Origin of the sequence: Variovorax sp. CF079 (assembly GCF_900101545.1) — a bacterium.
Lineage (GTDB): Bacteria > Pseudomonadota > Gammaproteobacteria > Burkholderiales > Burkholderiaceae_C > Variovorax.
The window spans coordinates 54,534-271,047 of record NZ_FMZU01000008.1; the positions used below are offsets into that span (position 1 = coordinate 54,534).

The window sequence follows — 216,514 nt, forward strand, 5'->3', positions numbered from 1 at the left end:
CATATGTACACGACCCTGATTTCCGTCGACCAGCTCATGGCGCTGCAGGACAGCGGCGCTCCGCTGATGGTGTTCGACTGCAGCTTCGACCTGATGAAGCCCGAAGCCGGCGGCGAGCAGTACCGCGCGGCCCACATTCCCGGCGCGGTCTACGCCAATCTCGACACCGACCTGAGCGCGAAGCACGGCCTGCCCGGCGCGCGCGGCGAGGTGGTAATCGTGACGACGGACGAGGGCCCGCCGGCCTCGGGCGGGCGCCACCCGCTGCCCAGCCGCGAGAAGTTCGCGGCCTGGCTGTCCAGCGTCGGCTTTGGCAACAACATGCAGGCCGTGGTCTACGACCGCAACGGCGCCAACTACTGCGGCCGGCTCTGGTGGATGCTCAAGTGGATGGGGCACGAGGCCGTGGCCGTGCTCGACGGCGGGCTGCAGGCCTGGCAGGCGGCGGGCGGCGCAGTGACCGCCCGCGAAGAGCCCGCGCGCTTCCAGTCGAACTTCGTCGCCGGCACGCCCTTGCTCGCGCTCGCCGACACGCAGACCGTCGCCTCGCGGCTCGAGAAAGCTGACCAGACGCTGATCGATGCGCGCGCCGCAGCACGTTATCGCGGCGAGGTGGAACCTCTGGACCCGATCGCGGGTCACATCCCCGGGGCCCTGAACCGGCCCTTCACCGAAAACCTCGGTCCCGACGGCAAGTTCAAGCCGGCCGCCCAGTTGCGCGCCGAGTTCGAAGCGCTGCTGGCGGGGCGGGATCCCGCAACGGTCGTCCATCACTGCGGCAGCGGCGTGAGCGCCGTGCCCAACCTGCTCGCGATGCAGATCGCCGGGCTGGGGCCGACCGCGCTCTATGCCGGCAGCTGGAGCGAGTGGAGCAACACGGCGGGGCTGCCGACCCGGCAAGGTGCGAAAGCATGAATTTCCAACGCGCTTTTTCCGGTCTCGCGCTGGCGTCCCTGCTCGCGGCGGCGCCCTGGGCCACCATGGCGCAGACACAGCAACGCGCGCATGTGCACGGCCAGGTCAAGCTCGACGTCGCGATCGACGGGCCGGCGATCGTGATTGCGATGGAGTCGCCGCTCGAGAATTTCGTCGGCTTCGAGCATGCGCCGAAGACCGATGCCGAGAAGAAGACCGCGGAGGCTGCGGTCGCCCAGTTGCGCGCGGCCGACCAACTGTTCAAGATCGATCCGGCAGCCAACTGCAAGCTCGGCCCGATCGCACTGCAATCGACGGCGCTGGGCCTGGGCAAGACCGAGGCCGGCACCGGCGCCGCCGAAGGCCATGCCGACCTGGACGGCACCTTTGCCTTCAACTGCACCAATGCGGCAGCGGCGAAATTCATCGACATCGGCCTGTTCACCGCCTTCAAGGGCATGCGCCAGATCGATGCCCAGATCGTTTCACGCGAAGGCCAGTTCAAGCGCACGCTGAAACGACCGAATTCACGGCTGGCCTGGGGCAAGTGACTCCGGTTCTCAGCGTCGAGTCGCTGCGCTTCGCCTGGCCCGGCGCCGGCGCACCCTGCGTCGACATCGAGCGGCTCGAGATCGCGGCCGGCGAGGCCGTGTTCCTGCACGGTCCCAGCGGGTGCGGCAAGAGCACGCTGCTGTCGTTGCTGGCCGGCGTGCTGGTGGCCGGTGCAGGCCGCGTCACGCTGCTGGGCCGCGACTGGGCCGCGCTCTCGGGCAGCGCGCGCGACCGCAACCGGGTTGCGCATGTGGGCTACATCTTCCAGCAGTTCAACCTGCTGCCCTACCTCAGCGTGCTCGACAACGTGCTCCTGCCTTGCCGCTTCTCGGCCCGCCGCATGGCGCAGGCCTCGCGCGCGGGTTCGGCGCGGGTGCAGGCACAGCAGCTTCTGGAACGGATGGGTCTGGACGCCAGCCTGTGGCAGCGCCAGGCCATGCTGCTCTCGGTGGGCCAGCAGCAGCGCGTGGCGGCGGCGCGCGCGCTGATCGGCCAGCCGGAGGTCGTGATCGCCGACGAGCCGACCTCGGCGCTCGACGAAGACCGGCGCGAGGCTTTTCTCGACGTGCTGGTCGCGGCCTGCCAGGCCAGTCACAGCGCATTGGTGTTCGTGAGCCATGACCAGCGCATCGCGGCGCGCTTCGGCCGCCACATCCTCTTGCCCGATATCAATCGCGCCGCGGCCGTGGGAGCCGCTGCATGAAAGCCTTGTTCGGCATCGCCTGGAAGAGCGCCTGGAACCGCCGCTTCACGCTCGCGCTCACGGTGCTGTCGATCGCGCTGTCGACCTTCCTGCTGCTCGGCGTCGAACGCATCCGCACCGAGCTGCGCGAGAACTTCTCGTCCTCCGTCTCGGGCACCGACCTGATCGTGGGCGCGCGCACGGGCTCTTCGCAGCTCCTGCTCTACTCGGTGTTCCGCATCGGCGCCGCCACCAACAACATGCAGTGGAAGAGCGTGCAGGCGCTGGCCCAGCACCCGGGCGTGGACTGGGTCCTGCCGCTCTCGCTCGGGGATTCGCACCGCGGCTTTGCGGTGCTCGCGACCACGCCCGAGTACTTCCAGCACTTCCGCTACGGCGAGCGCCAGCCGCTGCAGCTGCGCGAAGGCACGGCCCTAGCCGAGCTCTTCGATGCGGTCGTCGGCGCCGAGGTGGCCGACCGGCTGGGCTACCACGTGGGCCAGAAGATCACGCTCGCGCACGGCAGCGGCGAGCTCAACGTGGCCGAGCACGCGGACAAGCCCTTCACGGTGGTGGGCGTGCTGGCGCGCACCGGCACGCCGGTCGACCGCACGGTGCACATCGGCCTGCCGGCGATGGAAGCCATCCATCTCGAATGGGCCGGCGGCGCGCCGCTGCCGGGCGTTCGGATTCCGGCCGAGCAGGTGCGCAAGTTCGATCTCACGCCCAAGAACGTGACCGCAGTGCTGGTCGGCCTCAAGAACCGCGCGGCGGTGTTCGGCGTGCAGCGCTGGGTCTCGACCTACCCCACCGAAGCGCTGATGGCCATCCTGCCGGGCGTGGCGCTCGACGAGCTCTGGAGCGTGGTCGGCATCGGCGAGAACGCACTCCTGCTGATGTCGGCGCTGGTCGCGCTGGTCAGCCTCGCCGGCCTGGTGTCGGTGGTGATGGCCGGCCTCAACGAACGCCGCCGCGAGCTCGCGGTGCTGCGCGCGGTAGGTGCCAGCCTGCGCCACGTGCTGGCGCTGCTGGCGCTCGAAGGCGCACTGGTCACGCTGCTGGGCGTGGCGATCGGCGTGGTCTTGGCGGTGCTCGGCATCGCCCTGCTCGCGCCATGGCTGCAGGCCCAGTTCGGCCTCGCGCTTCGCCTCAGCGAACCTACACTGAACGAATGGATACTGCTCGCCAGCCTGCTCGCAGCCGGCTGGCTGGCCAGCCTGCTGCCGGGCGTGCGCGCCTACAGACTCTCGCTGGCCGATGGACTCTCCCCGAGGATTTGAAGATGAAGAAGACGATGCTGCGCCCCCTGCTCATGACCCTGTGCACCGCCGCTGCAACCGCGGCCTTCGCGGCCGACCCCGCGCCGCAGGCGACCTCGCCGACCAATCCGATCGGCGGCAAGGCCGCTGCCGCCAAGCCCGCGGCGGGCCAGCCCCGGCTCATCTCGTGGGAAGAGCTGGTGCCCAAGGACTGGGACCCGATGAAGGAATTCAAGGGCATGGACCTGAGCAAGCTCGAAGACGGCGATCCGCGCGCCAACGACCTGCTGCTGAAGATGCAGGAGGTCTCGAACAACGCGCCGACCAATCCGGCGATGAACGGCGTCGAGGTGAAGATCCCGGGCTTCATCGTGCCGCTCGAGGAGAACAAGGGTGAGGTCACCGAGTTCCTGCTGGTGCCCTACTTCGGCGCCTGCATCCACACGCCGCCGCCGCCGGCCAATCAGATCCTGCACGTGCGCCCGCGCCAGGGTGCGAAGTTCCGCGCCATGGACACGGTGTGGGTCACCGGCAAGCTGCAGACCCTGCGCAACGACTCGATGATGGGCGTGAGCGGCTATCACGTCACGGCCGAGAGCGTGACCAAGTACACGGGCGGCGCCAAGTAGCTGCCAGCGCTGTCGCGCGGGGATCGCGTTCGTCCTACGCGCATGTCATGCAGACCCTCACAGGGTCGGCACGGTGCGATTTCTAGTGTGGCCCCTGGCGCAGGCACGCGGCTGCGCCGCCCACGAAATCCACCCACGACATCCCACCAAAGGAATCAGCATCATGAGCAAAGCACCTCCCAAGAAGAACGACGCCGTCGATCTACTGGACGCGGACCACATCGCCGTGAAAAAACTGTTCCAGGAATTCAGCAAGCTGGCCGAAGCCAAGGCGCCCGCCGATCAGCGCGAGGCCTTGGCCGACCAGATCTGCCGCGAGCTGAGCGTGCATGCGCAGATCGAGGAAGAGATCTTCTATCCGGCGGCGCGCGCCGCCATCCACGACGATGCGCTGCTCGACGAAGCCACCGTGGAGCATTCGACGGCCAAGGAACTGATCGCGCAGATCGAATCCATGGGCCCCGAGGAGGCGCTGTTCGATGCCAAGGTGATCGTGCTCGGCGAATACATCGATCACCATGTGAAGGAAGAGCGCGAACAGATCTTCGACAAGGCGCGCAAGTCCAAGATGGATCTGGTCGCGCTGAAGGAGCAGCTGGCGGCGCGCAAGGAGGAGCTGATGCAGCACCAGGAAGCGATGGCCTGAAGCCTATGATGGACAGGCCGGTGCCATCCGCGGCATCGCCCCCTGTTCCATCGTCAAGGAGCGCTCCATGTCCAACCACGTCTACAAACTCCTCGAACTCACCGGCTCCTCGCCCACGAGCAGCGACGACGCCGTGCTGCGCGCGATCTCGAAGGCCAGCGAGTCGGTGCGCAACATCCAGTGGTTCGAGGTCACCGAGACCCGCGGCCATGTGCAGGACGGCAAGGTGGCGCACTGGCAGGTGACGCTGAAGGTGGGCTTCACGCTCGAAGACTGAAAGCCCGCGCGCGGCTCAGCCTGCGCCCGGACGCCGCGGCGCAGGCTGGTCGTGCTGCTTGCCAGCGCCGCTCTGAGGCCCGGCGCGCTCGAGCACGCTGATCTGGCCGTCGCTTTCGAGGTAGGCGAGCCGGATGGCGTCCATCGCTTCGATCCCCTTCTCGCGCAGCTTGGACTTCAGTTCGTCCTCGGTGATCAGGTTGCGCTTGAGCGCCTTCCAGACCATCTTGCCGTCGCGGATCAGTGGTTCGGGCGGCGGCTCCATCAGGCGCTTGATCGCTTTGCTGCGGTAGCTGGCCCAGTCGAGCATGTAGTTCCAGGCCGCCAGCGTGGCGAGCAGCACGAAGCCCTCGGCGATCGAGCGGTATTCGCCCTGCATCGCGTTGCTCGATGCGTCGGCGATGAGCACGACGAACAGCAGATCGGCGATGCCCAGCGATCCGGCATCGCGCCGCAGGATGAAGCGGAACAGCAGCAGCAGGAACCAGTAGATCGCGCTGCCGCGCAGGATGATCTCCCACACCGGTATGTGGAAGGCGAACAGCTCGGCCAATTCACCGTCCATGCGCCGACCTCGACCTGGAGTTTCAATCCGGCGCTTGCATCACGCGGTCGAACTCCTCGTCGGCCGGCACGTTGTCGGCATCGAGTTCGCTGGCGTCGGTCAGATCGATGCCGGTCTCCTCCGACAACTCGTCAGCAGCTTCGGCCTCTTCTTCTTCCTCGGCCTCGGCCTCGTCTTCGGGCAGCTCGTCGTCGAGTTCGTCGTCCGTCGGGTTGTCGCTTGTAACAGCGGAACGCAGCGGGGGATCGGCGCTGGTCATGATCGGCTCCTTGACTGATGGATCGCGTTGGGCAGCCCCCAAGTGTGAGCCTCCTCGGTCGCGTTGAACAGCCCCGAGTGTGGACCTACGGCGCAGGCCGGTGTGTCGGAGAGCGCCCCATCTGCGCCTTCAGTGCTTGTGGCCGTGCTCTTCGTGCGCAGGCGCCGGATCGGTGTGTTCGTGGTCGCCGTGGGCCAGCCGGCTCACCCCCATGACCAGCAGGATGCCGACCGCGAGCCAGGCGATCTGCAAGGCGGTCTGGCGCGCGGCCAGGCGCTTCTGCAGTTGCGGGATCAGGTCGGCCAGCGCGACGTAGACGAAGCTGCTGGAGGCCAGCACCAGGAAGTACGGCAGCCAGCCGTGCAGCCGATCGACCAGCCACCAGCCGGCCAGCCCGCCCAGCGCGGTCATGGTGCCGGCGAGCGAGACCTTGATCAGCGCGGCGCGCGGATTGGGCGAACTCTGGCGCAGCACGACCAAATCGCCGATGTGGTGCGGCACCTCGTGCGCCAGCACCGCGAGCGCCGCCACCAGGCCCAGGCGCAGGTCGGCGATGAAGGCCGACGCGATCAGGATGCCATCACCGAAGCAGTGCACGCTGTCGCCGGTGAGCACGGCCCAGCCGCCACCCTTGGAAGTGTGGCCATGAGGATCCGAATGGGCGTGCGCATGGTCGTGCCGATCGTGGTGGTCATGCCCGTGCGCTTCGCGGGCCTCGCCATCGTGGTGATGCTCGTGGCCGTGGTGCCACAGCTCGGCCTTGTCGAGCAGGAAGAAGAAGACCAGGCCGAACAGCAGCACGCCGAACAGCAGGCCGGGCTCGATGCGGCTCTCGAAAGCCTCGGGCAGGAGATGCATGAAAGCGGTGGCCAGCAGCGCGCCGGCGGCCAGGCTCAGCAGATGCTGCGGATTCACGCCGCCGCCGCTCTTCACGCCCACGCGCAGCAGCAGCGCGGCGATCCAGACACTTCCGATGCCGGCGACCAGGGTCGCGGCGATGATGGCTAACAGGTTCATGACTGCTTCATAAAAAATAAAAGCCGCCCATCGGACGGCTTTCGGTGGAAAGCGGCTGGCGAATGCCGCTCTCTAGGCGACACCGTTGGCTTGGAACCAGGCCAGGGTGCGCTTCCAGCCGTCTTCGGCAGGGCCGGCAACGTAGCTCGGCCGGTAGTCGGCATGGAAGGCATGGCCCGCTTCGGGGTACACGACGAACTGGGAGGCCTTGGCCGCCGGAGTGCCGGTTGCCAGAGCCGCTTTCATCTTATCAACCGTGTCAAGGGGGATGCCCTGGTCCTTGCCGCCATAGAGGCCGAGCACCGGCGCCTTGAGGGTGGCGGCGATGTCGATCGGATGCCTGGGCGTGAGTTCGCTGGGCTGGCCGACCAGGCGGCCGTACCAGGCCGCGCCGGCCTTGACCTTGCCGGTGGCTGCATAGAGCCAGACGATGCGGCCTCCCCAGCAAAAGCCGGTGATCGCAGCCTCATCCACGTCGCCGCCGTTGGCGGCCGCGTATTTCAGCGCGCCGTCGAGGTCGGCCATGACCTGGGCATCGGGCACCTTGCTGACCACCTCGGCCTGCAACTTCGGAATGTCGGTGTAGGTCCTCGGGTCGCCCTGCCGCGCATAAAGCTCGGGCGCGATCGCCAGGTAGCCGGCCTTGGCGAAGCGCCGGCAGGTGTCGGCGATGTACTCGTGCACGCCGAAGATCTCCTGGATCACGAGCACCACCGGCAGACCGGTCTTGCCGGCCGGTGCAGCCGCATAGCCCGGTACGTCGAAGCCGTTGACGTTGTACTTGATGGGGCCGGCCTTGAGGCCGTCGGCCGGAGTCTTGATCGCGGTCTGCGCAGCGATGGGCAGCGTGGCGGCCGCGTAGCCGACGCCGATCGCAGCTTTCAGCGCAGTGCGGCGCGTGGCGCCCTGTTCCGTGCTTTCGCCGGGGCGAAGCGAATCGAATTCGGCTTTCAGCTCGGAACCCGTATCGAATTGAGGCATGTCGTATTACTCCAGTTGATCGACGGACAAAGAAGGCGCAGCTGCGAAGCGCACGCCGCAATGTAGGCGATCAGGGCGGAGAATGCGCCCGCGAGGTTGCGTGCTCCGCCGGAGGCGCGCCTCAACCCGTCAGGTCGCTGGCTTGTCGCTCGGAGTTTTGATGTTGTCGCGCAGCTGCGGGCTCATCGGCAGGTTGAGCGGCGCGTTCTTCGGCGCGATCGGCGACATGAACCACTTGTTGTACATCTTCTCGAACTCGCCGCTCTTCATGAGGCCGACGATGGTGTCGTCCACCACCTTCTTGAAGGCCGCGTCGTCCTTGGGCAGCATGCAGGCGTAGGGCTCGACCTGCAGCGCATCGCCGACCACTTCGAATTCGGCCGGGTTCTTGGCGTTGGCGATCAGGCCGAAGAGCAAGATGTCGTCCATCGCGAAAGCCACCGCGCGGTCGCTCTCGACCAGCAGGAAAGCGTCGGCATGATCCTTGCCGAGCACGATGTCCATGTCGAGACTCTTCTCGGTGTTGTACTTGCGCATGACCAGCGCGTTGGTGGTGCCGGTGGTGCTGGCCACCGTCTTCTTCGCGAGGTCGGCGTAGTTCTTGATCTTGGACGACTTCTTCGTCAGCAGGCGCGTGCCGGTGTAGAAGTGGTTGATGGCGAAGGACACGTCCTTGCCGCGCGCGCTGTTGTTGGTGGTCGAGCCGCACTCCAGGTCGATGGTGCCGTTCTGGATCAGCGGGATCCGGTTCTGCGAGGTCACCGGCATCAGCGCCACCTGCAGGTTCGGCTTGTTGAGCTTCTTCTTCACCGCCTCGACCACCGCGTTGGACAGCTCGACCGAGAAGCCGATCGGCTTGTTCGGGCCGTCGAGATAGCTGAAGGGCACCGAAGACTCGCGGTAGGCCAGCGTGATCTTGCCGGACTCGGCGATCTTGGCCAGGGTGTCGGCGGCTTGCGCGCCCGTCGCGGCAACGGTGAGCAGAACGGCGGCCATCAATGCGGAAAGTTTCATGCGAGCCCTTTCGGTGGATATGGAATGTGTTGCGGAGTGTAGGAACGATTCATGCGCCGGTCACAATTCCTTTTGCGCCCATGGCCATGACCAAAAGTTATGGGCAGCCACCGGAGGGCATGAGCTTTGGCTATGGCCCGCGGCGGTTTTGGCATTTCACGCTCGAGCGATGCGGCCCTAGAGTCTTTCGCATCCAACAACAAGCAGCGACAGGAAGGAGCGTCATGCATGTGTGCGTGCTGGGTGCCGGCATCGTGGGCCTGGCCACGGCCTGGCAATTGAACCGGCAGGGCTTCGAGGTGAGCGTGATCGATCGCGCCGCGCCGGGCGCCGGTGCGAGCGGCGGCAACGGCGCCCAGCTGAGCTATTCGTATGTGCAGCCGCTGGCCGACCCCTCGATCTGGAAGCAGCTGCCCAAGCTCCTGCTCTCGCCCTCCTCCCCGCTCAAGCTGCGGCCGCAGCTCGACCCCCTGCAGTGGCGCTGGGGCCTGGCCTTCCTGGCGGCCTGCAACGCCCGGACCTCGCGCGGCACGACGATGCGCCTGCTCGCGCTCGCCGCGGAGAGCCGCCGCGCCTTCGAGCAGATGCTGGCCGACGTGGCGCCCGACTGCGACTTCTCCGCCACCGGCAAGCTGGTGCTCTACGCGAGCGCCGGCGCGCTCGAAGGCGCGCGCCGGCAACTCGAACTGCAGCAGGCGATGGGCAGCGAACAGCGCCTCGTCACGCCCGAGGAGTGCATCGCGATCGAGCCCGCGCTGGCCGGCTACCGCGCCCGGATGGCCGGCGCCATCCACACGCCGAGCGAGTGCGCCGCGGACTGCCTCAAGGTCTGCATCGCACTCGAGCGCGCGCTGCGCGCGCGCGGCGTGCGCTTCGTGCTCGATTGCGAAGTGCGCGGCTTCGATGTCCGCAACGACCGCGTGACCGCGGTGCAGACCGGCGCCGGCGACGTGGAAGCCGATGCCTTCGTCATGGCACTGGGCGCGGCATCGCACCGGCTTGGGCGCCAGTTGGGCGCCTACCTACCGGTCTATCCGCTCAAGGGCTACAGCATCACGGTCGACGTCGATCCGGCGCCCGGCGCCGCGCCGCGGGTGAGCGTGACCGACAGCGCACGCAAGGTGGTGTTCGCGCGCATCGGGTCGCGCTTGCGGGTGGCGGGCATGGCCGAGCTCGTGGGGCACGATGCGAGCATCCCCGCCACGCGCATCGAGACGCTGGCCGAGGCGACGCGCGCCGTGTTCCCGCAGGCGAGCCGCTTCGAGGTACTGCATCCCTGGACCGGCATGCGCCCGGCCACGCCGACCGGCGTGCCGATCATCGGCCGCCTGGCGGGCGCCCCGTCCAACATGCTGTTCAACACCGGGCACGGGGCGCTGGGCTTCACGCTGGCTTTCGGTTCGGCGCAGCGCGTCGCGCAAAGCCTCGTCTAAGCCATTCCTTCGATCGCCTCGCGCATGCAGCGCGTGATGCCGCGCACCGCCACCGAGTCGGGCTTGCCGGCAAAGCGCAGCGCGCGAATCGGCACCGGGATGTGCGGCTCCAGCGTCAGCACGTCGACCTTGGTGCGATCGGCCGAGTTCGCCGTGCAGCCGTCGACCAGCGCGACCCCGAGCCCGTGGTGCGCCATCGCCAGCGCCGCGTGGTAGGTCTGCACCGTGACCACCGCCTGCTGGAAGCCCACGCCGGCCTGCCGGCAGGCCTGGCTCAGGCTGGTGCCGACGGGATCGCGGCTGTCCAGCCCGACCACCGGCAGGTTCACCAGGTCGTGCAGCGCCGCCGAGCCGTTGCGCACCAGCGCGCGCGGCAGCATGCCCTTGGGCGCGATGCACACCATGCGGCTGTCCGCCAGCGTCTCCTGCGTGAGCGAGGGATGGACCGCGGGACTGAAGGCGAAGCCCACGTCGGCCTCCTGCAGCAGCAGGGCCGACATGATCTGCGGCGAATGCAGCGACTCCACCGTGACGGCGATGCCCGGGTGCTTCTGGCGGAAGCTCTTGAGCGCGCGCGGCAGCACCTCGTAGCTGAGCGCGAGCACGGTGAGGATGCGCAGCTCGCCCACGTCGCTGGCGCTGCGCAGGTTGGCGGCCAGCCGCTGTACCTCGTCGAGCTGCGCGAACAGGCGCTCGATGTGCGGATAGAGCGCCAGCGCCTCGGTGGTCGGCGTGAGCCGCCCCTTGGCGCGCTGGAACAGCGAGAAGCCGAGCTGGATCTCGGCATGCTGCAGCGTGCGGCTGACCGCCGGCTGCGTGATGTTGATGAGCCGCGCCGCCGCGCTCACGCTGCCGGTGAGCATGATGGCGTTGAAGACTTCGATATGGCGCAGGCGCATCGCGGGACGCAATAGCCGGCCGTTAGTGGTCGACCTTGCCGCGCGAGATGTCCATGACCATGCGTGCCGCGAGGTAGAGCCGCGGCTCGATCGAATCGATCAGCACGTATTCGGCATCGGCCGAGTGCGCGCCGAAGCCCTGCAGGCCGAAGCGCTCGACCACCGGCGCCTTCGTCTTCAGCGCGGCGAAGGCGGCATCGGTGCCGCCGCCGGCCACCTTGTCGTCGGCGCCCAGCTCGCGGCCGAACTCCTTGTAGACCTGCTGCGCATGGCTGGCCAGCGCACGCGAGGCGTCGGTGGCCTCCAGCGGCGGGCGGCGGCGCTCGAACTTCATCTCGACCTTGGCTTCGGGAATGAGCTGCTTCTTCACGCGCTCCTGCACCTGCTTTTCGATGCGGTCGTAGTCGCCGACCTTCAGCACGCGCACGTCGGCACCGGCGCTGGCCGCGGCCGGGATCACGTTGCGGTTGCTGCCCGACTTGGAGATGGTCCAATTCATCTTGAGGCCGGTGGCCGGGTCGGACAGGTCACGCATCTGCAGGATCTGGTGCGAGAGCTCGTAGAGCGCGTTCACGCCGAGCTCGGGCGCCGAGCCCGCGTGCGAAGCCTTGCCCGTGACGTTGAGCGAGACCGAGGCGATGCCCGCGGTGGCGAGCGAGAGCTTGTCTTCCTTGACGGAGGCGCCTTCGTAGGACATCACCACGTCGTGCTCGCCGCCCAATCGGGTGATGAGGTTGCGCGAACCGGGCGAGCTGATCTCCTCGTCGCCATTGATCAGCACGGTGAGCGTGCCGTACTCCTTGAAGTCCAGCGCCTTGAGCAGGGCGACGGTGTGCGTGATGACTGCCACGCCCTGCTTGTCGTCGGCAATGCCGAGGCCGTAGGCCTTGTCGCCTTCGATGCGGAAGGGCTGCTTGGCGAGCATGCCGATCTGGTAGACCGTGTCCATGTGCGCGATCAGCATGATCTTCTTGCTGCCGGTGCCCTTCCAGGTGGCGCGCACGACCTTGCCGATCTTCTCGGGCGTGTCTTCCATGCGGTAGGCATCGGCCGTCGGGTCGATCAGCTCGACCTGGCCGCCGAGCGCCTTGAACTTGTCGGCGATCAGGTTGGCGATCTTGTCCAGGCCTTCGAGGTCGCGGCTGCCGGACTCGATCGAGACCAACTGCTTCAGCGTTTCGAGCAGAGCGGGTTTTTCCTTGGCCGCCAGCGCGGCGATGCGCTCGTCGGGTGCGGCCGAGGCGACACCGAACCAAGCGGCACAGACGGTGCCGATGACGAAGGCATGCAGATGACGCGGGAGTTTCATTCTTCTTTCCTTGAGTTGTCGTTCGTCAATGCGCCTTGTCCCAGTTGGGACCAAAGCCGATTTCGGCCAGCAACGGGACCTTGAGCTCCGCCACGCCGGCCATGAGTCGCGGGATCTCGGTGCGGACCCACTCGACTTCGTCTTCGGGCACTTCGAACACCAGTTCGTCGTGCACCTGCATGATCATCTTCGTGCGGCGCTTTTCGGCATCGAGCACCTCCTGCACCTTCACCATGCTGAGCTTGATCAGGTCGGCCGCGGTGCCCTGCATCGGCGCGTTGATCGCCGCGCGCTCCGCCCCGCCGCGCCGCGGGCCGTTGGGCGAATTGATCTCGGGCAGATAAAGGCGGCGGCCGAACACAGTCTCGACATAGCCCTTCTGCTTGGCCAGCGCCTTGGTCTCGTCCATGTAGATCTTCACGCCGGGATAACGCGCGAAATAGCGGTCGATGTAGGAGGCCGCGGCCTTGGTCTCGATGCCCAGATTGCGCGCGAGGCCGAAGCTGCTCATGCCGTAGATCAGCCCGAAGTTGATGACCTTCGCATAGCGGCGCTGCTCGCTCGAAACCTGCTCCACCGCCACGCCGAAGACTTCGGCCGCGGTCGCGCGGTGCACGTCGATGCCTTCGGTGAAGGCGCGCAAGAGCGACTCGTCGCCACTGATGTGAGCCATGATGCGCAGCTCGATCTGCGAATAGTCGGAGCTCGCGATCACGCTGCCGGCAGGCGCCACGAAGGCCTCGCGCACGCGGCGGCCCTCGGCGGTGCGGATCGGGATGTTCTGCAGGTTGGGGTCGTTGCTCGACAGCCGCCCGGTCACCGCGACCGCCTGCGCATAGTGCGTGTGGACGCGGCCCGAGCGCGGGTTCGCCAGTTGCCCGAGCTTGTCGGTATAGGTGCCCTTGAGCTTCGAGAGGCCGCGGTGCTCCAGGATCTTGGCCGGCAGCGGGAAGTCTTCGGCCAGTTTTTCGAGCACCTCTTCGTCGGTGCTCGGTGCGCCGCTCGGCGTCTTCTTGACCACCGGCAGACCCAGCTTGGTGAAGAAGACCTCGCCGATCTGCTTGGGCGAACCGAGGTTGAAGGGCTGGCCCGCAAGCTCGTAGGCCTCCTGCTCCAGCGCCATGATCCGCTTGCCGAGCTCGTTGCTCTGCGCGGCCAGCGTGGGTGCGTCGATCAGCACGCCGTTGCGCTCGACGCGGTAGAGCGCTTCGCTGGACGCCATCTCCAGCTCGTAGATGTAGCGCAGCTTCTCGTCGGCCTCGAGCTTGGGCCACAGCGCGAGGTGCACGTCCAGCGTCTGATCGGAGTCTTCGCACGAGTACTCGGCGGCCTTCTCGATCGAAACCTGGCTGAACGGGATCTGGTGCGCGCCCTTGCCGCAGAGGTCTTCGTAGTCGATGCCAGTGCGGCCCAGGTGCCGCTCGGCCAGGCTGGCCAGGCCGTGCGGCTTGTGCACTTCGAGCACGTAGCTCTGCAGCATGGTGTCGTGCGCGTAGCCCTGCACCTCGATGCCGTGGTTGGCGAACACGTGGCGGTCGTACTTGATGTGCTGCCCGAGCTTCTTCTTCGTGCCGTCCTCGAGCCAGGGCTTGAGCTTCGCGAGCACCTCGTCGCGCGGCAGCTGAGCCGGCGCATCGGGGTAGTTGTGGGCCACCGGAATATAGGCCGCCTCGCCGGGCTTCACGCTGAAGCTGATGCCGACGATCTCGGCGCGCATCTCGTCGAGCGAGTTGGTTTCAGTGTCGATCGCGACCAACTCGGCCGCCTGGAGCTTCGCGAGCCAGGCGTCGAAGGCCTCCCAGTTCATGACCGTGTCGTAGGCCAGGTTGGTGGCCTTCGCCGCGGCCTCGAAGCCCGGTTCGTCGAACAGGCCGGTGCCGCCTTCGGGGCCTTTTTTCTTCTTGTTCTCCTCGATCAGCTCGGGCGAGACCTCGTGCGCTTCCAGCGTCTTCACCAGGCTCTTGAAACCGTACTTCTCGTAGAAGCCCTTCAGCTCGTCGATCTGCTGGGGGCCGATGGCGATGCCGGCCAGCGAAGGCAGGCCGCTCACGTGGCCATCGAGCTCGCAGTCGGTACGGATGGTCACGAGGCGCTTGCCTTGCGGAAGCCAGTCGAGCGCCTTGCGCAGGTTCTCGCCGGCCTGGCCCTTCACCTCGCCGGCGCGGGCGATCAGCGCATCGAGCGAGCCGTATTCGAGCAGCCATTTGGCGGCAGTCTTCGGGCCGACCTTCTCCACGCCGGGCACGTTGTCGACGCTGTCGCCCACCAGGGTCTGGTAGTCGATCATCAGGGTCGGCGGCACGCCGAATTCGGCCGTCACGCCCGCCACGTCGCGCTTCTTGCCGTTCATGGTGTCGATGATGGTGACGTGCTCGTCGACCAGCTGGCTCAGGTCCTTGTCGCCGCTGGAGACGATCACCTCGATGCCCTGGTTGGCCGCGGTGCGGGCCAGGGTGCCGATCACGTCGTCGGCCTCGATGTCGGGCACGCACAGCACCGGCCAGCCGAGCAGCTTGACCACCTGGTGGATCGGCTCGACCTGACTGCGCAGGTCGTCGGGCATCGGCGAGCGGTTGGCCTTGTATTGCGGATACCAGTCGTCGCGAAAGGTCTTTCCCGGCGCGTCGAACACGCACGCTGCGTAGTCGGCCCGCACCTCGCGGCGCAGCGCCTGCATCATGTTGATCATTCCGCGGATGGCGCCCGTGGCCGGGCTGCCGGCATCGCCCGGCACGGCGCGCAAATCGGGCATCGCGTGGAAGGCGCGGTAGAGGTAGCTCGAACCATCGACGAGCAGCAACGTTTTCTTGTCGGTCATCGGAGCATTTTGCCGTGCCGCGCTCGGGCTTCCGCACGACGGCGAAGATCGCCGCCGGCTGACACCTGCCGCGAGGCCGGCGCCTACAATCCTCGTCATGTCCTCCCCAACCCTTCTGCTCGTTCGCGGCGCCCTGACGGCCGCCCTGGCCTGCGCCGCACCGCTGGCCGCCGTTCACGCCCAAAGCGCGCCGCCGCCCGGCGCCCCGCAGGGCCAGGAACAGGCAGCATCGCCGCGCCAGAACCAGAAGATCGAGCACATCCACGTCGAAGACAGCGGCGCCGCGGTCGACGAAGTGCGCTACGGCGGACAGACCCAGAGCATCACGGTGACGCCGAAGGCCAACGTGCCCTCCTACGAGGTGTTGCCGAACTACGGCGGGCGCGACCGCCAGGGCCAGTCCGAAACCGGCACCGGCGGCAACGGCCCGCGGGTCTGGAACGTGCTCAAGTTCTGAGCCCGGGCGGTGGCGGTCTTCACTGAAGTCGGGTTCGACGAAGCCGATGCGCTGGTGCAGCGCCTCGGCCTGGGCCCGCTCGCCTCGCTCAGAGGCATCGAGGGCGGCATCGAGAACACCAATTACTTCGCGAGCACCGCGTCGGGCGAGTTCGTCCTGACGCTGTTCGAGCGCCTGGGCGCCGAACAACTGCCTTACTACCTCTGCCTGATGAAGCATCTGGCGGCGCGCGGCATTCCGGTGCCGGAGCCGGTGGCCGACCCGGCCGTGGCGCCGCCCGACGGCCACGCGCTTTCCATCCCCGCCAATGCGCCCTGCGAGTTCCTGCACAAAGTGGCCGGCAAGCCGGCGGCTCTGGTGCAGCGGCTGCAGGGAAAGAGCGAACTGGCACCGACGGCCGCGCATTGCGCCGAGCTGGGCCGCCTGCTGGCGCGCATGCATTTTGCGGGTCGCGACTTTCCGCGCATGCAGCCCAACCTGCGCGGCCTGCCCTGGTGGAACGACACCGCGCCGGTGGTCCTGCCCTACCTCGACGCTCCGCAAGCCGCGTTGCTGCAAAGCGAACTCGCGTACCAGAACCACGTCGCCCAATCCTCGGCCTACGCGGCCCTGCCGCGCGGGCCGGTGCATGCCGACCTGTTCCGCGACAACGCGATGTTCGACACCGAAAGCGAGACGCCGCGCCTGACCGGCGTGTTCGACTTCTATTTCGCCGGCACCGACAGCTGGCTGTTCGACCTCGCCGTGTGCCTGAACGACTGGGCCATCGACCTGCAGAGCGGCCGCCACGATGCGGCCCATGCCGACGCCCTGCTGGCTGCCTACGGCAGCGTGCGGCCGCTGACCGGAGCCGAGCGCGCCCTGCTGCCCGCCATGCTGCGCGCCGCGGCGCTGCGCTTCTGGATTTCGCGGCTGTGGGACTTCCACCTGCCACGGGAAGCGAGCATGCTCAAGGCCCATGACCCGACCCATTTCGAGCGTGTGCTGCGCGAACGCGTCCGTGCGCCGGCGGCACTGTTCTCCTCTTTCGAAGGCACGCGTCCGACTGCCGAGCCGCTGGCCGCCTGAGGGGCCTGTGTACGGGCCCTAATCCCATGAAACTGAATCTCGTGCCGGCGCGCACCGGCGCCGAATGGGTCCGCCTCGGACTCAAGACCTTCTGGCGGCAGCCGCTCGCCTTCATCTCGCTGTTCTTCCTGTTCATGGCGGCGATCTCGATCGCTTCGCAACTGCCCTTCCTCGGCAGCGTGCTGGCACCGATCCTGCTGCCCTTCATGACGCTCGGACTGATGGTCGCCACCTCGGTCGCGTATGCCAACGACACCCAGAAGCCGGCCGCCCCGGCCATGTTCATCGCCGCAGTGGGCGCCGTGCGTGCCGAATGGCGGCGAATGGTCGTGCTGGGCATCATTTCGGCGGTCTATTTCGTCGCCGCCGTGGGGGTTTCGGCCCTGATCGACGGCGGCCAGCTGGCGCGCGCCTACCTGCTGGACGAAACGCTCACGCCCGAGGTGATCGCAAGCAGTGACTTCCAGACCGCGCGCCTGTTCGTCATGGTCCTCAATCTGCCGCTGTCGCTCGCGATGTGGCACGCGCCGGCACTCGTGCATTGGCACCAGGTCGAGCCGGTGAAGAGTCTGTTCTTCAGCCTGGTCGCGCTGTTCCGCAACTTCGGCGCCTATGCGATGTTCTGCCTGTCGTGGTTCGGCGTGTTCCTCGCTGCGGGCATCGGCATCGGCCTCGTGGCCACGGTGCTGGTGGGCGTCGGCGCGATCGGCATGGGCGACGGCGCCTCGGCCATCGGCGGCGCGCTGATGATCGGCAGCGCGCTGGTTCTGGCGGCGATGTCGCTGAGCTCGACCTGGTTCACCTTCCGGGACAGCTTTCGGGCTGATTAGCAGTCTTTATACGGGCGTCAACTTGGCGACCGACAGCGCCAGCCACTTGACCCCGTGGCGGGGAAAGTTGATCTGCGCACGCGCATCGTCGCCGCTGCCTTCCAGTGCCAGCACCGTGCCTTCGCCGAACTTGTTGTGGAACACCTGCATTCCGGAGCGCAGGCCGTGCGAAGGCGCGCTCTTCTGCGGCGGCACCGGCGGGCTGGCGAATGTGTCCTTGCCGTATCCGCCGGCCCCGCCGCGCGTGGTCGCGTACCCGCCGCCGTAGCCGAAGGCCGAGGGTGCAAAGCCCTGGTTCTTGGGCGTCAGCCACTTGAGTGCGCCTTCGGGCAGCTCGTCGAAGAAGCGGCTCTTCACGTTGTAGCGCGTCTGGCCGTGCAGCATGCGCGTCTGAGAATGGCTGAGATACAGGCGCCGGCGCGCGCGGGTGATGGCCACGTACATCAGCCGGCGCTCCTCCTCGAGGCTCTCGTAGTCGCTCATCGAGTTCTCGTGCGGGAACAGGCCCTCTTCCATGCCGGTGATGAACACGCAGTCGAATTCGAGGCCCTTGGCCGCATGCACGGTCATCAGCTGCACCGCATCCTGGCCGGCTTGCGCCTGGTTGTCGCCCGACTCCAGCGCGGCATGGGTCAGGAAAGCCGCCAGCGGGCTCATGGTTTCGCCGGTTTCGGCATCCGGCGCCAGCGGCTCGTCGATGACGGGGCGGTTCGGGTCGAGGCCCTGGCTGGCCGGCGACTGCCGCAGCTCGTCGACCGGCATCGCCACCGCGTCGCGGCCGAAGCCTTCCTGCGTGACGAAGCTCTCGGCCGCATTGACCAGTTCTTCCAGGTTCTCGATGCGGTCGGCGCCTTCGCGGTCGGCCTTGTAGTGCTCGATCAGGCCGCTGTGGTCGAGCACCAGCTCGATGATCTCGCGCAACGACATGCCTTGCGTCTGCTCGCGCAGCACGTCGATCTTGGCGACGAAAGCCGACAGGTTGGAGCCGGCCTTGCCGCCCACCGCGTTGACCGCGTCGTGCAGCGAGCGGCCGGCCGCGCGGGCCGCGTCCTGCAGCTGCTCGATGCTGCGCGCGCCGATGCCGCGCGGCGGGAAGTTGACAATGCGCAGGAAACTGGTGTCGTCGTCCTTGTTCTCAAGCAGGCGCAGGTAGGCCAGCGCATGCTTGATCTCGGCGCGTTCGAAGAAGCGCAGGCCGCCGTAGACGCGGTACGGCACGGCCGCGTTGAAGAGCGCCGTTTCGATCACCCGGCTTTGCGCATTGCTGCGGTAGAGCACCGCCATTTCCTTGCGTTCGATGCCGTCGCGCACCAGCTGGCGCATCTCCTCGACCATCCATTGCGCCTCGGCGAAGTCGCTGGTCGATTCGTAGACGCGCACCGGCTCGCCCGGGCCTTGGTCGGTGCGCAGGTTCTTGCCCAGCCGCTTCTTGTTGTGGCTGATCAGCTCGTTGGCCGAATCGAGGATGTTGCTGAAGCTGCGGTAGTTCTGTTCGAGCTTGATCTGGTGCGAGACGTCGAACTCGCGCACGAAATCGGCCATGTTGCCCACCCGCGCGCCGCGGAAGGCGTAGATGCTCTGGTCGTCGTCGCCGACCGCGATCACGCTGTTGTCGCCGGGCACGAAACGGCCTTCGACGGTGCTGCCAGAAAGCATCTTGATCCATGCGTACTGCAGACGATTGGTGTCCTGGAATTCGTCGATCAGGATGTGGCGGAAGCGCCGCTGGTAGTGCTCGCGCACCGGGTCGTTGTCGCGCAGCAGTTCGTAGCTGCGCAGCATGAGCTCGCCGAAATCGACCACGCCTTCGCGCTGGCACTGCTCTTCGTAGAGCTGGTAGAGCTCGACCTTCTTGCGGTCGTCCTCGCTGCGGATCTCCACATCGCGCGGGCGCAGGCCGTCTTCTTTGGCGCCGGCGATGAACCACTGGGTCTGCTTGGCCGGGAAGCGCTCGTCGTCGACGTTGTATTGCTTCATCAGGCGCTTGATGGCCGAGAGCTGGTCCTGCGTGTCGAGGATCTGGAAGGTGGACGGCAGGTCGGCGAGCTTCCAGTGCGCGCGCAGGAATCGGTTGCAAAGGCCGTGGAAGGTGCCGATCCACATGCCGCGCACGTTGACCGGCAGCATCGCGGTCAGCCGCGTCATCATTTCCTTCGCCGCCTTGTTGGTGAAGGTCACGGCCAGGATGCCGCCGGGCGACACCTGGCCGGTCTGCAGCAGCCAGGCGATGCGGGTGGTGAGCACCCGCGTCTTGCCCGAGCCGGCGCCGGCGAGGATCAGCGCGTTGCCGGCCGGCAAGGCGACCGCGGCCCGCTGCTCGGCGTTGAGGTTGTGCAGCAGGGGCGAATCTGCGGTGGCCGCGAGGTCGGTGAACATCCGTCGATTGTAGAAAGCACGGCGTATGCGGGTTATACGAAGTCCCTGAGCACGCGTTTCCGATCGGGCGCGTAAAATCAGTTACCGGGCCCAAGTTTCTTGCGCCCGGTTTTTCGTTTGCGAAAGCCGGCCGGACCAAGCGCTCAATTCCCGGACGCCGCCGGGCCGCCCCAAGGCGGCCGAGCCTCCCCCTCGGGGGGTGGCGAAGCACACGAAGTGGCGAGCCGGGGGGCAGTCATTTCACAGGAGCTTGGTTTTATGCAGATTTTCGACTACGACAACATCCTCTTGCTGCCCCGCAAATGCGTGGTCGAGAGCAGATCCGAATGCGACGCCAGCGTCACCCTCGGCGGCCGCAGCTTCCGCATCCCGACGGTGCCCGCAAACATGAAGACGGTGGTCGACGAGACCATCTGCACCTGGCTGGCGCAGAACGGCTACTTCTACGTGATGCACCGCTTCGACCTCGACAACCTGCAGTTCGTGAAGGACATGCATGCCAAGGGCGTGTTCGCATCCATCTCGCTGGGCGTGAAGAAGCCGGACTACCAGACGGTGGACCAGCTGGCCGCCGCCGGCCTCACACCCGAATACATCACGATCGACATCGCGCACGGCCATGCCGACAGCGTGAAGAACATGATCGCGTACCTCAAGAAGAAGCTGCCGAAGGCCTTCGTGATCGCAGGCAACGTCGGCACGCCCGAGGCCGTGATCGACCTGGAGAACTGGGGTGCGGATGCAACCAAGGTCGGCGTCGGTCCGGGCAAGGTGTGCATCACCAAGCTCAAGACCGGTTTCGGCACCGGCGGCTGGCAACTGTCGGCGCTCAAGTGGTGCGCACGCGTCGCCACCAAGCCGATCATTGCCGACGGGGGCATCCGCGACCATGGCGACATCGCCAAGAGCATCCGCTTCGGCGCCTCGATGGTGATGATCGGCTCGCTCTTCGCCGGCCACGAGGACTCGCCGGGCCAGACGGTGGAAGTCGACGGCGTGCTCTTCAAGGAGTACTACGGCTCGGCCAGCGACTTCAACAAGGGCGAGTACAAGCACGTCGAGGGCAAGCGCATCCTCGAGCCGATCAAGGGCAAGCTGGCCGACACGCTGGTCGAAATGGAGCAGGACATCCAGAGCTCCATCAGCTATGCGGGCGGGCGCAAGCTCATGGACATCCGCAAGGTCAACTACGTCATGCTCGGCGGCGACAACGCGGGCGAACACCTGCTGATGTAGGCCGCCCTTCGGGGCCTGCGATCAGGCCTCGAGCAGCTGTGCCGCATGCCGGTGCAGCCTGTGCGCCGGATCGGCGAAGGCATCGACAATGCTGAAGTGGTGCAGGCCTGGCAGCACCTCGCAAACGGGCACCGTGTTGCGGCCCCAGGCCGCGCGAATCGCCGCGTTGTGGCGGATGAACTCCTCGCTCTCGTCGCCGCCCGCGACCGCATAGAGCTGGCCGCGCGCGGGTGCCGGCCACAGCACGGGGCTGGCGCGCAGCACATCCGCATCGCTCAAGCGCAGCACGTGTTCCAGGAAGGGCGTGCGCTGCAGCGGCCGCAGGTCGTAGAGGCCCGAGATCGAGAGCGCGTTGCGCACCAGCTGCGCCGGCAGATCGGGCGCGACCGCCTTCCAGTCGCAGGCCAGCAGCGCCGCCGCCATGTGGCCGCCTGCCGAATGGCCGGCGACGGTGATGCGCTCAGGGTCGCCGCCGTAGGCCGCGATGTGGCGCCAGGTCCATTCGAGCGCGCGCACCATCTGCAGCAGGATATCCGGCACGGTCACGGGCCGATTGGCCGGCCCGGGGCACAGCGCATAGTTCGGCACGACCACGCACACGCCGCGGTCGTTGAACGCGGGCGCGACGAAGGAATGGTCGCTCTTGTCGAGCGCGCGCCAGTAGCCGCCGTGGATGAACACCAGCACGGGCGCATCGGGCACCGGAGCGGGAAAAACGTCGAGCATTTCGTTGGGCCCCTGGCCATAGGACAAGTCGAGCCGGCCGGGCAAGGTGTCGCGCGCGGCGGCGGAATCGCGGGCCCAGCGCTCGAGGTACGTGGGATGGTCCTTCACCCGCGCCAGGTTGTTGTACATGCCCTCCAGCCAGGCGGGGTCGTCGAAGGCCATGCGATTCGTGCTCCTTGTGCGTTGGGGCGTCGGTTCTGGTTAAAATTCGCTTTGCGTTGGGGGGGTAGCTCAGCTGGGAGAGCGCCGCGTTCGCAATGCGGAGGTCGGGAGTTCGATCCTCCTCCTCTCCACCAACATCTCTCGAAGGCCTCGGCGCATCGCTGGGGCCTTTTTGTTTTCAGGCGTCCAATGTCAGGTGCTGGCCGTGCAGCGCGGCGGCCGCCGGCGAGGCCAGGAAGCCGATGGTCTGCGCGGCCACCGCGGTCGACACCCAGTTGTCGGGCTTGGCGTCGGGCATGGCCTGGCGATTGGCCGGCGTGTCGAGCACGCTGGGCGCGATGCTGTTGACCTGGATACCGTGCGGCGCCAGCTCGGCCGCCGCCGCCTCGACCAAGCGTTGCAGCGCACTCTTCGACGCGATGTAGGCCGCCATCCCGGCCGCGCCGCGCGCCGCGGTCTTGGCGCTGACGGCGATCACGCTGCCGGCCTTGCGCTCGATCATCGAGGGCACCAGCGCCTGCGAGACGGCCACGAAGGACCAAGCGTTCAGGTTCATCATCCGGTCCCAGGCCGCGCGGCTCAGCGCATGCACCGGCTCGCCCATCTCGAAGCCGCCGGCGATGTGGACCAGCGCGTCGACCTGCTTGAAGGCCGCGAGGATCTGCGTCGCGGCGTCGGCCATGGCCGACGCCGAAGTCACGTCAGCCTGCAGCAACAGGTGTTGCGAGTTGTCGAGCCCCGGAAACGCGTCGGTCAGATGCTCCATGCGGTGGTCGAGCAGCGCCACGCGGGCGCCCTGGTCGAGAAAATGCTGCACGACGGCGCGGCCGAGCGCGCCGGCGGCGCCGGTCACCACGATGTGGCGGATGGTGTTGGCTTCGATCATTTGGCGGCTCCTTGTTCGGGCAGGCATGGTAACGCCGGCGTCAGTACGGGAAGCGCTCGGCTGGCATCATTGACCCTTCCTTTTTGCACCGGAGAATCGTCATGAAAGAAGTGGTTGTCGTGAGCGGTGTACGCACCGCAATCGGTACTTTCGGCGGAAGCCTCAAGGATGTGCCGCCCACGCGGCTGGCGGCGCTGGTGACCAGGGAGGCGCTCGCGCGCGCCAAGGTCGACGGCAAGGACGTGGAGCACGTGGTGTTCGGCCACGTGGTCAACACCGAGCCGCGCGACATGTACATGGCGCGCGTGGCCGCCATCGAGGGCGGCTGCGCCCAGGAGACCCCTGCCCTCACCGTGAACCGGCTGTGCGGATCGGGCCTGCAGGCGATCGTGAGCGCGGCGCAAAGCATCCAGCTCGGCGACGCCAAGGTGGCCGTCGGCGGCGGCGCGGAAAGCATGAGCCGCGCCCCGCTCTCTTCGCTCACCGCGCGCTGGGGCGTGCGCATGGGCGATGCCAAGCTGGTCGACATGATGATCGGCGCGCTGCACGACCCGTTCGAGAACATCCACATGGGCGTGACGGCGGAGAACGTCGCGAAAAAATGGGGCATCAGCCGCGAAACGCAGGACCAGACCGCGCTCGCCAGCCACCAGCGCGCGCAGAAGGCCATCGAGAACGGCTACTTCAAGACGCAGATCGTCCCGGTGCCGCTGGAGAGCCGCAAAGGCACGACGCTGTTCGATACCGACGAGCACGTGCGCTTCGACGCCAAGATCGAGGACATGGCGAAGCTCAAGCCCGCCTTCCTGAAGGAAAACGGCACGGTGACCGCCGGCAATGCCTCGGGCATCAACGACGCGGCAGCGGCGGTGGTGCTAATGGAGAAAGAAGAGGCGGCGCGCCGCGGCCTCAAGCCGATGGCGCGCGTCGTGGCCTATGCCTTCGCCGGCGTCGACCCGGCCTACATGGGCATCGGCCCGGTGCCGGCCTCGCGCAAGGCACTGGAGAAAGCGGGCCTCAAGGCATCGGACATGGATGTGGTCGAGGCCAACGAAGCCTTCGCGGCGCAGGCCTGCGCGGTGAGCAAGGATCTCGGGCTGGATGCCGCCAAGGTGAACCCGAACGGCTCGGGCATCTCGCTTGGCCACCCGATCGGCGCCACCGGCGCACTGATCACCGTGAAGGCGCTGTACGAGCTCGAACGCATCCAGGGCCGCTACGCATTGGTGACGATGTGCATCGGCGGCGGCCAGGGCATCGCGTGCATTTTCGAGCGCGCTTGAGCGAGGCCGCCTCGCGATATGGCTATAATCGTGGGATTGCCTGAATGACAGCAATGTCGATCAGGGGCTCTTAGCTCAGTTGGTAGAGCAGCGGACTCTTAATCCGTAGGTCGAGTGTTCGAGTCACTCAGGGCCCACCAAACCATATAAAAGCCCGCCATCAGATCGATGGCGGGCTTTTTTCATGCCTGCACCAGCAGGATCGGGCAAGAGAGAAACAGGATTGGGCTATCGCGAACCTTCCTGCCGGAAGGACACTCGCAAAACTGCACGCTCGCAGCACGCAACCCAAGGAGTTCCTCATATGCGCTACAGAAGATTCGGCCGTACCGGCTTGTTCATTTCCGAGCTCTGTCTCGGCACGATGACTTTCGGCGGCGGAGGCGGCATCTGGGGGCAGATCGGCGACCTGCAGCAGGCCGAGGCCGAGCGCCTGATCGGCCGCTCGCTCGATGCCGGGATCAACTTCATCGACACGGCCGACGTCTACTCCGACGGCCGCTCGGAAATCATCACCGGGCAGGCGCTGCGAAACCTGCAGGTGCCGCGCGAGAACGTGGTTGTCGCCACCAAGGTGTTCGGCGAGGCCGGCACGAAAAGCATCAATTCGCGCGGCATGTCGCGCCATCACATCATGGACGGTGTGAAGGCGAGCCTGAAGCGCCTGCAGCTGGACCATATCGACCTGTACCAGATCCATGGCTTCGATCCGGCAACGCCGATCGAGGAGACCGTGCGCGCACTCGACAACCTCGTTCAGCACGGCCACGTGCGCTATGTCGGCGTGTCGAACTGGGCCGCCTGGCAGATCATGAAGGCACTCGGCATCTCCGAACGGCTGGGGCTGGCGCGCTTCGAATCGCTGCAGGCGTACTACACGATCGCCGGCCGCGATCTCGAGCGCGAACTGGTTCCGCTGCTCAAGAGCGAAAGCGTCGGGCTGATGGTCTGGAGCCCGCTCGCCGGCGGCCTGCTGAGCGGCAAGTACGGCCGCGACGTCAAGGCGGAGGCAGGCAGCCGACGCACCACCTTCGACTTTCCGCCGGTGAACGTCGAGCGCGCCTACGACTGCATCGACGTGATGCGTGGCATCGCGCAGGCGAAGGACGTTTCCGTGGCGCAGATCGCCCTGGCCTGGCTGCTGCACCAGGCGGCGGTGACGAGCGTGATCATCGGCGCCAAGCGCGCAGAGCAGCTCGACGACAACATCGCGGCGACCGCCATCGCCTTGAGCGACGAGGAACTCGCCGCGCTCGACAAGGTCAGCGCGCTGCCGGCCGAATATCCGGGCTGGATGCTCGAGCGCCAGGGCGGACCCCGGCTCCAGCAGCTCGCGGAATCCGCCGGCGCCTGAGAACGGCTACACCGCCATGATCGAGACGGCCTTGGTGTTCAAGTACGCCTCCATCGCCTCCGGACCACCCTCGGAGCCGTAGCCCGAGTCCTTGATGCCGCCGAAGGGCATCTCCGGCGTGGGCGCGGCCGGCTGGTTGATCCACAGCATGCCGACTTCCATCTGCTGCGACAGCAGGTGCGCGTTCTTGATCGACTTCGTGAACGCGTAGCCCGCAAGGCCGAAAGGCAGGCGGTTGGCTTCGGCGATCGCTTCTTCGAGCGTGTCGAAACCGCGGATGGCGGCGATCGGGCCGAAAGGTTCGTTGTTGAACACGTCGGCTTCGAGCGAGACGTCCGTCAGCACGGTGGGCGCGAAGAAGTTGCCGGAGGAGCCCACGCGTTCGCCGCCGGTGGCGACCTTGGCGCCCGTGGCGCGCGCGTCGTCGAGCACCTTCGCCATCGCAGTGAGCCGGCGCGCGTTCGCGAGCGGCCCAAGAGTCGTGCCTTCGGCCAGGCCGTCGCCGAGCTTGAGGCTCTCGGCATGCTTCACCATCGCTTCGGCGAAGGCTTGCTTGATGCTGTTGTGCACGAGGAAGCGCGTCGGCGAGATGCACACCTGCCCCGCGTTGCGGAACTTGGCACCGCCCGAGGCCTTCACGGCCAGCGCGACGTCGGCGTCCTCGGCCACGATCACGGGGGCGTGACCGCCCAGCTCCATGGTGGCGCGCTTCATGTGCGCGCCGGCCAGGGCCGCGAGCTGCTTGCCCACCGGCGTCGAGCCGGTGAAAGTGACCTTGCGGATGATGGGGTGCGGAATCAGGTAGCTCGAGATCTCGGCCGGATCGCCGAACACCAGGCCGACCGTGCCCGCGGGCACGCCCGCATCCACGAAGGCCTGCAGCAGCGCCGCCGGAGAGGCCGGCGTTTCTTCCGGCGCCTTGACGAGGAAGGAGCAACCGCTCGCGAGCGCAGCGCCGAGCTTGCGCACGATCTGGTTGATCGGGAAGTTCCACGGCGTGAACGCGGCCACGGGGCCGAGCGGCTCCTTGATCACCAGCTGCTGCGCCGCGAGGTTGCGCGACGGCACGATGCGGCCATAGACGCGCCGGCCTTCGTCGGCGAACCATTCGATGATGTCGGCGCCGGCGAGTACCTCGCCACGCGCTTCGACGAAGGGCTTGCCCTGCTCCTGCGTGAGCAGGCGGGCGATGTCGGCGGCGCGTTCGCGCACCAGGCCTGCGGCCTTGCGCATCGTCGCTGCGCGTTCGTTGGCCGGGATCTTGCGCCAGGCTTCGAAGCCGCGCTGCGCGGCGGCCAGTGCCCGGTCCAGGTCGGGAATGCCGGCGTGGGCGACCTTGCCGATGGGCTTGCCCGTGGCAGGGTTGATCACGTCCAGGGTCTTGCCGCTCGCGGCGTCGCACCATTCATTCTCGATCAGCAGTCGGGTGTCGGTGTAGCTTGCTGTGCTCATGTCGGTCCTTGGGGTTCTTTCCGAGTATTGATGCTGGTGCGCGATCCGATCGCGCGGCCAGCCGCCATTGTCACCCCTGACGGTTTTCCGGCCCTCGCAGTCAGTCTTCCACGTACCACCGGTCCTTGGTGAGCATCACGCGATGGTGGCCCTGGCCGGCCGGCATCATCGGAAAGCAGTTCTCCTGCGGGGCCACTTGTGCGTCGAGGAAGAAGGGGCCCTCGTACCCTATGCACTCGGCCAGCGCGGCCTGCAGTTCGGCAGGGTCCGACACGCGCCGCGCACCCCAGCCGAAAGCCCTGGCCAGCGCCACGAAATCGGGCAGCGCCTCGTTCCAGCTGTGGCTCAGCCGGTTGCCGTGATTCAGTTCCTGCCACTGGCGCACCATGCCCATGTAGCCGTTGTTGCACAACACGAGCTTCACGGGCGTTCGGTGCTGCATGGCCGTGGAAAGCTCCTGGATATTCATGAGTACCGAGGCGTCGCCGCTCACGCAGACGACGAGCTCCTCGGGGTGCGCGATCTGCGCGCCGATGGCCGCCGGCAGGCCATAGCCCATGGTGCCGGCCCCGCCCGATGTCAGCCAGCAGCGCGGGCGCTCGAAGCGCAGGTACTGTGCGGCCCACATCTGGTGCTGGCCGACATCGGTGGAGACGATGGCGTCGCGGCCTTCTATGGCCTGCTGCAGCGAGCGCATCAGCTGCTGCGGCAGGATGGCGTCGCTGCGCGCAGCGAAGTCCAGGCAGCGTTGCGCGCGCCAGCGCTCGATGCGCTGCCACCAGGGCGCGAGCCGCTCCGGCGTGAGGCCGTCGAGCGCGGGCAGCGCAAGCAGTGCATCCAGCACCGCGCCGCAATCGCCGACCAATGGAGCGTCAACCCGCACCACCTTGTTGATGCTGCTGGGATCGATGTCGATGTGAATCTTGCGCGCATGCGGACAGAACTCGTCGAGCTTGCCCGTCACTCGGTCATCGAAACGCGCGCCGACGCAGACCACGAGATCGGCCTCGTGCATCGCAAGGTTGGCCTCCAGCGTGCCGTGCATGCCCAGCATGCCGAGAAAGCGCGGGTCGGAGGCCGGGAAGGCGCCGAGTCCCATCAAGGTCAGCGTGCAGGGTGCGTCGAGGCGATGCACGAGGCGCGTGAAGGCTTCGCATGCGCCGGGACCGGCGTTGACGAGCCCACCGCCACCGTAGAGGACGGGCCGGCGGGCGGTCGAGAGAAGATCCGCCGCGCGCTGCAGGCTGGCGTACGGCGGCAGTCGTGCATCGGGGCCGGGCCGCCGCGGCGTCGAGGCCGGCTGGCCGGTCAGCGGCGCGAGCTGAACATCCTTCGGCACGTCGAGCAGCACCGGCCCCGGGCGCCCGGAGGCGGCGATGCGCAGCGCACGCCGCACCACGGCCGGGATCTCGTCGGCGATGCGGGTCTGGTGATTCCACTTCGTCACCGGCCGCGACATGCCGAGTGCATCGCTTTCCTGAAACGCGTTGGTGCCGATCACGCCGGTTGCAACCTGGCCGCTGATGCACAGCACGGGCACCGAGTCGCTGATCGCATCGAGCAGGCCGGTGATGGTGTTGCCGACACCCGGCCCCGAGGTCACGAGCACCACGCCCACGCGGCCGGTGCTGCGCGCGTAGCCTTCGGCCGCATGGACCGCCGCCTGCTCGTGCCGCACCAGCACATGCCGCAGCCGAGGCTCGCCGTGCAGTGCGTCGTAGAGCGGCAGCGCGGCGCCGCCGGGATAGCCGAAGATGGTGTCGATGCCGCATTCGATCAGGGTGTCGAGCAGGGCTTCGGCGCCGTTGCGCAGCGTGACAGTCGGGACGGAGGAGGCGATGGTGGCGTGCATGCACCGATTCTTCCGGTTTCGATGCAGAATTTGCTTCATTCTTTCAAGCAATTCTGCTGATTTCATGAAGATCAATCGCCAAAACAAGAAAACAAACGAAGAATCATTCGACAGATTCGATATGGCGATCCTGCGTGCGCTTCTGCACGACTCGCGCAAGACGCTGCAGGAAATCGGCGCCGAGGTCGGGCTGTCGCCGACGAGCTGCTGGAGCCGCATCAAGAAGCTCGAAGCGCAGGAAGTGATCAAGCGCTACACGGTCGACCTCGATGCCGCCAAGCTCGGCTACCACGACTCCGTGATCGTGCAACTCACGCTGGAAAGCCACAGCGACGAGACGCTCTACGAGTTCGGCCGCGTGCTCGCCACCATTCCCGAAGTCCAGGAGGCCTACCTGGTCTCAGGCGACTACGACTACTACATCCGCATCGCGGTGCGCGACACGCGCGACTACGAGCGGCTGCTGCGCGAGAAGCTCTACAAGATTCCGGGCATCCGCCACAGCCAGTCGCACTTCGTGCTGCGCGTGCTCAAGGAAGCGAGCGTGCCGCTGGCCTGATCGCGCCCCAAAGGAAAAGCCCGCCGAAGGCGGGCTTTGTCATGTGCGCAGCAGGCGCTCAGCGCGTGGGCTTGAAGGCGCGCCGTTGGGCGTCGCGAGGCACGAACACCTTGCCGCCGCCGTTGTTGCCGCGCGGTGCGAAACCATCGCCGCGGCCTGCGCCGGCTGCGCCGCCGCGGGGTGCGCTATCGCCCCAGCCGGGCTTGCGGCCATAGCCGGCAGCGTCGTCGCGACCGCCGCCGAAGCCCGCATTGCCCTTGTGCTGGAAGCCACGCGGTGCCGGTGCACCCGGGCCGCGTGCAGGACCGCGATCATTGAAACCGCTGGCGCCCGCATAGCCGCCTGCGGGGCCGCCACGATGACCGCCGCCGCCGCCGAACTTGCGATCGCGCGAGTGGTTGTCACGGCTGTCGCGGCCACGGCCACCGAAGTCGCCTCCCGGGCGCGACTGCGGCGAGCGCTGCTGCGGCTCGAGACCGGGGACCACCTCGGCCTTGAACTGCTGGCGGCTGTACGACTCGATGTCGAAGATCTTGCGGCGATCGCGGAACTCGGCGAAGGTCACGGCCAGGCCGTCGCGCCCTGCCCGGCCGGTGCGGCCGATGCGGTGGGTGTAGTCCTCGGCCTTCATCGGCAGGCCGAAGTTGAAGACGTGCGTGATGGTCGGCACGTCGATGCCGCGGGCGGCCACGTCGGTGGCCACGAGGATCTGCACCTGGCCCTGGCGCAGCGCCATCAGCCGGCGATTGCGCAGGCCTTGGCTCAGCGCGCCGTGCAGCGCCACGGCACTGAAGCCGTCCTGCTGCAGGTCGTTGGCGAGGCCGTCGCATTCGACCTGCGTGCTCGCGAACACGATGGCTTGGTTGATGGTGGTGTCGCGCAGCCAGTGGTCGAGCAGCTTGCGCTTGTGCTGGGAGTGGTCGGCCCAGAACAGTACCTGCTTGATGTTGGCGTGCTTCTCCTGCGGGCTGTCGATGGTCACGCGCTGCGGCTCGCGCATCACGCGCTGCGCCAGCTGCTGGATGCGCGGCGCGAAGGTGGCGCTGAACATCATGGTCTGCTGGCGCTCGATGGTCAGCTGGTTGACTTCGGCGAGGTCGTCCGCAAAGCCGAGGTCGAGCATGCGATCGGCCTCGTCGACGACCAGGAACTTGACCTGGTCGAGCTTGATCTGCATCGAGCGCTGCAGGTCGAGCAGACGGCCGGGCGTGGCGACCACGAGGTCTGCGTTCTGCAGCCGGGCGATCTGCAACTGGTAGGGCATGCCGCCCACCACGTTGGCGATGCGCAGGCCGCGGCAATGGCGGACCAGGTCGATCGCGTCATGCGCCACCTGTTGGGCGAGTTCGCGCGTGGGGCACAGGATCAGAGCGCCGGGCGTGGCCGCCTTGAAATGGCGCGCGTTGGTCGGGTCCTTGCGCTTGGGCTTCTTCGGCAGAGCTTCGCCGCGCGCGGCGGCTTCGGCGGCCAGGCGCTGGAATTCGGCCTTGGCCGCAGCCTCGGCTTCGGCCTGGCGCTGCAGCAGGGTGTGCAGCACGGGCAGCAGGAAGGCGGCGGTCTTGCCGCTACCGGTCTGGCTCGACACCATCAGGTCGACGAAGCGCGTGGCGCCGTCGGCCTGGCCGCTGGCGGTCATGGCGCGCGGAATCACTTGTTCCTGCACGGTGGTCGGCTGGGTGAAGCCCAGGTCTTCGACCGCGGCGATCAGCTCGGGCGCGAGGCCGAGCTTGATGAAGCCGTTGGGCAGCTTCGGCTCGGTGGCTTCGACGGCGTCGAGCGCCTCGAAGGAAGTCGTTTCATCGGATTGCACAGGCGCAAAGTCGCCCTGCGCTTCAAAAGCGTCGGTCATTCAGAAATCTCATACGCGAGCGCTGCCGTGGGCGGCGCTCCGTTGGGTGGTGAAAAACATCAACCATCCAACGACATTCAGCAAGGACTTTCGTCTTTGCTGCGGCCCATTCAACGGGGCGCGGTGTGCAAGATAGGGAGATGCAAGAAAACGCTGCCTGAAGGGTCCCCGGCAGCGAAGCCGATGATTATCGCATGGCTTCGGGTTTTTACCTAATCCGCAATGCGCAAGAAGGTATCGCGGTAGTGCGCGAGCTCCTCGATCGACTCGTGGACATCGGCCAGCGCGGTATGCGCCTGCTGCTTCTTGAAGGCGTTGTAGGCGGCCGGCTTCCAGCGCTTGGCCAGTTCCTTGAGCGTGCTGACGTCGAGGTTGCGGTAATGGAAATAGGCTTCCAGCTTCGGCATGTACTTGACCAGGAAGCGCCGGTCCTGGCCTATGGTGTTGCCGCACATCGGCGAGCCGTTCTTCGGGATGTAGCGCGCGACGAACTCGAGCAGTTGCTGCTCGGCCGCGGCCTCGTCCAACGTGGAGGCCTTGACCTTGTCGATCAGCCCGCTGCGGCCATGCGTTCCCTTGTTCCAGGAATCCATGCCGTCGAGCACCTCGTCGCTCTGGTGGATGACGAGCACGGGGCCGTCGATGCGCGGCACCAGATCGGGGCCGGTCACGACGACGGCGATCTCGAGCAGGCGCTCTTTTTCGGGGTCGAGGCCGCTCATCTCGCAGTCCAGCCAGACGAGGTTCTGGTCGCTCTTCTTGAGGGTGGTGGCGGGCACGGGCGCGGTCGGGGCGGTGGATTCTGACATCGGGTGATTGTCGTCGATGACCCTGTGCGCGAGCGGCTGGCGTGCGGGCTAAACTCGCCTCGCCATGTCCGCCGCCCTCCTCTTCACTTTTGCGTTCGCCCTCGCGCTGGCTGCAGGCCTCGTCGTCAAACTCTGGCTCGCCACGCGGCAGGTGCGTCATGTGGCGCGCCATCGCGATGCAGTGCCTGCGGCCTTCGCGCAGGCCATCGCGCTCGCAGCGCACCAGAAGGCCGCCGACTACACGGTGGCCAAGACCCGATTCGGCCTGCTCGAAATGGCTTGGGGCACGGCGCTGCTTTTGGGCTGGACCCTGCTGGGCGGGCTCGACCTCCTCAACAAATTGCTGATGAACTGGATGGGCGGCGGCATGCTGCAGCAGCTCGCGCTGCTCTCTGCCTTCGCGCTGATCAGCGGCCTGCTCGACCTCCCATTCACGCTCTGGCAGACCTTCAGGCTCGAGGAACGCTTCGGCTTCAACAAGATGACCTGGCGGCTGTGGCTCCTCGACGGCGCCAAGTCGCTGCTGCTGGGCGCGCTCATCGGCCTGCCCATCGCGGCGTTGATGCTCTGGCTCATGGGCGCGGCCGGCAACCTGTGGTGGCTGTGGGCCTGGGGCGCCTGGATGGCATTCAATCTGCTGCTGATGCTGGTCTATCCGACCTTCATTGCGCCGCTCTTCAACAAGTTCCAGCCGCTGGACGACGCCACGCTCAAGGCGCGCGTCAACGCCCTGATGAAGCGCTGCGGCTTTGCCGCCAAGGGCCTGTTCGTGATGGACGGCAGCAAGCGCAGCGCGCATGCCAACGCCTATTTCACCGGCTTCGGCGCCAGCAAGCGCGTCGTCTTCTACGACACGCTGCTGCGCCAGCTCAGCGCCGGCGAAGTGGAGGCCGTGCTCGCGCACGAACTGGGCCACTTCAAGCACCGGCACGTCGTGAAGCGCATGGCCGCGATGTTCGCGCTGAGCCTGGCCGGCTTCGCGCTGCTGGGCTGGCTGTCGGTCCATTCGTGGTTCTATGTCGGCCTCGGCGTACAGCCCAACATGGCAGCGCCCAACGATGCACTCGCCATCCTGCTCTTCATGCTCGCGGTGCCGGTCTTCGGCTTCTTCGTCGCGCCGCTGCCGGTGCGCATTTCCCGCAAGCACGAGTTCGAGGCCGACGCCTATGCGATCGCGCAAACCAGCGGCGCCGACCTCTCGGCGGCGCTGCTCAAGCTCTACCAGGACAACGCCTCGACGCTGACACCCGACCCGGTGTTCGTCAAGTTCTACTACTCGCACCCGCCCGCATCCGAGCGCCTTGCGCGCATGGTCGCGGGTTGAACCTGAGAAAGCCGACCATGAGCAGCATGTTCAAACCCAAGGACTGGAAGCAGCACGCACGCCGCGCACTGAGCGCCACCGAGATCGTCGCCGGCCTGGCGCGGCTCGACGGCTGGAAGCTGACCGGCGACGGCGCCGATGTCGCGATCGAGAAGACTTTCAGCTTCGCGAACTACTTCGAGACCATCGCCTTCGTGAACGCACTGGCCTTCATTGCGCACACGCAAGACCACCACCCCGACCTTTCGGTGCACTACAACCGCTGCGTCGTACGCTTCAACACGCACGACGTGGGCGGCATCTCGGCCACGGATTTCGAGTGCGCGACGCAGGCGGATGCCCTGCTGGCAACGGCCTGAGCCCGATGGAACGCGCCCTTGGCTAAGCAACGCAGCGGCGCCGAGGGTGCCGCATTGCGCGACGGACTCGTCATTGCCAGCCATGGCCGCCACTGCCTCGTCGAAACACCCGAGGGCGAACGACTGATTTGCCATCCGCGCGGCAAGAAGAGCCAGGCCGTGGTGGGCGACCGGGTACGCTGGCAGGCCAGCGAGGACGAGGGCACCATCGAGCAGGTACAGCAGAGGAAGAACCTGTTCTACCGGCAGGACGAGATTCGCACCAAGTCCTTCGCGGCCAATCTCGACCAGGTACTCATCCTGATCGCGGCCGAGCCCGAGTTCTCCGAAACCCAATTGGCGCGTGCGCTGATCGCGGCCGCGGCCGAACGCATCGCGCCGATCATCGCGCTCAACAAGAGCGATGTCGTCGCCCCCTTCGAACGGGCCTGGGCCAGGCTGGCGCCCTACCGCCGGATGCACCATGGCGTGTTGCCGCTGTCGCTCAAGGCCTCGCCGGAGGCCGATCGCGCAACCTTGATGAAGCTGCTGGCGGGCAAGACCACCCTGGTGCTCGGTCCGTCGGGCGCCGGCAAGAGCACGCTCACCAACCTGCTGGTGCCGGCCGCGCTGGCCTCGACGGCAGAGATTTCGCAGGCGCTCAATTCGGGCAAGCACACCACGACCAGCACCACCTGGTACTGGGTGGACGACGCGCGGACCACGGCGCTGATCGATTCGCCGGGCTTCCAGGAATTCGGACTGAATCACATCGAAGCGATGCAACTCGCGCACCTGATGACCGACATCGCCGAACACGCCGCGGCATGCAAGTTCTACAACTGCACGCATCTGCACGAGCCGGGCTGCGGTGTGATCGCGCAGGTGGAGTCGCCCGGCCATCCGGGTGCGATCAGCCCCTCGCGCTATCGGATCTATGGCGAGCTGTTCGCCGAACTGAGCCAATCCCGCTACAAATGAAGGTGCTGCTGTATTCCCATGTGTTCCATCCGTCGGTGGGCGGCGTCGAGACCGTATCGCGCGCACTCGTCGAGGGCTTCGTGGCGAAAGGCATCGACTGCAAGGTGGTGACCCAGACGCCCGAGGGGGACGGCACGCAGTTCCCCTTCGAGGTGATCCGCCAACCGGCTAGCGCGCGCGTGCGCGAGCTTCTGCGCTGGGCGGACGTGGTCCTCTTCAATGGCGCGAGCCTGGCGCTTCAGCCCTGGGTTCTGGCCTATCGCAAGCCCTTCGTCTGGGTGCATGTGGGCTACCAGGCCTCATGCATCGACGGCGCCGGCTGGGTCGACAACGCCCCGGCGCCGCTCGAGCCCGTGGCGTCTTTTCTCTTTCATGCGCGCAGAAGCGGCTACGTACGCGGCTTGAAGGATGGCGTGAAACTGCTGCTGCGGCGCGGTATCGCCAAGTTCGCCGTTACCCGGAATGTCGCCATCACCCAGTGGATGAACAAGACGCTGCCGCTGCCGCGGCAGGTGCAGATCTACAACCCCTTTCCGATCGAGCGCTTCCAGGCAGCGGACCGCGGCGAGCCCGAGTACGAGTTCTTCTACATGGGAAGGATCGTGCAGGAGAAGGGCGTCGACACCTTGATCCGCGCCTTCGCGAAGGTCGTCCAACGCAGTCGGGAAGCGCCGCGGCTGCTGCTCATCGGGGATGGGAGCGCACGGCCGGAGATCGAGCGGCTGGTGGCCGCATCCGGCCTCTCGGCTTCCGTCGTCTTCGCCGGCTCGCAATCGGGCCCTGCGCTCGTCGAATGGGTCTCGAAGGGCATGATCGGCGTGATCCCATCCGCGTGGTACGAGCCGATGGGCGGGGTCGCGGTCGAGCTCCTGGCAGCAGGCAAGAGCCTCATCGTCTCGGCCAAGGGCGGACTTTCGGAGTGCGTCGGCGATGCCGGTCTCGTCTTCCCGAACGGCGACGATGAAGCGCTGGCCGCGCAGATGCAGCGGGTGCTGGGCGATCCGGTCCTCCGGGCCGCGCAGACGGCAAAGGCCCGCGAACGCGCGCAAGCCTTCATGCCCGCGCGCTTCGTCGATCAGTACATTGGCCTGCTCAAGGAAGTGACGGGCCGCGCCTGAGGCGATTCAATCGAGGACCTGCGCCAGCGCATCGACCAGCGCACTGCACTGCTCCCGCGTGCCGATGCTGATGCGCAGGTACTGCGCGATGCGCGGCTGTCCGAAGTGCCGCACCAGCACCGCGCGCGCCCGCAGCGCCGCCGCCAGTGCGGCGGCATCGTGCGCGGGATGGCGCACGAATACGAAGTTGGCCTGCGAGGGCAATACCTCGAAGCCCAGATCCTCCAACTGCAGCGTCAGTCCCTCGCGGGTGTCGACGACGGCGTCGCGCGTCTTCGAGAACCAGGCCTCGTCAGCGAGCGCGGCAATGGCGCCCGCCGTCGCCAAGCGGTCGAGCGGATAGGAGTTGAAGCTGTTCTTGACCCGTTGCAGCGCATCGATCAGCCGCGCCTGCCCGCAGGCAAAGCCCACGCGCAAGCCGGCGAGCGAACGCGATTTCGACAGCGTCTGCACGACCAGCAGGTTCGGATAGCGCGCGATCAGGGGCAGCGCGCTTTCGCCGCCGAAATCCACATAGGCCTCGTCCACCAGCACCACGCGCTGCGGGCAGGCCTGGAGCAGACGCTCGATGCATGCGAGCGGCATCCCGATACCGGTCGGCGCATTGGGATTCGCGATCACGATGCCGCCGCAGCCGGCCGCGGCACGCGCCGCCAGCGCATCGGCATCGATGCGAAGTCCCTCGTCCACCGGCTGCAGCTCGCATGCGATCGCATAGAGCTGCGCGTAGACGCGGTAGAAGCTGTAGGTGACGTCCGGAATCAGCAAAGGCTCGGCTTGCTGGAAAAAGGCGAAGAAGGCGTGGGCCAGCACTTCGTCGGAGCCATTGCCCGCAAACACCTGCGCGCTGTGCAGGCCGTGGCGCACAGCGATCGCTTCGCGCAGCGCGATCGATTCGGGATCGGGGTAGCGTTCGAGTCCCTTCTCTGCCGCCTCCTGAATGGCATCGAGCACTCGCGGCGAGGGCGGATAGGGGTTCTCGTTGGTATTGAGCTTGACCAGATTCGCGATGCGCGGCTGCTCGCCCGGCACATAGGGCTCCAGCGCCGCAATGCGCGGACTCCAGAAGCTTGGAGCGGTGCTCAAGGCCGATACACCCGGCTCAGCCCAGCAGGCGCGCCAGCGTGAGCAGCGCGAGCAGCACCATCCACATCACGACCGAACGCCAGACCAGGCCGACAACGCTGCGCAGGTGCGCTGGTTCAGGTTCGCGCCCCGGGGTGCTGCCGCTGTCGGGGCCACGCCCGCCGGCGAGCGGATCGCCCGCCTGCGCCCTCGACAACGGATCGGTCAGCGGGACCGGACTCAGGGTGCCGCCACCGAGCCGCACGTTGACGGCACCCGAGGTCGCGGCCAGGATCACGCCGTCGTTCTCGTTGGGAAAGCGCCGGGCGTCGTTGCGCCAGCAGTCGATCGCTTCTTCGAAACTGCCGACCACCGCGAAACCGAGCGCCGTGATGCGCGCCGGCAGCCAGTCGATCAGGCCCCAGGCCCGATCGGCCGCATGCTGGACCCACGTGCTGGACGGCTGGATCGAAGCGCCGTTCTTGTGCGCCCAATAGCGCGAGACGAATTCGCTCATCCGATAGAACACCGCGCCGGCAGGCCCCAATCCGGCGGCGGCGAGGATGGAGAACCAGGCGAGCACACCGAACACGTGCCGATGCGCCGCGATCACCGAGTGCTCGATCACGTGCCGCACGATCTCGCTGCGCGGCAGGTCGGCCGCATCGACGCGCTGCCAATGCGCGAGCAGCGAGCGCGCGAGCGCTTCGTCGCCCTCGTCGAGCGCATCGCGGATGCCGGTGAAATGGTGGCTGAACTGCCGAAAGCCCAGCGTGACGTAGAGCACCGCGACGCTCCACAGCACCGCGAAGGGCAGCCCGAGCGTGAGCACCAGCAGCCAGTGCACGCCCAATGCGAGCACCGTCGGCACGAGCACCGCAAGCCCCCAGGCCACCCAGCCATGGTGCGGCTTGCCGGCGTCGAAATTGCGGCTGGTCCAACGCGTCCATGCGAGCACGCTGCCGTACACGGGGTTGTGGTACGCAAGCGGCCGCACCTGCTCGATCAGCAACGCGCACAGGATCGCAAAGAAGCTCATCCGTCGATGATAGCGAGTGCCTCCATGGCACCCGGACGGGACGCGGCGTGGTTCAGGCCGAGAGGAAGCGGTAGAGGTTGCGCAGCATGCCCGCCGTCGCACCCCATACGTAACGCTCGTCAGGACCGTCCTGGTAGGGCATCGAAAACCACTCGCGCGACTTGAGGTCTTCGCCGACGAACGCGTGCCGCCGGTGGTTCGCCGGATTCATCAGGTAAGCGAGCGGCACTTCGAAAGCCGCCGCCACCTCATAAGGATTGATGTTCAGCTCGAAGTCCGGGCGCACCAGCGCGACCACCGGCGTCACGATGAAGGACGTGACGGTGGTGTAGGTCGGCAGGCAGCCCAGCACCTCGATGTACGCCGCGGACAAGCCGACCTCTTCCCACGCTTCGCGCAGGGCGGCCGCTGCAATATTGGCGTCTTCGGGGTCGACCCGGCCGCCCGGAAAGGCGACCTGGCCCGAGTGGGTCGACAGATGCGTCGTCCGCTCGGTCAGCAGCACCGTGGGTTCGTCCCTCATCACGATCGGCACCAGCACCGCCGCCTGGGCGGGTACGCGATCCGTCAGCCGCGGCTCGCGCCGCAACTCGGGCACCCAGGCCGGCGGCGTGGCGAAGCGTGCGCGCAAGGCGCGCGCATCGAAGCGGGAGGGCGCCACCGCGGGCAACCCGACGTCGATACCGACCACCGGCACCTGGCGCGGGTCCAAGGACCGCAGCGCCGACGGCAGGACGGCGTTGACGGATTCGACGGAAGCAGCGCGCATGGTGGACGGTGGTGGTGTGGTCAAGAAAGGACTTGCTGAGTAAAACGCAAAAACTGAGCCAGCGTGACACGTGGCACAACAACAAAAATCACGAACGCTGGATGCATCGAAGCACAAATGCAAAAAGCCGCCTTGATCGGCGGCTTTTTGCACGACGGGAGGCCCTCTTTATTGAGCAGCCGCTGCCGACGACTTGCCCGGCAGCTTTTCCTTGATGCGTGCCGAACGGCCGCTGCGTTCGCGCAGATAGTAGAGCTTGGCGCGGCGCACATCGCCGCGACGCTTGACTTCGATGCCGGCGATCAACGGGCTGTAGGTCTGGAACGTACGTTCCACGCCTTCGCCGCTGGAGATCTTGCGCACCGTGAAGCCGCTGTTGAGGCCGCGATTGCGCTTGGCGATCACGACGCCTTCGTAGGCCTGCACGCGCTTGCGGTTGCCTTCGACGACGTTCACGCTGACGATGACCGTGTCACCGGGCATGAAATCGGGGATCTTCTTGCCGAGCCGGGCGATTTCTTCCTGCTCGAGGGTCTGGATGAGGTTCATTTGTTTCCTGGATTCGATCGTGCTCGCGCTACACAAAAGGCGTCTTGAGGCCTGAAGGCCAAGGCGACGCGGCCGGCAGAGGATCGGGGAGCCAAAGATTATAGCTTTTTTTGGAGCACTTTCTCGTCCACCGGGCTGAGCCGTCCGGCTGCGCGTGCCGCCTCGATCAGCTCCGGCCGTTTTTGCAGGGTGATCGCGAGCCGCTGATCGCGTCGCCAGCGCTCGATCTGCACGTGATGCCCCGAGAGCAGGACGGGAGGCACGCCCTCGCCCTTCCATTGCTCCGGCCGGGTGTAGTGGGGGCAGTCGAGCAGGCCGTCGAGCGCCGGATTGAAGCTGTCCTGCACATGGCTGTCCTCATCGCCCAGCACGCCGGGCTGGAGCCGCGCGACGGCGTCGAGCAAGGCCATGGCGGGAATCTCGCCGCCCGAAAGCACGAAATCGCCGATGCTCAGCTGGTGCGTGACCCTCGCATCGATGAAGCGCTGGTCGATGCCTTCATAGCGCCCGCACACCAGCACTGCGCCTTCGGTGGCGGACCATTGCTCCACCACCGCGTGCCTCAAGGTCTCGCCGATCGGCGAGAAGAGAAGCACCGGCGCCGCCGCGCCCCGGGCCGCCAGCGCCGCATCGAGGCAGGCCGACAACGGCTCGGCCATCATGACCATACCTGGGCCGCCGCCGAAAGGCCGGTCGTCGACGCGCCGGTAGTTGCCGTCGGCGAAATCGCGCGGGTTCCACAGCACGACCTCGACCTGCTTCGACTCGTAGGCACGGCGCGTCACGCCGCTCGCGAGAAAGGGCGCGAACAGCTCGGGAAAGAGGGTGATGACGTCGAAGCGCATGGCGGCGCCGGAGCCCGGGCGGCTCAGTAATCAGGCTGCCAGTCGACCGTGATCAGCCGGCCCGGCAGATCCACTTTGTCGACGAAGGCCGAGACGAAGGGAACCATGCGCTCGATCGGCTTGCCGCCCTCCTGGGCGTCCAACACCAGCGTGGTCTGCGGCCCGCTGGCGAGAAGTTCGCGCACCGTGCCGAGCGCGACGCCTTCGCGGTTCACGACGGCAAGCCCGATCAGATCGACCCAGTAGTACTCGTCGTCGCCGGCGGTCGGAAAGCTCGAACGCGGCACGAACACGCGCGCACCGCGCAAGGCTTCGGCCGCGTTGCGGTCAGGCACGTCCTCGGACGAGGCGACGATGCAGTCGGAGTGTTCCTTGGCTTCGCGGATCGCGAGCCGGAAAGCGCCGGCGGTCTTTGCGCCGGGCGGCTGCAGAAACCAGCGCTTGGATGAAAAAAGCGCCTCGGGCTGGGCGCTGTGGGGCAGGACCTTGAACCAGCCCTTGATGCCCCAGGCGTCGGCGATGCGCGCCACCTCGATCGCGTCCGCCGGCAGTTCGGCGGCTTCGAGTGTGGGCAGCATCGCCTTGCCGGCCGCTTAAGCAGCGGCCTTCGGAGCCGCGGCGGCGGCTTGCTTGATCAGGCGATGGACCGTGGGCGAGGCTTGCGCGCCGACGCTCTTCCAATAGGCCAGGCGATCCTGCGCGATGCGGATGCTTTCTTCGTTTTCCTTGGCGGTCGGGTTATAGAAACCCAGGCGCTCGATGAAACGGCCATCGCGGCGAACGCGCTTGTCCGACACGACGATGTTGAAAAACGGACGGCCTTTGGCGCCGCCGCGGGAGAGTCGAATGACGACCATGATTTATCCTTCGGGTGGTGCAGCAAACCCGAATAGGTTCGCCCACGGTGTTCTTCCAGCGTCGAGACACGCGACATGGCCACCCGGCCAGCGACACGCTGAAAAGCCCACGATTATAGCCCGAGCGACTTTTTCAACACCCTTGGCATTGCCAATCGTCTCAGAATGACCACCATCCGCCCCAGCCGCGACGAGGACATCGCGGCAATCACCGCCATTTATGCCCATCACGTGCTGCACGGCACAGGCACCTTCGAGACCGAGCCGCCCTCATCCGCCGACATGGCTGCCCGACGCGCCGACGTGCTGTCGAAGAACCTGCCCTATCTGGTGGCCGAGCAGGACGGCGAACTGCTCGGCTTTGCGTACTGCAGCTGGTTCAAGCCCCGTCCCGCCTACCGCTTTTCGGCCGAGGATTCCATCTACCTGGCCGACGCCGCGCGGGGCCAGGGCCTGGGTGCACGACTGCTGGCCGCGCTGACGCAGGCCGCCGAATCCGTCGGCGTGCGAAAGCTGATCGCGGTGATCGGTGACTCGGCCAACGCCGGATCGATCGGCGTGCACCGCGGCCAGGGCTTCGCCCATGTGGGCGTGCTCAAGGACTGCGGCTGGAAGTTCGGCCAGTGGCGCGACGTGGTCTTGATGGAAAAGGTGCTGGGCGAAGGCAGCTCGACGAGCCCCGAATGAAGAACAAGACCGTGGCCGCCTGGCTCGCCTTCCTCGGCGGGCCTCTGGGGCTGCACTGCTTCTATCTGCGCGGCTTCGGCAGCACGCTGGGCTGGCTGCTGCCGATCCCGACGGCGCTCGGCCTGTACGGCATCGAACGCCTGCGCCTCTATGGCGTGGACGACGGCTGGAGCTGGCTGCTGCTCCCGCTGCTCGGCTTCACGATTGCGGGCTGCGCGCTCACCGCTATCGTCTATGGCCTGATGACGCCGGAGAAATGGAACGCCCGCTACAACGCCGGCGCCGCGCCCGAGGCTCCCGCCGGGCGCACCAACTGGCTCACCATCGGCGCTGTCGTGCTGGCCCTGTTCTTCGGCAGCACGATCCTCATGGCCAGCATCGCCTTCAGCTTCCAGCGCTTCTTCGAGCACCAGATCGAAGAAGGCCGGAAGATTTCTCAGTAATCGCCGCTGCGCAAGGCTTCGACAAGCTCAGCCCGAGCGGACAGGGGCGAGGCCTGCCATTTCAGAGGGTCGCCGCGCCCGGCCGCCCGAAGCGGCCGGGCCGCCCCCGGTAGGGGGTTGGCGAAGCGACACGAAGTGCGCGCTGCCTGGGGGCGAGCTAAAAGACCTGGAGGCCGATCCAGTAGGCGATCGCGGCCACGAAGGCCGAGGCCGGGATCGTGAAGATCCAGGCCCACACGATGTTGCCGGCCACGCCCCAGCGCACGGCGCTCGCGCGCTGTGCCGAACCCACGCCGACGATCGCACCCGTGATGGTGTGCGTGGTCGAGACCGGAATGCCCAGCGCGGTCGCGAGGAACAGGGTCAGCGCCCCGCCCGTCTCGGCGCAGAAGCCGCCGACCGGTTTGAGCTTGGTGATCTTCTGGCCCATGGTCTTGACGATGCGCCAGCCGCCGAACATGGTGCCGAGCGCGATCGCCGCATAGCAGCTGCCGACGGTCCAGGCCGGCGGCGCCTCCGCGTTGCCAGCCGAATAGCCGGTCGCGATCAACAGCATCCAGATGATGCCGATGGTCTTCTGCGCATCGTTGCCGCCGTGGCCCAGGCTGTAGGCGCCGGCCGAAACCAGCTGCAGCGTGCGGAACCACCGGTCCACGCGCGACGGCGTCGAACGCCGGAACGCCCAGGCGACCACGATCATCATCAGCGAGCCGAGCAGAAAACCCAGGAACGGCGAAACGAAGATGAAGGCCACAGTCTTCCAGATCCCGGCAGCGATCAAGGCGCCCGAGCCGGCCTTGGCGATCACCGCGCCCACGATGCCGCCGATCAACGCGTGCGATGAGCTGCTGGGAATGCCGTAGTACCAGGTGAGGAAGTTCCAGCTGATGGCGCCGACGAGGGCGCCGAACACCACGTGCACATCGACGATGCCCGGCTGCACGATGCCCTTGCCGATGGTCGCCGCCACGCTCAGGTGGAAGACGAAGATCGCGATCAGGTTGAAGAAGGCCGCGAACACCACGGCGTGGCCGGGCTTGAGCACGCCGGTCGACACCACCGTGGCGATCGAGTTCGCCGCGTCGTGAAAGCCGTTCATGAAGTCGAATGCGATGGCCAGCGCGACCAGCACCACCACCACCCACAGGGCGACCTGCACCGTTGTCATTCGGAGCCCGCGCTCAGGAGTTCTCGAGGACGATGCCCTCGATCACGTTGGCGACGTCTTCGCATTTGTCGGTAATCGTCTCCAGCAGCTCGTAGATGGCCTTGAGCTTGATGACTTCGCGCACGTCCGGCTCTTCGCGGAACAGCTTGCTCATCGCGCTGCGCATCACGCGGTCGGCGTCGGACTCGAGCCGGTCGATTTCCTCGCAGGTCTTGAGCGTGGCCTCGGCGGTGGCCGGGTCGGTGATCTTGCCGAGGAACTTGACCGCGTCCTTCACTCGCTCGCAGCACTTCACGCTGAGCGTGGTCAGGCGCGTGATCTCCTCCGTCATGTGGCGCACGTCGTAGAGCGCCATGGTCTCGGCCGAGTCCTGGATCAGGTCGGCCACGTCGTCCATCGTGTTGATCAGCTTGTGGATCTGCTCGCGGTCGATCGGCGTGATGAAGGTCTTGTGGATCAACCGGTTGACGTCATGCGTCACGCGGTCGGCAGCGCGCTCGGCATTGTCGACATCGCGGTTGTACTGCTCGCGCAGATGCAGGTCGTTGTAGTTGGCGACGAGTTGCTCGAAGGCGCGCGCGGCTTCGACGATGCGGTCGGCGTGCTGATTGAACATCTCGAAAAAATTCCCCTCGCGGGGCAGCAGCTTGCCGAACATGGCGCTCTCCTGGATCTCGGCCACCACACTCATGTGACGCCATCGTGAAAAAACCGCGCAAGTGTACTGGTCGGGCGCGCAGACGAGGTTCAGAGGCGCTCGATGCGCTGGTCGGCCACCTGGGCGAGCTGGGCCGGCGTAACCTGCTCCGGCGCGATCTCCGCCAGCGGCACGAGCACGAAGGCGCGCTCGCCCATGCGCGGATGCGGCAGCGTCAGCACCGCCGTGTCCATCACCACCTCGCCATGGCGCAGCAGATCGAGATCAAGGGTGCGCGGCGCATTGCGGTAGGGACGCTCGCGGCCCGCGCCGCTCTCGAGGCGCTGGAGCTCGACCAGCAGCGCCGTCGGATCCAGTTCGGTCTCGAGTTCGACCACCGCATTGATGAAATCGGGCCCCAGGGCATCGACAGGCGCGCTGCGATAGAGCGAAGAGCGTGCCCCGACGCGCGTGCCGGGCAGCGCCGCTAGATCGTCCATCGCCTGCCTCACCGTCGCGCGCGCGTCGCCCAGGTTGGCGCCGATTGCGACGTAGGCCCGGCTCGCCGTCATTCGGCCGCGACGCTGCTGCCGGCTTCGCCGCCGCTGCGCGGCTTGCGCCTGCGGCGGCGCTTGCGCGGCGCGGCGGCAGCGACTTCACCGTCGGGCGGAAGCTGAGCCTCGTCGGCGGCGGCCGCCGGCGCACGCGCGGCAGGCACGCGCTGGCGGGGTCTCTTGTGCTGCTCGTCGCGCACCTGGTCCAAGAGGTCTTGGCGGCGCACCTCGTCGGCCGTGCTGAACTCCTGCCACCACTCGGCGATCGCTTCGCTGACCTCGCCGACGTCGGCGCGCAAGCGCATGAAGTCGAAGGCCGCACGAAAGCGCGCCTGCTCGACCAGGCTGTAGGGCGTGGCGCCCGTGCGCTTGTCGAAGCGCGGCTGCATCATCCAGATTTCGCGCATGTCGGCGGCCAGCTTGCCGCGGCCCGAGACGTCGCCGATGCGCGCATTGAACACGTCGTCGATCGCATCCTGCAGCGCCGGGAACGCGGCTTGCGCGCGCTGGCCGTGGCGGCCCTCGACGCGCTGGGCCCAGCCGTCGCGCACATCGGCCCACAGCACGCAGGCCAAGAGGAAGCTCGGCGCCACCGGCTTGCCTTCGCCGACGCGGCGGTCGGTGTCCTGCAGGGCGGCCTTCACGAAGGGCAGATCGGCACGCTCGACCACGACGTCGAGCAAGGGGTAGATGCCGGTCGTCAGCTCGAGCTTGCGCAACTGCGCGACGGTGGCGACGGCATGGCCGGTCTGCAGCAGCTTGAGCATCTCGTCGAACAGGCGGCTTTGCGGCACGTCGGCCAGGAGCTTGCTGGATTCGACCAGCGGCGCTGCCGTCTTGGGCTCGAGCTTGAAGCCGAGTGCAGCCAGCTTGGCCGAGAAGCGGATCGCGCGAATGATGCGCACCGGGTCTTCGCGGTAGCGCGTGATCGGGTCGCCGATCATGCGCAGCGTGAGCTTCTTCGAGTCCTTGATGCCGTTGTGATAGTCGACCACGATCTCGCTCGCCGGGTCGTAGTACATCGCATTGACCGTGAAGTCGCGCCGCGCGGCGTCTTCTTCCTGCGGGCCCCAGACGTTGTCGCGCAGCACGCGGCCGCTGGCATCGACCGCGTGCTTCATGCCCGCGAGCTCGCCCTTGCTGGTGCGTTCGTTGCCAGCCACCTGCTCGGCACCGTTGCTGTCCATGTAGGCACGAAAGGTCGAGACCTCGATCACCTCGTGCTCGCGCCCGCGGCCGTACACCACGTGCACGATGCGAAAGCGCCGGCCGATGATGAAGGCGCGGCGAAACAGGCTTTTCACCTGCTCGGGCGTCGCGTTGGTCGCGACGTCGAAGTCCTTGGGACGCAGGCCGAGCAGCAGGTCGCGCACCGCGCCGCCGACGACGTAGGCCTCATAGCCGGCATCCTGCAGCGTGGTGACGACGTTCTTGGCGCGCTCGTCGACCAGCGCCGGGTCGATGCCGTGCACCGAGGCGGGCACCTCCTGGCGCTTGCCGAAACGGGCCTTACCGCCCTGTGCGGCATCGCCGGATTTGCCGAGGAGTTTGTCGATGAATTTCTTGATCATTGGAAAGCTTCGGCGCCTCTGGCGCCCTCATTCATTTTCGAGCATCGACCGGATCAGCGGGATCGTGATCGCGCGCTGGGTCTGCAAGGCATAGCCGTCGAGCTGCGCGAGCAGTTCCATCAGGCTGCCGAGATCGCGGCTGAAACGATGCAGCATGTAGTCGAGCACTTCGTCCGACAGCATCACGCCGCGGCTGTCCGCGGCCTGGCGCAGCACGGCGCGCCGCTCCGACTCGCCGAGCACCTGCAAGTGGAACACATGGCCCCAACCCAGGCGCGTGCGGAGGTCCTCGCGCAGCGGCAGATCGGCCGGCGGCACGGTGCCCGCCGCCACCACGCCCCGCTGCAGGCTCTGCGCATTGACGAACCAGTTGAAGGCGGCGTGCTGCTGGACCGCAGTGTAGAGATGCACGTCGTCGAACAGCACGGCACCCCAGCGTTCGTCGAACTCGGGCGGGTCCAGCAGCCCCGGATGCAGCCAGCCCACGCTCGCACCCTGCTCGCGCAAGGCGCCGCGCACGGCTTCGAGCAGATGCGTCTTGCCGCAGCCGCCCTCGCCCCACAGGTAGGTCGGCACCGGAGAATGCAGCGTGGTCGAGCGCGCGTCGCCGACCCACAGCGCAAGGTGCCGCAGCGCCGGCTCGTTCGGCCCGGCGAAGAAGCCCGCGAGCGTCGGACCGGTCGCAATGCCGATGTCGAGCGCGAGCTGCTTCATGCCATGGCCGCCGAGAGCGGCTGGGGTGGCGCGGATGACGCGAAAGAAGGGTTCATGGGACAGGGCATGGCGGCCCTTAAAATCGTGGCGAATTCTATCGGCCCGACTGCTTCGGTTGCCGGCGTCATTGTCCTCCTTCCTTTCGCCCCTCCCTTCCTTCGTCCGGCCAGCCCATGAACTCCACCCCGCCCACCCCGCTCAGTTACAAGGATGCCGGCGTCGACATCGATGCCGGCGACGCGCTGGTCGACCGCATCAAGCCGCTGGCCAAAAAGACGATGCGCGAGGGCGTGCTGGCCGGCATCGGCGGTTTCGGCGCGCTGTTCGAGGTGCCCAAGCGCTACAAGGAGCCGGTGCTGGTGAGCGGCACCGACGGCGTGGGCACCAAGCTCAAGCTCGCCTTCGAATGGAACATGCACGACACCGTCGGCATCGACCTGGTGGCCATGAGCGTCAATGACGTGCTCGTCCAGGGTGCCGAGCCGCTCTTCTTCCTCGACTACTTCGCCTGCGGCAAGCTCGACGTCGACACCGCGGCCGCCGTGGTGGGCGGCATCGCCCGCGGATGCGAACTGAGCGGCTGCGCGCTGATCGGCGGCGAGACCGCCGAGATGCCCGGCATGTACCCGGCCGGCGAATACGATCTCGCAGGCTTCGCGGTCGGGGCGGTCGAGAAATCGTTGATCCTCACCGGCCAGAACGTGAAACCCGGCGACGTGGTGCTGGGCCTGGCGTCGGCAGGCGTGCACTCCAACGGCTTCAGCCTGGTGCGCAAGGTGATCGAGCGCGCAGGCACCGATCTGCCCGCAACGCTCGACGGCCAGCCCTTCCGCGAAGCCGTGATGGCGCCGACGCGGCTGTACGTGAAGCCGGTGCTGGCGGCACTGGCCAAGCATCCCGCTTCGACAGGCTCAGCACAGGGCATCAAAGCGCTGGCCCATATCACCGGCGGCGGCCTGCTCGAGAACATCCCGCGCGTGCTGCCCGATGGCACGGCGGCCCACCTCAGGAAAGGCAGCTGGCCGCAGACCGAGCTCTTCGCCTGGCTGCAGAAGGTGGCCGGCATCGACGACATCGAGATGAACCGCACCTTCAACAACGGCATCGGCATGGTGGTCGTGATCGATGCGGCCGAGGCCTCCGCCTGCGCGGCGACGCTGCGCGCCGCGGGCGAGACGGTGCACGAGATCGGCGTCATTGCCGAGCGTGGTACCGGCGCGGCCGTGGTCGTGGCCTGAGCGGCCTGCACCGCGTGAGCGATATTCCCTCCACGCCGTCATCGCGCGCGCTGCTGACGGCGAGCTACCTGCTGATCGCGGGCGCATTGCTGCTGATTATGTGGCAGGGCCTGCTGCCCGGCCTGCTGTGCGTGTGCATCGGTTTTCTGGGCACGCGCTGGATCGCTCGCGTGCTGGATGCCGGCCGGCGACGCTTCGTGCCCCTGCGGCCGCAGGGCCTGGCATCCGCCGTTCCCTCGTGGTCGCGCGTCATCGCCGCCACGCTGGTGATGCTGGCGCCGATCGGCCTGCTGAGCGTGGCTTTCTCCGAGGCGCGCGACTTTGTCCTCAACGCGCCGGAGCAGTACCAGGAACTGCTCGACTACATCGCGCGCACGGTGCTGGAGCTGCGCCTCAAGCTGCCGCCCGACATCGGCGCCTACCTGCCGGAAGGCGCGGCGGAGGTGCAGCGCGTCGTCGCCGGCTACCTGCGCGCGCAGGCCGGCGCGCTCGCGCTGACCGGCCGCGCCTGGCTGGGCGGGCTGCTCTTCGCCTACGTCGGCCTGATCGTCGGCGCGCTGGCTGCCGTTGCCGCCCATCCGCCCACGCGGCGCCCGCTGGCCGAGCAGTTGAGGCAGCGCATCACTCTTTTCGGCGAGGCCTTCGGCCAGATCGTGGCCGCGCAGTTCTGGATCGCGGCCTTCAACACCTTCCTGACCGCCCTCTTCCTGCTGTTCGTGCTGCCGACATGGGACCTGCGCCTGCCGTACACGCCGGCCTTGATCACGCTGACCTTCGTCGCCGGCCTGGTGCCGATCGTGGGCAACCTGCTGTGCAACGCGGTGATCACCGTGGTCGGTCTGTCGGTATCGCCGATCACCGCACTGGCCTGCCTGGCCTTCCTGATCCTGATCCACAAGGCCGAGTACTTCATCAATGCCAAGGTGGTGGGCGCCCGCACGCAGATGGGCGTGTGGGAACTGCTGGCCGTGATGTTCGCGGCCGAGGCGGTGTTCGGCCCGGCCGGACTGGTGGCGGCGCCGCTGTTCTATGCCTACCTCAAGAAGGAATTGCAGGCCGCCCGGCTCGTCTGAGTCGCATGTCCTGATTTGATCGATTCTTGTCTGGCGCAGCGCGGACGGAATGTCGGCAACGGAGAAGAATAAGGCGCATCATCCACCCGTCTCCAGGAGATTGCCGCCATGAAAAGTTGTCTGATAGTGATCGATGCCCAGGAATCGTTTCGCCATCGCCCTTACTTCGCGCAACGCGACTATGTCCCCTACGTCGCGGCGCAGAACGCGTTGATCGAAGGCTGCACGGCGGCCGGCATCCCGATCGTTCGCATCTTCCACGTCGACGGCCCGGCCAGCGCAGGCAACCCCTTCGCGGTCGAATCGGGCCATGTGCGGCCGCTCACGGAACTGGCCGGCTTCGATGCCGCGGCGACCTTCACCAAGCACCGCCACAGCGCCCTGGTCAACAGCGGGCTCGACGTCTGGCTCACCGAGAACGGCATAGGCCGGCTGATCGTGAGCGGCATCCGCACCGAACAATGCTGCGAGACCACGACGCGCCACGCCTCCGACCTGGGCTGGTCGGTCGACTACGTGCTCGATGCCACGCTGACTTTCGACATGGCCCAGCCCGACGGCCGTCCGCTGTCCGCAGCCGACATCAAGGCACGCACGGCGACCGTGCTCGAAGGCCGTTTTGCCAAGATCTGCAGCGTCGAACAGGCGCTGGAGCGCGCGGGCGCCCTGGCCGTGGCCTGAGGCCGCGCGCACGATGAGCTTGCCCTCGATCCGGGTTGTCTTCGTGCTGCTGCCCCACAGCCTCGTGCTGGACTGGGCCGGCCCGGCCGAGGCCTTGCGCATCGCCAACCAGCAATTGCGCGCCAGCGGCCAGCCGGAGCGCTTCAAGATCGAATTCGCCTCTCCGGACCCGGCGGCGATCGGCTCGGTCGGCGTGACCCTCGCCGGCCTGTCGCCGCTGCCGGCGCAGTGGGACGGCCCGGCGTGGATCGTGCTCGTGGGACTGCCGGGCAACACGATCTCGACGGCGGGCCCGCAGGCGCAGGCCTTGCTGCAGTGGTTGCGCGGCCTGCGCTTCGAGCGCGGCCGGCTCGAGCTCGTCACGATCTGCGCCGGTGCCCTGCTCGCGGCCCACGCGGGTGCGCTCGCGGGCCGGCGCGCCACCACCCACCATCACCATCTGGACGAATTGCGCCAGGTGGAGCCGCGCTGCGAGGTGGTTGCCAACCGCGTGTTCGTGATCGACCCGCCGCTCTACAGCAGCGCCGGCGTGACGACCGGCATCGACCTGATGCTGCACCGGATCGCCGAAAGCTGCGGCGAAGCGCTCGCGGCGCAGGTCGCGCAGACCATGGTGGTGGCGCTGCGGCGCGGCCCGCACGATCCCGAGCTCTCGCCCTTCCTGGCCTACCGCAACCATCTGCATCCCGCGCTGCATCGCGTGCAGGATGCGGTGAGCGAGGAGCCGCAGGCAGATTGGAGCGTGCCGCGCATGGCCGACGTGGCTCACACTTCGGCGCGCCATCTCACGCGCCTGTTCGTGGAGCACGCGGGCGTGGCGCCGCTGGCCTATCTGCGCCGCCTGCGACTCGCGACGGCGCAGCTCGCGCTGCAGTCGGGCGCCAACGTCACGCGCGCGGCCGAACTCTCGGGCTTCGGCTCCGACACGCAACTGCGCCGGGCCTGGCGCCAGTTCGGTCTGGTGGGCTCGCCGTCGGAAGCACATCTGCTATCAAGACGATAGCGGCGTGCACTCATCCTGCGGGGTTTCGGCCGCCCTTGACGCTTCTGCCGGCACCTTGCCCTCAGGCTGCAGCCATTCGCGCGCATGGTCGCGCAACGCGTCGATCTGCAGCCAGATCAGCGTGAGCTCCGTGCGAACGAGGCGGGCGGCCTGGTCTGCCCCGTCGCTGGGGTCGATCGCCGTCGCGAGCGCCGCACGGACGCAGGACTCCTCCAGACCTGCGCCCGCCGCATCGGGCTCCCCCCTCTCCAGCCCGGCAGACAGGACATCGAGCGCCGCTGCTGCGCCTTCGGCCGCTTCCCGCAGCACCGCTGCACGTTCCGCATCGGGCAGCGCAACGCGGTGCGCGCCGAGCGCCGAGAGATAGCTCAACAGCGTGTGCGACCGGATCAGGAATCGCAGCGCCACGCCTGCGCGCGGCCGTACGTAGCCGGGCTCGCGGAACATGTCGGCCACCGCAGTCGAGAGCGCCGCGTCGGCGTTGTGGGCGTTGCGCCGCGCGAGCCGGTAGGCCAGGTCGTCGCGCGCGCCCGAGCGGTACTGCTGGACGATCTGTCGCAGGTAGCCGGCATGGTTGCGCATCGCGGTCGCGGCCAGCTCGTCGATGCGCCGCGCCTGCCAGTGCGGCAGCACCAGCAGCACGGCGAGCCCCGCAATGGCGCTGCCGATGGCCGTGTCGACCAACCGCGGCGCGATCAGTCCATCGCCATCGCCCACCTGGTTGAAGCACATCAGCACCAGCAGCGTGATGGCCGCCGTGGCCAGCAGGTAGCGGGTGGTGCGCGTGGCAAAAAACAGCACGCCGGCCACCACGGCCAGCAGCGACTGCAGCAGCGGCTGGGGAAACAGCTGCAGCAGCGCCCAACCGACCACCACCCCGAGCGCGGTGCCTGCGATGCGCTGGCCCATGCGCGCCACGGTCTCGCTGTAGGTCTGCTGGCAGACGAACAGCGTGGTCAGGAGGATCCAGTAGCCCTGCGCCGGATGAACCAGCTGCATCACGCCGTAGCCGGCGGCAAGCGCGATCGCCAGCCGCAACGCGTGACGGAACAGCGCCGAGCGCGGCGTGAGTTGGCGCCGCACGCGCTCCATCACCTCGCGCCAAGAGCGCGGCGAGCGGTCGAACAAGCCCATGTCGGTGCGCCCCGCCTGGGCGGCCGGCTGACTCGCACCCGCAAGCTGCCCGTCGAGCTGCAAGAGGTTCCGTGCAAGCGCCTCGATCGAGGCCAGCAGCGCCAGTCGTTCCGGCGTGGTCGCGCGCTCGCGCTCTTGCTCGATCGCACTGCGCAGCTCCGCCAGCGCCTGCACCGTCCCGGCGTCGGCGACGAAGGGCTCGCGCCGGGTGATCGAACGGGCGAGGCGCTGGCAAGCCTGTCCCTGCAGGCCGAGCACGCGCTGGCAGCGGTACAGCAGGTCACTGTGGAAGAAGGCATCGGCCAGCGCGTTGTAGTCGTCGTGCGACGAGCTCGCGCGCTCATGCACGTCCTGCGCGATCAGGTAGAGCCCGCGATAACGCGCGATGCGACCCGTCGGTGCCCGAGCGCCGATCCGCCTGAAGATGCTTTCCTTGGCGGCATTCAGCTCGGCCACCACCTCGGCGTTGAGCTGCGCGAGCGAGAGCCGCTTGCGCTCGATGTCGATCCCGCGCAGCGGCTCGAACAGCGAGGCCTTGAAGCGCACGTAGTCGCCGAGCACCGAGAACAGTCTGATCAGGCGCTCCTGCACCGGCTGGGCCGGAAAGGCCGCGCACCAGAGCACCGAAAACACTCCGTACCAGGCCGCGCCGGCCAACAGCAGCACCGCCTCGACCCAGTCTGCGGCGTCGCTCGCGGGCCGGTTGTCGATGCCGAGCATGGCGTACACCGCCAGGATGAGCGTCGCGAAGCCGATCGCCTTGTAGCGCGCCTCGACCGCGCCCAGCATCGTCAGGCAGAACGCCGCCAGCGCCAGAGCGGTGATGAACAGCAGGGGCTCGCCAATCAAGGCCTCGATCGCGAACGCCGCCGCTGCAAAGCAGACCAGCGTCACGACCTGGGCGCGAAATCGGCCGCGCCAGCTGTCATCGGTTTCGGCCAGCGCGCTCGCGATGGCGCCCAGAAACAGCGGGATCAACGCCTCGGGATGCCCGGTGAACTCGCACAGCGCCACCAGGCTGCCCAACGTGAGCAGCACCCGCAGCGGCTGCGCCCGGCCTGCGAATGCGCGAAGCCGCTGGCGAAAGGTGTAGCCTGCAAGTGAAATCATTGCCGTGGTCACGCATGATGCGTGCCACGGCACGGGCAGCTAAGGCAGGTAGCCGCAGAAGCGCAGCACGTGCCCGTCGGGCTCGCGGATCGCGAACTCCCGCAGGCCCCAGGGCTGCGACGCCACCGGTTCGATCACGTTGACGCCGCGCTTCAGGTAGGCGGCATGCAGTCCGTCGACATCCTGGCCGACATGGATCACGATCTCGCCGCGCCAGGGATCGGCTTCGCGCCGGCCGCATTGCCAAAGGCGGATGTAGACCGGGTCGCCGTAGCTGCGATCGCCTTTCTTCACGCGCGCATAGCTCGGCGGCTCGCCGGCGATGAAGTCGAGCTCGAAGCCCAGCACGTCGCAGAAGTAGCGCGCGGCGCGTGACGCGTCGGCCACCGGCAGCACCGGCTGGATGCCGTGGAACTCGTGCCGCGTGCCGAGGTCGACCCCCGTGGCCTTGGCCTGGTCCATCAGTTCTCCGTCCGGCGCAGCGCAGCGACGCGTTCGGCGATCGCATCGATGTCGAGCGCGTCTTCGGCGTGCATCAAATAGGTTTCGAGGTCGCGCACCGCCAGCGCGCTGTTGCCCTGCTCGGCATGCGCCAGGCCGCGGTCGCGGTACTCGCCCCAGGCTTCGGGAAACAGCGCCACCAGCCGGTCCTGCACCGCGATCGCGCGCTGCCAGTCTTCCTGCGCGCGATGGATTTCTTTCAGGTTGCGCAGCATCCGGCCGATGATTTCGCGCGGCGAGGCCGGCTGCAGGTACAGGCCCAGCGGCACGTCGAAGTCGCCGACCAGGCCGTTGCTGCGCTTGTAGGGCTCGAGCCGCTCGCTGAGCTCTTCGCGCGAGAGCGACTTGCCGGTGAAGGGGTCGATCACCACCTGTCCCTTCGGCAGCGTGACCTTGAGCATGAAGTGGCCCGGAAAACCCACGCCCCGCGCCTGCAGGCCCAGGCCCTGCGCAAGCTCCATCCACAGCACGGCCAGCGAGATCGGGATGCCGCGGCGCGTGCGCAGCACGGCATTGAGGTAGCTGTTGTCGGGATCGTAGTAGTCGTTGACGTTGCCGCCGAAGCTCAGGTCATGAAAGAAGAACTGGTTGAGCGCCCGCAGGCGCTGCAGCGGCGCCGCGTCGGCGGGCAGGCGGCGCCTGAGCCGCGCGAGCAGCTGGTCGACGTCGCCCAGCACCTGTTGCACGTCGAGTTCGGGATATTCGTCCTGCGCCAGGCTGGCGGCCGCTTCGAGCAGGGGAAAGTGATCGTCGCTCTTGACAAGCGAGTCGAAGTACTCCAGAGCAGTGGGCGCCGAGAAGCTGAACGTCATGTGTCTTTGTAGAGGAGCGCGCGGAGAGCGTCAAGGCGGCTGCATGCGTCGCGTTTCAACGGCGCACAAAACTGCGCAACTTGACACCGACGAGCGCAAGCACCGCGAAATAGAGCAGCGCGGCGCCCACGATCAGCGCCGCCAGCAGGCCGATGCGGCGCAGGCGCTCGGCCTGCAAACCGATCCAGTCGAAGTGCTGGGCGCCCCAGACCAGCAGCGCACCCAGCACCAGGGCGCCGGCCATCACCTGCAGCACGAACTTGCCCCAGCCCGGCTCGGGCTGGTAGCTGCCGCGCCGGATCAGGCCGACCAGCAGCCAGCTCGCGTTGATCAGCGCCCCGATGCCGATCGTCAGTGTCAGCGCCGCATGCTGCAGCACCGGCACGAGGGCGATGTTGAGCAGTTGCGTGAGCACCAGCACCACCACGGCGATCAGCATCGGCGTGCGCGTGTCGTGTTTGGCGTAGTAGCCCGGCGCCAGCACCTTGATCGCCACCAGGCCGACCAGGCCGACCCCGTAGCCCATGAGCGCCATGCTGGTTCGCTGCACGTGCAACTCGTTGAAGGCGCCGTTGTGGAACAGCACGGCGACCAGAGGCTTGGAGAAAACAAGCAGGGCCAACGCGCAGGGCACCGAGAGCAGTACCACGAGGCGCAGGCCCCAGTCGAGCATCGACGAATAGCGCACGTCATCCTTGGCGGCACGCGCGCCTGCGAGCTGCGGCATCAGCACCACGCCCAGCGCCACGCCCAGCATGGCGGTCGGGAATTCCATCAGGCGATCGGCGTTGGTGACCCAGCTGACACTGCCGGTCGCCAGATGAGACGCGATCTGTGTGTTGATGAGCAGCGAGATCTGCGCCACGCTGACGCCGACCAACGCCGGCAGCATCAGCTTGGTGATCTTGCGCGTCGTCGGATCGGCCCAGGCCGCACGGATCGCCGCGATGCTGGCACCGATGCGCGGCATCATGCCGAGCCCGCGCAGGGCCGGTATCTGCAGCGCCAGTTGCAGCACCCCGCCCACCATCACGCCCACGCACTGGGCATAGATCGGCTCGATGCCGAGCCGCCGGAACCACGGCGCGCCGAGCACGATCGAGAGGATCAGCGCCACGTTCAGCAACACCGGCGACGCCGCCGGCACCACGAACTTGCGCCAGGTGTTGAGAATGCCGCCGGCCAGCGCGACCAGCGACATGAAACCGATGTAGGGAAACATCCAGCGCGTCATGATGACCGCGGCATCGAAGCCCTGCGGATTCTGTTTGAGGCCGCTGGCCATGGCCCAGACCATCAGCGGCGCTGCAATCACCCCGGCCGCGCAGACGACGACCAAAGTCCAGGTCAGGAGCGTCGCCACGTGATCCACCAGTTCCTTGGCGCCCTCCTCGCCGCGCTCCGTCTTGCTGGCGGCCAGCACCGGCACGAAAGCCTGGCTGAAGGCGCCTTCGCCGAACACGCGCCGGAACAGGTTGGGGATGCGAAAGGCGACGTAGAAGGCGTCGGTCATCGCGCTGACGCCGAACACCGAGGTCATGAGCACGTCGCGGACGAGCCCCGTGACCCGGGAGGCGAGCGTCAGCAGGGAGACGGTGGAGGCGGATTTGAACAGGGACACGGGCGGAAGTGTATGTGGCCGCGCGTGCTCTTCCGGGCCTGCAGGACGGCCTCGGGCTCCTCGCCTATAATGGAGGGCTTTGCTGCATCATCCTCAGACACCTAAGGAACACATCCATGGCATCCGCCAAGCCCAAGAAAAAGAACCCGCGCCTCGCGTCGGGCCGTAAACGCGTCCGCCAGGACGTCAAGCTCAACGCCGCGAACACCTCGCTGCGCTCCAAATACCGCACCGCCGTGAAGAATGTCGAAAAGGCGGTGCTCGCCGGCGACAAGACCAAGGCGGCAGAACTCTTCGCGAAGGCCCAGAGCATCGTCGACACCGTCGCCGACAAGGGCATCTTCCACAAGAACAAGGCCGCTCGCGACAAGAGCCGCCTCGCGGCCAAGGTCAAGACCCTGGCCCTCGCCCCTGAAAAGGCCGCCGCCTGACGTCATCAGGCATTAAGCCCGGACCGGTTTTCAGCCAGTCCGCCGTTTGATCGGGGTGCGCTGCAGCAAAGTGACAAAACCGCCTTCGGGCGGTTTTTTCATGTCCGCCCGCCTTCGGGCGGTTCTTCATGGGCGACCGGTTTTGGCATCCGGCACCAGGCAAGCCTCCACCACTTGCAGCCCGTTGTCCCTGGCGAAATTCATCACGAAGTCCCAGGCCATCACCTCGGCCTCGCGCAATTCGCTGCTGACCACCACGCACTTGATGCCATTGATGACCGTGGGCACGCACCAGGGCGAGTAGTTCAGATGACTCCCGGGCTGGGGCCCGCCCGGGCGGAACGAACACATCACGCCCGCCAGTCGCTCCGCCCAGTCGCTCGGGCGAAATGTCCGGCCATCTTGGGTGATGCCCTGGATGAAAACTTCTTTGGCGGAGGGGGAAACCATCGGTCGGCGAGAGGGAAACGCGCACTTGTGCTGCGCTGCACAACGATTCTATCCGGCGGTCCCGCGAGCGACACCTGCGAGGACATTGCTGTGATGCTCAATCCTCAACGATGCTGTCAAAGGGCACGCCTAGAATCCGCGTTCCCTTTTCCGGAGATCGTATGAGCGCCACTGCCGCCCCCTCGTCGCCCCACGTCATGAACACCTACGGCCGCCTGCCGATCGCGCTGTCGCACGGCCAGGGCTGCCGAGTGTGGGACACCGAAGGCCGCGCCTACCTCGACGGCCTGGGCGGGATTGCCGTCAACACGCTGGGCCACAACCACCCCGAGCTGGTGCCCGCGCTGCAGGACCAGATCGCCAAGCTGATCCACAGCTCCAACTACTACCACGTGCCCGGCCAGGAACAGCTGGCGACCAAGCTGACCGAGCTCTCGGGCCTCACCAACGCCTTCTTCTGCTCCACCGGGCTGGAGGCCAACGAGGCCGCGCTCAAGCTGGCGCGCAAGTTCGGCCATGACAAGGGGATCGAGCGCCCCGAGATCGTGGTCTACGAGGCCGCCTTCCACGGCCGCAGCATCGCCACGCTGTCGGCCACCGGCAATCCCAAGGTGCAGAAGGGCTTCGGCCCGCTGGTCGAAGGTTTCATCCGCGTGCCGCTCAACGACATCGAAGCGCTCAAGAAGGCGACCGAAGGCAATCCGAACGTGGTGGCCGTGTTCTTCGAAACCATCCAGGGCGAAGGCGGCATCCATCCGATGCGCTGGGAGTACCTGCGCCAGGTGCGCGCGCTGTGCGACGAGCGCGACTGGCTCATGATGATCGACGAGGTTCAGTGCGGCATGGGCCGCACCGGCAAGTGGTTCGCGCACCAGTGGGCGGACATCTTGCCGGACGTGATGCCGCTGGCCAAGGGCCTCGGCTCGGGCGTGCCGATCGGCGCCGTCGTCGCAGGTCCGCGCGCCGCCAACCTGTTCGGCCCGGGCAACCACGGCACGACCTTCGGCGGCAATCCGCTCGCGATGCGCGCCGGCATCGAGACCATCCGGATCATGGAAGAGCACAAGCTGCTCGAGAACGCAGCCAATGTCGGCGCGCATCTCAAGGCCGCGCTGGAGCGCGAGCTGGGCGGCCTGGCGGGCGTGACGGAAATCCGCGGCCAGGGCCTGATGCTCGGCATCGAGCTCGACCGGCCCTGCGGCGTGATCCTCAACCGCGCCTGCGATGCCGGCCTGCTGCTCAGCGTGACGGCCGACAGCGTGATCCGCCTGGTGCCGCCGCTGATCCTCAGCATCGCCGAAGCGGACGAGATCGTCGCGATCCTGGCGCCGATCGTGAAAGCCTTCCTCGCGGAGCCTCGGCCATGAGCGACAAGACACCCGCCATCCGGCACTACCTGCAGTTTTCCGACTTCACGGCCGACGAGTACGCGCACGTCTTCGCGCGTGCCGCGCTGATCAAGAAGAAGTTCAAGGCCTACGAGAAGCACCAGCCGCTGGTCGATCGCACGCTGGCCATGATCTTCGAGAAGGCCTCGACCCGCACCCGCGTGAGCTTCGAGGCCGGCATGTACCAGTTGGGCGGCAGCGTGGTGCACCTGACCACCGGCGACAGCCAGCTCGGCCGTGCCGAGCCGATCGAGGACAGCGCCAAGGTCATCAGCCGCATGGTCGACCTGGTGATGATCCGCACCTACGAGCAGACCAAGATCGAGGCCTTCGCGGCGCATTCGCGCGTGCCGGTGATCAACGGCCTCACCAACGAATTCCATCCCTGCCAGATCCTGGCCGACATCTTCACCTTCATCGAGCACCGTGGCTCGATCGCCGGCAAGACGGTGGCCTGGGTCGGCGACGGCAACAACATGGCCAACACCTGGCTGCAAGCCAGCGAGATTCTCGGCTTCAAGGTGCATGTGAGCACGCCCAGCGGCTACGAGGTCGACCAGTCGATCGCCGGCATCCGCTCGGCCGACAGCTACAAGGTGTTCAAGGACCCGATGGAAGCCTGCCGCGGTGCCGACCTGGTGACCACCGACGTCTGGACCAGCATGGGGTACGAGGCCGAGAACGAAGCGCGCCGCGCGGCCTTTGCCGAATGGTGCGTCGACGAAGAGATGATGCGCGTCGCCCATCCCGACGCCCTCTTCATGCACTGCCTGCCAGCGCACCGCGGCGAGGAAGTCCAGGCCGAAGTGATCGACGGCCCGCAATCGGTGGTGTGGGACGAAGCTGAGAACCGGCTGCATGCGCAGAAGGCGCTGATGGAGTTCCTGCTGCTGGGGCGGCAGACGAACTGACTCCCGCGCCGGTGTTTTCATTCTGTTGGAAATAACCGACACCACGACCCCGTTCGCGGCGCTAACTTTGCGCCATGAACCAACGCATCTGGGATATCTCGCCACCGGTGCATGAAGGCGCGCCGGTGTTTCCCGGCGACACGCCTTACCGCCAGCGCTGGGCGGCCACCATCGGGCCGGGCTGCCCGGTCAACGTCAGCGAAATCACGCTGTCGCCGCACGTCGGCGCGCATGCCGACGCACCGCTGCATTACGACCCGGCGGGCGCGACCATCGGCGACGTCGATCTCTCCCCTTACCTCGGCCCCTGCCGCGTGATCCATGCGATCGAGTGCGGGCCCCTGATCGAGTGGGAGCACCTCGCTCACGCCGCCGACAACCTGCCGCCGCGCGTGCTGGTGCGCACCTACCGGCACGCACCCATCGACCGCTGGGACGGCGCGCTCGCCGCCTACGCGCCCGCCACCATCGAGCGCCTGGCCGCGCTGGGCGTGAAGCTGATCGGCATCGACACCGCCAGCATCGATCCGGCCGAGAGCAAGACGCTAGCCAGCCACCAGGTCATCCGCCGCCTCGGCCTGCGCGTGCTCGAGAACCTCGTGCTCGACGCCGTGCCCGAAGGCGACTACGAACTCATCGCGCTGCCGCTCAAGCTCGTGACGGCCGATGCCTCCCCTGTCCGCGCCGTGCTGCGCGAACTCACACCTACCCAACCATGACCCTCGACGATTGCCAGCGCCTCGACGCGCAAGACCCCCTCGCCGCCCTGCGCGACCTGTTCATCCTGCCCGAGGACGTGATCTACCTCGACGGCAACTCGCTGGGCGTGCTGCCCAAGGCCGCGCCGGCGCGCGTCGCCGAGGTCGTCGCCAAGGAATGGGGCGAAGGCCTGATCCGCTCCTGGAACAGCGCCAGCTGGATCGACCTGCCGCAGCGCCTCGGCGACAAGCTGGCGCGCCTGATCGGCGCGGCGCCCGGCGAGGTGGTGTGCACCGATGGCACCTCGGTCAATCTCTACAAGGTGCTGTTCGCGGCGCTGTCGCAGATGAAGGCCAGCGGCCGCCAGGTCGTGATCAGCGAACGCAGCAATTTCCCGACCGACCTCTACATCGCCGAGTCGCTGTGCCGCGAGCGCGGCTTCACCTTGAAGCTGATCGAGGCCGGCGAGCTGCCCGCGGCACTGACCGCCGAAGTGGCGGTGCTGATGCTCACGCACGTGAACTACCGCACCGGCGCGATGCACGACATGAAGGCGCTCACGGCCGCGGCCCACGCGGCCGGCGCGCTCACGGTGTGGGACCTCGCGCACAGCGCGGGCGCGGTGCCGGTGGCGCTCAACGACAGCGAGGCCGATTTCGCGATCGGCTGCGGCTACAAGTACTTGAACGGCGGCCCGGGCGCACCGGCCTTCGTCTGGGTGCATGCGCGGCATGCGAGCCGCTTCGAGCAGCCTCTGTCGGGCTGGTTCGGCCATGCGGCGCCCTTCGAATTCACGCCGCACTACCGGCCGGCGCCGGGCGTGACGCGCTATCTGTGCGGTACCCAGCCCATCATCGCCCTGTCCGCACTCGAATGCGGGCTCGACACGGTACTGGCCGCCGAGCCTTTCGACGGCGATCAGGGCAGCATGGCGGCGCTGCGCACCAAGTCGCTGGCGTTGACCGACGCCTTCATCGCCCTGGTGGAAGAACGCTGCCCAGGCCGCTTCACGCTGGTCACGCCGCGCGCGCATGCGCAGCGCGGTTCGCAGGTGTGCCTCGCACTCAGCGACAACGAGCCCGGTGCCTACGCCATCGTGCAGGCGCTGATCGCGCGCGGCGTGATCGGCGACTTCCGCGCCGCCCATTCGACGAGCTCAGGGCAATCGGAGGACAGGGACATCCTGCGCTTTGGCTTCACGCCCCTGTACCTCGGCTTCGAAGACGTGTGGAATGCCGTCGAGCACCTGGCGCAGGTCCTGGAGCGCGAGGAATGGAAGCGCCCTGAGTTCAACCAGAAACTCGCGGTGACCTAGAGAGGGACGCACATGAGCACCGAAAAGATCGTCCACGACGAAAAGGCGCAGCTGGACTTCAGCGCCTCGATGAGCTACAGCGACTACCTGAGCCTCGACAGCATCCTCAACGCCCAGCATCCGCGCTCGCCGGCGCACGACGAGCTGCTCTTCATCGTGCAGCACCAGACCAGCGAGCTGTGGATGAAGCTCATGCTGCACGAGCTGCGCGCCGCGATCCGCTGCGTCGCAGAGGACGACCTGTCCAGCGCCTTCAAGATGCTGGCGCGCGTCTCGCGCATCATGGAGCAGCTGGTACACGCCTGGGACGTGCTGGCCACCATGACGCCGCCCGAGTACAGCGCGATGCGGCCCTACCTGGGCAGCTCCAGCGGCTTCCAGAGCTGGCAGTACCGCTGCATCGAGTTCGCGCTCGGCAACAAGAACGCCGCCATGCTCAAGCCCCATGCGCACCGCCCCGAGCTGCTGGCCGAGGTCGAGGCGGCGTGGCGCGCACCCTCGCTCTACGACGAGGCGCTGCGCTTGCTGGCACGCCGCGGGCTGGACATTCCGGCCGACCACCTCGAGCGCGACTGGACCAAGCCTTATGAACTCAGCGACGGCGTCGAGCAAGCCTGGCTCGTGGCCTACCGCAACCCGAAGGCTCACTGGGACATTTACCAGCTCGGAGAGGAACTGACCGACCTCGAAGACGCCTTCCGCCTCTGGCGCTTCCGCCACGTGACCACGGTCGAGCGCGTGATCGGCTTCAAACGTGGCACGGGCGGCACTGGCGGGGTAAGCTACCTGCGCAAGATGCTCGATGTGGTGCTGTTCCCGGAGATCTGGAAATTGCGTACCGACCTGTAGCGCCGCCGCCGAGCTCGACAACGATCAAGGAGACGACGATGAGCAGCGATTTCTTTGCCGACGACGAGTTGAGCCAGCTGCGCGAGCACGGCATCGTGCTCTTTGCCGAACGCGTGATCTTCGATGCCCGGCCGCCGATTCCCTTCGAGCAGATCGCCACGGTACAGGCCCTGTGCGCCGGGCCGATCCCGCCCGAACTCGTCGCGCTCTGGCAGCAAACGGCGGGCGGGCGCATCGACTACGACCTCCACCTGCGCATGAACGGCAACGAAGAGGCCGTCAGCTGGAGCGAGCTGTTCTGGAACGGCAGCGACGGCTACCACGACCTGCAGGGCTGGATCGATCACGAACGGCAAGTGGCGGAGGAAGCCGCCAAGGCGGGCGACCAAGCCTGGGACGGCAAGCTCACCGCCCTGCCCTTCGGCGGCTTCGAATACAGCGACCGCATCTACGCCGTGGTCGAGCCCGGCGCGGACTACGGCCATATCCTGGCGTGGAAGCAGGGCCTCCCCGAGGCCTGGGCGCACGCGCTGCACGAGGATGGATTGACGACCGTCGGGCACGATCTGTACGCAGCCTTTGCCATGCTGCACCTGGACGAAGACCCGCTCGAACCGGCCGGCGACTACTTCACCGGGCAAGCACTGCTCGAATACCTCGACGAGCGTCACGAAGCGCACGGCCTGTCCCTGGAGCTGATGGACAAGCTGGTCGCGTTCTACCGCCGCGCCACGGTCGACTGGAAGACACCGCTGGCCGATGGCACGCTGGGCCAGGACGGCCCGCTCTCGCGCATCGCATTGCGCCATGCGGTCGCCACCGACGATGCCGCGCTGGTCGAACGGCTGGCGGCGGCCGGCGTGGCGCTCGACGGCCCGCTGCAGGGCAGCGCGATCGCCACCGACCTGGCGCTGAGCCACGGTGCCCATGCTGCAGCGGCCGCGCTGGTGCGCGCCGGTGCGCCGGTGGCGCCGGACGCGCTCGACTACATCGACAGCGCGGTCTCGCCCGAACTCGTCACCCTGCTGCTCGATCACGGCGCCCAACCGAGCGCCACCGCGATCGCAGAGTGCGTGGCTTGCGGCGCGCCGGCCGCCGCACGGCTCATCGCCGCTGCCTACGGCCAGGCCCACGATGACCTGCCCGCGGCTTTCGAATCGGTCAGGAACGGGATGCTCGCCGAGCTCGAGACCTCGCTGGCCGAGGTGCGCACCGGCAAGGTCAGCCACTATCTGGGCGCGCACGGTCTGGCCGAGCGTGTCGACCATTTGCAAAGCTTCGCGCTCTGATTCAAGCCCGGTAGAGCCAGGGCACGTCGAGCAGCCGCGCGCCGAGCAGTCGCAGGGCCGCATCGCGCCCCACGCGCACCAGGCCGGTGGCATGAAAGATCTCGCCGTTGCGCCGCGCCCGCGCCTGGACCTGGGCGTTGCGCTCCCAGCGCGCGGCCGCGTAGCGCGCCAGCGCGGCCGGCACTGCCGCCGAATCGCCTCCATCGAGTGCACCAGCCAGCGCCACCGCGTCCTCGATCGCCATGCCGGCGCCCTGCGCCAGGTAGGGCAGCATCGGATGCGCCGCGTCGCCGGCCAGGGCCACGCGTTCGCCGGCCATCTGCTCGGGTCCGGTGAGCGGCGGCCGGTCGCTGAGCGTCCATGCGCCCCATGAAGGCATCGCTTCCAGCAGCGCCTGGAGGCCGGCGCAGGTTCGGCCGGTAGCCGCCTGCAGCGCAGCCAGGCTGCTCGCCTGGTCCCAATCGCGCGCATCGCCGGCCGGCGCGGCCTCGGCCAGCACCACGACATTGAGCGCATCGCCGCGGCGCACCGGGTAAGCCACCGCATGCAGCCGCGGCCCGAGCCAGACGCCGATCTGCGTGCTGCGCAGCGCCGCAGGCAGCGCCGATTGCTCGATGAGCGCACGCCAGGCCGTGTGGCCGGTCGCGCGCGGCGGCGGCGAATCCTCCACCACGCGCGAACGCACCGCGCTCCAGAGGCCGTCGGCGCCGATCAGCGCATCGCCCTCCCAGGCCCGCGCATCCGCACTCGACACGCAGACCGCGCCGGCACGCGCCACCGCCTGGTCGACGCGCGTGCCGGTGTTGAGCGTGACGGCGCCGCTCCCGCGCACGGCAGCCAGCAGCAGCGCATGCAGGTCGGCGCGGTGCACGCAAAGATAAGGGGAGTCATAGCTTCGCAGCATCGCATTGCCGAGCGGCAGGCGGGCGATCTCCAGGCCGCTGGTCGCGCTGCGCACCACCAGCGCCTCGGGCCGCGCCGCGATGCGCACAAGCGGCTCCCACACGCCCAGCGACTGCAGCCGGCGCGTGACGTTGGGGCCTAGCTGGATGCCGGCACCGACCTCGCCGAAAGCCACGGCCTGTTCGAACAGGTCGATGCGGTGGCGGCGGCGAGCCAGCGCGAGCGCGCTCGCCAGACCCGCAATGCCCCCGCCTGCGATCAGGATGTGAGCGGCCGGCATGCCCCGCTCAATGCGCGCGCGTCGCTGGCTTTGCGCGATCCGGCGCTGCCGAAGGACTGCTCTTGGTGGTGCCGCAATTGCCGCAGCTGTCGCACGAGCCGCAGCCCGAGCTCTTGGCCAGCGACTCGGCCAACTGCCGTGCCTGCTCCGCATCGACCAGGCCCGCGCGCTGCGTGCCCGACGCGAGCCTCGCCGCCGCGGCGCGGCGCCAGCCGGCGGGCATCCAGCGCCAGACCGCATAGATCGCGGCCAGCGCGACGATCAGCCCGACGATGATCTGTTGTGTCATCTCATCCTCCTGTGAGTGCCAGAGCAACCCTATAGGTTATCCAGCACGCAATGTAGGCGAGCGCGAACAAATAGCCGGCCATGATCCACACGTAGCGCCACGAACCGGTCTCGCGCTTGACCGCGGCCAGCGTCGAGATGCACTGCGGCGCGAACACGTACCAGACCAGGAGCGACAGCGCCGTGGCGAGCGACCAGCTGCCGGCGATCAGCGGCTCGAGCTGGCCCGCGACGTCGTCGCCGGTGGCCGACAGCGCATACACCGTGCCGAGCGCGCCCACCGCCACCTCGCGCGCCGCCATGCCCGGCACCAGCGCGATCGAGATCTGCCAGTTGAAGCCGATGGGCGCGAAGATGTGCTCCAGCCCGCGGCCGATCATGCCGGCCAGGCTGTACTGGATCGCCGGGCCGGTCGCGCCCTCGGGCGGCGACGGGAAGGTCGAGAGGAACCACAGCAGGATCGTGAGCGTGAGGATGATCGTGCCCACGCGCTGGATGAAGATCCACGCCCGTTCATAAAGGCCCAGCGCCAGGTTGCGCAGGTTGGGCCAGCGGTAGGCCGGCAGTTCCATCATCAGCGGCGAATGCTGCTTGCTGTCGCGGAAGCGCTTCATGACCCAAGCCACCGCCATCGCCGAGACGATGCCGAACACGTAAAGCGCGAACAACACCACGCCTTGCAGGTTGAACACGCCGCCCACGGTGCGCGCCGGGATGAAGGCCGCGATCAGGAGCGCATAGACCGGCAGCCGCGCCGAGCAGGTCATCAGCGGCGCGATCATGATCGTGGTGAGCCGGTCGCGCCAGTTGCTGATGGTGCGCGTGGCCATCACCCCCGGAATGGCGCAGGCGAAGCTCGACAGCAGCGGAATGAAGGAGCGGCCCGACAGGCCCACGGTGCCCATCACGCGGTCGAGCAGGAAGGCCGCGCGCGGCAGGTAGCCGGAGTCTTCCAGGGCGAGGATGAACAGGAACAGGATCAGGATCTGCGGCAGGAATACGATCACGCCGCCCACGCCGGCGATGATGCCGTCGACCAGCAGGCTCTGCAGCATGCCCTCGGGCACGAAGCGCTTGATGAGTTCGCCGAAGGCGGCGGTTGCGTCCTTGATCGCGTCCATCGGCACGTTGGCCCAACTGAACACGGCCTGGAACATCAGGAACAGCGTGACGGCGAGCACCAGCATGCCCCACACCGGATGCATCACCACGCGGTCGATGCGGTCGCTGGCGGCCAGGCTGCCGACCGGCTCGCGCACCGCCACGCCGAGGATGCGGCGCACCTCGCGCTGCGTGGCGAGCACGTCGTCGAGCCCCGGCGCCTGCCAGGGCTGGGGCGCCGCGACCGCCACCGGCGCATCGAGCGCCTCGAGCAGGCCCTTGGCGCCGCCGGCATGCACGCCGACGGTCTCGATCACCGGCACGCCGAGCTCGCGCGAAAGCAGCGCGACATCGACCACGATGCCCTGCTTCTTCGCCATGTCGGTCATGTTCAGCGCCACCACCATCGGCAGGCCCAGGCGCTTGGCCTCGAGCACCAGCCGCAGGTTGAGCCGCAGGTTGGTGGCGTCGGTCACGCACACCAGCAGATCGGGCAGCGCCTCCTGGCTCCTGCCGGTGACCACGTCGCGCGTCACCGCCTCGTCCGCCGACAGCGCATTGAGGCTGTAGGCGCCCGGCAGGTCGAGCACGAACACGCGCCGGCCGGCGGCGGTGCGCAGCAGGCCTTCCTTGCGCTCGACCGTCACGCCGGCGTAATTGGCCACTTTCTGGCGGCTGCCCGTCAGCAGATTGAACAGCGCCGTCTTGCCGCAGTTGGGATTGCCCAGGAGCGCGACGCGGCCCGGCGGCGCCGACGAGACAGCGGCGCCGGGCTGGAAGTTCAGCGTCGCTTCAACCATGCTGCGCGGCTCCCGGCATCACGCGGATGAACGAGGCCTCGTGGCGGCGCAGCGCGAAGGTGGTGTGGCCCAGGCGCACGGCCAGCGGCTCGCGGCCCGGCACGCCATTGGCAACGATGCGCACCGCCTCGCCGGGCACGAAGCCGATCTCGGTCAGGCGCAGCACCAGGTCCCGGCCTTCCGCTTCATCGGGCCGAAGCACATCGAGCACGGTCGCCCACTGGTTGCTGGGAAGCTGATCGAGGCTGATGGCGGCCAAGGCCGCGCCGTTCGTGGTGGTCACCCGCGGAATCCAATTGTCAAAATGAGAATTATTCTCGAAAACGCTGACGTTTGGCGAACCGGGGCCGAAGAATCCCTGCGTGCAAGGCATCATCCGGGCATGACAGACGAGCATCCCGACCTGCCCGCACACGACGTGCAACGCCGTCCCAGCTTCTGGCATTGGATCGTCGAAGGCCTGCGCGCCTCGGTGCTGCTGGCCCCTCGCATCGCGGCCTCGCCCAGCCCCTGGCAGTTGATGCTCATCGTGCTGATCCCGCTCCTGCTGGTGCTGGGCATCGAACGGCTCCAGGTCGACGGCCCGGCCACCTTCCACCCGGCCGCGGAGCTGAATGCCTGGTGGGCCACCGCACTCACGCTGTGGGTCGGCTGGGCGGCGCTGTCGCCCGCCGCGAGCGTGAGCCGCTGGTTTGCGTTGAGCACCTGGGCCGCCGTGCCCTGGAACCTGCTCATGGCGGGCTTCGCCCTCGCCTACTTCCGGGGCTGGTTGCCTCAACCGCTCACCACCACCTCGGGCTTCTGGGCTGTCTACGGCAGCCTGATCGCGTGCTGGCTGCTGAGCTCGATATGCCTCATGGCACGCTGCACGCCTTCGCGCATGCGCCTTGCCCTCTTCGTCCCCGGCATGCTGGCCATCACCGCCATCGGCATCTGGCAAGACACGCAGCAAGACCGCGAGCGGGTCTGGCAGCAGGACTACAGCGCCTCGGCGGCGCCGGAGCGGCCCCGGCTGCAGCTGACGCAGGAGACCTTCGAGGAACAGCAGGCCGTATGGCAGCGCGCCGTCGCCGGCCTGGCGCCGCGGCCGGACGGCGAATCCCATGTCTACGGACTGGTGTTCGCGCCCTATGCCTCAGAAGATGTCTTCCTGCGCGAAAGCGCCATGGTGGCCACCCTGCTCGAAGAGCGATTCGACGCCAAGGGGCGCGTGCTGCGCCTGGTCAACCACGCGACCACCACGCAGGAGCTCCCCTGGGCGACGCCGCTGAACCTGCGGCGTGCCGTGGAGGCGCTGGCCGCACGCATGGACCGCGAGCGCGACGTGCTGGTGCTCTACATGACCTCGCACGGCGCGCGGGATTTCAAGCTCGCCGCCACGCACTGGCCGCTGACCGTGCCGTGGCTGACGCCGCAGGAAGTGCGCGAAGCGCTCGACGCGGCCGGCATCCGGCACCGCGTGATCGCCATCTCGGCCTGCTATTCGGGCGGCTGGATCGAACCCCTCGCCACCGAGGACAGCCTCATCATGACCGCCGCCGATGCCGAGCACACCTCTTACGGCTGCGGCAGGCTGTCCGAACTCACCTTCTTCGGCCGCGCGGTATTCAACGAGGAACTGCGCAAGAGCCACTCCTTCGAAGCAGCCTTCGCGGCGGGCGTGCCGGTGATTCGCCAGCGCGAAATCGACGCCGGCAAGGACGACGGCTTCTCGAACCCGCAGATCCAGGTGGGCGAAGGTATCCGCCCGGTGCTCGAGCGCCTGGCGAAGCGGCTCGACAGCAACTGAGCTCAGGCAGCGAGCAGCTGCCGCAGCACCCCGGCACGCGGCCGCGTGCCGGTCACAGAGGCAGGCTCTGCCTGTGTGCTCAGGCAGCGAGGAGCTGCCTGAGCACAAAAGGCAGGATCCCGCCGTGTTTGTAGTAGTCGACCTCGATCGGCGTGTCGATGCGCAGGCGCACCGTCACTTCCTGGTGGCTGCCGTCGGGACGGTGCACCACGATCTTGACGTCCATCTGCGGCTTGAGTTCCCCGCCGATCACGACGTCGATCTTCTCGCCGCCGGTGAGCTCCAGGCTTTCCCACGAATCGGCACCGCGGAACTGTAGCGGCAGCACGCCCATGCCGACCAGGTTGGCGCGGTGGATGCGCTCGAAACTGCGCGCCACCACCGCCTTGATGCCCAAGAGCTGCGTGCCCTTGGCCGCCCAGTCGCGCGACGACCCGGTGCCGTACTCCTCGCCGCCGAAGATGACGGTGGGCACGCCCTGCTCGATGTACTTCATCGCGGCGTCGTAGATGAACATCTTCTCGTTGCCCGGCTGGAACTGCGTCAGTCCGCCCTCCTCGCGCGAGCCGTCCGGGCCCGGCGGAAGCATGAGGTTCTTGATGCGCACGTTGGCGAAGGTCCCGCGCATCATCACGTCATGGTTGCCGCGGCGCGAGCCGTAGCTGTTGAAGTCGGCCTTCTGCACGCCATGCGCCTTGAGCCAGATGCCCGCCGGCGAGCTTTCCTTGATCGAGCCGGCCGGCGAGATGTGGTCGGTGGTGATCGAGTCGCCGAACAGCGCCATGATGCGCGCCCCGGTGAAGCCGGCGTCCGATGCGTGCGGCTCCATCTTGAAGCCCTCGAAGAAGGGCGGCTCGGCGATGTAGGTGGACTTGGGCCAGTCGTACACCTGCCCGGTCGTGCCCTTGATGCTGCTCCACAGCTTGCCGGGGTTGTCCTTGATCTGCTCGTAGTTCTTGCGGAAGGCCTTCGCATTCATCGCATAGTGCAGGTTCTCGTCGATCTCCTTCATGCTGGGCCAGATGTCGCCGAGGTAGACGTCCTTGCCCTTCTTGCCCTTGCCCACCGGCTGGGTCATGAGATCGACCATCACGTTGCCCGCGATGGCATAGGCCACCACCAGCGGCGGCGAGGCCAGGAAGTTGGCCTTGATGTTCGGATGGATGCGCGCTTCGAAGTTGCGGTTGCCCGAAAGCACGGCCGCGCCCACGAGGTTGTTCTTGGTGATCGCCTCGTTGATCTCGGGCGCCAGGTCGCCGGCATTGCCGATGCAGGTGGTGCAGCCGTAGCCCGCGAGATAGAAGCCGAGCTTTTCGAGGTACTGCAGGAGGCCCGCCTTCTCGAGGTACTCGGTCACGATGCGCGAGCCCGGCGCCAGCGAGGTCTTGATGTGCGGCTTGACCGTGAGCCCCGCCTCCACCGCCTTCTTGGCCAGCAGGCCGGCAGCCAGCAGCACGCTGGGATTCGAGGTGTTGGTGCAGGAGGTGATGGCGGCGATCAGCACGTCGCCGTTGCCGATGGTCACGCCGCTGGCTTTCACATGGGCTGCCGTGTCGCCGACGTGCGCTGATTCCGACGTCGGCTTGTTGTCGGCCATTTCGACCACCGGGCGCGGCGCGCCCGGCTTCGGGTCGTCCGGCTCCTGCTCCGCCGACTCGCCGTTGTGCGGCAGCGGATAGCGCAGCTTGAGCTTGTCGGCCGGCTGGTTGAAGCCGTTGGCCTCGTTGGGCTTGCTGTAGAGCTCGGAGAATTTGGTCGCGAGATGGCCGAGATCGATGCGGTCCTGCGGGCGCTTGGGGCCCGCGAGGCTCGGCGTCACGGTGCCGAGGTCGAGCTTGACGACCTTGGTGTAGTTCAGCTCGCCGGGCGCCGGCATGCCGAACAACCCCTGCGCCTTGTAGTACGCCTCGAAGCGCTCGATTTCCTTGTCGGTGCGGCCGGTGCCCTTGAAGTAGGCCACCGTCATCTCGTCGACCGGGAAGAAGCCCATGGTCGCGCCGTACTCGGGCGCCATGTTGCCGATGGTCGCGCGGTCGGGCACCGCGATCGAGGCCGCGCCGGGGCCGAAGAACTCGACGAACTTGCCCACCACCTTCTCGCCGCGCAGGATGGCCGTGACATAGAGCACCAAGTCGGTGGCCGTGACGCCTTCGCGCAGCTTGCCGCTGAGCTCGAAGCCCACCACGTCGGGCGTGAGCATGTAGACCGGTTGGCCCAGCATCGCGGCCTCGGCCTCGATGCCGCCCACGCCCCAGCCCACCACGCCGATGCCGTTGATCATGGTGGTGTGGCTGTCGGTGCCGACCAGCGAGTCGGGGTAGTAGACCGGCGGGTCGCCGTCGTCGTTCGGGCTCTTGTAGACGCCGCGCGCGAAGTATTCGAGGTTGACCTGGTGCACGATGCCGAAGCCGGGCGGCACCACGCCGAAGGTGTCAAAGGCCTGCATGCCCCACTTCATGAACTGGTAGCGCTCGTTGTTGCGCTGGAACTCGAGCTTCATGTTGAGGTCGAGTGCCTTGGGCGTGCCATAGTAGTCCACCATCACCGAGTGGTCGACCACCAGGTCCACCGGCACCAGCGGCTCGATGGTCTTGGGCGACTTGCCCAGCGACTTCGCGACACTGCGCATGGCGGCAAGGTCTGCGAGCAGCGGCACGCCGGTGAAGTCCTGCAGCACCACGCGGGTCACGACGAAGGGGATCTCGTCGGTGCGCTCCGCATTGGGCGCCCAGTTGGCGAGTTGCTCGACATGCTCGGCCGTGACCTTCTGGCCGTCGCAGTTGCGCAGCACCGATTCGAGCACGATGCGGATCGACACCGGCAGCTTGTCGACGTTGGGGTATTGCTTCGCGAGTTCCTTGAGTGACCAGTATTTGCCGGCTTTGCCCGATGCGGTCTTGAAGGTCTTGAGCATGGGGGCAAAAGCGTGTGCCGGTTCTTTGGCCATGAGGAACTCCTGTGATTCGTGGAAGCTCCTTAAAGATAGCAGGGATCGATGACAACGGCTGTAGTCGGGGAGCGCACCCCAGCGCTCCGTAGGCTCATGCCGCGATCGCGCCGCGGGCCGCCGGCCGGCTGTGGCGCAGGCCCATCCATTGCAGTTCGGCCAGCACGACAACGGTCAGGGCTTGCGCAATCACCCAGGCCCACCCGAGCGGCGCGATCGCGGCCCCGCCGATGGCCAGCAGGGCAACGCAGGCCGCGGCCCAGCCGAAGTTGCCGACGACCACCAGCCCGATCAGCCGGCGCGGCGGGACGCCGCGGCTGGCCATCCATGCCGCGGCGGCGGCATAGGCCAGCAGGAAGACGCCGGTGCCCAGGAGCAGGGGCGCGGGCAGACCGGTCAGGCGGGCCAGCACGCCGGTGAAGGCCACCTGCAGCAGGCCGGTCGCGGCGCACGAAGCGGCATCGGCCCACATCATGCGGGGCAGAAAGCGGGAAGAAGCGAAGACGGACATGACGGACTCCTTGTGTGGCACGCCGCAGGCCCTTCCTGCCGCGTTGGGGTCCATCATTCCGGCGACACGGCGGACGGTCGATGACCTGGGAGGTCATGGCCGCGGCGCGCCGCTTCACTAGGATGGCGGCCATGAGCTCCCACAGCACACCTCCTACCGCGGCCGACCCCTTCGGCATCCACTTGCGCCACTGGCGCCAGCACCGCCGCCTGAGCCAGCTCGACCTGGCGCACGAGGCCCAGGTCTCGACGCGCCACCTGAGCTACGTCGAAACCGGCCGCGCCGAGCCCAGCCGCGAGATGGTGCTGCGCCTTGCCGAGCGGCTCGAAGTGCCGCTGCGCGAACGCAACACGCTGCTGGTGGCGGCCGGCTACGCGCCGATGTACCGGCAGCGCTCGCTGGACGATCCCGCCCTCGCCTCGGCGCGCCGGGCGGTCGACCTGGTGCTCAAGGGGCACGAGCCCTTTCCGGCGCTGGCGGTCGATCGCCACTGGAACCTGGTGGCGTACAACGCGCTCGTGCCGCTGCTAATGGCGGGCGCGGCGCCAGAGCTGCTGAAGCCGCCGGTCAACGTGCTGCGGCTCAGCCTGCACCCCGATGGCCTGGCCTCGCGCATCGCGAACCTGGCCCAGTGGCGCGCGCATCTGCTCGAACGGCTGCAGCAACAGATCGCGGCCACGGGCGACGCGGCGCTCTCTGCACTGCACGATGAACTGGCGGCCTATCCGGCACCGAACGTCAGCCACGACACGCCCGCCGCGGGCGGCGAGCTCAACGGCGTGGTGGTGCCCTTCCAGTTCGTGACGCCGCAGGGCGTGCTGTGCTTCATCAGCACCACCACCATCTTCGGCACGCCGGTGGATGTGACGCTGCAGGAACTGGCGGTGGAGTCCTTCTTTCCGGCGGATGCGCAGACGGCCGCAGCACTGGCAGCGCTCCACGAAGGAGAAAAAAAGCCCGCCTAGAGGCGGGCTTTTTACTGAGGCGCCTGGCGGCGAGCAACGGTCAGGCCGCGACCGAATCCGCCACGCCCTTGTAATCCTCGATCTTGTCGAAGTTCAGGTACTGGTAGATCTGCGCGCTCGACGCATCGAGCACGCCGACGCTGGCCATGTACTCTTCCTTGGTCGGAATGCGGCCCAGGCGCGAGCAGATCGCGGCCAGCTCGGCGCTGCCCAGGTACACGTTGGTGTTCTTGCCCAGGCGGTTGGGGAAGTTGCGCGTGCTGGTCGACATCACGGTCGCGCCTTCGCGCACCTGCGCCTGGTTGCCCATGCACAGCGAGCAGCCCGGCATCTCGGTGCGCGCACCCGCGTTGCCGAACACGCCGTAGTGGCCTTCTTCGGTGAGCTGCTGCGCATCCATCTTGGTCGGCGGCGCGATCCACAGCTTGACCGGGATGTCGCGCTTGCCTTCGAGCAGCTTGGACGCCGCGCGGAAGTGGCCGATGTTGGTCATGCACGAACCGATGAACACTTCGTCGATCTTGGCGCCGGCCACGTCCGACAGCGTCTTCACGTCGTCGGGGTCGTTCGGGCAGGCCACGATGGGCTCGTGGATGTCGGCCAGGTCGATCTCGATCACGGCGGCGTATTCGGCATCGGCGTCGCCCTTGAGCAGCTGCGGATCCTTGAGCCAGGCTTCCTGCGCGGCGATACGGCGCTGCAGGGTGCGCGCATCGGCATAGCCTTCGGCGATCATCCACTTCATCAGCGTGATGTTGCTGTTGATGTACTCGATGATCGGTTCCTTGTTCAGGTGCACCGTGCACCCCGCGGCCGAACGCTCGGCCGAGGCGTCGCTCAGTTCGAAGGCCTGTTCGACCTTGAGCTCCGGCAGGCCTTCGATCTCGAGGATGCGGCCCGAGAAGATGTTCTTCTTGCCCTTCTTCTCGACCGTGAGCAGGCCCGACTTGATCGCATAGAGCGGAATCGCATTGACCAAGTCGCGCAGCGTGACGCCTGGCTGCATCGTGCCCCTGAAGCGCACCAGCACCGACTCGGGCATGTCCAGCGGCATCACGCCGGTCGCAGCCGCGAAGGCCACCAGGCCCGAACCGGCCGGGAAGCTGATGCCGATCGGGAAGCGCGTGTGGCTGTCGCCGCCGGTGCCGACGGTGTCGGGCGTCAAGAGGCGGTTCAGCCACGAGTGGATCACGCCGTCGCCCGGGCGCAGCGAGACGCCGCCGCGGTTGCTCATGAAGTCGGGCAACTCGTGGTGCATCTTGACGTCGACCTTCTTCGGGTAGGCCGCCGTGTGGCAGAAGGACTGCATCACCAGGTCGGCGCTGAAGCCCAGGCAGGCCAGGTCCTTCAGCTCGTCGCGCGTCATCGGGCCGGTGGTGTCCTGCGAACCGACGCTGGTCATCTTCGGCTCGCAGTAGGTGCCCGGGCGCACGCCCATGCCTTCCGGCAGGCCACAGGCGCGGCCGACCATCTTCTGGGCCAGCGAATAGCCCTTCTTCGAATCGGCCGGGCTGACCGGCAGGCGAAACAGCGTCGAAGCCGGCAGGCCCAGCGCCTCGCGTGCCTTGGCCGTGAGGCCGCGGCCGATGATCAGCGGGATGCGGCCGCCGGCACGCACTTCGTCGAACAGCACATCGCTCTTGAGCTTGAACTCGGCGATGAGCTTGCCGTCCTTCAGCGCCTTGCCTTCATAGGGGCGCAGCTCGACCACGTCGCCCATCTCCATCTGGCTCACGTCGAGCTCGATCGGCAGCGCGCCCGCGTCTTCCATCGTGTTGTAGAAGATCGGCGCGATCTTGTTGCCCAGGCACACGCCGCCGAAGCGCTTGTTGGGGATGAAGGGAATGTCCTGGCCGGTGAACCAGAGCACCGAGTTGGTGGCGCTCTTGCGCGACGAACCGGTGCCGACCACATCGCCCACGTAGGCGACCAGGTGGCCCTTGTCCTTCAGCGACTCGATGAACTTGACCGGGCCGCGCTTGCCGTCTTCTTCCGGCGTGATGCCGGGGCGCGCGTTCTTCAGCATGGCCAGCGCATGCATCGGGATGTCGGGGCGCGTGGTGGCGTCGGGCGCGGGCGACAGGTCGTCGGTGTTGGTCTCGCCGCTCACCTTGAGCACGGTGATCGTGAGGCTTTGCGGCACTTCGGGCCGGCTGGTGAACCACTCGGCATCGGCCCAGCTCTGCAGCACCGCATTGGCATTGGCGTTGCCCTTGTCGGCCTTTTCCTTGACGTCGTGGAACTGGTCGAACATCAGCAGGGTCTTCTTCAGACCCTCGGCTGCGACGGCGCCCACTTCGGCGTCGTCGAGCAGGTCGATCAGCGGGCTGATGTTGTAGCCGCCGAGCATGGTGCCCAGCAGTTCCGTGGCATGGGCGCGCGAGATGAGCGTGCTCTTCTCGCTGCCGTGGGCCACGGCCGCCAGGTAGCTCGCCTTGACCTTGGCCGCGTCGTCCACGCCGGCAGGCACACGGTGCGTGAGCAGGTTCAGCAGGAATTCGCCGTCCTTGGCGGTGGCGTTCTTCAGCAGCTCAATGAGCTCGCTGGTCTGCTGGGCCGACAGCGGCAGCGGCGGGATGCCGAGCGCGGCGCGCTCGGCGACATGGTCAACGTAGGCTTTCAACATCTTTTTCTCCGGGATCTGAAACCAGTGGCGGCCTAGCAAAAGGCGGGCCGCCGGCGCCTTGATTTACCTCTTGGGTGCGTCCGCGCCCTCGAACAGGCTCTTGGGCGGGTTCTTCTTCATGTCTTCGGCCATCAGCGCCTGCTCGGTTGCCTGGCATTCGTCGGCCAGGCGCAGGCCCTGCTTCTGGCTCATCAGCATCGACTTGTTGCCCAGCTGAAGCCACATGGCTTCGGCACGCGGGTCTTCGAGGCGGATTGCGCCAGTGCGGCTGTTGACCGGGTGCATGAAATAGCGCGTGGTGCCGTGCGTGACGATGAAGAAGCCTTGCTTCTTCTCGCTGGCATCGATCTTCACGCTCGCGCCCAGTTCGCACTTGATGGTGCCGGTGAGCACGCGCTGCGCGACGGCCAGGTCTTCGGGCGTGAGCACGACGTCGGTCTCTTCGCTGATGGGCTTGGTTTCCTCGACCTTCTTGATGACGCGCTTGGGCACGACCTTCTGCGTCACGTTCTTGGCCGTACTCTTGGCCCGTTCCTTGAGGGGCGGCTTGGCGGCGGAATCCGCTGCGTTCTGGGCAAGGGCCGGCAGCGCGAGGGCGACGGCGGCGATCAGTGCGATCTTCTTCATGGGTGTCTTTCCTTTGGAGGAGGTTCGGTTTTCAGGAGGACGCCGGTGCAGCAAACCAAGCTTGCGCCTCGGACGGCAGCGCACGGCCGGTGGCGTGCGCACGCGAAAGTACCTGCCAGAAATGACGGTAGCTTGCGCGGTCGTGCAATGTGCCATCAAAACTGACCGGCGCCCAATCGGCGGCAGTGGCAGCCGCTATGATTTTTGTAGCCATTTGAATCTGCCGCTCATCGGGCGCGAAGGCCTCGAGGATGGGGCGGATCTGGTTCGGGTGGATGCTCCACATGCGCGTGTAGCCGAACTCACCCGCTGCTTTTTTCGCCGCGGCGCGCATCGCATCGATGTCGTTGAATTCTGTAACCACGCAATGCGACGGCACCTTGCCGTGCGCGTGCGCGGCCGAAGCGATTTCGAGCTTGGCGCGCACCACCAGCGGATGCGTGAACTGCCCGGCCGCGCCCATGCCCTCGGCCGGGATCGCGCCGCCGTGCGCCGAGACGAAATCCATCAGGCCGAAGCTCAGCGACTGGACGCGCGGATGGGCGGCGATGTCGAAGGCATGGTGCACGGCCAACGGCGATTCGATCAGCACGTGCAGCGGCACCGCTTCGGCGCCGGCCGCGTTGAGGGCCTCGACGGCCTCGCGCACGTCCTCGGCCGATTCGACCTTGGGCACCATCAGGTGGCTCAGGCGATGGCCGGCACGCCCCGCGATGGTGATCACGTCGCCGGCAAAGGCCGGGTGGTCGACCGGATGCACCCGTGCGCCCACGCGCATGCCGGGTGCGGCAGCCAGCGCCAACTCGGTGACCAGCGCGGCATGCTCGGCTTCGCCGCCCACGGGGGCGCCGTCTTCGCAGTCGAGCGTGACATCGAACACGCAGGCGCCGAACTCCTGGGCCATCTCGGCCTGCAGCGCCAGGCTCTTGCGCATGCGCGATTCGACGCCGCTGTAGTGGTCGCACACGGGCAACACGACGGCACCGGCTTGCGCGCCGAGCAGCACGTCCCGTGGATGCGCGGAAGTGCTCATTGCGTAACCTCCCGCGCTGCGCGCTGCGGTATTCGCCTTGGGAACGGCCCGGCGGCTCATGCCTTGCGCTGCGCCGCGATGAACATGCGCGGGAAGGCCAGCAGGCGCTTGCCGTCGGTGCGCACGGGATAAGCGCCGTCGACGCGGCGCTGGTACTCGGCCAGGTAGCTGGCCTGCAGATCGGCCGGCAGCCGGTCGACGAAGGGCTTGAGCCCGGTGCCGCGCACCCACTCGACGATCGCGGCGGCAGAAACCATCGGATGCTGGTAGGCGGTGCGCCAGACGTCGACCTGTGCCGCATCGGCCGCCAGCAGGTCGTAGTAGCCGTCGATCGGCAGCAGTTGCGTGCGCAGCTTGTCCGCATCGCCGATCGCTAGAGTCCACGGCGCCTCGGCCGCGACTTCACGCATGAGCCGGTGCGTGGGCTCCTCGCGGTTGTCCGGCATCTGGATGGCGAGCACGCCGCCGGGCGCCAATGCAGCGAACAGGCGCGGGATCAGCGTCTCGTGATCGGGCACCCACTGCAAGGAGGCATTGGCGTAGATCAGATCGGGCGGCAGCTCGGGCTGCCAGCGCGCGATGTCGCTGAGTTCGAAGCGGGCCTGGGGCAGGCGCTCGCGCGCGCTGACCAGCATGGCTTCGGAGTTGTCGGTGCCGAGCACCTCGGCAGCGGGAAATCGCTGCACCAGCAGCTCGGTGGAATTGCCCGGCCCGCAGCCGAGGTCGACCACGCGGGCCGCCCCGGTCAAGGGCACGCGCGCCAGCAGCTCCTGTGCCGGGCGCGTGCGCTCGTCCTCGTAGCGACGGTAGAGCGCGGGATTCCAGTCGAGCATGCCGGTGACTGACTGCGCTTAGAGCAGGTGAGCCACGCCGGCCTGTTCGTCCAGCAGTTCCTTCAGCGTCTTGTCGATGCGCTCCTGGCTGAAGGCGTCGATCTCGAGGCCTTCGACCAGCTTGTACTCGCCGTTCTCGGTGGTGACCGGGAAGCCGAAGATCACATCCTTCGGAATGCCGTACTGGCCGTCCGACGGGATGCCCATGGTGACCCACTTGCCCTTGGAGCCCAGGGCCCAGTCGCGCATGTGGTCGATGGCGGCGTTGGCAGCCGAAGCGGCCGAGGACAGGCCGCGCGCTTCGATGATCGCGGCGCCGCGCTTGCCCACGGTGGGCAGGAAGACGTCGGCATTCCAGACCTGGTCGTTGATCAGGTCCTTGACGCTCTTGCCGCCGACCGTGGCGACGCGGTAGTCGGCGTACATCGTGGGCGAGTGGTTGCCCCAGACGGTGAGCTTTTCGATGTCGCCGACGGCGGTGCCGGTCTTGGCGGCGATCTGGCTGGCGGCACGGTTGTGGTCCAGGCGCAGCATGGCGGTGAAGTTCTTGCGCGGCAGGCTGGGCGCGCTCTTCATCGCGATGTAGGCATTGGTGTTGGCGGGGTTGCCGACCACCAGCACCTTGACGTTGCGGCTCGCGACCTGGTCGAGGGCCTTGCCCTGAGCCGTGAAGATCTGAGCGTTGGCGGCCAGCAGGTCGGCGCGCTCCATGCCGGGGCCGCGCGGGCGGGCGCCGACCAGCAGCGCGTAGTCGGCATCCTTGAAGGCGACCAGCGGATCGCCGGTGGGGATCACGCCGGCGAGCAGCGGGAAGGCGCAGTCTTCGAGCTCCATGATCACGCCCTTGAGCGCCTTCTGGGCTTTCTCGTCCGGGATCTCGAGCAGTTGCAGGATGACCGGCTGGTCCTTGCCGAGCATTTCGCCGGAGGCGATGCGGAACAACAGGGCATAACCGATCTGACCGGCGGCACCAGTGACGGCAACGCGAACAGGCTTTTTGCTCATGGGAAAACTCCAGGATGTGATGAAACGGTGCGCGGTCGCGGGTGCGGCCGCGGAGGTCGGGCCGGGCGATCCGCCCGGGCGCAAAGGCCGTCGAAGATTTTATGCCGATTTGCGCTTTCGATGGCGCCAGTCTTGTGTCTTATATAAGATGTCGGCCGACATGAGCACCTCCCCCACCGCGCTTGCCGAGCTGACGCCCTCGTTCAGCCCGCTCTACCAGCAGATCAAGTCCTTGATCCTGCAGAGCCTGCATGCCGGCGAATGGAAGCCGGGCGAGCCGATCCCGAGCGAGATCGAACTCGCGGCGCGCTTTCGCGTGAGCCAGGGCACGGTGCGCAAGGCCATCGACGAGCTCGCGGCCGAGAACCTGGTCGTGCGCCGCCAGGGCAAGGGCACCTTCGTCGCGACGCACGCCGAGCAGCACGTCCAGTACCGCTTCCTGAAGCTGGTGCCGGACAGCGGCGACGTCGACAGCGAGGGCCCGGCCGAGCGCGAGATCGTCGACTGCAAACGGCTGCGCGCGAGCGCCGACATCGCGCGCCTGCTGGCGCTTCGCACCGGCGATGCCGTCTTGCAGGTCCGGCGCGTGCTGGCGTACCGCGGAACGCCGACCATCCTCGAAGACCTCTGGCTGCCGGGCGCGCCCTTCAAGGGTTTGACGGCGGAGCGGCTGAACGCCTGGCGCGGCCCGATGTACGCGATGTTCGAAACCGAGTTCGGCGTGCGCATGGTGCGCGCCGAAGAAAAGATTCGCGCCGTGCTGCCGGACGCGGCGCAGGCCGCGCTGCTCGCCGTGTCCACCGCCACGCCGCTTCTGAGCGTGGAGCGCGTGGCCCACACCTATCACGACACGCCGATGGAACTGCGCCGCGGCCTCTATCGCACCGACACGCACCACTATCGCAATGAACTTGGCTGAGCCTTCCGCACCACCGCTATCGAATCAGTAGCATCCGAGCGAGGCAGTGCGACGACTTCGCGGCGCACGAAGCGCGATGGTGCGTTGCAATAGAATTTTGCGTTGTTTGCATTTCCGCCAAAGACCAAGCCGCCCCTCGAAAAATATACCGAAAGCCCCCATGACAGAGCTGGCCACACCACCCCGCCCCCCGCGACGCGAGTTCCGCAACATCAATGTCTTCACCGATGTGACCACCTACCGGCTTCCGCCGGCCGCCGTCGTGTCGATTCTTCACCGCGTGAGCGGTGCGCTGATATTCCTGCTGCTTCCCTTCATCCTCTGGATGTTCGACACCTCCGTGTCTTCCGAGTACTCCTACGCCCGCTTCAAGGCCGCCTTCAACAGCGGCCTTGGTTTCGTTCCGGGATGGTTTCTGAAGCTGGTGGTGCTGGCGCTGATCTGGGCCTACCTGCACCACTTCGTCGCCGGCCTGCGCCATCTGTGGATGGACGTGAGCCATGCCGCGGCGAGCAAGGAATTCGGCCACAGCTCGGCCATCGCCACGCTGGCGATCAGCATCCTCTTGACCCTGGTCCTCGGCGCCAAGCTGTTCGGCCTCTACTAAGGAGCACGAGATGTCTGTGAACTACGGCTCCAAGCGCATCGTCGTCGGCGCGCATTACGGTCTGCGCGACTGGCTCAGCCAACGCATCACGGGTGCCCTGATGGCGCTCTTCACCGTCATCCTGCTCGTGCAGGTGATCTTCACGCGCGGGCCGATCGGCTACGACGCGTGGGCCGGCATCTTCGCTTCGCAGTGGATGAAGGTTCTGACCTTCGTCGTGATCGCTTCGTTGCTTTATCACGTCTGGGTCGGCATGCGCGACATCTGGATGGACTACGTCCAGCCGGTCGGCATCCGTCTCGTTTTGCAGGTTTTCACGATCGTCTGGCTTGTAGCGTGCGCGGGTTGGGCCATTCAAGTGCTCTGGAGAGTCTGACCCCATGTCCTATACCAAAGAACAAATCACCAAGCGCAAGTTCGACGTCGTCATCGTCGGCGCCGGCGGCTCCGGCATGCGCGCCTCGCTGCAACTGGCGCGCGCCGGCCTCAACGTGGCCGTGCTGTCCAAGGTGTTCCCGACCCGTTCGCACACCGTCGCGGCGCAAGGCGGCGTCGGTGCCTCGCTCGGCAACATGAGCGAGGACAACTGGCACTACCACTTCTACGACACGATCAAGGGCTCCGACTGGCTCGGCGACCAGGACGCGATCGAGTTCATGTGCCGCGAAGCGCCGAAGGTGGTGTACGAGCTCGAGCATTTCGGCATGCCCTTCGACCGCAATCCGGACGGCACCATCTACCAGCGCCCCTTCGGCGGCCACACCGCCAACTACGGCGAGAAGCCCGTGCAGCGCGCCTGCGCAGCGGCCGACCGCACCGGCCACGCGATGCTGCACACGCTCTATCAGAAGAACGTCGAGGCACGCACGCAATTCTTCGTCGAGTGGATGGCGCTCGACCTGATCCGCGACGCCGAGGGCGATGTGGTCGGCGTGACCGCGCTCGAGATGGAAACCGGAGATCTGCACATCCTGCAGGCCAAGACCGTGCTGCTGGCCACCGGCGGCGCGGGCCGTATCTTCGCGGCCTCGACCAACGCCTTCATCAACACCGGCGACGGCCTCGGCATGGCGGCGCGCTCGGGCATTCCGCTGCAGGACATGGAGTTCTGGCAGTTCCACCCGACCGGCGTGGCCGGCGCCGGCGTCTTGCTGACCGAAGGCTGCCGCGGCGAAGGCGCGATCCTGCTCAACAGCAACGGCGAACGATTCATGGAGCGCTACGCGCCCACGCTCAAGGACCTGGCGCCGCGCGATTTCGTCTCGCGCTCGATGGACCAGGAAATCAAGGAAGGCCGCGGCTGCGGCCCGAACAAGGACTACGTGCTGCTGAAGCTCGACCACCTCGGTGCCGAGACCATCCACAAGCGCCTGCCTTCGGTGTACGAGATCGGCGTCAACTTCGCCAACGTCGATATCACGAAGGAGCCGATCCCGGTGGTGCCGACCATCCACTACCAGATGGGCGGCATTCCGACCAATATCAACGGCCAGGTCGTGATCCAGAAGGGCGAGGAAAACAGCGCCGTGGTCAACGGCCTGTACGCGGTGGGCGAATGCTCCTGCGTGAGCGTGCACGGCGCCAACCGCCTGGGCACCAATTCGCTGCTCGACCTGCTGGTGTTCGGCCGCGCGGCCGGAAACCACATCGTCGAATTCAACGACAAGCTGAAGGAACACAAGCCGCTGCCCGCCGATGCCGCCGATCGCACGCTGGAACGCCTGAACCAGCTTGAGTCGTCGACTTCGGGCGAGTATGCGCAAGACGTGGCCGGCGAGATCCGCTCCGTGATGCAGCAGCACGCCGCCGTGTTCCGCAAGCAGGCTTCCATGGACGAGGGCGTCAAGAAGATCGCCGCCGTGCGCGAGCGCGTGGCCAAGGTCACGCTGAAAGACAAGTCGCGCGTCTTCAACACCGCGCGCATCGAGGCACTGGAAGTCGACAACCTGATCGAGGTGGCGCAGGCCACCATGGTCTCGGCCGCCGCGCGCAAGGAGTGCCGCGGCGCCCACACGGTCGAAGACTACGAGCGCCCGTCCGACGATCCCGTCGCGCCGCTGGGCCGCGACGACGCCAACTGGATGAAGCACACGCTCTGGTACAGCCAGGACAACCGCCTGTCCTACAAGCCCGTCAAGCTGAAACCGCTGACGGTCGAGTCCGTGCCTCCCAAGGTCCGTACCTTCTAAGAACATATCTCAAGGTTTTCACGATGAAGCGCACATTCCAGATCTACCGCTACGACCCGGACAAGGACGCCAAGCCCTACATGCAGACCGTCGAGATCGAGCTCGACGGCCACGAGCGCATGCTGCTCGACGCCCTGATGAAGCTGAAGGCGCAGGATCCGACGCTGTCGTTCCGCCGCTCCTGCCGCGAAGGCGTCTGCGGCTCGGACGCGATGAACATCAACGGCAAGAACGGCCTCGCCTGCCTGACCAACATGCTCACGCTCAAGGGCACGATCGTGCTGAAGCCGCTGCCCGGGCTGCCGGTGATCCGCGACCTGATCGTGGACATGACGCAGTTCTTCAAACAGTACAACTCGATCAAGCCCTACCTGCAGAACGACAGCGTGCCGCCCGAAAAGGAGCGCCTGCAGTCGCCCGAAGAGCGCGATGAGCTGAACGGCCTGTACGAATGCATCCTGTGCGCGAGCTGTTCGACCAGCTGCCCGAGCTTCTGGTGGAACCCCGACAAGTTCGTCGGCCCGGCCGGCCTGCTGCAGGCCTACCGCTTCATCGCCGACAGCCGCGACGAGGCCACCGCCGAGCGCCTGGACAACCTCGAAGACCCGTACCGCCTGTTCCGCTGCCACACGATCATGAACTGCGTCGACGTGTGCCCGAAGAACCTGAACCCGACCAAGGCGATCGGCAAGATCAAGGAACTGATGGTGCGCCGCGCCATCTGAACTTTTCAAGACCATGCAATCCGCCACCGACCTCCGGCAGCCGATCAGCGAACGTGCGCTGAGCAAGCTGCGATGGCGCTGCCGGCGCGGCTTGCTCGAAAACGACCTCTTCATCGCGCGCTTCTTCGAGCGGCATGAAGAAGGTCTGACCTGCGGGCAGGCGCAGGCATTGGAGACATTGATGGACCTGTCGGACAACGATCTGCTCGACCTGCTGCTTCGAAGAAAGGAACCCGAGCCCGAATGGGCCGGGGCCGACGTGATCGAACTCCTGCAGTTGATGCGCACCGACGGCGCGCAATCCCAACCCTCCTGAACATTCTTTGAAAGACACTCGCAATGAAAGCATCCGAGACCAAGGCCACCCTGTCGTTCAGCAACGGCGGACAGAACGTCGAGCTGCCGATCTACAAGGGCACCATGGGCCCCGACGTGATCGACATCCGCAAGCTCTATGCCCAGACAGGGATGTTCACCTACGACCCGGGCTTCATGTCGACGGCGTCGTGCGAGTCGGCCATCACCTACATCGACGGCGACAAGGGCGAGCTGCTGTACCGCGGCTACCCGATCGAGCAGCTCGCCACCAACTGCGACTTCCTCGAGACTTGTCATCTGCTGCTGTACGGCGATCTGCCGAACGCGACGCAGAAGGCCGGCTTCACCAAGCTCGTGACCAACCACACGATGGTCAACGAGCAAATGCAGTTCTTCCTGCGCGGTTTCCGCCGCGATGCGCACCCGATGGCCATCATGACCGGCCTGGTCGGCGCGCTGTCGGCCTTCTATCACGACAGCACGGACATCACCAATCCGAAGCACCGCGAGATCGCCGCGATCCGCCTGATCGCGAAGATGCCGACGCTCGTGGCCATGGCCTACAAGTACACGATCGGCCAGCCCTACATGTACCCGAAGAACGACCTCAGCTATGCGGGCAACTTCCTGCACATGATGTTCGCGACGCCCTGCGAGGAATACAAGGTGAGCCCGGTGCTCGAGCGCGCGCTCGACCGGATCTTCATCCTGCATGCCGACCACGAGCAGAACGCCTCGACCTCGACCGTGCGCCTGTGCGGCTCGTCGGGCACCAACCCCTTCGCGGCGATCGCGGCGGGCGTGGCCTGCCTCTGGGGCCCGGCCCACGGCGGCGCCAACGAGGCGGCGCTCAACATGCTCCACGACATCCAGAAGGCCGGCGGCGTCGACAAGATCGGCGAGTTCATCAAGCAGGTCAAGGACAAGAACTCGAACGTCAAGCTGATGGGCTTCGGGCACCGCGTCTACAAGAACTACGATCCGCGCGCCAAGCTGATGCAGGAAACCTGCAGGGAAGTGCTGAGCGAATTGGGCCTCGAGAACGACCCGCTGTTCAAGCTCGCGATGGCGCTCGAGAAGATCGCGCTCGAAGACGAATACTTCGTCTCGCGCAAGCTCTACCCGAACGTCGACTTCTACTCGGGCATCGTGCAGCGCGCGATCGGCATTCCGGTGCCGCTCTTCACCGCCATCTTCGCGCTCGCACGCACCGTCGGCTGGATCGCCCAGCTCAACGAGATGATCGGCGACCCGGAGTACAAGATCGGCCGTCCGCGCCAGCTCTTCGAAGGCTCGCCCAAGCGCGACGTGCAACCCATCGCCCAGCGCTGAGCCTCGCGTTCGCGCTCAACTCGGAAAGCTGCCCTCGGGCAGCTTTTTTGCGTCTTGGCTGACACGCGGCGCCGGCAAGGGGGGAATAGGCTGCAAGGCACCTCAACGAAGGAGTTCCGCCATGAAGAAACTTGCCGCATTGGTCGCCATTGCATTCACTCTCTCCGTGCCGCTGGCTGGCTGCAACACCTGGAGAGGTGCCGGCCAAGACGTGCAGAAGGCCGGGGAAAAGATGGAGGACGCGGGCAAGAAGAAGCAATGACGACGCACTCGCCCATCGCACGCCGACAGTAATGTCATCGCGCATCGCGATGGCTCCTCCTTAGAAACCGAAGGAAAATACGGGACTCCATCTCCATACGAGATGCCAAGCCCCGTATGACCTCCTCAGAACGCAGCTTCGCCCGCCGCATCGACCTTACGTCGCTGCAGTTGTTCGTGGCCGTCTGCGAGCTCGGCAGCATCGGACGCGCGGCGGAGCGCGAATTCATCGCGGCTTCGGCCATCAGCAAGCGGCTCTCGGATCTCGAAGCCACCCTCGGCACCCCCCTGCTCTATCGCCATGCGCGCGGCGTCGACCTGACGCCCGCCGGTGAGAGCCTTCTTCACCACGCGCGCTCGGTGCTCTACAGCCTCGAGAAGATGCAGGGCGAACTGAGCGAATACGCCGACGGCGTGCGCGGCCATGTGCGCGTGCACGCCAACATCTCGGCCATCGTGCAGTTCCTGCCCGAGGACCTCGGCGCTTTCACGCGCGAGCACGACGCGATCAAGATCGACCTGGAAGAGCACCTCAGCAGCGAGGTGGTGCGTGCGGTCCACGAGGGTGCTGCGGACCTCGGCATCTGCCACGTGCCCGAAGGCACGAGCGAACTGCAGAGCCTGCTGTACCGCCACGATTCGCTGGTGCTGATCGTGCCCGCCGGCCATCCGCTGGCGGCGCAGCGCGCGATCGATTTCGCGGACTCGCTCGATGTCGACCACGTCGGCCTGCACACCAACAGCTCGATCTACGTCGCGATGCACCAGGCCGCACTGGCCGCCAATCGCACGATCAAGCTGCGCATTCACGTGACCGGCCTCGACGCCATGTGCCGAATGATCGAGAACGGCCTCGGCATCGGCGTGATGCCGCTGCGCGCCTTCGAGCTGATGCAAGGCGGCATCGGCCGCGGCTTGACGAGCGTGGCGCTGAACGACGCCTGGGCGGCGCGTGAGATCCGCCTGGTCGCACGCGATTTCTCGACGCTGCCGGTCGCGGCGCGCATGCTCGTCAAGCACCTGCAGGCGCCGGCCGCGGCGCCCGACCAGCTGGCCGCATAAGACAATCACCCTCCCCACGAAAGAGACCATCACCATGGCACGCACGCTCTACGACAAGCTCTGGGACGAACACGTCGTCCACACCGAGGAAGACGGCACTTCGATCCTCTACATCGACCGCCACCTGGTCCACGAAGTGACCAGCCCGCAGGCCTTCGAGGGGCTGCGCGAAGCCGGCCGCAAGCTGTGGCGCATCAGCTCGGTGGTGGCCACGGCCGACCACAACACGCCGACCACGCACTGGGAGCGCGGCTATGACGGCATCGCCGATCCCGTCAGCCGCGAGCAGATCACCACGCTGGACAGCAACATCTCGGAGTTCGGCGCCGCTGCATTCTTCCCCTTCCTGAGCAAGCGCCAGGGCATCGTGCACGTGATCGGCCCCGAGTCGGGCGCGACGCTGCCGGGCATGACGGTGGTGTGCGGCGATTCGCACACCTCCACGCACGGCGCCTTCGGCGCGCTCGCGCACGGCATCGGCACCAGCGAGGTCGAGCACGTGATGGCCACCCAGACGCTGCTGGCCAAGAAGGCGAAGAACCTGCTCGTCAAGGTGGATGGCAAGCTGGCGCTGGGCTGCACCGCCAAGGACATCGTGCTGGCCATCATCGGCAAGATCGGCACCGCCGGCGGTACCGGCTACACGATCGAATTCGCCGGCTCGGCGATCCGCGATCTGAGCATGGAAGGCCGCATGACGGTGTGCAACATGGCGATCGAGGCCGGTGCGCGCGCCGGGCTGGTGGCGGTGGACGAGAAGACCATCGCCTACGTCAAGGGTCGCCCGCTCGCACCCACGGGCGTCGAATGGGACCAGGCCGTCGCCTACTGGAAGACGCTGCAATCTGACGCCGATGCGCACTTCGATGCCGTGGTCGAACTCGACGCCGCGCAGATCAAGCCGCAAGTCACCTGGGGCACCTCACCCGAGATGGTGGTGCCGGTGGACGGCCGCGTGCCCGATCCGGACAAGGAAAAGGACGCCAACAAGCGCGGCGCCATCGAGCGCGCGCTGACCTACATGGGTCTGGAGCCGAACAAGCCGATGAACGACATCCTCATCGACAAGGTGTTCATCGGCTCCTGCACCAACAGCCGCATCGAGGACATGCGCGAAGCCGCGGCGATGGTCAAGAAGTTGGGCCAGAAGGTCGCCAAGAACGTCAAGCTCGCGATGGTCGTTCCGGGCTCCGGCCTCGTGAAGGAACAGGCCGAGCGCGAAGGGTTGGACCAGATCTTCAAGGCCGCGGGCTTCGAATGGCGCGAGCCGGGCTGCTCGATGTGCCTGGCGATGAACGCCGACCGGCTGGAGCCCGGCGAGCGCTGCGCCTCCACCAGCAACCGCAACTTCGAAGGCCGGCAGGGTGCCGGCGGCCGTACCCACCTGGTGAGCCCGGCCATGGCCGCCGCCGCCGCGGTGCACGGCCATTTCGTCGACGTCCGCCAATTCGCCTGAGGAGCCAGACACCATGCAGAAATTCACCGTGCACAAGGGCCTCGTGGCGCCGATGGACCGCGAGAACGTCGACACCGACGCGATCATTCCCAAGCAGTTCCTGAAGTCGATCAGGAAGACCGGTTTCGGCCCCAACCTGTTCGACGCCTGGCGCTACCTCGATCCGGGCGAGCCGGGCCAGGATCCGAAGTCGCGCAAGCCGAACCCCGACTTCGTGCTGAACCAGCCGCGCTATGCGGGCGCCTCGATCCTGCTCGCACGCCAGAACTTCGGCTGCGGCTCGTCGCGCGAGCATGCACCGTGGGCGCTCGACCAGTACGGCTTTCGCGCCATCATCGCGCCGAGCTACGCGGACATCTTCTTCAACAACAGCTTCAAGAACGGCCTGCTGCCGATCGTGCTGAGCGAGTCGCAGGTCGCCCAGCTCTTCGACGAGACCTTCGCCTTCCCGGGCTACAGCCTCACCATCGATCTCGAGCGGCAGGTGATCGTCAAGCCCGACGGCAGCGAACTGGCCTTCGAGGTCCAGGCCTTCCGCAAGTACTGCCTGATCAACGGCCTGGACGACATCGGCCTGACGCTGCGCCACAAAGACAAGATCAAGGCCTTCGAGGCCGAGCGCCTGGCGCAGAAGCCCTGGCTCAGCCACCAGCTGATCGCCTGACCCCTTCCACTTCTTCAGAACAACTTCATGAAAATCGCAGTTCTTCCCGGTGACGGCATCGGCACCGAAATCGTCGCCGAGGCCATCCGCGTGCTCGACACGCTCGACCTCTCCTTCGAAATGGAATCGGCCCTGGTCGGCGGCGCGGCCTACGAGGCCCACGGCCACCCGCTGCCCGAGGCCACGCTCAAGCTGGCCAAGGAAGCGGATGCCGTGCTGTTCGGCGCCGTCGGCGACTGGAAATACGACAAGCTGGAACGCTCGCTGCGCCCCGAGCAGGCCATCCTGGGCCTGCGCAAGAACCTCGGCCTGTTCGCCAACTTCCGTCCGGCGATCTGCTACGAGCAGCTGGTCGGCGCCTCGAGCCTGAAGCCCGAGCTGATCGCGGGTCTCGACATCCTGATCATCCGCGAGCTCACCGGCGACATCTATTTCGGCCAGCCGCGCGGCCGCCGCACCGCTGTCGACGGCCACTTCCCCGGCGCCGAGGAGGCCTTCGACACCATGCGCTATTCGCGCCCCGAGGTCGAGCGCATCGCCCACGTCGCCTTCCAGGCCGCGCGCAAGCGCAGCAAGCGCGTGACCAGCGTCGACAAGGCCAACGTGCTCGAAACCTTCCAGTTCTGGAAGGACATCGTGACCGAGGTGGGCAAGGAATACCCCGACGTCGAACTCGACCACATGTACGTCGACAACGCCGCGATGCAGCTGGTCAAGGCACCCAAGAAATTCGACGTGGTGGTCACCGGCAACATGTTCGGCGACATCCTGTCCGATGAGGCCGCCATGCTGACGGGCTCGATCGGCATGCTGCCCTCGGCCTCGCTCAACGCCGGCAACCAGGGCCTCTACGAACCCAGCCACGGCAGCGCGCCCGACATTGCCGGCAAAGGGGTTGCCAATCCTTTGGCTACAATCCTGTCCGCTGCCATGATGCTCCGCTTTTCCCTGAACCAGCCCGAGGCTGCCGACCGTATCGAGTCGGCGGTCAAGCACGTGCTTGCCCAGGGTTTGCGTACGGCAGACATCTGGTCCGCGGGCACGACCAAGGTGGGCACCCGCGAGATGGGCGACGCCGTGGTGGCAGCCATCACCAAAAAGACGATTACCGGCTAACCGCAGCCCGCTTCGTCATGCCCTCCCCCCGGCTCTGACGAGCCGGGCGCAAAGAAAAGACAACTTTCTTTTTTTCACAAGGGCAAACTGAAAATGGCGAACGCAACTCAACCTCTGGTCGGTCTCGTAGGCTGGCGCGGCATGGTCGGCTCGGTCCTCATGGACCGCATGCAGGCCGAAGGCGACTTCGGACTGATCGAGCCGCTTTTCTTCTCGACCTCCAATGCCGGCGGCAAGGCCCCGGCGCTGGCCAAGAACGAGACCACGCTGAAGGACGCGCACGACATCGAGGCGCTCCGGAAGTGCGACATCGTCATCACCGCCCAGGGCGGCGACTACACCAGCGCGGTCTTTCCCAAGCTGCGCGCCGCGGGCTGGAACGGCCACTGGATCGACGCCGCCTCCACCCTGCGCATGAACGATGACGCGATCATCGTGCTCGATCCGGTCAACCTGCCGGTGATCCAGAAGGCGCTCGCCAAGGGCGGCAAGAACTGGATCGGCGGCAACTGCACCGTGAGCTGCATGCTGATGGGCGTGGGTGCTCTCTACAAGGCCGGCCTGGTCGAGTGGATGACCAGCATGACCTACCAGGCCGCTTCCGGCGGCGGCGCGCAGCACATGCGCGAGCTGCTCACGCAGTTCGGCTCGATCAACGGCGAAGTGCGCGCGCTCCTGGACGATCCGAAGTCGGCCATCCTCGAGATCGACCGCAAGGTGCTGGCCAAGCAGCAGTCGCTGAGCGCGGCCGAGACGGCCAACTTCGGCGCACCACTCGGCGGCAGCCTGATTCCTTGGATCGACAAGGATCTCGGCGACGGCATCAGCAAGGAAGAGTGGAAGGCCGGCGCCGAAACCAACAAGATCCTCGGTCAGGGCGCAGGCTTCGGAACGGCTGCGACGCCGGTCGACGGCTTCTGCGTGCGCATCGGCGCGATGCGCTGCCACAGCCAGGCGCTGACATTCAAGCTCAAAAAGGATGTGCCGGTCGCCGACATCGAAGCGCTGATCGCGGCCGACAACGACTGGGTCAAGGTGGTGCCGAACAACCGCGAAGCCACGCTCAAGGACCTGACGCCGGTCGCAGTGACTGGCACCATGAGCATCCCGGTCGGCCGCGTGCGCAAGCTCGCGATGGGCCCCGAATACGTCGGCGCATTTACCATCGGCGACCAGTTGCTGTGGGGTGCGGCGGAGCCGCTGCGCCGCATGCTGCGCATCCTGCTCGAGGCTTGAAGCGATGTCGGGCGCCCTTCCGGACGCCCGACGTTGCGGTGCCGCAACGCAGAAAGCGCTCCGAAGTTGGTGCGCACTGGGTAGATAAGGCCTGTCGCCTTGTCAGTGCGGGGTGATGATGTTAACGTCCTCTTACACTTTTGGGCCGAGCTGCCCCCTACCAGCATGACACGACACCCGTTGCCTGCGGCCCGCCTCCCGGCCACTTGCCCGACTCCGACGATTTCAGGTCGGTGCCAGCTCTCACTTCTCAGCGCCGCGGTCGCCTTGGCCCTGGGCGCGATCAGCACCGACGCGGCCGCCCTGGCGCTCGGGCGGCTCAATGTGCAATCGGCCTTGGGTGAACCGCTCAGGGCCGAAATCGAGGTCACCGAAATCACGGCGGCTGAGGCTGACGGCCTGAAAGTCCGCATTGCCCCGGCGGACGCATTCAACGCCGCCGGCGTCCCCTACAACCCGGCCTTGGCGGATGTGCGGACCAACCTGCAGCGCCGCGCCGACGGCCGTTATGTGGTGCGGCTGAGCAGCAATCGCATGCTCAGCGAGCCCTTCATCGACTTGCTGCTCGAAGCGACCTGGAACTCCGGCCGCGTCGTGCGCGACTACACGGTGCTGCTCGACCCGCCCAAGAGCCGAACCGCAACGGCCGCCGCGCCGATCGCCCCAGCTGCACCGCAGATCACCGCGCCTTCGCAGCGCACCGCTCCCGCCGTCGTGCAGGCCCCGGCCCGCCGCGAACGCCCCGCGCCCGCCGCTGCGGCCCCGGCAGCCCCGACGCAAGCCGACAGCGCGGTGCGTACCGGCAGCGGCGACCAGCAGGTGACCGTGCAGCCCGGCGATACCGCCAGCAAGATCGCTGGCGCTTACAAATCGGCCGACGTGTCGCTCGACCAGATGCTGGTGGCGCTGCTGCGCGCCAATCCCGACGCTTTCATCGGCGGCAATGTCAACCGCATCAAGGCCGGTGCCGTGCTCGATGTGCCGGGCGCAGCGCAAGCCAGCAGCGTGCCGGCCCCCGAAGCCCGGAGTACCGTGACCGCGCAAAGCCGCGATTTCGGCGAGTACCGCCGGCGCCTGGCCGAGAACGCACCGGCTTCGCGCGTCGCCGAGGCAGACCGCCAGGCTTCGGGCAAGCTGCAGGCCAACGTCGAGGATCGCAACGCCGCAAGTGCAGCCGCTGACAAGCTCAAGATCACCCAAGGCGGCGCAGTCGCCGGCCGGCAGACCGAAGAACAGCTGGCCAAGGCCCGCCAAGCCCAGGACAGCAGCACGCGCGTTGCCGAGCTGTCCAAGAACATCAGCGAACTGAACAAGCTGCAGGCCGCGAGCGGATCGCCCACAACGGCCGGCAGCACCGCGCCAGCCGCAGCGCCAGCACCGGTTGCGCCTGCACCTTCGGCGGCTGCGCCGGCCGCGACCCCGCCCACGACGGGCTCGACCCCCGCTCCCACTGCTGCCGCGCCTGCAGCCAGCCCGGCCATCCCCGCCCTGCCGGCCGCTGTCGCACCCGCCGCAACGGCCGCGGCGGAAGCCCCGGCAACGCCGCCGGCTGCTACGACGACGCCCCCCGAAGCCGCGGCTTCCGCAGCCGCGCCCGCAGCGGTGCCTGCCCCAGCGGCCGCCGCCAAGCCCAAGCCGCCCGCGCCTGCACCTGCGCCGGTGGAACGCAGCTTCTTCGACGAATTGCTCGACAACCCCATCATGCTGGGCGCGGCTGCGCTGATCGCGCTCCTGGTCGGCTTCCTGCTCTACCGCGTGCTCGGCCGCAAGCGCCGCGACGCCAACGACAGCGTGTTCCTCGAGAGCCGCATTCCCAAGGACTCCTTCTTCGGCGCCAGCGGCGGCGAATCGGTGGACACCAAGAACCGCGGCAACTCGGTCGTGTCCTCGCTGTCGTACTCGCCGAGCCAGCTCGACGCCGGTGATGTCGATCCGGTGGCCGAAGCCGACGTTTACCTGGCCTATGGACGCGATCTGCAGGCCGAGGAAATCCTGCGCGAAGCGCTGCGCGTCAACCCGGAGCGCACTGCCATCCATCTGAAGCTGCTCGAAATCCACGCCAAGCGGCGCGACCTGCGCGCCTACGAAGCGCTGGCCTCCGACGTGCACAAGCTGACCGGCGGCACCGGTGCCGACTGGAACCGCGTGATCGAACTGGGCAAGGACCTGGATCCGGGCAACCCGCTGTACGAATCGGGTGGTCGCGGCGTCTCGGCCGCAGAGACCGCCGCCTTCGCCGGCACGCTGGCCGCGGCAACCGCGACCCCGCCTGCTCCCGCACCGGCAACGAGCCCCGTGGCAAAACCCGTTGTCGCGGCCGCGCCGCCGCCGGCCTTCGTGCCGTCCGTCGCGCCGCTCGATTTCGACCTCGACTTGAGCAAGCCGCCGGCACCTGCGCCGGCTGCTGCGGCGCCGGTCAACGCCACCCTTCCGGCCGCGCGCAACGGGGCTGAGAATGCCGCAGCGCCATCGCTGGTCAAGTACAGCGCACCACTCGCTTCGAGCGCCAAGATCGATCTCAACAACGACTTCGACACCGCGCCCGGCGCGCTGGAGCCGAACACGGCACGCGCGCCGCTGAACACGGAGGAGGAGTTCACGCAGCCCGCGACCCTGCGCGCCGGTCTCCCCGGCGACTCCGGCTTCATCGAATTCGACATGAGTTCGATGGCCGGCCTGTCGGGCCGCAGCCCTGCCGACACCGAGCGCGGCCGCCTGGAGCCGGTCGAGGACAGCGGCGAAAGCCCGCATGCCATCAAGCTTTCGCTGGCGCGCGAACTGAAGGCGCTGGGCGACGTCGAAGGTGCGCGCTCGTTGGTCGAGGAAGTGGCTTCCGAGGGCTCGGGCGAGGTCAAGGCCGAAGCCAAGCAACTGCTCGGCCAGTTGCGCTGAACGGCCGTGCGGCCGCCGATCCCGCGGTGAGGCTGGCCCTCGGCATCCGCTACAACGGTCAAGCCTACGACGGCTGGCAGAGCCAGCCATCGCGCCGTACCGTTCAGGACAAGCTGGAAGATGCGCTCGGCCACTTCGCCGCTCAGCCCATCTCCACGCTCTGCGCGGGGCGCACCGATGCTGGTGTCCATGCCCTGATGCAAGTGGTGCACTTCGATACCTCCGTCGAGCGCGCACCCTTCTCCTGGGTGCGGGGCACCAACCGTTTTCTTCCCGACGACATCGCGGTGCAATGGGCGCAGCCGGTGCCCGACCAGTTCCACTGCCGCGCCAGCGCGCTCGCCCGACGCTACCTGTACGTACTGTCGCAATCCCCGGTGCGCCCGAGCCTGGATGCGGGCCGCGTGGGCTGGTCCATGTACGAACTCGACGGCGACGCGATGCGTGCCGCGGCTGCGATGCTGGTGGGCCGGCACGATTTCAGCTCCTTTCGCGCCTCGGCCTGCCAGGCGCGTTCGCCGGTCAAGGATTTGCGGCGCATCGAGATCACGCGGCACGGCGACGCCGATCGCTGCCGCTGGCACTTCGAGTTCGAGGCTGACGCCTTCCTGCATCACATGATCCGCAACATCATGGGCAGCCTGGTGCGCATCGGCCGGGGCGACGCGCCTCCGGAATGGATGCGCGACGTGCTGGAGGCGCGCAGCCGCGTAGTGGCCGCTCCGACTTTTTCGCCGAACGGCCTCTACTTCCTGGGGCCGCTCTATGCTGCCGGATGGGGGCTTCCGCCGGAGGCGACGATGCAGAACACCGGCGCTGCGTATGATGGTCCGCCATGAGTTCCGCCCCGTCCGCCACGCGCACGCGAATCAAGATCTGCGGGCTGACGCGCGAGCAGGACGTGGATGCCGCGGTCGATGCCGGTGCCGATGCCGTGGGTTTCGTGCTCTATCCGGCCAGCCCCCGCGCGGTGACGGCGGAACGCGCCAGCCGGCTGGCCTCGCGGCTGCCGCCCTTCATGACGCCGGTGCTGCTTTTCGTCAACGAGCTTGTGGCCCAAGCCGCGGCCTCGCTGGCCGGCGTCCCGGGTTCCATGGCCCAGTTCCATGGCGACGAGACGCCCGATCAATGCTGGGAAGCCAGCGGCCGCGGCGCCCACCGCTTCATGCGCGCGGCCCGTATTCCGCTGGGCGCGGCCGGAGCGGGCTTCGACCTCGTAAAATACGCGTCCGATTACTCCCGCGCCCACGCCATCCTGCTCGACGCCCATGTCGAAGCCTATGGCGGTGGCGGCAAGGCATTCGATTGGTCACATCTTCCACCCGCCGTCGACGCTCACCTCGTCTTGAGTGGTGGGCTCACACCTGCAAACGTGGGCGATGGCATTCGCCAGTTGCGCACGGCAGCCAAGTCGCTGTCCGTTGACGTGAGCTCCGGCGTCGAGGCCTCCAAAGGCATCAAGGACGCCGTGAAGATCCGCGAATTCGTGGCCGCCGTGCGTGCGGCCGATGCCCTCAGTTAGCTGGCTGCCGACCTCGATCGAAGGGGGCAGCCAGCCCCACCGATCGAGACCATGAACACCTACCAGCAACCCGACGCCAGCGGCCATTTCGGCATCTACGGCGGCACCTTCGCCAGCGAAACGCTGACCCACGCGATCAACGAATTGCGCGACGCCTACGCGAAGTACAAGGACGACCCGCAGTTCCAGGCCGAGTTCCATCACGAACTCGCGCACTTCGTGGGCCGGCCCTCGCCGATCTACCACGCCGCGCGCACCAGCCGCGAAATGGGCGGCGCGCAGATCTACCTCAAGCGCGAAGACCTGAACCACACCGGCGCGCACAAGGTCAACAACACCATCGGCCAGGCCATGCTCGCCAAGCGCATGGGCAAGCCGCGTGTGATCGCCGAAACCGGCGCCGGCCAGCACGGTGTGGCCACCGCCACCATCTGCGCGCGCTACGGGCTCGAATGCGTGGTCTACATGGGAAGCCAGGACGTCAAGCGCCAGAGCCCCAACGTCTACCGCATGAACCTGCTCGGCGCGACCGTGGTCCCCGTGGAATCGGGCAGCAAGACACTGAAGGACGCGCTCAACGAAGCGATGCGCGACTGGGTCACCAACGTCGAGAACACCTTCTACATCATCGGCACCGTCGCCGGCCCGCATCCCTACCCCACCATGGTGCGCGACTTCCAGAGCGTCATCGGCACCGAGTGCATCGAACAGATGCCCGCCATGCTGGCGGCCCAGGGCATCACCGGCGAGGCCGAAGGCCGGCAGCCCGACGTGGTGGTCGCCTGCGTGGGCGGCGGCAGCAATGCCATCGGCATCTTCCATCCCTACATTCCCTTCGCGGACACGCGCCTCATCGGGGTGGAAGCGGCGGGCGAAGGGCTGGACAGCGGCAAGCACGCGGCCTCGATCCTGCGCGGCAGCCCCGGCGTGCTGCACGGCAACCGCACCTACCTGCTGCAGAACGAGGACGGCCAGGTCACCGAGACCCACAGCATCAGCGCAGGCCTCGACTACCCCGGTGTCGGTCCCGAGCATGCCTACCTGGCCGACATCGGCCGCGCCGAATACGTGGGCATCACCGATGCCGAGGCCCTCGAGGCCTTCCACTACCTGTGCCGCACCGAAGGCATCATTCCCGCGCTCGAATCGAGCCACGCGTTCGCCTACGCGATGAAGCTCGCGAAGACCATGCGTCCCGACCAGTCGATCCTGGTCAACCTCTCGGGCCGCGGCGACAAGGACATCGGCACGGTGGCCGACCTCTCGGGCGTCGACTTCTACGACCGGCCATCGATGCGCGGTTTGAGCGTGAAGGGAGGCCGGGCATGAGCCGCATCGCCGCCACCTTCGAAGGCCTTCAAAAAGACGGCCGCAGAGCTTTGATTCCCTACGTCACGGCCGGTTTTCCCTTTGCCGACATTACGCCCGAACTCATGCACGGCATGGTCGAAGCGGGCGCCGACGTGATCGAGCTCGGCGTACCCTTCTCCGACCCGATGGCCGACGGGCCGGTGATCCAGGCGGCCGGCGAAGCCGCGCTGGCGCTGGGCATCGGCATGAAGCAGGTGCTGGCCATGGTGGCCGCTTTCCGGCAGAAAAACGACGCCACGCCGGTGGTGCTGATGGGCTACGCCAATCCGGTCGAGCGCTACGACGGCGTGCACGGCAAGGGCAGCTTCATCCGCGACGCGGCAGCCGCCGGCGTGGACGGCCTGCTGGTGGTCGATTACCCGCCCGAGGAATGCGAAGACTTCGCCGCCGAGCTTCAGGCGCACGGCATCGACCTCATCTTCCTGCTGGCCCCGACCAGCACCAGCGAGCGCATGGAACAGGTCGGCCGCATCGCCACCGGCTATGTCTACTACGTCTCACTCAAGGGCGTGACCGGTGCCGGTCACCTCGACACCGAGGCGGTCGGACGGATGATTCCGCGCATCCGCGAGCACGTGAAGCTGCCGGTGGGCGTGGGCTTCGGCATCCGCGATGCGCGCAGCGCGCAGGCGGTCGGCTCCACGGCCGATGCGGTCGTGATCGGCACCCGCATCATCCAGCTGATCGAGGGCCAGCCGCGCGACCAGGTGGTGCCGCGGGTACGCAGATTCCTCGCCGAAATCCGCGAGGCGCTCGACGCCTTGCCGGCCGCCACGCCCAAGAACGCGGCTGGCCGATAATCCCGCCAACACAAGGAGCCCCCATGAGCTGGCTTGAAAAACTGCTTCCCCCCAAGATTGCCCCCACCGACCCGAGCGAGCGCCGCCAGATGCCCGAAGGGCTCTGGATCAAATGCCCGAGCTGCGAGACCGTTCTCTACAAGACGGACCTCGAGCACAACCAGAACGTGTGCCCGAGCTGCGGCCACCATCACCGCATCGGCGCGCGCGCGCGGCTCGATGCCTTTCTGGACTCCGAAGGCCGCTACGAGGTCGGCCAGGAAGTGCTGCCGGTCGACGCCCTCAAGTTCAAGGACAGCCGCAAGTACCCCGAGCGGCTCAAGGAAGCGCTGGAGAACACCGGCGAGACCGACGCGCTCGTGGTCATGGGCGGCTCGGTGCACAGCATCAACGTCGTGGTCGCCTGCTTCGAGTTCGACTTCATGGGCGGCAGCATGGGCAGCGTGGTCGGGGAGCGCTTCGTGCGCGGCGTCGAGACCGCGATCGAGCAGAAGGTTCCCTTCATCTGCTTCACCGCGACCGGTGGTGCGCGCATGCAGGAAGGCCTGCTCTCGCTGATGCAGATGGCCAAGACCAACGCCGCGCTCACGCGCCTGGCCAAGAAAGGCCTGCCCTACATCAGCGTACTGACCGATCCGACGATGGGCGGCGTGAGCGCCGGCTTCGCCTTCGTGGGCGACGTCGTGATCGCCGAGCCCAAGGCGCTGATCGGCTTTGCCGGACCGCGCGTGATCGAGTCGACGGTTCGGGTGACCTTGCCTGAAGGCTTCCAGCGCGCCGAGTTCCTGCAGACCAAGGGCGCGATCGACTTCATTTGCGACCGCCGCGAGCTGCGCAAGACCGTCGCAAGCACGCTTGCGATGCTGCTGCGCCAGCCCGCCGACGCAGTGATCTGAGCGCGGCCGGCCTATCGGCCGAGGCCGAAGGCCGTGGCCATCAGGCTGCCGAGAACGATCGCGCCGACCTGCAACAGGACGATGGCGGCGAGCGGCGACAGGTCGACGCCACCCACCAGCGGAATGAAGCGCCGCAGCGGCCGCACCAGCGGTTCGGCCAGCCGCGCGATCAGATCCTGCAGCATCGACGATGCATTCGGCACCCAGGACAGCACGGCATAGACGATCAGCAAGGCAGTCAGACCCGACACTGCCAGTTGCAGCAGGCCGATGAGCGACACCAGCGGCAGGATCGCCCAACGGCCCAGGCTGCCCATCAGCATCCAGAGCAGCAGGAACTTGGCCATCACCAGCAGCCAGGCGGCCACGGCGCTGGCCAGATCCCAGCGCTTGACCGAAGGCACGATGCGCCTCAGCGGCAACACGATCCAGTCGGTGACGGCGAACACGAAGCGCCCCAGCGGATTGCCGAAGGGCACCCGGTGGTACTGCATGTAGAGACGCAGCAGGCAGGCGCCGCCGAGGAGGCCGACGATCACGTCGAGCAGGAACGAGGGGATCTGGTAGAGCATGGCGCGCGGTCGTGGACGGAATGCGATGATAGCCACGCAAGGTTCATCGATGACGACTCAACCCCTTCTGCATTCGCTTCCCCTCTTTCCCCTCGCTACGGTGCTGTTCCCCGGCGGCCTCTTGCCGTTGCGCATCTTCGAGGTGCGCTATCTCGACATGATCGGCAAGTGCCACAAGGCAGGCGCCCCCTTCGGCGTGGTCAGCCTCACGCAGGGCTCGGAGGTTCGCAGGGCGGGCGCAGAAGCCGAAAGCTTCGCCACGCTCGGCACGCTCGCCGTCATCCGGGAATTCGACGCGCCCCAGGCCGGCCTGATGCAGATCGAATGCGTGGGCACGCACCGCTTTCGCGTGCTTTCCAGCGAGCTCCACAAGCACGGGCTGTGGACGGCCGATGTCGAGGCGGTGTCCGATGACGTTGCGCTCGCTGTCCCCGAGGACTTGCAGCCGACGGCCGAAGCGCTGCGCCGCCTGGTCCAGACGCTGGAGGAGCGGCGCCGCATGGAGGGCAACGAGAACGTCCGGCTGCCGATCACGCCGCCCTACCGCTTCGACGATTGCGGCTGGGTGGCCAACCGCTGGTGCGAGCTGCTGCCGGTACAGCCGGAACTCAAGCAGCGCCTGATGGAGCTCGACAGCCCGCTCATGCGGCTGGAACTGGTCAGCGACCTGCTCGCGCGCACCGGCATCACCAAGTAGTCCGCTCTTCATTCCATAGCGCGAGGGCGAGGGTCGGCCGGCTAAAATGGCGGGTTGCGCGCGCAGCCGCCCGCGCCACTATTCCTCTTCCATGTCCGACGCTCCGACCTCCCCCGTTCCCGCCCCTGCCACCGACGACAACCAGCTCATCGCCGAACGGCGCGAAAAGCTGAAGGCGCTGCGCGCCGCGCAGGCCGAAGGCAGGGGGGTCGCGTTCCCGAACGACTTCAAGCCCGCCGATCGCGCAGCCGCGCTCGTTGCAACGCATGGCGAAACGGCCGCCGAGGTGCTCGAAGCCACGCCGGTCGCTGTCAGCGTGGCGGGCCGCATGATGCTCAAGCGGGTGATGGGCAAGGCCAGCTTCGCGACCGTGCAGGACGCGACCGGCCGCATCCAGCTCTACATCACGCGCGACGCCGTCGGCGAGGAGGCCTACGCCGAATTCAAGCACTGGGACCTGGGCGACATCGTCGGCGCCGAAGGCTCGGCCTTCAAGACCCGCACCGGCGAGCTCTCGGTCAAGGTCACGAAGCTGCGCCTGCTGACCAAGAGCCTGCGGCCGCTGCCCGACAAGTTCCACGGCATGGCCGACCAGGAGCAGAAGTACCGCCAGCGCTACGTCGACCTGATCACCGACGAGACGGCACGCGAGCGCTTCGCGGCGCGCAGCCGCGCTGTGAGCGCGCTGCGCGAATTCATGGTGGCCAACGACTTCCTCGAGGTCGAGACGCCGATGCTGCACCCGATCCCGGGCGGCGCCAACGCCAAGCCCTTCAAGACGCACCACAACGCGCTCGATCAGGAGATGTTCCTGCGCATCGCGCCCGAGCTCTACCTGAAGCGGCTGATCGTCGGCGGCTTCGAGCGCGTGTTCGAGATCAACCGGAGCTATCGCAACGAAGGCATCTCGGTGCGGCACAACCCCGAGTTCACGATGATGGAGTTCTACGCGGCCTACTGGAACTACCGCGACCTGATGGACTTCACCGAAACGCTGATCCGCACGATCGCGCAGAAGACCGTGGGCAAGCTCGAGCTCGAGTACCAGGGCAAGCCGGTCGACCTGAGCCAACCCTTCGAGCGGCTCACGATCCGCGAGGCGATCCTGAAGCACACGGAGGCGGGCGCGAACGTCGACGCCGCCGCCTGGCTGGTCAACGCGCTGCGCAAGCTCGGCCTGACCGAAGAGAAGGACAAGCTCTCGCAGCGCAGCCTGGCGAGCCTGCAGGTGATGTACTTCGAGGAGACCGTGGAAGAAAAGCTCTGGCAGCCGACCTTCATCATGGAGCACCCGACAGAGATCTCGCCACTGGCGCGCGCCAACGACGAGCGCCCCGAGGTGACGGAGCGCTTCGAGCTCTACATCACGGGCCGCGAATTCGGCAACGGCTTCAGCGAGCTCAACGACGCAGAAGACCAGGCCGCTCGCTTCAATGCGCAGGTCACGGCCAAGGACAGCGGCGACGACGAGGCGATGTTCTACGACCACGACTTCGTGCGCGCGCTGGAATACGGCATGCCGCCCACCGGCGGCTGCGGCATCGGCATCGACCGCCTGATGATGCTCCTGACCGACTCGCCGAGCATCCGCGACGTCATCCTGTTTCCTGCCTTGCGCCGGGAATCTTGAAGACGCCTGCGCCCGTCATCGGCATCGACTTCGGCACATCCAATTCCGCGGTCGCCTGCGTGGCGGGAAGCGGACTTGCCCGCATGCTGCCGGTGGAAGGGTCGGCGACGACGATCCCGACGGCCGTCTTCTTCAATACCGAAGACCGCAGCACGCATTTCGGGCGCGAAGCGATTTCGCTCTACCTCGCCGGCACCGAAGGCCGCTTGATGCGCTCGCTGAAGAGCCTGCTCGGCAGCTCCCTGATGCAGGATCAGACCGAGATCGACAACCAGCGGGTCAGCTTCGAGGAAATCATCGCGCTCTTCCTGTCGGAACTTGCGACGCGCGCCCAGCGGCAGCTCGGCGTCGAGCCTGCACGGGTCGTGATCGGTCGGCCGGTGCATTTCGTCGACGACGATGCCGCGCGCGACCGCGAGGCGGAGGCCACGCTGCGCCGAGCCGCGCAAAGCGCCGGTCTGGGCGAAGTCGGATTTCAGTACGAACCGATCGCGGCCGCTTTCGATTACGAGCGGCGCGTCACCCGTGAATCGCTGGTGCTGATCGTCGACATCGGCGGTGGCACCTCCGACTTCACGGTGGTGCGTCTCGGTCCCGAACGCATGGCGAAGGCAGATCGCTCCAGCGACGTGCTGGCCACCACGGGCGTGCACATCGGCGGCACCGATTTCGACCAGCGGCTCAGCGTCGAATGCGTGATGCCGCATTTCGGTTTCCGGCACATCGGCCCGCAAGGCCGCGAAGTGCCGAGCAGGACCTTCTTCGACTTGTCTTCCTGGCACCTGATCAACTGGCTCTATGCGCCGAAGGCGATCCGGCAGGTTCAGGAGTTGCGCATCAACTACCTCGACACGCAGCTGCACGACCGGCTCATGAGCGTGCTGGTGGACCGGCAAGGGCATCGCATCGCCAGCGAGGTGGAAGAAGCCAAGATTCGAACGTCCACGACGAACGACGACGTGGCCATCGATCTGTCCTTCGCGGAGGTGGATCTGGGCGCTGCCCTCACGGCGAACGGCATGGCCGGGCACCTGGCAGCGCTGCTCGACAACGTGGTTTCCTGCGCGCGCGAATGCGTGAAGCAAGGCGGCGCGACGGGCGACACGCTCGACGCCATCTATCTGACGGGCGGGTCATCGGCGCTGAGCCCGTTCCAGAGCGCGCTGCGACACGCGTTCCCGGGCACGAAGATCATCGAAGGCGATCTGTTCGGTGGCGTGGCCGCCGGGCTGGCCTACGCCGCTGCATGAAATACCTTTCCGCCTACCCCGCAGACCTGCGCGCCCAGGTCGAGCATCTCATCGCACAGGGCAGGCTCGGCGACTTGCTGCTGAAGCGCTACGGCGGCGTGCACGATATCCGCACCGACCGCGCGCTCTACGACTACGTGAGCGGCCTCAAGAACGAGTTTCTGCGCAATGCCGAACCGCTGTCCAAGGTGGCTTTCGACAACAAGCTGCACGTGATCCGCAACGCGCTCGGCACCCACACGACCATCTCGCGCGTGCAGGGCAGCAAGCTCAAGGCAAAGCGCGAGATCCGGGTTGCGAGCCTGTTCAAGGAGGTGCCGATCGAATGGCTGCGCATGATCGTCGTGCACGAGCTGGCACACCTGAAGGAGCGCGAGCATGACAAGGCCTTCTATCAGCTCTGCGCCCACATGGAGCCGGACTATCACCAACTCGAGTTCGACCTGCGCCTCTATCTGACGCACCTCGAAAGCGGTGGCCAGCGGCTCTGGTCGCCCGAAGTCTAGGGACGCGGAAGCATCGCCGCGGCGCGCCGGTAGGCCGGCGACTGCATGAGCGCGCCCCAATCGAGCGCCGGTGCACGTGGCAGGAGGCTGCGCCGGCGCGCCTCGCTGGCCGCATCCGGCTGCCAGCGGCCGCTGCGTCGGGCAGCGGCGAAGCCATCGAGCACTTCGTCGAGCACCGTGCTCTCGCCCACGCTCTGATTGCACAGCAGCGCGAGGTCGCAGCCGGCCTCGAGCGCAGCGAGCGCCGCTTCGGTGTAGCTCAGCAGCTCGCCCTCGATATGACGTGCGGCCTCCATGCTGAGGTCGTCGCTGAACACGGCGCCATCGAACCCCAGCTTGGCGCGCAGGATCTGCTGCAGCCATTTCGACGAAAAACCTGCGGGCCGGGCATCGACCTTGGGGTAGATCACGTGCGCCGGCATCACCGCCCCGAGCGTGCCGTTCAACCAGTCATAGGGTCGTGCGTCGTCGGCCAGGATGGCCTTGAGGCTGCGCCGGTCTATTGGAATCGCGACATGCGAGTCGGCCTTGACGAAACCATGGCCGGGGAAATGCTTGCCGCAATTGGCCATGCCCGCTTGCAAAAGTCCATGCGCCAGGCTTCGCGCGAGCAGCGCGACGACGCGCGGATCGCGATGGAAGCTGCGATCGCCGATCACGCTGCTTTCGCCGTAATCCAGATCGAGCACGGGCGTGAAACTGAAGTCGACGCCGCAGGCGCGGAGCTCGCCCGCAAGCACATGGCCGCAGGCGACCGCAACCTGGGCGGCGCGCAAGGGTTCGCTCAGCCAAAGTTCCCCCAGCACGCGCATGGACGGCAGCCGCGTGAAGCCGTCGCTGCGAAAGCGCTGCACGCGGCCGCCCTCGTGATCGACGCAAATGAGGATGTCGGGCCGGAGTGCCTTGATCTCGGCATTGAGGGCGCTCATCTGTGCGCGGTCCTGCCAGTTGCGTGCGAAATGGATCACGCCGCCCACCAGCGGATGCGCAAGACGGCGGCGATCGGCCGCGTTCAGTTCGGTGCCCGCGACGTCGATGATCAGCGGGGCATGCAGTACGTTGTTGGCCGTCATTTCTTGCGTTCGACCACGACGAAGCTCGCCGCGTAGTCGGTCTCGTCGGTCACGGTCACGTGCGCCATCAGATGCTCGGCCTCGAACCACTCCTTCAGCACGCCGTGGAGCACGATCACGGGCTTGCCGCTGCGCTGGTTCGCGATCTCGCACAGCCGCCAGCTCATCGGCATGCGCATGCCCTTGCCGATGGCCTTGCTGAAAGCCTCCTTGGCGGAAAAGCGCGTGGCCAGGTAGCGCAATCCGCGCTTCGGCCAGCGGGCGCTGCGCGCGCGCCAGACTTCGAGCTCGGCGTCGCTCAGCACACGCTGCGCGAAACGCTCGCCCTGGCGCTCGAAGGTCGCCTCGATGCGGCGGATGTCGCAGATGTCGGTGCCGATGCCGTAAATCATTTCAGCACCCGCCCGGCCGCCCGAAGGGTGCTGAGCGCCCCCTCGGGGGGCAGCGAGTACACGAAGTGACGAGCGTGGGGGCCCATTTACGTAGCCTCTTGGATGCAGCGCAGATAGTCCTTGGTGGCCGCGGCGTAGCCGAGCTCTAAGGCGTCAGAAACGAAGGCATGGCCAATCGAGACCTCGCGCACGTTGGGCACGGCCCGCAGGAATTCCGTGAGGTTGTCCCGGCTCAGGTCGTGACCGGCGTTGACTTCGAGACCGGCGGCCTGCGCGGCGCGCGCCGCCTGCACGTAGAGTTGCAGCACGGCATCCGCCCTGGAAGTGCCGCGCGAGGAGGCATAGCCTTCGGTGTAGAGCTCGATGCGATCGGCGCCGGCCGCCTTGGCCGCCGCCATCATGTCGGGCTCCGGATCCATGAACAGGCTCACGCGAACGCCCAGCGCCTTGGTTTCGGCGATCAGTGGGCGCAGTCGCTCGGCGTCGTAAGGAAAATTCCAGCCGTGGTCGCTGGTCGACTGGGTTTCGCTGTCGGGCACGAAAGTGGCCTGGTGCGGGCGCAGCTCGCGCACGAAATCCATCAGGTTGTGGAAAGGGTTGCCCTCGATGTTGAACTCGGCCTGCGGCCAGTCCTTGGCCAGCAGCCCCGAGAGGTCATGCACGTCCCGCGGGCGGATGTGGCGTTCGTCCGGCCTGGGGTGCACGGTGATGCCGTGCGCGCCGGCGTCCAGGCACAGCGCAGCGGCGAAGAGCACGCTCGGGATCCCGAGATGCCGGGTGTTGCGCACCAGCGCAACCTTGTTGAGATTGATCGACAGGGAAGTGCTCATAGGGCTTGCAAATCTCTCATCATCTGGCGCGTGCGCAGCATGCTCACGCCGCAATGGTAGTTGAGCAGCGTGCGCAGCTGGTTGCGCAAGGCACTGTTGGTGCCGGCGTTCATCAGGGCGACCAGGCGCAGCGTGGCGGGGAACGGCGCTCGGTCCCCGAGCGCGCGCTCCAAGGCCTGCCATTCGGCGCCGCTCAACGCGGCTTCGTCGTCGGCAGCCTGGCGCAGGCCCGCTTCGGGCACCAGGGTGTAGCGCATCTCGGCCTGCAGCGGCGCCAGCGTGAGGGTCTGGGCATCGAGCGCCGGCAGCAGTCCGACCTCGCGCAGCAGCAGAAGCTCGAAGGCGCGCAGCGCCGCCGCCTGGGTGGCGGCCTGGGCGTCCGCATGGTCGCCCGCCAGCACCTGCACCGCACCGGCATAGGCGTCGAACAGCGCCTCGTGCGCGTCGTCCCGGGCCAGCAAGCGCAGCAGGAGCTCGTTGAGGTAGTAGCCCGACAGCAGGGCCTCGCCGGTCGGCATCACGTGGCCGCCCATCCATTCGGCGGCCTTGAGCGTGCGGATCTCGGCGTCGCCGCCGTAGGAAAGCTGCAGCGGCTGCAGCGGCAGCAGCACCGGGCGAAAGTTGGAACTGGGCCGCTTGGCGCCTTTCGCCACCAGCGCGATGCGGCCGTGATGGCGGGTGAAGACCTCGAGGATCAGGCTGGACTCGCTCCAGTCGTAGCGGTGGAGCACGTAGGCCGGCTCGTGCGAAATGCGGTGCGCGGCGGCCATCTCAGCCTCCCACGCTGGCCAACGGATGACTCACTCGTAGCCGAAGGAGCGGACGCGAGCCTCGTCGTCCGCCCACCCGGAACGCACCTTGACCCAGAGTTCCAGGAACACCTTGGCATCCGCCAGCTTCTCGAGCTCCTGCCGCGTCTCGGTGCCGATGCGCTTGATGCGTTCGCCCTTGTCGCCGATCACCATCGCCTTGTGGCCGTCGCGCTCGACGACGATCGTGGCGGCGATCCGCAGCAGGCGCTTCTGGCCCTTGCGCGCAGGCGGCTCTTCCTCGAACTTGTCGATCACGACGGTCGAGGTGTAGGGCAGCTCGTCGCCGGTGAGGCGGAACAGCTTTTCGCGCACCAGCTCGCTCGCGAGGAAGCGTTCGCTGCGATCGGTGAGTTCGTCTTCGGCATACCACCAAGCCTGCTCGGGCAGGTACTTTTCGCAAATGCCGAACAGGCGCTCGATGTCCTTCGGGTTCTTGGCCGACATGGGGACGAACTCGGCGAAGGCGTGTTTCTGCTGCATCGTCTGCAACCAAGGCGCGATGTCGCCCCGGCGATGCACGTTGTCGAGCTTGTTGGCGATCAGCACCGTCGGAATGCCGGCGCCGAGCAGCTTGAGCACGCGTTCGTCGGCCGGCGTGAAGCTGCCGGCTTCCACCACGAACAGGATCAGGTCCACGTCCGACACCGCGCCCACCACCGTCTTGTTGAGGGACCGATTGAGCGCGTTGGCGTGCAGCGTCTGGAAGCCAGGCGTATCGACGAAGACGAACTGCGTCGACCCCAGCGTGCGCATGCCGGTGATGCGGTGGCGCGTGGTCTGCGCCTTGCGCGAGGTGATGCTGATCTTCTGGCCAACCAGCGCGTTCAGCAAGGTCGACTTGCCGACGTTGGGCTTGCCGACGATGGCCACCAGGCCGCAGCGCTGCGAAGGATTCGGCCCCGCGGCGTCCTCGCCCTCCGCGGGGGGTATGGTGAGGGAATCGATGGGGTCGTTCATTGGGGTGCCTTTGCCGCGCCGCGCGCCTTGAGCCGGATCAACATGGCCGCCGCGGCGGCCTGCTCACCGGCGCGGCGCGAGCCGCCGATGCCGCGTTCGCTGAGGCCCAGATCGGGCACCGCGCATTCGACATCGAAAGTCTGTTTGTGCGCCGCGCCCAGCGTGCCGACCACGCGATAGACCGGCAGCTTCATTTTCTGACCCTGCAGCCATTCCTGCAATTCGGTCTTCGGGTCCTTGGCCACCGCCTCCATGCGCGGCGTGATCGCCACCGATTCGTAGAGCCGGCGCACCAGCGCCTGCGCCGGGCCATAGCCGGCGTCGAGGTAGACGGCGCCGATCAGGGCCTCGAGCGCGTCGGCCAGGATCGAGGGCCGGTTCGGGCCACCCGAGCGCGCCTCGCCCTCGCCGAGCCGCAGCAGGGGGGACAGCGCGAGCTTGAGCGCCAGTTGGTGCAGCGTCTCCTGCTTGACCAGGTTGGCCCGCACGCGGGAGAGATCGCCTTCGGGCAATTCCGACAGGCGCTCGTAGAGAAGGTGGGCGACGGCCAGGTTCAGCACCGAATCGCCCAGGAACTCGAGCCGCTCGTTGTGGTCGGCCGAAAAGCTGCGATGCGTCAGCGCAAGCTGGAGCAGCCGCGCGTCCGAGAACGAATGCTGGAGGCGCGCCTGCAACGCGGCAAGACCACCTTCGTTCACAGTGCGGTCGACGCCGGGCCGGCGTGGGCGTGGGCGTGGGGGCGTTTCATCCTAGCGGGACTGGCCCTTGTATTTCAGCAGCAGGAAAGCCGGGCCAAACAGATGAATTTCGCGCTCGTAGGAATAAGACACCACGACCTTGTCGCCGACCTTCTGCACGTCGAGGTCCTTGCCGGTGACCGATTTGAAGTCGTCGATGGCCTGCGCACGATCGAAGATGGCACGGACTTCGGGCACTGTCGTGCCTTCCTTGGCCTTGTTGGCGGCCTTGTCGATCGCCTGGTATTCGATCAGGGTCGGGATCACCTGCGCGGCAACCACGCCCAGGCAGGCCAGCACGCCCGCGACGAACAGCAGCCCGATGAACGAGATGCCGCGCTGACCCCGTTTGGATTGACTTCTTGCTCTCATGCCCTCTATCCCTCGAATGAAAAGCTCGATTATTGGAATCCGCCGATGCGCTTGAGATTGCCGAAATTCATCCAGACGAAGAAGGCCTTGCCCACGATGTTCTTGTCCGGAACGAAACCCCAATAGCGCGAGTCGAGCGAATTGTCGCGGTTGTCGCCCATCATGAAATACTGGCCCGCGGGCACCTTGCACACCACGCCCTCGACACTGTAGCGGCAATTTTCCTGATTCGGGAACGCCATGATCTCGACCTCCGAGAGTCCCGCGCGTCGAGTGTCGTCGTTGAGCAGCCTGTGCTCCTTGCCGCCCAGGTTCTCGGAATACTGCTTGAGGTAGCGCATCGCCTCCTCGTCGAAATAGTCGGGCACCGGCTGCTTGTTGACCGGCTGGCCATTGATGGTGAGCTTCTTATTGAGGTAGGCCACCTCGTCGCCGGGCACGCCGATCACGCGCTTGATGTAGTCCATGCTCGGCTTGGGCGGGTAGCGGAACACCATCACGTCACCGCGCGCCGGCGGCGTGCCGTCGGTCATCTTGGTGTTGATGACCGGCAGCCGCAGGCCGTAGGTGAACTTGTTCACCAGGATCAGGTCGCCGGTGAGCAGGGTCGGCATCATCGAGCCCGAAGGAATCTTGAAGGGTTCGAACAGGAAGGAACGCAGCAGGAACACGGCCAGGATCACCGGGAACAGGCCCGCGGTCCAGTCGAGCCACCACGGCTGCATGACCAGACGCTCGCGTGCCTTGGTGTCCACGGTGTCGACCTGCGTGATGCCCTGGCGAGCCAGCTCTTCGCGGCGCTGGGCCAGCGATGCATCCAGCGCATCGGCTGCCTGCCGGCGCTTCGGCAGGAAATAGAAGCGCTCCGCCAGCCAGTAGAGGCCGGTGACGACGGTGGCCAGGAACAGCAGCAGCGCAAAGTTGCCTTCGACCGCGCCGAAGTACCAGGCACCGATATAGCCGACGAAAGCCGCGAGGATCAGGGAGGTGAGGAATGCCATTCTTCTTAGTCTTCGACTTGCAGGATGGCGAGGAAGGCCTCTTGCGGGACCTCGACCGAGCCGATCTGCTTCATTCTTTTTTTGCCCGCTTTCTGCTTCTCGAGCAGCTTCTTCTTGCGGGTGATATCGCCGCCGTAGCACTTGGCAAGCACGTTCTTGCGCAGCGCCTTGATTGTCTCACGCGCGATGATGTTGGCCCCGATGGCGGCCTGGATCGCGACGTCGAACATCTGGCGGCTGATGATCTCGCGCATCTTGGAAACGACCGCCCGGCCGCGGTACTGGCTCTGGCTGCGGTGCACGATGATCGACAGCGCATCGACCTTCTCGCCGTTGAGCAGGATGTCGACCTTCACGACATCCGAGGCGCGGTATTCCTTGAACTCGTAGTCCATCGACGCGTAGCCCCGGCTGACCGACTTCAGCTTGTCGAAGAAGTCCAGCACGATCTCGCCGAGCGGCATCTCGTAGGTCAACATGACCTGCCGGCCGTGGTAGGCCATGTTCATCTGGACGCCGCGCTTCTGGTTGGCCAGCGTCATCACGGCGCCGACGTACTCCTGCGGCATGTACAGATGCACGGTGACGATCGGCTCGCGGATCTCCGACATCTTGCCGACGTCGGGCATCTTGGACGGGTTCTCGACCATGATCACTTCGCCGTCGTTCTTCATGACCTGGTAGACCACGCTGGGCGCGGTCGTGATGAGGTCCTGGTCGAACTCGCGCTCGAGCCGCTCCTGCACGATCTCCATGTGCAGCAGGCCGAGAAAGCCGCAACGGAAGCCGAAGCCCAGCGCCTGCGATACCTCCGGCTCGTAGTGCAGCGAGGAATCGTTGAGCTTGAGCTTCTCGAGCGCGTCGCGCAGCGAGTCGTACTCGCTGGCTTCCGTCGGGTAGAGGCCGGCGAACACCTGCGGCTGGATTTCCTTGAAGCCGGGCAAGGCCTCGGTGGCCGTGGCGGCCGCGCCGCCCGTCCCGGCCTTGATCAGCGTGACCGTGTCGCCCACCTTCGCCGCCTGCAACTCCTTGATGCCGGCGATGATGAAGCCCACCTCGCCCGCTTCGAGCGATTGGCGAACTTCGGTCGCCGGAGTGAACACGCCGAGGTTGTCGGCGTTGTAGGTCGCACCCGACGCCATCATCTTGATGCGTTCGCCTTTCGCGAGGCGACCGTCGACCACGCGCACGAGCATCACGACGCCCACATACGCGTCGAACCAACTGTCGACGATCATCGCCCGCAATGCTGCGTCGGGGTTGCCTCGCGGCGCCGGCACCTTGGCCACGATGGCTTCGAGAATCTCGTCGATGCCCATGCCGGTCTTCGCCGAGCACGGGATCGCATCGGTCGCATCGATGCCGATCACGTCTTCGATTTCGGATTTCGCGTTGTCGGGATCAGCCTGTGGCAGATCCATCTTGTTGAGCACCGGCACCACCTCGACGCCGAGATCGAGCGCGGTGTAGCAGTTGGCAACGGTCTGCGCTTCGACGCCCTGGCTCGCGTCGACGACGAGCAGTGCGCCTTCGCATGCCGACAGCGAGCGGCTCACTTCATAAGAGAAGTCGACATGGCCCGGCGTGTCGATCAGATTGAGGTTGTAGACCTGCCCATCGCGCGCCTTGTAGTGCAATGCGGCGGTCTGTGCCTTGATGGTTATCCCACGCTCCTTCTCGATGTCCATCGAGTCGAGCACTTGCGCCTCCATCTCGCGTTCGGCGAGCCCGCCGCAGCGCTGGATCAAGCGGTCTGCAAGCGTTGACTTGCCATGATCGATGTGCGCAATGATCGAAAAGTTTCTGATGTGATTCATCAACGGGAACGCTTAAGTACTTGAATTGGCTCGTGCGCAGAAGGCGACAGGCAAGAAAAAAGGGCGCGTCCGCAAGAGACGCGCCCTGAACCAACAAGCAATGGCAACTGCAGTAGTTGGAACTTCATTGTAGGCAAAAAGGGGGGCGCGTACAGACAGGCCAAGGCCCCGGAACGGTCGTTGCAGGTCAGCAACATGGAACTTATAAACAACTTATCCACAGAATCGGTGGATCGATTTCTTAACAACTTGTGGGCGATCTGTGGAGCATCGGTGGACGGCCGAGAGGAATCTCGCATCGTGAAGAAGCCTGTCCGGCTTATGCGTCGACCTCTGGCCGATGAGGCCGTATTCTACTGAAAATCATCATTAGCCTCCTTATAAGTTAGTAAACGCAAACTAATTTAAGGGCCTCGAGGTGCCAAAAAAATTTTGTTTCGGCGGTTGCCAGAATGCGAAAGCGGCCGAAAAAAAGCCCCAAACCCGAGTGCCGGGTGGGGCCACTTGACGCCAAGCGCCAGATCAGCGTGAAGGCCGGATCAAGGCATATTGCGCCCAGTCGCCGCGGCGGAACAGCACGCTGACCGGCTTGGTCTTGTCTGCCTTCACCAGTGCGGCTTCGAACTCCTTGGCGTTGGCCACCTCGGTGTTGTTGATGGCCAGCACGATATCTCCCTCGCGCAGACCAGCCCGCGTGGCCGCGTCGGTGGCGGTGTCGATCTTCACGCCGCCTTTGAGTTTGAGCTCCTTCTTCTGCGCCTCGGTGAGGTCGCTGACCGCGAGCCCCATGGACTTGGCGGCGGCAGATGCCTGCGGCTTGGCTGCGGGCTCCTCTTTTTCGGCCGCCCGCTTGACGGGCTTGTCGGGCTCGATCTCCGCGATCGTCACGGCGAGATCGCGCGAATTGCCGCGACGGAACACGGTGAGCGAACTCTTGGTGCCGGGCTTGGTATTGCCCACGAGGCGCGGCAGATCGCTGGGCTTCTCGATGGCCTTGCCGTCGAACTTGGTGATGATGTCGCCCGGCTCGATGCCGGCCTTCTCGCCCGGCGAGCCGGCCTCGACCCCGCGCACCAAGGCACCCTGCGCCTTCCCAAGGCCGATGGATTCGGCCACGTCCTTCGTGACCTGGTCGATCTGCACGCCGATGCGTCCGCGCGAAACGCGGCCGTTCGCGCGCAGCTGGTCGCTTACGCGGATCGCTTCGTCGATCGGGATCGAGAACGAGATGCCCATGAAGCCGCCCGAGCGCGAGTAGATTTGGCTGTTGATCCCGACCACTTCACCGCGCATGTTGATCAACGGGCCGCCCGAGTTGCCGGGGTTGATGGCGACGTCCGTCTGGATGAAAGGCAAATAATCGCCGGTGTCGCGCTGCTTGGCGCTCACGATGCCCGCAGTCACGGTGTTCTCGAGACCGAAGGGCGAACCGATGGCCATCACCCATTCGCCGACGCGCAGCCTGGAGATGTCACCAACCTTCACCGCCGGCAGACCGGTTGCCTCGATCTTCACGACCGCAACGTCGGTGCGCTTGTCCGCGCCGATCAGCCTGGCCTTGAATTCGCGCTTGTCGACAAGCGTCACCAGCACCTCGGATGCGCCATCAACGACGTGCGCGTTGGTCATGACGAAACCGTCGGTCGTCAGGATGAAGCCGGAACCCACGCCGCGCGGGCGCTCTTCTTCCTGAGGCTGCTGGGGCCGGTTCGGACGCGGCCCCTGGCGCGGAATGTTCGGCATCGGCTGGCCGAAGAAGCGGCGGAAGAATTCCTGCATCTCCTCGTCCATATCGGCGTTGCCGCTGCGCTGCGTCACCTTTTCGACGGTCCGGATATTGACCACCGAAGGTCCGACCTGATCGACCAGATCGGTGAAATCCGGGAGAACACGGGCTTGCGCATGCGCGGGCGCGACGGGCAGCAGCGCAGCGCCGGAGGCCAGCGCAAGCACGCCGGCCATCAGGAATGAACGGATTTTGTTCTTCTCGAACTTGAACATCATCGGTTTCCTTCGTTTGAGAGACCTGTAAACAACAACGATCAATATGGCGACTCAACGTGCGCGAACAAGACTTTGCGCAAACGCATCGAGCGTTTGCGGCGGCACTTCTCCGACGGCAGTCAGCCACCAGTCGCCATCCTTGCCCGGCAGCCGGCGCGTCAGCGTGTAGGTGGCGCCGAGCGCCAGCAGGACTTCCCGCGGCTGGCGCTGCGCGTCGTAAGGCTCGACGAACAGCGAGACCGACGCAAGGCCATCGGAAAAAGTCCACTGCATCGTGTGCCCCTGCGCAGCGCTTCCTGCAACCCCCGCGGGACGCCGATAGCAGCTGACCGGCTTGAAGCCGGCGATGGGCGCGCGCAGCGACCACCCCTCTTTCGTGGCCGTGGTGCGCTCGAGCTCGGATTTCTCTACGCGATAACCCGCGGTGCTGCCCATCATCTGTGCAAGGGCTTGCGCTTTGACCGGCGGGTCGAGCTGAAGTTCGGAAAATGCGGACTGTTCGATTACGCGGTTCTCACCGTCGATGGTCTGCAGCTTCACCACCAAGCCCGATCGGCGCTCGCTCCAGACGCGGTAGCCGAAACGCAGCCCGTCGCGCGGCTCCAACTGCACCACGTCGGCATCGAAGCCCGCGACGCGGTCCTTGCCCAGCACGCGTGCACCGTAGAGGTCGCCGATGGAGGAGTCGGGGGTACCGAGCAGGTTCGGGAACAGCTCGAGGTTTTCGCGCTTCTCGCTCTTCACGACCTTCGTCTCAGGCAGAAAGGTCATCACGTGGTCGTTGCGCCTGAAGGTCGAGCGCGGCGGCCCAGACAAGGCCTCAATGCGCTCCATCTGGAGGTCACCCTCGCACACATGCCAGATGCGGGCACTCGACAGACTGCCGGCGGGTGCCGATACAACGAAAGTTCCGACGTAAGAACGCTGCCGCGAAGCGGCATGCATACGCTGCAACCATTCGACCACGCCCAAGGTCGGCGTCTCGCCGCCGGCTGGGCTGACCGAACTCTTCACTGACGGCAAGGGCGTCCGGTTCTGAGCCATCACGGCCTGTGCCGCGCAAAGCGCGGCAATGAGAACCACAGCACCACGCGCGGAAATCAGCATCGGAACGGTCATTGCAAGGGCTGCGGACGCGTGATCAACGCGATGGCCCATCGAAGGTGGCGTTGCGCAGGAAGCCGGAAGGCATCTGCGAGGCACCGCCCGCTTGCTGGTGCGCTTCGAGCAACTGATCCAGCCGCGGATCACGCAGCATGACCTGCGGATTGCCATTTCCGACGATGACCCGCATCGGCGCGAGGTTGGAGGGCGTCTGCTGCGAAGAATTCGACGCAGCGAGCACCGAACTCGAGCCTTGCTGTTGCGCCAGTTGCGCAGCGGCCGGCTGCGGGCCGGTGCTCCCAATCCAGTTCCAACCGATGGCCGCTGCAGCCGCCAGCGATGCCGCACCGGCCACGAGCTTCCATCGGAACACCGGTTCGTTGGCGGCCTCGACATGGTGCACGACGGGCTTTACCACCTCGGGCGCCAGCATCGGGGCGGACGGCTCGGCCGCCAGCCGCTGCTGGAGCCGCGACAGGAACACCGAGGTATCGCTGCAGGCGGAGTGCACGCCGGAACGCAACACTTCCCCGACCAGATGATAGGTATGCCAGGTCGCGCGCAGATCGTCGTCCGTGCAGACCTTCTCGATCACCTGTGCGAACTCGTCGTCCCGCAGATGGCCGTCGGCCAGCGCGGAAATCTGTTCATGGACTGTGCTTGTGTGCTTCATTTCATTCACCTGCTTACCAACGCTTGCCGGACTGGTTGTCCAGCAGCGGCTTGACCCTTGCCGAAATAGCTTCGCGGGCCCGGAAAATCCGCGAGCGTACGGTACCGATCGGACAATTCATCACCTCGGCGATCTCTTCGTAGCTCATGCCTTCGATCTCGCGCAGGGTCACCGCCTGCCGCAGCTCGGCCGGTAGTGCTTCCATTGCAGCTTCGACGGCGGCCGCGATTTCGTTGGCGGCCATGACGGATTCGGGCGTCTCGTCGCTGATTGGTTCGTTTCCGGGCCGGTAAGTTTCATCCTCGTCCTCAGAAGACGAACGCAATGCGCTCTCAGAAACGGTCGGATCGCGTTTCATGTCCACCAGGGCCTTCTTGGCGGTATTGACGGCGATGCGGTAGAGCCAGGTGTAAAACTGCGCCTCGCCCCTGAACTGGTGCAGGGCGCGGTAGGCGCGGATGAAGGTCTCCTGCGCGATGTCCTCTACCAGGTTCACGTCGCGCACCATGCGGCCGATGAGCCGTTCGATCCGGCGCTGGTATTTGATGACGAGCAGTTCGAAAGCCTTCTGATCGCCTGCGATCGTGCGCTGGACCAGTTGAAAGTCGACCTCCCCGGGCCTCACCTCTGCAGGGGGCGCATCGGTCAAGCCGGTGTCGGGCGGCACGGGCGGTGGAGAGGCTGTCATGAAAGAGGATGGTGCGAGCCGGATGCCGCTGGCTGCCGGGACTCGGCAACCGGGCCGGCCAGCGGGGCGCGCGAATATACCGCACGGCGCAGATCCTGCCAGCGCTCCGGCAGAGTGCTCCGGTCGAGCCAGACCCAGCGTCGCACACGACGCGCTTCGGTCAGGCACAGGAGCAGCGAAAATTGGAAATCCAGGGCGACTTTCACCCCCGCTCGCAACCCCGCAGAGTCCGCAAGCGACCAATGCCGGCCGTCGAAGCTCAGTTCCGTGAACGCGGTGCGTCGCAGCGTGCTCCGCCATGCCGCAGCGCCGGCCCCGACGACGCTGAGCGCCAGCAGCCCGATCCGCCAATCCGGGTCGTCGAGCCGATAGCACGCTGCGGCCGCGCAGCACGCGCCGCAGGCCCAGATGATCGAGAGCAACCGATCAGCGTTGCGCGAACGGCCCACCGGATAACTCACCGATGGGGCGTCGTGCATGGGTCAAGGAAAATCAAGCGCGCTTGAACACCAGCGTGCCGTTGGTGCCGCCGAAGCCGAAGTTGTTCTTGACCGCGACGTCGATCTTGAGATCGCGCGCCTCATTGGCGCAGTAATCGAGATCGCACTCCGGATCTTGATTGAAGATGTTGATCGTCGGCGGACTTTTCTGGTGATGCACAGCCAGCACGGTAAACACCGACTCGATGCCGCCGGCACCGCCGAGCAAGTGGCCGGTCATCGACTTGGTCGAGTTCACCACCAGCTTCTTCGCATGGTCGCCAAAAGCATTCTTGATCGCATTGGTTTCGTTGATGTCGCCGATCTGCGTCGAGGTGCCATGCGCGTTCAGGTATTGGACCTGATCGGCGTTGACGCCCGCATTCTTCAAGGCCATGTCCATCGAGCGGCGGGGTCCGTCGACATCGGGCGCGGTCATGTGGAAGGCGTCGGCGCTCATGCCGAAGCCGGACACTTCGGCGTAGATCTTGGCGCCGCGCGCCTTGGCGTGCTCGTACTCCTCGAGCACCAGAACGCCGGCACCCTCACCGAGCACGAAACCGTCGCGGTCGCGATCCCAGGGGCGCGACGCCGTGGCCGGATCTTCGTTGCGGGTGGACAGTGCGCGCGCCGCGGCAAAGCCCCCGATACCGAGCGGCGACACCGTGGATTCCGAGCCGCCTGCAATCATCACATCGGCATCGCCGTACTCGATCATCCGAGCAGACGTACCAATCGCATGCAAACCGGTCGTGCAGGCAGTGACGATCGCGATGTTCGGGCCCTTGAAGCCATATTTGATGGACACGTGGCCGGAGATCATGTTGATGATCGATGCCGGCACGAAGAACGGCGACACGCGGCGCGGGCCGCGGTTGGTCAGTTCGCCGTGCGTGGCCTCGATCATGGGGAGTCCCCCGATCCCTGAGCCGATGTTGCAGCCGATGCGAACGGCTTCTTCATAGCTCAGGGCCTCGCCGGTCGGCAAGCCGCTGTCCTGCACCGCCTGGATCGCAGCAGCGAGCCCGAGATGGATGAAGCGATCCATGTGGCGCGCTTCCTTCTCGGGAATGTATTGCGTGATGTCGAAGCCCTTGACCTCGCCTGCGAACTTGCAGGCAAAGGCGCTCACATCGAACTTGGTGATGGTGTCGACGCCCGACTTCCCGGCCAGCAGATTGGCCCAGGACTCGGCGACAGTGTTTCCGACAGGGGCAATGCAACCAAGCCCAGTGACGACGACGCGGCGTTTGGTCATGCCGGCAAACCTTTCTGGAAGCACTGAGGCCGTTGTGCGGCGCGTGCAGGCTTGGAAGCCGCCGGCCGGAACGGAAACTCAGCGTGGCCGATATCAGGCCTTTTGATTCTTGGTGGCGTAGTCGACGGCGTTCTGGACAGTCGTGATCTTCTCGGCGTCTTCATCCGGGATCTCGATGCCAAATTCGTCTTCGAGTGCCATCACCAGTTCGACCGTGTCGAGCGAGTCAGCACCGAGGTCCGCCACGAAAGCCTTTTCATTGGTGACCTGGGACTCTTCAACGCCGAGTTGTTCGGCAATGATTTTCTTGACACGTGCTTCGATATCGCTCATTTGGTTCCCTCTGAGGGTTGTAGGTAATCGGTGGATTTTAGCCGGCCGCATTGTGGCATCCGCCCCAAGGCCGTACGGTAAAAGAATTGCGCTACTGCGCTTACATGTGCATGCCGCCGTTGACGTGCAGTTCCTGGCCCGTCACATAGGAGGCTTGGGGCGAAGCCAGGTAGGCAACGGCATGCGCGATGTCAGCCGGCTTGCCCAGGTGGCCGAGCGGAATCTGCGACAGCAGCGCCTGCTGCTGCGCCTCGGGCAGGCTGGCGGTCATGTCGGTCTCGATAAAGCCCGGCGCCACGCAGTTGACCGTGATGCTGCGGCTTCCGAGTTCGCGTGCCAACGCGCGCGTCATGCCCGCCACGCCAGCCTTGGCGGCCGCATAGTTGGCCTGGCCGGCGTTGCCGGAAGCGCCGACGACGCTGGTGATGCTGACGATCCGGCCGTAGCGCTGCTTCATCATGGGGCGGATCACCGCACGGGAAAGACGGAAAACGGCTTTGAGATTGGTGTCGAGCACCGCATCCCAATCCTCGTCCTTGAGGCGCATGGCGAGCATGTCGCGGGTGATGCCGGCATTGTTGACCAGCACGTGGATCGCGCCATAGGTCTTGACGATCTCGTCGACCAGCGCTTCGACCGCCGGCCCATCATTGACGTCGAGCGCACACCCCCGCCCGCCATGGGCGGCGAGCGCGGCCGAGATTCTGTTCGCGCCTTCTTCGGTGGTGCCGGTCCCGATGACCATGAGACCGCGCTGGGCCAGTTCGAGCGCGATCGCCGCACCGATACCGCGCGAAGCGCCGGTGACCAATGCGACCTGGCCTTCGAATTTTGGAGTGCTCATAAAAGAATAATGTTGGAGCCCGGCGTTCAGCCGCCGAGCAGTTGTCTTGTTTCTGCGAGCGTTGCCGGGTCATACACCGAGGCCGCGGCGAGCTCGGGCGCAATGCGTTTGATCATGCCGGCAAGCACCCTGCCGGGGCCGCATTCAACGACGACCTCCACGCCACGCGCCTGCAAGGCCTGCACGCTTTCGACCCAGCGCACAGGACCCGCCGCTTGGCGCACCAACGCGTCGCGAATCCGGGCCGGGTCGGTTTCGACCGCCACGTCGATGTTGTTGAGCACGGGGATCTGGGGCGCGGCCAGGCTGAGCGATGCCAGCCGCTCTTCCAGCGCTTCGGCGGCCGGCTTCATCAGGCTCGAATGGAAAGGCGCCGACACCGGCAACGGCAGTGCCCGCTTGGCGCCCTGGGCCTTGAGCACTTCGCAGGCCTTTTCGACCGCGGCCTTGCTGCCCGCGATCACGGTTTGCATCGGATCGTTGAAGTTCACCGCTTCGACGATTTCGGCGCTGCCGGTGCCGAACGAGGCTGTCACTTCGGCACAACCTGCTTTCACCTTGCCGGCATCCATGCCGAGGACCGCCGCCATGGCACCCGCCCCCACGGGCACGGCCTGCTGCATGGCGCGCGCGCGGAAACGCACCAGTGGCGCCGCCTGCGCGAGCGTCAAGACGCCGGATGCCACCAAGGCGGAATATTCGCCCAGCGAATGACCGGCAACGACCGAGGGCTTGGCGCCGCCTTCCGCCAACCAGGCCCGCCAGGACGCGATGCCGGCGACCAGCATCACGGGCTGCGTATTCGTAGTGAGCGCCAGCGCCTCCTTGGGGCCCTCGTGGATCAAGCGCGAAACATCTTCATCCAAGGCATCGGATGCTTCCTGCAGGGTCTCGGTCACGACCGGATGGTCGCCCCATGCGTCGAGCATGCCGACCGCCTGCGAGCCCTGGCCGGGAAATACGAAAGCGAAGGATTTCATTGTTTTGCGTCTCCAATCGCGCGCGACTGCCCTCTTCGGGGCAACGCGCTGCATTACATGGTCAACAGGACTGCGCCCCAAGTGAAGCCGCCGCCAACGCCTTCCAGCATCACCGTATCGCCCTTCTTCACCTTGCCTGCGCGCACCGCCTCGTCCAATGCCAGGGGGATAGAGGCCGCAGAGGTGTTGCCATGCTCGTTGACCGTCACGATCAGCTTCTCGAGCGGCAGCTTCAGCTTCCGCGCGGTGCCTTCCATGATGCGGATGTTGGCCTGATGGGGAATCAGCCAGTCGATGTCGGCATCGGTCTTGCCCGCCTTCTGCAAGGTGGCGCGTGCGGCCTCTTCCAGCACGCGCACGGCCAGCTTGAAAACAGCCTGCCCGTCCATGTGAAGCAGCGGCGTGCCAAGCACGTTGCCGCCCGAGACGTGGCCCGGCACGCAGAGGATGCCCACGTGCTTGCCATCGGCATGCAGGTCGCTGGCAAGAATCCCGGGCTCGTCGCTGGCCTCGAGCACCACGGCGCCGGCACCGTCACCGAACAGGACGCAGGTGGTGCGGTCGTTGAAGTCGAGGATGCGCGAAAAAACCTCAGCGCCGACGATCAGCGCGCACTTGGCGCTTCCGGTGCGGATCATGGCGTCGGCCACCGTCATCGCATAGACGAAGCCGCTGCACACCGCCTGTACGTCGAATGCAGGACAGCCCGCGATGCCCAACTTGTTTTGAAGAATGGCTGCCGACGACGGGAACACCATGTCAGGGGTCGAGGTCGCGACGATGATCAGGTCGACCTCGCCAGCACTGCGACCAGCCGCTTCCAGCGCATTCTTTGCGGCCTCCAGCCCCAGTTCGCTGCTCGTGACTTCGGGTGCGGCGAAGTGCCGAGCGCGAATGCCCGTGCGCTCGATGATCCATTGATCAGAGGTCTCGATGCCACGCGTGGCCAATTCGCGGGCGAGGTCGTCGTTGGTCACTCGGCGCGGGGGCAGGTAGCTGCCGGTGCCGGTGATGCGGGAAAAAGGAGTCATCAAACGTGGAGCGCCGCCGTGTCGACCGGCGTCGCCGGTTCTTGTCGCGCGAGGAGTGGCGCGGCGTGGGCGATGCGGGCCCGCACGCGATCGAGCAGGTTGTTGCGAGCGGCATCATAAGCGCGATCGAGCGCATGACCGAAGGCCACTTCGTCAGCCGAGCCATGGCTCTTGAAAACGAGTCCGCGCAGGCCGAGCAAGGCCGCGCCGTTGTACCGCCGATGGTCGAGGCGGCGCTTGAGGGCCTTTAGAACCGGATACGAGACGATCGCAGCAAATTTGCTGAAAATACCGCTGGAATACTCGATGCGAAGGAAGTCGACGATCATCGAAGCCACGCCCTCGGTGGCCTTCAATGTGACATTGCCAACAAAACCGTCACAGACGACGATGTCGGTCGTCCCTTTGAAAATGTCGTTACCCTCGACGTTGCCGTAGAAGTTCAAATCCTGGGAATTGGCCGCTTTCCGAAGCAATTGACTTGCTTTTTTGATCGTTTCGCTGCCCTTGATCGCCTCTTCCCCGACATTGAGAAGTCCGACGGACGGCGACTCGTTGCCTGTCAGGGCGGACACCAGCGCAGAACCCAACACGGCGAACTGCAACAGATCTTCAGCATCACAATCCACATTGGCGCCGAGATCGAGCACCGTTGTCGCCCCGCCCTTGCTGTTCGGAAGCTGAGGAGCGATGGCCGGCCTGTCGATACCATCCAAGGTCTTGAGCAAGTAACGAGCGATCGCCATCAAGGCGCCGGTGTTGCCAGCAGAAATCGCGGCCTGCGCGGCGCCGTCCTTCACTTGCTGAATCGCGACGCGCATCGAAGAATCTTTTTTCTTGCGCAGCGCGATCTCAATCGGGTCGTCCATTCCGACCACTTCGCTGGCGGGAATGACTCGGGCACGCGGATGCGAGAAGCCGGCCAGCGCTGCCGGGGCACCAACCAGCAGCAACGACGCTTCGGCGTGGCGATCGAGAAATGCGCGGCAGGCCGCAAGCGTGACGCGCGGACCGTGGTCTCCCCCCATGCAATCGACGGCAAGCGTGATTGCGGAGGGGGCAGGAGCGAATTCGGAAGGCGTGACCATCAAAACAAAGGCCCGACGCTACAACAAAAGTAGCTTCGGGCCTTTGGCCTTGAAACTGGGATCAGGCTTCAGACTTGGTCTTGAGCACCTTGCGGCCGCGATAGAAGCCGTTCGGGCTAATGTGGTGGCGCAGATGCGTTTCGCCTGTGGTCGGCTCGACGGCAATGCCGGGCACGCCCAAAGCATTGTGGGAACGGTGCATGCCGCGCTTGGACGGCGACTTCTTGTTTTGCTGGACGGCCATGCTGGCTCCTGAAAGTATTCGGGTGAGTGGGTAAGCACGCGGGGCGGCCGTGAGGCCCTGCAGAACGCTCTAACGTCGACGGCGGCGCGCGCGAAGCCCATGATTATAGCCCAAGCTGAATAAGGAGCGCCAGCTCGATGTTTCGAGGCCTACTCCGGCTTGCGCGAACGCAACGCGCCGAGCACTGCGAAGGGATTCGGACGCGCGGCCTCGGCCGCCTCGAAATCGGGATCCGCAGCCGACAGCCGCACCGGCTCGGGACAACGTTCGTGCCGCGGTGTGACCGGGATTTCCATGAGGAGTTCATCCTCGATCAAGGCATGGAGGTCGAAATCGCGGCTCGCGACCAGAACGTCCTCCTCGGAATCCTCGTCTTCGGCCGCTGCAATGGCTTCGTCTGCCGCGAAACGAAACCAGCGATCGACTTTCAGTTCGACTTCGACCGGGGTGAGGCAGCGCTGGCAGACCAGGGCCACCGTGGTCTGCGCCTCCAGGTGCAGCCAGGGGACTGGCGCTCCATCGGGACCATCGCGGCGGGCGCCTTCGGCCTGCCAGCGCACGCTCGCGTCGGTGGCCGGGGCGGCCACTTCAGCGCTCAAGCGCTGATAAGTCTGAAGGGGCTCGTTTCCCGAAACGGTAGCGGCCGCCTCGGCAAAGCCGTTCACGTCGAGCCGGCCTGGGGCAAATTCTCTGGTCATCGGCACCAGTCTAAACCGCTCGCGCACAATCGTGGCCCATGCAACGCACTGTGATTCTTGCCTCCACCTCGCGCTATCGCCGCGAGCTTCTTGCACGCCTGCACCTGGCCTTCGATGTCCAAGCACCCGACGTCGACGAAACACCGATGGCAGGCGAGGCGCCGCGCGCGTTGGCGGAACGGCTGGCGCTCGAAAAAGCGATGTCGGTGGCCCGCCAATTCCCTGAAGCCGTGGTGATCGGCTCCGATCAGGTGGCCGACCTGGCTGGCGAGCCATTGGGCAAGCCCGGAGATCACGCCCGCGCCAGGGCCCAATTGCGGCGCATGCGCGGCCGGACGCTGATATTCCAGACGGCCGTCGCCGTGGTGTGCCAGGCGACGAGCTTCGTGCAGCGCGATCTGGCGCCCGTGCGCGTCGTGTTTCGTGAGCTCAGCGATGCGGCGATCGATACCTATCTGCGCGCGGAACAGCCCTACGACTGCGCGGGAAGCGCAAAGAGCGAGGGCCTTGGCATTGCTCTGCTCGAAGCCATCGACAGCGACGATCCGACGGCCCTGGTGGGCCTGCCGCTGATTCGTACAGCCAACATGCTGCGCGCCGCCGGCGTCGACCTCTTGTGAGCAAAGGCAAGCTCTATCTGGTGCCTGCACCGCTGGATTTCGGCTGTGAGGCTGAGGTGCCGCTGCAGGACGTGCTTCCGCTCGGCACGCTGCAGATCGCGGCTGGGATCACGCACTGGATCTGCGAGAACGCGAAATCGGCCCGCGCCTATCTCAAGCGCATCGACGCGGTGGCGCCGCTTGCTGCGCCGCTGCAGGCCCAGCAGATCCAGGAACTGCCGCGCGAGGTTCACAAGAAGGGAGACCACGCCGGCCAGTTCGATGCCCGACCACTCCTTTCCGCCGCGCTCGAAGGCAAGAACATTGGCCTGCTTAGCGAGGCCGGCATGCCTGCCGTCGCCGACCCGGGATCCTCCGTGGCACGGGCCGCGCACGAACTGGGCATCACCGTGGTGCCGCTTACCGGCCCGGTGTCGCTGCTGCTCGCACTTGCGGCGAGTGGTCTCAATGGCCAGAACTTCGCTTTCGTCGGCTACCTGCCGCAGGACGCCGAGGCACGCGCGCAACGCATCCGCGAGCTCGAGGCACTCGCACTGAGGACCGGCCAGACGCAGCTTTTCATCGAAACGCCCTACCGCAATACAGCCCTGCTGCAGGCGCTCGTGCAGACGCTGCAGCACAACACGCGGCTCGCGGTGGCGCGCGGACTCACGCTCGCGGCCGCGAACGTGCGCAGCGATACGGTGAAGAGCTGGCGCGCCAAACCATTGCCGGCCGACGAGCGCACGCCCGCGGTGTTCGCGATCGGGCGCTGATCTTGTCGGGCCCTCCCTCCGCCCGCATGCGCTGGGCTTCGCGCGCGCAATTCTTCGGCTCGGGTTTCATCTTCGCGACCTGGGGTGTTCATATCCCGACTGTGAAGATCCACTACGGCGTCGATGAAGCGGCGCTCGGCCTGGCCATGCTCGCCGCCGGCGTCGGCGCCTTGCTGGGCCTCACACAGGCGAGCCGCTGGATCGGCCGCCATGGCGCCCGCGGCACCGCCGGCCTGTGCGGCGCGATCTATGCGCTGCTGCTGGCCGGCTTGCTGGTGATGCCCAGCTATGGCGCGCTGCTGGGCTTGCTCGCCGTGTTCGGCATCCTCACCGGCGTCTTCGACGTGGCGATCAATACCGAGGCCGCGCAGCTCGAGCTGCGAGACGGCCATCCGCTGATGAGCGGCATGCACGGCATGTTCAGCCTGGGCGGCATGGCGGGTGCCGTGACCGGCGGCGCAGCGCTCGCCGCTGGGATGGCGCCTCAATCGCACTTGACGCTCGTCGCCGCGGCAATGGCGCTATCGATCGCCCTCTCCTGCAGATGGATGTTGCCGAAGGAGGCGACCACGTTCACCAGCACGGGCGACGGCTTTCGCCTGCCGCGCGGCGCGCTGGCCATCCTCGGCGTGCTAGCCGCGCTGGGGCTGATTGCCGAGGGCGCGATCTACGACTGGAGCGTGCTCTATCTGAAGCAGGAACTGGGCAGCCCCCAGCAGCAAGCCGCGCTGGCCTACGCCAGCTTTTCGGCGGCGATGGCCGCCACGCGCTTCGCCGGCGACGCGATGCGGGCGCGTTTCTCGCCGGCGCTGCTGCTGCGCGGCAGCGCCTGGCTGGCGGCCGCCTCCATGACGCTGGTCCTGCTGGCCGACGCACCCTGGCTGGCCTTGATCGGATTTGCAGGCGTGGGCATCGGTTTCGCCAACGTGGTGCCGATCCTCTTCGCCGCGTCAGCGCGCGTCCCGGGCGTCGAGCCGGCACGTGGCATCGCCGCGGTATCGGCAGCGGCCTACCTGGGCTTCATGGCCGGACCGCCGGTAATCGGCTTTCTGGCCCAACTCAGCTCGTTGACTGCTGCGCTCTATGTCGTGGTGGCCTTTGCCGCAGCGCTCGCGGCATCGGCGCGCTACGCGAATCCGGCCTGATTCAGCGCAGCGCCGGCGCGGTTCGCAGCGCCCGAACCGAAGCGTCGCCGAGGGCAGCGCCGAATTTCTTGGCGAGCTTCTCGGCCACGTTCTCCCGGCGCGTGTAGTCGATCACTTCCTCGGCCTTGATCACTTCGCGCGCAACGAAATCGACGTTGCCGAGCTGATCGGCCAAGCCGAGCTCCACGGCCTGCTGGCCGCTCCAGAACAGGCCGCTGAACAGGCCGGGCGTATCGACCTTCAACCGGTCGCCGCGGCCCTTCTTGACCACATCGATGAACTGCGCGTGGATCTGCTCGAGCATCTTCTGCGCGTGCACCCGCTGCGCATCGCTCATCGGGCTGAACGGATCCAGGAAGCCCTTGTTTTCGCCGGCCGTCAAGAGCCTGCGCTCCACGCCGACCTTGTCCATGAGGCCGGTGAATCCGAAACCGTCCATCAGCACGCCGATGCTTCCGACGATGCTTGCCTTGTCGACGAAGACCTTGTCGGTCGCCGCCGCGATGTAGTACGCCGCCGACGCGCAGGTCTCCTCGACCACCGCGTAGACCGGCTTTTTGTGCTTGGCCCGCAGGCGCTTGATCTCGTCGTTGATGATGCCGGCCTGCACGGGGCTTCCGCCCGGCGAATTGATCAGCAGAACGACACCCTTGGCGCCGTCGTCCTCGAAGGCGCTCTTCATCGCCGCGATCACGAACTCCGCACTCGCGTCGCCGCCATTGGCGATTTCGCCCTTGATTTCGACTACCGCCGTGTGGGCCGTGGTCTTGGCAGTCGTCGGCGTGCCGCGGGACATGGCCAGCCACACCAGAAAAATGAAGAAGACGAGCCAGCTCAGACGAATGAAGGTCTTCCAACGACGCGTGGCCCTTTGTTCGCGCAGCGAGGCGAAGGCCAGTTTTTCGAGTGTGGCGCGCTCCCAGTCGGGTTGCTGCGTCGGATCGTTCTTCGACATGCTTCGGGGAGGCGCGGCGCGCTCGAAAGGCTCGAAACCCTCAGGTTCCGTGCGGTTGGAATCGGTCATTTCAGAAAACCAGAGGTTGGAGGTTCCAGGCAGTATGCCAGTGCACCACTCCGTCCCGTTCGCTCAAGGCGATCTTCACCAGGCCGCCGCGACAAGGACCGCCGGCGCACTCGCCGGTGTCCGGCTTGTAGACGGCGCCGTGCGTCGCGCACAGCAGCCATTGACCGCTGTCGTCGAAGAAGCGATCCGGTTGGAAATCCAGCTCCATCGCGACGTGGCTGCAGCGGTTGAGGTACGCGTGCGGCTGGCCTTCGTAGCGAATGGCAAAGGCCCGGCATGTCTGGCCGCCGTGCACCACATCGAAGGCAACGGCGCGGCCGCCCTCGACCAGGTCGGCCGCATTGCACAGCGGGATGCATTCGCTCATGCGCGGATTTTCATGCGTTCTCGAGAAGCCATTGCGTCAGGCCGGACACCGAGTGCGCCACATGCAGCGGCTTCAGCACGTCGAAGCTGTCCGGCTCGTGCGCGCCATAGCTCACGCCCACGCTCGCGCAGCCGGCGTTGAGCGCGAGCTGGAGGTCATGCGTGGTGTCGCCGATCATCAGGGTGCGATCGGCCGGCGCGTCCAGCTCTTCCATCAATTCGAGCAGCATGCGCGGATGCGGCTTGCCAAAGGTTTCGTCGGCCGTTCGAGAGGCGTCGAAGCGGTCCCGCAGCGCGACGGTGGCGAGCGCCTCGTTCAACCCCCGCCGCGATTTGCCCGTGGCCACGGCCAGCTTGTGGCCGCGCGCGTGGAGCGCATCGAGCATCGGCAGGACGCCGTCGAAGAGCACCAGGTCGTCTTGATGCTGCAGGTAGTGATAGCGGTAGCGCGCGCCGAGCTCGGCGTACTTCTCCTTCGGTACATCGGGTGCGGCGCGGGCCAGCGCTTCGGCAAGGCCCAGGCCGATCACCCATGCGGCGTCGTTCTCGTTCGGCTTGGCGCCGCCGACGTCGACCACCGCGGCCTGGATGCAGCGCACGATGAGTCGCGTCGAGTCATAGAGCGTGCCATCCCAATCGAAAGCGATCAGGTCGAAACGGCGGGGACGAATGTCAGTCATGAGTGAGAGGCTGTCGAGGGGTGGGCAGCGAGCGCATCGAGCGCAGCCTGCGGCATCAGCGCATGCAGTTCCGGCGGCAAGTCAGCCTGCAGCGCCATGCGCTCTCCGCTCGCGGGGTGGGTGAACTGCAGTCGCCAGGCGTGCAGGAACATGCGTTTGAGTCCGAGCTTCTGCAATGCGCGATTGCGCTCGAAGTCGCCGTACTTGTCGTCGCCCGCGATCGCATGGCCGCCTGAGGCGAGGTGGACGCGAATCTGATGCGTGCGACCGGTCTTGATCGTAACGGCGAGCAGCGAAAAGGAAGCAGCGTCCGCCGGGAGGGCGACGCGAGCCAGGACTTTCACCAGCGTCACGGCGCGCATCGCGTCGGGATGGTCCTTGGCCACCACGCGCACGCGCCGCTCACCCGGCTCAGCCGAGCCGGCCTGACCCGGCAAAAGGTACTTGGCGAGCGGCGCATCGAGCACCTTCTTGTTCGCGGGCCAGCTGCCTTCGACCAGCGCCAGGTAGGTCTTGCCGGTCTCGCGCTCGCGAAACTGGTCTTGCAGCGCCGTCAGCGCGCTTCGCTTCTTGGCAACCAGCAGGATGCCCGAGGTCTCGCGGTCCAGCCGGTGCACGAGCTCGAGAAAGCGCGCCGCAGGGCGCGCGGTGCGCAGCTGCTCGATCACGCCGAAGCTCACGCCGCTGCCGCCGTGAACCGCGACGCCGGCCGGCTTGTCGATCGCCAGCAAGGCATCGTCCTCATACAGCAAAGGGAATTCGCGCGCGGGTGCGGGCGGCAGGCCGCCCTCTGCCCCCCGTGCCGACACCCGTACCGGCGGCAGCCGCAACACGTCGCCTTCCGCCAGGCGGGTTTCGGCCTGCACGCGTCCTTTGTTGATGCGCACCTCGCCCGACCGGATGATCCGGTAAACATGGGTTTTGGGCACCCCCTTGAGCTGCCGGAACAGGAAATTGTCGAGTCTTTGGCCCGCAGATTCCCCATCGACCGTCAGAAAGCGAACTTCTGCTGCCGCGGGGCTTGGCTTCGCACCTATAATGTTTTTCACCAGCGCGGTCTTGTAAGTGCTTGATTAATCAGAAGTTTAGAGCACTGCCGGAGGCGCTGTGAGGTCGATGCCGCTTAGGCGTTGAGCCCGCAAGCCACGCGCCAACGCGCAAGGCGGCGGGCGCTACATCAAAGTCAAGCCGACGCCCACGAAACACCGATACGGAATACCCAGCCGGCAGACCAAAAGCTGCCGGCGGATCGAAGCGAGTACCTTGTGTTGATACTGCTGATTCAACTTTGCCTGCGCTGGCTGATGCCAGCGGCCTCGGGCATCGAATCGTCGGCAGAGCGCGCCACCATTGCGCCAATTGCTATAGAAAATATAGCGCGTCAACACCATATCGGGCTCGCGCCCATCCATGCGCCCCCACCCCGGCTGTCATTGAGCTGACGCTCGATACGGTTGCTCGCGTCCGCGCGGCAACCAGCAGCAGCCGGGGCACAGCGGCAATTCCTTCGTTTCGCGACGCGTCGTCCGTGCATCGTTAGGTCCGTCATGGACCGGTTAGAACGATAGAACAGACAAAGGAAACGCATCATGAAGCGGATGCTGATCAACGCCACGCAGGCAGAAGAACGCCGCCTGGCCATCGTCGACGGGCAAAAGCTCCTCGACTACGAAATCGAAATCGAAGGGCGCGAGCAGCGCAAGGGCAACATCTACAAGGCCGTTGTGACGCGCGTCGAGCCGTCGCTGGAGGCCTGCTTCGTCGACTACGGCGAAGACCGCCACGGCTTCCTGCCGTTCAAGGAAATCTCCAAGCAGTATTTCGCCGAAGGCGTCTCGGCCAGCCAGGCCCGGATCCAGGACGCGATCCGCGAAGGCCAGGAACTGGTGGTCCAGGTCGAGAAGGAAGAGCGCGGCAACAAGGGCGCGGCCCTGACCACCTTCATCTCGCTGGCCGGCCGCTACGTCGTGCTGATGCCCAACAACCCGCGCGGCGGCGGCGTCAGCCGGCGCATCGAGGGAGACGACCGCGCCGAGCTCAAGGAGGCGATGGACCAGCTCGAGTACCCCAAGGGCATGAGCATCATCGCGCGCACCGCCGGCATCGGCCGCTCCGCGCCCGAACTGCAGTGGGACCTGAACTACCTGCTCAAGCTGTGGGCCGCCATCGACGGCGCCGCCAAGGGCGGCAAGGGCGCTTTCCTGATCTACCAGGAGTCCTCGCTGGTGATCCGCGCGATCCGCGATTACTTCAATCACGACATCGGCGACATCCTGATCGACACCGACGACATCTACGACCAGGCGCAGCAGTTCATGGCCCACGTGATGCCGGAACACGCCGCGCGCGTGAAGCGCTACCGCGACGACGCCGCGTTGTTCAGCCGCTTCCAGATCGAGCATCAAATTGAATCGGCCTATGCGCGCACGGTGCAGTTGCCCAGCGGGGGCGCGATCGTGATCGACCACACCGAGGCGCTGGTCTCGGTCGACGTGAACTCGGCGCGTGCCATCAAGGGCGGCGACATCGAGGAAACGGCCACCCGCACCAACCTCGAAGCCGCCGACGAAGTGGCCCGCCAGATGCGCCTGCGCGACCTGGGCGGCCTGATCGTCATCGACTTCATCGACATGGACGAGTCGAAGAACCGCCGCGAGGTCGAAAGCCGCCTGCGCGACGCACTGCGCCAGGACCGTGCACGCGTCCAGTTCGGCTCGATCAGCAAGTTCGGCCTGATGGAAATGAGCCGCCAGCGCCTGAAGCCGGCGCTCTCCGAAGGTTCGTCGATCCCCTGCCCCCGTTGCGGCGGCTCGGGCCACATCCGCGACACCGAATCGAGCGCGCTGCAGATCCTGCGCATCATTCAGGAAGAGTCCATGAAGGACAACACGGCCGCCGTGCACGTGCAGGTGCCGGTCGAAGTTGCATCCTTCCTGCTCAACGAGAAGCGCCCCGAGATCGCCAAGATCGAACTCAAGCAGCGCGTGACCGTGCTGATGGTGCCCAACAAGACGCTGGAAACACCCAACTACAAGCTGGAGCGCCTGAAGCACGACGACCCGCGCCTCGACCACATCGAAGCCAGCTACAAGATGGCCGACGAGATCGAGGACCCGACCTCGGTCACGCGACGCTCGCAGGAGCCCACCAACAAGCAGACGCCGGTGATCAAGGGCGTGCTGCCCGATGCACCGGCACCGGCGGCAATGCCGAAGCCCGAAGCGGTGCGTCCGCCGGCAGTCGCCCCGGCGCCCGCGCCTGCTGCGGCCACCCCCGTCGCGCGCGCACCCGCCGAGTCGGGCCTGTTCGGCTGGATCAAGAGCCTGTTCGGCGCCGCGCCGGTCCCGCCACCCGTCCCGCCCACGATTCCTGTGGAAGCGCCCAAGCCGCGCCGCGATGCTCGCGGCGGCCGCGACGGCGAGGCACGCACCGCGCGCGATGGCGAGCAGCGCCGCGGCGGCCGCGGTGAAGGCCGCGGTGGACGCGACGGCGAACGCCGCGGCGGCCGCTCCGGCGAACGCCGCGAAGGCGAGCGCCGCGAAGGACGCGAAGTCCGCGGCGAGGCGCGCAACGACAGCCAGGTCCGCGAACCGCGCGAGCCCCGCGAAGCGCGTGCGCCGCGCGATGGTGAGCGCCGCGGCCGCGGCGAGCGTCGCGACAGCGACCAGCGCCAACTGCCGACCGAAGCAAGCGACGTCCAGCTCGACGCACAGGCGATCGCACCGAATGCGTTCGCAGGCGACGAAGGTGCTCCCCCCGCGGAACGCGCACCGCGCGGACGCGGCGAACGTCGGGAACGCGGTGAGCGCAGTGCAGACGCAGCGCGTGAACGCACGGGCGACGCCGCCCGCGCTGCGAACGCCGACAGCTCGCAACAACAGGACGGCGCTTCAGCCGATCGCGGTGCGCGCGGCGGCCGCGAGGAGCGCGCACCCCGCGGCGAGCGCAACGAGGGCCGCCGCGAGCGGCGCAATGAGGGTGCCCCGCGCCCCGTCGAAACGCCTTCCGCCGCAGAAGTTCAGTCGCTTGCGGCCGGCCCCACCGAGATGGGTAGCGCCGATGAAGCAGCAGCCAGCGGGGATTCCGCGCCGCGCCGTGACGGCGACGAGCGCCGGGGCCGCTCGCGCGATCGCTACGGCCGAGACCGCCGCGAGCGCAGCCCGCGCGAAGAGGGCGAAGCGATTGCGGCCGCATCTGCGCTCTCTCCAGCACCCGCCGGCGCCTACGACGGCATCGAGATCGATACGGCGCCGTCGGCGCCTCGCACCGAACGGCCCGCTGTCGCACCCTCCATGCCCATCGTGGTCGAGGCCAAGCCCGCGACTTCGCGCGCTCTGCCGAAGGTTCAGCCCTTCGAGCTGCCGCTGGACGAACTCGCCCAAGTGGCGGAAGGCTCCGGATTGCATTGGGTGAATTCGGATGCCGAACGTGTGGCGCAGGTTCGCGCGGCGATCGCGGCAGAACCCAAGCCCATCCATGTGCCCCGCGAGCGTCCGCCCGCCATCGTGATCGACGAAGGCCCCTTGGTGCTGGTGGAAACCCGTCGCGACCTCGGCAATATGGTGCTGCCATTCGAAGAAGCCGGGCGCGAGGCCGGCGTGCGCCAGTAAGCACAGTGCAGAGGGAGGCAGCCCGCCTCCCTCTTGTTCGACATCGGCAGTTCCTGCCAAACCATTTTGGGGGCCTGCGCCAGCGTCAGCGCCGCCCACTGCGCATCGCTATCGCTTGCCATGCCGCTTACCCAGCGCGCCATTGCAACTTCTTTACAGCCCCGAATACCCCACCAAGCTGCTGCGGTAGCTTTTTGTAATCCTTTTGGATTCTTGCGGCACGCCATATGCTTGCTGCGCCGCAGCAACTCCGTAAGCAAGAACTAAGTCACGAAATCGATGAACGGCGCTTGCAAACAACACTCACTCGTCAATAAGCGTTAACATGTTGTCATACAAAAGACCTACACCTCAGGCGAATATGCTGCACTGCACCAAATCAGTGTAGAGGCTTGTTCACAGAGTGCGCAACTTACATCGCTCAACGAAGGGTGTACGTCTTTTGTTCACAAGACAACGAAGGAATCTTGTGTTCAAATTCTTGCGAATAGTAGTAAAGCGTTACACTGCCACGCTCTGACTCTGAAGTTGAGGCAGCACCCGTCTGGGGGATATTTAAATGTTTCGTTCCGACTCGACCGCACACGGCAACGTGGTCCGACGCTTCACCCCTGATGGCGGCGGATCGTCCGCGCCTCCAGCGTACGTACAACCACGCAGACTCACTCGTCTCGAACGCGCGACGAAGCGCGCCATCGACATCGTGGGCGCGCTGACCTTCTTCATTCTCTTCGGGCCCCTCTATCTGCTCGTTGCACTCGGCGTGCGCATCAGCATGGGCCGTCCGGTCCACTTCTGGCAGAACCGCCTTGGAGAAAGCGGCCAGAGGTTTCGCTTCTACAAGTTCCGCTCGATGGTGCACAACTCCGAAGTGGTGCTGGACGAATTCCTGAGCCGCAACGACATGGCCCGCACCGAGTGGGACACTTTTCAGAAGCTCGAGAAGGATCCGCGCATCACGCCCATCGGCCAGTTCATCCGCAAGCTGAGCCTCGACGAACTGCCCCAGTTCTGGAACGTGCTCAAGGGCGACATGAGCCTGGTCGGTCCGCGCCCCTGCATGGAGCGTCAGCGCAGCCTCTACGGCAAGGGCTGGGAACACTATTGCGCCATGCGCCCCGGGATCACGGGCCTGTGGCAGGTCAGCGGCCGCAACCGCCTGTCCTACGCAAGACGGGTCGAACTCGACATGGAGTACGTCAGCAACTGGTCGTTGTGGCTCGACATCAAGATTCTGTTGAAGACCGTGCGTGCAGTCATCACCGGAGAGGGTTCGAGGTGAGCGTCATTCAGCCGATCGTCCTCTGCGGCGGCAGCGGCACCCGCCTGTGGCCGCTGTCGCGCAAGACCCTGCCCAAGCAATTCGTCCCGCTGATCGACAACAAGAACCTGCTGGTGCTCACGCTCGAACGTCTCCGTCGGTTGAATACCGAGGTGACTTGCGTTGCGGCAGAAGAGCACCGCTTCCTGGTTCAGGAAAGCATCGAAGCAGCGGATGTTTGCGGCAAGCAACTGCTCGAGCCGATGGCACGCAACACGGCGGCCGCCATGTCGGCGATTGCCCTTCTGGCCGACCCGGAACAACTGCTGCTGTTCGCACCCGCCGATCACCACATCCCGGATGCAGACCGCTTCGTCGCCACGATTCAGAAGGGGATTCCTGCCGCGCTGGCCGGATACCTCGTGACTTTCGGTGTGGAGCCGACTTTTCCCAGTACCGCCTACGGCTACATCCGCCAGGGCAACAAGCTCGATGAGGCATTGGGCGAAGAGGCGGGTCATGCCGTGGCCGCATTCGTCGAGAAGCCGGCAGCCTCGCACGCGGAGCAGCTGCTGCTCGCGGGCGGCCACCTCTGGAACGCCGGCATCCTGCTGGTCCAGGCCAAGGTGCTGATCGCCGCAGTCGAGCAACACGCGCCCGACATCCTCGAAAGCTGCAGGCTGGCCACCGCGGCCATCGAAACGGACGGCGATTTCCTGCGCATGGACAGCGCCGCATTCGGCCGCTGCCGCAGCCAGAGCATCGACTACGCGGTGCTCGAAAAATGCGACCGGGTTGCCGTCATTCCCTTCCAGGGTCGCTGGAGCGATGTCGGCAGCTGGAACGCGGTCGCCGAGTTGCACGACGTGGACGGCGACGGCAACCGGATCAGCGGCCAGGGTTTTGCCATGGGTGCGCGCAACACCTTCATCTATGCGCCCAATCGTCCCGTCGTGGCCCTGGGCACCAAGGATCTGCTGGTGGTCGACACGCCGGATGCGCTTCTGGTTGCGCACAGCGACTGTGCCGAACAGGTCAAGGACGTGGTCGCCTTGCTCACGACACAGGGCCACAGCCAGGCCACCCGGCATCGCCGCATTCCGCGACCATGGGGCGCCTACGACAGCATCGACGACGGCGAGCGCTTCGCCGTCAAGCGCCTGACGGTCAAGCCGGGTGCGCACCTTGCGCTGCGAATGCACCACCATCGTGCCGAACACTGGGTCGTGGTCAAGGGAACGGCCAGAGTGGTGTGCGACGACAAGGTGCTCCTGGTCAAGGAAAACGAATCGATCTACATTCCCGTTGGCGCCCGATACAAGCTGGAAAATGCCGGCAAGACCATCCTCGAGGTGATCGAAGTCCAGACGGGCGGCTACCTCGGCGAGGACGACATCGTGCGCTTCGACGATCTGCCCGAGCGTGCCGACGGTCAACGCAGACGACTCGCCTGATCGCTCCGGCCGGGGGAGCACCGGGCCCAACCTTCACCCCGTACCAAGGTCTATTTCCATGAGCGAGTTTCAGAAGCGGATTTTCGTCGCGGGGCACCGCGGCATGGTGGGCAGCGCCATCGTGCGATGCCTGGTCGAGAAGGGCTACACCAACCTCGTCACCCGGAGTCGTGCCGAACTCGACCTGACGGACCAGGCGCAGGTCCGGGCCTTCTTCGCCGAGGAAAGGCCGCAGGAGGTCTATGTAGCGGCGGCCAAGGTCGGCGGCATCCACGCCAACAACAGCTATCCGGCGGAGTTCATCTATTCGAACCTGATGGTCGAAGCCAACCTGATCCACGAGGCCTGGCGCACCGGCGTGAGCAAGCTGCTCTTTCTCGGCTCGAGCTGCATCTATCCGCGGCTCGCGGCACAGCCGATGGCAGAGGACGCACTCCTGACCGGCAAGCTGGAGCCGACCAACGAGCCCTACGCCGTCGCCAAGATCGCCGGCATCAAGCTCTGCGAAAGCTACAACCGCCAGTACGGCTGCGACTTCCGCAGCGTGATGCCAACCAACCTCTATGGCCCGGGCGACAACTACCATCCCGAGAACAGCCACGTGCTGCCCGCGATGATCCGCCGCTTCCACGAAGCCAAGCTCGCAGATGCGCCCTCGGTCGTGATCTGGGGCACGGGGACTCCGAAGCGGGAGTTTCTCTACGTCGACGACATGGCAAGCGCCTGCGTCCACGTGATGGACCTTCCGCGCGAGATCTACGCGGCCCATACGGAGCCCACGGCCAGCCACATCAATGTCGGCAGCGGCGAAGACCAGTCGATCGCGGAACTGGCGCAGCTGGTGAGCGAGGTGGTGGGCTACCGCGGCACCATCCGCTGCGACACGAGCAAGCCCGATGGCGCGCCGCGCAAGCTGCTCGACATTTCGCGGATTCGTCAACTCGGCTGGAAGCCCAGGATGACGCTGCGCGCCGGCGTGGAGCGCGCTTACGAGGATTTCTGCAGCGAAGAACTCATCCCTTCCTGAGGACCTGAATTCCCTGCGTCGATGCCCAGCATGAATGCCACCTCCATCTCTCTGATTCCGCCCGGCACGGGCGGCGTGCGGGACTATGCGACGGTGCTGGGCAATCCGCTCCACGCGCCGCTGATGGAGCTGACACGCAACACCGACACCGCGTCGCTGAAGGGAGAGTTCCTGCTCCTGCATTTCAGCGGCTACGGTTTCCAGAAGCGCGGCATTCCGCTGTGGCTGGTCAAGAAGATCGACGGCTTGCGCACCCAGTTCAAGGCCTTCGGCATCGTCTTCCATGAACTCTTCGCGACCGGCCCGCCGTGGGGCTCGGCGTTCTGGCTCAGCGGCTGCCAGCAGCGGATCGCGCGCGACCTGCTGCTCCTGTCCGATTTCTGGCTGACGAACCGGGAGGAATCCGCGCGCTGGCTGCTGGAGCGTTCCCAGGCCACGCCGCACCGGGTGCTGCCGGTGTTCTCGAATGTGGGCGAGCCCGCCTCGATCGAGACCGAACGGCAGCGCAAGCTGGTGGTTTTCGGCAGCGCCGGCATCCGCGCCCAGTCCTACGAATGGTCGGACGGCGAACTCTTCCGCTGCGCCAAGCGCAACGGCCTCGAGATCCATGACATCGGTCCGGCGATGCCGGGAGGCCCGCTCTCCCAGCGACTGGTGCAGGAGGGCGTGATCGCGCACGGCAAGCTGTCGGCCGAACAGGTGAGCCTGGCGCTGTCCAGCGCGGACTACGGCGCCCTCGCCTACCCGCCGGACTACGTGTCCAAGAGCAGCATCTTCGCAGCCTACAGTTCACACGCCGTCTGTCCCATTCTGCTGTCGGACGAGTATGGCGTGCACGACGGCCTGACGCCCAATGTGCACTATGCTCGTGGCTTCGACGCGGTCGACCGGTCGGCCGTCGATCCGCGCGTCATCGGACACGAAGCGCACAAGTGGTATGAACCGCATCGCATCGATGCGCATGTCGCTGCGCTTCGGACAATGACCATCGAGGTGCAAAGGTGAGCAACAGCAACGGCATGCAATCCGGAAGGACGCGACCATGAGCGCGATCGCCGCAAGCGTCCCTCGCGCGACGAACCAGGCCGCGTCGCTCAGCCGCGCCGGCCAGCTTTTTCTTGCCGTATTCCTGATCGTCATTTTCGAAGGCGCGGTGCGCAAGTGGGTGTCCTCCGCGTCCACGCTTCCCTTGATCCTTCTGCGCGACCTGCTGGCCCTCGCGCTGGTCGTCTACGCCTTGAGGCACGGCTACCTGAGGCGCCACAAGAAGATCACGGCCGTCATGCTCGCATGGTCCTGCCTGGTGCTCGGCTGGGGACTGCTGCAGCTCGTCGGCGGCGAAAGCTCGCCGGTCGTGTTTGTGATCGGCCTGCGTTTCTGGCTCCTGTACACGTGGTTCGCCGTCGCGGCGGCCGCCGCCATGAACGAAACGGACTACCGGGCTGCGATCCTTGCGGCAGCCCTCGTGATGCTGCTGCTGGCACCGCTGGCCGTGCTGCAGCACTACTCGCCTCCCGGCGCGCGTATCAACACCCAGTTGGACGGCGACGAGGAAAGCGTCTTCGTCGCGGTGGTGGGCGTGGTCCGCACCACCGGGACCTTCAGCTTCACCTCCGGCTATGCCACCTACTTGACGATGGTGGCGCCGCTGGTGTTCGGCATTCTGGGCGCCAGGAAGCGAAACACCAGGCAGTTCCTGTTTGCGATGGCCGTCTTCGTGGCCTTCGTCACCGGCGCGCTGGTGAGCGGCTCCAGAACGGCGGCGATCACCTCGGGCATGATGCTCATGGCCTACCTGCTCGGCAGGCTGCTGTTCTCGAAGGCGCGCAACAAGGTGGGCGCAGCGGTCGCGGTCGTCGTCGTGCTCGCGATGACGGCGCTCTTCGCCTACGTTTTCCGCGATGCCATCGGCGTCACGCAGACACGCTTCGAGCAGGCGGCGCAGGCAGAAGACTTCGGCGAACGGGTTCTTACCGTTCTGTTCGGCGAACCCTGGGTCTACGATCTCATGAGCTGGCTGGGCTACGGCGTGGGCTTCGGATCCAACCTCGCGACCTACGTTCGCACAGGCGCGGCGGATGTCTTCGCGCTCGCGGAAGCCGAAGGCGGCCGCATCCTGATGGAGGGCGGCCTGCTGGGAGTCGCCTACATCGCACTCAAGTACCTGGCGCTGGCCGTCGGCCTGCTGTCGAGCCTGCGGGCCTCGATCAAGACGAATTCCCCCTATGCGGTGCTGGTATGGCTCACCACCGCGCTCGCCGTGGTCAGCTGGCCTGCGCTCGGCCAACTGACGGCCAATGCCCTGCTCGGCATCATGCTGGCCTACGCCCTCTTGGTTCTCCGCTATCCGAGGCTCGAAATCTTCCCAAGCCGCGCCTCGCGATCGTGAGACTGCTTCATCTCATTCCATCCGTCGATCCCCGGGGCGGAGGCCCCATCGAGGGAGTCCGGCGGATCCATGATGCGCTGGCGGGCATGGGGCACGAAGGCGACCTCGTGAGCCTGGACAGCCCCGACGCCGGCTTCCTTGCCGACTATCCGGGCAAGGTGATCGCGACCGGCCCCTCGATCTCGAGCTATGGCTACAACGAGCGCCTGGTGCCGTGGCTCAAGGCGCACGCCGGCGACTATGACGCCGTCATCGTCAACGGGCTCTGGCAGTACGTCGGCTTCGCCGCCTGGCGCGCCCTGCACGGCTCGTCCACGCCCTATTTCGTCTACAGCCACGGCATGCTCGATCCGTGGTTCAAGCACCGCTACCCGCTCAAGCACCTCAAGAAGTGGCTCTACTGGCCCTGGGGCGAATACCGCGTGCTGCGCGATGCGTCCGCCGTGCTCTTCACCTGCGAGGAAGAACGCCTGCTCGCACGGCAGTCGTTCTGGCTCTATCGCTGCCGAGAGGTGGTCGGCTCCTATGGCACCACCGTGCCGCCGCAGGACGCCAAGGCCTTGTCCGAGGCATTTCTTTCGTCCTTTCCCGAGCTGAGGCAGAAGCGCCTGCTGCTGTTCCTGGGCCGCATCCACGAGAAGAAAGGCTGCGACCTGCTGATCGACGCCTTTGCGCGCACGGCGGCCGATGCACCGGATGTCCATCTGGTGATGGCAGGCCCCGGCGACGAAGACTTGACCCGTCAATTGCAAAGCCGGGCGGCCAGCCTCGGCATCGCCTCGCGCGTCAGCTGGACCGGCATGCTGTCGGGCGACTTGAAATGGGGCGCGTTCCACGCGTGCGAAGTGTTCTGCCTGCCCTCGCACCAAGAGAACTTCGGCATCGCGGTGGCGGAGGCGCTGGCCTGCAGCCGGCCGGTGCTGATCAGCGACAAGGTCAACATCTGGCGCGAGATCGCGGCCGACCACGCGGGCTTCGTCGAGTCCGACACGCTGGATGGCACGATCGCGTTGCTGCGACGCTGGCTGGACTCGACCCCCGCCGAACTCGCGGCGATGCGCGTCGCCGCGCTGCGCTGCTTCGACAGCCGGTTCCAGATGGAGCAGGTGGCGCAAATGCTGGTGCGCACCATTCGCGAACACTCGCCGCAACCCGCCTGATCCATGAAGCTGCTCGTCTACGGAATCAATTTCGCGCCGGAACTGACCGGCATCGGCAAATACACCGGAGAAATGGTCGCGTGGCTGGCCGCGCGAGGACACGAGGTGCGCGTGGTGACCGCGCCGCCCTACTACCCCGACTGGGCGGTTTGGCCGGGCTACCGCGCCTCGCGCTACACGCAAGAGACCTGGCGCGGCGCCACGGTGCTGCGCACGCCGCTGTGGGTGCCGCGCAAGGTCAGCGGCGCGAAGCGTCTTCTGCACCTGGCGAGCTTCGCGCTGGCCAGCGTGCCGGCCCTGTTCGCGCAATGGCGCTGGAAGCCCGACCTCGTGTGGGTGACGGAGCCACCGCTCTTCTGCACGCCGGCGGCGCTGGTCTTCGCGCGGCTGCGTTCGGCCAAGACCTGGCTGCACATCCAGGATTACGAAGTCGACGCCGCCTTCGAGCTCGGGCTGCTCAAGGGCGCACGCCTGCGCGCCTTCGTTGCCGCGGTCGAGCGCGGCCTGATGCGCCGCTTCGACCGCATCTCCACCATTTCACAGCGCATGATCGAGCGCGCGAGCAGCAAGGGCATCGAGGACGCGCGACTGATTTCCCTGCCCAACTGGGCCGACGTCTCGGCCATCCAGCCGTTGCAAGCGGACAGCCCCTACCGCGCCGAACTGGGCATCCCGTCCGATGCCGTGGTCGCCCTCTATTCGGGGAACATGGGTGCCAAGCAGGGGCTGGAACTGCTGGCCGAGATGGCCCTCATGCTGAAGGACCAGCCCAACCTCCACTTTGTGTTCTGCGGCAACGGCGCCGGCCGCGCCGAACTGATGAAGCGCTGCGAGCAGCTCGCCAACGTCCGCTTTCTCGATCTGCAGCCGGTCGATCGGCTCGGCGACCTGCTGGGCCTGGCGGACATCCATCTGCTGCCCCAGCGCGCGGATGCGGCGGACCTGGTGATGCCCTCCAAGCTCACCGGCATGCTGAGCAGCGGAAGGCCCGTGGTGGCCGGCGCACGTGCCGAGACCGAGCTCGGCAAGGTCGCATCCGAATGCGGCGTCGCCGTGCCGCCCGATGATGCAAAAGCTTTTGCTGCAGCAGTGGTCTCGCTGGCTTCGCAGCCCGGGCTTCGGAGCGAACTGGGGCTGCGTGCCCGCGCCTATGCCGAAGCGCGATTCGATCGCGATGCCGTGCTGGCACAGTTCGAACGCGATCTGCAGGCCTGCGTGGCGCGCATGGCGCACCGTCCGGCCACCTGACGCCGCCCTGCTGCGCCGGGCAGCCGCCCGGCGCCTTCCGTCACTGCTCTTCGGGCAGGATGCTCTCGTAGTTGTAGTTGGTGTAGCGGTAGCGGCCGTACTTGTACGGGGCATAGGCCCGACGGCCCACATCCATCGCATTGAGCAGCACGCCGGTGGCAGCCTTGCCGCCCATCGCCAGACGGCGCGTGCTTTCCTTGAGTTCGCCCATGGTGGACTGGTCGGCGCGCGCCACCAGCAACACCGTGCCTGCATGCGTCGCGACCGTGGAGGTGTCGGCGGCGACCAGCACCGGCGGCGTGTCGATGACGACCAGGTCGTACTGCTCGGACAGGCGCTCGAGCGCCGTCTTGAACGAGTCCGACACCAGCAGTTCCGACGGGTTAGGAGGCAGTTGGCCCGTGGCCAGGAAGTCCAGGTTGGGAACCACCTGGCGGTGCACGGTCTGCTGCACCGTCAAGCTGCCTGCGATCAGCTCCGAGAGCCCGCCGTGGCGCTGCAAGCCGAAGTACTGGTGCGTGTGGCCGCGCCGCAGGTCGGCGTCGATCAAGAGCGTGCGCTTGCCGGCAGCGGCCATGAGGGCGGCGAAGTTCGCCGTCACGAAGCTCTTGCCGACGCCTGGGGTGGGCCCGGTGATCAGCACGCGGTTGTTCGGCGACTCCAGCATCGCGAACTGCATGGCCGTGCGCAGGCTGCGCAGGCTTTCCACGGCCGGATCGTCCGGACTCTCGATCGCCAGCAAGCGGACGCCGGTGGCGCCGCTCAAGCGTCGCTTCGCGATCGCACTTTGCGCAGGACTGAGCGGAATGGTCGAGAAGACCGGCAGGCCGGTATCGGCTTCCACCTCGTGCGGGTCTCGCAGGCGCTGCTCGATGAAGGAGCTGCGCACGAACGCGGCGACGATGCCGAGGAACAAGCCCAGGGCCAGCGCGGCCGCGACGATGACCTTGCGGTTCGGCTTGACCGGAACCTGTGGCACCACCGCCTCGTCGAGCACGCGGACGTTGCCGATCTTGCCTTCCTTCACCAGGCGCAGCTGCAGCGCGTTGTTGAGCAGCTGCTGGTACAGCTCGGTGTTGACCTTGACGTCGCGCTCCATGCGCACCGCCTCCTGCTGGATGGCAGGCAGGCCCTTGATGCGAGCCTGGATCTCGCCCATGTCGGTCTTCAACGCCGCGATCTGGCTGTCGAGCGTCTGCACGGCCGGATGCGCGGAGGTGAAGCGGGCCTCGAGCTCGCGCCGGCGCTGCTGGGCATCCAGCAACTTGGTCTGGCGATCGACCGCCTGGCCCAGGACCAGCGCCGCTTCCTCGCTGAAGGCCACAGTGCCCTTCTGGTTGCGATAGCGGTTGTAGACCTCTTCCGACGCCTCCAGCTGCTTCTTGAACTGCGGCAGCTGGACATCGAGGAAGGCCAGCGTCTTCTGCGCCTCGGCGGCCTTGCGCTCGATGTTCTGCTTGACGTACTGATCGCCCACGGCATTTAGCACGCGCGTCAGCTTGAAGGGGTCCGTGTCCTGCAGGGCCACGTTGATGATGCCGGAGGTTTTGCCCCGCTCGGTCAGTATCAGGCTGGACTGCAACGCGATGGTGGTCGGCAGCATCGCGTAGCGGTAAAGATTGAACAACGCGCCCGGCTTGCCGGCGAGTTCGGTCACTGTCAACTCGATCGGCCCGCTGCCGGTGTCGGCCTTCAGCGGCGTGCCGACGGTGCCGGTGAGCTGCTGCATGCCGGGATAGTCGAGCGTGTACTGCTTGTCGGCTTTCGCCGTCACCGTGAACAGCCCGCCTTCCATGTGGGTCGGCACGTCGAACTTCGACACCAGGATGCGTTCTGTTCCCGACACATAGCCATCGAGACCCAGGAAACCGGGCTCGGAAAGGCCCGTGGCTCGCCGCGCCAGCCAGCCGCCGACGTAGGGCACATAGCGCGGGCTCGCCGCAATGTAGAGCTTGGTCGCTTCCACCGCCTGGCCGGCGATCATGCGCGAGCGGATGATCTCGATCTCGGCATTGGCCGGCGTCTTCACGTCGATCAGGCCACCGGCCTCGCTGAGAATGCCCTTGCCGCCGGTGCCCGTGTCCTCGACCTGAACCACCATGTTGGACTCGTAGATCGGCCGCTCCAGGAACGCGTAGGTGGCACCGATCAGGAACACGACGAGGGTGATCGCCGCGATCAGCCACTTGTTCGAGAGCAGCACGTCGATGTAACGCCCGATGTCCAGGTCGTCCTCGTCCGCGCTGCTCATGATCTGCGAGGTGGGGCTTGTTTTGGGAGTGAGAGTGGAATTCATCAACTGGATACTCTTGAAATGCGTTTGACCCACTGCTGCGCACCGCCTTCAATGAGCGCAAGCGACCGTTCGAAAGCGCTGCGACCCGCGCGGTACGGATCGGGCACGTCCTGGTCGCCGAACTCGCAGAGGCGAAACACCTTGCCGGCGGCGAAGAGGTAGCGTTCCTGGACCGTGCGGCGCTGCTCGCGATCCATCACGAGGATCAGATCGGCGCGCTGGCACATGTCGAGATTGAGCTGCCGCGCCCGATGTTTTTCGAGGCTGATGCCGCGCGCGTCCATCAGTTCGCAGGCGATCGGATCCGCGCGCTGGCCGGCCATGGCCTGGAGGCCCGCCGAACTGATCTGCACGCCGGGCAAGGCCGCGGCCACCAGGCCTTCGGCCATCGGGCTGCGGCAGATGTTTCCGATGCACACGACGAGGACGTTCCGGATGGTCACGGTCTGCCTATCGCCCAGTCGTGCCGCCGCGCGAGCCCAGATCGCGATAAGAAGTCGCGGTCGTGGCCGTCGGAAGGATCAGGCTCAGGACGCGGTTCCACTGCACGAGCGGGACCGGATCGACATAGACCACGTCCTTGGGACGCAGCGCAAAGCCGTCTGCAAGCGCAATCGCCGTCGGCGTGCGCGCATCGAGGTGGAAGATCGCCTGGCCTTCGGTCTCGTTGCGGATCACGTAGATCTGGCGCGGATTCGCAGTCCCCAGATTGACGCCGCCGACCTCGGTCAGCGCATCGTTCAGGCTGAGCCTGCCGTTGCGCATCATCACGCCGGTCTGGATGCCCACCTCACCCATCACCGTGACCTTGCGCTCGTCGCGGCCGCGCACCATCACCATGTCGCCCGACTTCAGCGGGATGCGGCTCGGGTCGATCCCTGCCTCTGCCAACGCCATCAGGTCGAGGGGAATGGTCCTGCCGTCGCGCGTGAGGTTGATGGCGGAACGGTCGCCCGTCGGGGCCAGGCCGCCGGCACGGTTGAGCGCCTCGGCGAGCGTCATCGGGATGTCGGTGAACACCATCAGGCCGGGAAGCCTGACCTCACCTTCGATGTAGGCGCGCTTGCTGCGAAAGGCCTGGACGCGAACGCTGAGCTGGGGATTCTTGAAGACCCGCGACAGCCGCTGCACGAGCGTGTTCTCCAGTTCCTGGACGGTCATGCCGTCAACCTTCAGCGCACCGACGTAGGGGAAGCTCAGCTGCCCGGTGTTCGACACGATGAAGCCGGGCGCCGGCGACACGCTGGCCGGATCGGCCACCGTGGTGGCGGGGATCGCGCTGAACACGATCTCCGGGTGGTCGTAGACCACGATGCCGACCACGTCGCCCGGCCCGATCTTGTAGACCTCGGGGGTGCCGACCAGCGCCTTGACCTCGGGCGGAACCGAATTCCCGACCGCAGCGCGCTGCGCCCGGATCAGCTGGGGCGTGATCGAGGTGATCGCACCGGGCGGCGGCGGATCGATCTCGGAGGTCGAAAAGCCCGACGGCGAGACGGCCTGGGCGGCGTCGTTGCTGGCGGAACGGAACCCCGGTGCCAATGGCGCGCACGCCTGCAGCAGCAGGCCGGCCGAGGCAAACAAAGCGGTGTGTAATAGAAAACGTTTCAAACCCAACTCCGCGTTCGTGACCAGAATGAATACTTTTGCAATCAGTTACGACTGTACATCAGTCAGCGCTGAGGTCAAATTCTTTCTCGGCGTAGATCATTAGGCAGAGAAAAAATGCGCGTGTAGGCAGAAACGCCGAGACAGCGAAAGCTTCCGTATTGGCCGTGGATATTTGATAGTTAGCTATCAATAAGATAGCTAACCGAGCCTCGGAATAGGCCTAATTTCAGGGGTTCTCGGTCTGCGCCGCACGCTTCCAGGCGGCGGAAGCCTGATCGGCGTCGTCCCGAGCCTCGGCCAGCTGGGCCAGAGCCTGCCAGCTTCGCCGATGCAGGTTCGGGTCCTGTAACGCCAAGCCAGCTTGCGTGAGCAATTGTTGCGCCTTGCCCCAGAGCTGACGCTTCATGCAGGCCATGCCGGCCAGGTACTGCAGGTTGGCGTCGCGCGGGTTGTTCCGCTGCGCCGACTCGATGCGCGCCAGCCATTCGGCATCGACCGAGTCCAGACCCGCTTCGAGCGCCCGCACCAGCTTCACGCGCAAGGACTCGCCGAGGCTCTGGGGCTGCGCCACCATGCGCTCCCAGACCGGCAGCAGCCATGCGCGCGCCAGCGTGAGATCGCCACGCAGCGCCACCATGCGCTGGGCCGCGTGGATCGCGACCTCCGGCATCTCGCGCTCCCAGGCCTCGAACTCACCCCAGGCGCGCAGCAGCTGGGCCGGGTCGTGCGCGCCCGAGAGCAATTCGGTCGCCAGCCCACGCACGATGCTCTGCGCGGCCGAATCCGAGAAGGCGCGATGCTTGGCCAGCAGCCGCGCGGTTTCGAGCGCCTCGAGGGTGCGCCGGTCCTGGCGCGCCGCCTTCAGCCGCAGCCGCAAGGCCAGCGTGCGCCGCTGCGCGCCCTGCGGCAGTTCCGCAAGCCGCGCCAGCGCCGCAGGCGCATCGCGGTCGTCGAGCGCCCAGCGGGCGGCGCGCAGCTGCACGCCTTCGCGCGTTTCGAGACTCGCGAGAACTGCGCGATCGGCGCTCTCGTTGAGCGCCTGCTGCAGATGCGCATCGCGCGCCGCGCGATCCTGCAGCGCCTGCGCGCTCTCGGCCGCGAGCAGGTGCGACAGCACCCGCACCTGCTGGGCCTGCGGCAGCCGCGCGTCGAGCGCGGCCAGCGTTCTTTCCTGCGTGAGCGCCGCCTGCGCCGCCTTGCGCGCGCGCGAGAAGCGGCCGGCCAGCAATTGCGCCAGCGCGTCGAGCAGGGCCGCGTACAGGGCGCGCTCCTTTTGCTGCAGGCGCCACTGGCGCGCCTGCCTGGGCAGCGAGAACAGGGCCGACAGGCCGCGCAGCGCCACATAAAGCAGGCCGAAGGCCGCCAGCAGGAGCAGCAGCACGAGATTCAGGGAGAGGTCGACCCGCCACGGCGGCCAGAAGACGGTGACCGTGCCCTGGTTGTTGCCGGCGAACAGTGCCACCGCGGCCGCGATGCCGAACAGGGCGAGAAACCAGAGTGCCGCGCGCATTTAGGGCCTGCCCTAATCCTAGCGCCCGGCAGCAGCCGTCGCGAGCGCGGTCAGCGTTTCGTCGATGCGCGGCGGCTCGCTGGTTCTGACTTGCGCCTGCAGCTGCTGCACCAGCGTGGCGGCGGCCTGGACGCGGCGCGAGGCCGGATCGAAATAGCGGTTGAGCGAAGCCGACACGGTGGCCAACTCGTTGCGCGCCGTGTCGACCTGCCGCGACAGCAGGGCCAGACGCGCATTGAGGAGCTGGAGCTTCAGGTTCTCGCGCAGGAAGAAGGTCTGGTCCGGCGAGAGCAGCACGGCTTCGGGCCGCTCGATGCGCCCCACGCGCAGCAGCGAGCGCGCCTCGCCGCGCACGATCAGCAGGAAGCGCTGCCACCAGGGCGCGTCGGCCGGCACCGGCTCGGCCTGCCACGAATTGAGGCCCGCACCGCGCACGGCGACCGCATTCAGCGGCGGCAGATCGTCGACGCTGCGCATCAGTTCGTCGAGCTTCTGCAGCGCTTCGCCGCTGTCCGCGCTGGCGCTGGTGCGCAGGCGGTCGGCATCGCGCTGCATCGCGCGCTGAAGAGGCGCGAGCCGCGGCTGCGCGGCACGCGCGATGCGCAGGTCGCCGGCCTTGAGCGCCGCCAGCAGCGGCTGCACGTTGCCCGTGACCTGCGCCTGCTGCAGCGCCAGGCGCACGGCCGACTCGATGTCGACCACCAGGTTCTCGTCACGCGAACGCGACAGGCTCTGCATCAGCTCCTCGAGCTGCGAACGCTGCAGTGCGACTTCGGCGACACGGGTTTCGGTCAGGGCCAGCCGCCCGGCCGTGTCGCGCACCACCTCCTGTGCTTGCCGCGCCAGGGTGCGGGCCTCCATGGATTGCGCCAAGGCATCGGCGCTCTGGCGCGCGAGCTGCTCCTGCATGCCGCTGACCTTCTGCCAGAGCGCCACAGCGATCACCAGCGCCACCACCGCGACGACGGCCAGCAAGCCCACCACGACCCTGGAGAGAACGGCCGATGCCGCCGCGGGCGTGACCTGCAGCGTGGCCGGCAGGGGCGCACGCGCTGCGGGTTCCTGCAGGCTATCGTTCAACACGGAGGCATCGCTCATGCGAAGGATTCTATCGACGCGACCAGCGTCACCAGGCCGGGGGAAGAGACACGCACCGTGCCGAAACCCGCATTCCGCGCGGCCTCGGCGATGCGGGCATGGGTGGCGATCGCGCGTGCCGAGCGCCAGCTCGTTGCCGGTAGCGCGCGGCACAGGTTGGCGATGGCTTCGGAGCTGCTGAAGAGCCAGATGGCACGGCCGCCCGCACCTTCGGCGGCCACTTGCCGCTCGGCAGCACCCCAGGACGGAACCAGCCGCCGATAGGCCACCACCGTATCGCAGACACCGCCGACAGCGGCGATCTCGCGCGCCAGCCAGTCGCGCCCCGCCGGCTGTCCCGAAGCAGCGCCGCCGCGCACGATCAGCACGCGCGCACCCGGACGCACCTGCGGCTGCACGCGCGCCCACAGGGCTTCGGAATCGAACTGTTCGGCATCGGCGGGCGGCGCATCGATCGACGAAGCAGGCACGCCGGCCGCCTGCAGGGCGCCGCAGGTGCCGGGCCCGGTGGCCCAGAAGCGCTGGCGCAGCACAGAGGGGAGCGCGCCGCCGGCGCGAAAAAAGTGCTCGGCAGCCGCGGCGCTCACGAACATCAGCGCGTCGTAGTCAGGCAAGCGTTGGCGTGCCGCCTGCAGTTCCGCCGGATCGTCGAGCGGCTCGATCACGATCAACGGCAGCGAAACGGCATCCAATCCCGCGGCGCGCAGTTCGCCCACCCAGCGCGCCGCCTCGCGCGCGGGGCGCGTGACGATCACTGGGGCGGACGGCATCTCATCAGTGAGCGCCGGCGTCGCGCAGCAGCTTCGCGGCACCCACGCCCAGCGCATCGGCCTGCGCGAAGTCTGAGGCTTCGGCCAGCGCGTGAATCTTCACCAAAGGCGCCGCCGCGTCGGGGTCGCCCCAGGCCGCGTCGATGCGCAGGCTGCCGTCGGGCTGCCAGCGTGCATGGGCCGCAAGCGGCATCGAGCAACTCCCGCCCATGGCGCGGCTGACGGCGCGCTCGGCCGTGGTGGCGAGCCAGTCGCTCTGCTTCGACAGCGGCGCCAGCAACGCGATCAAGTCGGCGCGATCGGCGCGCACCTCGATGCCGAGCGCGCCCTGCCCGGCCGCGGGCAGCATCGCATCGGGCTCGAAGACGGCGCGGATGCGGCCCTCGAGGCCGAGCCGCTTGAGTCCGGCCGCGGCGAGCACGATGGCGTCGTATTGACCTTCGTCGAGCTTGCGCAGGCGCGTGTCGAGATTGCCGCGCAGCGGCTCGATGCGCAGGTCGGGCCGCAGCGCGTGCAGCAGCACCACGCGGCGCAGGCTGGAAGTGCCGACGACCGCGCCCTGGGGCAGCGCATCGAGCGAGGCATAGCGCGGCGACACCAGCGCATCGCGCGGATCTTCGCGCGGCAGCACGCAGGCCAGCGCGAAGCCCTCGGGCAGATCCATCGGCACGTCCTTGAGGGAGTGCACCGCGATGTCGGCGCGCCCTTCCTCGAGCGCAAGCTCGAGCTCCTTCACGAACAGGCCCTTGCCGCCGACCTTGGCGAGCGAGCGGTCGAGGATCTGGTCGCCGCGGGTGGTCATGCCGAGCAGGCTGACCGTATGGCCTCGGGCCTGGAGCAAGGACTGCACGTGCTCGGCTTGCCAAAGGGCCAGCCGGCTCTCGCGCGTGGCGATCACGATGTTGCTCAAGGCCATTTCCATTGCTGTGGGGGATCGGTGGAATGCTAGCATGTTGCATCGCAACAACGCATGCGCCAATCGGGTCCGACGAGGAGAAATTTCGAATGAAAACAGCCCCCACCACCGCTTCCGCACCCCGGCGCCGCAACAGCGACGAACAGCCGCTGATCGACGACATCCGCCTGCTCGGCCGCATCCTCGGCGACGTGATCCGCGAGCAGGAGGGCGAAGACAGCTATGCGCTGGTCGAGAAGATCCGCACGCTCTCGGTGTCTTTCCGCCGCGATGCCGACCATGCGGCCGACCGCGCGCTCAAGAACCTGCTCAAGGGCCTGAGTGCGGCCGAGACGGTGCGCGTGATCCGCGCCTTCACCTACTTCAGCCACTTGGCGAACCTGGCCGAGGACCGCCACCAGATCCGGCGCCGCACCGAGGCCGAGCGCGCCGGCGAGAACGCCGAGGGCAGCCTCGAGGTCGCGCTGGCACGCATCCGCAAGGCGGGCATCGCGCCGAAGGCCGTGGTCGAGTCGCTCGCCCACAGCTACGTGTCGCCGGTGCTCACCGCCCATCCGACCGAGGTGCAGCGCAAGAGCATCCTCGACGCCGAGCGCGCCATCGCGCAGCTGCTCACGGCACGAGACGAGATCAAGCTGCACCAGCATGCCTTCGCGGGAAAGAAGGACACGCTGACGCCGCGCGAGTACGCCGAGAACGAAAGCCAGATGCGCACGCGCGTCACCCAGCTCTGGCAGACGCGGCTGCTGCGCTTCTCCAAGCTCACCGTGGCCGACGAGATCGAGAACGCGCTGAGCTACTACGAGGCCACCTTTCTGCGCGAGATCCCGCGCGTCTATGCCGAGCTCGAAGCGGCGCTGGGCCAGGGCGCCATCGCGCCCTTTCTGCGCATGGGCCAGTGGATCGGCGGCGACCGCGACGGCAATCCCAACGTCACGGCCGAAACCCTCGAGTACGCGCTGCGCCGCCAGGCCGAACTGGCGCTGCGCCACTACCTGACCGAGGTGCATTTCCTCGGCGGCGAGCTGTCGCTGTCGGCCACGCTGGTTGATGTGTCGGTCGAGATGCAGGCGCTGGCCGAGCGCTCGCCCGACAAGAGCGAGCACCGCGTCGACGAGCCCTACCGCCGCGCGCTGACCGGCGTCTATTCGCGGCTGGCGGCCACGCTGCGCGAACTCACCGGCGGCGAGGCCGCGCGCCATGCGGTCGCGCCGCAGAACCCCTACACGCAGGCCGAAGAATTCCTGGCCGACCTGCGCACCATCGAAGACTCGCTCACCGACAAGCACGGCTCCGTGCTGGTCGCGCAGCGCCTGCGCCCGCTGATCCGCGCGGTCGAGGTGTTCGGTTTCCATCTCGCGACGGTCGACCTCCGGCAGAGCTCCGACAAGCACGAGGCCGTGGTGGCCGAACTGCTCGCCACCGCGCGCATCGAGCCCGGCTACGCCGCGCTGGCCGAGGAGGCCAAGCAGACGCTGCTGCTGCGCCTGCTCGACGATGCCCGCCCGCTGCGCGTGCCCGATGCCGAGTACTCGCCGCTGGCGCAAAGCGAGATCGCAATCTTCGCCGCCGCCCGCAAGGCCCGCGCGCGCTACGGCGCGGCCGCCATCCGCCACTACATCATCAGCCACACCGAGACCGTCAGCGACCTGCTGGAGGCGCTGCTGCTGCAGAAGGAAGTGGGCCTGCTGCGCGGCACGCTGGAAGAGAACGCCACCTGCGACCTGATCGTGGTGCCCTTGTTCGAAACCATCGAAGACCTGCGCAACGCGGCGCCGATCGTGCGCGCCTTCTACGCCTTGCCCGGCATCCAGGCGCTGGTGCAGCGCTCGGGCGCCGAACAGGACGTGATGCTCGGCTACAGCGACAGCAACAAGGACGGCGGCATCTTCACCAGCAACTGGGAGCTTTATCGCGCGGGCACCGCGCTTGTGGCGTTGTTCGACGAGCTCAACAAGAAATCGAAGACCTCCATCCGCCTGCGCATGTTCCACGGCCGCGGCGGCACGGTGGGACGCGGCGGCGGACCGAGCTACCAGGCCATCCTCGCGCAGCCGCCCGGCACGGTGCGCGGCCAGATCCGCCTGACCGAACAGGGCGAGGTGATCGGCTCCAAGTACGCCAACCGCGAGATCGGCCGGCGCAACCTCGAAACCCTGGTCGCCGCCACGCTGGAAGCCACCCTGCTGCCCTCCGCCAAGGCCGCGCCCGCAAGCTTCCTGGCGGCTGCCGGCGAGCTCTCGGCGGCCAGCATGGCGGCGTATCGCGAACTGGTCTACGAGACACCCGGCTTCGGCGACTACTTCTTCAGCGCCACGCCGATCCGCGAGATCTCCGAGCTCAACATCGGCTCGCGCCCCGCTTCGCGCAACCCCAGCCGAAAAATCGAAGACCTGCGCGCCGTGCCCTGGAGCTTCAGCTGGGGCCAGTGCCGGCTCACGCTGCCGGGCTGGTATGGCTTCGGTTCGGCGATCGAGCAGTTCCTCGCGGCCGCGGGCAGCGCCGCGGCGCGCAAGGAGCGGCAGGCGCTCCTGCAGCGCATGGTCGCGCAGTGGCCCTTCTTCAGCACGCTGCTGTCGAACATGGACATGGTGCTCGCCAAGAGCGACCTGGCCCTGGCCTCGCGTTATTCGGAACTGGTGGCCGACCGCAAGCTGCGCCAGAAGGTGTTCTCGATGATCGATGCCGAATGGCACCGCACTTCCGACGCACTGACGCTGATCACCGGCGCGAAACAGCGGCTCGAAGGCAATGTCGACATGCAGCGTTCGATTCGCCACCGCTTCCCCTACATCGATCCGCTGCACCATCTGCAGGTCGAGCTGATGCGCCGCTGGCGCGCGGGACAGGACGATGAGCGCCTGCAGCGCGGCATCCACATGTCGATCAATGGCGTGGCGGCGGGCCTGCGAAACACCGGCTGAGAAGCCGGCGAGAACGCCGTGTACGCCGCTTCCTACGTGAACATCCGGCGAAGCAGAAATTAGGGGCTTTGAAGGAAGAGTACCCTGTCCCCTACGTTCAAAGTTCTCGCAATCGCGCGGCAGCTCAAGGCTCGTTCACAGGAATCTTCGCCATGTCTTCCCCGCACTCCCTCACCCATGCCAAGGTCGACTTTGTGAGCGGCGACTTCGACGCGCTGGCATCGCACATGCGACATTGCGCGCGCGCACAGGGGCGATGGTTCACGGTGAAGAGCAGATTGCAGCGCATGCGCTCGGCCGCCGCCGGCCGCATCGTGACGATGGCCTGCCTGGCCGTGGTTCTCCTCATCGGGCTGTACGCGGTCGCTTGAGCGCTGCGGTGGTCGTCGACCGGCTCGACTCCCTCAGCCAGTACGCGCGCAATCTTCTTCTCGGGCCCTACGAAGCGGTCGAGCCGCCGATCCGCGCCGAGTTGTTCGGCGCGCAGCGCTTCGAGCAGCACGGCCACAGCCTGGCCCGGGCGCAGGTCGTGCGCAGCGAGGACTCCCGCGGTGACGCCACGCCTTTTTTCCCGCGCGTCGATCGCAACCTCGAATCGCTGCGCAGCGCCTTCGACTACATCGCCCTGATCTCGCAGAGCGGACGCTACGTCACGCCGGCGGCCGAATGGCTGCTCGACAACTTCCACCTGGTCGAGGCGCAGCTGCAGCAGATTCGCGAGGGCGTGCCGCGCAGCTACTACGCGCGCCTGCCCAAGCTCGCGGCGCCGCCGCTCGCGGGCTTGCCGCGCGTCTACGGCATCGCCTGGGCCTACGTGGCGCATACCGACAGCGTGTTGAACCAGGAGCTGTTCACCGCCTTCCTCAATGCCTACCAGGACATCGACGAGCTCACGCTCGGCGAACTGTGGGCGCTGCCGACCACGCTGCGCGTGGTCCTGCTCGAGAACCTGCGGCGTGTGGCCGAGGGCATTGCCGAAAGCAAGGTGGCGCGCGAGGTCGCGCATGCGGCCTGGGACGCCGCCGACAGGCTCTCCGCGCAGGACCTGGACGTGCTCTACCGCGCGCTGCAAAGCCGCGGCATGCAGGAACGCTTTCTCACCCAGCTGTGGCTGCAGTTGCCGGTCGAGCATGGCGAGGATGCGCCCGCGCTCCTGAAGTGGACCGAGCAGCATTGCCCGAACGGCCCGGCATTGGTCAGCGAGGCGCAGACGATGCAGGCCGCCGCCAACCTCACGGTCGGCAACATCATCACCACGCTGCGCATGATCGGCCAGGTCGAGTGGGCCGACCTGATCGAGCCGGTGAGCCGTTCGCTGCGCGTGCTGCGCGAGCTGCCCAGCTTCACGCGCGAAAGCGAGCTCACGCGCCAGCAGATCACCCATGCGATGGAGCAGGTGGCACGCACCAGCCGCCGGCCTGAGCGCGAGGTCGCGCAGGCCGTGGTGCGCCTGGCCTTCGACGCGGCCTGTGATCCGCCCGAGGATGGGGATGCCGAGACCCGCTGGTCGCAAGCCGAATGCACCGCCGGCTATTACCTGTTCGGGCAAGGGCTTCCGGCCCTGAGCTTTGCGCTGGCGCCGGCGGACGGCACCGGCGCAGCGCGCATCGCGCCGCGCCTGAGCGCGCTGCGCGCCTGGCGCCCGACGCTCTACGTGCTGGCCGTGCTGGCCGGCACCGCGCTGCTGCTGGCGGCGGCGGTCCAGGGCCTGAACCGCAGCGGCTGGCCCGATGCGCCCTGGCAGGCGCTGGTCGCGCTCGTGCTGCTCGCCTGGCCCCTGTCCGAAGCGGTCATCGCGCTGGTGCACCGCATCATGGCCGAATCGACCCGCGTCCAGCCGTTGCCGCGGCTCGATTTCGCGCACGGCATTCCCGAGGTGCACCGGGTGCTGGTTGCCATTCCGGCGCTGCTGAGTTCGGAAGCGGCCAATGTCCAGCTCGCGCACCGGCTCGAATTGCATTGGCTCGCCAACCGCGAAGCGCAGGCGCAGTTCGCGCTGCTGACGGACTGGGCCGATGCCGTCGAACCCTCGCTGCCCGGTGATGCCACCCTGCTCGACGACGCGCTGCGGCGCATCGCCGCGCTCAACGACCGCTATCCCGCGCCGCCAGGGACGGTGCCGCGCTTCCTGCTGCTGCACCGCGCGCGCAGCTGGTGCGAGACCGAGCGGCGCTGGATGGGCTGGGAGCGCAAGCGCGGCAAGCTCGAGATGCTGCTGCGCCTCCTGGCCACGGGCGAGGACAGCGGCTTCCTGCCGCTGGCGCCCGGCCTGCAGCTGGCCGAGCGCATCCCCTACGTGCTGACGCTCGACAGCGACACCGGCCTGCCGCCCGGCGCGCTGCGCGAGCTGGTCGCGGTGGCAGCCCATCCGCTCAATGCGCCGCAGCTAGACCTGGCCAGCCGCCGCGTGGTGAGGGGCTTCGGCATCTTCCAGCCGCGCATCGTCACGCCCTTCCCGGAGCGCAACGAACGTTCCTTCTTCCACTGGATGTTCGCCGGCCAGTGCGGGCTCGACCCGTACAGCAGCAGCGCCTCTGACCTCTACCAGGACGTGTTCGGCAGCGGCTCCTTCACCGGCAAGGGTCTGCTCAACGTGCGCGCCGTCCATGCGACGCTGGACCGGCGCCTGCCGGACGGCGCGGTACTGAGCCACGACCTGCTCGAAGGCGCGGTGGCGCGCTGCGGCGTGGTGAGCGACCTGGTGCTGATCGAAGACCATCCGCATCACACCGGTGTGGCGGCCTCGCGCGTGCACCGCTGGACGCGCGGCGACTGGCAACTGCTGCCTCTGATGCTGCGCGCGCCGCGCTTCGGCATCGATGCGCTGGGCCTCTGGAAGATGAGCGACAACCTGCGCCGTGCGCTGGTGGTGCCGGCATCGACCGCGCTGCTCGCGTGGGTCGTCTTCACCGATGCGGTCCCGCTGCCCTGGGCGCTCGCGGCCGTCGCGGCGGCGCTGATGCTCGGCCCCATGCTCGGCGCACTGGCGGGCCTGGTGCCGACGCGGCGCTCGATCGAGCTGCGCCACTTCTTCGACGTCGGTTCCACCGAGCTGCTGCGCGCCATGGCCGGCGCGGCCTGGCAGTTCGTCCAGCTGGCCGCGCAGAGCCGCCTCTTGCTCGATGCCATGGTGCGCGCCGCATGGCGCCTGGCGGTGAGCCGCCGGCACCTGCTCGAATGGACCACTGCGGCCCAGGCCCAGGCGCAGGCCAGCTACCAGTTGGCGCCCTTTCTGCGCAACGGGGCGATCGCGAGCCTGGTCTGCATCGCACTCGCCGCGGCCGCGTTCTGGAGCCCGCATCCGTGGCTGGGCATGCTGGTGTTCGGGCTGTGGGCGCTGGCCCCGGTCGCGGCCTGGTGGGGCAGCCGCGTACCGGTGGGCAACGAAGGCACGCTGGCCGCCGAGCACCGCAACTACCTCGAAACGCTGGCGCGCGACACCTGGCGCTTCTTCGAGCAGGTGGTCGGGCCCGAGGACAATCACCTGCCGCCTGACAACCTGCAGTTCGAACCCGAGCCCACCATCGCGCACCGCACCTCGCCGACCAACATCGGCATGTACCTGCTGGCCAGCTGCTGCGCACGCGAGTTCGGCTGGCTCGACACCACGGCGCTCGTCGCCCGGCTGCAGGCGACCTTCGACACCATCGACCGCATGGACAAGCACCAGGGCCATCTCTACAACTGGTACGACACGCGCTCGCTCGAGCTGCTGCTGCCGTCCTACGTGTCCAGCGTCGACAGCGGCAACCTTGCAGGCCACCTGCTGGCCGTGGCCCAGGCCTGCCGCAGCTTCGCGGCCGACGGCAGCGGCGCCGGCGCGCAACTCGAAGCCCTCGCCCTGCGCTGCGAGGCCTTGTGCGCGGGCATGGATTTCCGCGGGCTCTACGACGCCAAGCGCCACCTGTTCCACATTGGCCTCAGGGTCGAGGAGAACGAGCTCGATGCGAGCTACTACGACCTGCTCGCCTCCGAAGCGCGGCTGCTGAGCTTCCTCGCCATCGCCAAGGGCGACGTGCCGCGGCGCCACTGGATGGCGCTCGGGCGGCCTTTTCTCTCGGTCGGCGTACGGCCCGGGCTCAAGTCCTGGTCGGGCTCGATGTTCGAGTACCTGATGCCCACGCTGGTGATGACAGAGCCGGTGGGCGGCCTGCTGCAGGTGGCCAACCTCGCGGCGGTCGGCGAGCAGCAGGCCTTCGGCAACATGCAGAACCTGCCATGGGGCGTCTCGGAGTCGGCCTACTTCGCGCAGGACCATTCGCTCGCCTTCCAGTACTCGCCCTTCGGCGTGCCGCGGCTGGCGCTGCGCCGCACGCCGCCCACCGACCGCGTGGTCGCGCCCTACGCCACCATGATGGCCGCCGTGCTCGCGCCGGCCGATGCGGTGGTCAACCTGCGGCTGCTCGAATCGCTCGGTGGGCGCGGCGAGTTCGGCTTCTTCGACGCGATCGACTTCACCGCCTCACGCCAGCCCGCGGGCCAGCCTTTCACCGTGGTGCACAACGTCATGGCCCACCACCACGGCATGGCGCTGGTGGCACTGTGCAACGTCGTGTGCGACGGCGCGCCGCGCCGCTGGTTCGGCAGCGCGCCGCTTGTGCGGGCGCACGAGTCGCTGCTGCACGAGCGCACGCCGCGGCAGATCATCGGCAGCGCCGATCCGCGCATGCCGCCCGAGCCGGGCACCGGCGAGGCGCCGCCGATCTTCCAGCCGCGCGTGGTCGATCCTCACGAGCCCGGCTTCCAGCCCACCCACCTGCTGTCGAACGGCCACTACACCGTGGCGCTGCGCGCCAACGGCGCGGGCGTGAGCCGCTGGCGTTCGTTCAACGTGAGCCGCTGGCGCGACGATCCGCTGCGCGACGGCTACGGCACCTTCTTCTATGTGCGGGACATCGGCAGCCCGACGCTCACCTCGCTGACCGCCCTGCCCGCGCCCGGCGAAGAGTGGCGCTACCGCGCGCGCTTCCTGGCCGACCAGGTGCAGTTCGATGCCAGCGGGCCCGGCCTGCAGGCGCGCACCACGGTGCTGATCAGCCCCGAAGACGACACGGAGCTGCGCACGGTCGCGCTGCACAACACCGGCAGCGAGACGCGCACGCTGGAGCTCGTCTCGTACTTCGAACCGGTGCTCTCCGACCCCAAGGCCGACGAGGCGCACCCGTCCTTCGCCAACCTCTTCGTCGAGAGCCGCTGGGAGCCCGGCTGGCGCGCGCTGCTGCTGACGCGCAAGCCGCGCCTGCACGGCGACCCGGTGGTGGCCGCTGCGCACTTCGTGGCCTCGGTCGATGCGCAGGTGCTGTCGGTCGACTGCATGACCGACCGGCGCGCCTTCATCGGGCGCAACCGCACGCTCGCGACGCCGACCCTCGATCCGCAATCGGCAGCGCCCGACGGCACGCCGGTCAGCGGGCTGGATCCCATCGCCTGCCTGCGCGTGCGCCTCGAGATCCCGCCGGGCGGTACGGCACGCGTGACCTTCGCCACCGCGGCCGACGAGGACGTGGAAGCCCTGATGCCCAGCATCGACCGCTACCTGCAGCCGATGCACGTCGAGCGCGCGACGCGCATGGCCGCCACGCTGGCGCAGGTGCGCCTGCGCGACCTCAGCATCGACCCGGCGAAGAACCAGGCGCTGCAGGACCTCACGACCATCCTGACCTACACCACGCCGCGCCCGATGCGCGACCGCGGCCTCATCGACCTGCGCCAGATCTGGCGCTTCGGCATCTCGGGCGACAAGCCGATCGTGCTGGTCTACATCCACTCGATCGCCGGCAAGGGCCTGGTCGACACGCTGCTGCGCGCCCAGCCCTGGTGGGGCTTCGGCGGCGTGGCCTGCGACCTGGTGGTGCTCAACGGCGAGCCCAATTCCTACCTGATGCCGCTGCAGCGGGAGATCGAGGCGCTGCGCAGCCGCGTCGCGCAGCAGACGCAGAACAGCTTTCCGCGCAACGACGCGGCCGGCTTCTACCTGCTGCGCGACCACGAAGTGGCGCCCTCGGAAAAAGCGGCGCTGTCGAGCCTGGCGCGCGCGGTCTTCACCGCCGACGGCCGCTCGCTCGAGATGCAGGTGGCGGCGCTGCGCGAAGCGACCTCGGCCGGCCCGGCGGCGGAAGATCTCGGCCCGCGCGTCCAGCTCTCGCTGCTGCCGCCTGCGGCCGAGCTCGCCGATGCGGTGACGGCGCCGCGGGGCGGCTTCGATGCCGAAAGCGGCGAGTTCCGTTTCGAGGTCGATCCCAACCGGCGCACGGCGCGGCCCTGGATCAACGTGATCGCCAACCCCTCCTTCGGCTTCCAGATTTCCGAATCGGGCACCGGCTACACCTGGGCTGTCAACAGCCGCCTGCACCAGCTCACGCCCTGGTCGAACGACCCGGTGCAGGACCCGGCCTTCGAGCACTACCTGCTGCAGGACCTCGATTCGCGCGAGCTGTTGCCGCTCACGCCGGCCAGCCGCGGCGGCGCTGCCGCCAGGCACCGCGTGCGCCACGGCCAGGGCTACACGGTGTTCGAATGCCTGCACCGCGACGTCGCGCTGGAGACCACCTTCTTCGCCGACCGCGACGAACGCATGAAGCTGGTGCTCGTCAAGGTGCGCAACGAGGGCACCCGCCCGCGCCGCCTGCGCGCGCTTGCGATGGTCGAGTGGCAGCAGGGCGCGGCGCGCGGCGAGCGCCGCACCGTCCACACCTGGAAGCCCGAGGACCTGCCCGCGGTGTTCGGCCAGCAGCGCGAGTCGAGCACCGGCTTCGGCGGCAGCACCGGCTTCGTGGCGCTCGCCGGCTTGAACGGCGCGACCCAGTGGACCTGCGAGCGCAGCGAATTCTTCGCCGGGCACGGTGCGGTCGAAGTGCCCGACACGCTGGCCCAGCGTGCCGGCAGCGGCCTCGATGCCTGTGCCGCGGTGGCCGGCGACTTCCCGCTCGCCGCCGGCGCGAGTGCGAGCTTCACCTTCATGCTGGGCCAGGCCGACAACCCCGAGGCTGCGATGCAGATGGCGCGCCGCTGGCAACAGCGCGACGTGCCCGAGGCGCTGGCCGCGGCACGCGGCTTCTGGGACGAGCTGCTCGGCCGGCTGCAGGTACGCACGCCCGATCCGCTGTTCGATGCGCTGGTCAACCGCTGGCTCATCTACCAGACGCTGGTGTGCCGACTCTGGTCGAAGGCCGGCTTCTACCAGGCCGGCGGCGCCTTCGGCTTCCGCGACCAACTGCAGGACGCGATGGCTTTCGCGCTGACCGATCCGGCGCGCCTGCGCGAGCAGATCCTGGTCAACGCGGCGCGCCAGTTTCCCGAGGGCGACGTGCAGCACTGGTGGCACATGCCCGGCGGCGCCGGCGTGCGCACGCATTTCTCCGACGACCTGCTGTGGCTGCCCTATGCCGCCTCGCATTACGTCGAAGTCACGGCCGACCGCTCGGTGCTCGACGAAGTCGTGCCTTTCATCGACGGCCCCGGAATCCCCGACGGCGCCGAGGACGCCTACTACGCACCGCAGACCAGCAGCCACACGGCCACCGTCTACGAACACGGCGCGCGCGCGATCGACCGCAGCCTCGCGACCGGCGTCCACGGCCTGCCGCTGATGGGCACCGGCGACTGGAACGACGGCATGAACCGCGTCGGCCACGAAGGCCGCGGCGAATCGGTCTGGCTCGCCTGGTTCCTGTGCAGCGTGGTCGAGCGCTACGCGCCTTTTGCCGAGGCGCGCGGCGAGAAGGCACGCGGGGAGCGTTGGCAGGCCGCGCGCAAAGGCTGGATCGCCGCCCTGCACGGCGCCGGCTGGGACGGCGCCTGGTTCCGGCGCGCCTTCTTCGACAACGGCGCGCCGCTCGGCTCGGCGCTTAACGAGGAGTGCCGCATCGACCTGATCGCGCAGGCCTGGTCGGTGCTCTCGGGCGCCTCGGACACGAACCACGCCACGCAGGCCCTCGCATCGATGAAGGCCCATCTGCACGACGAGCCCGCCGGCCTGCTGCAGCTGCTGCATCCGCCGCTGGCGCATTCGCCCAACAACCCGGGCTACATCCAGGCCTACCCACCGGGCGTGCGCGAGAACGGCGGCCAGTATTCGCATGCCGCGGTGTGGGCGCTGATGGCACAGGCGCTCACCGGCGACACCGAAGCCGCATGGCACAGCTTCGAGGGCCTGAGCCCGGCGCACCGCGCGCGCCATCCCGAGCGCGGCCCCGCCTACGAGCTCGAGCCCTACGTGATGGCCGGCGACATCTACGGCGCCGCGCCCTACGTCGGCCGCGGCGGCTGGAGCTGGTACACCGGCTCGGCCGCATGGCTGCACCGCGCCGCCGTCGAAACCCTGCTGGGCCTGGCGGTGCACGGCGACCGGCTCTCGCTCACGCCGCGCGTGCCGGCGCACTGGCCGGGCTTCGAGATCACGCTGCGGCTCAAGGGCCGGGAACTGATCGTGCAGTACGGCGACGCCACCACGGCGGCGGTGCCCACGCACCACATCGCCCGAGGCGAATGGACCATCTGGCGCACGCTGCCCGACAAGGCCGTGCTGCGCGTCGGCTGAAAAAACCAAGGCGCAGCACAATTGGCGCCTGACATGGACAGCCTCGATCTCATCAAGACCTTTCGCGAAGTCGCCGCCCACGGCAGCTTCTCCCGAGCCGCCAGCAAGCTCGACATGTCCAAGGCGACGGTCAGCAAATACGTGGCCGAACTCGAAACCCGCTTCGGCGTGCGCCTGCTCAACCGTTCGACCCGCTCGGTGAGCCTGACCGATGCCGGTGCGCTGCTGCTCGAGCGCAGCAAGCCGGTGATGGAGATGGTGGAGCTCACCCAGGCCGAGCTGCAGGAGCATGCGAGCCGGCCCACGGGCCGCTTGCGCATCTCGGCGCCGCACGGCATGGGACAGGGCGACCTGCCCAAGCTGCTGGCCCAGTTCATGGGCTACTACCCCGAGGTGAGCCTCAGCCTGCACCTGAGCAATCGCACGGTCGACATGGCCGAGGAGGCGATCGACCTGGCGCTGCGCTTCGGACCGATCGCGGACGACAACCTCATCGTGCGCAAGCTCACGCCCGTGAAGCTGGTGGTGTGCGCCTCGCCGCGCTACTGGAAGAACCACGGCATGCCGACCCGGCCGGCCGATCTGTCGCAGCACGAGGCGCTGACCCACTCGAAGCTGGGCCCCCATCCGCGGTGGCGCTTCGAGGTCGACGGCCGGCCGCTGGACGTGCCGGTCAAGAGCCGCATGGATTCGACCGAGGGCGGGCCGCTGATCCAGGTCGCGCTGCTGGGTTTCGGCGTGCTCTACTTGCCTGCCCTGCTGGTGCAACCGCACATCGACCACGGCGAACTGGTGCCGGTGCTGCAGGACTTCGTGCGCAACGACATGTGGCTCTCGGCCGCCTACTTGCAGCGGCGCCACAACAGCGCGGCGCTGCGCGCGCTGCTGGACTTCCTGCAGACGCGCATCGGCGCAAAAAGCGCGCCCGGCCGCGCCTAATCCCCGAGCAGCTCGCCGATCGGCTGCAGGTCTTCCACCCGGTCGCAGATTGCCTTCACGACCATCATGATCGGGATACCGAGCAGTAGGCCCCAGATGCCCCAGAGCCAGCCCCAGAAGATCACGCCGACGAACACAGCCACCGGGTTCATGCGACTGGTGCGGCTGGTGAGCCAGGGCACCAGCAGGTTGCCCACCAGCGTGTGCATCAGGAGCGAGACGCCGCCGACCACGAGCGCCATCTGGATGCTGTTGAACTGGAGAAAGGCCACCAGGCCCGCCGCCGCCATCACGATGACCGAGCCGAGGTAGGGGATGAGATTGGTCACTCCCGCGACGATGCCCCACACCGCGGCGTTGTCGACGCCGAGGGCCCAGAACGCGAGGCCGGTGGCGACGCCGACCACGGCGCTGGTGAGGATCTGCACCAGCAGGTAGCGCTCGATGTGCTGCGTGATGTCGTCGAGCACGTTCACCGTGATTCTTTTCTTCTGCAGGCTGGGCCCGGTGATCTTCACCAGCTTGCGGCGGAAGGTGTCGCCCGAGCCGAGCGCGAAGAAGGTCAGGAAGGCGACCAGCGTGAGCTGCCCGACGGCGGCGATCAGCCCCACCGTGCCGCTCCAGAGGTAGTCGCGCACGTTGAAGGTCGGCCGCTCGATGACCACGCGCGCCACGCCCTTGCGCGCTGCGACCTTGGCCGAGTTCTCCTCGGCGGCCTGTTCGAGCTGCGCCGCGGCCTTCTGCACCGTGTCGAGCGCGCTGGGGTCGGTGCTTCTGCCGCTGCGCACGGCCAGGCGCAGCTTCTGGGCGGCGACCGGCAGCGTATCGAGCAACTCGGAGGCGCTGCCGGAGAGCGAATAGCCGGTCCAGCCCACCCCGCCGCCGAGCCCGAGCAGGATCAGGGCCGCGCCGATCCAGCGCGAGATCTTCCAGCGTTCGAGCCAGCCGACCAGCGGCGCCAGCGCGTAGGTCAGCAGCAGGCTCAGCATCAGCGGAACGAACACGGCCTTGGCCCAGTGCAGCGTGAACACGCCGGCCAGCACCGCGATCACCACCAGCGCGGCGCTGCGCACGTCGACCGGCATGTGCAGCAGCACGCGCTCCGGTTCGGGGGCGGGGGGCTCTGCCGGCGGCTCGGCCTCCTTCTTCTGTTCGGCTTCCTTCTTCTGTTCGGCTTCGTCGTTCATCGTGGATCCTTGAGCGCCTCGCGCACCGCCGACAGCTGGCGCCGCGACACCACCACCGGCTCCGGAATGCCGTCGAGCCGGAGCGCCCAGCCCTCGGCATCTTCACCGTCGTCGTATTTCTCGAGCGCCCGGATCGCCGCGCGCGCCACCAGCGCATTGCGGTGCACGCGCACGAAGCGCGCCGGATAACGCTCCTCGAATTCGGCCAGCGAGCCGTCATAGATGTGGCTGCGCGTCGGCGTGCGCACCGTGAGGTACTTGAACTCGGACTTGAGGTAGAGCACCTCGGACATCGGCACGCGCTCGGTGCGCCCGCGGTCCTGGATCAGCAGCACCTCCTGCGGTGCCTCGGTGGCCGCGCCGCGCCGCTCCTTCAGGTAGCGCTCGGCCTTCTGTAGCGCCTGCTGCAGCCGTTCAGCGCGCACCGGCTTGGTCAGGTAGTCGACCGCTTCCAGCTCGAAGGCGGTGACCGCATGCGCCGCATGGGCCGTGACGAACACCACCGCCGGCGCACCGGCGCGCTGTCTCAGGCTGCGTGCGAGCTCGAGGCCGTCGATGCCGGGCATGTGGATGTCGAGCAGCACGAGATCGAATCGGGTGTCCGCCAGTTGTTCCAGCGCGCCGGCGCCGTGCGCGGCCTCTGCCACAACCTCCGCCGCCGGCGACTTGCAGTCGGCCAGCAGCGTGCGCAGCCGCGACCGGGCGAGGGTTTCATCATCGACGATCAAGGTGCGGAGAGCGCTCATGACTTCAGGCTTCGGCAGGAATGGCAATGCGCACACGGTAGCTCTTCTGGTCCATCCCGGCGCTGAACTGCGCCTGCATATCGTGTAGGAGGCGCAGCCGGTCGCGCACGTTGGCCAGCGCGATGCCGTGCCCGCGCGGCAGGGGTTCGTCGGCCCAGCGCAGCGGCGGCAGGCTGTTGACCACTTCGATCACCGCCATGCCGCCACGACGCTCGGTGCGGATGCGGATCTTGGCACCGGCCGGACTCGGCTCGACGCCGTGCTTGACCGCGTTCTCGACCAGCGGCTGCAGCAGGAGCGGCGGCAGGCGCGCGGTGTTGGCCGCCGGGTCGATGTCCCAGCGGATGCGCAGCCGCTCGCCGAAGCGCACCTGCTCGATCGCGAGGTAGCGTTCGGCCAGCGCGATCTCGTCGGCCAGCGTGACCGACTCGCCCGGATCGGCCAGCGCCTGGCGGAACAGCTCGCTCAGGTCTTCCAGCATGGTCTCGGCCTTGGCCGGCTCCTCGCGCACCAGCGCGATGGCGCTGTTGAGGGTGTTGAAAAGAAAATGCGGCCGGATGCGCGACTGCAGTTCTTCGAGCCGCGCCGTCATGGCCGCCGGCGTCTGGCCGCGCGCGCGCAACACCAGCGCGGCCATCACCAGCGCGGCGAACATCGCGCCGGCCAGGGCGCTCGCGAGCCAGGGCGCGCTGCCGAGCACGCCCGTCAGCCGCAGCAGGCCACAGCCGTAGAGCGCGGAGAGCGCACCCAGCAAGGCGCCGGCGACGTACTGTGCCGCGCGCGGCAGGCGGCCGAGCAGCTTCTTGAGCCAGCAGGCCGCGAGCAGCCACAAGAGCGTGGCCGGCAAGGCGCCGCCGGTCACCGTGGCCATCAGCACCAGCCACTCGGCGGGCGCCGGCGAGACGAACAAGGTCGCGACGGCGACCACGGCTTCGACGAACATCACGGTGCGCAGCACCACCCCGATCTGGCAGGCGTCGAACAGCGCAACCCTCGCACGCGCAGGCCCGCGAGCGCGGGCAGGAGCCGGCGTCGAAGGGGTGGCCGATAAAATCGTCGGGTTGCGCATCAGAGCTGAAACATTCGGGTGCAAACCCATTATTGCCTCCCACCCCGATTCACCCCCATGACCTCCAACCAACTCGACAAGAAATCCGAAGCCTGGTCCGCCCTGTTCTCCGAACCGATGAGCGACCTGGTGAAGCGCTACACCGCCAGCGTCTTCTTCGACAAACGGCTGTGGCAGGCCGACATCGAGGGCTCGCTGGCGCATGCGGGCATGCTGGCCAAGCAGGGCATCATCGGCGCCGAGGACCACGCGGCCATCCAGGACGGGATGGCGCAGATCCGCGCCGAGATCGAATCCGGCACCTTCGACTGGAAGCTCGACCTCGAGGACGTGCACCTGAACATCGAGGCGCGGCTCACGCAGCTGGTGGGCGATGCCGGCAAGCGCCTGCACACCGGCCGCAGCCGCAACGACCAGGTCGCCACCGACGTGCGGCTCTGGCTGCGCGGCGAGATCGACCTGATTGCGGAGCTCTTGACCGCGTTGCAGAAATCGCTGGTCGCCATCGCGGAGAAAAATGCCGACGTGATCCTGCCCGGCTTCACCCACCTGCAGGTGGCGCAGCCGGTGAGCTTCGGCCACCACATGCTGGCCTATGTGGAAATGTTCGCGCGCGACGCCGAGCGCATGGCCGACGTGCGCCGCCGCGTCAACCGCCTGCCGCTGGGCGCCGCCGCGCTGGCCGGCACCAGCTACCCGCTCGACCGCGAGGCCGTGGCCCGCGCGCTCGGCATGGACGAGGTCTGCCAGAACAGCCTGGACGCAGTGAGCGACCGCGACTTCGCGATCGAATTCACCGCCGCCGCCTCGCTGGCCATGGTGCACATCAGCCGCCTGAGCGAAGAGCTGGTGCTCTGGATGAGCCAGGCCTTCGGCTTCATCGACATCGCCGACCGCTTCTGCACCGGCAGTTCGATCATGCCGCAGAAGAAGAATCCGGACGTGCCCGAGCTCGCGCGCGGCAAGACCGGCCGCGTGGTCGGCCACCTGATGGGGCTGATCACGCTCATGAAGGGCCAGCCCCTGGCCTACAACAAGGACAACCAGGAAGACAAGGAGCCGCTGTTCGACACCGTCGACACGCTCAAGGACACGCTGCGCATCTTCGCGGAGATGGTGGGCGGCATCACGGTGAAGCCCGAGACGATGGAGAACGCGGCCTTGCGCGGCTATGCGACCGCGACCGACCTGGCCGACTACCTGGTGAAGAAGGGCCTGCCCTTCCGCGACGCGCACGAAACCGTGGCCCATGCGGTCAAGGCGGCGATCTCGCACAAGGTCGACCTGTCGGAGCTGCCGCTGGCGGTGCTGCAGACCTTCAATCCGCAGATCGAGAAGGACGTCTACGACGTGCTGAGCCTGCGCGGTTCGCTGCATGCGCGCAACATCCTCGGCGGCACCGCACCCGCCCAGGTGCGCAAGCAGATCGCCCGGCATCGCGCCCGGCTCGGCTGAAGCCGTCCATGGGAAGCAGGCACGAATGCTGCAGTGCGGTATTTGTGCCCAGTTGTAAAAATGTAGTGCTAAAGTTGCATTGCATCCCGCCTGAGCCGCCTGCAATCTAGCGGGCCCCCGAATCGCACGAGAGCGTCTCCGAATCCATGGAAAAACCCAACTGCGTCGTCGTCATCCTGACTTTCAATTCCGCCTCGATCATTCGGGAGACCGTGTCGCAGGCGAAGAAGCTGAGCCCGCACGTCTACGTGGTCGATTCGCACTCGTCGGACAACACCGTCGCGATCCTCGAGGAGCTGGGCTGCACCGTGGTGCAGAGGCCTTTTTCCAACTACAGCGACCAGCGCAACTGGGCGATCTCGCAGGTCGAGGCCTCCTACGGCTGGCAACTGCACCTTGACGCCGACGAGGTGCTGGACGCGCAGGCGGTCGACGAGATCAAGGCCCTGCTCTCGGGCACTCCGCGCTTCGACGCCTACCTGCTGCGCCGGCGCGACTACTTCATGGGCAAGATGCTGCGCTTCTCGGGCGTCAATCCCTGGCACCTGCGGCTGTTCCGCTCGGGCACCGGGCGCTGCGAGTCGCGGCTCTACGACCAGCACTTCATCAGCTCGGCGACGCCCGGCCGCATCAGCGGCTTCATGCACGACAAGAATTCGGCCAGGCTCAGCGACTGGATCGCGAGCCACAACCGCTGGAGCGATGCCGAGGCCAAGGAAAAGCTCGGCCCCCGCTTGGGCGGCGACAACGTGCTGCAGCCGCGGCTCATGGGCGACGCCCGGGAACGCACGCGCTTCATCAAGGAGCTCTACTACAAGCTGCCGACCGGCCTGCGCTCGCTGAGCTATTTCGTCTACCGCTACATCTTCCGGCTTGGCTTTCTGGACGGCACCACGGGCTTCTATTTCGCTTTTTTTCAGGCATTGTGGTTCCGCATGCTGGTCGACGCGAAGATGTACGAGCAGCGCAGTACCCAGCTACCCCAGCGGCTCAACTGATTTTTCTTACGGAGTGATTTCGCAGCATGCGCCAATACAACGCTTCCAAGAAGATGCTCGTCACCGGCGGCGCCGGTTTCCTGGGCAGCCATTTGTGCGACCGGCTCATCGAGCAGGGTCACGACGTCCTGTGCGTCGACAACTTCTTCACCGGCACCAAGCGCAACATCGAGCATCTGCTCGACCATCCGCGCTTCGAGCTGATGCGGCATGACGTGACCTTTCCGCTCTACGTGGAAGTGGACGAGATCTTCAACCTCGCCTGCCCGGCCTCGCCGATCCACTACCAGCACGATCCGGTGCAGACCACCAAGACCAGCGTGCACGGCGCGATCAACATGCTGGGCCTGGCCAAGCGCGTGCGGGCCAAGATCCTGCAAGCCTCCACCAGCGAGGTCTACGGCGATCCCGAGATCCATCCGCAGGTCGAGGCCTACTGGGGCCGCGTGAACCCGATCGGCATCCGCAGCTGCTACGACGAAGGCAAGCGCTGCGCCGAAACCCTGTTCTTCGACTACCACCGCCAGCACAAGCTGCGCATCAAGGTCGTGCGCATCTTCAACACCTACGGCCCGCGCATGCACATGAACGATGGCCGCGTGGTGTCCAACTTCATCGTGCAGGCGTTGAAGGGCGAGGACATCACGATCTACGGCGACGGCCAGCAGACGCGCAGCTTCTGCTACGTCGACGACCTGGTCGAGGCGATGCTCAGGATGATGGTCACCGGCGACGAGGTGCCCGGCCCGATCAACATCGGCAACCCCGGCGAGTTCTCGATGCTGGAGCTGGCCAACAAGGTGATCGAGCTCACCGGCTCCAAGAGCAAGCTGGTGCGCATGCCGCTGCCGGCCGACGACCCGAAGCAGCGCCGCCCCGACATCTCGCTGGCGCAGAAGGAGCTCGGCGGCTGGGAGCCCAAGACCCAGCTCGAAGAGGGCTTGAAGAAGACCATCGCCTACTTCGACCAGATCCTCTCGGAATCCACAGCAGCTTGACCCCATGAACATCACCATCATCGGCACCGGCTACGTCGGTCTCGTCACCGGCGCCTGTTTGGCGGACATCGGCAACAACGTGTTCTGCCTCGACGTCGATCCGCGCAAGATCGCGACGCTCAACGAAGGCGGCATTCCGATCTACGAGCCGGGCCTCGGCGAGCTCGTCGAGTCGAACGTTGCGGCGAAGCGGCTCGCCTTCTCGACCGACATCGAGGCCTCGGTGGCGCATGGCGACATCCAGTTCATTGCCGTGGGCACGCCGCCCGACGAGGACGGCAGCGCCGACCTGCAGTACGTGCTGGCCGCGGCGCGCAACATCGGCAAGTACATGAACGGCTTCAAGGTCGTGGTCGACAAGTCGACGGTGCCGGTGGGCACGGCCGACAAGGTCACGGCCGTGATCCAGGAGGAGCTCGACAAGCGCGGCCGCTCCGACCTGCGCTTCTCGGTGGTGAGCAACCCCGAGTTCCTCAAGGAAGGCGCGGCGGTCGAGGACTTCATGCGGCCCGACCGCATCGTCATCGGCTACAGCGACGACGAGACCGGCCGCGAAGCGCTGGCCGAGATGCGCAAGCTCTACGCGCCCTTCAACCGCAACCACGAGCGCACGCGCGTGATGGACGTGAAGTCCGCCGAGTTCGCCAAGTACGCTGCCAACGCGATGCTCGCCACGCGCATCAGCTTCATGAACGAGCTGGCCAACCTGGCCGACCGCGTGGGCGCCGACATCGAGGCGGTGCGCCAGGGCATCGGCTCCGACCCGCGCATCGGCTACAGCTTTCTGTACGCGGGCACGGGTTACGGCGGCAGCTGCTTCCCCAAGGACATCCAGGCGCTGACGCGCATCGCGCGCGATAACGGCCAGGCGCTGCGCGTGCTCGAGTCGGTCGAGGCCGTCAACGACGAGCAGAAGCGCGTGCTGACCCGCAAGGTCCTGGAGCGCTTCGGCCCCGACCTCAGCGACCGGACCTTTGCGCTGTGGGGCCTGGCCTTCAAGCCCAACACCGACGACATGCGCGAGGCGCCGAGCCGCGTGGTGATCGACGCGCTGCTGCGCGCCGGCGCGCGCGTGGTGGCGCACGACCCGATCGCGGTCGACGAGACGCGGCGCGTGCTGAAGCTCGACTTCGCCGATGCGCCGGCGCTGCTCGAACGCATCAGCTTCTCGTCGGCCAAGGATCCGATGGAGGCCCTGGCCGGCACGGATGCGCTGATCATCGTCACCGAGTGGAAGGCTTATCGCAGTCCGAATCTCGAGCGGCTCAAGGCGCTGATGAAGTCGCCGGTGATCTTCGACGGCCGCAATCTCTACGAGCCCGGCACGATGAAGGAAGCAGGCGTCGTCTACCAGGGCATCGGGCGCAACAGCCTCTAGCGCCTTGTTCTACGCCATCCCGCTCGAGAGCCGGCCGACCTGGCGCAACCCGCCATGGATGACCGTGCTGCTGATCCTCGTGAACATGCTCGTGTTCTGGGGACCGCAGCGCGCCGAAGACAAGGCGGAGCAACGCGCCGCGCAGTTCTACGTACAAAGCGTGCTGCCCAAGCTGGAGCTGCCGCCCTTCGTCGCCTGGCTGCAGGAAACCCGCTCGGCGAACGCGCCGGCGGCGCGGCGGCTGCTGGCCCGCGGCGAATTCGAGCCCCTGCTCGAAGGCCTGCAGCAGGAAAAAGTCTTTCTGAAGAAGCTGCACGGCGACGCGGTGATCACGCCCGCCCATCCACAGTACGCCCAGTGGAAGCGCGACCGGCAGCAGTACGAGGCCCAGCTGCCCGCTCCCTTCACCACGCGCTGGTCGCAGGACCACAACAAGGATGCCGCGTTCGAGCCCTGGACCTGGATCACCTCGGCCTTCCTGCACGGCAGCACCGGCCACCTGCTGGGCAACATGCTCTTCCTGTTCCTGTTCGGCTTTTCGGTCGAACTCGCGCTGGGCCGCGGCCTCTACCTGAGCTTCTATCTGCTCGGTGCAGTCGGCGCGTCGGCGCTGGCGGCCTGGGCCTATGCGGGCAAGGGCAGCTATGGCCTCGGCGCATCGGGCGCGGTGTCGGCGCTGATGGGCATGTACGCGGTGATGTACCGGCTGCGGCGCATCCGCTTCTTCTACCAGCTCTTCTTCTACTTCAACTACGTCACCGCGCCGGCGCTGATCCTGCTACCCGCATGGATCGCCAACGAGCTGCTGCAGCACTTCGTCGGCGGCCAGGGCATCGCCTATATGGCGCACCTGGGCGGTCTGCTGACGGGTGCCCTGCTGATGGCCGCGGCGATGCGCTGGCGCCGGCTTCAACTGCCCGAGGCGCCGGCTTCGAAAACACCGGACGCCTTTGCACAGCACGTCGCGTCGGCACGCCGTCTCGCAGGCGAGATGAAATTCGAAGCGGCCTGTGCCGAATGGCGCGCGGCCGCGCAACTCCAGCCCGACGACGCCGACACCCTGCGCGCCTGGTTCAACACCGCGAAGCTCTGGCCCGCCGGCGACGACTTCCATCGCGCGGCGCACCGCATCTTCCGGCTCAAACCGCAGGACCCTGCCACGCTGGAACTGCAGCATGCGAGCTACAAGACCTACCTCGACCACGCCAAACCTGGCGCGCGCCTCAAGCCCGACGACATGGCGCGGCTCGCGCGGCGCTTCACGCGCGCTCAGCAGTTCACCGATGCCGAGCGGCTGTGCCAGGCGCTGCTGAAGACTGCGCCCGAGCATCCGGACCTGGCCGACACGCTTTCGCTCTGCGCCAACGGGCTGATGCAGGCCGGGCGGCGCGAGCAGGCGCTCGGCTGGCTGCCACACCTGCTGCGGCTGGCGCCCGAGGACATGGTGACGCGGATGCTGCAGAAGGGCTGACTTTTTCCCCCTCTCCCTCTGGGAGAGGGCGCAAGACCTCTCAACCCTGCGGCACCTCGCGCAGCAGCCAGCGCACCTCCTGCGTCTGCTCGCTCTCGGGATAGCGCGCTTCCAGCGTCGTCAGGATCGGCTGCGCCATGTCGCGCCGGTTGAGCCCCTGCACCAGCACGCGCGCGGCCAGCTCGTAGGCCTGCGGAATCGCGGTATGCCCGCGAAAGCGCTTGTCGAAGCCGGACAGCAGCGCCAGCGATGCCTTCGCCTCGCCGTTGCGCCACTCGGCGCGCGCCAGCGCCATCGTGCCCAGCGGGTCCTCGAGCACGAAGCCAGGATCCTTCTGGCGGCAGGCCTTGTAGACCTTGAGCGCCTCCGAGGCGAGATCGCGCGCCAGCAGCATTGCGATCAGCCGCCGCCCATGGTCCAGCAGCGTCGCCGTCTTGTCCGGCGCCAGCAGCAGGATGCGGTGGTAGCGGCGCTGCGCGACCAGGTCCTCCGGCTGCGTGCGCTGCTCTTCGTAGGCCAGCGCCAGCGCCCCGGCGATGTCGCCGTCGGTCACCATCTGCGCCACCAGCGAGTCGGTGATCTGCTGGGCGACCTGCGCCGGCGTGCGGGTGTCGAGCGCACGGTCGTCGGCGCCGGCACCGGGCAGCAGGTCGATGCCGAGCGCCGCATGGTTCTGGTACATCACGTAACCCAGCAGGCTGGCCATGACCCAGCTGAAATAGATCATCACGAAGTTGACGGCCGGCAGCGCGAACCAGCCGCTCATCACCGGCAGCAGCATGACGATCGCGATCTGCGCGCCGGAGTTCAGCAGGAACAGGAACACGCACAGCAGCGCGTAAGGCCAGCCGACCGCGCGCATCGTCTCCCACACATAACCCGGATTCAGCGCCTGCCAGAAGCTGCCCGACTGCACCAGCACCATCGTGGTCGCAGGCAGCGTGAACGAGAGCACGAACAGCGCGACGTAGCCCAGCACCTGGCTCCAGGCGCCGACGAAGCCGGCCACGACACCCTGCAGCACCAGCAGCGCGAACAGCTTCCAGGGCAGGTTCGTCCACTCGTCCTCGAGATTGCGCGGGAAATCGCTGGCGCGCACGATGCCGCGCGCGCCGAGCGCCATCACCTTGAAGCCGTAGCGGCTGGCCGCCAGCACGATGCCGAGCTCCACCAGCAGCAGGACCAGCGCCTGCGGCAGGAAGAACACCACGTGAAACAGCAGGCTGCTGAGCGCCAGCAGCGCCGCATAGCCGAGTGGCTGGAGCTGGAAGGGAAAGGCGAAAAAAGTGTTCAGGCGGTGCCAGAACGGGCGAGGCGCAGGGCTTGTTTGCTCTTGCATGGGCGCTCCAACAAGGGAGCGCCCAGTATATGTTTCACGTTGTCGCGGCCGGCCTACATCGCGCGATAGAAGATGTAGTCGGCCTGGTACTTCACCACCTGCTTCTGGCCCAACGACGAAGCGCCGCAGGCCATGGCCGGCGCCACGCCGCCCTGCGTGGCGACACGTTGGATGTAGCTCACGCCCTGCATCGCGCCGCTGCCCATCGCCGGGTTGGCCTTCACGAGCTGGAAGGGGATGTTGCCGGTGCCGTTGGGCGCGACGGCGACTTGCGTGCCGGTGAGCTTGGAGCCGTCCATGCTCTCCCAGGTGGCGGGCGGGCCGTAGTACTTGCCGACCTGCTTGCCACCGCGATCCATCAGCTTGGCATCGGGGCCGACGAAGACCCATTCGTGCTGGCCGGGCGCGTTGGCCTTGACGCGGCATTCGTAGCTGATGTCGCCGGCGCCGACCGTTTCCATGGCGACCTTGTGCCCGGTCGGCACCTTGACGCTGTCGGGCAGGCTGGTTTGCGAATACATCATGGGCTTGTTCATGCCCATGCCGGAACAGGCGGCGAGGCTGGCGGCGGCCGCGAGGGCGCAGAGGCTGCGGATGGTCATGGTCGATTCCTTGGGTCTGAGGGTGATGAAGGAGGGGAAGCTCATTCGCTCATACGCGGCATCGGCGCTGCTGGATTCAGCCCGCACTGAATCCGTCGGGTTGCGCCCGCCGTATCGTCCCTATGAGAACCGATGCTCCACAATCCGCGCATGAGTGCACCCAGCCCCGACGCCGAACTGATGGCACTGATCGACCGCATCGGCCGGCGCGACGAAGCGGCGCTGCGCCTGCTCTACGACCGCACCGCGCCCAAGCTCTTCGGCCTGGCGATGCGCGTGGTGCGGCAGCGCGAGTGGGCCGAGGACGTGCTGCAGGAATCCTTCCTGACCATCTGGCGCGTGGCCGGCGACTACCGCGCCTCGCTGAGCCCGCCGCTGGCCTGGCTGGGCCTGATCGTGCGCAGCCGCTCGCTCGACCTGCTGCGCCGCCGCACCGCCGACCGTGCCCAGCTGACCCAGGAATTCGACGAGCTGATGGCCGACACCCTCGAGTCCGATGCGCCGAACCCGATGGACGCCGCGGACGCCAGCGAGCAGGCCTGGGCGCTGCACCAGTGCCTGAGCCAACTCGAAGGCCGGCAGCGCGAGGTGTTGAGCCTGGCCTATCTGCGCGACCTCAGCCACGGCGAACTGGCCGAGCAATTGAAGCTGCCGTTGGGCACCGTCAAGACCTGGATCCGGCGCGGCCTGGAGAAACTTCGCACCTGCATGCACCGGTTCGCATGAAGAAGACAGCCGCAGCACCATGAACCTGCCCGCCAACCCTCAACTGCTCGACCTGCTGGCCGCGAGCCATGCGCTCGGCACCCTGCGCGGCGGCGCCCGCCGGCGCTTCGAAGCCATCGCGCGCGAACAGGCGCCGGTGCGCGCCGCCGCGCTGGTCTGGCAAGGCCGGCTCGCCAGCATGGCCGAGCTGCAAAAGCCGGTGGTGCCCGATGCCGCCGTCTGGACCCGCATCCGCAACCTGATCGACGCCGAGCAAGAGCAGCAGGCCATCGCACGCCAGCGCGCCGTGCCGGCCACGCCCGAAGCGGCGCCGCCCAAGGCCGGCTGGCTGCGCAGCCTGGCGCTCTGGCGCGGCGCGGCGGCGGCCGGCGCACTCGCCACCGTGATGGCCGTCCTGGTCGGCGTGAACCTCAGCGAACAGCTGCGCAACGCGCCGGCCGTGCAGTACGTCGCAGTGCTGTCGGACGACCAGGCGGCGCCCTCCATGCTGGTGACCTTCGACCCCAAGAACCGCCAGCTGGTCTTGCAACGCGTCGGCGCTTATCGCGAAGGCGAGGACAAGTCGTTGCAACTGTGGGCCCTGCCCCCCGGCGGCGCGCCGCGCTCGCTCGGCGTGCTCGGCCGCGATGCGGCGCTCAAGCTGACGGCGCGGGAAGCCGACGTGCGCTCCGTGCCGGCGCTGGCCATCAGCCTCGAACCCAAGGGCGGCGTGCCCAGCGAGCGCGGGCCAACCGGACCTGTGCTGTTCAAGGGGCCGCTGATCGAGAAGACGCTTTGACGATGAACCTTGTTGTTGTTGCCGCCACCCGCCTCGCCCTCCTCCTTCCGCTTGCACTGCTGTTGCTGCTGACGGCGCTCCCATCGCAGGCGCAGCCCGCCGCCACGGATACGGCACCCTCGCCGGCCTACCTCGCCGCCCAAAGCCGCTGGCAGAGCGAGCTCGCCGCTTTCGCGCGTGCCGACAAGCAGAACCCGCCCGCCGAAGGCGGCGTGCTCTTCGTCGGCAGCTCCACCATCCGCTTCTGGACCCGGCTCGCGCAAGACTTCCCGCAACTACCGGTGGTCATCAACCGCGGCTTCGGCGGTTCGACCATGGCCGACTGCAGCTACTTCGCCCGCGAACTCGTGGTGCGCCACAAGCCCCGCCACGTGCTGGTCTACGCCGGCGACAACGACCTGGCCGAAGGCCACACGCCGCTGCAGGTGCTGGAGAGCTTTGCCCGCTTTGCCAACGCCGTGCGCGCCGAACTGCCGGACACGCGCATCAGCTACATCTCGATCAAGCCCAGCCCTTCGCGCGAGAAGCTGCTGCCGCAGATGCGCGAGACCAACGACATCATCGGGGCGTACCTGAATCGGCTGCCGAACAGCGAGTACATCGATATCTATACGCCGATGCTCGGTGCTGACGGAAGGCCGCGCGCGGAGTTGTTCCGCGGGGACATGCTGCATCTCAATGACGAGGGGTACAGGTTGTGGCGGTCGGTGATTGCGGGGCACCTGCCCGCGGCGGCCTCTGCTGTTGTGCCCTAGTCCGATTGCTCCAGCAGGAAAGTGGCGCTCACCCTGGTGCGAGACAGTCCTCGATCACTTCCGCAGGCAGCACAGGAACCGGCGCATCCGGCGCCGTGGCATCCGTCACGGCCAGACCGCATGCAGCATTGCCGCTCCAGATGAATTCCAGGGTGACGGTGTTGCCGGCAGCAATGGTGCCGCCGCTGGTGATGGTGGTGTTGACGTCGGCGCGGATGGCGCCCGAGGTGTTGGTCAGCGTGCCGGTGCTGATGGCGATGTTCTGGCCCTCGATGCCCTGCTCGGTGCCCTGCGTATTGCCGCTGACGACTTCGTTGAGGATGATGTGCGCGGGCCCGGTCGCCAGGTAGGGATTCCCTTGGACGAAGCCGCCCAATTGCGTCTGCACATCGGTGCGGCTGTTGTTGAGGATCGCGCCGCCGCGCTGGACGTCGAACTGGTTGAAGAGATTGCGCGAGACGCCGGCCGCGCAGGGGGTCTGGATGTTAATCAGGGGTACGCCGTTGGGCGCGACCAGCACCGTGGGCCGCAGGTGGCCTGGTACGTTGGGTGCTCCAACGATCTGGGCCGATGAAGGCGCCGCCGCGAGCAGCGCCACCACGATCTGCGCCCCACCCGCCCTGCGTGCAGTCTCCTGCACGACCACCCTCAGCCCGCGCGCGGCATTGAAGACCACGCGATGGAATCGCTTGTTCATTGTTGTTCCGTCCCTGAAAGAGCGCAGCCGGAACAGGCGCGATTCTGGGTTGGGACTGCCCGAGGGAATCTGATCAATTGTCGCGGCGCCACCTTAGCGCCGAAGTGCCGAGCCGCGATGGCCTCAGCTCACTGCCCGCCTGTGATACGCGCACTCACCTCCGCGTACTTGGCCTGCCCCGCCACCAGCACCACGGTAGCGCTCTGCTGGCTGGTCATGCGCAGGCCGCGCCCGCCCAGGTTGATTTCTTCTATGACATCCGCCTCCAGGCTTGCGCTCTTGCCGTCGGCTGCGATGGCGATGGAGCGCAGGTTCACGCTGGTGCTCACCTCCACGTTGGCAGGCATGGCCGCGTAGCCTAGCTTCAGGTGCTCGCACCACTGCGGCTTATCGAAGCGCTTGATGTCCGAACCCGTGAAGCGCACCTCCACGAGGCGGATCTTTGCGTCGTCGGTGAGCTGGCTGCACAAGGCAGTGGCATCACGCTGCGCGGCCGCGCGTGCACCCGCACTGGTGAGGCTTTGGATCATGGGCTCGTCGAGCTTGCTGGGCACGCGCGGCGAACAGGCCACGAGCGCGAGCATGGCCAACAGGTAGCCGCCGGCCCGCAGCGGTCTTGCGTTCAGTTCGATGGTCATATTTCTCCTCCCCGCGATGTTGTCGCGAACCGGCGCACGGCTCGGCCCGTCCCACGCGCGTGCCGAAATTTCCATCGACTTGCGTGAACTAATGCTCAGTCCGGCCAGACGGTGGGAGCGTTGTCGTTCTTGTCCCGGGCCCGGGCCCGGCGCCCCAGCCAGAGCGCGGTGCGTCCAACTGCGTAGAGCCAGCCGAACACCGCCACCAGCAGCAGCACATCGCCCCACCAAGGCCGCGCCGTCTGACTGTCGCCATAGAAGGCCAGCACCAGCAGCACCGCCACCAGGTGCGCGCAGAACACCGGCAGCGATGCCGAGCCCATGGCTTCGAGCCGGCGCATTCGCGGGATGCGCCGCATGAAGGCCGGCCCGAAGCGCACTGCGAGGATGCCGAGCACCACGAGGTTGACGATGCGCAGCGGCCCGAGCTGCCACTTGTCGAACAGCAGGTTCATCTGCTCGTCGCCGCCGAAGGGCGCCTGGCCATTGATACCGTGGTGCCGCCACCAGAAGCCGTACAACGCTGCCGCCGCGGCCAGCGCCACCAGCCAATTCGGGAACCGGAACGGCTTCGCATCGGGCGCGTTGCGGCTCGCCCCCATCCACAGCCCCGCGAACCACAGGAACTGCCAGGCGAAGGCATTGAAGGCGCCCATCTCGTGGAAGGGCACGGGCAGGCCGAGATAGCGCACCGCCAGCTCATAGAGCCGCTCGCTCAGCCCGAACTGCGCCAGCGCCCACAGCGTCGCGCTGGCGACCACCACGCCGGTCCAGCCGTGGCGCAGCGCGAAGGCCAGCACCCACGGGCTCATCAGCATGAAGAAGATGTACATCGGCAGGATGTCGAGCAAGGCCGGCTCGTACACCAGCAGCAGCGAGAAGACGAAGGCTTCGGACGGATCCGCGAGGTAGTAGGAGAGCAGGTTCTTCACAGCCGGCTGGTCGATGCGCGTGCCGACCGTGCCGATGATGGTGAAGAGGAACAACAGCGTCGCCGCCTGCGCCATGTAGACCTTGAGCGCGCGCCGCCAGAAGGCGCGGCGCATCGAATCGACGCCCTGCCGCTGCCCGATGCGCGTGTAGACCAGCCCGGCGACGAAGGCCGACAGCAGGACGAAGCCCTCGGCCGCCGAGACGAAGCCGAAGGGCTGCCCCAGCGGATCGGTGAAGCGCGTCGGCAGGTGGGTGACCGTCATCAGCACGAGCATCAAGCCGCGCAGCGCATCGATTTCCCAGTAGCGATTCATCGGAGGGGTGCCGGGCGTCATTGCTCGGCGGTCAGGCAGGTGGATTCGCTACGGCGCCAGCTTGCGGATCGCGTCGATCACGACCTGGCTGTAGTTCTGCCAGGTGTAGCTGGCCGCATGCTGCATCGCCGCCTCTTTCATCGCGGGAAGCTCTTGCCGGTTCTGGTTGAACCAGGCGAGCTTCTCGGCGATCTTCTCGGGCGAGCGGATGGGCACCAGGAAGCCGGTCTTGCCCTCGATCACGAGATCCTCGCCGCCGGTGTTGGGCGTGATGACGACCGGCAGGCCCTGGCTCATCGCCTCCTGCATCACCAGCGCGCGCCCTTCGTAGAGCGAGGGCAGGCAGAAGACGTCGCAGCTGCGCATCAGCTTCAGCACCTCGGCATGCGGGCGGCCCTTCTCGTGCGTGAAGCCCGGGTACTGGCTGCGGTAGAAGGCCAGGTCGTTGAGCAGGGAGCCCATGACGACGAGCTCGATGTTCTCGCCCTTGAGCAGCTGCATGGCCTGGAACAGGTCGGCCAGGCCCTTGCGCTGGCCCATGGAGCCCACGAAGAGCACGCGCAGCGGCCGCGACGGATCGGGCGCCTCGCGCGAGGGCGTGCCGGTCGTTGCCGGCGAGCCGAAGGGCGACAGCACCTTGGCCTTCTGCGCGGCCCAGGAGGGCAGCGAGTCGGCCACGAAGCGGCTGGGCACCACCACCAGGTCGGCCAACGCCAGCTCCTGCGCCTTGCGCTCCAGCTTGGCCGGCGAGTCGGACATGCCGCCGCCCATGGCGCCGGCCCAGGCCGGCAGGCGCTGCAGTTCATCCTCCATCAGCCGGCGACCTACTTCCCAGAAGGAAATGGGCAGGTCGTAGACGCATTTCAGGTCCAGCGCTTTCGCGGCCTTGAAAGTGTCGAGGGCGGAGTCCTCGTAGGTGTAGACGGCGCCCAGGCCGTACTGCCGGTGCACCCCCGGCAAGACCCCGGCGGTGAAGCGATCGAAATCCTGCAGCACGCCGTCGATCGAGGCAAAGCCATTTTCGTGGCGCAGCGGATAGCTCCAGCCGACCTTGTTGCACACGGCCCGCGCTACCTCGCGCCAGGGGTGCTGGAGGATTTTCTCGCGCGGCACCTTGAAGCGCCGCCGCAGCAGGTCGCGGCTCAGCCCCTCGGGCACCAGCTTCAGTGCAAAGCTGTCCGGCGATACGGCGAGCGTGGTCGAGAAGCGGGCCAGCATGCCGGCTGTTTCCAAGCCATCGAGCATTGCGCGCACATTCTGGTTGCCTGCAGGGTGGCTCAACAACAGTTTCATATCGATCGATCATAGTGGAGGCCTATGGCGTGCCAGGGGCGAACGCGCCGAGTTGCGCTACGCTCGCGCCCCGAAGGAGAAGTCTGTTGAAAACGAGAACGACAACGCGTGCCCTCGCGGCCGCCGCACTGGCCTATATCTCTCTCGGCGCCCATGCGCTGCAGATCACCAGCCTCACGCCGCAGGGCGAGGTGGCGCGCATCCGGCAGGTGGTGGCCAAGTTCGACCAGGCGGCCGTCAACTTCGGCGACCCCAAGGCACCCGCTCCGCTGGCCGTGAGCTGCACCGACGCGCAGGCGGCCAAGGGCACCGGTCGCTGGACCGGCGAGAAGCAGTGGGTGTACGACTTCGAGAACGACCTGCCGCCCGGCGTGCGCTGCACGGTGACACGGGTGAGTTCGTTCAAGTCGGCTTCCGGCGCCGACCTCACCGGCCCGGAGCGCTACCAGTTCAACAGCGGCGGTCCCTTCGTGCGCAACCACCAGCCGAGCTACGGCAAGATCGACGAAGAGCAGCAGTTCATGCTCGAACTCAACGGGCCGGCCACGCTCGAGAGCGTGCGCGAGAACGTCTGGTGCCAGGCCGACGGCGTCGGCGAGCGCATTCCGGTCAAGCTCGTCGAGGGCGAGCAGCGCACTGCCCTGCTCAAGGCCTTCAGCCGCGACAAGGAAGCCGAGAAGGCGCCGCTGCGCTTCGTCACGCTGCAGTGCAATCGCACGCTGACGCCGGGCGGCCGCGTGCAGCTGGTCTACGGCAAGGGCGTCGCCACGCCCTCGGGCGTGCTCAACAACATCGAGCGGCGGCTCAGCTTCCAGGTGCGCGAGCCCTTCGCCGTGTCCTTCAGCTGCGAGCGCGAGAGCGCGCAGTCGGCCTGCCTGCCGCTCAAGCCGATGGTGCTGCAGTTCAATGCGCCGGTGTCGCGCAAGCTGGCGGCGCAGATCACGCTCAAAGGCGGCGGCAAGACGATCAAGCCGAAGTTCGACGACGAGAACGCCGCCGAGGATGCGGTGGTCGACTCGGTGAGCTTCCCACCGCCTTTCGCCGAGCAGACGCCCTTCACGATCGAGCTGCCGGCGAAGTTCGTGGATGCCTCGGGCCGCGCGCTGGCCTCGCCCGACAGCTTTCCGCTCAAGGTCGCGACCGGCGCCATGCCGCCGCTGGCCAAGTTCGCCGCCTCGCCTTTCGGCGTGGTCGAGCGCCTGGCCGAGCCCGGCGGCGCGGCGCTGATGCCGGTGACGGTGCGGCGCGTCGAGCCCGCGCTGCAGGTGCAGGCGCTCACCCCGGGCAAGGTCAGCGACATGAACCCGAAAACCGACGCCGAGATCATCGCGTGGTTCCGCAAGGTCCGGCGCTATGACAGCAATTACACGATCGACCGCAAGGAGGCCGCGCGCGACGTGAAGGGTGCGTTGCCCAAGGTGATCGACAAGGACGAGCGCGAGCGCATCCAGACCCGCATGGTCTCGTTGCTCGGCGGCCAGGCCAACGTGAAGACGCTGGACATGCCCAAGGCCGAGGGCGGCGATCCGCGGCCCTTCGAGGTGATCGGCATCCCGCTCGCGCCCGGCTTCCACGTGCTCGAGATCGCATCGCAAAAACTCGGCGACGCGCTGCTCGACGAGCGCTACGGCACCGGCCGCACGATGTACGTGCGCACCACGGCGCTGGCCACCAACCTCGCGGTGCACTTCAAGCTGGGGCGCGAGAACGCGGTGGCCTGGGTCACGACGCTGGACAAGGGCAAGGTGGTGGCCAACGCCGCCGTGCGCGTCTCGGACTGCAACGGCCGCGAGGTGGCCGCGGGCAGCACCGATGCGCGCGGGCTGGTGCAGCTCGCCGGCATCGCGCCGAACGCGCCGAGCTGCTCCACCGAAGACGACTACAGCGGCGACGCTTACTTCGTGAGCGCCCGCGCCAAGGACGACAAGGGCGTGGAAGACCTCGCCTTCACCTGGAGCGACTGGCAGCGCGGCATCGAGCCCTGGCGTTTCAACGTGCCGACCAGCTTGGAGCCGCAGGCCGACCGCGTCGCCCACACGGTGTTCGACCGCACGCTGCTGCGCGCCGGCGAAACCGTGTCGATGAAGCACCTGATCCGCACCCAGACCAGCAAGGGCTTCGGGCTGCCGCAGACCCTGCCGGACACGCTGGTCGTGACGCATGTGGGCAGCGGCCAGCAGTACACCCAGCCGCTCAAGTGGCGCAAGACCGCGACCGGCGGGCAGAGCGGCGAGAATACTTTCGCGATTCCGTCCGCGGCCAAGCTCGGCGTCTACCAGGTCGAGCTCAAGAGCGGCAAGGAAGGCACGGACGGCGACCAAGGCGGCATGCGCAGCTCCAGCACCGGCCAGTTCCGCGTCGAGGAGTTCCGCCTGCCGGTGCTCGAAGGCCGCATCGCGCCCAGCGAGAAGAAACCGCTGGTGGCCGCGACTTCGCTGCCCACCGAGGTGCAGATCAACTACGTGGCCGGCGGCGCCGCGGCCAACCTGCCGGTGCGCGTGTCGGCGGCGGTGCGAGCCAAAAGCCTCTCGTTCGCCGACTTCGACGCCTTCAGCTTCTCGCCGCCGCGCAAGGATGGCCTCATCGCGGTCGACGCCGACGAATCCGATTCGGCCGCCCAGGACCTGCGGGTGATCGCCGACAAGCTGCCGCTCACGCTCAGCAAGGACGGCGCCGGCAAGCTCACGATCGAGAAGATTCCCGTTGCCAAGGCCACGCCGCGCGAGCTGCTGCTCGAAGCCACCTACTCCGACCCCAACGGCGAGGTGCAGACCTTGCGCAGCGTGCAGACGCTGTGGCCCGCGGCCGTGATCGCCGGCATCAAGACCGAGGGCTGGGTCTCGACCAGCCAGAAGCTCAAGTTCCAGGCGCTGGCGCTTGGACTGAGCGGAAAGCCGCAGGAAGGCGTGACGCTCAACGTGCGTGCCATCGCGCGCATCACCACCACCAGCCGCAAGCGCATGGTGGGCGGCTTCTACACCTATGACAACAAGACCGAGGTCAAGGAGATCGGCACCGTGTGCAGCGGCAAGAGCGATGCGCGCGGCCTGCTGCTGTGCGAGGCCGAGCTCAAGGAAGCCGGCCAGGTCGAACTGATCGCCAGCGCCACCGACAAAGACGGCCGCGACAGCCGCGCCGCGAGCTCGGTCTACGTCACGAAGCAGGGCGAGCTCTGGTTCGGCGGCGAGGACCACGACCGCATCGACGTGCTGCCCGAGAAGAAGAGCTACCAGCCCGGCGAGACGGCCAAGTTCCAGGTGCGCAGCCCCTTTCGCTTTGCGACTGCGCTGGTGTCGGTGGAGCGCGAGGGCGTGATCGAGACGCAGGTGGTGCAGCTCAACGGCCAGGATCCGACGGTGAGCCTGCGGGTCAAGCCCGAGTGGGGGCCCAACGCCTACGTGAGCGTGCTCGCGCTGCGCGGCCGGCTGCGCGAAGTGCCGTGGTACAGCTTCTTCACCTGGGGCTTCAAGGCGCCGCGCGAATGGTGGACCGCCTTCTGGTACGAGGGCAAGGAGTACGTGGCGCCGACCGCGCTGGTCGACCTGAGCAAGCCGGCCTACCGGCTGGGCCTGGCCGAGATCCGCGTCGGCACGCAGGCGCATCAGATCGAGGTCAAGGTGTCGAGCGACAAGCCCAGCTATCCGGTGCGCGGCAAGGCGCTGGTCACCATCTCGGCCAAGCTGCCCGACGGCAAGCCAGCCGCCGGCGCCGAGGTGGCGCTGGCCGCGGTCGACCAGGCGCTGCTGGAACTGATGCCCAACGACAGCTGGAAGCTGCTCGAAGCCATGCTGCAGCGGCGCAGCTGGGGCGTGAGCACCTCGACGGCGCAGATGGAAATCGTCGGCCGTCGGCACTACGGCCGCAAGGCCGTGCCCGCGGGCGGCGGCGGCGGCAAGGGCCAGACGCGCGAGCTGCTCGACACCCTGCTCTTGTGGAACCCGGCGGTGGTGCTCGACGCCAACGGACAGGCCACGGTGACGGTGCCGCTCAACGACGCGCTGACCACCTTCAGGATCGTCGCGGTGGCCGACGCGGGCACCGGCCTGTTCGGCACCGGCCAGACCTCGATCCAGGCCACGCAGGACCTGCAGATCGTCAGCGGCCTGCCGCCGCTGGTGCGCGAGGACGACCAGTTCCGCGCCCAGATCACGCTGCGCAATACGACGCAGAAGGCGATGAAGGTCGAAGCCACGCCGCGTGCCACGCTCCTCAAGCTGGAGGCGCAGACGGTCGATATCCCGCCCGGCGAGGCGCGCGAGCTCGCATGGAGCGTGACCGCGCCCGCGCAGCTCGCGCAGACGCGCGCCGAGGCGCTGCTGTGGGAGATCGAGGCCAAGGACACGATCGGCGGCGCGCGCGATGCGCTCAAGCTGCGCCAGCGCATCGTGCCGGGCGTGCCGCTGACGGTGCAGCAGGCCACGCTGGTGCAGCTCGACGGGCCCTTCACGCTCGACGTGGCGCCGCCCGCCGACGCCCTGCCCGGCCGCGGCGGCTTGAAGCTTTCCCTGCAGCCCCGGCTGGCCGAAGGCCTGACGGGCGTGCGCGACTGGTTCGCCGCCTACCCCTATGCCTGCCTGGAGCAGAAGGCCAGCAAGTCCATCGGCCTGCGCGACGGCAAGGCCTGGCAGACGGTGGTGGCGCAGCTGCCGAGCTACCTCGACAGCGACGGCCTGGCCAACTACTTCCCGCCGCGCGACGGTGAAGCCAACCGCGGCAGCGACATCCTGACGGCCTACCTCCTCGCGGCCACGCACGAAGCGGCGGCGCTCGATCCGGCCTTCGCGCTGCCCGATGCGGCGCGCGCGCCCATGGAGCAGGGCCTGATCGCCTTCGTCGAAGGCAGGATCCAGCGCGAGTTCTGGAGCCCGCAGAAGGATCTCGACGTGCGCAAGCTCGCCGCACTGGAAGCGCTCTCGCGCTACGGCAAGGCGCAGGGCCGCATGGCCGGCAGCATCACCATCGCGCCCAACCAGTGGCCGACCAGCGCCGTCATCGACTGGCTCAACATCCTCAAGCGCGTGCAAGACGTGCCGCAGCGCCAGCAGCGCATGGCCGAGGCGGACAACGTGCTCAAGGCGCGCCTGTCTTATCAAGGGACCAAGCTGGTCTTCAGCACCGAGCGCGAGGACTACTGGTGGTGGCTGATGACCAACGGCGACGTCAACACCGCACGCCTGCTGCTCACCGTGCTGGACGATCCGGCCTGGAAGGACGACATCGGCAAGCTCGCCACCGGCTTCATCGGCCGCCAGCAGAACGGCGCGTGGCACACCACCACCGCCAACCTGTGGGGCGGGCTGGCGCTGGAAAAATTCTCGAAGCAGTTCGAAAGCGCGCCGGTCGCGGGCATCACCGCGGCCAACCTCGGCGCCATCAAGGCCCAGGTGGACTGGCGCAAGGTCGAGCGCATCAAGACCAGCGACGCCGGCGGCGCGCCGAACCAGACCACGGCCTTCGGCGCCCCCGCCTCGCCGGGCAACCTGCGCAACAACGCCATGTTCCTGCCCTGGCCGGCATCGAACGCGGCGCGCGACACTTTGCTGGTCACGCAGTCCGGCAGCGGCAAGCCCTGGCTCACGCTGCAGTCCATCGCTGCCGTGCAGCTCAAGGCGCCTTTCGCGGCCGGCTATGCGATCAAGAAGACCATCACCCCGGTCGAGCAGGCCGTGCAGGGCATCTACACGCGCGGCGACGTGCTGCGCGTGAGCCTGGAAGTCAACGCCAGCGCCGACATGACCTGGGTCGCGATCACCGACCCGATCCCCGGCGGCGCCACCATCCTCGGCGGCGGCCTGAGCCGCGATTCGCAGATCGCGACGCAGGGCGAGAAGCGCTCCGGCGCCGGCTGGCCGGCTTTCGAGGAACGCAGCTTCGAGGCCTTCCGCAGCTACTACCAGCACCTGCCGAAGGGGGTGGTGAAGATGGAGTACACGGTTCGCCTGAACAACGTCGGGGACTTTGCGCTGCCGCCGAGCCGGGTCGAGGCCTTGTATGCGCCGGAGATGTTCGGGGAGGTGCCGAATGGGCGGGTGAAGGTGGAGGCGGCGAAGTGAAGAGTGGCCCGCGCATGCCGACATGGCGCCCTGAGCAAGCCCCATGAAGCTCACAGTCCTGCCCCTCACGCCCGAGCGCTGGCCTGACCTCGAAGCGCTGCTCAATGCCAAGGGGTGCTCGGTGGCTCGTGGGTGCTGGTGCATGCACTACCGCCGAAGCGGCGCTCAAGGAGCCTTGCCCTCAGGGACAACGCGTGCTCAGGCCGATCGCGCGGACCTGAAAGAACTCGTGGACGCCGGCACGCCACCAGGCCTCATCGGCTATCGCGGCAAAGTCCCGGTCGGCTGGGTATCGCTCGGCCCACGCGAGGAATATGCCAGGCTCAAGCGCTCACCCGTGATGAAGGCGGTCGACGACCGGCCCGTCTGGTCGATCATCTGTTTCGTTGTGCCATCCGAGCATCGCGGCCAGGGCGTGGCGCAGGCGCTCCTCGACGGAGCCATTGCCTACGCCAGGAAACAGGGCGCCAAGCTGCTCGAGGCCTACCCCGTGGACAAACCCGGCCGGGCCAATGACGATCAGATGTGGTTCGGTGCCAAGTCGATGTACGACCGCGTGGGCTTCAAGGAAGTTGCGCGTCGCAAGCCGCAGCGGCCCGTCGTGCGCCTCAAGCCCACTTGAGCCGTCAACGTCTCAGGTGCCTCAAGTTTCCGCGTTGAGTTGCCGGCCTCCCGGCAATTGAGCAAGAATTCCTGCGATCGAAGGAGAACGCAAATGCCAAAGGGATACTGGATCGCCCGGGTCGACGTCGCCGACACGGAGGCCTACAAGGCTTACGTCGAAGCCAATGCAAAGCCTTTCAAGATGTTCGGGGCGCACTTCCTCGTGCGCGCCGGCCGCTTCGAGAATCCCGAGGGCACCAGCCGCACGCGCAACGTCGTGATCGAGTTCCCGTCGTACCAGGCTGCCCTCGACTGCTGGAAGTCGGCCGAGTATCAGGAAGCGCTCAAGTTGCGTGTGCCTGTTTCCACCATCGACCTGGTCATCATCGAGGGCTACGACGGTCCGCAACCGTCTTGATGCCAGGGCCGCATGTGACCCGGCCAACCTGTCGTTTCAGCGAATCACCTCGTCCGATCGGTTTCCGTTCGCAGGCCGATTCGTTCGCGGCTGAAGGCTTCTCGCTCGTCCCGGACGTGCTGCGGGCAGAAGAATGCGAATCCATCTCTGCCCACTTGCAACTCAGCACACCCTCAGGCGGCACGCGTTGCCTGCTGCCGCAATCGTGGTGCACCTCGCTGGCGCGGCGCCTTCGCCAGCACATGGCCCCATCCTTGCTGGTTCCGACGGAGCATGTTGCCGTCCAATGCACGTACTTCGAGAAGTCCCTCGCACACAACTGGCTGGTGCCCATACACCAGGATCTCAGCATTCCCGTCGCTGATCGGGTCGACGAACCAAGCCTTCGCGGCTGGTCGGAAAAGGAGGGATCGCTCTTCGTTCAAGCGCCTGTCGACCTCCTGGAGCAATTGGTCGCCGTGCGCGTCCATCTTGACGCCTGTACAGCGGATGACGGCCCTCTTCGTGTTGTCCCTGGTTCGCATCTTCACGGCCGCATTGAGCCCAACGTTGCCGTTCTCACCCGCAACCCAGCCACAGAGATGAGGTGCCAAGCCGAGCAAGGAGCGGCCCTCGTCATGCGCCCCCTGCTGTTGCACGCGTCGTCCAAGGCCGCAGGCAAGAGCCGCCGTCGCGTCCTACACTTCGTCTTCGGCCCGCGTTCACTCCCGCATGGTCTGCGGTGGCAGTATGCGGTCTAACCCTTCCAACAGGCGGACCTGTCTCGGCGATCCGGGTCGGGCCGCTCTCCTCGATCGCTAGGTGCATCAATCGTGGCAACGCCTGAATCCATTCATCGTCTGTTGTCGGTGGCTGCCACCTTGCTCGATCATGCGGCGAGCGAGATTCGCGACGCAAAACTCGCACCGGTGCGAGAGAACATCGAACGGGTTGGCGAGGCCTTGGCGGAGATCAGCGAGCTACGACAACGGGTCTACGAAGTCGCGCCGGAGCTCATGCCGGAGTACCTCAAACAACCCAGCGAACACTCTGAGTCGAACCGCCTGCTGACGCGGTACATGTTCCAGGCATCGGAGTATGAGCTCGCCGGAGATCTCGAGAGCGCTGTCGAAACCTTCCAGGAGTACATCACCCTCGAGGAGTCAGCATTTCACCGAGACATCGCTGCGGGGGAAATCGAACGGCTGCGGAATGCAACAGGCACCACCCGTCCTATCAATCAAGCAAACGCCCAGCGGCGCCGCTTGCGTCAACCCTTAGGCGCTTTCTTCACACCCCTCATGAAAGCACCCGCACCCATCGTCGCAACCGGCGGCTGCTTCTGCGGAGCAGTCCGGTTCCGCTGTGGGGGCACACCACGAAGCGTCGTCCAATGCCATTGTGGGCAGTGCCGTCGTTTGAGCGGCGCCGCGTTCACCACCTGGGTGAGTTTCGCCAAGGAAGCACTCAGCCTCTCAGGGCAGGCTTCTCTTTCAGTCTTCCAGGCCACCGAGAATGTCACGCGCCACTTTTGCAAGGTCTGCGGCTCGCACGTCTACACCAGCGACGCTCGCTTCTCCAATGTAGTTGGCGTTCCCGCGGGCGCTATCGAGGGCGAGCTACCGGCCAAACCCTCCGCTCACTACTTCGTCAGCCACAAGGCAGCATGGCACACCATCAACGATGCCTTGCCTCAGTTCGGAGGAGAGTCAGGTTTCGAGCCACAAGATGCCTGAACTTCTTTCGATAAGAACGCCTGCCTTCGATCTTTCCTCCACTTCACCTCGATGGATACCCCATGACCCGAAAACTCATCAGCTCCGGTTCCACCTTCGAAGAGCAGATCGGCTACTCGCGCGCCGTCGTCGATGGCGACTGGGTGTTTGTTTCAGGCACCACGGGCTTCGACTACGCAACGATGACCATCTCGGACAGCGTGGTCGAGCAGGCCGAGCAGTGCCTGAAGAACATCGAGTCCGCGCTGCAGCGGGCCGCTGCGAACATGAAGGACGTGGTGCGTGTCACCTACGTGCTGCCGAACGGCGCCGAGTTCGAATCATGCTGGCCGGTGCTGCGCAAGTACTTCGGCGAGGTGCGCCCGGCGGCGATGATGATCTCTGCCGGGCTGGCGGACCCGCGCATGAAGATCGAGATCGAAGTCACGGCCCGGAAGCGTTCACAAGCCTGAGGCCGGCAGTCGCAGCTCACGCAATTCTCATGAACCCCATCACGCTCCACGCACTCGAAAGCTTCCCACAACAACTGGAGGCGCACTACGCCGCCATTCCGGCGGCGTTCAAGCACTGGGCACCGCCGTCCTGGGATGGCGTGCCCAGCGAAGCATTTACCGCCATCGAGCAGGTCTGCCATGTGCGCGACATCGAGATCGAGGGCTATCACGTGCGCTTCCAGCGCACGCTGAATGAGTCCAACCCCTTGCTCGCATCCATCGAAAGCGAAGAGCTTGCCAAGTCGCGCTCCTACGCCACGGCCGATACGGCCGCCGTCTTCGCCTCTTTCAGGGAGGCACGCACGAAGACCCTCGCGCTCATCACCGGTCTGACCGACGAACAGTTCGATCGCACTGCAATGTTCGAAGGCTACGGCCCGCTGTCGCTGCGCAGCCTGGTGCACTATCTTTGCAGCCATGACCAGCAGCATCTGGCGGGCCTGCAATGGCTGCTTGGAAAGATCGAAGCCTCGCGTGTTCACGCCAGTTGACGCTCACCCACCGAAAGAATCCATGTCGAATATCGCCTCCCCCAAGCAAATCGCTGCTTCGCTCACCGAGTTCTGGTCGCCGCGCGTCGTCGCGGAGGTCGACGACGCCTACATCAAGGTCGCCAAGGTTCACGGCTCGCTGGCCTGGCACAGCCATGAGAACGAGGACGAGCTCTTCCTCGTGCTCAAGGGTCACTTGCGCATCGAAATGGAAAGCGGCCCGGTCGAGCTCGGCGAAGGCGAGATGTTCGTCGTTCCCAAGGGCGTACGCCACAACCCGGTGGCCGAAGAGGAATGCCATCTCATGCTGATCGAGCGCAAGTCGACGCTGCATACGGGCGATGTCGTGACCGAGAAGACCCGCTCGCTGAGCGAGCAGTTGCGTCCCGTGTGAGCAACCGAATCACTCCCCATGCATGACGAAGATTGGTCTGTAGCCTGCGTGGCGCTTCCCGGCGAATCACGCGTCGCTCGCGCGTACGCGACGACGGACCTGGCCGACGCCTACGCGGTCCGCCTGCCGAATGATGCGATCACCGATCCCGAGCTGCTTGCGCGTTTTCTCTTCTCCCAGCAAGCGCCGTGGATCGCAGGTCTGATGCGAATCCGTGATGCGCTCGTTGCCGGCTTCGGCCTCAAGACATCAGGCCAGCTGAAAGGCCCTTCTGCCGGTTCGCGCAACGACAAGCGCATCTCGATCTTCAAGATCTATGAGAAGGGCACGCACGAAATCCTGCTGGGCGAAGACGACAAGCACCTGGACTTCCGGGTGTCGGTGTTGCACCAGACGCGGACCGTCGCCACGGAAAGCGCGCCCTACCTGGTCGTGTCCACCGTCGTGCATTGCCACAACCTCCTGGGGCGCACGTACATCCGGCTCATCGCACCCTTCCATCGATTGGTGGTTCAGTCCATCATGCGCAGAGCCGCTCGTGCCGGGTGGCCGGCTCTTTCGCGAACCGAGTGAGGGGTAGCCCGCACATGACGGACTTCTACGACGAACTCGCTCCCTTCTATCACCTGATCTACCAGGACTGGGATGCCAGCGTTCGCCGGCAAGGCGAGCAGCTCTCCAAGCTCATCGAGTCCGAATGGCCAGGCCACAGGAGCGTGCTGGACGTGTCCTGCGGAATCGGGACGCAAGCCATCGCGCTCGCAGAGCGTGGCTATTCGGTGACCGGCTCGGACCTGTCCGCCAAGGAGATCGAGCGAGCAGGACATGAAGCGCGCGCCAGGAAGATCGATATCGATTTCTCGGTGGGCGACATGCGCGAGGCGCACGCTCTTCACGGCTCGCGCTTCGACCTGGTCATCTCGTGCGACAACTCCGTGCCGCACCTGCTCACCGACGATGATCTTCTGCTTGCGTTCCGGCAGATGTTCGCTTGCCTGCGCACGGGTGGTGGATGCATCATTTCCGTCAGAGACTACGCGCTGGAAGCGCGAGGCAAGAATCTCGTCAAGCCCTATGGCGTTCGCACCGAGAACGGCAAGCGCTATCTGCTGTTCCAGGTCTGGGACTTCGTGGGCGAGCACTACGACCTGAGCTTCTTCTTCATCGAGGAAGATCTCTCCACTCTGGAAGTCGAAACACACGCCATGCGGTCGAAGTACTACGCCGTTTCCATCGACAAGCTCTGCGAGCTGATGCACGAAGCCGGCTTTCAGGACGTCAAGCGTGTCGATGGGGCTTTTTATCAGCCCCTCGTGATCGGAACCAAAGCCACCGAGCAGAACCGCCTGCCCAACAGGAGTGAAGAGTGAACCCCCAGATGATCCTGGTCGCCGGCCCCTACCGTTCCGGCACGAACGACGACCCTTTGCTCATCGCCCGGAACGTCGCGGCGATGACCGAAGCCTCGCTCCAGTTGTTCCGCGCCGGCCACCTGCCCGTCATGGGCGAGTGGTTCGCGCTTCCGCTCATCGAGCACGCGGGCTCCAAGCGCATTGGAGATGCCGTGTTCAACGAGATCTTCCACCCCATCTCGCGCAGGCTGGTCGCCCAGTGCGATGGCTGCCTGCGCATCGGCGGTGCGTCTGCGGGCGCCGACGAGATGGTGGCCCTCGCCAGGCAGCACGGAAAGGCCGTGTACTACGCGCTCGAGGAAATACCCGGTGCCGACACGCCGCTATGACATCGCCGTGGGTGGTCTCGTCATCCTGATCGCGGCCTTCTATTTCATCTACGCCGCGCTCGGTTCCTACGTGCGGCAGTCGCAAGCGCATTCCTCCTTCATCCCCGTCGGCGCAACGGTCGTCGAGGCCTCGGTTCGATCCAGCGGCAGCACGGCGGCCACGCATGGCGAATCCTTCTCGCCGCGCATCGTCTACCGCTACAACATGGGCGGTAAGGCGTACCAGAGCGATCGCTACTTCTTTGCCGGCGACGGATGGCGCGATGCCGCTTCGGTGGAGGCGGTCGTGGCGCGCTTCCCGGTGGGAAGCTCGGTGCATGTGTATGTGGACAAGGCCGATCCCACGCAGGCCGTGATCGACAGAAGCAAACCCCGGCTCGGCGTGCTGCTGTACCTGCTTCCCATCGCAGCTCTGGGGCTTGGCTTTTTGGCCTACGGCTTGCGCAAACGAAAAGAGACGCGCTAAAACGCGGGGCGTGATGTCCCTCGACCGCTTCGCGCTTATCACTGTACTGGCGGCCATGCTCACCGCATGTGCGCCGATGCACGGCACCGGCTGCGCAAGCGGAGAGCAGGCGCTCGTCCACGATTCGCTGTTCTTCGGTACCGGCAAACCCCGCGGCGGCGTGGTGACGCCCGCGGAATGGGCCGAGTTCCTGAAAGGCACCGTCACACCGCGCTTTCCGCAGGGCCTGACCGTGTCGCCCGCGTCAGGGCAGTGGCGCGGCGCCGATGGCGCGATCGTTCAAGAGGCGTCGCAGGTGCTCCAGCTCATTCATCCCGACGACACGGCCAGCGAGAGCGCCGTGCAGGAACTCGTCGCGGCGTACAAGGCGCAGTTCCAGCAGGAGGCCGTGCTGCGCGTCAAAGCAATGGCCTGCGTATCCTTCTAGACTTGAAGACCGAACTCATGGAGCGACCATGTGCAGAAACATCAAGACGCTGTTCAACTTCGAACCTCCCGCGACGGAAGATGAAATACGGGCTGCGTCCCTGCAGTTCGTGCGCAAGCTCAGCGGCTTCAACAGCCCGTCCAGGCTCAATCAGGAGGCTTTCGACCGCGCGGTGGAAGACGTCGCGACCGCGGCCCGCGTCCTGATCGAGTCGCTGGTCACCACCGCCGATCCGCGCGACCGCGAGATCGAGGCCGAACGGGCGCGCGCCAGGTCGGCGAACCGATTCGGGGCGCAGCTATACCGGCCCTTGAAGGAAGCTTCATGAACTTCGGCATCCTGGTCTTCGAGCAAGTCGAGGAGCTCGACTTCGTGGGTCCGTGGGAAATGCTCACCATGTGGAGCCGGCACGCCGACGGCCCGCAGAACTGCCTCATCGTGAGCCAATCGCCCGGGCCCGTCACTTGCGCGAAGGGCTTGTCGATCACCCCGCATGTGTCCTTCACCGATTGCCCCGCGCTGGACTACCTGCTCGTTCCAGGGGGTCAAGGCACGCGCCGGGAAGTCAACAACCCCGTGTTCGTCGACTTCGTCGCCCACCAGGCAAAGAACTGCAGAGCGGTGATGTCGGTCTGCACCGGCGCCTTCGTGCTGCACGCGGCCGGCCTGCTCTCGGGCAGGAAGGCAACGACGCACTGGGGCTCGCTGGAGCGCCTGCGCGCGCTCGGCGATGTCGAGGTGCTTGAGCAGCGCTACGTGCAGGACGGCAAGGTCTGGACGTCGGCGGGCGTTTCCGCCGGTACCGATCTGATGCTCGCCTTCATTGCCAGCGAAGCCGGTGAACAGGCTGCCGGCAAGGTGCAGTTCGGCGCGGAGTATTACCCCTCTTCCACCAGGTACGGCGGCTACGAGAATCATGCGCAGGCACCGGCCTACATCAAGAACACGAGAGCCGCCCCATGACAGCCCAGCCGCTCCCCTCCGTCGAAGCCGTCCAGCATATCCTGAACCCGCTGTTCCCTGGCCTGATGGGCGTGCGCATCGTCGCGCTCGAAGCGGAGCGCGTGGTGGCCGAGCTCGCCGTGCGGCCCGATCTCTGCACCACCGGCGCCATCCTGCATGGCGGGGCCTACATGGCCTTCGCCGACACGCTCGGCGCGGTCGGTACCTTCATCAACATGCCGCAGGGCAAGCGAACGACGACCACGGACTCAAGCACCAAGTTCATCGGCGGCGCGCGCGCGAACACGACGATCACGGGCGAATGCCTCGCCCTGCACCGCGGGCGGACCACCATGGTGTGGCAGACGACGATCCGCTCCGCCGAAGGCAAGCTGTGCGCCGTCGTCACGCAGACGCAGCTGGTCATGGATGCCTAGCGGCAGAGCTTCATGAAAGGCGCATCCGTCGTCGTGAGATTGCTCGGTCCCGAAGAGGCCGAGGTGCTTGCGAACGTAGCGCCGGACGTGTTCGACTTCGATGTGCAGTCGAAGCTTGCCGAGGAGTTTCTGAACGATCCGCGGCACCATCTGGCGGTCGCGCTGGATGGCGAGCAGGTCGTGGGCATGGCTTCCGGCGTCCACTACATCCACCCCGACCAGCGTGCGCAGCTCTTCATCAACGAGGTCGGCGTCGCGCCCAGCCACCAGCGCCGGGGCATCGGCCGCCGGCTGGTCGCGGCATTGCTTTCGCGCGCCAGGGCGCTGGGCTGCACCGAAGCCTGGGTTGCCACGGAGCCGGATAACGAGGCGGCTCGCGGCCTGTACGCGGCGGCGGGCGCCATCGAAGATCCGGAGCCCTTCGTCCTCTACGCTTTTCCGTTGAACCAGAAAGGACCTTGATGCGCACGCTGATCTTCATCGTCGGAGGGTTCGTGCTTCTTGCGGCATGCCTGGGTGTGGCCAAGCTCCTGTCCAACGGCCTCGCGGATGCCATGCGCACGGCGACCATTGCCTTCGTGGCGCTCTGGTTCGTGATCGCCGCGGTCAACATGTGGATCGGGGTGGCGAAGGCCGGCTACTCGGTGGCCGAGGAGCTGCCGATCTTTCTGCTGATCTTCGCCCTGCCGGCGGTCGCCGCCGTGCTCCTCAAGTGGAAAGTCCTTTGAGACTGCCATGAACCAGGAACTCTCACGACTCGCGGCCGAACTCGGCATCGATGCGCAGCAGCACGAGCCGCTTCGCCTCGCCTTCGGTCTTGCCTGTGTTCGCCGCGTACAGCACCTGCTCGAAGACCCCAGAGCGATCGACGGCGTCTCGGTTCTGGCGGCCTTTGTCGAAGGCCGGTCGGATCGGGCCGCGCTGCTCCAGGCCGCGCAGGAGAGCGCGGCCGTGGCCAACAGCCATCGCGGCTCCAACTCGATCGACGGCTCGGCCCATGCGGCAGTCTCCGCGACCTACGCCGTGGCCAAGGCACTTGCCGGACAGGCTCTCGAAGCGGCGGGCTATGCTGCCTATGCCTCGGTCTATGCCTATGGCGGCTATGCGGTCAACGACCCGACGGCCTTCGAAGCCGAGCACACTTGGCAGGTTCAAACACTCAGGGAGCTGGCTCACTCGTGCACCTCAGGTTGAGGCGCGCACCATGGAGGTCCACTCATGATTTCGCGTCACTGGCGAGGCTTGGCGAAGCCGGCCCAGGCAGATGCCTATGTCGAGCATCTGCGCATCGAGACCTTTCCGGCGCTGAACACGATGCCCGGATTCATCAGCGCATCGATATTGCGTCGCTCCCAGGCGCTGGGTGTGGAGTTCCTGGTCGTCACCCAGTGGGCATCTCTCGAGGCGATCCACGGTTTCGCGGGCGAGGATGCGGAGACGGCTGTCGTTCCCCGGAAAGTACAGGACATGATGGTGGAGTACGACCGAAGCGCTCGCCACTACGAAGTGGTGTTGTGAAGGAGGCGGCATGGACACCGATCTGGACAACATGTCGCGCGACCAGCTGGTCGCCGAAGTGAAGAAGTTGCGCCATGGCATCCGCGAACATCGCGACAGCACGGGCCACGAGCTGTGCTGGCATCACCCGGCCTTGTGGGCGCTGCTGCCCGAGCGCTCGGATCCGGTCCCTGTCGTGCCCGACTGGCCACAGTTCCTCCGGGGCTGCCTGCGCTACCGCGAATCGCTGGACAAACAGCTTCCGCAAGCGCCCCGTAGCAGCGAACCCTACCGAGACTGACATCTGCAAGAAAAGGAGACTTCGTGCCAAACCCCTCTGTTCTCGAAGGCGGCTGCCAATGCGGCTCGGTTCGCTACCGCATCACGGGCGATCCGGTGATGGCGGCGCTGTGCCATTGCTCGATGTGCCGGCGCGCGAACGCGGCGCCGGCCGTGGCCTGGGCGATGTACCAGGAATCGCAGGTGGTTTTTCCCGACAACGGGCCGGCCCTCTACGAGTCGTCGCCGGGTGCGCGCCGCGGTTTCTGCGCGCGCTGCGGCACGCAGATCAGCTTCACCGCGGACTACATTCCGGGGCTCATGGACATCACGATCGGGAGCCTGGACGACCCCGGCCGGGTGCCGCCCACGCTCCACTACTGGGAGTCGAAGCGCCTGCCCTGGGTGCACTTCGCCGACCCCCTGCCCCGCTACCCGGAGTTTCCGCCCACGGAGTAGGCAGTATCCCTGCGTCAAGAAGGAGAGCAATCATGACAGTCCTGGTTACCGCAGAAGTCCAAGGCCAAACCCGGCAGGGTTACGAAGGCATGTTCAGCGCACTCTCCGACGGTCTCAAGCAGGCGCCGGGGTTCGTGCTTCACACCGCGCATCCCATCGAAGGGGGCTGGCGCATCATTGAAGTGTGGCAATCGAAAGCCGAGGCGGATCAGTTCTTCGCTAAGCAAGTCGCCCCTCACCTGCCGCCTGGAATTCACCCCAAGCGTTCAATCCAGGAGCTTCACAGCCTGCTGAGGTCTTGATCGACGATCGATCAATAGCGGTACGGATTCCACGGCCGGCTGTCGTAGCGATTCGGCACACCGTCTCCATCGCGATCGCGGTCGTAGCGGTTGGGTATGCCGTCGCGGTCCCTGTCGCCGTAGCCCTGTCCCGGCGCGCCGTGATAGCGCGGCGGCGGGCGGCCGCTGTCGTAGGGGACGGCCACGCAGCCGGCCAGGGTGGCGGATGCAACGAGCAGTGCGAGCAGTGTTTTCATTTGGTTCTCCTTGAGTTTCGGTCAATCGGGTAGCCCCGACGAAGCCATCATCGGCTGCGCCGGTGTCCGGCCGGTATCCGCCCTTCGCCTTTGCGTGAAGCTGGTTACCGGATGTGCCCATCCAAGATGCTCAGTACGCCGCGCTGCCGCAACCGGCGCGGGCACCTGTTCGCGAGTAGGCCCAGACCGCTTTCATGCATCGGCATGCAACTTGCGGCGCTTCGAAAAGCAACCCGGAGGCATCGATGAACACCCGCTACCCCGGCCCGCTGCCCGCGCACGGCCGCTTCGACTACCAGCCCATCACGCGCCGTGTCGATCATGCGTGGCCGAATGGCGCGCGGCTCGCGGTCTATATCGGCTTCAACCTCGAGCACTTCGCCTTCGGCGAAGGCATGGGGGCCTGCATCGGTCCTGCGGCGCCGCATCCCGACGTGCTCAACTACGCGTGGCGCGAATACGGCAACCGCGTGGGCGCGTGGCGCTGCCTCGAACTCTTCGACAGCCTGGGCCTCGCATCGAGCACGCTGCTGAACACCGCTCTCTATGACCACTGTCCCGAACTCGTGGCGGCCTCGGTCGCGCGCGGCGACGAGCTCATCGGCCACGGTCATACCAATTCCGAGCGCCAGGCTGACATGGATGAAAGCGCCGAAGCCGCCCTGCTCGCGCAGTGCCGCGCACGCATGCGCGAGGAAAGCGACCGGGCGCCGGTGGGCTGGCTTTCGCCGTGGATTTCGGAAAGCCGACTCACGCCCGACCTGCTCGCCGAGGCCGGCTACGGCTACACGCTCAACTGGTGCCACGACGACCAGCCGGTGCCCATGCGCACGCGCAGCGGCCGCACGCTGTGGTCGGTGCCCTACCCGCAGGAGCTCAACGACATCCCGATGATCGTCGCGCGCCAGATGGACGCCAAGGACTTCGCGCAGATGATCATCGACAACGCCGACGAGATGCTCGAACAGTCGCGCCGCCAGCCGCTGGTGATGGGCGTCGCGCTGCACCCCTACATCGTCGGGCAGCCCTACCGGCTGCGGCACCTGCGCCGCGCGCTGTCGCACCTGGCGCGCATGCGCGACCGGGGCGAGGTCTGGTTCACCACGCCAGGCGCGATCTGCACGCACGTGCAGCAGGTGGCCGCCGGCTAGGACGCGGTGGCTGGCTGTGGCAAGCTAGCGGCCCCATGCCACGCACTCGAGCCGCCCTGCTGGCGCTGACAACACTGCTTGCCGTCCTCGCCGGCGAGGCGCAGGCATTTGCCAGCTTCGACGAAGTGCGGCGCGAGTTCCGCCCCTCGGACACGCGGGTGCTCGACCGCAACGGCGAGCTGCTGCAGCGCGTGCGCACCGACCCGCAGGTGCGCCACGGCCAGTGGATCGCGCTGGCCGAGGTGTCGCCGGCCCTGCGCACGGCCATGGTGCTGAGCGAGGACAAGCGCTTCTACGCGCACAGCGGCGTCGACTGGCGCGCGATCTCGGCCGCGGCCTGGGGCAATGCGTGGAACACGCGCACGCGTGGCGCATCGACCATCACGATGCAGCTCGCGGGCCTGCTCGACGACGATCTGCGGCGCGGCAGCGGCGGGCGCAATCTCACGCAGAAGCTCGGGCAGACCGTGGCGGCGCAGCAGCTGGAGCGCAACTGGCGCAAGGACCAGATCCTCGAGGCCTACCTCAACAGCGTGCCCTTCCGCGGCGAGATCGTCGGCATCGATGCCCTCTCGCGCACGCTGTTCGGCAAGGCGCCGCACGGGCTCGACGCGCGCGAGGCGGCGGTGGCGGCGGCGCTGGTGCGCGCACCCAATGCGAAGCCGGCGCTGGTGGCGCAGCGCGCCTGCGAGGTGTTGCGGGCGATGGAAGCGGGCACCAAGGTGGATTGCGAGGCGCTGGATATGTTTGCGAGTGCGGCTTTGCAGCGCAAGGCCTTCGAGGCGAGCGAAGGAATCGCACCGCATCTGGCGCGCCGCGCCCTCACCCCAACCCTCTCCCAGAGGGAGAGGGAGCAAGACGGGATCCGCACGACGCTGCGCGCGCCCTTGCAGCGCTTTGCACTTACCACGCTGCAACGCCACCTGCGCGAGCTGCGCGGCCGCAATGTCGAGGACGGCGCGCTGGTGGTGCTCGACAACGCGAGCGGCGAGGTGCTGGCCTGGGTCGGCTCCTCGGGCGAGCTGAGCCGCGCGGCCGAAGTCGACGGCGTGCTCGCGCAGCGCCAGCCGGGCTCCACGCTCAAGCCGCTGCTCTATGCGCAGGCCATTGCCGAACGGCGGCTCACGGCGGCCTCGCTGCTCGACGACTCCTCGGCGCAGATCAGCACCGCGAGCGGGCTGTATATCCCGCAGAACTACGACCGCCAGTTCAAGGGCCATGTGTCGGTGCGCACCGCGCTGGCGGCCTCGCTCAACGTGCCGGCCGTGCGCACGCTGGTGATGGTGTCGCCGGCCTCCTTTGCGCGCCAGCTGCGCGCGGTGGGCTTGCCGCTGGCGCAGAACGGGGACTACTACGGCTACAGCCTGGCGCTGGGGAGTGCGGAGGTGTCGCTGCTGGGGTTGACGAATGCGTATCGGACGCTGGCGAATGGAGGGAGGGTTGGGGAGACGCGGTTCTTGATGGCGCGCGTGCCCCCATCCCCGCCTTCCCCCAGAGGGGGAAGGAGCGACAGCCCTGCGATCGATCCGCGTGCTGCGTTCATCGTGGGCGACATCCTCAGCGACGCCAATGCGCGCGCCCGCACCTTCGGCCTCGACAGCGTGCTCGGCACGCGCTTCTGGAGCGCGGTGAAGACCGGCACCAGCAAGGACATGCGCGACAACTGGGCCATCGGCTGGTCCGAGCGCTACACGGTCGGCGTGTGGGTCGGCAATGCGAGCGGCGCGCCGATGTGGGATGTGAGCGGCACCAGCGGCGCGGCGCCCGTGTGGGCCGAGCTGATGGGCTTTCTGCATCGCAACGAAGCCAGCCGCACGCCCGCGCCGCCGCCCGGCCTGGTGCGCTCGCGCGTGCGCTTCGGCGACGAGCTCGAAGCGGCGCGCGACGAATGGTTCATTGCGGGCACCGAGCAGCCGCTGTTCGCCATCCCCGGCGCCGCGGCCGAGTCGGCGCCGCGCATCACCGCGCCTTCGGACGGCACCATCATCGCGCTCGACCCCGACATCCCGCCGCGTCACCAGCGCGTGCGCTTCGAAGCCGAAGGCCGTGGCCTGCAGTGGCGCATCGACGGCAAGCTCTTCGCGCGCGGCAGCAGCGCACAGTGGCTGCCCTGGCCGGGCCGGCACGTGGTGGAGCTTGTGGATGCGCGCGGCCAGGTGCTCGACCAGGTCAAGCTCGAGGTGCGCGGCGCCGGCGTCGTGGCCAACGCCAAGCGCTAGGGCGGCAAGCTGATCCTGAGGGCGCTCAGGACACCGGTGTGCGCCAAAACCCTGAACCGCGTGTCCTACGCCGGCTTGGGGCATTTGCGCACCCTGGCGTCGGACGATCCATACGAAAGTCGCGCCGACACGACTTTCTCCCGCCGAAAACGGCCATATGCCTGCCTTGTCGCCTTCAATCGAGACCAGAACAATGGCTGACGTCAGCAGACCCCTCGACCTGGGCGTCGTCACGGACGCTGACTACCGCCTCATGGTGGATACGATCGCGGACTACGCGATCTTCTTTCTCGACCCCGGCGGCATCGTTCTCAGCTGGAACACCGGGGCGAAGCAGCTCAAGGGCTACCAGGCCGAAGAGGTGATCGGGCGCCATTTCTCGATGTTCTATCCCCCGGAGCTGCTGGAGAAGGAGTGGCCCCAGCACGAGCTCAAGGTCGCGGCCGAGGTGGGGACGTTCGAGGACGAGGGCTGGCGGCTGCGCAAGGACGGGACGCGCTTCTGGGCCAGCATCGTCATCACCCGGCTGACCGGACCGGACGGGTCGCTGCGCGGTTTTTCGAAGATCACCCGGGATCTGACAGAACGCCAAAGACAGCATGACCTGCTTCGCACCAGTGAAGAGCGCTTCCGGCTGATGGTGGACGGCGTCAAGGACTACGCGATCTTCATGCTCGATCCCGGCGGCTATGTCGTCAGCTGGAACACCGGGGCGAAGGCCAACAAGGGATACGAAGCCGGGGAAATCATCGGCCGGCATTTCTCGGTCTTCTATCCGCCCGAGGTGGCCGCGACGGGCTTCCCCGACAAGGAGCTCGAAATAGCGCGCGAGGTCGGACGATACGAGGACGAGGGTTGGCGAGTGAGAAAGGACGGCAGCCGGTTCTGGGCCAGCGTCGTGATCACCGCGCTCTTCGACGCGACCGGTCGCCACCGGGGATTCGCCAAGGTCACGCGCGACTTGACCGAGCGCCGGCGTGCGTCCATTCTCGAGGACGAAGGACGGCGGATCACGACCTTCCTGGCGATGCTGGGGCATGAACTGCGCAACCCGCTCGCACCGATCGCCAACGCGCTGGCGATCGTCGAACATCCGAACGCGGAGGGCGGGACGCTGAAGAGAATGTCCGGCATCATCTCGCGTCAACTCAAGCAAATCACGCGGCTCGTCGACGACCTGCTCGATGTCGGCCGGATCACGAGCGGCAAGATTCACCTCGAAGCCAAGCCGGTGAAGCTCTCCGAGGTGATCGCGGAAGCCGTCGAGACCGTGAAGCCGATGGCCGACACCAAACGGCATACGCTTGCGCTCGACACGCCCGCCAAGGACCTATGGATCAGCGGCGACCGTGCCCGCATGATCCAGGTGGTCTGCAATCTGCTGAACAACGCCGTCAAGTTCACGCCGGGCGGCGGGCACATCAAGGTCCGCCTGCAAGCGGCGGGCAGCGATGCGGAGATCAGCGTGAGCGACGACGGGCCCGGCATTCCGCCCCAGCATCTGCCTCGAATCTTCATGATGTTCGCCCAGGGCGATCAGGACGTTTCCCGCTCGCAGGGAGGGCTGGGCCTGGGGCTCACGCTCGTGCAGCAGCTCGTGACGCTCCATGGCGGCGAGATCAGCGCTTTCAGCAAGGGTGTGCCGGGCCAGGGAAGCGAATTCGTCATCCATCTGCCGACCATCGCGGCGCCTCTGGAGATGCGCAGGGCCGATGGGCCGGAAGCCGGCAAGCGGGTTCTCATCGTCGACGACAACATGGATGCGGCGGAGACGATGTCCGTCCTGGTCGACAACCTGGGCTACGTCACCAGCACCGCCTTCGACGGGTATGCGGCGCTGGAGGCGATCAAGAACGAGCAACCCGACCTGGTGCTGATGGACATCGGCTTGCCGGGCCTCAGCGGCGTGGAGGTGGCCCAAAGGGTTCGCCGCGAGGTCGCCAATCCTCCGGCCTTGATCGCGGTCACCGGGTATGGACAAGCGTCGGACCGGGATACCAGTTTCGACGCCGGCTTCTATGCCCACCTCACCAAACCCATAGACGTTCGGCAACTGGAAAGTCTGCTCGGACGCCTGCTCGACAAGCCCTGACGCCTTGCGCTTCGACGCCGATCGTCAGTAGGTCTTGTACGGCAGGAACTTCCCCGACAACACCACATTCACCCGATCCCCCTTCGGATCGGCCTGGCGCTGGATGTCCATGCTGAAGTCGATCGCGCTCATGATGCCGTCGCCGAACTCTTCGTGGATCAGTTCCTTGATCGTGCTGCCGTACACGCTCACGACTTCGTACCAGCGGTAGATCAGCGGATCGGCGGGCACCGGCGTCGGCAGCGAGCCCTTGTAGGGCACGACCTGCAGCCACTTCTGCTCCTCGGGCGTGAGGCCGAAGATCTTGCCGACGATCTTGGCCTGCTTGTCGTCGAGCGTCATCTGTCCCAGGCAGGCGGCCGTCGTCCATTCCTTCGAGAGGCCGACCTTCTTGGCCACGTCGGCCCACTGGATGCCTTTGGCCACCTTGACGGTGATGATCTTTTCGGTGATGTCGTTGCGGTTCATGCGGATGCTCCTGATTGAAATGGGTAAAGGGCTCACGAGGCCTTGGCCCGCGTGACGAGAAAGTCGACGATGTGGTTGCGCAGCGCGTAGTAGCCGTCAAGGTGATGCAGCCCCGCGCGCGTGCGCTCGCGCGGCAGCGGGTTGACCACGGTCTCGGCGATGTTGCCGGGTCTATAGCCACCGGCCGTTTCCGTGCCGTTGCTCATCAGCAGGATGCGGTCGGCGAGAAGAATGGCCTCGTCGACGTCGTGCGTGATCATGAAGACGGTCTGCTGCGTCTGCCGCACGATGCTCATCAGCTCGTCCTGGATCGAGCCGCGCGTCAACGCGTCGAGCGCGCCGAAGGGTTCGTCGAGCAGCAGCATCTTGGGCTGGATCGAGAAGGCGCGTGCGATGCCCACGCGCTGCTTCATGCCGCCCGAGAGCTGCGAGGGTTTCTTGTCGATCGCGCCGTCGAGGCCGACCAGCGCGACGAACTTGCGCACCTGCTCGTCGACCTGCGCGGCCGACCAGTCGGGCCAGCGCGACTGCACTGCGAAGGCGATGTTCTTGCGCACCGTGAGCCAGGGCATCAGCGCATGGCTCTGGAACACCACGCCGCGCTCCAGGCTCGGCCCGGCCACCTCGCGGCCGTCCATGAACACGTGGCCGCCCGACGCAGTGTCGAGGCCCGCGAGCACGTTGAGGATGGTGGTCTTGCCGCAGCCCGAGTGGCCGATGATGCAGACGAACTCGCCGCGGTCGAGCGTGAAGGACACGTCGGCGAACACCGGCTTGCCGGGCACGAAGGACTTCGAAAGCGATTCGATGCGCAGAAAGCCGGCGCCGGGGCGAGCCGCAGCAGCGTTGGTTGTCATGGCGAGGGCCTGGAAAGAGCGATCACTCCACATAAGTGACTTTCTTCTGCAGGCCGGCGAACGCCAGGTCCAGCAGCATGCCGACGACACCGATCACCAGGATCGCGAAGATCACGTTGGTGAGCGAGAGGTTGTTCCACTCGTTCCACACGAAGTAGCCGATGCCGGTGCCGCCGACCAGCATCTCGGCCGCCACGATCACCAGCCAGGCGATGCCCATGCTGATGCGCATGCCGGTGAGGATGGTCGGCGCGGCCGCGGGCAGGATCACGCGGAAGGCGCGGCGCAGCGGCTTCACTTCCAGCGTGCTCGCGACGTTGAGCCACTCGCGCTTGACCGAGGCCACGCCGAAGGCGGTGTTGAGCAGCATCGGCCAGACCGAGCAGATGAAGATCACGAAGATGCCGCTCACCGACGAGTCCTTGATGGTGTAGAGCGCGAGCGGCATCCATGCGAGCGGCGAGATCGGCTTCAGCACCTGGATGAAGGGATCGAAGGCCTTCTGCAGCAAGGGCGACATGCCGATCACGAAGCCCAGCGGCACCGCGACCAGGCAAGCCAGCAGAAAGCCCAGCCCCACGCGGCCCAGCGACCAGGCGAGCTGGATCGCGATGCCCTTGTCATTGGGGCCGTTGTCGTAGAAGGGATTCGACAGGTGCTTCCACGCGGTGGCACCCATCTCGCCCGGCGTCGGGAAGCCCGCCGACTTCACCTGGCCCGGATCCTTGCCGAGCATCTTCTGGTACTCGATCTGCTCGGCCGACATGCCGGCCTGCGAGGCAGCGCCGCCTGCGGACATCGTCGCCACCTGCCATACCGAGAGGAACGCGGCGAAGAGCAAGACCGAGAGCAGCGCCGCCTTGAGGTTCATGACCTTGTGCATGGCGTCAGGCCATCTTGCTGATCGCGAAGCTCTTGACGTAGTCCTCCGGCTTCGCGGGGTCGAACACCTTGCCCATGATCGTGAACTTGGGATAAGCGCCTTCGGGCGGCGTCTGGCCCAGTTCCTTCATGTGCTTCTTGGCATCCGTCAGCAGGAACACCTTCTCGGCGATCTGCCTGTAGTTGACCTCGCCCTTCACATAGCCCCAGCGCTTCATCTGCGTGAGCATCCACACCGCCATCGACTGCCACGGGATCGGATCGAAGTCAGCGCGATCGGGCACTGTCCTGATGTTGCCCAGGCCGTCGGCGAAGCGGCCGGTGAGCACCTGCGTGAGCACGGTCTCGGGCTGGTTGAGGTACTGCGCCGGCGCGATCACCTTGGCGATGAGTTCGCGGTTCTTCGGATCGCGTGCCATCGCCGAAGCCGTGAGCACCGAGCGGTAGAGCGCGGCGAAGGTGTTGGGGTTCTTCTGGATGAACTCGGTCGAGCTGCCGAAGGCGCAGCAAGGATGGCCGGCCCACAGGTCCTTGGTGAGGATGTGCAGGAAGCCGATTTCCTCGAACACGGCGCGCTGGTTGAAGGGGTCGGGGCCGAGATAGCCGTCGATGTTGCCGGCGCGCAGGTTGGCCACCATCTCGGGCGGCGGCACCACGCGGATCTGGATGTCGGTGTCGGGGTTGAGGCCCGCATCCGCCACGTAGTAGCGCAGCAGGAAGTTGTGCATGCTGTACTCGAAGGGCACCGCGAACTTGAAGCCCTTCCACATCTTCGGGTCGCGCTTGTCCTTGTGCTTGTTGGCCAGCGTGATGGCTTGGCCGTTGGTGTTCTGGATCGTCGCCACGTTCATCGGCACCGCGTTGGAGCCGGCGCCCATCGAGATCGCGAGAGGCATCGGCGACAGGAAGTGCGTGGCGTCGTATTCCTTGTTGAGCATCTTGTCGCGGATCAGCGCCCAGCCCGCCGTCTTGACCACTTCGACGTTGAGTCCCTGCTTCTGATAGAAGCCCAGCGGGTGCGCCATGATCAGCGGCGTGGCACAGGTGATCGGGATGAAGCCGATCTTCAGATCCTTCTTCTCGAGCGGGCCTTTCTCCTGCGCCATGGCCTGCAGCGCGCCCAGCGGCAGCACCGACATGATCGCGGCGCGCGCGGTGCTGGCGCCCACCGCGCGCAGGAAGTTGCGGCGCACGCTGTCGACCGGGAACAACGCCTTCATGAGGCTGGCCTCGAGCTTGGCGTTCGAGTCTTCGATGGCGCCCACGTGCTCGCCGGGCGCATGGTCGCGCCCGCACGCGCAGCGCATCACCAAAGGCCGGTCGGCGTCGTAGGGGTCGCAGGCATTGGCGTCAGGCAGTAGGGACATGGTGCACCTCGTTGAAAAGATGCAGCAGCGATGCAAGGGCCGGGCCGGTTGCGCACCTGCGCGGCCTCTTCACGCCTCTTCACGCGAAATCGCGGGAGGCCGGTCGACGCCGTGTAGGGCCAGCACTACATGGATGTCGGCTTGGCGTGCCGTTCGGCATATAAGGCGAGCTCGACGTCGTTCTTGGTACCGGTCTTTTCGAGGATGCGCGCACGGTAGGTGCTGACCGTGTTGGGCGCCAGGCCGAGCTGCGCACCGATTTCGCTCACGGTCTGCCCGGCCGTGAGCAGGCGGAACACCTGGTGCTCGCGGTGCGAGAGTGCCTCGGCGCCCAGCGCCGATGCATTGCCGACGGCGGCCGCCAGCGCCTCGGCCGTGGCGGCTGACACATACCTGCCGCCGGCCGCCACCTTGCGCACCGCGCCGACCATGTCGTCCGGATCGGCGCTCTTGTTGAGGTAGCCGGCCGCGCCCAGCTTGATGCAGCGCACGGCGTACTGCTTCTCGGGGTAGGTGCTGAGCATCAGCACCGGCAGCGCGGGCCACTGTTTGCGCAGCGCCTGCAGCACGTCGAGGCCGTCGCGCGCCGGCAGCGCGATGTCGAGCAGCACCACGTCCAGGCCCTGCGTGCCGCCGAGCGCGGCCACGCTCTCCAGCACCTCGGGGCCGGTCTGCGCCTCGGCCACGACCAGCATCTCGGGCACGCCGTTCGACAGGTCGCCCAGCACCTGCTTCAGGCCTTCGCGCACGATGCGGTGGTCGTCGCCGATCAGCACGCGGATGTCTTTTGGCTTCGTCACAGCGGCATCTCCAGCTGGAACACGCTGCCGGCGCCGGGCTCGCTCTCGATCTCGATGCGCCCGCCGAAGTGGCGTGCGCGCTCGCGCATGCCGAGCACGCCGTAGGCGGTGGCAGCTTCGAAGACATGGGCCGGAGCGCCGATGCCGTTGTCGCGCACGGCGATGCGCAGCAACGACGCATCGGCCTCGATGCGGATGTCGAGCCGCGAGGCTTTCGCATGGCGGCCGACGTTGCTGAGCATCTCCTGGAAGATGCGGAACACCGCGATCGCCGCCGGTTCGGGCAGCTCGATGCCGGGCTGCACCTCCATGTGCCAGGCCAATTCGAGCTCGGCCGACTGCACGAACTCGTGCGCCTGCCATTCGAGCGCGGCCCACAGGCCTTGGTGATCGAGGATGCTGGGCCTCAAGTCGGTGATGATGCGGCCGACGTTGTCGACCGCGCGCTCGATCAGCCCGCTCATGTTCTGGCACTTGCCGCGCATGAGCGTGCGCATGTCTTCGGCGGCTGCCGGGCTGCGCTCCTGCTGTTCGCCGAGACGCTTGCCGATCCAGTTGACGTCCATCTTGAGCGCCACCAGCAGGCTGCCGAGTTCGTCGTGCACCTCGCGCGCGATGCGCGTGCGCTCGTCCTCGCGCACCTTGTCGAGCCAGGCCGAGAGCTCGCGCAGCTTGGCCAGCGCGTCGCTCAACTCGCGCGTGCGCTCGTCGACGCGCAGGCCCAGCTCGTCCTTGGCCTGCTGCAGCGCCTCGGCCGCGCGGCGGCGCTCGGTGATGTCGACGAAGGTGATGACGGCGCCGCGCACCTGGGCGCCGTCCACGATGGGGTGGCTCGAATACTCGACCGCGAAAGCGCTGCCGTCGGCGCGCCAGAACACCTCGGTGTCGATGCGGCAGGGCAGGCCGCGGCGGAAGGCGTTGAAGATCGGGCAGTCGGTGTCGGCGTAGTGCGAGCCGTCCGGGTGCGAGTGGTGGGTGAGCTCGTGCATGTTGCGGCCCAGCACCTCGGCCTGCGCGTGACCGAGCATCTGCGCGCCGGCACGGTTGATGAACATGCAGTGGCCGTCGAGGTCGATGCCGAAGATGCCCTCGCCGGTGGACTCCAGCAGGAGCCCGAGCTGGTGCTGCCAGAGCGGGTGGCTGGCCGGTGTCGGCAGGACGGGTGTCTCCATGCACCAGATGCAAGCAACAGGCGTGCCGGGTTGGTGCACCCCGATAATCGACACCCAACGCCATTCACGACCAAGGAGACCTCGCGTGCCCGACCTTTCCCGGATCACCTGCATCGAAGACCTGCGAGTGATCGCCAAAGAGCGCGTGCCGCGCATGTTCTACGACTATGCCGACTCCGGCTCCTGGACCGAGGGCACCTACCGCGCGAACGAAAGCGACTTCCAGAAGATCAAGCTGCGCCAGCGCGTGGCCGTCAACATGGAAGGCCGCTCGACGACGAGCACCATGATCGGCCAGGAGGTCGCGATGCCGGTGGCCATCGCGCCCACGGGGCTGACCGGCATGCAGCACGCGGACGGCGAGATCCTCGGCGCGCGCGCGGCCAAGGCCTTCGGCATTCCGTTCACGCTCTCGACCATGAGCATCTGCTCGCTGGAAGACATCGCCGAGCACACCGACCGGCATCCCTTCTGGTTCCAGCTCTACGTGATGCGCGACCGCGACTTCATCGAGCGGCTGATCGAGCGCGCGCGCGCCGCCAACGTCTCGGCGCTGCAGCTCACGCTGGACCTGCAGATCCTCGGCCAGCGGCACAAGGACATCAAGAACGGCCTCACTGCGCCGCCCAAGCCCACGCTCGCCAACCTGATGGACCTGGCGACCAAGCCGCGCTGGTGCATGGGCATGCTGGGCACCAAGCGCCGCACCTTCGGCAACATCGCGGGCCATGCGAAGGGTGTGAAGGATCTGTCGTCGCTCTCGTCCTGGACGGCCGAGCAGTTCGACCCGACGCTGAGCTGGGCCGACGTCGAGTGGATCAAGAAGCTCTGGGGCGGCAAGCTGATCCTGAAGGGCGTCATGGATGTGGAAGATGCGCGCCTCGCGGCCTCCAGCGGCGCCGATGCGCTGATCGTCTCGAACCACGGCGGGCGCCAGCTCGACGGCGCGCCCTCCTCCATCGAGGCGCTGCCGGCGATCGCCGAGGCGGTGGGCACCGAGATCGAGGTCTGGATGGACGGCGGCATCCGCAGCGGCCAGGACGTGCTGAAGGCGCGCGCGCTGGGCGCCCGCGGCACGCTGATCGGGCGCAGCTTCCTCTACGGCCTGGGTGCCTTCGGCCAGCCCGGCGTGACGCGCGCGCTGCAAATCATCCAGCGCGAGCTCGATCTCACGATGGCGTTTTGCGGCCGCACGCAAATCGACGAGGTGGATTCGAGCATCCTGCTGCCGGGCACGTTCTAGGGCCTGTTAACAGGCCCTAGCGCACCGGCACGCGCGATTCGAGCGGCGGGCTGCGGTAGTCGGGCTTGAAGCGGCAGCGGTCCTTGCCGCCGTCGTTGAAGGTGGGCTCGAAGGCGGCGCAACGCGTCGCCAGCGAAGCCGGCGTGGGCTTGTCGCCCTTGTCGATCCAGTCCACGAGCGCCGCGAACAGCGCAGGGTATTCGGGCTCGCTCAGATAGCTGTGCTCGGATTCATCGCTGAAGCTTTGAACCAGGCGGTCGTCGGTGCCGGCGCTTTCGCGGATCGCGCGGTAGGCACTCTCCAGTTCGACGAAAGCGGTCGGGTCGTGGATCGCGTGCAGCGTGAGCGTGGGGAGGGTGGTGCGGCCGGTGGGCCGGCTGTCGCTCGCGAGCGCGCCCTGCGCCTGCGGATCGGCCGCATAGCGCAGCACGCCGGCATTGAGCGCCGCATCGTCGACCGAGCCCTGGTAGACGACGCCGACATTGCCGAAGGGATTGCGGCCGCCCAGGCGATCTTGCGCCAGGTCCTGGAACAGCCAGGTCGCCCAGTTGAGATGGCCGACCAGCGTGCGCTCGGGAATCTTCACCACCGAGAGGATGGTCTTCAGCCGCGCCGCCTGCTCGGGCGAGCGCCGCGCGGCCGGCATGCCCACGCCGGTGCAGGCCTTCACGCGCTCCGCGAGTTCGGCGCGCGTGAGCTTCGAATCCTTCGGCAGGCCCATCCACAGCGGGTACTGCGGCTCCTCGGGTTTCGGATGGTTGCGGCAGACGTACTGGTAGACCACGCGCAGGTCGAGCCGGAACTCATAGGCGCTGTTGCCGCCGCCGAGCACGCCGTTGGTCAGCAGCACGCCGTCGTAGGGACCCGGCTTGCCGTCGACCTGCGCATAGAGCTCGGCCGCCTTCGAAGCCACGGCGCCGCCGTAGCTCTGGCCGTGCAGCAGCGTGCGGCGCGGTGCGCCGAAGTGCGCAACGAAGAGCCCGCGCAGGCGCTCGGTGTCCTCGGCCGCCATCGTCACGCCGTAGCCGCCGCGCCGGTAGGTCGAGCCGGCCCAGGCATAGCCGGCATTCACCGTGACGGCCCAGCGCTCCAGGTCCTTCCGGCTGCGCTCGAGCGCCGGCGGGCCGGTCTCAGGGCCGCCGTGCGCATGCATGACCAGCACCTTGTTCCAGTCGCGCGGGATCGCGATCCAGTAGAAGGCGCCGGCGCCGTCCTGGCCGGTGTAGCAGCGCGCGGTGCTCGGCACCGGGGCCGGGCAGCTCGCCGGCGCCGGCGATGCCGCGTGGGTGGCCCATGCAGCCGCGAGGCCGACGAGCAGGACGAGGATCGCTTCCTTTTTCTTCATCAATGCCGCACTCCGAGTTCCAGCGCCGCGTTCGAACCCGAGGTGGACACGAAGCCGAGGACGCCCTGGTTGAAGATGAAATTGCCGGGGCGTCCGGCATCGGCCTGCACGACGCCGACCACGGGCGTGTCGTAGCCGAGCACGGCGGCCGCGCCGCCCAGGTTGAAGCTGCTGCCTGCGACGGTGGCCTCGCGGGTTTCGCCCTGCACGCTGGCAACGGCGTAGACGCCGTCGGCCGCACCGGGGGCCAGGCTCTGCTGGATCGCCAGCAGGCGCATGCCCTGGTTGGCCGTCGACTCGCGCACCAGGTGCAGCGGCACCGCAGCGCCGTTGACCAGGCCGATCACCATCGAGCCGCTGAGCGTGCCGCCGGTGGTGGTGGCGCCGCCGGTCGGCGAGGTGGTGTAGACGTCGAAGGCGCCGCGCGCGGCGGTCCAGCTGATGTAGCCCTTCTCGGTCTGGGTGCAGTTGGGGTCGTAGATCATGAAGCGGCCGGTCACCGGGTCGCGGCAGTACTGGAAGGTACCCGCATTGCGCAGCCGCACGGCCGCGGCATGGGCCGCGGTGCCGCCCGTGCCCTGCTGCACGCCGACCGCGTTGAAGATGTTCGCGACCGGGTTGAACACGGTCGGCGTGGCGGCGTTCTCGAAGGTGTTGCGGAAAGCGACGAGCGGCAGGAAGCTGCTGCCCGCGGGCGCCGCCACGCCCCCCTGCAGGACGCCGCCGGCGGCGAAGCTGAAGACCGCGCCGTTCTCGGTGCTGCCGTAGCTGCAGTTGCCCTGCGCGATCAGCGTGCCGCTGCGCTGCGTGCCGGCCGCGCGCTGCAGGCTGGCATCGATGGTGACCGTGTAGGCCATCATCGACGGATCGACGAGCACGTCGAGCTCCTCGCCCGAACTGTTGCCGCCCTTGTAGTGCGTGGCCGCGGCCGGCAGATTCGGACAGGCGAGCGGGTCGCCCGCTTCCTGCACGCAGCTGTAGTTAATCGCCGCATCGAGGCTGCCGCTGCCGCGGTACTTGGGCCAGGCCGGGAACTGGCACAGCGGCCGCGTGCGGCCGAAGCTGCCGGCCACGCTGTCCATCGCCACGCCGGTGGCCGGCGCCAGGCCGCCTTCGACCCAGCCTTCGAGCGCCGCGAGCGAGTCCCAGGCCGGGATGAAGACGCCGGTGCCGTGACCCATGCCGGGCACTGTGTAGAAGCGCACGCCGCGGTCCACCGCGTCCTGGCCGACGGTGGCGATCAGCTGCTGGTAGTAGTCGATGGTGGAATTGGGACTGATCACTTCGTCGGCCAGCCCGTGCAGCAGGATCAGCCGTCCGCCGCGCGAGAGGAAGGGTCCGAGCTGCGGGTTGGTGGCGTCGGTGATCGCCGACACCTCGGTCACGCGCGCCGCATAGGGGCCGGGGTCGAGCGGATCGAAGCCGAGCGAGTCGAAAGCCTCGATGCGCGTGACGAAGAACTTCACCCACTGGTCGCCGGTGACGTACATGTTGGCGTCGGCCGAGGTCGCGGGGTTGGCAGGCACGGGCCGCGATCCGAGGTCGCGCGTGGTGTAGGGCCCGGCCACGAGCGCGCCTTCGAGGATGTTGTAGCCGCCGGCGCGGCGCACGCCGTTGGCGAGCGCATAGCTGGTGAAGACCAGCGGCGACTCGATCGCGCGGATGCTCGCGAGCTGCGGGTCGGAGAGGCAGCCATCGCCGTTGTCGGTGCCGCCGCTGCAGCGCAGCGAGGCCAGGATCTGCGTGTTGAGCTGGCGGCAGCTCTCGACGTTGCTCACGATGCCGTCGCTCGCGCCGTCGAGCCGGTCGCAGGCCTGCAGCACGGTGCGCTGCACCAGCAGGGTCTTGGCGACGTTGACCCAGCCCGCGCCGCCATTGGCATAGAGCGCGCGGCCCACCGCCACGTTCGACAGGCGCGTGCCGCTGTAGTTGAGCGCCGGCTCGTTGGCGATCACACCGTCATAGTCGCCGGGCCAGCGCTGGATGTAAGCCAGCGCGTCGCGCCCGCCGGTGGAGGTGCCGAGGAAGTAGGCCTTCTTCGGCTCGCTGCCGTAGTGCGCGCGCGCCAGCAGCAGCGCGACGTCATGCGTCTTCTTGAGCGACTGGCCGCCGTAGTTGGCCAGCGCCTCATCGTTGGCGGCGAAGCGGCCGTCGGTGATGCTGCTGCTCTGGTGGCCGGAGTCGTCGCCGAAGGTCGCGTAACCGAGCGCCAGCGGCGCGGGCTTGCCCGGCGGGCCGAAGCGGATGGTTTCGGTGCCGTCGATCAGGCGGCCGTTGAAGCCGCCGCCGCCGAAGTGAATCACCTTCTGGTTCCACTGCTGCGGCAGGTTGACGGCGAAGTTGATCGCCGGCGCGTTCGGGTCGACCGGCTGGATGCTGCCGCGCACGCGGCAGTGCGCGCCGAGCACATTGCCGGGTTCGTTGGCCGCCACCTCGACGGCGGAATTCACGGTCGCATCGCCTGTCGCCAGGCCGATCTGCGCCGCGGCCAGGCTCATGCCGGCCAGTGAGGCGCAGGCCACGCGCGGCGTGATCGGGCCGGGCGGCGTGACGGGCGGATCGGTGTCGGCGTCCGAGCTGCCGGGCGAGCTGGCCGGCGGATTCGAGAAGCCGGCGAAACCGGCGTTGCCGCCGCCGCCTCCGCCGCAGGCGGAAAGAAGCAAGGCGAGGCCGAAAGCGATGAAGGTGCGAAAGCGCGAGAGGCGCATGGGTATGTCTCCGGAATGAGGCCTCATGGGGGCCTCTTGGCTGGGGCACCGAAGATGCGCGACGCCTGACCTAGCGTCAAATAAAATAACAAGCCTTGTTCAATACGAAAAAAATATGGAGATAAGAGCACTTCGCTACTTCGCGGCCGTGGCCGAGACCGGCCACATGACGCGCGCGGCCGAGCAGTTGGGCATCCAGCAGCCACCGCTCAGCCAGCAGATCAAAGGGCTCGAGCGCGAGCTCGGCGTGGCGCTGTTCCGGCGCCATCCGCGCGGCATGGCGCTGACCGATGCGGGCCGCCAGTTCCAGGCCGAAGCCCTGCGCATGCTGCAGGACATGGAGACGGTGAAGCAGCGCATGGCACGCGTCGCGAAGGGGCAGGAAGGCGTGCTCTCGTTCGGCTTCACCAGCTCGGCGGCGGCGCACCGCTTCATGCCCGATGCGCTGCGCGCCTTTCGCCGCAGCCACCCCGGCGTGGAGCTTCGGCTGCGCGAGAACAATGCCGCCGAACTGACCGAGGCGCTGGCCGCCGGCCGATTGCATTGCGGCCTGCTGCGCGTGCCGGTGGCGCGGCCCAAGGGGCTCCGGTTCGAGATGCTGCTGCGCGAGCCGGTGCTGGTGGCGATGCCGCGCGACCATCGCTTCGCCGGTGCCGGCGAGGCGGGCGCGCCCCTGTCTCTCGCGCAGCTGTGCGAGGAAGACATGATCCTCGTGCGGCGCCCCGGTGCGCCGGGGCTGTACGCGGACCTGCTGGCGCTTTGCAACGCGCAGGGTCTCAGCCCGCGCGTGGTGGCCGAGGTGGACCGCATGATGACCAACCTGAACCTGGTCGCCGCCGGGGTCGGGCTGTCGGTGGTGCCGGCGTCGATGGGCGGCGTGCATCCGCACGCGATCCGCTACGGCCCGTTGGCCGGCAGCGAGCGGCTCGATGCGCCGCTCACGCTGGTGTCGCGCGAGGACGAGGACAACCTGCCGGCCCTGCATTTCGCCGCGCTGCTGCGCGAGCTGGCCGCGGCATGACGCACCTGCAGCGCCGCACGCTGGGACGGTGGGGGCTCGCCACGCTGGCAGCGCCCTTCGCTGCACGGGCGGCAACCGCATCCTGGCCGGATCGGCCGGTTCGCCTGCTGGTCGTCTACCCGCCCGGCGGGGTCAGCGACAGCATGGCGCGCGCACTGGCCGAGCCGCTCGCGCAGTCGCTGGGCGTGCCGGTGCTGGTCGAGCATCGCGCGGGCGCGGGCGGCAGCGTCGGCATGGATGCATTGACGCGCGCGGCGCCGGACGGCCACACGCTCGCCTTCTCGGCCATCAGCCCGCTGACCCTGCAGCCGCTGCTCGCGCGCGTGCGCTACGACCCGCTGCGCGCGTTCACGCCGGTGGCCAGCGTGATGCGCACGCCGGTGCTGGTGGTGGGCACACCGGCCTTCGGCGGCCGCGACTTCGACGAGATGATCGCGCTCGCGCGAGCGCGGCCGGGGGCCGTGCGCTGGGCCAGCTCGGGCGTGGCGACCATCGGCCACATGGTGCTGGTGCAGGTGCGCATCAGGAGCGGCGCCACGATCACGCACATCCCCTACCAGGGCGGCGGGCCTCAGCTCAACGACGCGCTGAGCGGACAGTTCGAGGTGCTTTCGACCAACGTGGCCGCGCAGCAATTGCAGTACATCCAGGCCGGCCGCCTGCAGGCGCTGGCGGTGGGCGCGCCGGCGCGGCTCGATGCGCTGCCGCAGGTGCCGACGCTGGCGGAGCTCGGCTTCGCACAGGCCAACCTGGCGTCGCTGTTCGGCATCTTCGCGCCGGCACGCACGCCGGACGCGGTGGTACGGCGGCTCAATGCCGAGATCAATCGTGCGCTGGAGGGCAGCGTGCTGCGCGAGCGGCTTCGAGAAGCGCACAACCTGCCGGCCATCGGCAGCGTCGACGCCTTCGCGCGCGAGATCGCGCTCGACCGGCAACGCAACCAGGCACTGGTGGCCGGCCACGCGGCCTTGTTCGAATAAGGCTTCAGTCCTCGGCGGCCCAGAGCGTCGGGTATTGCGAAACGAAGCCCTCCGGCGTGACCACCAGCATGCTCTCGTAGTCGAAGCGCGGCGCCTGGTACCAGTATTCGCTGTCTGCGCGCCGCTCGTAGGTCTGCATCAGCGGGCCGAGGCTGTCGTCATCGAGGTCGAGCCAGGCCGCCGGCGCCTGGGCGCTCTCGCCGAGCTTGAGGTTGAGGCGTCGCAACTGCACGAGGTTGGTGGCAGGCGTGAAGCCGAAATCCAGGTCCGTGCAATGGGCCAGACCAGGCACCACCTGGTCGTTGAAAGACCATTCGCCGTTGCTGCCACGCGCGATCGCGAAGTCGACGGCCGCAGAACCGATCCAGCCGCGCACGCGGCCCCATTGCGCATGCCACGCGTTGTCGCAATGCAAGCGATAGTCCAGCCGCACGGGCCGGCCGTCCTCGTTGCGGAACACCGCGGCGCCGTCGAGCTGCCACCCGTTGCCGTGCTTTTCGAGACGGCAGGCGTCATGGCCGGGCAGGTCGAGCCGGCGCCAGAACATGGTGGCAACGATTTGCATGGCCATGATGATGTCATCGATGCCCCTCGCGCACCAGCACCCGCGCCGAAGCGTTCAAAATCGGTACCGTGACAGCCGCCCCGATCCGCCGCATTGCCCACCTCGACATGGATGCGTTCTACGCCTCAGTGGAATTGCTGCGCTATCCGCAACTCAAGGGATTGCCGGTGGTGATCGGCGGCGGGCGGCGCAAGGTCGACGAAGCGATCCGCAATCTGCCCGAGGGCGGCACGCTGGCCGACATTCCGGTCGAGGCCTTTCCGCTGCTCAAGGACTATGCCGGCCGCGGCGTGATCACGACCGCGACCTACCCGGCGCGCCAGTTCGGCGTCGGCTCGGCAATGGGACTCATGAAGGCGGCGAAACTGTGTCCGCAGGCACTGATCCTGCCGGTCGACTTCGACGAGTACCGCAAGTATTCGCGCAGGTTCAAGCAGGTGATCGCCGAGATCGCGCCGGTCATGGAGGACCGCGGCGTCGACGAGGTCTACATCGACTTCACGGAGGTGCCGGGCGGCCAGCGCGAGGGCGGCCGCGTGCTGGCGCGGCTGATCCAGCGCTCGATCTTCGATGCCACCGGCCTCACCTGCTCGATCGGCATCGCGCCCAACAAGCTCCTGGCCAAGATGGCGAGCGAATTCGACAAGCCCAACGGCATCTCCGTCGTGTTCGAGAGCGATCTGCAGACGCGCATCTGGCCGCTGCCTTGCCGCAAGGTCAACGGCATCGGGCCCAAGGCCGACGAGAAACTCCAGCGCTTCGGCATCCTTACCATCGGCGAACTCGCGGCTCGGGAGCGCGACTGGCTCGTCGAGAACTTCGGCAAGGCCACCGGCGCTTGGATGCACGAGGTGGCCTGGGGCCGCGACGAGCGGCCCGTGGTGACCGAGAGCGAGCCGGTGTCGATGAGCCGCGAGACCACCTTCGACCGCGACCTGCAGGCGGTGCGCGACCGCGCCGAACTGGGCGCGATCTTCACACACCTGTGCGAGAAGGTCGCGGAGGACCTGCAGCGCAAGGGCTACGTCGGCAAGACCATCGGCATCAAGCTGCGCTACGACGACTTCAAGATCGCCACGCGCGACCAGACCATCGACCACTTCACCGCCGACGCGAAGACCATCCGGCGGACCGCCGGACTGTGCCTCAAGCGCGTGCCGCTCGATCGGCCGCTGCGGCTGCTGGGTGTGCGCGTGGGCGCGCTGGTGAAGGCGAACAGTCCCGAGGCTTCTGCGGCCGACGCGCTTCCAAGGGCGGCGAACCGGTCGCGCGGCCTGGCCGATGCGGCGGCGGCTACCGCCTCGCTGTTCTAGGCGTCTTCAACGCACTGGCACGCCGCCCTGCCACTGGAGGTCAGTTCGCGAGGCTGCGCTTGATCGCGAGCGTGATCGCGGTGGCGGGCGCGCATCGCACCCTCGGCACCTGCGGCGTCCCACAGTCGCGCACGGCGCGCGCCAACGGTCTGGTCTACATCAACCCCGAGATGCTCGGTCTGAGCCGGGTGAAGCGCGGCAACAGCTTTCGCTACCGCAACGCCAAGGGCCAGTGGCTGCGCGACGTCGACGAGCTCTCGCGCATCCGGCAGCTGTCCATTCCGCCCGCATACACGGATGTCTGGATCTGCCCGCTGCCGAACGGGCACCAGCAAGCGCCCGCGTCGCGCACGACCTGCAGCCAGGCAGCAAAAGGACGACGCTGGACCGCGAGCTGATGCTGGCCACGCTGGTGCGGCTGCTCGACACCACCTTCCTGCGCGTGGGCAACGAGGAATATGCGAGCAGCAACAGCTCCTATGGCCTCACCACCTTGCGCAACAAGCACGCCGAAATCCGCGGCGCCTCGCTCAAGCTGCGCTTCCGGGGAAAAAGCGGCGTGCTGCACGAGGCGAGGCTCGACGATCCGCGGGTGGCCCGGGTGTTCCGTCGCTGCCAGCAGCTGCCGGGGCAGGAGCTGTTCCAGTACCAGGACGAGGACGGCATGCCGCGCATCCTTTCGTCGACCGACGTCAACGACTACTTGCGCGAGGCCGCCAGCGACAATTTCACAGCGAAGGATTTCCGGACCTGGCACGGCACCGTGCAGGCGCTCGAACTGACACGGCTGGCTTGTTCAGACGTCGATCCGGCGGACGCGTCACCCGCCATGCGCTACAGCGCCAAGGAGATCCTGGGCGTCGTGGCCAAGCAACTCGGTAATACGCCGGCAGTCTGCAAGAAAGCCTATGTGCATCCGGCCGTTCTGGCACTCGGCTCGAAACTGGCAGGCGATGCGGGCGCCATGAACGACATCTGGCAGGAGATCGCCGGCAGAACTAAAAGTGTGCGCCGGCTTCACTCCGCTGAGGCGCGGCTGCTGGCTTTCCTGCATCGGCACTGGTTGGAGTCCAGGCGCGCGCAGAAGGCCGTGCGAGGCGCCCCAAAGCAAAAAGCCCAACCATTTCTGGTTGGGCTTTTTGGGGCTGTAAGAGCCTGACGATGACCTACTTTCACACGGGAACCCGCACTATCATC

At 67.0% G+C, this 216,514-nt stretch carries 206 protein-coding genes, 2 tRNA genes and 1 pseudogene; 113 read left to right on the forward strand and 96 right to left on the reverse strand.

Going from position 1 to position 216,514, the window contains the following annotated elements; translation table 11 throughout:
• Positions 1–3: 3 nt before the first annotated feature.
• From BLS74_RS12275 to BLS74_RS12305, 7 genes are all read left to right on the forward strand, one after another.
• Complete coding sequence (locus BLS74_RS12275; protein WP_093106320.1) at positions 4–915, forward strand: sulfurtransferase; 912 nt, start codon at positions 4–6, stop codon at positions 913–915.
• Complete coding sequence (locus BLS74_RS12280; protein WP_093106323.1) at positions 912–1,466, forward strand: DUF2796 domain-containing protein; 555 nt, start codon at positions 912–914, stop codon at positions 1,464–1,466. The genes BLS74_RS12275 and BLS74_RS12280 overlap by 4 nt, the downstream gene beginning before the upstream one ends.
• Complete coding sequence (locus BLS74_RS12285; RefSeq protein WP_093106325.1) at positions 1,463–2,170, forward strand: ABC transporter ATP-binding protein; 708 nt, start codon at positions 1,463–1,465, stop codon at positions 2,168–2,170. Before BLS74_RS12280 ends, BLS74_RS12285 begins: the two co-directional genes overlap by 4 nt.
• Positions 2,167–3,429 (forward strand): ABC transporter permease, encoded by a 1,263-nt coding sequence (locus BLS74_RS12290; protein WP_093106328.1) that lies wholly within the window; start codon positions 2,167–2,169, stop codon positions 3,427–3,429. Before BLS74_RS12285 ends, BLS74_RS12290 begins: the two co-directional genes overlap by 4 nt.
• A 2-nt stretch (positions 3,430–3,431) precedes the next feature.
• On the forward strand, positions 3,432–4,037 hold the full coding sequence (locus tag BLS74_RS12295; protein ID WP_093106330.1) for a DUF3299 domain-containing protein: 606 nt from the start codon (positions 3,432–3,434) through the stop codon (positions 4,035–4,037).
• A 163-nt stretch (positions 4,038–4,200) separates the two neighbouring features.
• The gene (locus BLS74_RS12300; RefSeq protein WP_093106333.1) at positions 4,201–4,683 is read left to right on the forward strand and encodes a hemerythrin domain-containing protein; all 483 of its coding nucleotides are present in this window, start codon (positions 4,201–4,203) and stop codon (positions 4,681–4,683) included.
• Between the two features lie 67 nt (positions 4,684–4,750).
• Positions 4,751–4,960 carry a dodecin gene (locus BLS74_RS12305; protein WP_093106336.1) on the forward strand — a complete coding sequence of 70 codons (210 nt, stop codon included), beginning with the start codon at positions 4,751–4,753 and terminating at the stop codon, positions 4,958–4,960.
• A gap of 15 nt (positions 4,961–4,975) precedes the next feature.
• Here BLS74_RS12305 and BLS74_RS12310 read toward each other — a convergent pair whose 3' ends face one another.
• The 5 genes from BLS74_RS12310 to BLS74_RS12330 all read right to left on the reverse strand — a co-directional run bounded on the left by BLS74_RS12310 (position 4,976) and on the right by BLS74_RS12330 (position 8,795).
• Positions 4,976–5,524 carry a DUF421 domain-containing protein gene (locus BLS74_RS12310; protein WP_093106338.1) on the reverse strand — a complete coding sequence of 183 codons (549 nt, stop codon included), beginning with the start codon at positions 5,522–5,524 and terminating at the stop codon, positions 4,976–4,978.
• A gap of 22 nt (positions 5,525–5,546) precedes the next feature.
• Positions 5,547–5,783, reverse strand: a complete 237-nt coding sequence (locus BLS74_RS12315; protein ID WP_093106340.1) for a hypothetical protein — start codon at positions 5,781–5,783, stop codon at positions 5,547–5,549.
• 129 nt (positions 5,784–5,912) lie between these two features.
• On the reverse strand, positions 5,913–6,800 hold the full coding sequence (locus BLS74_RS12320; RefSeq protein ID WP_093106343.1) for a ZIP family metal transporter: 888 nt from the start codon (positions 6,798–6,800) through the stop codon (positions 5,913–5,915).
• 72 nt (positions 6,801–6,872) lie between these two features.
• On the reverse strand, positions 6,873–7,781 hold the full coding sequence (locus tag BLS74_RS12325) for a dienelactone hydrolase family protein (protein ID WP_093106345.1): 909 nt from the start codon (positions 7,779–7,781) through the stop codon (positions 6,873–6,875).
• Positions 7,782–7,910: 129 nt separating this feature from the next.
• Complete coding sequence (locus BLS74_RS12330; RefSeq protein WP_093106348.1) at positions 7,911–8,795, reverse strand: transporter substrate-binding domain-containing protein; 885 nt, start codon at positions 8,793–8,795, stop codon at positions 7,911–7,913.
• Between the two features lie 224 nt (positions 8,796–9,019).
• Here BLS74_RS12330 and BLS74_RS12335 point away from each other — a divergent pair, with 224 nt between their 5' ends.
• Positions 9,020–10,228: a D-amino acid dehydrogenase gene (locus tag BLS74_RS12335; protein ID WP_093106351.1), complete on the forward strand. Its 1,209-nt coding sequence runs from the start codon at positions 9,020–9,022 to the stop codon at positions 10,226–10,228.
• Here the strand turns inward: BLS74_RS12335 and BLS74_RS12340 are convergent.
• Genes BLS74_RS12340 through polA form a run of 3 tightly spaced genes read right to left on the reverse strand, consistent with a single transcriptional unit; the run spans position 10,225 to position 15,254 of the window.
• Positions 10,225–11,127, reverse strand: a complete 903-nt coding sequence (locus BLS74_RS12340; protein ID WP_093106353.1) for a LysR family transcriptional regulator — start codon at positions 11,125–11,127, stop codon at positions 10,225–10,227. The two genes, BLS74_RS12335 and BLS74_RS12340, sit on opposite strands and share 4 nt — an antisense overlap.
• 22 nt (positions 11,128–11,149) lie before the next feature.
• Complete coding sequence (locus tag BLS74_RS12345; protein WP_093106356.1) at positions 11,150–12,436, reverse strand: M20/M25/M40 family metallo-hydrolase; 1,287 nt, start codon at positions 12,434–12,436, stop codon at positions 11,150–11,152.
• A gap of 25 nt (positions 12,437–12,461) precedes the next feature.
• Positions 12,462–15,254: a DNA polymerase I gene (polA, locus tag BLS74_RS12350; protein ID WP_093106358.1), complete on the reverse strand. Its 2,793-nt coding sequence runs from the start codon at positions 15,252–15,254 to the stop codon at positions 12,462–12,464.
• A gap of 97 nt (positions 15,255–15,351) precedes the next feature.
• On the opposite strand from polA, the gene BLS74_RS12355 reads away from it, so the two are divergent.
• The 3 genes from BLS74_RS12355 to BLS74_RS12365 are packed head-to-tail and all read left to right on the forward strand — an operon-like array spanning position 15,352 to position 17,609.
• Complete coding sequence (locus BLS74_RS12355) at positions 15,352–15,711, forward strand: hypothetical protein (RefSeq protein ID WP_093106361.1); 360 nt, start codon at positions 15,352–15,354, stop codon at positions 15,709–15,711.
• A 9-nt stretch (positions 15,712–15,720) separates the two neighbouring features.
• Positions 15,721–16,779 carry a homoserine kinase gene (locus BLS74_RS12360; protein ID WP_093106363.1) on the forward strand — a complete coding sequence of 353 codons (1,059 nt, stop codon included), beginning with the start codon at positions 15,721–15,723 and terminating at the stop codon, positions 16,777–16,779.
• Positions 16,780–16,805: 26 nt separating this feature from the next.
• The gene (locus tag BLS74_RS12365) at positions 16,806–17,609 is read left to right on the forward strand and encodes a BPSS1780 family membrane protein (RefSeq protein WP_093106366.1); all 804 of its coding nucleotides are present in this window, start codon (positions 16,806–16,808) and stop codon (positions 17,607–17,609) included.
• A gap of 6 nt (positions 17,610–17,615) precedes the next feature.
• Here the strand turns inward: BLS74_RS12365 and BLS74_RS12370 are convergent, their stop codons facing one another.
• Entirely contained in the window at positions 17,616–19,985 is a 2,370-nt protein-coding gene (locus BLS74_RS12370; RefSeq protein ID WP_093106369.1) for a UvrD-helicase domain-containing protein, read from the reverse strand.
• Between the two features lie 258 nt (positions 19,986–20,243).
• Between BLS74_RS12370 and BLS74_RS12375 the strand changes: the two genes are divergently transcribed.
• Positions 20,244–21,221, forward strand: a complete 978-nt coding sequence (locus BLS74_RS12375) for a GMP reductase (protein WP_093106371.1) — start codon at positions 20,244–20,246, stop codon at positions 21,219–21,221.
• A 21-nt stretch (positions 21,222–21,242) separates the two neighbouring features.
• Here BLS74_RS12375 and BLS74_RS12380 read toward each other — a convergent pair whose 3' ends face one another.
• The gene (locus BLS74_RS12380) at positions 21,243–22,109 is read right to left on the reverse strand and encodes an alpha/beta hydrolase (protein ID WP_093106374.1); all 867 of its coding nucleotides are present in this window, start codon (positions 22,107–22,109) and stop codon (positions 21,243–21,245) included.
• 58 nt (positions 22,110–22,167) lie between these two features.
• Here BLS74_RS12380 and BLS74_RS12385 point away from each other — a divergent pair.
• Positions 22,168–22,243 (forward strand) — tRNA-Ala (locus tag BLS74_RS12385).
• A gap of 44 nt (positions 22,244–22,287) precedes the next feature.
• Here the strand turns inward: BLS74_RS12385 and BLS74_RS12390 are convergent.
• A complete protein-coding gene (locus BLS74_RS12390) occupies positions 22,288–22,995 on the reverse strand; it encodes an SDR family NAD(P)-dependent oxidoreductase (RefSeq protein WP_093106376.1) in 708 nt (235 codons plus the stop codon).
• A 101-nt stretch (positions 22,996–23,096) separates the two neighbouring features.
• On the opposite strand from BLS74_RS12390, the gene bktB reads away from it, so the two are divergent.
• From bktB to BLS74_RS12405, 3 genes are all read left to right on the forward strand, one after another.
• On the forward strand, positions 23,097–24,278 hold the full coding sequence (gene bktB, locus BLS74_RS12395) for a beta-ketothiolase BktB (protein ID WP_093106378.1): 1,182 nt from the start codon (positions 23,097–23,099) through the stop codon (positions 24,276–24,278).
• A 64-nt stretch (positions 24,279–24,342) separates the two neighbouring features.
• Positions 24,343–24,418 (forward strand) — tRNA-Lys (locus tag BLS74_RS12400).
• Positions 24,419–24,582: 164 nt separating this feature from the next.
• Positions 24,583–25,632: an aldo/keto reductase gene (locus BLS74_RS12405; protein WP_093106380.1), complete on the forward strand. Its 1,050-nt coding sequence runs from the start codon at positions 24,583–24,585 to the stop codon at positions 25,630–25,632.
• A gap of 6 nt (positions 25,633–25,638) precedes the next feature.
• On the opposite strand, the gene BLS74_RS12410 is transcribed toward BLS74_RS12405, so the two are convergent.
• Positions 25,639–27,084 (reverse strand): NAD-dependent succinate-semialdehyde dehydrogenase, encoded by a 1,446-nt coding sequence (locus tag BLS74_RS12410; protein ID WP_093106382.1) that lies wholly within the window; start codon positions 27,082–27,084, stop codon positions 25,639–25,641.
• A gap of 100 nt (positions 27,085–27,184) precedes the next feature.
• Positions 27,185–28,936: a biosynthetic-type acetolactate synthase large subunit gene (gene ilvB, locus BLS74_RS12415; protein ID WP_093106385.1), complete on the reverse strand. Its 1,752-nt coding sequence runs from the start codon at positions 28,934–28,936 to the stop codon at positions 27,185–27,187.
• A gap of 64 nt (positions 28,937–29,000) precedes the next feature.
• Here ilvB and BLS74_RS12420 point away from each other — a divergent pair, with 64 nt between their 5' ends.
• Positions 29,001–29,495, forward strand: a complete 495-nt coding sequence (locus BLS74_RS12420) for an Lrp/AsnC family transcriptional regulator (protein ID WP_212733656.1) — start codon at positions 29,001–29,003, stop codon at positions 29,493–29,495.
• Positions 29,496–29,553: 58 nt separating this feature from the next.
• Here BLS74_RS12420 and BLS74_RS12425 read toward each other — a convergent pair whose 3' ends face one another.
• The gene (locus BLS74_RS12425; protein ID WP_093106387.1) at positions 29,554–31,344 is read right to left on the reverse strand and encodes a DEAD/DEAH box helicase; all 1,791 of its coding nucleotides are present in this window, start codon (positions 31,342–31,344) and stop codon (positions 29,554–29,556) included.
• Between the two features lie 212 nt (positions 31,345–31,556).
• Positions 31,557–32,153 (reverse strand): oligoribonuclease, encoded by a 597-nt coding sequence (gene orn / locus BLS74_RS12430; protein ID WP_093106390.1) that lies wholly within the window; start codon positions 32,151–32,153, stop codon positions 31,557–31,559.
• A gap of 64 nt (positions 32,154–32,217) precedes the next feature.
• Here orn and BLS74_RS12435 point away from each other — a divergent pair, with 64 nt between their 5' ends.
• From BLS74_RS12435 to BLS74_RS12450, 4 genes are read left to right on the forward strand one after another with little or no spacing between them, the layout of a single operon-like run.
• Positions 32,218–33,477, forward strand: a complete 1,260-nt coding sequence (locus BLS74_RS12435) for a M48 family metallopeptidase (protein ID WP_093106392.1) — start codon at positions 32,218–32,220, stop codon at positions 33,475–33,477.
• A gap of 17 nt (positions 33,478–33,494) precedes the next feature.
• Positions 33,495–33,836 carry a 4a-hydroxytetrahydrobiopterin dehydratase gene (locus BLS74_RS12440; protein ID WP_093106395.1) on the forward strand — a complete coding sequence of 114 codons (342 nt, stop codon included), beginning with the start codon at positions 33,495–33,497 and terminating at the stop codon, positions 33,834–33,836.
• Positions 33,837–33,854: 18 nt separating this feature from the next.
• Positions 33,855–34,796: a ribosome small subunit-dependent GTPase A gene (rsgA, locus tag BLS74_RS12445; RefSeq protein ID WP_093106397.1), complete on the forward strand. Its 942-nt coding sequence runs from the start codon at positions 33,855–33,857 to the stop codon at positions 34,794–34,796.
• Positions 34,793–35,914: a glycosyltransferase family 4 protein gene (locus tag BLS74_RS12450; protein ID WP_093106400.1), complete on the forward strand. Its 1,122-nt coding sequence runs from the start codon at positions 34,793–34,795 to the stop codon at positions 35,912–35,914. Before rsgA ends, BLS74_RS12450 begins: the two co-directional genes overlap by 4 nt.
• Positions 35,915–35,920: 6 nt before the next feature.
• Here the strand turns inward: BLS74_RS12450 and hisC are convergent, their stop codons facing one another.
• From hisC to rpsP, 7 genes are all read right to left on the reverse strand, one after another.
• On the reverse strand, positions 35,921–37,000 hold the full coding sequence (hisC, locus tag BLS74_RS12455; protein WP_093106402.1) for a histidinol-phosphate transaminase: 1,080 nt from the start codon (positions 36,998–37,000) through the stop codon (positions 35,921–35,923).
• 16 nt (positions 37,001–37,016) lie between these two features.
• The gene (locus BLS74_RS12460) at positions 37,017–38,018 is read right to left on the reverse strand and encodes a CobD/CbiB family protein (RefSeq protein WP_093106405.1); all 1,002 of its coding nucleotides are present in this window, start codon (positions 38,016–38,018) and stop codon (positions 37,017–37,019) included.
• 52 nt (positions 38,019–38,070) lie between these two features.
• A complete protein-coding gene (locus BLS74_RS12465) occupies positions 38,071–38,787 on the reverse strand; it encodes a CoA pyrophosphatase (RefSeq protein WP_093106408.1) in 717 nt (238 codons plus the stop codon).
• Positions 38,788–38,955: 168 nt separating this feature from the next.
• Positions 38,956–39,336, reverse strand: a complete 381-nt coding sequence (gene rplS, locus BLS74_RS12470) for a 50S ribosomal protein L19 (protein WP_093106411.1) — start codon at positions 39,334–39,336, stop codon at positions 38,956–38,958.
• 98 nt (positions 39,337–39,434) lie between these two features.
• The gene (gene trmD / locus BLS74_RS12475; protein WP_093106413.1) at positions 39,435–40,181 is read right to left on the reverse strand and encodes a tRNA (guanosine(37)-N1)-methyltransferase TrmD; all 747 of its coding nucleotides are present in this window, start codon (positions 40,179–40,181) and stop codon (positions 39,435–39,437) included.
• A gap of 23 nt (positions 40,182–40,204) precedes the next feature.
• Positions 40,205–40,759, reverse strand: a complete 555-nt coding sequence (gene rimM, locus BLS74_RS12480; protein WP_093106416.1) for a ribosome maturation factor RimM — start codon at positions 40,757–40,759, stop codon at positions 40,205–40,207.
• Positions 40,760–40,774: 15 nt separating this feature from the next.
• Positions 40,775–41,038 (reverse strand): 30S ribosomal protein S16, encoded by a 264-nt coding sequence (gene rpsP, locus BLS74_RS12485; protein WP_093106418.1) that lies wholly within the window; start codon positions 41,036–41,038, stop codon positions 40,775–40,777.
• Positions 41,039–41,203: 165 nt separating this feature from the next.
• On the opposite strand from rpsP, the gene BLS74_RS12490 reads away from it, so the two are divergent.
• The gene (locus tag BLS74_RS12490) at positions 41,204–41,725 is read left to right on the forward strand and encodes a GNAT family N-acetyltransferase (protein ID WP_093106421.1); all 522 of its coding nucleotides are present in this window, start codon (positions 41,204–41,206) and stop codon (positions 41,723–41,725) included.
• Complete coding sequence (locus tag BLS74_RS12495) at positions 41,722–42,168, forward strand: hypothetical protein (protein WP_093106423.1); 447 nt, start codon at positions 41,722–41,724, stop codon at positions 42,166–42,168. Before BLS74_RS12490 ends, BLS74_RS12495 begins: the two co-directional genes overlap by 4 nt.
• Before the next feature lie 157 nt (positions 42,169–42,325).
• Here BLS74_RS12495 and BLS74_RS12500 read toward each other — a convergent pair whose 3' ends face one another.
• The 5 genes from BLS74_RS12500 to hda form a co-directional block, all read right to left on the reverse strand.
• Positions 42,326–43,336, reverse strand: coding sequence for an inorganic phosphate transporter (locus BLS74_RS12500; protein WP_093106426.1), 1,011 nt, complete (start codon positions 43,334–43,336; stop codon positions 42,326–42,328).
• A gap of 13 nt (positions 43,337–43,349) precedes the next feature.
• Complete coding sequence (locus tag BLS74_RS12505) at positions 43,350–43,994, reverse strand: DUF47 domain-containing protein (RefSeq protein ID WP_093106846.1); 645 nt, start codon at positions 43,992–43,994, stop codon at positions 43,350–43,352.
• 89 nt (positions 43,995–44,083) lie between these two features.
• Positions 44,084–44,545 (reverse strand): 2-amino-4-hydroxy-6-hydroxymethyldihydropteridine diphosphokinase, encoded by a 462-nt coding sequence (gene folK, locus BLS74_RS12510; RefSeq protein ID WP_093106428.1) that lies wholly within the window; start codon positions 44,543–44,545, stop codon positions 44,084–44,086.
• Positions 44,542–46,098, reverse strand: a complete 1,557-nt coding sequence (gene pcnB, locus BLS74_RS12515; protein ID WP_093106431.1) for a polynucleotide adenylyltransferase PcnB — start codon at positions 46,096–46,098, stop codon at positions 44,542–44,544. Before pcnB ends, folK begins: the two co-directional genes overlap by 4 nt.
• Before the next feature lie 27 nt (positions 46,099–46,125).
• Positions 46,126–46,812, reverse strand: coding sequence for a DnaA regulatory inactivator Hda (gene hda / locus BLS74_RS12520; RefSeq protein ID WP_093106434.1), 687 nt, complete (start codon positions 46,810–46,812; stop codon positions 46,126–46,128).
• A 173-nt stretch (positions 46,813–46,985) separates the two neighbouring features.
• Between hda and purM the strand changes: the two genes are divergently transcribed.
• From purM to BLS74_RS12540, 4 genes are all read left to right on the forward strand, one after another.
• Positions 46,986–48,050 carry a phosphoribosylformylglycinamidine cyclo-ligase gene (gene purM, locus BLS74_RS12525; protein WP_093106437.1) on the forward strand — a complete coding sequence of 355 codons (1,065 nt, stop codon included), beginning with the start codon at positions 46,986–46,988 and terminating at the stop codon, positions 48,048–48,050.
• Positions 48,051–48,064: 14 nt separating this feature from the next.
• The gene (locus tag BLS74_RS12530; RefSeq protein WP_244503851.1) at positions 48,065–49,123 is read left to right on the forward strand and encodes an AI-2E family transporter; all 1,059 of its coding nucleotides are present in this window, start codon (positions 48,065–48,067) and stop codon (positions 49,121–49,123) included.
• A 108-nt stretch (positions 49,124–49,231) separates the two neighbouring features.
• Positions 49,232–49,804, forward strand: coding sequence for an isochorismatase family protein (locus tag BLS74_RS12535; RefSeq protein WP_093106440.1), 573 nt, complete (start codon positions 49,232–49,234; stop codon positions 49,802–49,804).
• A gap of 13 nt (positions 49,805–49,817) precedes the next feature.
• Complete coding sequence (locus BLS74_RS12540) at positions 49,818–50,807, forward strand: GlxA family transcriptional regulator (RefSeq protein ID WP_093106442.1); 990 nt, start codon at positions 49,818–49,820, stop codon at positions 50,805–50,807.
• Here the strand turns inward: BLS74_RS12540 and yccS are convergent.
• Genes yccS through murJ form a run of 4 tightly spaced genes read right to left on the reverse strand, consistent with a single transcriptional unit; the run spans position 50,796 to position 55,985 of the window.
• Complete coding sequence (yccS, locus tag BLS74_RS12545; protein WP_093106445.1) at positions 50,796–53,051, reverse strand: YccS family putative transporter; 2,256 nt, start codon at positions 53,049–53,051, stop codon at positions 50,796–50,798. The genes BLS74_RS12540 and yccS overlap by 12 nt on opposite strands.
• Positions 53,052–53,090: 39 nt before the next feature.
• Complete coding sequence (locus BLS74_RS12550; protein ID WP_093106447.1) at positions 53,091–53,513, reverse strand: bleomycin resistance protein; 423 nt, start codon at positions 53,511–53,513, stop codon at positions 53,091–53,093.
• Complete coding sequence (locus BLS74_RS12555) at positions 53,513–54,364, reverse strand: SirB1 family protein (RefSeq protein ID WP_093106450.1); 852 nt, start codon at positions 54,362–54,364, stop codon at positions 53,513–53,515. Before BLS74_RS12555 ends, BLS74_RS12550 begins: the two co-directional genes overlap by 1 nt.
• A gap of 55 nt (positions 54,365–54,419) precedes the next feature.
• Complete coding sequence (gene murJ, locus BLS74_RS12560) at positions 54,420–55,985, reverse strand: murein biosynthesis integral membrane protein MurJ (protein WP_093106452.1); 1,566 nt, start codon at positions 55,983–55,985, stop codon at positions 54,420–54,422.
• 116 nt (positions 55,986–56,101) lie between these two features.
• Here murJ and rpsT point away from each other — a divergent pair, with 116 nt between their 5' ends.
• A complete protein-coding gene (gene rpsT, locus BLS74_RS12565) occupies positions 56,102–56,416 on the forward strand; it encodes a 30S ribosomal protein S20 (protein WP_093106455.1) in 315 nt (104 codons plus the stop codon).
• A 126-nt stretch (positions 56,417–56,542) separates the two neighbouring features.
• Here rpsT and BLS74_RS12570 read toward each other — a convergent pair whose 3' ends face one another.
• Entirely contained in the window at positions 56,543–56,866 is a 324-nt protein-coding gene (locus BLS74_RS12570) for a DUF3579 domain-containing protein (RefSeq protein WP_093106458.1), read from the reverse strand.
• 161 nt (positions 56,867–57,027) lie between these two features.
• Between BLS74_RS12570 and BLS74_RS12575 the strand changes: the two genes are divergently transcribed.
• From BLS74_RS12575 to BLS74_RS12600, 6 genes are all read left to right on the forward strand, one after another.
• Entirely contained in the window at positions 57,028–58,233 is a 1,206-nt protein-coding gene (locus BLS74_RS12575) for an aspartate aminotransferase family protein (protein WP_093106459.1), read from the forward strand.
• Positions 58,230–59,165, forward strand: a complete 936-nt coding sequence (gene argF, locus BLS74_RS12580) for an ornithine carbamoyltransferase (RefSeq protein WP_093106461.1) — start codon at positions 58,230–58,232, stop codon at positions 59,163–59,165. The genes BLS74_RS12575 and argF overlap by 4 nt, the downstream gene beginning before the upstream one ends.
• Before the next feature lie 74 nt (positions 59,166–59,239).
• On the forward strand, positions 59,240–59,884 hold the full coding sequence (kynB, locus tag BLS74_RS12585) for an arylformamidase (RefSeq protein WP_093106463.1): 645 nt from the start codon (positions 59,240–59,242) through the stop codon (positions 59,882–59,884).
• Positions 59,881–61,179, forward strand: coding sequence for a kynureninase (gene kynU, locus BLS74_RS12590; RefSeq protein WP_093106466.1), 1,299 nt, complete (start codon positions 59,881–59,883; stop codon positions 61,177–61,179). Before kynB ends, kynU begins: the two co-directional genes overlap by 4 nt.
• A 12-nt stretch (positions 61,180–61,191) precedes the next feature.
• Positions 61,192–62,028: a tryptophan 2,3-dioxygenase gene (gene kynA / locus BLS74_RS12595; RefSeq protein WP_093106468.1), complete on the forward strand. Its 837-nt coding sequence runs from the start codon at positions 61,192–61,194 to the stop codon at positions 62,026–62,028.
• Between the two features lie 38 nt (positions 62,029–62,066).
• Positions 62,067–63,317 carry an SMI1/KNR4 family protein gene (locus BLS74_RS12600; protein WP_093106471.1) on the forward strand — a complete coding sequence of 417 codons (1,251 nt, stop codon included), beginning with the start codon at positions 62,067–62,069 and terminating at the stop codon, positions 63,315–63,317.
• 1 nt (position 63,318) lies between these two features.
• On the opposite strand, the gene BLS74_RS12605 is transcribed toward BLS74_RS12600, so the two are convergent.
• Genes BLS74_RS12605 through BLS74_RS12620 form a run of 4 tightly spaced genes read right to left on the reverse strand, consistent with a single transcriptional unit; the run spans position 63,319 to position 66,972 of the window.
• Complete coding sequence (locus tag BLS74_RS12605) at positions 63,319–64,500, reverse strand: FAD-dependent monooxygenase (RefSeq protein WP_093106473.1); 1,182 nt, start codon at positions 64,498–64,500, stop codon at positions 63,319–63,321.
• A gap of 7 nt (positions 64,501–64,507) precedes the next feature.
• The gene (locus BLS74_RS12610) at positions 64,508–64,789 is read right to left on the reverse strand and encodes a DUF6587 family protein (protein WP_244503852.1); all 282 of its coding nucleotides are present in this window, start codon (positions 64,787–64,789) and stop codon (positions 64,508–64,510) included.
• A gap of 1 nt (position 64,790) precedes the next feature.
• Positions 64,791–66,689: a ferrous iron transporter B gene (locus BLS74_RS12615; RefSeq protein WP_093106476.1), complete on the reverse strand. Its 1,899-nt coding sequence runs from the start codon at positions 66,687–66,689 to the stop codon at positions 64,791–64,793.
• Entirely contained in the window at positions 66,682–66,972 is a 291-nt protein-coding gene (locus tag BLS74_RS12620) for a FeoA family protein (RefSeq protein ID WP_244503853.1), read from the reverse strand. The genes BLS74_RS12615 and BLS74_RS12620 overlap by 8 nt, the downstream gene beginning before the upstream one ends.
• Positions 66,973–67,071: 99 nt before the next feature.
• On the opposite strand from BLS74_RS12620, the gene BLS74_RS12625 reads away from it, so the two are divergent.
• Positions 67,072–68,478: a C13 family peptidase gene (locus BLS74_RS12625; protein WP_093106478.1), complete on the forward strand. Its 1,407-nt coding sequence runs from the start codon at positions 67,072–67,074 to the stop codon at positions 68,476–68,478.
• A gap of 79 nt (positions 68,479–68,557) precedes the next feature.
• On the opposite strand, the gene BLS74_RS12630 is transcribed toward BLS74_RS12625, so the two are convergent.
• Positions 68,558–71,425, reverse strand: a complete 2,868-nt coding sequence (locus BLS74_RS12630) for an aconitate hydratase (RefSeq protein WP_093106481.1) — start codon at positions 71,423–71,425, stop codon at positions 68,558–68,560.
• 94 nt (positions 71,426–71,519) lie between these two features.
• Positions 71,520–71,936 (reverse strand): hypothetical protein, encoded by a 417-nt coding sequence (locus BLS74_RS12635; protein WP_093106484.1) that lies wholly within the window; start codon positions 71,934–71,936, stop codon positions 71,520–71,522.
• Between the two features lie 131 nt (positions 71,937–72,067).
• On the opposite strand from BLS74_RS12635, the gene BLS74_RS12640 reads away from it, so the two are divergent.
• Positions 72,068–72,901 (forward strand): helix-turn-helix domain-containing protein, encoded by an 834-nt coding sequence (locus BLS74_RS12640; protein ID WP_093106853.1) that lies wholly within the window; start codon positions 72,068–72,070, stop codon positions 72,899–72,901.
• A gap of 40 nt (positions 72,902–72,941) precedes the next feature.
• On the opposite strand, the gene BLS74_RS12645 is transcribed toward BLS74_RS12640, so the two are convergent.
• The 5 genes from BLS74_RS12645 to BLS74_RS12665 form a co-directional block, all read right to left on the reverse strand.
• Positions 72,942–75,527, reverse strand: a complete 2,586-nt coding sequence (locus tag BLS74_RS12645) for a bifunctional aconitate hydratase 2/2-methylisocitrate dehydratase (protein WP_093106486.1) — start codon at positions 75,525–75,527, stop codon at positions 72,942–72,944.
• A 63-nt stretch (positions 75,528–75,590) separates the two neighbouring features.
• Positions 75,591–76,154 carry a hypothetical protein gene (locus tag BLS74_RS12650; RefSeq protein ID WP_093106489.1) on the reverse strand — a complete coding sequence of 188 codons (564 nt, stop codon included), beginning with the start codon at positions 76,152–76,154 and terminating at the stop codon, positions 75,591–75,593.
• Between the two features lie 31 nt (positions 76,155–76,185).
• Positions 76,186–77,187 (reverse strand): HpcH/HpaI aldolase/citrate lyase family protein, encoded by a 1,002-nt coding sequence (locus tag BLS74_RS12655; RefSeq protein ID WP_093106491.1) that lies wholly within the window; start codon positions 77,185–77,187, stop codon positions 76,186–76,188.
• A 56-nt stretch (positions 77,188–77,243) separates the two neighbouring features.
• Positions 77,244–78,020, reverse strand: coding sequence for a trans-aconitate 2-methyltransferase (tam, locus tag BLS74_RS12660; protein ID WP_093106494.1), 777 nt, complete (start codon positions 78,018–78,020; stop codon positions 77,244–77,246).
• Between the two features lie 18 nt (positions 78,021–78,038).
• Positions 78,039–79,025, reverse strand: a complete 987-nt coding sequence (locus BLS74_RS12665) for a malate dehydrogenase (protein WP_093106496.1) — start codon at positions 79,023–79,025, stop codon at positions 78,039–78,041.
• Between the two features lie 160 nt (positions 79,026–79,185).
• On the opposite strand from BLS74_RS12665, the gene BLS74_RS12670 reads away from it, so the two are divergent.
• The 19 genes from BLS74_RS12670 (at position 79,186) to accD (ending at position 98,391) form a co-directional block, all read left to right on the forward strand.
• Positions 79,186–79,944, forward strand: coding sequence for a GntR family transcriptional regulator (locus BLS74_RS12670; RefSeq protein WP_244503854.1), 759 nt, complete (start codon positions 79,186–79,188; stop codon positions 79,942–79,944).
• 160 nt (positions 79,945–80,104) lie between these two features.
• Positions 80,105–80,551, forward strand: coding sequence for a succinate dehydrogenase, cytochrome b556 subunit (sdhC, locus tag BLS74_RS12675; protein ID WP_093106502.1), 447 nt, complete (start codon positions 80,105–80,107; stop codon positions 80,549–80,551).
• Positions 80,552–80,561: 10 nt separating this feature from the next.
• Positions 80,562–80,927 (forward strand): succinate dehydrogenase, hydrophobic membrane anchor protein, encoded by a 366-nt coding sequence (gene sdhD / locus BLS74_RS12680; protein ID WP_093106504.1) that lies wholly within the window; start codon positions 80,562–80,564, stop codon positions 80,925–80,927.
• A gap of 4 nt (positions 80,928–80,931) precedes the next feature.
• On the forward strand, positions 80,932–82,740 hold the full coding sequence (gene sdhA / locus BLS74_RS12685; RefSeq protein ID WP_093106506.1) for a succinate dehydrogenase flavoprotein subunit: 1,809 nt from the start codon (positions 80,932–80,934) through the stop codon (positions 82,738–82,740).
• Between the two features lie 23 nt (positions 82,741–82,763).
• Positions 82,764–83,465, forward strand: a complete 702-nt coding sequence (locus BLS74_RS12690; RefSeq protein WP_093106509.1) for a succinate dehydrogenase iron-sulfur subunit — start codon at positions 82,764–82,766, stop codon at positions 83,463–83,465.
• A 13-nt stretch (positions 83,466–83,478) separates the two neighbouring features.
• Positions 83,479–83,781, forward strand: coding sequence for an FAD assembly factor SdhE (locus tag BLS74_RS12695; RefSeq protein WP_093106511.1), 303 nt, complete (start codon positions 83,479–83,481; stop codon positions 83,779–83,781).
• Positions 83,782–83,804: 23 nt separating this feature from the next.
• Complete coding sequence (gene gltA, locus BLS74_RS12700; protein ID WP_093106514.1) at positions 83,805–85,115, forward strand: citrate synthase; 1,311 nt, start codon at positions 83,805–83,807, stop codon at positions 85,113–85,115.
• Between the two features lie 121 nt (positions 85,116–85,236).
• Entirely contained in the window at positions 85,237–85,377 is a 141-nt protein-coding gene (locus BLS74_RS12705; RefSeq protein ID WP_093106516.1) for an entericidin A/B family lipoprotein, read from the forward strand.
• A 116-nt stretch (positions 85,378–85,493) separates the two neighbouring features.
• Complete coding sequence (locus tag BLS74_RS12710; RefSeq protein WP_093106519.1) at positions 85,494–86,438, forward strand: LysR substrate-binding domain-containing protein; 945 nt, start codon at positions 85,494–85,496, stop codon at positions 86,436–86,438.
• Positions 86,439–86,472: 34 nt separating this feature from the next.
• Entirely contained in the window at positions 86,473–87,894 is a 1,422-nt protein-coding gene (gene leuC / locus BLS74_RS12715; RefSeq protein WP_093106522.1) for a 3-isopropylmalate dehydratase large subunit, read from the forward strand.
• A 13-nt stretch (positions 87,895–87,907) separates the two neighbouring features.
• Positions 87,908–88,558 carry a 3-isopropylmalate dehydratase small subunit gene (gene leuD, locus BLS74_RS12720; RefSeq protein ID WP_093106524.1) on the forward strand — a complete coding sequence of 217 codons (651 nt, stop codon included), beginning with the start codon at positions 87,908–87,910 and terminating at the stop codon, positions 88,556–88,558.
• 27 nt (positions 88,559–88,585) lie between these two features.
• Positions 88,586–89,674, forward strand: coding sequence for a 3-isopropylmalate dehydrogenase (gene leuB / locus BLS74_RS12725; protein WP_093106527.1), 1,089 nt, complete (start codon positions 88,586–88,588; stop codon positions 89,672–89,674).
• Positions 89,675–89,767: 93 nt separating this feature from the next.
• On the forward strand, positions 89,768–90,910 hold the full coding sequence (gene asd, locus BLS74_RS12730; protein ID WP_093106530.1) for an aspartate-semialdehyde dehydrogenase: 1,143 nt from the start codon (positions 89,768–89,770) through the stop codon (positions 90,908–90,910).
• Positions 90,911–91,177: 267 nt separating this feature from the next.
• On the forward strand, positions 91,178–93,802 hold the full coding sequence (locus BLS74_RS12735) for a motility hub landmark protein FimV (protein WP_348272426.1): 2,625 nt from the start codon (positions 91,178–91,180) through the stop codon (positions 93,800–93,802).
• 26 nt (positions 93,803–93,828) lie between these two features.
• Positions 93,829–94,641, forward strand: a complete 813-nt coding sequence (gene truA / locus BLS74_RS12740) for a tRNA pseudouridine(38-40) synthase TruA (protein WP_093106535.1) — start codon at positions 93,829–93,831, stop codon at positions 94,639–94,641.
• Positions 94,638–95,324 carry a phosphoribosylanthranilate isomerase gene (locus BLS74_RS12745; RefSeq protein WP_093106538.1) on the forward strand — a complete coding sequence of 229 codons (687 nt, stop codon included), beginning with the start codon at positions 94,638–94,640 and terminating at the stop codon, positions 95,322–95,324. The genes truA and BLS74_RS12745 overlap by 4 nt, the downstream gene beginning before the upstream one ends.
• Before the next feature lie 51 nt (positions 95,325–95,375).
• Complete coding sequence (trpB, locus tag BLS74_RS12750; protein ID WP_093106540.1) at positions 95,376–96,653, forward strand: tryptophan synthase subunit beta; 1,278 nt, start codon at positions 95,376–95,378, stop codon at positions 96,651–96,653.
• On the forward strand, positions 96,650–97,495 hold the full coding sequence (gene trpA / locus BLS74_RS12755) for a tryptophan synthase subunit alpha (protein WP_093106543.1): 846 nt from the start codon (positions 96,650–96,652) through the stop codon (positions 97,493–97,495). The genes trpB and trpA overlap by 4 nt, the downstream gene beginning before the upstream one ends.
• A 23-nt stretch (positions 97,496–97,518) precedes the next feature.
• Positions 97,519–98,391, forward strand: coding sequence for an acetyl-CoA carboxylase, carboxyltransferase subunit beta (accD, locus tag BLS74_RS12760; RefSeq protein WP_093106545.1), 873 nt, complete (start codon positions 97,519–97,521; stop codon positions 98,389–98,391).
• A gap of 11 nt (positions 98,392–98,402) precedes the next feature.
• Here accD and BLS74_RS12765 read toward each other — a convergent pair whose 3' ends face one another.
• A complete protein-coding gene (locus BLS74_RS12765) occupies positions 98,403–98,963 on the reverse strand; it encodes a YggT family protein (protein WP_093106548.1) in 561 nt (186 codons plus the stop codon).
• Between the two features lie 49 nt (positions 98,964–99,012).
• On the opposite strand from BLS74_RS12765, the gene BLS74_RS12770 reads away from it, so the two are divergent.
• The 4 genes from BLS74_RS12770 (at position 99,013) to BLS74_RS12785 (ending at position 103,046) form a co-directional block, all read left to right on the forward strand.
• Complete coding sequence (locus tag BLS74_RS12770) at positions 99,013–99,660, forward strand: LON peptidase substrate-binding domain-containing protein (protein ID WP_244503855.1); 648 nt, start codon at positions 99,013–99,015, stop codon at positions 99,658–99,660.
• Positions 99,661–99,751: 91 nt separating this feature from the next.
• The gene (gene lysS / locus BLS74_RS12775; RefSeq protein ID WP_093106554.1) at positions 99,752–101,290 is read left to right on the forward strand and encodes a lysine--tRNA ligase; all 1,539 of its coding nucleotides are present in this window, start codon (positions 99,752–99,754) and stop codon (positions 101,288–101,290) included.
• Positions 101,287–102,540 (forward strand): Hsp70 family protein, encoded by a 1,254-nt coding sequence (locus BLS74_RS12780; protein ID WP_093106556.1) that lies wholly within the window; start codon positions 101,287–101,289, stop codon positions 102,538–102,540. Before lysS ends, BLS74_RS12780 begins: the two co-directional genes overlap by 4 nt.
• Entirely contained in the window at positions 102,537–103,046 is a 510-nt protein-coding gene (locus BLS74_RS12785; protein ID WP_093106559.1) for a M48 metallopeptidase family protein, read from the forward strand. Before BLS74_RS12780 ends, BLS74_RS12785 begins: the two co-directional genes overlap by 4 nt.
• On the opposite strand, the gene nagZ is transcribed toward BLS74_RS12785, so the two are convergent.
• The 22 genes from nagZ to BLS74_RS12895 all read right to left on the reverse strand — a co-directional run bounded on the left by nagZ (position 103,043) and on the right by BLS74_RS12895 (position 122,461).
• On the reverse strand, positions 103,043–104,119 hold the full coding sequence (nagZ, locus tag BLS74_RS12790; protein ID WP_093106561.1) for a beta-N-acetylhexosaminidase: 1,077 nt from the start codon (positions 104,117–104,119) through the stop codon (positions 103,043–103,045). The two genes, BLS74_RS12785 and nagZ, sit on opposite strands and share 4 nt — an antisense overlap.
• The gene (acpS, locus tag BLS74_RS12795) at positions 104,116–104,511 is read right to left on the reverse strand and encodes a holo-ACP synthase (protein ID WP_093106564.1); all 396 of its coding nucleotides are present in this window, start codon (positions 104,509–104,511) and stop codon (positions 104,116–104,118) included. Before acpS ends, nagZ begins: the two co-directional genes overlap by 4 nt.
• A gap of 86 nt (positions 104,512–104,597) precedes the next feature.
• A complete protein-coding gene (locus BLS74_RS12800; protein WP_093106566.1) occupies positions 104,598–105,341 on the reverse strand; it encodes a pyridoxine 5'-phosphate synthase in 744 nt (247 codons plus the stop codon).
• Positions 105,338–106,111, reverse strand: a complete 774-nt coding sequence (gene recO, locus BLS74_RS12805) for a DNA repair protein RecO (RefSeq protein ID WP_093106569.1) — start codon at positions 106,109–106,111, stop codon at positions 105,338–105,340. Before recO ends, BLS74_RS12800 begins: the two co-directional genes overlap by 4 nt.
• A gap of 30 nt (positions 106,112–106,141) precedes the next feature.
• Positions 106,142–107,110 carry a GTPase Era gene (gene era, locus BLS74_RS12810; protein WP_093106573.1) on the reverse strand — a complete coding sequence of 323 codons (969 nt, stop codon included), beginning with the start codon at positions 107,108–107,110 and terminating at the stop codon, positions 106,142–106,144.
• The gene (rnc, locus tag BLS74_RS12815; RefSeq protein WP_093106576.1) at positions 107,107–107,808 is read right to left on the reverse strand and encodes a ribonuclease III; all 702 of its coding nucleotides are present in this window, start codon (positions 107,806–107,808) and stop codon (positions 107,107–107,109) included. The genes era and rnc overlap by 4 nt, the downstream gene beginning before the upstream one ends.
• A gap of 51 nt (positions 107,809–107,859) precedes the next feature.
• Entirely contained in the window at positions 107,860–108,219 is a 360-nt protein-coding gene (locus BLS74_RS12820) for a DUF4845 domain-containing protein (protein WP_093106579.1), read from the reverse strand.
• Between the two features lie 29 nt (positions 108,220–108,248).
• On the reverse strand, positions 108,249–109,220 hold the full coding sequence (gene lepB / locus BLS74_RS12825) for a signal peptidase I (protein WP_093106582.1): 972 nt from the start codon (positions 109,218–109,220) through the stop codon (positions 108,249–108,251).
• A gap of 5 nt (positions 109,221–109,225) precedes the next feature.
• Positions 109,226–111,037 carry a translation elongation factor 4 gene (gene lepA / locus BLS74_RS12830; RefSeq protein WP_093106585.1) on the reverse strand — a complete coding sequence of 604 codons (1,812 nt, stop codon included), beginning with the start codon at positions 111,035–111,037 and terminating at the stop codon, positions 109,226–109,228.
• Positions 111,038–111,559: 522 nt separating this feature from the next.
• Complete coding sequence (locus BLS74_RS12835; protein ID WP_093106587.1) at positions 111,560–113,041, reverse strand: DegQ family serine endoprotease; 1,482 nt, start codon at positions 113,039–113,041, stop codon at positions 111,560–111,562.
• 51 nt (positions 113,042–113,092) lie between these two features.
• Positions 113,093–114,160: a MucB/RseB C-terminal domain-containing protein gene (locus BLS74_RS12840; protein WP_093106589.1), complete on the reverse strand. Its 1,068-nt coding sequence runs from the start codon at positions 114,158–114,160 to the stop codon at positions 113,093–113,095.
• Between the two features lie 22 nt (positions 114,161–114,182).
• Positions 114,183–114,818, reverse strand: a complete 636-nt coding sequence (locus BLS74_RS12845) for a sigma-E factor negative regulatory protein (RefSeq protein WP_093106592.1) — start codon at positions 114,816–114,818, stop codon at positions 114,183–114,185.
• Between the two features lie 13 nt (positions 114,819–114,831).
• Positions 114,832–115,506: an RNA polymerase sigma factor RpoE gene (gene rpoE, locus BLS74_RS12850; RefSeq protein WP_093106594.1), complete on the reverse strand. Its 675-nt coding sequence runs from the start codon at positions 115,504–115,506 to the stop codon at positions 114,832–114,834.
• On the reverse strand, positions 115,503–115,985 hold the full coding sequence (locus BLS74_RS12855) for a hypothetical protein (RefSeq protein WP_093106596.1): 483 nt from the start codon (positions 115,983–115,985) through the stop codon (positions 115,503–115,505). The genes rpoE and BLS74_RS12855 overlap by 4 nt, the downstream gene beginning before the upstream one ends.
• 13 nt (positions 115,986–115,998) lie before the next feature.
• Positions 115,999–117,243 carry a beta-ketoacyl-ACP synthase II gene (gene fabF, locus BLS74_RS12860; RefSeq protein ID WP_093106598.1) on the reverse strand — a complete coding sequence of 415 codons (1,245 nt, stop codon included), beginning with the start codon at positions 117,241–117,243 and terminating at the stop codon, positions 115,999–116,001.
• Positions 117,244–117,336: 93 nt separating this feature from the next.
• Positions 117,337–117,576 carry an acyl carrier protein gene (acpP, locus tag BLS74_RS12865; RefSeq protein ID WP_007830471.1) on the reverse strand — a complete coding sequence of 80 codons (240 nt, stop codon included), beginning with the start codon at positions 117,574–117,576 and terminating at the stop codon, positions 117,337–117,339.
• Between the two features lie 100 nt (positions 117,577–117,676).
• The gene (gene fabG, locus BLS74_RS12870) at positions 117,677–118,420 is read right to left on the reverse strand and encodes a 3-oxoacyl-ACP reductase FabG (RefSeq protein ID WP_093106600.1); all 744 of its coding nucleotides are present in this window, start codon (positions 118,418–118,420) and stop codon (positions 117,677–117,679) included.
• Between the two features lie 26 nt (positions 118,421–118,446).
• Positions 118,447–119,400, reverse strand: coding sequence for an ACP S-malonyltransferase (fabD, locus tag BLS74_RS12875; RefSeq protein WP_093106601.1), 954 nt, complete (start codon positions 119,398–119,400; stop codon positions 118,447–118,449).
• A gap of 53 nt (positions 119,401–119,453) precedes the next feature.
• Complete coding sequence (locus BLS74_RS12880) at positions 119,454–120,431, reverse strand: beta-ketoacyl-ACP synthase III (protein ID WP_093106604.1); 978 nt, start codon at positions 120,429–120,431, stop codon at positions 119,454–119,456.
• Entirely contained in the window at positions 120,431–121,519 is a 1,089-nt protein-coding gene (gene plsX / locus BLS74_RS12885) for a phosphate acyltransferase PlsX (protein WP_093106606.1), read from the reverse strand. Before plsX ends, BLS74_RS12880 begins: the two co-directional genes overlap by 1 nt.
• A gap of 61 nt (positions 121,520–121,580) precedes the next feature.
• Positions 121,581–121,763 carry a 50S ribosomal protein L32 gene (gene rpmF, locus BLS74_RS12890; protein WP_028248601.1) on the reverse strand — a complete coding sequence of 61 codons (183 nt, stop codon included), beginning with the start codon at positions 121,761–121,763 and terminating at the stop codon, positions 121,581–121,583.
• A gap of 149 nt (positions 121,764–121,912) precedes the next feature.
• Positions 121,913–122,461, reverse strand: a complete 549-nt coding sequence (locus tag BLS74_RS12895; RefSeq protein WP_093106609.1) for a YceD family protein — start codon at positions 122,459–122,461, stop codon at positions 121,913–121,915.
• Between the two features lie 38 nt (positions 122,462–122,499).
• On the opposite strand from BLS74_RS12895, the gene BLS74_RS12900 reads away from it, so the two are divergent.
• From BLS74_RS12900 to BLS74_RS12910, 3 genes are read left to right on the forward strand one after another with little or no spacing between them, the layout of a single operon-like run.
• On the forward strand, positions 122,500–123,081 hold the full coding sequence (locus tag BLS74_RS12900; RefSeq protein ID WP_093106612.1) for a Maf family protein: 582 nt from the start codon (positions 122,500–122,502) through the stop codon (positions 123,079–123,081).
• Complete coding sequence (locus tag BLS74_RS12905; RefSeq protein WP_093106615.1) at positions 123,078–123,836, forward strand: SAM-dependent methyltransferase; 759 nt, start codon at positions 123,078–123,080, stop codon at positions 123,834–123,836. The genes BLS74_RS12900 and BLS74_RS12905 overlap by 4 nt, the downstream gene beginning before the upstream one ends.
• A gap of 26 nt (positions 123,837–123,862) precedes the next feature.
• The gene (locus BLS74_RS12910) at positions 123,863–124,981 is read left to right on the forward strand and encodes an MFS transporter (RefSeq protein WP_093106618.1); all 1,119 of its coding nucleotides are present in this window, start codon (positions 123,863–123,865) and stop codon (positions 124,979–124,981) included.
• 1 nt (position 124,982) lies between these two features.
• Here BLS74_RS12910 and BLS74_RS12915 read toward each other — a convergent pair whose 3' ends face one another.
• Genes BLS74_RS12915 through BLS74_RS12930 form a run of 4 tightly spaced genes read right to left on the reverse strand, consistent with a single transcriptional unit; the run spans position 124,983 to position 128,100 of the window.
• The gene (locus BLS74_RS12915) at positions 124,983–126,005 is read right to left on the reverse strand and encodes a S49 family peptidase (protein WP_093106621.1); all 1,023 of its coding nucleotides are present in this window, start codon (positions 126,003–126,005) and stop codon (positions 124,983–124,985) included.
• A gap of 1 nt (position 126,006) precedes the next feature.
• On the reverse strand, positions 126,007–126,372 hold the full coding sequence (locus BLS74_RS12920; RefSeq protein WP_093106624.1) for a Rieske (2Fe-2S) protein: 366 nt from the start codon (positions 126,370–126,372) through the stop codon (positions 126,007–126,009).
• A 10-nt stretch (positions 126,373–126,382) separates the two neighbouring features.
• Positions 126,383–127,051 (reverse strand): HAD-IA family hydrolase, encoded by a 669-nt coding sequence (locus BLS74_RS12925; protein ID WP_093106627.1) that lies wholly within the window; start codon positions 127,049–127,051, stop codon positions 126,383–126,385.
• The gene (locus BLS74_RS12930; RefSeq protein ID WP_093106629.1) at positions 127,048–128,100 is read right to left on the reverse strand and encodes an RluA family pseudouridine synthase; all 1,053 of its coding nucleotides are present in this window, start codon (positions 128,098–128,100) and stop codon (positions 127,048–127,050) included. Before BLS74_RS12930 ends, BLS74_RS12925 begins: the two co-directional genes overlap by 4 nt.
• Before the next feature lie 540 nt (positions 128,101–128,640).
• Here BLS74_RS12930 and BLS74_RS12935 point away from each other — a divergent pair.
• The 8 genes from BLS74_RS12935 (at position 128,641) to BLS74_RS12970 (ending at position 140,200) form a co-directional block, all read left to right on the forward strand.
• Positions 128,641–131,661: an Rne/Rng family ribonuclease gene (locus tag BLS74_RS12935; RefSeq protein WP_093106632.1), complete on the forward strand. Its 3,021-nt coding sequence runs from the start codon at positions 128,641–128,643 to the stop codon at positions 131,659–131,661.
• A 559-nt stretch (positions 131,662–132,220) separates the two neighbouring features.
• Complete coding sequence (locus BLS74_RS12940) at positions 132,221–132,943, forward strand: sugar transferase (RefSeq protein WP_093106635.1); 723 nt, start codon at positions 132,221–132,223, stop codon at positions 132,941–132,943.
• Entirely contained in the window at positions 132,940–134,376 is a 1,437-nt protein-coding gene (locus BLS74_RS12945) for a mannose-1-phosphate guanylyltransferase/mannose-6-phosphate isomerase (protein ID WP_093106637.1), read from the forward strand. Before BLS74_RS12940 ends, BLS74_RS12945 begins: the two co-directional genes overlap by 4 nt.
• Positions 134,377–134,434: 58 nt before the next feature.
• A complete protein-coding gene (locus BLS74_RS12950; RefSeq protein ID WP_093106640.1) occupies positions 134,435–135,403 on the forward strand; it encodes a GDP-L-fucose synthase in 969 nt (322 codons plus the stop codon).
• A gap of 30 nt (positions 135,404–135,433) precedes the next feature.
• Positions 135,434–136,408 (forward strand): hypothetical protein, encoded by a 975-nt coding sequence (locus tag BLS74_RS12955; protein ID WP_139191676.1) that lies wholly within the window; start codon positions 135,434–135,436, stop codon positions 136,406–136,408.
• Between the two features lie 37 nt (positions 136,409–136,445).
• Positions 136,446–137,792: a hypothetical protein gene (locus tag BLS74_RS12960; RefSeq protein ID WP_093106646.1), complete on the forward strand. Its 1,347-nt coding sequence runs from the start codon at positions 136,446–136,448 to the stop codon at positions 137,790–137,792.
• On the forward strand, positions 137,789–138,952 hold the full coding sequence (locus BLS74_RS12965) for a glycosyltransferase (protein WP_093106649.1): 1,164 nt from the start codon (positions 137,789–137,791) through the stop codon (positions 138,950–138,952). The genes BLS74_RS12960 and BLS74_RS12965 overlap by 4 nt, the downstream gene beginning before the upstream one ends.
• Before the next feature lie 3 nt (positions 138,953–138,955).
• A complete protein-coding gene (locus BLS74_RS12970; RefSeq protein WP_093106652.1) occupies positions 138,956–140,200 on the forward strand; it encodes a glycosyltransferase WbuB in 1,245 nt (414 codons plus the stop codon).
• A gap of 40 nt (positions 140,201–140,240) precedes the next feature.
• On the opposite strand, the gene BLS74_RS12975 is transcribed toward BLS74_RS12970, so the two are convergent.
• From BLS74_RS12975 to hemC, 7 genes are all read right to left on the reverse strand, one after another.
• Positions 140,241–142,451: a polysaccharide biosynthesis tyrosine autokinase gene (locus tag BLS74_RS12975; protein WP_244503856.1), complete on the reverse strand. Its 2,211-nt coding sequence runs from the start codon at positions 142,449–142,451 to the stop codon at positions 140,241–140,243.
• 44 nt (positions 142,452–142,495) lie between these two features.
• Positions 142,496–142,939, reverse strand: a complete 444-nt coding sequence (locus BLS74_RS12980) for a low molecular weight protein-tyrosine-phosphatase (RefSeq protein ID WP_348272427.1) — start codon at positions 142,937–142,939, stop codon at positions 142,496–142,498.
• 7 nt (positions 142,940–142,946) lie between these two features.
• Positions 142,947–144,080 carry a polysaccharide biosynthesis/export family protein gene (locus BLS74_RS12985; protein WP_244503857.1) on the reverse strand — a complete coding sequence of 378 codons (1,134 nt, stop codon included), beginning with the start codon at positions 144,078–144,080 and terminating at the stop codon, positions 142,947–142,949.
• Positions 144,081–144,333: 253 nt separating this feature from the next.
• Complete coding sequence (locus BLS74_RS12990) at positions 144,334–145,617, reverse strand: heme biosynthesis protein HemY (RefSeq protein ID WP_093106661.1); 1,284 nt, start codon at positions 145,615–145,617, stop codon at positions 144,334–144,336.
• Positions 145,618–145,635: 18 nt separating this feature from the next.
• Positions 145,636–146,715, reverse strand: a complete 1,080-nt coding sequence (locus BLS74_RS12995) for a uroporphyrinogen-III C-methyltransferase (protein ID WP_093106664.1) — start codon at positions 146,713–146,715, stop codon at positions 145,636–145,638.
• Positions 146,712–147,485, reverse strand: a complete 774-nt coding sequence (locus tag BLS74_RS13000) for a uroporphyrinogen-III synthase (RefSeq protein WP_093106858.1) — start codon at positions 147,483–147,485, stop codon at positions 146,712–146,714. The genes BLS74_RS12995 and BLS74_RS13000 overlap by 4 nt, the downstream gene beginning before the upstream one ends.
• 4 nt (positions 147,486–147,489) lie before the next feature.
• Positions 147,490–148,407 carry a hydroxymethylbilane synthase gene (gene hemC, locus BLS74_RS13005; RefSeq protein WP_093106667.1) on the reverse strand — a complete coding sequence of 306 codons (918 nt, stop codon included), beginning with the start codon at positions 148,405–148,407 and terminating at the stop codon, positions 147,490–147,492.
• Positions 148,408–148,490: 83 nt separating this feature from the next.
• Here hemC and ppc point away from each other — a divergent pair, with 83 nt between their 5' ends.
• From ppc to BLS74_RS13025, 4 genes are all read left to right on the forward strand, one after another.
• Positions 148,491–151,325, forward strand: coding sequence for a phosphoenolpyruvate carboxylase (gene ppc, locus BLS74_RS13010; RefSeq protein WP_093106670.1), 2,835 nt, complete (start codon positions 148,491–148,493; stop codon positions 151,323–151,325).
• A 152-nt stretch (positions 151,326–151,477) separates the two neighbouring features.
• Positions 151,478–151,696, forward strand: a complete 219-nt coding sequence (locus BLS74_RS13015) for a hypothetical protein (protein WP_093106673.1) — start codon at positions 151,478–151,480, stop codon at positions 151,694–151,696.
• Positions 151,693–159,864 carry a glycoside hydrolase family 94 protein gene (locus tag BLS74_RS13020; protein ID WP_093106676.1) on the forward strand — a complete coding sequence of 2,724 codons (8,172 nt, stop codon included), beginning with the start codon at positions 151,693–151,695 and terminating at the stop codon, positions 159,862–159,864. The genes BLS74_RS13015 and BLS74_RS13020 overlap by 4 nt, the downstream gene beginning before the upstream one ends.
• A 33-nt stretch (positions 159,865–159,897) precedes the next feature.
• On the forward strand, positions 159,898–160,803 hold the full coding sequence (locus BLS74_RS13025) for a LysR family transcriptional regulator (RefSeq protein WP_093106679.1): 906 nt from the start codon (positions 159,898–159,900) through the stop codon (positions 160,801–160,803).
• Here BLS74_RS13025 and BLS74_RS13030 read toward each other — a convergent pair.
• From BLS74_RS13030 to BLS74_RS13040, 3 genes are read right to left on the reverse strand one after another with little or no spacing between them, the layout of a single operon-like run.
• Positions 160,800–161,990 (reverse strand): AI-2E family transporter, encoded by a 1,191-nt coding sequence (locus BLS74_RS13030; RefSeq protein ID WP_093106682.1) that lies wholly within the window; start codon positions 161,988–161,990, stop codon positions 160,800–160,802. The two genes, BLS74_RS13025 and BLS74_RS13030, sit on opposite strands and share 4 nt — an antisense overlap.
• Positions 161,987–162,736 carry a LytR/AlgR family response regulator transcription factor gene (locus tag BLS74_RS13035; protein ID WP_093106685.1) on the reverse strand — a complete coding sequence of 250 codons (750 nt, stop codon included), beginning with the start codon at positions 162,734–162,736 and terminating at the stop codon, positions 161,987–161,989. The genes BLS74_RS13030 and BLS74_RS13035 overlap by 4 nt, the downstream gene beginning before the upstream one ends.
• 4 nt (positions 162,737–162,740) lie before the next feature.
• Positions 162,741–163,805, reverse strand: a complete 1,065-nt coding sequence (locus tag BLS74_RS13040) for a sensor histidine kinase (RefSeq protein WP_244503858.1) — start codon at positions 163,803–163,805, stop codon at positions 162,741–162,743.
• Between the two features lie 57 nt (positions 163,806–163,862).
• On the opposite strand from BLS74_RS13040, the gene argH reads away from it, so the two are divergent.
• The 5 genes from argH (at position 163,863) to BLS74_RS13065 (ending at position 170,105) form a co-directional block, all read left to right on the forward strand.
• The gene (gene argH / locus BLS74_RS13045; RefSeq protein ID WP_093106691.1) at positions 163,863–165,260 is read left to right on the forward strand and encodes an argininosuccinate lyase; all 1,398 of its coding nucleotides are present in this window, start codon (positions 163,863–163,865) and stop codon (positions 165,258–165,260) included.
• A gap of 146 nt (positions 165,261–165,406) precedes the next feature.
• A complete protein-coding gene (locus tag BLS74_RS13050) occupies positions 165,407–166,258 on the forward strand; it encodes a glycosyltransferase family 2 protein (protein ID WP_093106694.1) in 852 nt (283 codons plus the stop codon).
• Positions 166,259–166,284: 26 nt separating this feature from the next.
• Positions 166,285–167,256 carry a UDP-glucuronic acid decarboxylase family protein gene (locus tag BLS74_RS13055; RefSeq protein ID WP_093106697.1) on the forward strand — a complete coding sequence of 324 codons (972 nt, stop codon included), beginning with the start codon at positions 166,285–166,287 and terminating at the stop codon, positions 167,254–167,256.
• Positions 167,257–167,260: 4 nt separating this feature from the next.
• The gene (locus BLS74_RS13060; protein WP_093106700.1) at positions 167,261–168,634 is read left to right on the forward strand and encodes a UDP-glucose dehydrogenase family protein; all 1,374 of its coding nucleotides are present in this window, start codon (positions 167,261–167,263) and stop codon (positions 168,632–168,634) included.
• Positions 168,635–168,638: 4 nt separating this feature from the next.
• The gene (locus tag BLS74_RS13065; protein WP_093106703.1) at positions 168,639–170,105 is read left to right on the forward strand and encodes a rhomboid family protein; all 1,467 of its coding nucleotides are present in this window, start codon (positions 168,639–168,641) and stop codon (positions 170,103–170,105) included.
• A 40-nt stretch (positions 170,106–170,145) separates the two neighbouring features.
• On the opposite strand, the gene BLS74_RS13070 is transcribed toward BLS74_RS13065, so the two are convergent.
• Positions 170,146–171,444 (reverse strand): DUF4013 domain-containing protein, encoded by a 1,299-nt coding sequence (locus BLS74_RS13070; RefSeq protein ID WP_093106706.1) that lies wholly within the window; start codon positions 171,442–171,444, stop codon positions 170,146–170,148.
• A 53-nt stretch (positions 171,445–171,497) separates the two neighbouring features.
• Positions 171,498–172,046, reverse strand: a complete 549-nt coding sequence (locus BLS74_RS13075) for a DUF3455 domain-containing protein (RefSeq protein ID WP_093106709.1) — start codon at positions 172,044–172,046, stop codon at positions 171,498–171,500.
• A gap of 150 nt (positions 172,047–172,196) precedes the next feature.
• Here BLS74_RS13075 and BLS74_RS13080 point away from each other — a divergent pair, with 150 nt between their 5' ends.
• The 3 genes from BLS74_RS13080 to BLS74_RS13090 are packed head-to-tail and all read left to right on the forward strand — an operon-like array spanning position 172,197 to position 174,305.
• Complete coding sequence (locus tag BLS74_RS13080) at positions 172,197–172,772, forward strand: RNA polymerase sigma factor (RefSeq protein ID WP_244503859.1); 576 nt, start codon at positions 172,197–172,199, stop codon at positions 172,770–172,772.
• A gap of 19 nt (positions 172,773–172,791) precedes the next feature.
• Positions 172,792–173,550, forward strand: a complete 759-nt coding sequence (locus tag BLS74_RS13085; protein WP_093106716.1) for an anti-sigma factor — start codon at positions 172,792–172,794, stop codon at positions 173,548–173,550.
• Positions 173,551–173,552: 2 nt separating this feature from the next.
• Positions 173,553–174,305, forward strand: a complete 753-nt coding sequence (locus BLS74_RS13090) for an SGNH/GDSL hydrolase family protein (protein ID WP_093106720.1) — start codon at positions 173,553–173,555, stop codon at positions 174,303–174,305.
• A gap of 28 nt (positions 174,306–174,333) precedes the next feature.
• On the opposite strand, the gene BLS74_RS13095 is transcribed toward BLS74_RS13090, so the two are convergent.
• From BLS74_RS13095 to BLS74_RS13110, 4 genes are all read right to left on the reverse strand, one after another.
• Positions 174,334–175,002 (reverse strand): two-partner secretion domain-containing protein, encoded by a 669-nt coding sequence (locus BLS74_RS13095; protein WP_093106723.1) that lies wholly within the window; start codon positions 175,000–175,002, stop codon positions 174,334–174,336.
• 128 nt (positions 175,003–175,130) lie between these two features.
• On the reverse strand, positions 175,131–175,640 hold the full coding sequence (locus tag BLS74_RS13100; RefSeq protein WP_093106725.1) for a nuclear transport factor 2 family protein: 510 nt from the start codon (positions 175,638–175,640) through the stop codon (positions 175,131–175,133).
• A gap of 95 nt (positions 175,641–175,735) precedes the next feature.
• Entirely contained in the window at positions 175,736–176,887 is a 1,152-nt protein-coding gene (gene opgC / locus BLS74_RS13105) for an OpgC domain-containing protein (protein WP_139191679.1), read from the reverse strand.
• 48 nt (positions 176,888–176,935) lie between these two features.
• Positions 176,936–178,132 (reverse strand): glycosyltransferase family 4 protein, encoded by a 1,197-nt coding sequence (locus tag BLS74_RS13110; RefSeq protein ID WP_212733657.1) that lies wholly within the window; start codon positions 178,130–178,132, stop codon positions 176,936–176,938.
• A gap of 176 nt (positions 178,133–178,308) precedes the next feature.
• On the opposite strand from BLS74_RS13110, the gene BLS74_RS13115 reads away from it, so the two are divergent.
• From BLS74_RS13115 to BLS74_RS13225, 23 genes are all read left to right on the forward strand, one after another.
• On the forward strand, positions 178,309–184,233 hold the full coding sequence (locus tag BLS74_RS13115) for an alpha-2-macroglobulin family protein (RefSeq protein WP_093106860.1): 5,925 nt from the start codon (positions 178,309–178,311) through the stop codon (positions 184,231–184,233).
• 43 nt (positions 184,234–184,276) lie between these two features.
• Positions 184,277–184,855: a GNAT family N-acetyltransferase gene (locus tag BLS74_RS13120; RefSeq protein WP_093106731.1), complete on the forward strand. Its 579-nt coding sequence runs from the start codon at positions 184,277–184,279 to the stop codon at positions 184,853–184,855.
• A gap of 93 nt (positions 184,856–184,948) precedes the next feature.
• Positions 184,949–185,254, forward strand: a complete 306-nt coding sequence (locus tag BLS74_RS13125; protein WP_093106734.1) for a DUF1330 domain-containing protein — start codon at positions 184,949–184,951, stop codon at positions 185,252–185,254.
• Complete coding sequence (locus BLS74_RS13130) at positions 185,254–185,994, forward strand: phytanoyl-CoA dioxygenase family protein (RefSeq protein WP_093106736.1); 741 nt, start codon at positions 185,254–185,256, stop codon at positions 185,992–185,994. Before BLS74_RS13125 ends, BLS74_RS13130 begins: the two co-directional genes overlap by 1 nt.
• A 72-nt stretch (positions 185,995–186,066) precedes the next feature.
• Entirely contained in the window at positions 186,067–186,969 is a 903-nt protein-coding gene (locus BLS74_RS13135; RefSeq protein ID WP_139191677.1) for a GFA family protein, read from the forward strand.
• A 62-nt stretch (positions 186,970–187,031) separates the two neighbouring features.
• Complete coding sequence (locus BLS74_RS13140) at positions 187,032–187,421, forward strand: RidA family protein (protein ID WP_093106742.1); 390 nt, start codon at positions 187,032–187,034, stop codon at positions 187,419–187,421.
• Positions 187,422–187,450: 29 nt separating this feature from the next.
• Entirely contained in the window at positions 187,451–187,954 is a 504-nt protein-coding gene (locus BLS74_RS13145; protein ID WP_093106744.1) for a DinB family protein, read from the forward strand.
• 22 nt (positions 187,955–187,976) lie between these two features.
• Positions 187,977–188,348 carry a cupin domain-containing protein gene (locus BLS74_RS13150; protein ID WP_093106747.1) on the forward strand — a complete coding sequence of 124 codons (372 nt, stop codon included), beginning with the start codon at positions 187,977–187,979 and terminating at the stop codon, positions 188,346–188,348.
• Between the two features lie 18 nt (positions 188,349–188,366).
• Positions 188,367–188,921, forward strand: coding sequence for a DUF2867 domain-containing protein (locus tag BLS74_RS13155; RefSeq protein ID WP_093106749.1), 555 nt, complete (start codon positions 188,367–188,369; stop codon positions 188,919–188,921).
• A 14-nt stretch (positions 188,922–188,935) separates the two neighbouring features.
• Positions 188,936–189,718, forward strand: coding sequence for a class I SAM-dependent methyltransferase (locus tag BLS74_RS13160; RefSeq protein WP_093106751.1), 783 nt, complete (start codon positions 188,936–188,938; stop codon positions 189,716–189,718).
• Positions 189,715–190,089 (forward strand): DUF4406 domain-containing protein, encoded by a 375-nt coding sequence (locus BLS74_RS13165; RefSeq protein WP_212733658.1) that lies wholly within the window; start codon positions 189,715–189,717, stop codon positions 190,087–190,089. Before BLS74_RS13160 ends, BLS74_RS13165 begins: the two co-directional genes overlap by 4 nt.
• The gene (locus BLS74_RS13170) at positions 190,070–190,555 is read left to right on the forward strand and encodes a DUF3592 domain-containing protein (RefSeq protein ID WP_170855589.1); all 486 of its coding nucleotides are present in this window, start codon (positions 190,070–190,072) and stop codon (positions 190,553–190,555) included. Before BLS74_RS13165 ends, BLS74_RS13170 begins: the two co-directional genes overlap by 20 nt.
• A gap of 13 nt (positions 190,556–190,568) precedes the next feature.
• Complete coding sequence (locus BLS74_RS13175) at positions 190,569–190,982, forward strand: DUF3574 domain-containing protein (protein WP_093106760.1); 414 nt, start codon at positions 190,569–190,571, stop codon at positions 190,980–190,982.
• 28 nt (positions 190,983–191,010) lie between these two features.
• A complete protein-coding gene (locus BLS74_RS13180) occupies positions 191,011–191,310 on the forward strand; it encodes a DUF2277 domain-containing protein (RefSeq protein WP_093106762.1) in 300 nt (99 codons plus the stop codon).
• Positions 191,307–191,945, forward strand: a complete 639-nt coding sequence (locus BLS74_RS13185) for a DJ-1/PfpI family protein (protein WP_093106765.1) — start codon at positions 191,307–191,309, stop codon at positions 191,943–191,945. Before BLS74_RS13180 ends, BLS74_RS13185 begins: the two co-directional genes overlap by 4 nt.
• A complete protein-coding gene (locus tag BLS74_RS13190) occupies positions 191,942–192,361 on the forward strand; it encodes a PaaI family thioesterase (protein ID WP_093106769.1) in 420 nt (139 codons plus the stop codon). The genes BLS74_RS13185 and BLS74_RS13190 overlap by 4 nt, the downstream gene beginning before the upstream one ends.
• Before the next feature lie 12 nt (positions 192,362–192,373).
• Positions 192,374–192,823, forward strand: a complete 450-nt coding sequence (locus BLS74_RS13195) for a GNAT family N-acetyltransferase (RefSeq protein ID WP_093106772.1) — start codon at positions 192,374–192,376, stop codon at positions 192,821–192,823.
• Entirely contained in the window at positions 192,823–193,089 is a 267-nt protein-coding gene (locus tag BLS74_RS13200; protein ID WP_093106775.1) for a hypothetical protein, read from the forward strand. Before BLS74_RS13195 ends, BLS74_RS13200 begins: the two co-directional genes overlap by 1 nt.
• A gap of 7 nt (positions 193,090–193,096) precedes the next feature.
• Complete coding sequence (locus tag BLS74_RS13205) at positions 193,097–193,555, forward strand: hypothetical protein (RefSeq protein ID WP_093106777.1); 459 nt, start codon at positions 193,097–193,099, stop codon at positions 193,553–193,555.
• 24 nt (positions 193,556–193,579) lie between these two features.
• Positions 193,580–193,879: an antibiotic biosynthesis monooxygenase family protein gene (locus BLS74_RS13210; RefSeq protein WP_093106780.1), complete on the forward strand. Its 300-nt coding sequence runs from the start codon at positions 193,580–193,582 to the stop codon at positions 193,877–193,879.
• Between the two features lie 10 nt (positions 193,880–193,889).
• Entirely contained in the window at positions 193,890–194,159 is a 270-nt protein-coding gene (locus BLS74_RS13215) for a hypothetical protein (RefSeq protein ID WP_093106783.1), read from the forward strand.
• A gap of 23 nt (positions 194,160–194,182) precedes the next feature.
• Positions 194,183–194,596: a GFA family protein gene (locus BLS74_RS13220; RefSeq protein WP_212733659.1), complete on the forward strand. Its 414-nt coding sequence runs from the start codon at positions 194,183–194,185 to the stop codon at positions 194,594–194,596.
• Between the two features lie 32 nt (positions 194,597–194,628).
• Positions 194,629–194,898, forward strand: coding sequence for a hypothetical protein (locus BLS74_RS13225; RefSeq protein ID WP_093106785.1), 270 nt, complete (start codon positions 194,629–194,631; stop codon positions 194,896–194,898).
• An 11-nt stretch (positions 194,899–194,909) separates the two neighbouring features.
• On the opposite strand, the gene BLS74_RS13230 is transcribed toward BLS74_RS13225, so the two are convergent.
• Entirely contained in the window at positions 194,910–195,134 is a 225-nt protein-coding gene (locus BLS74_RS13230; protein WP_093106788.1) for a thrombospondin type 3 repeat-containing protein, read from the reverse strand.
• Positions 195,135–195,379: 245 nt separating this feature from the next.
• On the opposite strand from BLS74_RS13230, the gene BLS74_RS13235 reads away from it, so the two are divergent.
• The 3 genes from BLS74_RS13235 to BLS74_RS13245 all read left to right on the forward strand — a co-directional run bounded on the left by BLS74_RS13235 (position 195,380) and on the right by BLS74_RS13245 (position 200,596).
• On the forward strand, positions 195,380–196,285 hold the full coding sequence (locus tag BLS74_RS13235; protein WP_093106791.1) for a polysaccharide deacetylase family protein: 906 nt from the start codon (positions 195,380–195,382) through the stop codon (positions 196,283–196,285).
• 35 nt (positions 196,286–196,320) lie between these two features.
• Positions 196,321–198,504, forward strand: a complete 2,184-nt coding sequence (pbpC, locus tag BLS74_RS13240) for a penicillin-binding protein 1C (protein ID WP_093106793.1) — start codon at positions 196,321–196,323, stop codon at positions 198,502–198,504.
• A 193-nt stretch (positions 198,505–198,697) separates the two neighbouring features.
• Positions 198,698–200,596, forward strand: coding sequence for a PAS domain-containing hybrid sensor histidine kinase/response regulator (locus BLS74_RS13245; RefSeq protein ID WP_093106796.1), 1,899 nt, complete (start codon positions 198,698–198,700; stop codon positions 200,594–200,596).
• A gap of 24 nt (positions 200,597–200,620) precedes the next feature.
• Here the strand turns inward: BLS74_RS13245 and cynS are convergent, their stop codons facing one another.
• From cynS to BLS74_RS13275, 6 genes are all read right to left on the reverse strand, one after another.
• Positions 200,621–201,064 carry a cyanase gene (gene cynS / locus BLS74_RS13250; protein ID WP_093106799.1) on the reverse strand — a complete coding sequence of 148 codons (444 nt, stop codon included), beginning with the start codon at positions 201,062–201,064 and terminating at the stop codon, positions 200,621–200,623.
• A gap of 32 nt (positions 201,065–201,096) precedes the next feature.
• Positions 201,097–201,921 (reverse strand): ABC transporter ATP-binding protein, encoded by an 825-nt coding sequence (locus BLS74_RS13255; protein WP_244503860.1) that lies wholly within the window; start codon positions 201,919–201,921, stop codon positions 201,097–201,099.
• Between the two features lie 22 nt (positions 201,922–201,943).
• Positions 201,944–202,804, reverse strand: a complete 861-nt coding sequence (gene ntrB / locus BLS74_RS13260) for a nitrate ABC transporter permease (RefSeq protein ID WP_093106804.1) — start codon at positions 202,802–202,804, stop codon at positions 201,944–201,946.
• A gap of 4 nt (positions 202,805–202,808) precedes the next feature.
• Entirely contained in the window at positions 202,809–204,170 is a 1,362-nt protein-coding gene (locus BLS74_RS13265) for a CmpA/NrtA family ABC transporter substrate-binding protein (protein ID WP_093106806.1), read from the reverse strand.
• 125 nt (positions 204,171–204,295) lie between these two features.
• Positions 204,296–204,970, reverse strand: coding sequence for a response regulator (locus tag BLS74_RS13270; protein WP_093106809.1), 675 nt, complete (start codon positions 204,968–204,970; stop codon positions 204,296–204,298).
• Complete coding sequence (locus BLS74_RS13275) at positions 204,967–206,142, reverse strand: sensor histidine kinase (RefSeq protein ID WP_093106811.1); 1,176 nt, start codon at positions 206,140–206,142, stop codon at positions 204,967–204,969. The genes BLS74_RS13270 and BLS74_RS13275 overlap by 4 nt, the downstream gene beginning before the upstream one ends.
• 85 nt (positions 206,143–206,227) lie before the next feature.
• On the opposite strand from BLS74_RS13275, the gene BLS74_RS13280 reads away from it, so the two are divergent.
• Positions 206,228–207,385, forward strand: coding sequence for an alpha-hydroxy acid oxidase (locus BLS74_RS13280; RefSeq protein WP_093106814.1), 1,158 nt, complete (start codon positions 206,228–206,230; stop codon positions 207,383–207,385).
• 16 nt (positions 207,386–207,401) lie between these two features.
• Here the strand turns inward: BLS74_RS13280 and BLS74_RS13285 are convergent, their stop codons facing one another.
• On the reverse strand, positions 207,402–208,730 hold the full coding sequence (locus BLS74_RS13285) for an alpha/beta hydrolase family protein (protein ID WP_093106817.1): 1,329 nt from the start codon (positions 208,728–208,730) through the stop codon (positions 207,402–207,404).
• Positions 208,730–211,438, reverse strand: a complete 2,709-nt coding sequence (locus BLS74_RS13290) for a tannase/feruloyl esterase family alpha/beta hydrolase (protein ID WP_093106819.1) — start codon at positions 211,436–211,438, stop codon at positions 208,730–208,732. Before BLS74_RS13290 ends, BLS74_RS13285 begins: the two co-directional genes overlap by 1 nt.
• A 115-nt stretch (positions 211,439–211,553) precedes the next feature.
• Between BLS74_RS13290 and BLS74_RS13295 the strand changes: the two genes are divergently transcribed.
• Positions 211,554–212,459 (forward strand): LysR family transcriptional regulator, encoded by a 906-nt coding sequence (locus tag BLS74_RS13295; protein ID WP_093106822.1) that lies wholly within the window; start codon positions 211,554–211,556, stop codon positions 212,457–212,459.
• Positions 212,456–213,439, forward strand: a complete 984-nt coding sequence (locus BLS74_RS13300) for a tripartite tricarboxylate transporter substrate binding protein (RefSeq protein ID WP_093106825.1) — start codon at positions 212,456–212,458, stop codon at positions 213,437–213,439. The genes BLS74_RS13295 and BLS74_RS13300 overlap by 4 nt, the downstream gene beginning before the upstream one ends.
• Positions 213,440–213,443: 4 nt before the next feature.
• On the opposite strand, the gene BLS74_RS13305 is transcribed toward BLS74_RS13300, so the two are convergent.
• Positions 213,444–214,004, reverse strand: coding sequence for a putative glycolipid-binding domain-containing protein (locus BLS74_RS13305; RefSeq protein WP_093106866.1), 561 nt, complete (start codon positions 214,002–214,004; stop codon positions 213,444–213,446).
• 107 nt (positions 214,005–214,111) lie between these two features.
• Between BLS74_RS13305 and BLS74_RS13310 the strand changes: the two genes are divergently transcribed.
• Positions 214,112–215,317, forward strand: coding sequence for a Y-family DNA polymerase (locus BLS74_RS13310; protein ID WP_093106828.1), 1,206 nt, complete (start codon positions 214,112–214,114; stop codon positions 215,315–215,317).
• 149 nt (positions 215,318–215,466) lie between these two features.
• A pseudogene (locus BLS74_RS13315) lies at positions 215,467–216,476 on the forward strand (DNA topoisomerase IB).
• The last annotated feature ends 38 nt before the right edge of the window (positions 216,477–216,514 follow it).

Excerpts from the sequence above, each read along its gene's own strand:
- BLS74_RS12670 (WP_244503854.1), top strand. The coding sequence starts at position 79,186 with ATGAGCACCTCCCCCACCGCGCTTGCCGAGCTGACGCCCTCGTTCAGC.
- BLS74_RS13150 (WP_093106747.1), top strand. The coding sequence starts at position 187,977 with ATGTCGAATATCGCCTCCCCCAAGCAAATCGCTGCTTCGCTCACCGAG.
- BLS74_RS12490 (WP_093106421.1), top strand. The coding sequence starts at position 41,204 with ATGACCACCATCCGCCCCAGCCGCGACGAGGACATCGCGGCAATCACC.
- BLS74_RS12940 (WP_093106635.1), top strand. The coding sequence starts at position 132,221 with ATGTTTCGTTCCGACTCGACCGCACACGGCAACGTGGTCCGACGCTTC.
- BLS74_RS12535 (WP_093106440.1), top strand. The coding sequence starts at position 49,232 with ATGAAAAGTTGTCTGATAGTGATCGATGCCCAGGAATCGTTTCGCCAT.
- BLS74_RS13205 (WP_093106777.1), top strand. The coding sequence starts at position 193,097 with ATGAACCAGGAACTCTCACGACTCGCGGCCGAACTCGGCATCGATGCG.
- BLS74_RS12910 (WP_093106618.1), top strand. The coding sequence starts at position 123,863 with ATGCGCTGGGCTTCGCGCGCGCAATTCTTCGGCTCGGGTTTCATCTTC.
- BLS74_RS12615 (WP_093106476.1), bottom strand. The coding sequence starts at position 66,689 with ATGGTTGAAGCGACGCTGAACTTCCAGCCCGGCGCCGCTGTCTCGTCG.
- ppc (WP_093106670.1), top strand. The coding sequence starts at position 148,491 with ATGAAAACAGCCCCCACCACCGCTTCCGCACCCCGGCGCCGCAACAGC.
- BLS74_RS13090 (WP_093106720.1), top strand. The coding sequence starts at position 173,553 with ATGAACCTTGTTGTTGTTGCCGCCACCCGCCTCGCCCTCCTCCTTCCG.
- BLS74_RS12605 (WP_093106473.1), bottom strand. The coding sequence starts at position 64,500 with ATGCCGGCCGCTCACATCCTGATCGCAGGCGGGGGCATTGCGGGTCTG.
- BLS74_RS13035 (WP_093106685.1), bottom strand. The coding sequence starts at position 162,736 with ATGAGCGCTCTCCGCACCTTGATCGTCGATGATGAAACCCTCGCCCGG.
- trmD (WP_093106413.1), bottom strand. The coding sequence starts at position 40,181 with ATGCGCTTCGACGTCATCACCCTCTTTCCCGAGCTGTTCGCGCCCTTT.
- BLS74_RS13175 (WP_093106760.1), top strand. The coding sequence starts at position 190,569 with ATGTCCCTCGACCGCTTCGCGCTTATCACTGTACTGGCGGCCATGCTC.
- BLS74_RS13155 (WP_093106749.1), top strand. The coding sequence starts at position 188,367 with ATGCATGACGAAGATTGGTCTGTAGCCTGCGTGGCGCTTCCCGGCGAA.
- BLS74_RS12845 (WP_093106592.1), bottom strand. The coding sequence starts at position 114,818 with ATGAAGCACACAAGCACAGTCCATGAACAGATTTCCGCGCTGGCCGAC.
- BLS74_RS13040 (WP_244503858.1), bottom strand. The coding sequence starts at position 163,805 with ATGCGCAACCCGACGATTTTATCGGCCACCCCTTCGACGCCGGCTCCT.
- BLS74_RS12655 (WP_093106491.1), bottom strand. The coding sequence starts at position 77,187 with ATGAGCACTTCCGCGCATCCACGGGACGTGCTGCTCGGCGCGCAAGCC.
- BLS74_RS13185 (WP_093106765.1), top strand. The coding sequence starts at position 191,307 with ATGAACTTCGGCATCCTGGTCTTCGAGCAAGTCGAGGAGCTCGACTTC.
- BLS74_RS12745 (WP_093106538.1), top strand. The coding sequence starts at position 94,638 with ATGAGTTCCGCCCCGTCCGCCACGCGCACGCGAATCAAGATCTGCGGG.
- BLS74_RS13145 (WP_093106744.1), top strand. The coding sequence starts at position 187,451 with ATGAACCCCATCACGCTCCACGCACTCGAAAGCTTCCCACAACAACTG.
- BLS74_RS13200 (WP_093106775.1), top strand. The coding sequence starts at position 192,823 with ATGCGCACGCTGATCTTCATCGTCGGAGGGTTCGTGCTTCTTGCGGCA.
- BLS74_RS13120 (WP_093106731.1), top strand. The coding sequence starts at position 184,277 with ATGAAGCTCACAGTCCTGCCCCTCACGCCCGAGCGCTGGCCTGACCTC.
- acpP (WP_007830471.1), bottom strand. The coding sequence starts at position 117,576 with ATGAGCGATATCGAAGCACGTGTCAAGAAAATCATTGCCGAACAACTC.
- BLS74_RS12495 (WP_093106423.1), top strand. The coding sequence starts at position 41,722 with ATGAAGAACAAGACCGTGGCCGCCTGGCTCGCCTTCCTCGGCGGGCCT.
- BLS74_RS12835 (WP_093106587.1), bottom strand. The coding sequence starts at position 113,041 with ATGATGTTCAAGTTCGAGAAGAACAAAATCCGTTCATTCCTGATGGCC.
- BLS74_RS13180 (WP_093106762.1), top strand. The coding sequence starts at position 191,011 with ATGTGCAGAAACATCAAGACGCTGTTCAACTTCGAACCTCCCGCGACG.
- ntrB (WP_093106804.1), bottom strand. The coding sequence starts at position 202,804 with ATGCACAAGGTCATGAACCTCAAGGCGGCGCTGCTCTCGGTCTTGCTC.
- rpsP (WP_093106418.1), bottom strand. The coding sequence starts at position 41,038 with ATGGTCGTCATTCGACTCTCCCGCGGCGGCGCCAAAGGCCGTCCGTTT.
- pbpC (WP_093106793.1), top strand. The coding sequence starts at position 196,321 with ATGCCACGCACTCGAGCCGCCCTGCTGGCGCTGACAACACTGCTTGCC.
- BLS74_RS13215 (WP_093106783.1), top strand. The coding sequence starts at position 193,890 with ATGGACACCGATCTGGACAACATGTCGCGCGACCAGCTGGTCGCCGAA.
- BLS74_RS12375 (WP_093106371.1), top strand. The coding sequence starts at position 20,244 with ATGCAGATTTTCGACTACGACAACATCCTCTTGCTGCCCCGCAAATGC.
- BLS74_RS13085 (WP_093106716.1), top strand. The coding sequence starts at position 172,792 with ATGAACCTGCCCGCCAACCCTCAACTGCTCGACCTGCTGGCCGCGAGC.
- BLS74_RS12955 (WP_139191676.1), top strand. The coding sequence starts at position 135,434 with ATGAATGCCACCTCCATCTCTCTGATTCCGCCCGGCACGGGCGGCGTG.
- BLS74_RS12705 (WP_093106516.1), top strand. The coding sequence starts at position 85,237 with ATGAAGAAACTTGCCGCATTGGTCGCCATTGCATTCACTCTCTCCGTG.
- BLS74_RS12325 (WP_093106345.1), bottom strand. The coding sequence starts at position 7,781 with ATGCCTCAATTCGATACGGGTTCCGAGCTGAAAGCCGAATTCGATTCG.
- lysS (WP_093106554.1), top strand. The coding sequence starts at position 99,752 with ATGTCCGACGCTCCGACCTCCCCCGTTCCCGCCCCTGCCACCGACGAC.
- BLS74_RS13030 (WP_093106682.1), bottom strand. The coding sequence starts at position 161,990 with ATGAACGACGAAGCCGAACAGAAGAAGGAAGCCGAACAGAAGAAGGAG.
- BLS74_RS13245 (WP_093106796.1), top strand. The coding sequence starts at position 198,698 with ATGGCTGACGTCAGCAGACCCCTCGACCTGGGCGTCGTCACGGACGCT.
- leuB (WP_093106527.1), top strand. The coding sequence starts at position 88,586 with ATGAAAATCGCAGTTCTTCCCGGTGACGGCATCGGCACCGAAATCGTC.
- BLS74_RS12320 (WP_093106343.1), bottom strand. The coding sequence starts at position 6,800 with ATGAACCTGTTAGCCATCATCGCCGCGACCCTGGTCGCCGGCATCGGA.
- orn (WP_093106390.1), bottom strand. The coding sequence starts at position 32,153 with ATGTCAGAATCCACCGCCCCGACCGCGCCCGTGCCCGCCACCACCCTC.
- fabD (WP_093106601.1), bottom strand. The coding sequence starts at position 119,400 with ATGAAATCCTTCGCTTTCGTATTTCCCGGCCAGGGCTCGCAGGCGGTC.
- BLS74_RS12935 (WP_093106632.1), top strand. The coding sequence starts at position 128,641 with ATGAAGCGGATGCTGATCAACGCCACGCAGGCAGAAGAACGCCGCCTG.
- BLS74_RS13255 (WP_244503860.1), bottom strand. The coding sequence starts at position 201,921 with ATGACAACCAACGCTGCTGCGGCTCGCCCCGGCGCCGGCTTTCTGCGC.
- BLS74_RS12300 (WP_093106333.1), top strand. The coding sequence starts at position 4,201 with ATGAGCAAAGCACCTCCCAAGAAGAACGACGCCGTCGATCTACTGGAC.
- hda (WP_093106434.1), bottom strand. The coding sequence starts at position 46,812 with ATGAAGCAGCTCGCGCTCGACATCGGCATTGCGACCGGTCCGACGCTC.
- BLS74_RS13100 (WP_093106725.1), bottom strand. The coding sequence starts at position 175,640 with ATGACCATCGAACTGAACGCAAGACCGCTGCGGGCCGGCGGCTACCTG.
- argH (WP_093106691.1), top strand. The coding sequence starts at position 163,863 with ATGACCTCCAACCAACTCGACAAGAAATCCGAAGCCTGGTCCGCCCTG.
- leuD (WP_093106524.1), top strand. The coding sequence starts at position 87,908 with ATGCAGAAATTCACCGTGCACAAGGGCCTCGTGGCGCCGATGGACCGC.
- BLS74_RS12920 (WP_093106624.1), bottom strand. The coding sequence starts at position 126,372 with ATGAGCGAATGCATCCCGCTGTGCAATGCGGCCGACCTGGTCGAGGGC.
- BLS74_RS12600 (WP_093106471.1), top strand. The coding sequence starts at position 62,067 with ATGAGCAGCGATTTCTTTGCCGACGACGAGTTGAGCCAGCTGCGCGAG.
- BLS74_RS12555 (WP_093106450.1), bottom strand. The coding sequence starts at position 54,364 with ATGACGTTCAGCTTCTCGGCGCCCACTGCTCTGGAGTACTTCGACTCG.
- BLS74_RS13015 (WP_093106673.1), top strand. The coding sequence starts at position 151,478 with ATGTCTTCCCCGCACTCCCTCACCCATGCCAAGGTCGACTTTGTGAGC.
- BLS74_RS12435 (WP_093106392.1), top strand. The coding sequence starts at position 32,218 with ATGTCCGCCGCCCTCCTCTTCACTTTTGCGTTCGCCCTCGCGCTGGCT.
- BLS74_RS12995 (WP_093106664.1), bottom strand. The coding sequence starts at position 146,715 with ATGAGCGATGCCTCCGTGTTGAACGATAGCCTGCAGGAACCCGCAGCG.
- BLS74_RS13070 (WP_093106706.1), bottom strand. The coding sequence starts at position 171,444 with ATGCAAGAGCAAACAAGCCCTGCGCCTCGCCCGTTCTGGCACCGCCTG.
- BLS74_RS12975 (WP_244503856.1), bottom strand. The coding sequence starts at position 142,451 with ATGAGCAGCGCGGACGAGGACGACCTGGACATCGGGCGTTACATCGAC.
- rimM (WP_093106416.1), bottom strand. The coding sequence starts at position 40,759 with ATGCTGCCCACACTCGAAGCCGCCGAACTGCCGGCGGACGCGATCGAG.
- accD (WP_093106545.1), top strand. The coding sequence starts at position 97,519 with ATGAGCTGGCTTGAAAAACTGCTTCCCCCCAAGATTGCCCCCACCGAC.
- BLS74_RS13080 (WP_244503859.1), top strand. The coding sequence starts at position 172,197 with ATGAGTGCACCCAGCCCCGACGCCGAACTGATGGCACTGATCGACCGC.
- BLS74_RS12275 (WP_093106320.1), top strand. The coding sequence starts at position 4 with ATGTACACGACCCTGATTTCCGTCGACCAGCTCATGGCGCTGCAGGAC.
- BLS74_RS12785 (WP_093106559.1), top strand. The coding sequence starts at position 102,537 with ATGAAATACCTTTCCGCCTACCCCGCAGACCTGCGCGCCCAGGTCGAG.
- BLS74_RS12500 (WP_093106426.1), bottom strand. The coding sequence starts at position 43,336 with ATGACAACGGTGCAGGTCGCCCTGTGGGTGGTGGTGGTGCTGGTCGCG.
- pcnB (WP_093106431.1), bottom strand. The coding sequence starts at position 46,098 with ATGATCAAGAAATTCATCGACAAACTCCTCGGCAAATCCGGCGATGCC.
- BLS74_RS12895 (WP_093106609.1), bottom strand. The coding sequence starts at position 122,461 with ATGACCAGAGAATTTGCCCCAGGCCGGCTCGACGTGAACGGCTTTGCC.
- BLS74_RS13140 (WP_093106742.1), top strand. The coding sequence starts at position 187,032 with ATGACCCGAAAACTCATCAGCTCCGGTTCCACCTTCGAAGAGCAGATC.
- BLS74_RS12915 (WP_093106621.1), bottom strand. The coding sequence starts at position 126,005 with ATGACCGATTCCAACCGCACGGAACCTGAGGGTTTCGAGCCTTTCGAG.
- asd (WP_093106530.1), top strand. The coding sequence starts at position 89,768 with ATGGCGAACGCAACTCAACCTCTGGTCGGTCTCGTAGGCTGGCGCGGC.
- BLS74_RS12315 (WP_093106340.1), bottom strand. The coding sequence starts at position 5,783 with ATGACCAGCGCCGATCCCCCGCTGCGTTCCGCTGTTACAAGCGACAAC.
- BLS74_RS12855 (WP_093106596.1), bottom strand. The coding sequence starts at position 115,985 with ATGCACGACGCCCCATCGGTGAGTTATCCGGTGGGCCGTTCGCGCAAC.
- BLS74_RS12370 (WP_093106369.1), bottom strand. The coding sequence starts at position 19,985 with ATGTTCACCGACCTCGCGGCCACCGCAGATTCGCCCCTGCTGCACAAC.
- gltA (WP_093106514.1), top strand. The coding sequence starts at position 83,805 with ATGAAAGCATCCGAGACCAAGGCCACCCTGTCGTTCAGCAACGGCGGA.
- BLS74_RS13305 (WP_093106866.1), bottom strand. The coding sequence starts at position 214,004 with ATGCAAATCGTTGCCACCATGTTCTGGCGCCGGCTCGACCTGCCCGGC.
- plsX (WP_093106606.1), bottom strand. The coding sequence starts at position 121,519 with ATGGTCACGCCTTCCGAATTCGCTCCTGCCCCCTCCGCAATCACGCTT.
- kynB (WP_093106463.1), top strand. The coding sequence starts at position 59,240 with ATGAACCAACGCATCTGGGATATCTCGCCACCGGTGCATGAAGGCGCG.
- rpmF (WP_028248601.1), bottom strand. The coding sequence starts at position 121,763 with ATGGCCGTCCAGCAAAACAAGAAGTCGCCGTCCAAGCGCGGCATGCAC.
- BLS74_RS12550 (WP_093106447.1), bottom strand. The coding sequence starts at position 53,513 with ATGGACCAGGCCAAGGCCACGGGGGTCGACCTCGGCACGCGGCACGAG.
- sdhA (WP_093106506.1), top strand. The coding sequence starts at position 80,932 with ATGTCCTATACCAAAGAACAAATCACCAAGCGCAAGTTCGACGTCGTC.
- BLS74_RS12640 (WP_093106853.1), top strand. The coding sequence starts at position 72,068 with ATGAGCTCCCACAGCACACCTCCTACCGCGGCCGACCCCTTCGGCATC.
- BLS74_RS12505 (WP_093106846.1), bottom strand. The coding sequence starts at position 43,994 with ATGTTCGGCAAGCTGCTGCCCCGCGAGGGGAATTTTTTCGAGATGTTC.
- BLS74_RS12990 (WP_093106661.1), bottom strand. The coding sequence starts at position 145,617 with ATGCGCGCGGCACTCTGGTTTCTCGCCCTGTTCGGCATCGCGGCCGCG.
- BLS74_RS12330 (WP_093106348.1), bottom strand. The coding sequence starts at position 8,795 with ATGAAACTTTCCGCATTGATGGCCGCCGTTCTGCTCACCGTTGCCGCG.
- BLS74_RS13025 (WP_093106679.1), top strand. The coding sequence starts at position 159,898 with ATGGACAGCCTCGATCTCATCAAGACCTTTCGCGAAGTCGCCGCCCAC.
- BLS74_RS12440 (WP_093106395.1), top strand. The coding sequence starts at position 33,495 with ATGAGCAGCATGTTCAAACCCAAGGACTGGAAGCAGCACGCACGCCGC.
- BLS74_RS13275 (WP_093106811.1), bottom strand. The coding sequence starts at position 206,142 with ATGGAGACACCCGTCCTGCCGACACCGGCCAGCCACCCGCTCTGGCAG.
- BLS74_RS12610 (WP_244503852.1), bottom strand. The coding sequence starts at position 64,789 with ATGACACAACAGATCATCGTCGGGCTGATCGTCGCGCTGGCCGCGATC.
- tam (WP_093106494.1), bottom strand. The coding sequence starts at position 78,020 with ATGCTCGACTGGAATCCCGCGCTCTACCGTCGCTACGAGGACGAGCGC.
- BLS74_RS13075 (WP_093106709.1), bottom strand. The coding sequence starts at position 172,046 with ATGACCATCCGCAGCCTCTGCGCCCTCGCGGCCGCCGCCAGCCTCGCC.
- bktB (WP_093106378.1), top strand. The coding sequence starts at position 23,097 with ATGAAAGAAGTGGTTGTCGTGAGCGGTGTACGCACCGCAATCGGTACT.
- BLS74_RS13295 (WP_093106822.1), top strand. The coding sequence starts at position 211,554 with ATGGAGATAAGAGCACTTCGCTACTTCGCGGCCGTGGCCGAGACCGGC.
- rplS (WP_093106411.1), bottom strand. The coding sequence starts at position 39,336 with ATGAACCTCATCCAGACCCTCGAGCAGGAAGAAATCGCCCGGCTCGGC.
- BLS74_RS13225 (WP_093106785.1), top strand. The coding sequence starts at position 194,629 with ATGACAGTCCTGGTTACCGCAGAAGTCCAAGGCCAAACCCGGCAGGGT.
- BLS74_RS12540 (WP_093106442.1), top strand. The coding sequence starts at position 49,818 with ATGAGCTTGCCCTCGATCCGGGTTGTCTTCGTGCTGCTGCCCCACAGC.
- BLS74_RS12770 (WP_244503855.1), top strand. The coding sequence starts at position 99,013 with ATGACGACTCAACCCCTTCTGCATTCGCTTCCCCTCTTTCCCCTCGCT.
- BLS74_RS12280 (WP_093106323.1), top strand. The coding sequence starts at position 912 with ATGAATTTCCAACGCGCTTTTTCCGGTCTCGCGCTGGCGTCCCTGCTC.
- BLS74_RS13195 (WP_093106772.1), top strand. The coding sequence starts at position 192,374 with ATGAAAGGCGCATCCGTCGTCGTGAGATTGCTCGGTCCCGAAGAGGCC.
- BLS74_RS12450 (WP_093106400.1), top strand. The coding sequence starts at position 34,793 with ATGAAGGTGCTGCTGTATTCCCATGTGTTCCATCCGTCGGTGGGCGGC.
- BLS74_RS13130 (WP_093106736.1), top strand. The coding sequence starts at position 185,254 with ATGCCAGGGCCGCATGTGACCCGGCCAACCTGTCGTTTCAGCGAATCA.
- trpB (WP_093106540.1), top strand. The coding sequence starts at position 95,376 with ATGAACACCTACCAGCAACCCGACGCCAGCGGCCATTTCGGCATCTAC.
- kynA (WP_093106468.1), top strand. The coding sequence starts at position 61,192 with ATGAGCACCGAAAAGATCGTCCACGACGAAAAGGCGCAGCTGGACTTC.
- BLS74_RS12425 (WP_093106387.1), bottom strand. The coding sequence starts at position 31,344 with ATGACCGACGCTTTTGAAGCGCAGGGCGACTTTGCGCCTGTGCAATCC.
- BLS74_RS12340 (WP_093106353.1), bottom strand. The coding sequence starts at position 11,127 with ATGCGCCTGCGCCATATCGAAGTCTTCAACGCCATCATGCTCACCGGC.
- BLS74_RS12420 (WP_212733656.1), top strand. The coding sequence starts at position 29,001 with ATGAAGATCAATCGCCAAAACAAGAAAACAAACGAAGAATCATTCGAC.
- BLS74_RS12950 (WP_093106640.1), top strand. The coding sequence starts at position 134,435 with ATGAGCGAGTTTCAGAAGCGGATTTTCGTCGCGGGGCACCGCGGCATG.
- BLS74_RS13110 (WP_212733657.1), bottom strand. The coding sequence starts at position 178,132 with ATGCTCGATGGCTTGGAAACAGCCGGCATGCTGGCCCGCTTCTCGACC.
- BLS74_RS13160 (WP_093106751.1), top strand. The coding sequence starts at position 188,936 with ATGACGGACTTCTACGACGAACTCGCTCCCTTCTATCACCTGATCTAC.
- BLS74_RS13125 (WP_093106734.1), top strand. The coding sequence starts at position 184,949 with ATGCCAAAGGGATACTGGATCGCCCGGGTCGACGTCGCCGACACGGAG.
- BLS74_RS12800 (WP_093106566.1), bottom strand. The coding sequence starts at position 105,341 with ATGAGCACTTCCCTGTCGATCAATCTCAACAAGGTTGCGCTGGTGCGC.
- BLS74_RS12405 (WP_093106380.1), top strand. The coding sequence starts at position 24,583 with ATGCGCTACAGAAGATTCGGCCGTACCGGCTTGTTCATTTCCGAGCTC.
- BLS74_RS13300 (WP_093106825.1), top strand. The coding sequence starts at position 212,456 with ATGACGCACCTGCAGCGCCGCACGCTGGGACGGTGGGGGCTCGCCACG.
- BLS74_RS13310 (WP_093106828.1), top strand. The coding sequence starts at position 214,112 with ATGGATGCGTTCTACGCCTCAGTGGAATTGCTGCGCTATCCGCAACTC.
- BLS74_RS13190 (WP_093106769.1), top strand. The coding sequence starts at position 191,942 with ATGACAGCCCAGCCGCTCCCCTCCGTCGAAGCCGTCCAGCATATCCTG.
- BLS74_RS12295 (WP_093106330.1), top strand. The coding sequence starts at position 3,432 with ATGAAGAAGACGATGCTGCGCCCCCTGCTCATGACCCTGTGCACCGCC.
- hemC (WP_093106667.1), bottom strand. The coding sequence starts at position 148,407 with ATGGAAATGGCCTTGAGCAACATCGTGATCGCCACGCGCGAGAGCCGG.
- fabF (WP_093106598.1), bottom strand. The coding sequence starts at position 117,243 with ATGACCAAACGCCGCGTCGTCGTCACTGGGCTTGGTTGCATTGCCCCT.
- BLS74_RS12925 (WP_093106627.1), bottom strand. The coding sequence starts at position 127,051 with ATGACTGACATTCGTCCCCGCCGTTTCGACCTGATCGCTTTCGATTGG.
- nagZ (WP_093106561.1), bottom strand. The coding sequence starts at position 104,119 with ATGACGGCCAACAACGTACTGCATGCCCCGCTGATCATCGACGTCGCG.
- BLS74_RS12900 (WP_093106612.1), top strand. The coding sequence starts at position 122,500 with ATGCAACGCACTGTGATTCTTGCCTCCACCTCGCGCTATCGCCGCGAG.
- rpoE (WP_093106594.1), bottom strand. The coding sequence starts at position 115,506 with ATGACAGCCTCTCCACCGCCCGTGCCGCCCGACACCGGCTTGACCGAT.
- BLS74_RS12710 (WP_093106519.1), top strand. The coding sequence starts at position 85,494 with ATGACCTCCTCAGAACGCAGCTTCGCCCGCCGCATCGACCTTACGTCG.
- opgC (WP_139191679.1), bottom strand. The coding sequence starts at position 176,887 with ATGAATCGCTACTGGGAAATCGATGCGCTGCGCGGCTTGATGCTCGTG.
- fabG (WP_093106600.1), bottom strand. The coding sequence starts at position 118,420 with ATGAGCACTCCAAAATTCGAAGGCCAGGTCGCATTGGTCACCGGCGCT.
- argF (WP_093106461.1), top strand. The coding sequence starts at position 58,230 with ATGAGCGACAAGACACCCGCCATCCGGCACTACCTGCAGTTTTCCGAC.
- BLS74_RS12390 (WP_093106376.1), bottom strand. The coding sequence starts at position 22,995 with ATGATCGAAGCCAACACCATCCGCCACATCGTGGTGACCGGCGCCGCC.
- BLS74_RS12465 (WP_093106408.1), bottom strand. The coding sequence starts at position 38,787 with ATGCGCGCTGCTTCCGTCGAATCCGTCAACGCCGTCCTGCCGTCGGCG.
- sdhC (WP_093106502.1), top strand. The coding sequence starts at position 80,105 with ATGACAGAGCTGGCCACACCACCCCGCCCCCCGCGACGCGAGTTCCGC.
- BLS74_RS12840 (WP_093106589.1), bottom strand. The coding sequence starts at position 114,160 with ATGACCGTTCCGATGCTGATTTCCGCGCGTGGTGCTGTGGTTCTCATT.
- purM (WP_093106437.1), top strand. The coding sequence starts at position 46,986 with ATGAACTCCACCCCGCCCACCCCGCTCAGTTACAAGGATGCCGGCGTC.
- folK (WP_093106428.1), bottom strand. The coding sequence starts at position 44,545 with ATGACGGCGAGCCGGGCCTACGTCGCAATCGGCGCCAACCTGGGCGAC.
- BLS74_RS12820 (WP_093106579.1), bottom strand. The coding sequence starts at position 108,219 with ATGAGAGCAAGAAGTCAATCCAAACGGGGTCAGCGCGGCATCTCGTTC.
- BLS74_RS13000 (WP_093106858.1), bottom strand. The coding sequence starts at position 147,485 with ATGCCGTCCGCCCCAGTGATCGTCACGCGCCCCGCGCGCGAGGCGGCG.
- BLS74_RS13290 (WP_093106819.1), bottom strand. The coding sequence starts at position 211,438 with ATGCGCCTCTCGCGCTTTCGCACCTTCATCGCTTTCGGCCTCGCCTTG.
- BLS74_RS13285 (WP_093106817.1), bottom strand. The coding sequence starts at position 208,730 with ATGAAGAAAAAGGAAGCGATCCTCGTCCTGCTCGTCGGCCTCGCGGCT.
- BLS74_RS12630 (WP_093106481.1), bottom strand. The coding sequence starts at position 71,425 with ATGGCCAAAGAACCGGCACACGCTTTTGCCCCCATGCTCAAGACCTTC.
- BLS74_RS12335 (WP_093106351.1), top strand. The coding sequence starts at position 9,020 with ATGCATGTGTGCGTGCTGGGTGCCGGCATCGTGGGCCTGGCCACGGCC.
- BLS74_RS12690 (WP_093106509.1), top strand. The coding sequence starts at position 82,764 with ATGAAGCGCACATTCCAGATCTACCGCTACGACCCGGACAAGGACGCC.
- BLS74_RS12695 (WP_093106511.1), top strand. The coding sequence starts at position 83,479 with ATGCAATCCGCCACCGACCTCCGGCAGCCGATCAGCGAACGTGCGCTG.
- BLS74_RS12765 (WP_093106548.1), bottom strand. The coding sequence starts at position 98,963 with ATGCTCTACCAGATCCCCTCGTTCCTGCTCGACGTGATCGTCGGCCTC.
- polA (WP_093106358.1), bottom strand. The coding sequence starts at position 15,254 with ATGACCGACAAGAAAACGTTGCTGCTCGTCGATGGTTCGAGCTACCTC.
- BLS74_RS13055 (WP_093106697.1), top strand. The coding sequence starts at position 166,285 with ATGCGCCAATACAACGCTTCCAAGAAGATGCTCGTCACCGGCGGCGCC.
- BLS74_RS12645 (WP_093106486.1), bottom strand. The coding sequence starts at position 75,527 with ATGTTGAAAGCCTACGTTGACCATGTCGCCGAGCGCGCCGCGCTCGGC.
- BLS74_RS13050 (WP_093106694.1), top strand. The coding sequence starts at position 165,407 with ATGGAAAAACCCAACTGCGTCGTCGTCATCCTGACTTTCAATTCCGCC.
- BLS74_RS12665 (WP_093106496.1), bottom strand. The coding sequence starts at position 79,025 with ATGAGCAAAAAGCCTGTTCGCGTTGCCGTCACTGGTGCCGCCGGTCAG.
- trpA (WP_093106543.1), top strand. The coding sequence starts at position 96,650 with ATGAGCCGCATCGCCGCCACCTTCGAAGGCCTTCAAAAAGACGGCCGC.
- rpsT (WP_093106455.1), top strand. The coding sequence starts at position 56,102 with ATGGCATCCGCCAAGCCCAAGAAAAAGAACCCGCGCCTCGCGTCGGGC.
- sdhD (WP_093106504.1), top strand. The coding sequence starts at position 80,562 with ATGTCTGTGAACTACGGCTCCAAGCGCATCGTCGTCGGCGCGCATTAC.
- yccS (WP_093106445.1), bottom strand. The coding sequence starts at position 53,051 with ATGATTTCACTTGCAGGCTACACCTTTCGCCAGCGGCTTCGCGCATTC.
- recO (WP_093106569.1), bottom strand. The coding sequence starts at position 106,111 with ATGGCCGCCGCGCACCGCATTTCGCACGAGCCGGCCTACGTGCTCCAC.
- BLS74_RS12355 (WP_093106361.1), top strand. The coding sequence starts at position 15,352 with ATGTCCTCCCCAACCCTTCTGCTCGTTCGCGGCGCCCTGACGGCCGCC.
- BLS74_RS12880 (WP_093106604.1), bottom strand. The coding sequence starts at position 120,431 with ATGACTCCTTTTTCCCGCATCACCGGCACCGGCAGCTACCTGCCCCCG.
- BLS74_RS12635 (WP_093106484.1), bottom strand. The coding sequence starts at position 71,936 with ATGTCCGTCTTCGCTTCTTCCCGCTTTCTGCCCCGCATGATGTGGGCC.
- BLS74_RS12305 (WP_093106336.1), top strand. The coding sequence starts at position 4,751 with ATGTCCAACCACGTCTACAAACTCCTCGAACTCACCGGCTCCTCGCCC.
- BLS74_RS13235 (WP_093106791.1), top strand. The coding sequence starts at position 195,380 with ATGAACACCCGCTACCCCGGCCCGCTGCCCGCGCACGGCCGCTTCGAC.
- BLS74_RS12365 (WP_093106366.1), top strand. The coding sequence starts at position 16,806 with ATGAAACTGAATCTCGTGCCGGCGCGCACCGGCGCCGAATGGGTCCGC.
- BLS74_RS13230 (WP_093106788.1), bottom strand. The coding sequence starts at position 195,134 with ATGAAAACACTGCTCGCACTGCTCGTTGCATCCGCCACCCTGGCCGGC.
- BLS74_RS12575 (WP_093106459.1), top strand. The coding sequence starts at position 57,028 with ATGAGCGCCACTGCCGCCCCCTCGTCGCCCCACGTCATGAACACCTAC.
- BLS74_RS12290 (WP_093106328.1), top strand. The coding sequence starts at position 2,167 with ATGAAAGCCTTGTTCGGCATCGCCTGGAAGAGCGCCTGGAACCGCCGC.
- BLS74_RS12310 (WP_093106338.1), bottom strand. The coding sequence starts at position 5,524 with ATGGACGGTGAATTGGCCGAGCTGTTCGCCTTCCACATACCGGTGTGG.
- BLS74_RS12345 (WP_093106356.1), bottom strand. The coding sequence starts at position 12,436 with ATGAAACTCCCGCGTCATCTGCATGCCTTCGTCATCGGCACCGTCTGT.
- BLS74_RS12650 (WP_093106489.1), bottom strand. The coding sequence starts at position 76,154 with ATGAAGAAGATCGCACTGATCGCCGCCGTCGCCCTCGCGCTGCCGGCC.
- cynS (WP_093106799.1), bottom strand. The coding sequence starts at position 201,064 with ATGAACCGCAACGACATCACCGAAAAGATCATCACCGTCAAGGTGGCC.
- BLS74_RS12960 (WP_093106646.1), top strand. The coding sequence starts at position 136,446 with ATGAGCGCGATCGCCGCAAGCGTCCCTCGCGCGACGAACCAGGCCGCG.
- BLS74_RS13265 (WP_093106806.1), bottom strand. The coding sequence starts at position 204,170 with ATGTCCCTACTGCCTGACGCCAATGCCTGCGACCCCTACGACGCCGAC.
- BLS74_RS12460 (WP_093106405.1), bottom strand. The coding sequence starts at position 38,018 with ATGAGCTTCTTTGCGATCCTGTGCGCGTTGCTGATCGAGCAGGTGCGG.
- BLS74_RS13060 (WP_093106700.1), top strand. The coding sequence starts at position 167,261 with ATGAACATCACCATCATCGGCACCGGCTACGTCGGTCTCGTCACCGGC.
- acpS (WP_093106564.1), bottom strand. The coding sequence starts at position 104,511 with ATGATTTACGGCATCGGCACCGACATCTGCGACATCCGCCGCATCGAG.
- BLS74_RS12380 (WP_093106374.1), bottom strand. The coding sequence starts at position 22,109 with ATGGCCTTCGACGACCCCGCCTGGCTGGAGGGCATGTACAACAACCTG.
- lepB (WP_093106582.1), bottom strand. The coding sequence starts at position 109,220 with ATGGCATTCCTCACCTCCCTGATCCTCGCGGCTTTCGTCGGCTATATC.
- BLS74_RS13210 (WP_093106780.1), top strand. The coding sequence starts at position 193,580 with ATGATTTCGCGTCACTGGCGAGGCTTGGCGAAGCCGGCCCAGGCAGAT.
- BLS74_RS12570 (WP_093106458.1), bottom strand. The coding sequence starts at position 56,866 with ATGGTTTCCCCCTCCGCCAAAGAAGTTTTCATCCAGGGCATCACCCAA.
- era (WP_093106573.1), bottom strand. The coding sequence starts at position 107,110 with ATGAACGACCCCATCGATTCCCTCACCATACCCCCCGCGGAGGGCGAG.
- BLS74_RS12970 (WP_093106652.1), top strand. The coding sequence starts at position 138,956 with ATGAAGCTGCTCGTCTACGGAATCAATTTCGCGCCGGAACTGACCGGC.
- lepA (WP_093106585.1), bottom strand. The coding sequence starts at position 111,037 with ATGAATCACATCAGAAACTTTTCGATCATTGCGCACATCGATCATGGC.
- BLS74_RS12410 (WP_093106382.1), bottom strand. The coding sequence starts at position 27,084 with ATGAGCACAGCAAGCTACACCGACACCCGACTGCTGATCGAGAATGAA.
- BLS74_RS12625 (WP_093106478.1), top strand. The coding sequence starts at position 67,072 with ATGACAGACGAGCATCCCGACCTGCCCGCACACGACGTGCAACGCCGT.
- leuC (WP_093106522.1), top strand. The coding sequence starts at position 86,473 with ATGGCACGCACGCTCTACGACAAGCTCTGGGACGAACACGTCGTCCAC.
- BLS74_RS13095 (WP_093106723.1), bottom strand. The coding sequence starts at position 175,002 with ATGAACAAGCGATTCCATCGCGTGGTCTTCAATGCCGCGCGCGGGCTG.
- kynU (WP_093106466.1), top strand. The coding sequence starts at position 59,881 with ATGACCCTCGACGATTGCCAGCGCCTCGACGCGCAAGACCCCCTCGCC.
- ilvB (WP_093106385.1), bottom strand. The coding sequence starts at position 28,936 with ATGCACGCCACCATCGCCTCCTCCGTCCCGACTGTCACGCTGCGCAAC.